Source organism: Aliirhizobium wenxiniae (assembly GCF_019511445.1).
In the GTDB taxonomy this organism is placed as follows: Bacteria; Pseudomonadota; Alphaproteobacteria; order Rhizobiales; family Rhizobiaceae; genus Neorhizobium; species Neorhizobium wenxiniae_A.
The window spans coordinates 1-226,148 of record NZ_JAEUAN010000003.1 but is presented as its reverse complement, the minus strand read 5'-3'; the positions used below and the strand labels follow the sequence as shown (position 1 = coordinate 226,148).

At 59.9% G+C, this 226,148-nt stretch carries 220 protein-coding genes, 3 tRNA genes, 1 rRNA gene and 2 pseudogenes (1 of these 226 running past the window's edge); 134 read left to right on the top strand and 92 right to left on the bottom strand.

The window, feature by feature from the left end:
• Together JNB91_RS05250 and JNB91_RS05245 are read left to right on the top strand one after the other, a co-directional pair.
• Positions 1-313: the 3' portion of an aldose epimerase family protein gene (locus tag JNB91_RS05250; RefSeq protein WP_220324468.1), read on the top strand. It extends 710 nt beyond the left edge of the window; only the last 313 of its 1,023 coding nucleotides appear in the window; its start codon lies beyond the left edge, outside the window; the stop codon is at positions 311-313.
• Positions 314-609: 296 nt separating this feature from the next.
• Complete coding sequence (locus JNB91_RS05245; RefSeq protein ID WP_220324467.1) at positions 610-2,298, top strand: flagellin N-terminal helical domain-containing protein; 1,689 nt, start codon at positions 610-612, stop codon at positions 2,296-2,298.
• 156 nt (positions 2,299-2,454) lie between these two features.
• Here JNB91_RS05245 and JNB91_RS05240 read toward each other — a convergent pair.
• Positions 2,455-2,529, bottom strand: a tRNA-Gly gene (locus JNB91_RS05240).
• A 255-nt stretch (positions 2,530-2,784) separates the two neighbouring features.
• Between JNB91_RS05240 and JNB91_RS05235 the strand changes: the two genes are divergently transcribed.
• The 4 genes from JNB91_RS05235 to JNB91_RS05220 all read left to right on the top strand — a co-directional run bounded on the left by JNB91_RS05235 (position 2,785) and on the right by JNB91_RS05220 (position 5,346).
• Positions 2,785-3,294: a prolyl-tRNA synthetase associated domain-containing protein gene (locus tag JNB91_RS05235; protein ID WP_220324466.1), complete on the top strand. Its 510-nt coding sequence runs from the start codon at positions 2,785-2,787 to the stop codon at positions 3,292-3,294.
• A 62-nt stretch (positions 3,295-3,356) separates the two neighbouring features.
• Complete coding sequence (gene trxA, locus JNB91_RS05230) at positions 3,357-4,361, top strand: thioredoxin (protein ID WP_220324465.1); 1,005 nt, start codon at positions 3,357-3,359, stop codon at positions 4,359-4,361.
• A gap of 107 nt (positions 4,362-4,468) precedes the next feature.
• Complete coding sequence (locus JNB91_RS05225) at positions 4,469-5,146, top strand: LON peptidase substrate-binding domain-containing protein (protein WP_220324464.1); 678 nt, start codon at positions 4,469-4,471, stop codon at positions 5,144-5,146.
• An 11-nt stretch (positions 5,147-5,157) separates the two neighbouring features.
• Positions 5,158-5,346: a Trm112 family protein gene (locus JNB91_RS05220; RefSeq protein WP_183995044.1), complete on the top strand. Its 189-nt coding sequence runs from the start codon at positions 5,158-5,160 to the stop codon at positions 5,344-5,346.
• Between the two features lie 130 nt (positions 5,347-5,476).
• Here JNB91_RS05220 and JNB91_RS05215 read toward each other — a convergent pair whose 3' ends face one another.
• Positions 5,477-6,691, bottom strand: a complete 1,215-nt coding sequence (locus JNB91_RS05215) for a ubiquinone biosynthesis hydroxylase (RefSeq protein ID WP_220324463.1) — start codon at positions 6,689-6,691, stop codon at positions 5,477-5,479.
• Between the two features lie 87 nt (positions 6,692-6,778).
• On the opposite strand from JNB91_RS05215, the gene tesB reads away from it, so the two are divergent.
• The 6 genes from tesB (at position 6,779) to JNB91_RS05185 (ending at position 14,171) form a co-directional block, all read left to right on the top strand.
• Complete coding sequence (tesB, locus tag JNB91_RS05210; RefSeq protein WP_220324462.1) at positions 6,779-7,657, top strand: acyl-CoA thioesterase II; 879 nt, start codon at positions 6,779-6,781, stop codon at positions 7,655-7,657.
• 207 nt (positions 7,658-7,864) lie between these two features.
• Entirely contained in the window at positions 7,865-8,215 is a 351-nt protein-coding gene (locus tag JNB91_RS05205) for a P-II family nitrogen regulator (RefSeq protein ID WP_180356110.1), read from the top strand.
• Positions 8,216-8,243: 28 nt separating this feature from the next.
• Positions 8,244-9,605 carry an ammonium transporter gene (locus JNB91_RS05200; protein ID WP_220324461.1) on the top strand — a complete coding sequence of 454 codons (1,362 nt, stop codon included), beginning with the start codon at positions 8,244-8,246 and terminating at the stop codon, positions 9,603-9,605.
• Positions 9,606-9,814: 209 nt separating this feature from the next.
• The gene (locus tag JNB91_RS05195; protein ID WP_220324460.1) at positions 9,815-12,511 is read left to right on the top strand and encodes an FtsK/SpoIIIE family DNA translocase; all 2,697 of its coding nucleotides are present in this window, start codon (positions 9,815-9,817) and stop codon (positions 12,509-12,511) included.
• 106 nt (positions 12,512-12,617) lie between these two features.
• Positions 12,618-13,265, top strand: coding sequence for an outer membrane lipoprotein carrier protein LolA (locus JNB91_RS05190; protein WP_220324459.1), 648 nt, complete (start codon positions 12,618-12,620; stop codon positions 13,263-13,265).
• 105 nt (positions 13,266-13,370) lie between these two features.
• Positions 13,371-14,171: an exodeoxyribonuclease III gene (locus JNB91_RS05185; RefSeq protein WP_220324458.1), complete on the top strand. Its 801-nt coding sequence runs from the start codon at positions 13,371-13,373 to the stop codon at positions 14,169-14,171.
• A gap of 236 nt (positions 14,172-14,407) precedes the next feature.
• On the opposite strand, the gene JNB91_RS05180 is transcribed toward JNB91_RS05185, so the two are convergent.
• Together JNB91_RS05180 and JNB91_RS05175 are read right to left on the bottom strand one after the other, a co-directional pair.
• Positions 14,408-14,863, bottom strand: coding sequence for a cyclic nucleotide-binding domain-containing protein (locus tag JNB91_RS05180; protein WP_220324457.1), 456 nt, complete (start codon positions 14,861-14,863; stop codon positions 14,408-14,410).
• Positions 14,864-15,544, bottom strand: coding sequence for a response regulator transcription factor (locus JNB91_RS05175; RefSeq protein WP_112453880.1), 681 nt, complete (start codon positions 15,542-15,544; stop codon positions 14,864-14,866).
• Between the two features lie 135 nt (positions 15,545-15,679).
• Here JNB91_RS05175 and JNB91_RS05170 point away from each other — a divergent pair, with 135 nt between their 5' ends.
• Positions 15,680-16,231, top strand: a complete 552-nt coding sequence (locus JNB91_RS05170; protein ID WP_220324587.1) for a L,D-transpeptidase family protein — start codon at positions 15,680-15,682, stop codon at positions 16,229-16,231.
• Positions 16,232-16,447: 216 nt separating this feature from the next.
• Here the strand turns inward: JNB91_RS05170 and leuC are convergent, their stop codons facing one another.
• Positions 16,448-17,857 carry a 3-isopropylmalate dehydratase large subunit gene (leuC, locus tag JNB91_RS05165; RefSeq protein WP_220324456.1) on the bottom strand — a complete coding sequence of 470 codons (1,410 nt, stop codon included), beginning with the start codon at positions 17,855-17,857 and terminating at the stop codon, positions 16,448-16,450.
• A gap of 349 nt (positions 17,858-18,206) precedes the next feature.
• Here leuC and JNB91_RS05160 point away from each other — a divergent pair, with 349 nt between their 5' ends.
• Positions 18,207-19,232: a sensor domain-containing diguanylate cyclase gene (locus JNB91_RS05160; RefSeq protein WP_220324455.1), complete on the top strand. Its 1,026-nt coding sequence runs from the start codon at positions 18,207-18,209 to the stop codon at positions 19,230-19,232.
• Positions 19,233-19,361: 129 nt separating this feature from the next.
• On the opposite strand, the gene rplS is transcribed toward JNB91_RS05160, so the two are convergent.
• Entirely contained in the window at positions 19,362-19,898 is a 537-nt protein-coding gene (rplS, locus tag JNB91_RS05155) for a 50S ribosomal protein L19 (RefSeq protein WP_220324454.1), read from the bottom strand.
• Between the two features lie 264 nt (positions 19,899-20,162).
• Between rplS and JNB91_RS05150 the strand changes: the two genes are divergently transcribed.
• The gene (locus JNB91_RS05150) at positions 20,163-20,912 is read left to right on the top strand and encodes a sulfite exporter TauE/SafE family protein (protein WP_220324453.1); all 750 of its coding nucleotides are present in this window, start codon (positions 20,163-20,165) and stop codon (positions 20,910-20,912) included.
• A gap of 9 nt (positions 20,913-20,921) precedes the next feature.
• On the opposite strand, the gene trmD is transcribed toward JNB91_RS05150, so the two are convergent.
• The 5 genes from trmD to ffh form a co-directional block, all read right to left on the bottom strand.
• Positions 20,922-21,602, bottom strand: a complete 681-nt coding sequence (gene trmD / locus JNB91_RS05145) for a tRNA (guanosine(37)-N1)-methyltransferase TrmD (protein WP_220324452.1) — start codon at positions 21,600-21,602, stop codon at positions 20,922-20,924.
• Entirely contained in the window at positions 21,599-22,210 is a 612-nt protein-coding gene (gene rimM / locus JNB91_RS05140; protein WP_220324451.1) for a ribosome maturation factor RimM, read from the bottom strand. Before rimM ends, trmD begins: the two co-directional genes overlap by 4 nt.
• Positions 22,211-22,337: 127 nt before the next feature.
• The gene (gene rpsP, locus JNB91_RS05135; RefSeq protein ID WP_220324450.1) at positions 22,338-22,697 is read right to left on the bottom strand and encodes a 30S ribosomal protein S16; all 360 of its coding nucleotides are present in this window, start codon (positions 22,695-22,697) and stop codon (positions 22,338-22,340) included.
• A gap of 81 nt (positions 22,698-22,778) precedes the next feature.
• Positions 22,779-23,096, bottom strand: coding sequence for a chorismate mutase (locus tag JNB91_RS05130; protein ID WP_220324449.1), 318 nt, complete (start codon positions 23,094-23,096; stop codon positions 22,779-22,781).
• Positions 23,097-23,108: 12 nt separating this feature from the next.
• A complete protein-coding gene (gene ffh / locus JNB91_RS05125; protein WP_220324448.1) occupies positions 23,109-24,680 on the bottom strand; it encodes a signal recognition particle protein in 1,572 nt (523 codons plus the stop codon).
• A 223-nt stretch (positions 24,681-24,903) separates the two neighbouring features.
• Between ffh and JNB91_RS05120 the strand changes: the two genes are divergently transcribed.
• From JNB91_RS05120 to JNB91_RS05110, 3 genes are all read left to right on the top strand, one after another.
• Positions 24,904-25,200 carry a hypothetical protein gene (locus JNB91_RS05120; RefSeq protein ID WP_220324447.1) on the top strand — a complete coding sequence of 99 codons (297 nt, stop codon included), beginning with the start codon at positions 24,904-24,906 and terminating at the stop codon, positions 25,198-25,200.
• Between the two features lie 62 nt (positions 25,201-25,262).
• Positions 25,263-26,348, top strand: a complete 1,086-nt coding sequence (locus JNB91_RS05115; RefSeq protein WP_220324446.1) for an MBL fold metallo-hydrolase — start codon at positions 25,263-25,265, stop codon at positions 26,346-26,348.
• Between the two features lie 55 nt (positions 26,349-26,403).
• Entirely contained in the window at positions 26,404-26,991 is a 588-nt protein-coding gene (locus JNB91_RS05110) for a biliverdin-producing heme oxygenase (protein WP_220324445.1), read from the top strand.
• 15 nt (positions 26,992-27,006) lie between these two features.
• Here JNB91_RS05110 and JNB91_RS05105 read toward each other — a convergent pair whose 3' ends face one another.
• Complete coding sequence (locus JNB91_RS05105; RefSeq protein ID WP_220324444.1) at positions 27,007-27,681, bottom strand: spermidine synthase; 675 nt, start codon at positions 27,679-27,681, stop codon at positions 27,007-27,009.
• A 160-nt stretch (positions 27,682-27,841) separates the two neighbouring features.
• On the opposite strand from JNB91_RS05105, the gene dapF reads away from it, so the two are divergent.
• The 6 genes from dapF (at position 27,842) to JNB91_RS05075 (ending at position 34,201) form a co-directional block, all read left to right on the top strand.
• Complete coding sequence (gene dapF, locus JNB91_RS05100) at positions 27,842-28,744, top strand: diaminopimelate epimerase (RefSeq protein ID WP_220324443.1); 903 nt, start codon at positions 27,842-27,844, stop codon at positions 28,742-28,744.
• On the top strand, positions 28,741-30,021 hold the full coding sequence (gene mtaB, locus JNB91_RS05095) for a tRNA (N(6)-L-threonylcarbamoyladenosine(37)-C(2))-methylthiotransferase MtaB (protein WP_220324442.1): 1,281 nt from the start codon (positions 28,741-28,743) through the stop codon (positions 30,019-30,021). The genes dapF and mtaB overlap by 4 nt, the downstream gene beginning before the upstream one ends.
• A 19-nt stretch (positions 30,022-30,040) precedes the next feature.
• On the top strand, positions 30,041-31,615 hold the full coding sequence (ftsY, locus tag JNB91_RS05090; RefSeq protein WP_220324441.1) for a signal recognition particle-docking protein FtsY: 1,575 nt from the start codon (positions 30,041-30,043) through the stop codon (positions 31,613-31,615).
• Positions 31,616-31,669: 54 nt separating this feature from the next.
• Positions 31,670-32,323, top strand: coding sequence for a septation protein A (locus tag JNB91_RS05085; RefSeq protein WP_220324440.1), 654 nt, complete (start codon positions 31,670-31,672; stop codon positions 32,321-32,323).
• 41 nt (positions 32,324-32,364) lie between these two features.
• The gene (locus JNB91_RS05080; RefSeq protein WP_262927992.1) at positions 32,365-32,907 is read left to right on the top strand and encodes a DUF2585 domain-containing protein; all 543 of its coding nucleotides are present in this window, start codon (positions 32,365-32,367) and stop codon (positions 32,905-32,907) included.
• A gap of 112 nt (positions 32,908-33,019) precedes the next feature.
• On the top strand, positions 33,020-34,201 hold the full coding sequence (locus JNB91_RS05075; RefSeq protein ID WP_220324439.1) for a GGDEF domain-containing protein: 1,182 nt from the start codon (positions 33,020-33,022) through the stop codon (positions 34,199-34,201).
• A 3-nt stretch (positions 34,202-34,204) separates the two neighbouring features.
• Here the strand turns inward: JNB91_RS05075 and JNB91_RS05070 are convergent, their stop codons facing one another.
• From JNB91_RS05070 to ccmA, 5 genes are all read right to left on the bottom strand, one after another.
• On the bottom strand, positions 34,205-34,816 hold the full coding sequence (locus JNB91_RS05070) for a DsbE family thiol:disulfide interchange protein (RefSeq protein WP_220324438.1): 612 nt from the start codon (positions 34,814-34,816) through the stop codon (positions 34,205-34,207).
• Positions 34,813-34,992: a heme exporter protein CcmD gene (ccmD, locus tag JNB91_RS05065; protein WP_220324437.1), complete on the bottom strand. Its 180-nt coding sequence runs from the start codon at positions 34,990-34,992 to the stop codon at positions 34,813-34,815. Before ccmD ends, JNB91_RS05070 begins: the two co-directional genes overlap by 4 nt.
• A gap of 1 nt (position 34,993) precedes the next feature.
• Positions 34,994-35,776, bottom strand: a complete 783-nt coding sequence (locus JNB91_RS05060; protein WP_220324436.1) for a heme ABC transporter permease — start codon at positions 35,774-35,776, stop codon at positions 34,994-34,996.
• Between the two features lie 43 nt (positions 35,777-35,819).
• Entirely contained in the window at positions 35,820-36,479 is a 660-nt protein-coding gene (gene ccmB, locus JNB91_RS05055) for a heme exporter protein CcmB (RefSeq protein WP_220324435.1), read from the bottom strand.
• A 262-nt stretch (positions 36,480-36,741) separates the two neighbouring features.
• Complete coding sequence (ccmA, locus tag JNB91_RS05050) at positions 36,742-37,383, bottom strand: heme ABC exporter ATP-binding protein CcmA (protein ID WP_220324585.1); 642 nt, start codon at positions 37,381-37,383, stop codon at positions 36,742-36,744.
• Between the two features lie 272 nt (positions 37,384-37,655).
• Between ccmA and acnA the strand changes: the two genes are divergently transcribed.
• The 4 genes from acnA (at position 37,656) to JNB91_RS05030 (ending at position 42,979) form a co-directional block, all read left to right on the top strand.
• Entirely contained in the window at positions 37,656-40,349 is a 2,694-nt protein-coding gene (gene acnA / locus JNB91_RS05045) for an aconitate hydratase AcnA (protein WP_220324434.1), read from the top strand.
• 194 nt (positions 40,350-40,543) lie between these two features.
• Positions 40,544-41,281, top strand: coding sequence for a TSUP family transporter (locus JNB91_RS05040; protein ID WP_220324433.1), 738 nt, complete (start codon positions 40,544-40,546; stop codon positions 41,279-41,281).
• Between the two features lie 186 nt (positions 41,282-41,467).
• Positions 41,468-42,217, top strand: coding sequence for a DUF1223 domain-containing protein (locus JNB91_RS05035; RefSeq protein ID WP_220324432.1), 750 nt, complete (start codon positions 41,468-41,470; stop codon positions 42,215-42,217).
• Positions 42,218-42,589: 372 nt separating this feature from the next.
• On the top strand, positions 42,590-42,979 hold the full coding sequence (locus tag JNB91_RS05030; RefSeq protein ID WP_220324431.1) for a DUF2794 domain-containing protein: 390 nt from the start codon (positions 42,590-42,592) through the stop codon (positions 42,977-42,979).
• A gap of 188 nt (positions 42,980-43,167) precedes the next feature.
• Here the strand turns inward: JNB91_RS05030 and JNB91_RS05025 are convergent, their stop codons facing one another.
• The 4 genes from JNB91_RS05025 to JNB91_RS05010 all read right to left on the bottom strand — a co-directional run bounded on the left by JNB91_RS05025 (position 43,168) and on the right by JNB91_RS05010 (position 48,079).
• The gene (locus JNB91_RS05025; protein ID WP_220324430.1) at positions 43,168-43,716 is read right to left on the bottom strand and encodes a GNAT family N-acetyltransferase; all 549 of its coding nucleotides are present in this window, start codon (positions 43,714-43,716) and stop codon (positions 43,168-43,170) included.
• A gap of 124 nt (positions 43,717-43,840) precedes the next feature.
• Positions 43,841-44,578 (bottom strand): Bax inhibitor-1/YccA family protein, encoded by a 738-nt coding sequence (locus tag JNB91_RS05020; RefSeq protein WP_220324429.1) that lies wholly within the window; start codon positions 44,576-44,578, stop codon positions 43,841-43,843.
• Positions 44,579-44,807: 229 nt separating this feature from the next.
• Positions 44,808-47,351, bottom strand: coding sequence for an ABC transporter permease (locus tag JNB91_RS05015; protein ID WP_220324428.1), 2,544 nt, complete (start codon positions 47,349-47,351; stop codon positions 44,808-44,810).
• Positions 47,348-48,079, bottom strand: a complete 732-nt coding sequence (locus tag JNB91_RS05010; RefSeq protein ID WP_430736242.1) for an ABC transporter ATP-binding protein — start codon at positions 48,077-48,079, stop codon at positions 47,348-47,350. Before JNB91_RS05010 ends, JNB91_RS05015 begins: the two co-directional genes overlap by 4 nt.
• A 55-nt stretch (positions 48,080-48,134) precedes the next feature.
• Here JNB91_RS05010 and JNB91_RS05005 point away from each other — a divergent pair, with 55 nt between their 5' ends.
• The 4 genes from JNB91_RS05005 (at position 48,135) to JNB91_RS04990 (ending at position 50,269) form a co-directional block, all read left to right on the top strand.
• Positions 48,135-48,785, top strand: coding sequence for an arylesterase (locus tag JNB91_RS05005; RefSeq protein WP_220324426.1), 651 nt, complete (start codon positions 48,135-48,137; stop codon positions 48,783-48,785).
• Between the two features lie 69 nt (positions 48,786-48,854).
• Positions 48,855-49,442, top strand: coding sequence for an RNA 2',3'-cyclic phosphodiesterase (thpR, locus tag JNB91_RS05000; protein ID WP_220324425.1), 588 nt, complete (start codon positions 48,855-48,857; stop codon positions 49,440-49,442).
• A gap of 31 nt (positions 49,443-49,473) precedes the next feature.
• Complete coding sequence (locus JNB91_RS04995) at positions 49,474-49,776, top strand: 4a-hydroxytetrahydrobiopterin dehydratase (protein WP_220324424.1); 303 nt, start codon at positions 49,474-49,476, stop codon at positions 49,774-49,776.
• Positions 49,777-49,840: 64 nt separating this feature from the next.
• Complete coding sequence (locus JNB91_RS04990; RefSeq protein ID WP_220324423.1) at positions 49,841-50,269, top strand: YkvA family protein; 429 nt, start codon at positions 49,841-49,843, stop codon at positions 50,267-50,269.
• Between the two features lie 7 nt (positions 50,270-50,276).
• Here JNB91_RS04990 and JNB91_RS04985 read toward each other — a convergent pair whose 3' ends face one another.
• Positions 50,277-50,837, bottom strand: a complete 561-nt coding sequence (locus tag JNB91_RS04985; protein ID WP_220324422.1) for a sigma-70 family RNA polymerase sigma factor — start codon at positions 50,835-50,837, stop codon at positions 50,277-50,279.
• Between the two features lie 253 nt (positions 50,838-51,090).
• Between JNB91_RS04985 and JNB91_RS04980 the strand changes: the two genes are divergently transcribed.
• Entirely contained in the window at positions 51,091-51,594 is a 504-nt protein-coding gene (locus tag JNB91_RS04980; RefSeq protein WP_220324421.1) for an invasion associated locus B family protein, read from the top strand.
• A gap of 216 nt (positions 51,595-51,810) precedes the next feature.
• Complete coding sequence (rlmN, locus tag JNB91_RS04975; RefSeq protein WP_220324420.1) at positions 51,811-53,055, top strand: dual-specificity RNA methyltransferase RlmN; 1,245 nt, start codon at positions 51,811-51,813, stop codon at positions 53,053-53,055.
• Positions 53,056-53,067: 12 nt separating this feature from the next.
• Here rlmN and JNB91_RS04970 read toward each other — a convergent pair whose 3' ends face one another.
• Both JNB91_RS04970 and JNB91_RS04965 read right to left on the bottom strand, forming a co-directional pair.
• Positions 53,068-54,930, bottom strand: coding sequence for an FUSC family protein (locus JNB91_RS04970; RefSeq protein ID WP_220324419.1), 1,863 nt, complete (start codon positions 54,928-54,930; stop codon positions 53,068-53,070).
• Positions 54,927-55,364, bottom strand: coding sequence for a MarR family winged helix-turn-helix transcriptional regulator (locus JNB91_RS04965; protein WP_346269270.1), 438 nt, complete (start codon positions 55,362-55,364; stop codon positions 54,927-54,929). Before JNB91_RS04965 ends, JNB91_RS04970 begins: the two co-directional genes overlap by 4 nt.
• Positions 55,365-55,583: 219 nt before the next feature.
• Here JNB91_RS04965 and JNB91_RS04960 point away from each other — a divergent pair, with 219 nt between their 5' ends.
• From JNB91_RS04960 to JNB91_RS04950, 3 genes are all read left to right on the top strand, one after another.
• Positions 55,584-56,537, top strand: a complete 954-nt coding sequence (locus JNB91_RS04960; RefSeq protein ID WP_220324417.1) for an ABC transporter substrate-binding protein — start codon at positions 55,584-55,586, stop codon at positions 56,535-56,537.
• Between the two features lie 99 nt (positions 56,538-56,636).
• Positions 56,637-57,518 carry an ABC transporter permease gene (locus JNB91_RS04955; protein ID WP_220324416.1) on the top strand — a complete coding sequence of 294 codons (882 nt, stop codon included), beginning with the start codon at positions 56,637-56,639 and terminating at the stop codon, positions 57,516-57,518.
• Positions 57,515-58,309 carry an ABC transporter ATP-binding protein gene (locus JNB91_RS04950; protein ID WP_220324415.1) on the top strand — a complete coding sequence of 265 codons (795 nt, stop codon included), beginning with the start codon at positions 57,515-57,517 and terminating at the stop codon, positions 58,307-58,309. Before JNB91_RS04955 ends, JNB91_RS04950 begins: the two co-directional genes overlap by 4 nt.
• A 122-nt stretch (positions 58,310-58,431) precedes the next feature.
• Here JNB91_RS04950 and JNB91_RS04945 read toward each other — a convergent pair whose 3' ends face one another.
• Together JNB91_RS04945 and JNB91_RS04940 are read right to left on the bottom strand one after the other, a co-directional pair.
• A complete protein-coding gene (locus JNB91_RS04945) occupies positions 58,432-59,073 on the bottom strand; it encodes a LysE family translocator (RefSeq protein ID WP_220324584.1) in 642 nt (213 codons plus the stop codon).
• 70 nt (positions 59,074-59,143) lie between these two features.
• On the bottom strand, positions 59,144-60,001 hold the full coding sequence (locus JNB91_RS04940; RefSeq protein WP_220324414.1) for an SDR family NAD(P)-dependent oxidoreductase: 858 nt from the start codon (positions 59,999-60,001) through the stop codon (positions 59,144-59,146).
• A 102-nt stretch (positions 60,002-60,103) separates the two neighbouring features.
• Here JNB91_RS04940 and JNB91_RS04935 point away from each other — a divergent pair, with 102 nt between their 5' ends.
• The 3 genes from JNB91_RS04935 to JNB91_RS04925 all read left to right on the top strand — a co-directional run bounded on the left by JNB91_RS04935 (position 60,104) and on the right by JNB91_RS04925 (position 61,977).
• Complete coding sequence (locus JNB91_RS04935) at positions 60,104-60,355, top strand: type II toxin-antitoxin system ParD family antitoxin (RefSeq protein WP_220324413.1); 252 nt, start codon at positions 60,104-60,106, stop codon at positions 60,353-60,355.
• Positions 60,352-60,642 carry a type II toxin-antitoxin system RelE/ParE family toxin gene (locus tag JNB91_RS04930; protein ID WP_220324412.1) on the top strand — a complete coding sequence of 97 codons (291 nt, stop codon included), beginning with the start codon at positions 60,352-60,354 and terminating at the stop codon, positions 60,640-60,642. Before JNB91_RS04935 ends, JNB91_RS04930 begins: the two co-directional genes overlap by 4 nt.
• A 111-nt stretch (positions 60,643-60,753) precedes the next feature.
• On the top strand, positions 60,754-61,977 hold the full coding sequence (locus JNB91_RS04925; RefSeq protein WP_220324411.1) for an argininosuccinate synthase: 1,224 nt from the start codon (positions 60,754-60,756) through the stop codon (positions 61,975-61,977).
• 53 nt (positions 61,978-62,030) lie between these two features.
• Here JNB91_RS04925 and JNB91_RS04920 read toward each other — a convergent pair whose 3' ends face one another.
• Positions 62,031-63,206 carry a multidrug effflux MFS transporter gene (locus tag JNB91_RS04920; RefSeq protein ID WP_220324583.1) on the bottom strand — a complete coding sequence of 392 codons (1,176 nt, stop codon included), beginning with the start codon at positions 63,204-63,206 and terminating at the stop codon, positions 62,031-62,033.
• Positions 63,207-63,228: 22 nt separating this feature from the next.
• On the bottom strand, positions 63,229-63,726 hold the full coding sequence (locus JNB91_RS04915) for a MarR family winged helix-turn-helix transcriptional regulator (protein WP_220324410.1): 498 nt from the start codon (positions 63,724-63,726) through the stop codon (positions 63,229-63,231).
• A gap of 158 nt (positions 63,727-63,884) precedes the next feature.
• On the opposite strand from JNB91_RS04915, the gene JNB91_RS04910 reads away from it, so the two are divergent.
• The 4 genes from JNB91_RS04910 to ppa all read left to right on the top strand — a co-directional run bounded on the left by JNB91_RS04910 (position 63,885) and on the right by ppa (position 69,338).
• The gene (locus JNB91_RS04910) at positions 63,885-65,972 is read left to right on the top strand and encodes a M3 family metallopeptidase (RefSeq protein ID WP_220324409.1); all 2,088 of its coding nucleotides are present in this window, start codon (positions 63,885-63,887) and stop codon (positions 65,970-65,972) included.
• Positions 65,973-66,133: 161 nt separating this feature from the next.
• Positions 66,134-67,957 carry a translational GTPase TypA gene (typA, locus tag JNB91_RS04905; RefSeq protein WP_220324408.1) on the top strand — a complete coding sequence of 608 codons (1,824 nt, stop codon included), beginning with the start codon at positions 66,134-66,136 and terminating at the stop codon, positions 67,955-67,957.
• Positions 67,958-68,158: 201 nt separating this feature from the next.
• Positions 68,159-68,668, top strand: coding sequence for a GNAT family N-acetyltransferase (locus JNB91_RS04900; RefSeq protein WP_220324407.1), 510 nt, complete (start codon positions 68,159-68,161; stop codon positions 68,666-68,668).
• 136 nt (positions 68,669-68,804) lie between these two features.
• The gene (gene ppa, locus JNB91_RS04895; RefSeq protein ID WP_220324406.1) at positions 68,805-69,338 is read left to right on the top strand and encodes an inorganic diphosphatase; all 534 of its coding nucleotides are present in this window, start codon (positions 68,805-68,807) and stop codon (positions 69,336-69,338) included.
• Positions 69,339-69,354: 16 nt separating this feature from the next.
• Here ppa and JNB91_RS04890 read toward each other — a convergent pair whose 3' ends face one another.
• Both JNB91_RS04890 and JNB91_RS04885 read right to left on the bottom strand, forming a co-directional pair.
• Positions 69,355-69,663: a DUF167 domain-containing protein gene (locus tag JNB91_RS04890; protein WP_220324405.1), complete on the bottom strand. Its 309-nt coding sequence runs from the start codon at positions 69,661-69,663 to the stop codon at positions 69,355-69,357.
• Positions 69,660-69,950 (bottom strand): YggT family protein, encoded by a 291-nt coding sequence (locus JNB91_RS04885; protein WP_220324404.1) that lies wholly within the window; start codon positions 69,948-69,950, stop codon positions 69,660-69,662. The genes JNB91_RS04890 and JNB91_RS04885 overlap by 4 nt, the downstream gene beginning before the upstream one ends.
• 190 nt (positions 69,951-70,140) lie before the next feature.
• Here JNB91_RS04885 and JNB91_RS04880 point away from each other — a divergent pair, with 190 nt between their 5' ends.
• Entirely contained in the window at positions 70,141-71,379 is a 1,239-nt protein-coding gene (locus JNB91_RS04880) for an MFS transporter (protein WP_220324403.1), read from the top strand.
• A gap of 30 nt (positions 71,380-71,409) precedes the next feature.
• Here the strand turns inward: JNB91_RS04880 and JNB91_RS04875 are convergent, their stop codons facing one another.
• From JNB91_RS04875 to hemC, 6 genes are all read right to left on the bottom strand, one after another.
• Complete coding sequence (locus JNB91_RS04875; RefSeq protein ID WP_220324402.1) at positions 71,410-72,192, bottom strand: glutamine amidotransferase; 783 nt, start codon at positions 72,190-72,192, stop codon at positions 71,410-71,412.
• A gap of 3 nt (positions 72,193-72,195) precedes the next feature.
• The gene (locus JNB91_RS04870) at positions 72,196-72,678 is read right to left on the bottom strand and encodes a tellurite resistance TerB family protein (protein ID WP_220324401.1); all 483 of its coding nucleotides are present in this window, start codon (positions 72,676-72,678) and stop codon (positions 72,196-72,198) included.
• Positions 72,679-72,701: 23 nt separating this feature from the next.
• Positions 72,702-74,321, bottom strand: coding sequence for a heme biosynthesis protein HemY (locus JNB91_RS04865; RefSeq protein WP_220324400.1), 1,620 nt, complete (start codon positions 74,319-74,321; stop codon positions 72,702-72,704).
• 14 nt (positions 74,322-74,335) lie between these two features.
• Positions 74,336-75,646, bottom strand: coding sequence for a mitofilin family membrane protein (locus JNB91_RS04860; RefSeq protein ID WP_220324399.1), 1,311 nt, complete (start codon positions 75,644-75,646; stop codon positions 74,336-74,338).
• A 91-nt stretch (positions 75,647-75,737) separates the two neighbouring features.
• Positions 75,738-76,448: a uroporphyrinogen-III synthase gene (locus JNB91_RS04855; RefSeq protein ID WP_220324398.1), complete on the bottom strand. Its 711-nt coding sequence runs from the start codon at positions 76,446-76,448 to the stop codon at positions 75,738-75,740.
• A gap of 3 nt (positions 76,449-76,451) precedes the next feature.
• On the bottom strand, positions 76,452-77,381 hold the full coding sequence (gene hemC / locus JNB91_RS04850; protein ID WP_220324397.1) for a hydroxymethylbilane synthase: 930 nt from the start codon (positions 77,379-77,381) through the stop codon (positions 76,452-76,454).
• A 70-nt stretch (positions 77,382-77,451) separates the two neighbouring features.
• Here hemC and tsaD point away from each other — a divergent pair, with 70 nt between their 5' ends.
• From tsaD to JNB91_RS04825, 5 genes are read left to right on the top strand one after another with little or no spacing between them, the layout of a single operon-like run.
• Positions 77,452-78,549, top strand: coding sequence for a tRNA (adenosine(37)-N6)-threonylcarbamoyltransferase complex transferase subunit TsaD (tsaD, locus tag JNB91_RS04845; protein WP_220324396.1), 1,098 nt, complete (start codon positions 77,452-77,454; stop codon positions 78,547-78,549).
• Positions 78,546-79,529: an NAD(P)H-dependent glycerol-3-phosphate dehydrogenase gene (locus JNB91_RS04840; protein WP_220324395.1), complete on the top strand. Its 984-nt coding sequence runs from the start codon at positions 78,546-78,548 to the stop codon at positions 79,527-79,529. The genes tsaD and JNB91_RS04840 overlap by 4 nt, the downstream gene beginning before the upstream one ends.
• A 26-nt stretch (positions 79,530-79,555) precedes the next feature.
• Positions 79,556-79,858 (top strand): YciI-like protein, encoded by a 303-nt coding sequence (locus tag JNB91_RS04835; protein WP_183828417.1) that lies wholly within the window; start codon positions 79,556-79,558, stop codon positions 79,856-79,858.
• An 8-nt stretch (positions 79,859-79,866) separates the two neighbouring features.
• A complete protein-coding gene (locus JNB91_RS04830; RefSeq protein ID WP_206828654.1) occupies positions 79,867-80,307 on the top strand; it encodes an EVE domain-containing protein in 441 nt (146 codons plus the stop codon).
• Positions 80,308-80,317: 10 nt separating this feature from the next.
• Positions 80,318-80,962, top strand: coding sequence for a class I SAM-dependent methyltransferase (locus JNB91_RS04825; protein ID WP_220324582.1), 645 nt, complete (start codon positions 80,318-80,320; stop codon positions 80,960-80,962).
• Positions 80,963-81,307: 345 nt separating this feature from the next.
• On the opposite strand, the gene JNB91_RS04820 is transcribed toward JNB91_RS04825, so the two are convergent.
• On the bottom strand, positions 81,308-81,790 hold the full coding sequence (locus JNB91_RS04820) for a hypothetical protein (RefSeq protein ID WP_220324394.1): 483 nt from the start codon (positions 81,788-81,790) through the stop codon (positions 81,308-81,310).
• 279 nt (positions 81,791-82,069) lie between these two features.
• Between JNB91_RS04820 and sdhC the strand changes: the two genes are divergently transcribed.
• The 15 genes from sdhC (at position 82,070) to JNB91_RS04745 (ending at position 98,437) form a co-directional block, all read left to right on the top strand.
• Entirely contained in the window at positions 82,070-82,459 is a 390-nt protein-coding gene (gene sdhC / locus JNB91_RS04815) for a succinate dehydrogenase, cytochrome b556 subunit (protein ID WP_220324393.1), read from the top strand.
• A 12-nt stretch (positions 82,460-82,471) separates the two neighbouring features.
• Positions 82,472-82,852, top strand: a complete 381-nt coding sequence (gene sdhD / locus JNB91_RS04810) for a succinate dehydrogenase, hydrophobic membrane anchor protein (protein WP_112509109.1) — start codon at positions 82,472-82,474, stop codon at positions 82,850-82,852.
• A gap of 6 nt (positions 82,853-82,858) precedes the next feature.
• Positions 82,859-84,718, top strand: a complete 1,860-nt coding sequence (gene sdhA / locus JNB91_RS04805; RefSeq protein WP_220324392.1) for a succinate dehydrogenase flavoprotein subunit — start codon at positions 82,859-82,861, stop codon at positions 84,716-84,718.
• An 18-nt stretch (positions 84,719-84,736) separates the two neighbouring features.
• Positions 84,737-85,516 carry a succinate dehydrogenase iron-sulfur subunit gene (locus JNB91_RS04800; protein ID WP_220324391.1) on the top strand — a complete coding sequence of 260 codons (780 nt, stop codon included), beginning with the start codon at positions 84,737-84,739 and terminating at the stop codon, positions 85,514-85,516.
• A gap of 212 nt (positions 85,517-85,728) precedes the next feature.
• Positions 85,729-86,256 carry a protease inhibitor Inh/omp19 family protein gene (locus JNB91_RS04795; RefSeq protein ID WP_220324390.1) on the top strand — a complete coding sequence of 176 codons (528 nt, stop codon included), beginning with the start codon at positions 85,729-85,731 and terminating at the stop codon, positions 86,254-86,256.
• A 20-nt stretch (positions 86,257-86,276) separates the two neighbouring features.
• Complete coding sequence (zapE, locus tag JNB91_RS04790) at positions 86,277-87,443, top strand: cell division protein ZapE (RefSeq protein ID WP_220324389.1); 1,167 nt, start codon at positions 86,277-86,279, stop codon at positions 87,441-87,443.
• A 174-nt stretch (positions 87,444-87,617) separates the two neighbouring features.
• Positions 87,618-88,580: a malate dehydrogenase gene (gene mdh, locus JNB91_RS04785; protein ID WP_220324388.1), complete on the top strand. Its 963-nt coding sequence runs from the start codon at positions 87,618-87,620 to the stop codon at positions 88,578-88,580.
• Between the two features lie 69 nt (positions 88,581-88,649).
• Positions 88,650-89,843: an ADP-forming succinate--CoA ligase subunit beta gene (gene sucC / locus JNB91_RS04780; RefSeq protein ID WP_220324387.1), complete on the top strand. Its 1,194-nt coding sequence runs from the start codon at positions 88,650-88,652 to the stop codon at positions 89,841-89,843.
• An 18-nt stretch (positions 89,844-89,861) separates the two neighbouring features.
• Positions 89,862-90,767: a succinate--CoA ligase subunit alpha gene (gene sucD / locus JNB91_RS04775; RefSeq protein ID WP_220324386.1), complete on the top strand. Its 906-nt coding sequence runs from the start codon at positions 89,862-89,864 to the stop codon at positions 90,765-90,767.
• A 205-nt stretch (positions 90,768-90,972) separates the two neighbouring features.
• Positions 90,973-93,972 carry a 2-oxoglutarate dehydrogenase E1 component gene (locus JNB91_RS04770; protein ID WP_220324385.1) on the top strand — a complete coding sequence of 1,000 codons (3,000 nt, stop codon included), beginning with the start codon at positions 90,973-90,975 and terminating at the stop codon, positions 93,970-93,972.
• Between the two features lie 62 nt (positions 93,973-94,034).
• Complete coding sequence (gene odhB, locus JNB91_RS04765; RefSeq protein WP_220324384.1) at positions 94,035-95,264, top strand: 2-oxoglutarate dehydrogenase complex dihydrolipoyllysine-residue succinyltransferase; 1,230 nt, start codon at positions 94,035-94,037, stop codon at positions 95,262-95,264.
• Between the two features lie 38 nt (positions 95,265-95,302).
• Positions 95,303-95,716 carry an MAPEG family protein gene (locus JNB91_RS04760; protein WP_220324383.1) on the top strand — a complete coding sequence of 138 codons (414 nt, stop codon included), beginning with the start codon at positions 95,303-95,305 and terminating at the stop codon, positions 95,714-95,716.
• Positions 95,717-95,728: 12 nt separating this feature from the next.
• Positions 95,729-96,370 carry a LysE family transporter gene (locus JNB91_RS04755; protein WP_220324382.1) on the top strand — a complete coding sequence of 214 codons (642 nt, stop codon included), beginning with the start codon at positions 95,729-95,731 and terminating at the stop codon, positions 96,368-96,370.
• A 62-nt stretch (positions 96,371-96,432) separates the two neighbouring features.
• Complete coding sequence (lpdA, locus tag JNB91_RS04750; protein ID WP_220324381.1) at positions 96,433-97,839, top strand: dihydrolipoyl dehydrogenase; 1,407 nt, start codon at positions 96,433-96,435, stop codon at positions 97,837-97,839.
• Positions 97,840-97,948: 109 nt separating this feature from the next.
• Positions 97,949-98,437 (top strand): cytochrome b, encoded by a 489-nt coding sequence (locus JNB91_RS04745; protein ID WP_220324380.1) that lies wholly within the window; start codon positions 97,949-97,951, stop codon positions 98,435-98,437.
• 133 nt (positions 98,438-98,570) lie between these two features.
• On the opposite strand, the gene JNB91_RS04740 is transcribed toward JNB91_RS04745, so the two are convergent.
• The 3 genes from JNB91_RS04740 to JNB91_RS04730 all read right to left on the bottom strand — a co-directional run bounded on the left by JNB91_RS04740 (position 98,571) and on the right by JNB91_RS04730 (position 102,775).
• Positions 98,571-100,568, bottom strand: coding sequence for a BCCT family transporter (locus tag JNB91_RS04740; RefSeq protein ID WP_223218059.1), 1,998 nt, complete (start codon positions 100,566-100,568; stop codon positions 98,571-98,573).
• 123 nt (positions 100,569-100,691) lie between these two features.
• A complete protein-coding gene (locus JNB91_RS04735) occupies positions 100,692-101,759 on the bottom strand; it encodes a TraB/GumN family protein (RefSeq protein WP_220324379.1) in 1,068 nt (355 codons plus the stop codon).
• Between the two features lie 80 nt (positions 101,760-101,839).
• Entirely contained in the window at positions 101,840-102,775 is a 936-nt protein-coding gene (locus tag JNB91_RS04730) for a tyrosine recombinase XerC (protein ID WP_220324378.1), read from the bottom strand.
• Between the two features lie 138 nt (positions 102,776-102,913).
• Here JNB91_RS04730 and JNB91_RS04725 point away from each other — a divergent pair, with 138 nt between their 5' ends.
• From JNB91_RS04725 to JNB91_RS04685, 9 genes are all read left to right on the top strand, one after another.
• Positions 102,914-103,843, top strand: coding sequence for a GNAT family N-acetyltransferase (locus JNB91_RS04725; protein ID WP_220324377.1), 930 nt, complete (start codon positions 102,914-102,916; stop codon positions 103,841-103,843).
• Between the two features lie 38 nt (positions 103,844-103,881).
• Complete coding sequence (locus JNB91_RS04720) at positions 103,882-105,024, top strand: AAA family ATPase (RefSeq protein ID WP_220324376.1); 1,143 nt, start codon at positions 103,882-103,884, stop codon at positions 105,022-105,024.
• A 49-nt stretch (positions 105,025-105,073) separates the two neighbouring features.
• On the top strand, positions 105,074-107,311 hold the full coding sequence (locus JNB91_RS04715; protein WP_220324375.1) for a primosomal protein N': 2,238 nt from the start codon (positions 105,074-105,076) through the stop codon (positions 107,309-107,311).
• Between the two features lie 121 nt (positions 107,312-107,432).
• Entirely contained in the window at positions 107,433-107,816 is a 384-nt protein-coding gene (locus JNB91_RS04710) for an AGROH133_08824 family phage infection protein (protein WP_220324374.1), read from the top strand.
• Positions 107,817-108,077: 261 nt separating this feature from the next.
• Complete coding sequence (locus JNB91_RS04705) at positions 108,078-108,644, top strand: F0F1 ATP synthase subunit delta (protein WP_220324373.1); 567 nt, start codon at positions 108,078-108,080, stop codon at positions 108,642-108,644.
• Complete coding sequence (atpA, locus tag JNB91_RS04700) at positions 108,644-110,173, top strand: F0F1 ATP synthase subunit alpha (RefSeq protein WP_220324372.1); 1,530 nt, start codon at positions 108,644-108,646, stop codon at positions 110,171-110,173. Before JNB91_RS04705 ends, atpA begins: the two co-directional genes overlap by 1 nt.
• Before the next feature lie 32 nt (positions 110,174-110,205).
• On the top strand, positions 110,206-111,087 hold the full coding sequence (locus tag JNB91_RS04695) for a F0F1 ATP synthase subunit gamma (RefSeq protein WP_220324371.1): 882 nt from the start codon (positions 110,206-110,208) through the stop codon (positions 111,085-111,087).
• 23 nt (positions 111,088-111,110) lie between these two features.
• Entirely contained in the window at positions 111,111-112,541 is a 1,431-nt protein-coding gene (gene atpD / locus JNB91_RS04690; protein WP_220324370.1) for a F0F1 ATP synthase subunit beta, read from the top strand.
• A gap of 114 nt (positions 112,542-112,655) precedes the next feature.
• A complete protein-coding gene (locus JNB91_RS04685) occupies positions 112,656-113,063 on the top strand; it encodes a F0F1 ATP synthase subunit epsilon (RefSeq protein WP_220324369.1) in 408 nt (135 codons plus the stop codon).
• A 143-nt stretch (positions 113,064-113,206) separates the two neighbouring features.
• On the opposite strand, the gene JNB91_RS04680 is transcribed toward JNB91_RS04685, so the two are convergent.
• The gene (locus JNB91_RS04680) at positions 113,207-114,103 is read right to left on the bottom strand and encodes a LysR substrate-binding domain-containing protein (protein WP_220324368.1); all 897 of its coding nucleotides are present in this window, start codon (positions 114,101-114,103) and stop codon (positions 113,207-113,209) included.
• Between the two features lie 82 nt (positions 114,104-114,185).
• Here JNB91_RS04680 and JNB91_RS04675 point away from each other — a divergent pair, with 82 nt between their 5' ends.
• The 8 genes from JNB91_RS04675 (at position 114,186) to JNB91_RS04640 (ending at position 123,219) form a co-directional block, all read left to right on the top strand.
• Positions 114,186-115,358 (top strand): iron-containing alcohol dehydrogenase, encoded by a 1,173-nt coding sequence (locus tag JNB91_RS04675; protein ID WP_223218058.1) that lies wholly within the window; start codon positions 114,186-114,188, stop codon positions 115,356-115,358.
• A 12-nt stretch (positions 115,359-115,370) separates the two neighbouring features.
• Entirely contained in the window at positions 115,371-116,870 is a 1,500-nt protein-coding gene (locus JNB91_RS04670; protein WP_220324367.1) for an aldehyde dehydrogenase, read from the top strand.
• Positions 116,871-117,120: 250 nt separating this feature from the next.
• Complete coding sequence (locus JNB91_RS04665; RefSeq protein ID WP_220324366.1) at positions 117,121-118,245, top strand: mandelate racemase/muconate lactonizing enzyme family protein; 1,125 nt, start codon at positions 117,121-117,123, stop codon at positions 118,243-118,245.
• Between the two features lie 61 nt (positions 118,246-118,306).
• Positions 118,307-119,239, top strand: a complete 933-nt coding sequence (locus JNB91_RS04660; protein WP_220324365.1) for an L-lactate dehydrogenase — start codon at positions 118,307-118,309, stop codon at positions 119,237-119,239.
• A 104-nt stretch (positions 119,240-119,343) separates the two neighbouring features.
• Positions 119,344-120,150: a phosphate/phosphite/phosphonate ABC transporter substrate-binding protein gene (locus JNB91_RS04655; protein ID WP_220324364.1), complete on the top strand. Its 807-nt coding sequence runs from the start codon at positions 119,344-119,346 to the stop codon at positions 120,148-120,150.
• Entirely contained in the window at positions 120,147-121,043 is an 897-nt protein-coding gene (locus JNB91_RS04650; RefSeq protein WP_220324363.1) for a LysR family transcriptional regulator, read from the top strand. Before JNB91_RS04655 ends, JNB91_RS04650 begins: the two co-directional genes overlap by 4 nt.
• 123 nt (positions 121,044-121,166) lie before the next feature.
• On the top strand, positions 121,167-121,994 hold the full coding sequence (gene fdhD / locus JNB91_RS04645; protein ID WP_223218057.1) for a formate dehydrogenase accessory sulfurtransferase FdhD: 828 nt from the start codon (positions 121,167-121,169) through the stop codon (positions 121,992-121,994).
• 175 nt (positions 121,995-122,169) lie between these two features.
• Positions 122,170-123,219, top strand: coding sequence for an aldo/keto reductase (locus JNB91_RS04640; RefSeq protein ID WP_220324361.1), 1,050 nt, complete (start codon positions 122,170-122,172; stop codon positions 123,217-123,219).
• Positions 123,220-123,261: 42 nt separating this feature from the next.
• On the opposite strand, the gene JNB91_RS04635 is transcribed toward JNB91_RS04640, so the two are convergent.
• The 5 genes and pseudogenes from JNB91_RS04635 to JNB91_RS04615 all read right to left on the bottom strand — a co-directional run bounded on the left by JNB91_RS04635 (position 123,262) and on the right by JNB91_RS04615 (position 132,801).
• Positions 123,262-125,025, bottom strand: coding sequence for a methyl-accepting chemotaxis protein (locus JNB91_RS04635; protein WP_220324360.1), 1,764 nt, complete (start codon positions 125,023-125,025; stop codon positions 123,262-123,264).
• 205 nt (positions 125,026-125,230) lie between these two features.
• Positions 125,231-125,710 (bottom strand): chemotaxis protein CheW, encoded by a 480-nt coding sequence (locus JNB91_RS04630; protein WP_220324359.1) that lies wholly within the window; start codon positions 125,708-125,710, stop codon positions 125,231-125,233.
• Between the two features lie 199 nt (positions 125,711-125,909).
• Positions 125,910-127,052 (bottom strand): annotated as a pseudogene (locus JNB91_RS31605) (translocation/assembly module TamB domain-containing protein); the annotation flags it as partial.
• Positions 127,053-130,424: 3,372 nt separating this feature from the next.
• A complete protein-coding gene (locus JNB91_RS04620; protein WP_220324357.1) occupies positions 130,425-132,350 on the bottom strand; it encodes an autotransporter assembly complex protein TamA in 1,926 nt (641 codons plus the stop codon).
• 187 nt (positions 132,351-132,537) lie between these two features.
• The gene (locus JNB91_RS04615) at positions 132,538-132,801 is read right to left on the bottom strand and encodes a glycine zipper domain-containing protein (RefSeq protein WP_220324356.1); all 264 of its coding nucleotides are present in this window, start codon (positions 132,799-132,801) and stop codon (positions 132,538-132,540) included.
• Between the two features lie 390 nt (positions 132,802-133,191).
• On the opposite strand from JNB91_RS04615, the gene hemA reads away from it, so the two are divergent.
• A complete protein-coding gene (gene hemA, locus JNB91_RS04610; protein ID WP_220324355.1) occupies positions 133,192-134,406 on the top strand; it encodes a 5-aminolevulinate synthase in 1,215 nt (404 codons plus the stop codon).
• Between the two features lie 204 nt (positions 134,407-134,610).
• Here the strand turns inward: hemA and dxr are convergent, their stop codons facing one another.
• Positions 134,611-135,798 (bottom strand): 1-deoxy-D-xylulose-5-phosphate reductoisomerase, encoded by a 1,188-nt coding sequence (gene dxr, locus JNB91_RS04605; RefSeq protein ID WP_220324354.1) that lies wholly within the window; start codon positions 135,796-135,798, stop codon positions 134,611-134,613.
• 127 nt (positions 135,799-135,925) lie between these two features.
• On the opposite strand from dxr, the gene JNB91_RS04600 reads away from it, so the two are divergent.
• From JNB91_RS04600 to JNB91_RS04590, 3 genes are all read left to right on the top strand, one after another.
• Complete coding sequence (locus JNB91_RS04600) at positions 135,926-137,155, top strand: FAD-dependent oxidoreductase (protein ID WP_220324353.1); 1,230 nt, start codon at positions 135,926-135,928, stop codon at positions 137,153-137,155.
• Positions 137,068-137,781, top strand: coding sequence for a DUF2937 family protein (locus JNB91_RS04595; protein ID WP_220324352.1), 714 nt, complete (start codon positions 137,068-137,070; stop codon positions 137,779-137,781). The genes JNB91_RS04600 and JNB91_RS04595 overlap by 88 nt, the downstream gene beginning before the upstream one ends.
• Before the next feature lie 129 nt (positions 137,782-137,910).
• On the top strand, positions 137,911-138,375 hold the full coding sequence (locus JNB91_RS04590) for a hypothetical protein (RefSeq protein ID WP_220324351.1): 465 nt from the start codon (positions 137,911-137,913) through the stop codon (positions 138,373-138,375).
• Here the strand turns inward: JNB91_RS04590 and JNB91_RS04585 are convergent.
• Positions 138,348-139,076 (bottom strand): response regulator, encoded by a 729-nt coding sequence (locus JNB91_RS04585; RefSeq protein WP_220324350.1) that lies wholly within the window; start codon positions 139,074-139,076, stop codon positions 138,348-138,350. The two genes, JNB91_RS04590 and JNB91_RS04585, sit on opposite strands and share 28 nt — an antisense overlap.
• A gap of 118 nt (positions 139,077-139,194) precedes the next feature.
• Between JNB91_RS04585 and JNB91_RS04580 the strand changes: the two genes are divergently transcribed.
• A complete protein-coding gene (locus JNB91_RS04580; protein WP_220324349.1) occupies positions 139,195-139,938 on the top strand; it encodes a helix-turn-helix domain-containing protein in 744 nt (247 codons plus the stop codon).
• Positions 139,939-140,058: 120 nt separating this feature from the next.
• On the top strand, positions 140,059-141,981 hold the full coding sequence (locus tag JNB91_RS04575; protein WP_220324348.1) for a hybrid sensor histidine kinase/response regulator: 1,923 nt from the start codon (positions 140,059-140,061) through the stop codon (positions 141,979-141,981).
• Between the two features lie 431 nt (positions 141,982-142,412).
• Here JNB91_RS04575 and JNB91_RS04570 read toward each other — a convergent pair.
• Together JNB91_RS04570 and JNB91_RS04565 are read right to left on the bottom strand one after the other, a co-directional pair.
• Positions 142,413-142,489 (bottom strand) — tRNA-Arg (locus JNB91_RS04570).
• A 55-nt stretch (positions 142,490-142,544) separates the two neighbouring features.
• Positions 142,545-143,720 carry a M20 aminoacylase family protein gene (locus tag JNB91_RS04565; RefSeq protein ID WP_220324347.1) on the bottom strand — a complete coding sequence of 392 codons (1,176 nt, stop codon included), beginning with the start codon at positions 143,718-143,720 and terminating at the stop codon, positions 142,545-142,547.
• A gap of 118 nt (positions 143,721-143,838) precedes the next feature.
• Between JNB91_RS04565 and JNB91_RS04560 the strand changes: the two genes are divergently transcribed.
• The gene (locus JNB91_RS04560; RefSeq protein ID WP_220324346.1) at positions 143,839-144,972 is read left to right on the top strand and encodes a D-alanyl-D-alanine carboxypeptidase family protein; all 1,134 of its coding nucleotides are present in this window, start codon (positions 143,839-143,841) and stop codon (positions 144,970-144,972) included.
• Positions 144,973-144,984: 12 nt separating this feature from the next.
• Positions 144,985-146,187, top strand: coding sequence for a CobW family GTP-binding protein (locus JNB91_RS04555; protein WP_220324345.1), 1,203 nt, complete (start codon positions 144,985-144,987; stop codon positions 146,185-146,187).
• Here JNB91_RS04555 and JNB91_RS04550 read toward each other — a convergent pair.
• The 5 genes from JNB91_RS04550 to JNB91_RS04530 form a co-directional block, all read right to left on the bottom strand.
• Entirely contained in the window at positions 146,177-146,425 is a 249-nt protein-coding gene (locus tag JNB91_RS04550; RefSeq protein WP_220324344.1) for a sulfurtransferase TusA family protein, read from the bottom strand. The genes JNB91_RS04555 and JNB91_RS04550 overlap by 11 nt on opposite strands.
• Positions 146,422-147,714, bottom strand: a complete 1,293-nt coding sequence (locus tag JNB91_RS04545) for a L,D-transpeptidase family protein (protein ID WP_220324579.1) — start codon at positions 147,712-147,714, stop codon at positions 146,422-146,424. Before JNB91_RS04545 ends, JNB91_RS04550 begins: the two co-directional genes overlap by 4 nt.
• Positions 147,715-147,889: 175 nt before the next feature.
• The gene (locus tag JNB91_RS04540; protein ID WP_220324343.1) at positions 147,890-148,843 is read right to left on the bottom strand and encodes an acetyl-CoA carboxylase carboxyltransferase subunit alpha; all 954 of its coding nucleotides are present in this window, start codon (positions 148,841-148,843) and stop codon (positions 147,890-147,892) included.
• A gap of 63 nt (positions 148,844-148,906) precedes the next feature.
• Positions 148,907-149,851, bottom strand: a complete 945-nt coding sequence (gene xerD, locus JNB91_RS04535) for a site-specific tyrosine recombinase XerD (RefSeq protein WP_220324342.1) — start codon at positions 149,849-149,851, stop codon at positions 148,907-148,909.
• Positions 149,852-149,865: 14 nt separating this feature from the next.
• Positions 149,866-150,021, bottom strand: coding sequence for a hypothetical protein (locus JNB91_RS04530; protein ID WP_183994895.1), 156 nt, complete (start codon positions 150,019-150,021; stop codon positions 149,866-149,868).
• Between the two features lie 146 nt (positions 150,022-150,167).
• On the opposite strand from JNB91_RS04530, the gene JNB91_RS04525 reads away from it, so the two are divergent.
• The 4 genes and pseudogenes from JNB91_RS04525 (at position 150,168) to JNB91_RS04510 (ending at position 154,077) form a co-directional block, all read left to right on the top strand.
• A complete protein-coding gene (locus JNB91_RS04525; protein ID WP_220324341.1) occupies positions 150,168-150,782 on the top strand; it encodes a shikimate kinase in 615 nt (204 codons plus the stop codon).
• Positions 150,779-151,909 carry a 3-dehydroquinate synthase gene (aroB, locus tag JNB91_RS04520; RefSeq protein ID WP_220324340.1) on the top strand — a complete coding sequence of 377 codons (1,131 nt, stop codon included), beginning with the start codon at positions 150,779-150,781 and terminating at the stop codon, positions 151,907-151,909. The genes JNB91_RS04525 and aroB overlap by 4 nt, the downstream gene beginning before the upstream one ends.
• A gap of 11 nt (positions 151,910-151,920) precedes the next feature.
• Positions 151,921-152,793 (top strand): annotated as a pseudogene (locus JNB91_RS04515) (CBS domain-containing protein); the annotation flags it as partial.
• 108 nt (positions 152,794-152,901) lie between these two features.
• On the top strand, positions 152,902-154,077 hold the full coding sequence (locus JNB91_RS04510) for a GGDEF domain-containing protein (protein ID WP_220324338.1): 1,176 nt from the start codon (positions 152,902-152,904) through the stop codon (positions 154,075-154,077).
• Positions 154,078-154,171: 94 nt separating this feature from the next.
• Here the strand turns inward: JNB91_RS04510 and JNB91_RS04505 are convergent, their stop codons facing one another.
• On the bottom strand, positions 154,172-154,453 hold the full coding sequence (locus tag JNB91_RS04505; protein ID WP_220324337.1) for a BolA family protein: 282 nt from the start codon (positions 154,451-154,453) through the stop codon (positions 154,172-154,174).
• Between the two features lie 105 nt (positions 154,454-154,558).
• On the opposite strand from JNB91_RS04505, the gene JNB91_RS04500 reads away from it, so the two are divergent.
• The 4 genes from JNB91_RS04500 to JNB91_RS04485 all read left to right on the top strand — a co-directional run bounded on the left by JNB91_RS04500 (position 154,559) and on the right by JNB91_RS04485 (position 159,165).
• The gene (locus JNB91_RS04500) at positions 154,559-155,191 is read left to right on the top strand and encodes a J domain-containing protein (protein ID WP_220324336.1); all 633 of its coding nucleotides are present in this window, start codon (positions 154,559-154,561) and stop codon (positions 155,189-155,191) included.
• Positions 155,192-155,252: 61 nt separating this feature from the next.
• Positions 155,253-156,245, top strand: coding sequence for a cobaltochelatase subunit CobS (cobS, locus tag JNB91_RS04495; protein WP_119943456.1), 993 nt, complete (start codon positions 155,253-155,255; stop codon positions 156,243-156,245).
• Positions 156,246-156,264: 19 nt separating this feature from the next.
• On the top strand, positions 156,265-158,172 hold the full coding sequence (gene cobT / locus JNB91_RS04490; protein WP_220324335.1) for a cobaltochelatase subunit CobT: 1,908 nt from the start codon (positions 156,265-156,267) through the stop codon (positions 158,170-158,172).
• 48 nt (positions 158,173-158,220) lie between these two features.
• Positions 158,221-159,165 carry an esterase-like activity of phytase family protein gene (locus JNB91_RS04485; RefSeq protein ID WP_220324578.1) on the top strand — a complete coding sequence of 315 codons (945 nt, stop codon included), beginning with the start codon at positions 158,221-158,223 and terminating at the stop codon, positions 159,163-159,165.
• A gap of 29 nt (positions 159,166-159,194) precedes the next feature.
• Here JNB91_RS04485 and JNB91_RS04480 read toward each other — a convergent pair whose 3' ends face one another.
• Entirely contained in the window at positions 159,195-159,836 is a 642-nt protein-coding gene (locus tag JNB91_RS04480) for a queuosine precursor transporter (protein ID WP_220324334.1), read from the bottom strand.
• 109 nt (positions 159,837-159,945) lie between these two features.
• Positions 159,946-160,236, bottom strand: a complete 291-nt coding sequence (gene rpmB, locus JNB91_RS04475; protein ID WP_148148213.1) for a 50S ribosomal protein L28 — start codon at positions 160,234-160,236, stop codon at positions 159,946-159,948.
• A 242-nt stretch (positions 160,237-160,478) separates the two neighbouring features.
• Between rpmB and JNB91_RS04470 the strand changes: the two genes are divergently transcribed.
• From JNB91_RS04470 to JNB91_RS31095, 3 genes are all read left to right on the top strand, one after another.
• Positions 160,479-161,249, top strand: coding sequence for a DUF3108 domain-containing protein (locus JNB91_RS04470; RefSeq protein ID WP_220324333.1), 771 nt, complete (start codon positions 160,479-160,481; stop codon positions 161,247-161,249).
• Positions 161,250-161,305: 56 nt separating this feature from the next.
• On the top strand, positions 161,306-162,190 hold the full coding sequence (yddG, locus tag JNB91_RS04465; RefSeq protein ID WP_220324332.1) for an aromatic amino acid exporter YddG: 885 nt from the start codon (positions 161,306-161,308) through the stop codon (positions 162,188-162,190).
• A gap of 305 nt (positions 162,191-162,495) precedes the next feature.
• Positions 162,496-162,621, top strand: a complete 126-nt coding sequence (locus tag JNB91_RS31095; protein WP_262927990.1) for a hypothetical protein — start codon at positions 162,496-162,498, stop codon at positions 162,619-162,621.
• Between the two features lie 8 nt (positions 162,622-162,629).
• Here the strand turns inward: JNB91_RS31095 and JNB91_RS04460 are convergent, their stop codons facing one another.
• Positions 162,630-163,067, bottom strand: coding sequence for a cupin domain-containing protein (locus JNB91_RS04460; protein ID WP_220324331.1), 438 nt, complete (start codon positions 163,065-163,067; stop codon positions 162,630-162,632).
• A gap of 4 nt (positions 163,068-163,071) precedes the next feature.
• Entirely contained in the window at positions 163,072-163,842 is a 771-nt protein-coding gene (gloB, locus tag JNB91_RS04455) for a hydroxyacylglutathione hydrolase (protein ID WP_220324577.1), read from the bottom strand.
• An 89-nt stretch (positions 163,843-163,931) separates the two neighbouring features.
• Between gloB and JNB91_RS04450 the strand changes: the two genes are divergently transcribed.
• The gene (locus JNB91_RS04450) at positions 163,932-164,681 is read left to right on the top strand and encodes a class I SAM-dependent methyltransferase (protein WP_220324330.1); all 750 of its coding nucleotides are present in this window, start codon (positions 163,932-163,934) and stop codon (positions 164,679-164,681) included.
• On the opposite strand, the gene JNB91_RS04445 is transcribed toward JNB91_RS04450, so the two are convergent.
• Positions 164,672-165,100, bottom strand: coding sequence for a YybH family protein (locus JNB91_RS04445; protein WP_220324329.1), 429 nt, complete (start codon positions 165,098-165,100; stop codon positions 164,672-164,674). The genes JNB91_RS04450 and JNB91_RS04445 overlap by 10 nt on opposite strands.
• 141 nt (positions 165,101-165,241) lie before the next feature.
• Here JNB91_RS04445 and hisC point away from each other — a divergent pair, with 141 nt between their 5' ends.
• Positions 165,242-166,348: a histidinol-phosphate transaminase gene (hisC, locus tag JNB91_RS04440; RefSeq protein WP_220324328.1), complete on the top strand. Its 1,107-nt coding sequence runs from the start codon at positions 165,242-165,244 to the stop codon at positions 166,346-166,348.
• On the top strand, positions 166,348-167,277 hold the full coding sequence (locus JNB91_RS04435; protein ID WP_223218054.1) for a prephenate/arogenate dehydrogenase family protein: 930 nt from the start codon (positions 166,348-166,350) through the stop codon (positions 167,275-167,277). Before hisC ends, JNB91_RS04435 begins: the two co-directional genes overlap by 1 nt.
• A 51-nt stretch (positions 167,278-167,328) precedes the next feature.
• Here the strand turns inward: JNB91_RS04435 and JNB91_RS04430 are convergent, their stop codons facing one another.
• A complete protein-coding gene (locus JNB91_RS04430; protein ID WP_220324326.1) occupies positions 167,329-168,333 on the bottom strand; it encodes a DUF2125 domain-containing protein in 1,005 nt (334 codons plus the stop codon).
• A 154-nt stretch (positions 168,334-168,487) separates the two neighbouring features.
• Between JNB91_RS04430 and JNB91_RS04425 the strand changes: the two genes are divergently transcribed.
• On the top strand, positions 168,488-169,027 hold the full coding sequence (locus JNB91_RS04425; protein ID WP_220324325.1) for a gamma-glutamylcyclotransferase: 540 nt from the start codon (positions 168,488-168,490) through the stop codon (positions 169,025-169,027).
• Here JNB91_RS04425 and JNB91_RS04420 read toward each other — a convergent pair.
• From JNB91_RS04420 to ftsE, 4 genes are all read right to left on the bottom strand, one after another.
• Positions 169,012-169,803 carry a lysophospholipid acyltransferase family protein gene (locus tag JNB91_RS04420; protein ID WP_220324324.1) on the bottom strand — a complete coding sequence of 264 codons (792 nt, stop codon included), beginning with the start codon at positions 169,801-169,803 and terminating at the stop codon, positions 169,012-169,014. The genes JNB91_RS04425 and JNB91_RS04420 overlap by 16 nt on opposite strands.
• Before the next feature lie 73 nt (positions 169,804-169,876).
• Positions 169,877-170,596: a YdcF family protein gene (locus JNB91_RS04415; RefSeq protein WP_220324323.1), complete on the bottom strand. Its 720-nt coding sequence runs from the start codon at positions 170,594-170,596 to the stop codon at positions 169,877-169,879.
• An 82-nt stretch (positions 170,597-170,678) separates the two neighbouring features.
• Positions 170,679-171,629, bottom strand: a complete 951-nt coding sequence (locus tag JNB91_RS04410; RefSeq protein WP_223218067.1) for a cell division protein FtsX — start codon at positions 171,627-171,629, stop codon at positions 170,679-170,681.
• Positions 171,630-171,714: 85 nt separating this feature from the next.
• Positions 171,715-172,374 (bottom strand): cell division ATP-binding protein FtsE, encoded by a 660-nt coding sequence (gene ftsE / locus JNB91_RS04405; protein WP_220324321.1) that lies wholly within the window; start codon positions 172,372-172,374, stop codon positions 171,715-171,717.
• 224 nt (positions 172,375-172,598) lie between these two features.
• Between ftsE and JNB91_RS04400 the strand changes: the two genes are divergently transcribed.
• The 3 genes from JNB91_RS04400 (at position 172,599) to JNB91_RS04390 (ending at position 174,415) form a co-directional block, all read left to right on the top strand.
• Positions 172,599-173,282: a hypothetical protein gene (locus JNB91_RS04400; RefSeq protein WP_220324320.1), complete on the top strand. Its 684-nt coding sequence runs from the start codon at positions 172,599-172,601 to the stop codon at positions 173,280-173,282.
• A gap of 62 nt (positions 173,283-173,344) precedes the next feature.
• Positions 173,345-173,887 (top strand): hypoxanthine phosphoribosyltransferase, encoded by a 543-nt coding sequence (gene hpt / locus JNB91_RS04395; RefSeq protein WP_112458546.1) that lies wholly within the window; start codon positions 173,345-173,347, stop codon positions 173,885-173,887.
• A 150-nt stretch (positions 173,888-174,037) separates the two neighbouring features.
• A complete protein-coding gene (locus JNB91_RS04390) occupies positions 174,038-174,415 on the top strand; it encodes a response regulator (RefSeq protein WP_220324319.1) in 378 nt (125 codons plus the stop codon).
• 208 nt (positions 174,416-174,623) lie between these two features.
• On the opposite strand, the gene JNB91_RS04385 is transcribed toward JNB91_RS04390, so the two are convergent.
• The 4 genes from JNB91_RS04385 to argH all read right to left on the bottom strand — a co-directional run bounded on the left by JNB91_RS04385 (position 174,624) and on the right by argH (position 180,479).
• Positions 174,624-177,368, bottom strand: a complete 2,745-nt coding sequence (locus tag JNB91_RS04385; RefSeq protein WP_220324318.1) for a TIGR02302 family protein — start codon at positions 177,366-177,368, stop codon at positions 174,624-174,626.
• Between the two features lie 145 nt (positions 177,369-177,513).
• Positions 177,514-178,782, bottom strand: coding sequence for a diaminopimelate decarboxylase (gene lysA / locus JNB91_RS04380; protein WP_220324317.1), 1,269 nt, complete (start codon positions 178,780-178,782; stop codon positions 177,514-177,516).
• Positions 178,783-178,797: 15 nt separating this feature from the next.
• Positions 178,798-178,995, bottom strand: a complete 198-nt coding sequence (gene lptM / locus JNB91_RS04375; RefSeq protein WP_220324316.1) for an LPS translocon maturation chaperone LptM — start codon at positions 178,993-178,995, stop codon at positions 178,798-178,800.
• Between the two features lie 83 nt (positions 178,996-179,078).
• Positions 179,079-180,479 (bottom strand): argininosuccinate lyase, encoded by a 1,401-nt coding sequence (gene argH, locus JNB91_RS04370; RefSeq protein WP_220324315.1) that lies wholly within the window; start codon positions 180,477-180,479, stop codon positions 179,079-179,081.
• A 26-nt stretch (positions 180,480-180,505) separates the two neighbouring features.
• Between argH and tlpA the strand changes: the two genes are divergently transcribed.
• The gene (gene tlpA / locus JNB91_RS04365; RefSeq protein ID WP_220324314.1) at positions 180,506-181,174 is read left to right on the top strand and encodes a thiol:disulfide interchange protein TlpA; all 669 of its coding nucleotides are present in this window, start codon (positions 180,506-180,508) and stop codon (positions 181,172-181,174) included.
• Positions 181,175-181,506: 332 nt separating this feature from the next.
• On the opposite strand, the gene JNB91_RS04360 is transcribed toward tlpA, so the two are convergent.
• From JNB91_RS04360 to JNB91_RS04330, 7 genes are all read right to left on the bottom strand, one after another.
• Complete coding sequence (locus JNB91_RS04360; protein WP_220324313.1) at positions 181,507-182,382, bottom strand: 3-hydroxybutyryl-CoA dehydrogenase; 876 nt, start codon at positions 182,380-182,382, stop codon at positions 181,507-181,509.
• 166 nt (positions 182,383-182,548) lie between these two features.
• Positions 182,549-183,478, bottom strand: a complete 930-nt coding sequence (locus JNB91_RS04355) for an electron transfer flavoprotein subunit alpha/FixB family protein (RefSeq protein WP_220324312.1) — start codon at positions 183,476-183,478, stop codon at positions 182,549-182,551.
• A gap of 22 nt (positions 183,479-183,500) precedes the next feature.
• The gene (locus tag JNB91_RS04350) at positions 183,501-184,247 is read right to left on the bottom strand and encodes an electron transfer flavoprotein subunit beta/FixA family protein (RefSeq protein WP_220324311.1); all 747 of its coding nucleotides are present in this window, start codon (positions 184,245-184,247) and stop codon (positions 183,501-183,503) included.
• A gap of 139 nt (positions 184,248-184,386) precedes the next feature.
• Positions 184,387-185,133, bottom strand: coding sequence for a rhomboid family intramembrane serine protease (locus JNB91_RS04345; RefSeq protein ID WP_220324310.1), 747 nt, complete (start codon positions 185,131-185,133; stop codon positions 184,387-184,389).
• 239 nt (positions 185,134-185,372) lie between these two features.
• On the bottom strand, positions 185,373-185,945 hold the full coding sequence (locus JNB91_RS04340; RefSeq protein ID WP_220324309.1) for a cob(I)yrinic acid a,c-diamide adenosyltransferase: 573 nt from the start codon (positions 185,943-185,945) through the stop codon (positions 185,373-185,375).
• Positions 185,946-185,957: 12 nt separating this feature from the next.
• Positions 185,958-186,161, bottom strand: a complete 204-nt coding sequence (locus JNB91_RS04335; protein WP_220324308.1) for a twin transmembrane helix small protein — start codon at positions 186,159-186,161, stop codon at positions 185,958-185,960.
• 20 nt (positions 186,162-186,181) lie between these two features.
• Positions 186,182-187,015, bottom strand: coding sequence for an SDR family oxidoreductase (locus tag JNB91_RS04330; protein WP_220324307.1), 834 nt, complete (start codon positions 187,013-187,015; stop codon positions 186,182-186,184).
• Between the two features lie 81 nt (positions 187,016-187,096).
• On the opposite strand from JNB91_RS04330, the gene JNB91_RS04325 reads away from it, so the two are divergent.
• Entirely contained in the window at positions 187,097-188,071 is a 975-nt protein-coding gene (locus JNB91_RS04325) for a YihY/virulence factor BrkB family protein (protein WP_223218053.1), read from the top strand.
• Here JNB91_RS04325 and gluQRS read toward each other — a convergent pair.
• Positions 188,000-188,881 carry a tRNA glutamyl-Q(34) synthetase GluQRS gene (gene gluQRS, locus JNB91_RS04320; RefSeq protein ID WP_220324305.1) on the bottom strand — a complete coding sequence of 294 codons (882 nt, stop codon included), beginning with the start codon at positions 188,879-188,881 and terminating at the stop codon, positions 188,000-188,002. The genes JNB91_RS04325 and gluQRS overlap by 72 nt on opposite strands.
• Positions 188,882-189,059: 178 nt before the next feature.
• Between gluQRS and JNB91_RS04315 the strand changes: the two genes are divergently transcribed.
• Positions 189,060-189,716 carry a DNA-3-methyladenine glycosylase family protein gene (locus JNB91_RS04315; protein ID WP_220324304.1) on the top strand — a complete coding sequence of 219 codons (657 nt, stop codon included), beginning with the start codon at positions 189,060-189,062 and terminating at the stop codon, positions 189,714-189,716.
• 99 nt (positions 189,717-189,815) lie between these two features.
• On the top strand, positions 189,816-190,373 hold the full coding sequence (locus JNB91_RS04310; RefSeq protein ID WP_220324303.1) for an HNH endonuclease: 558 nt from the start codon (positions 189,816-189,818) through the stop codon (positions 190,371-190,373).
• Positions 190,374-190,406: 33 nt separating this feature from the next.
• On the opposite strand, the gene JNB91_RS04305 is transcribed toward JNB91_RS04310, so the two are convergent.
• The 4 genes from JNB91_RS04305 to JNB91_RS04290 form a co-directional block, all read right to left on the bottom strand.
• Positions 190,407-190,922 (bottom strand): disulfide bond formation protein B, encoded by a 516-nt coding sequence (locus JNB91_RS04305; protein ID WP_220324302.1) that lies wholly within the window; start codon positions 190,920-190,922, stop codon positions 190,407-190,409.
• A gap of 349 nt (positions 190,923-191,271) precedes the next feature.
• Entirely contained in the window at positions 191,272-191,682 is a 411-nt protein-coding gene (locus JNB91_RS04300) for a hypothetical protein (RefSeq protein ID WP_220324301.1), read from the bottom strand.
• A gap of 69 nt (positions 191,683-191,751) precedes the next feature.
• Positions 191,752-192,033 (bottom strand): hypothetical protein, encoded by a 282-nt coding sequence (locus tag JNB91_RS04295; RefSeq protein ID WP_220324300.1) that lies wholly within the window; start codon positions 192,031-192,033, stop codon positions 191,752-191,754.
• 184 nt (positions 192,034-192,217) lie between these two features.
• A tRNA-Leu gene (locus tag JNB91_RS04290) sits at positions 192,218-192,302 on the bottom strand.
• A gap of 230 nt (positions 192,303-192,532) precedes the next feature.
• On the opposite strand from JNB91_RS04290, the gene JNB91_RS04285 reads away from it, so the two are divergent.
• Positions 192,533-193,318, top strand: coding sequence for a hypothetical protein (locus JNB91_RS04285; RefSeq protein WP_220324299.1), 786 nt, complete (start codon positions 192,533-192,535; stop codon positions 193,316-193,318).
• Positions 193,319-193,395: 77 nt separating this feature from the next.
• Here the strand turns inward: JNB91_RS04285 and JNB91_RS04280 are convergent, their stop codons facing one another.
• The 3 genes from JNB91_RS04280 to secA form a co-directional block, all read right to left on the bottom strand.
• Complete coding sequence (locus tag JNB91_RS04280; RefSeq protein WP_220324298.1) at positions 193,396-194,667, bottom strand: GNAT family N-acetyltransferase; 1,272 nt, start codon at positions 194,665-194,667, stop codon at positions 193,396-193,398.
• A 2-nt stretch (positions 194,668-194,669) separates the two neighbouring features.
• Complete coding sequence (locus tag JNB91_RS04275) at positions 194,670-196,094, bottom strand: lipopolysaccharide biosynthesis protein (protein WP_346269266.1); 1,425 nt, start codon at positions 196,092-196,094, stop codon at positions 194,670-194,672.
• A 153-nt stretch (positions 196,095-196,247) separates the two neighbouring features.
• Positions 196,248-198,959: a preprotein translocase subunit SecA gene (secA, locus tag JNB91_RS04270; protein ID WP_220324575.1), complete on the bottom strand. Its 2,712-nt coding sequence runs from the start codon at positions 198,957-198,959 to the stop codon at positions 196,248-196,250.
• A gap of 245 nt (positions 198,960-199,204) precedes the next feature.
• On the opposite strand from secA, the gene JNB91_RS04265 reads away from it, so the two are divergent.
• From JNB91_RS04265 to JNB91_RS04240, 6 genes are all read left to right on the top strand, one after another.
• Positions 199,205-200,101, top strand: coding sequence for a peptidylprolyl isomerase (locus JNB91_RS04265; protein WP_220324297.1), 897 nt, complete (start codon positions 199,205-199,207; stop codon positions 200,099-200,101).
• A gap of 267 nt (positions 200,102-200,368) precedes the next feature.
• A complete protein-coding gene (argJ, locus tag JNB91_RS04260) occupies positions 200,369-201,610 on the top strand; it encodes a bifunctional glutamate N-acetyltransferase/amino-acid acetyltransferase ArgJ (RefSeq protein WP_220324296.1) in 1,242 nt (413 codons plus the stop codon).
• 8 nt (positions 201,611-201,618) lie between these two features.
• A complete protein-coding gene (locus tag JNB91_RS04255) occupies positions 201,619-202,389 on the top strand; it encodes a GNAT family N-acetyltransferase (protein WP_220324295.1) in 771 nt (256 codons plus the stop codon).
• Positions 202,386-202,796, top strand: a complete 411-nt coding sequence (gene mutT / locus JNB91_RS04250; RefSeq protein WP_220324294.1) for an 8-oxo-dGTP diphosphatase MutT — start codon at positions 202,386-202,388, stop codon at positions 202,794-202,796. The genes JNB91_RS04255 and mutT overlap by 4 nt, the downstream gene beginning before the upstream one ends.
• Positions 202,797-202,899: 103 nt before the next feature.
• On the top strand, positions 202,900-203,220 hold the full coding sequence (locus tag JNB91_RS04245) for a hypothetical protein (protein ID WP_220324293.1): 321 nt from the start codon (positions 202,900-202,902) through the stop codon (positions 203,218-203,220).
• A complete protein-coding gene (locus JNB91_RS04240) occupies positions 203,210-203,452 on the top strand; it encodes a Flp family type IVb pilin (RefSeq protein ID WP_430736241.1) in 243 nt (80 codons plus the stop codon). The genes JNB91_RS04245 and JNB91_RS04240 overlap by 11 nt, the downstream gene beginning before the upstream one ends.
• Positions 203,453-203,503: 51 nt before the next feature.
• On the opposite strand, the gene JNB91_RS04235 is transcribed toward JNB91_RS04240, so the two are convergent.
• The gene (locus JNB91_RS04235) at positions 203,504-204,376 is read right to left on the bottom strand and encodes a methyltransferase domain-containing protein (protein ID WP_220324292.1); all 873 of its coding nucleotides are present in this window, start codon (positions 204,374-204,376) and stop codon (positions 203,504-203,506) included.
• Positions 204,377-204,432: 56 nt separating this feature from the next.
• On the opposite strand from JNB91_RS04235, the gene JNB91_RS04230 reads away from it, so the two are divergent.
• From JNB91_RS04230 to JNB91_RS04210, 5 genes are read left to right on the top strand one after another with little or no spacing between them, the layout of a single operon-like run.
• Positions 204,433-205,209 carry a ComF family protein gene (locus JNB91_RS04230; RefSeq protein ID WP_220324291.1) on the top strand — a complete coding sequence of 259 codons (777 nt, stop codon included), beginning with the start codon at positions 204,433-204,435 and terminating at the stop codon, positions 205,207-205,209.
• 48 nt (positions 205,210-205,257) lie between these two features.
• A complete protein-coding gene (gene grxC / locus JNB91_RS04225; RefSeq protein WP_220324290.1) occupies positions 205,258-205,512 on the top strand; it encodes a glutaredoxin 3 in 255 nt (84 codons plus the stop codon).
• Positions 205,513-205,527: 15 nt separating this feature from the next.
• Positions 205,528-206,394 (top strand): carbon-nitrogen hydrolase family protein, encoded by an 867-nt coding sequence (locus tag JNB91_RS04220; protein WP_220324289.1) that lies wholly within the window; start codon positions 205,528-205,530, stop codon positions 206,392-206,394.
• Positions 206,391-206,819 carry a DUF1178 family protein gene (locus JNB91_RS04215; RefSeq protein ID WP_220324288.1) on the top strand — a complete coding sequence of 143 codons (429 nt, stop codon included), beginning with the start codon at positions 206,391-206,393 and terminating at the stop codon, positions 206,817-206,819. The genes JNB91_RS04220 and JNB91_RS04215 overlap by 4 nt, the downstream gene beginning before the upstream one ends.
• 1 nt (position 206,820) lies before the next feature.
• The gene (locus JNB91_RS04210; protein ID WP_220324287.1) at positions 206,821-207,396 is read left to right on the top strand and encodes a DUF3291 domain-containing protein; all 576 of its coding nucleotides are present in this window, start codon (positions 206,821-206,823) and stop codon (positions 207,394-207,396) included.
• A gap of 24 nt (positions 207,397-207,420) precedes the next feature.
• On the opposite strand, the gene JNB91_RS04205 is transcribed toward JNB91_RS04210, so the two are convergent.
• The 3 genes from JNB91_RS04205 to ubiG are packed head-to-tail and all read right to left on the bottom strand — an operon-like array spanning position 207,421 to position 208,797.
• Positions 207,421-207,732, bottom strand: coding sequence for a type II toxin-antitoxin system RelE/ParE family toxin (locus JNB91_RS04205; protein ID WP_220324286.1), 312 nt, complete (start codon positions 207,730-207,732; stop codon positions 207,421-207,423).
• Positions 207,729-207,998: a ribbon-helix-helix domain-containing protein gene (locus JNB91_RS04200; protein WP_220324285.1), complete on the bottom strand. Its 270-nt coding sequence runs from the start codon at positions 207,996-207,998 to the stop codon at positions 207,729-207,731. The genes JNB91_RS04205 and JNB91_RS04200 overlap by 4 nt, the downstream gene beginning before the upstream one ends.
• Before the next feature lie 52 nt (positions 207,999-208,050).
• Positions 208,051-208,797 (bottom strand): bifunctional 2-polyprenyl-6-hydroxyphenol methylase/3-demethylubiquinol 3-O-methyltransferase UbiG, encoded by a 747-nt coding sequence (gene ubiG / locus JNB91_RS04195; protein ID WP_220324284.1) that lies wholly within the window; start codon positions 208,795-208,797, stop codon positions 208,051-208,053.
• Between the two features lie 1,069 nt (positions 208,798-209,866).
• On the opposite strand from ubiG, the gene JNB91_RS04190 reads away from it, so the two are divergent.
• From JNB91_RS04190 to JNB91_RS04155, 8 genes are all read left to right on the top strand, one after another.
• On the top strand, positions 209,867-210,742 hold the full coding sequence (locus tag JNB91_RS04190; RefSeq protein ID WP_430736240.1) for an SH3 domain-containing protein: 876 nt from the start codon (positions 209,867-209,869) through the stop codon (positions 210,740-210,742).
• A gap of 254 nt (positions 210,743-210,996) precedes the next feature.
• On the top strand, positions 210,997-212,274 hold the full coding sequence (locus JNB91_RS04185; protein ID WP_220324283.1) for an aspartate kinase: 1,278 nt from the start codon (positions 210,997-210,999) through the stop codon (positions 212,272-212,274).
• An 81-nt stretch (positions 212,275-212,355) separates the two neighbouring features.
• Positions 212,356-214,620 (top strand): phosphoenolpyruvate--protein phosphotransferase, encoded by a 2,265-nt coding sequence (ptsP, locus tag JNB91_RS04180; RefSeq protein WP_220324572.1) that lies wholly within the window; start codon positions 212,356-212,358, stop codon positions 214,618-214,620.
• Positions 214,621-214,761: 141 nt separating this feature from the next.
• Positions 214,762-215,844 (top strand): peptide chain release factor 1, encoded by a 1,083-nt coding sequence (prfA, locus tag JNB91_RS04175; protein WP_220324282.1) that lies wholly within the window; start codon positions 214,762-214,764, stop codon positions 215,842-215,844.
• A 19-nt stretch (positions 215,845-215,863) separates the two neighbouring features.
• Positions 215,864-216,733 (top strand): peptide chain release factor N(5)-glutamine methyltransferase, encoded by an 870-nt coding sequence (prmC, locus tag JNB91_RS04170; RefSeq protein ID WP_220324281.1) that lies wholly within the window; start codon positions 215,864-215,866, stop codon positions 216,731-216,733.
• A 292-nt stretch (positions 216,734-217,025) separates the two neighbouring features.
• Complete coding sequence (locus tag JNB91_RS04165) at positions 217,026-217,877, top strand: DUF4167 domain-containing protein (protein WP_220324280.1); 852 nt, start codon at positions 217,026-217,028, stop codon at positions 217,875-217,877.
• Between the two features lie 295 nt (positions 217,878-218,172).
• Positions 218,173-219,135 (top strand): class 1 fructose-bisphosphatase, encoded by a 963-nt coding sequence (locus JNB91_RS04160; RefSeq protein ID WP_220324279.1) that lies wholly within the window; start codon positions 218,173-218,175, stop codon positions 219,133-219,135.
• Positions 219,136-219,340: 205 nt separating this feature from the next.
• Positions 219,341-219,682 carry a hypothetical protein gene (locus JNB91_RS04155; protein WP_220324278.1) on the top strand — a complete coding sequence of 114 codons (342 nt, stop codon included), beginning with the start codon at positions 219,341-219,343 and terminating at the stop codon, positions 219,680-219,682.
• 109 nt (positions 219,683-219,791) lie between these two features.
• Here the strand turns inward: JNB91_RS04155 and JNB91_RS04150 are convergent, their stop codons facing one another.
• Positions 219,792-220,121, bottom strand: a complete 330-nt coding sequence (locus JNB91_RS04150) for a hypothetical protein (RefSeq protein ID WP_220324277.1) — start codon at positions 220,119-220,121, stop codon at positions 219,792-219,794.
• Between the two features lie 22 nt (positions 220,122-220,143).
• Positions 220,144-220,323: a hypothetical protein gene (locus tag JNB91_RS04145; RefSeq protein WP_220324276.1), complete on the bottom strand. Its 180-nt coding sequence runs from the start codon at positions 220,321-220,323 to the stop codon at positions 220,144-220,146.
• 400 nt (positions 220,324-220,723) lie between these two features.
• Here JNB91_RS04145 and clpB point away from each other — a divergent pair, with 400 nt between their 5' ends.
• Complete coding sequence (gene clpB, locus JNB91_RS04140) at positions 220,724-223,324, top strand: ATP-dependent chaperone ClpB (protein WP_220324275.1); 2,601 nt, start codon at positions 220,724-220,726, stop codon at positions 223,322-223,324.
• Positions 223,325-223,396: 72 nt separating this feature from the next.
• Here clpB and JNB91_RS04135 read toward each other — a convergent pair whose 3' ends face one another.
• Positions 223,397-225,337 (bottom strand): M23 family metallopeptidase, encoded by a 1,941-nt coding sequence (locus tag JNB91_RS04135; RefSeq protein ID WP_220324274.1) that lies wholly within the window; start codon positions 225,335-225,337, stop codon positions 223,397-223,399.
• A 747-nt stretch (positions 225,338-226,084) separates the two neighbouring features.
• Between JNB91_RS04135 and JNB91_RS04130 the strand changes: the two genes are divergently transcribed.
• Positions 226,085-226,148 (top strand): 16S ribosomal RNA (locus tag JNB91_RS04130); the annotation flags it as partial.

Genomic DNA, 226,148 nt, shown 5'->3' with positions numbered 1-226,148 from the left:
GCCGTTCGACCACAATTACTGCCTGTCGAACGAGCGTGTGGCCAAACGCTCCGTGGCGCTGGTGCGCAGCCTTTATTCGGGTGTCTCTATGGAGGTGAGGACGACGGAGCCGGGCGTGCAGTTTTACGCCGGCGTGATGGTCAATGTGCCGGTGCCGGGCTTCGATGGCCGCAAATACGGCAACTATGCCGGCCTATGCCTTGAAACGCAGGTCTGGCCGGATGCGGTCAACCACGCGGGTTTCCCGAATGCGGTTTTGCGCCCGGGCGAGGTGCTGCGCCAGGAAACGGATTACGTGTTTTCGAAGAGCTGAAAACCAAAACGACGCTGCCAGGTTCTGGTTTGTGCGAAGGTTAGCGCACCACTGAGCGATTACACGTCCGGAAAAGTCGGGCTCATCCAAGCGCGTGTTGCAGCTTTCGGTGGGAGAGGCTTCCGGGTGATCGGCATGCCGGCTTCACTGACGATACCACACAGATCGATTGCGAAATCCCAAGAACGGGTAAGATTTCGTTAACCATGATTTGTGTAGTTTCTAATTTACTGGGACGCATGACGTGTCGATCCTAAATCCTTCAATATTCATCATTTTTTGCTTGGGTCATTTAAATGACATCCATTTTGACGAATGCGTCTGCCTCTGCCGCAATAAGTGCCCTGCGCTCAATAAATGCGGGGCTGCAGAATGCCGAGGGACGGGTATCGTCCGGTCTCAGGGTGCAGGAAGCTTCTGATAACGTTGCTTATTGGTCGATTGCGACGACGATGCGTTCCGATAACAAGGCAATTTCGGCTGCCAGCGATGCGCTCGGCGTTGGCGCGGCAAAAGTCGACGTTGCTTATAACGGACTGGAATCGGTTATCGATGTACTCAGCGAAGCCAAGGCAAAGCTTGTTGGGGCGAAAGAGACCAGCATGGATTTGGACAAGATCCAGGGTGAGTTGAACGCTTTGAAGGACCATGCGTCGGGCATAGCTCGCAGTGCGAGTTTTAGCGGCACCAACTGGTTGAATACAGATATCGCCGACATGTATGACACCAGCCTTAGCAAAGCCTCGGTCGTATCGTCCTTCATCCGGGATGGTTCAGGCGGCGTGTCCGTCAATCAGACCGATGTCGACCTGTCAGGAATATCACTGATAAACAGTACAGGCGGCGGTATTCTGCAGAAGGACGACCGGGCGATTGGGGACATAGGAGGGTTGCGAAGCAATCCTCCGGATACGTACGCATTTTTCGGCCGGGATCGTTACGGTTTCACAGGGCCCGCATCGTTTTCCGCTTTCGACAAGGTTGAGTTCGACATAACCGTTGACGCGAGTGTCTATTCTGCCGGTCAAACCTACCATGTCGAGATCGATCAGGCATTGGTCAATCAAGTCACCGGGCGCAACGACGGTCTTGTTCCGAACCATGTGAGATGGAGCAATGTGCTCGCCTACGCGCTGTACCAAGCCGGCGTGCCGGCGACAAATGGATATGACGAGCCGGGCGGAGGTTCCGAGGGTTATGGTTTCATATCTCGCGAAACGACCGGTGAGCTGGGGTCAAGTGTTTCTATTGCTAACCTGACCTCCACCTTGACCGGTGGGAACGCCTTTGGGCTTGAGGCTGGTCCGACCGAAACCAACAATAATGAATATGCCTCCACGCAGATGATGTTCGGCAATTCGTTCAAGCTTCACCCGAGCGTGACGTTTTCTTTCGAGCTGTCCATTACCAACGATCCGGCTGAAAGTTTCACTGTTACTCGCGATGATGTGGATGCGGCTTTGGGAACGACCGACGGCGTCGTCGATTCTGCCGCAGATATGGCCGCCATCCTCAACAACAAATTGGCGGGCAAAGGGCTGATCATCTCCGATACGGGATATGGCGTGCGTATCGATATTGATCCCGCTGTTCACCCCGTACAGGGTTATCGCTCTACCTTCACGTTTTCGGGCGTGAGGGATAGCATCAGCAATCCGCCAATTTTTGATTTCAAGGACATTGATATTACCTCTTCGGCAATTTCTCTCGATGCCTATATCGACGGCGTCGAATACATGATCGGCGAGGCGATTTCAGGCGGCGCCTCGCTAGGTGCAGTACAACAGCGGATCGAAAAGCAGCTTCGCTTTTCCGCCAACATGAGTGATGCAATCGATTCTGGAATTGGACGGCTTGTGGATGCTGACATGGAAGAGGAATCATCCAGGTTTGCCGCTTTACAGACGCAGAGACTTCTCGCTGTTCAATCGCTTTCCATGGCGAATTCGGCGACGCAGGGAATTCTCAGCCTCTTTGAAAGCTGAAGATGATCTGCGCTTGTGTGTGTGGGCGCTTCGATGCGAGTGCGCGAAAATACTTCACCAAGGAGCAGCGAGACCGAAGCGTGATAACCGGAGGCCTACCTTCTATTCCCAAGAGAAGTCAGTGATAAACCGTACTTCTATATTCTTGGGAGGGACTGGAGCGGGCGAAGGGGTTCGAACCCTCGACCCCAACCTTGGCAAGGTTGTGCTCTACCACTGAGCTACACCCGCTCATCAATCCGTCGGTCCGTGTGGTAGTTCGGAGCCGTCTGGTCAGTGGCTCGTTGCCGCCGACGAGGCGCTATATGGCCCAGACGATTTTCAAATGCAACAGAGAAATGACGATCCGGGCAAAGATTTTTTCATTTTCTGCTAAAGCCCTTGTTTTGCAGGGCTTTTGGCTTTCGGTGAATATGTGGAGAATGGCTTGGAGGCGATCGGGCTTATCTCTATAGTTTGCATTTCCTGCCAAACCCGACCCCGGATGTGACCGAAAATATGCCGAAGACAGCCGCCGATCTGTTCGCTTTTCTCGATAGCCTCGATATTTCCCACACAACGAAAGAACACGAGCCGGTTTTCACCGTGGCTGAATCGCAGGACCTGCGAGATCAGATCCCCGGAGGGCATACGAAGAACCTGTTCGTGAAGGACAAGAAGGATCAGTATTTCGTCCTGACGGTCGAGGAGCATGCGGTGGTGGACCTGAAAACGGTTCACAAGGTGATCGGGGCGTCGAGCCGTGTCTCGTTCGGCCGACCGGAGATGATGCTCGAATATCTCGGCGTCGTGCCGGGTTCGGTGACGGTGTTCGGCGCGTTCTGCGATACGGACAGAAACGTCACTTTCGTGCTGGATGAAGACCTGATGAAGCATGAGATCATCAATGGTCATCCGCTTTCCAACGATGCGACGACATCGATTGGACGAAACGATCTTATCCGTTTTCTGGAGGCGACCGGTCACACGCCGCTTGTCTTGAAAGTGACGGACTGACATACGATGTTTCGGGCAGACAATTAAAAGGGTTCGCACCCTGATTTCCCGGGAGAACATCCATGAGCGGCAACGATAATCCCTACGCTGGATCTTACGGCGCCGGATCCTATGGCGGCGGATATGGCAGCCAGACGGCAAGCTTCGGTTCGCCTGCGGCAAGCCCTGAGGCGGCCGCTCCGGCGGCGGGTGGCTACGTGAGCGACACGACGACGGCCGGCTTTGCCAAGGATGTTCTGGACGAATCGCGCCGTCAGCCGGTTCTGGTCGATTTTTGGGCGCCCTGGTGCGGTCCGTGCAAGCAGCTGACCCCCGTGCTCGAGAAGGCCGTCAACGAGGCCCAGGGACGCGTCAGGCTGGTCAAGATGAATATCGACGACCATCCGTCGATCGCCGGCCAGCTCGGCATCCAGTCGATCCCTGCGGTCATCGCCTTCGTCGATGGTCGTCCGGTCGATGGTTTCATGGGGGCGGTGCCGGAAAGTCAGGTCAACCAGTTCATCGACAAGGTTGCAGGTCCGGCCGGTGCCGATCAGGCAGCCGAGATCGAGGCGATCCTCGGTGAAGCGGATGGCCTGCTTGCCGCGAGCGACATCGAGGGCGCGGCACAGCTCTACAGTGCCGTGCTGCAGGCCGATCCGGAAAATGCCAAGGCTGCCGCCGGCATGATGCAGTGCCTGATCGCCATGGGCGAAACCGAGCGTGTAGGCCAGATGCTGCAATCCCTGCCTGAAGAGATGGTGGCCGATCCGACCATCCAGGCTGTCTCCAAGAAGCTCGACCAGATCATCGAAGCACGCAAGCTGGGCGACCCGGTGGCGCTGACGCGCGAGCTGGAGGCCAATCCGGACGACCATGCGGCGCGGATGAAGCTTGCGAAAATCCTCAACGTTCAGGGCGAACGCGAACAGGCGGCTGATCATCTTCTGACGATCATGCGCAAGGACCGGACTTTTGACGATGATGGCGCACGCCGGGAACTTTTGCAGTTCTTCGAGGTTTGGGGTCCGAAGGATCCCGCGACGATTGCAGCCCGTCGCCGTCTTTCGTCCATCCTCTTTTCCTAAACAACACGTTATCCACTGCCGCCGGTCTTGCGATCGGCGGTTGGAGCCCCAGATATCCGGTTTAGAAAACCTGTGATCAGGAGCAATCTGCGGGAGGTGCCGAACCGATGCATGTGGGAAACGCACGGTACGTGAAACGTGAAGATCTGCCGGAAGTCATGCCGGTGTTTCCGCTGACGGGAGCACTGCTGCTGCCGGGCGGCCAGCTTCCGCTGAATATCTTCGAGCCGCGTTATCTTTCCATGTTCGATGCGGCGCTTGCCGGCGACCGGTTGATCGGTGTCGTGCAGCCGTCGCTCTTGGAGCCATCGGATGCGTCCGACCCGCTGCGACCGGCGCTTTCCTCCGTCGGATGCCTAGGACGGATCACCTCTTTCGCCGAGACCGGCGACGGGCGTTATATCCTTTCGCTCAGCGGTGTCTGCCGGTTCCGACTGCTGGACGAGGCGGACGATAGCCAGCCATACCGCATGTTCCGCTTCGCGCCCTTCATGAGCGATCTGTCGGAAGAGGATGACGAGGCTTCTGTCGACCGGCGCGAGCTGCTGCGGGTGTTCCGGGCCTATCTCGACGCCAACAAGCTGGAAGTGGATTGGGACAGTGTCGGGCGCGCAGGCAACCGAACTCTTGTCAATTCGCTATCGATGATGTCGCCTTTCGGCCCGGCGGAAAAGCAGGCGCTGCTTGAGGCGCCGGATTTGAAGACGCGGGCGGAAACGCTGATCGCGATCACGGAAATCCTGCTGGCAAGAGGGCTGGCGGATACCGATACGATTTTACAGTGAGGCCTTAAGTGGTGGACGAAAAGCTCAGCAATGTCGATCCGAAGCTGCTCGATCTGCTCGTGTGCCCGTTGACCAAGGGCACGCTTTCGCTGGATCGCGAGCGCAATGAGCTGATTTCGGAAGGCGCCCGTCTCGCCTATCCGATCCGTGACGGCATTCCGATCATGCTGGTGTCCGAAGCGCGGAAGATCGAGGACTGAGAAGGGTTGTTTTCGTCATGCTCGTCCTCGGGTTTAACCCGAGGATGTCCCCAGCATCTACGACGTTGCGATGGTTGCAACGTGGACAGATCCTCGGGACAAGCCCGAGGAATACGTTTAGGGCGGTGCTTCAGATCTGCTCGCCGGCCAGAAGCTTTGGATTTCCCTCTGCGCCTGTCCCAGCCGCTTGGGTGATGAAGAAATCCTTCAGCTTCGGCATGCGCTCGACAAGGCCGAGGCCGAAATCGCGGGCGATGCGGATCGGGGTGATGTCGTTGGAGAACAGCCGGTTGAGGACATCGGTCGTCACGCCCATGCGGAACGTGTCGAAACGGCGCCAGGACTGGTAGCGTTCCAGCACGTTGAGCGAGCCGATATCGAGGCCGAGCCGATCCGCCTCGACGATGGTTTCGGCAAGGGCTGCGACATCCTTGAAGCCGAGATTGAGGCCCTGGCCGGAGATCGGGTGAATGCCGTGTGCGGCGTCGCCGGCAAGTGCGAAACGCGGCGCGACGAAGGCGCGTGAAAGGGTGAGGCCGAGCGGAAAAGCCTTGCGGCCGCCGACCACGGTCAGTTCACCGAGCTTATGGCCGAAGCGGCGCTGCAGTTCATCTTCGAAAACGAGATCGTCGGAGGCGATCAGCCGGTCGGCGTCATCCGTCCGTTCCGTCCAGACCAGCGACGAGCGGTTGTTCGGCAGCGGAAGGATGGCGAAGGGGCCGGAGGGAAGGAAATGCTCTTCGGCGACGCCGTCATGCGGGCGTTCATGGGCAACGGTCGCGACAATGCCCGACTGGCCGTATTGCCAGTTGACGGTGCGGATGCCCGCCATGTCGCGCAGTTTCGAGCGCACGCCATCGCATGCGACGAGCAGTTTGGTCTCGATGGTGGAGCCGTCGGACAGGGTGACGGTCGTGCTGGTGCTCGTGGTCGTGAAGGCAGTGGCGGAAAGGCCGTGGCGGATGGCTATGCCGAGCCGCTCTGCTGCCCCCCTCAGTGCTCTCACCATTTCCACATTCGGCACCATATGGGCGAAGGGTTTGCCTTCCTCGATCTCGCCGTCAAAGGTGAGAAAGACCGGGCGAACGGGATCGGAGGTGCGGCTGTCGGTGACGATCATCCGGTTGATCGGCTGAGAGTGGACGAGGATCTCGTCCCAGACGCCAAGCACGTCGAGCATCTTGCTGGCGGCCGTGATGATCGCGGAGGCGCGCTCGTCCTTTTCCCATACATGCGCTGGGGCCGCTTCCACGACTTCGATGTTGAGGTGCGGCGCGGCCTGCTTGACGGCGACTGCCGCCGCAAGGCCCACATATCCCGCTCCGACCACCATCATGTCCAGCATCTCAAAGGCTCCCGTCAGTCTTGTGGTTGTTGATGAGGTGGATATAGATCATCCGATCGTCGCTTCCTATTGCCGGAGTTCGTAAAAATGCCAGGTTCGACCCTCAGCCCGATGGAACAGCTCATCAATATTCTCGATCTGGAGCAGCTTGAGCACAATCTCTATCGCGGAACGAGCCCTGATATCGGCTGGCAGCGGGTGTTCGGCGGGCAGGTGATCGCGCAGGCGCTGGTGGCGGCGCAAAGAACGGTCGACGCAGATCGTTTCATCCACTCACTGCATGCCTATTTCGTGCGTCCGGGCGACCCGAGCGTTCCGATCGTCTATCAGGTGGAGCGGATCCGCGATGGCGGAAGTTTTGCCACGCGCCAGGTGCAGGCTATCCAGCACGGACGGGCGATTTTCACCCTGTCTTCATCGTTCCAGCGTGACGAAGATGGCTATGATCATCAGATTGCCCTGCCGGACGTGCCGGCTCCAGAGGAATTGATGGACGAGGCCGAGTTCAAGCGACTGTTTTTGCCAAAGGCGCCAGAGGCTATTCGCCGGTATTGGGAGCGGCCGCGCCCGATCGAGCTGCGCCCGACCTCGATGAAGCACTACCTGACGACTGAAAAGCTGGAGCCCAGGCAGGATATCTGGGTTCGGACGGTGGGAGACGTGCCGGATGACCGCGGTGTTCAGGCTGCCATCCTTGCTTATCTCTCCGACATGACGCTGCTCGATGCCTCGCTTTATCCGCACGGCACGTCAGTGTTCGATCCCCGGCTTCAGGCGGCAAGCCTCGATCATGCCATGTGGTTTCATCGGCCTATCCGGTTCGATGATTGGTTGCTCTATAGCCAGGATAGTCCCAGCGCCTCTGGTGGTCGCGGCATGACGCGAGGCAGCCTCTACACCCGTTCAGGCCTGCTGGTCGCATCCGTTGCGCAGGAGGGATTGATTCGTAAAAAGGCAAATGAATAAATTTTGCGCAAAAATTGCCAAATGCACATAAAATGTGCGACATTGTGGCGCTCAATTGCCTTATTTCTCCAAGGCGATATTTAGGTTTATATTTTTCAAATACTTATCGCCAATTTCAAACTGGCACGCCCTTTGAATGTACTCGCCCAGTCGCAGGTCCAGATGCCCGTGATGAGGAGAGTCGGCCTTGGCCGAAATAAACAAAGGATGGGAAGCCAGATGAAAATCGTGATGGCCATTATCAAGCCGTTCAAGCTGGATGAGGTGCGCGAAGCACTCACGGCTGTCGGTATCCAGGGCCTGACCGTCACCGAGGTCAAGGGTTACGGACGTCAGAAGGGGCATACCGAAATCTATCGCGGCACCGAATATGCCGTCAGTTTTCTGCCGAAACTAAAGATCGAAATCGCCGTATCCGCCGATCTGGTGGAGAAGGCTATCGAGGCGATCGCCTCGTCCGCGAAGACCGGCCAGATCGGGGACGGCAAGATCTTCGTTTATTCGATCGAGCAGGCCGTGCGCATCCGTACCGGCGAAACCAACACCGAAGCGCTTTAAGCACGGCTTACAGGGGAGTTTTCAAACCATGCAATTGACCAAGATTTCCAACCTCGGACGCATGGGCGCAGCTGCTGCAGCCCTGTTTGCGCCGGTTGTTGCCTTCGCGCAGGAAGCTGCGGCACCCGCTGCCGAAGCTGCTGCCGCCGCTCCGGTTCCGGACAAGGCCGATACCGCCTTCATGTTCATCTGCACCCTTCTGGTGTTCTTCATGATCATGCCGGGCATTGCGCTGTTCTATGGTGGCCTCGTTCGCTCCAAGAACATGCTCTCCGTGCTGATGCAGTGCACCGTCGTCGGCTCCTCCGTCATGCTCGTCTGGGTCATTTACGGCTATTCCTTCGCCTTCGGCGGCAGCACGTCCCCGTATTGGGGCGGTACGGCCAAGATGTTCCTTTCCGGCGTTACGGTTGATACGACCGCCACGACCTTCACGGATGGCGTCGTCATTCCGGAATTCATCTTCATGCTGTTCCAGATGACTTTTGCGGCACTGACGCCGGTTCTGATCGTCGGCGCGTTCGCCGAACGCATCAAGTTCTCGGCTGCGGTGCTGTTCTGCCTGCTGTGGGTCACTTTCGTCTACTTCCCGATCGCCCACATGGTCTGGGATGCAAACGGCCTGATCTTCGGCTGGGGCGCGCTTGACTTCGCAGGCGGCACCGTCGTTCACATCAATGCCGGTCTTGCAGGTCTCATCGGTGCGATCATGGTCGGCAAGCGTACCGGCTTCGGCAAGGACATGATGGCTCCGCATTCGATGACGCTGACGCTCGTCGGTTCCGCCATGCTTTGGCTCGGCTGGTTCGGCTTCAATGCCGGTTCGAACCTCGAAGCTTCGGGCGGTGCGATGCTCGCAACCGTCAACACCTTCCTTGCAACCGCAGCAGCTGTCGTTTCCTGGTCGGTGGTCGAAACCTTCACCCGCGGCAAGGCTTCGCTGCTCGGTGCCGTTTCGGGCATGATCGCCGGTCTCGTCGCCATTACGCCTGCTGCCGGTATCGCCGGCCCGATGGGCGCGATCATCATGGGCCTGCTCGTTTCGCCGATCTGCTACTTCTTCGTCTCCGTCATCAAGAACAAGTTCGGTTATGACGACACGGCCGACGTGTTCGGCGTTCACGGTGCAGGCGGCCTCTTCGGCGCGCTCGCAACCGGTATCTTCGCCTCCTCGTCGCTCGGCGGCATCGGTTATGCCGAAGGCGTCACGATGGGTGGTCAGTTCATGACGCAGGTTTATGCCGTCGTCGTCACCATCCTGTGGTGCGGTATCGGCTCGATCATCCTCTACAAGGTTGTCGACCTGATCGTCGGCCTGCGTGTTCCGGTCGAAGCCGAACGCGAAGGTCTCGATCTCTCCGCACATGGCGAATCTGCCTATCACAGCTAAGGGGCGCGGCCGGTTTCAGCCGGCCTGATCCTTCGCCAAAATCAGATGGCTCGGCCTTGCGCCGGGCCATTTTCGTCTTTGGAAGCGGCCTGCGGATCATCTGGTTAAAGCTGCGTTAACCATCCTCGCGTTACCTTGTCATGGAATTGTGCGACGGCATTTGCCGGATTGCGCACCTTATTTCGTTTCACAGGCGGCGGGCAGACACGATGAGCAGAAGCAGTTCGGCGGCATTGGCAAACCGGTCAACCCGCTCGGTTCTCAGCTCTTTCGTGCTCCGGCAGACGCTCGCGCTGATCGGCTTCGGCATTTTCTTATGCCTGGCTCTGGCGGTTGCGGCACTTGCCACATGGAATGTCGCCGATCCGAGCTTCTCCTACGCCACCGATAATCCGCCGACCAATCTTCTCGGCTTCGGCGGGGCGGCCTTTGCCGACCTGATGATGCAGTTTCTCGGTCTTGCCGGCATCATCGCGCTTCTACCCGTGCTTTCCTTTGCTCTCGCGCTGATTTCCGGCCGTCGCTTCGATCGTATTCCGGCGCGGCTGGCTGCCTGGGGTGGCGGTACAATCCTCGCTTCCGCAATGCTCGGCTGTTTTCCCGCGCCGCAGACATGGCCGATCCCGAACGGTATCGGTGGCGTCATCGGCGACATGATCCTGCGCTTTCCCGCCTTGTTCGTCGGCGCTTATCCGACAGGCATGGTCGCCATGGTGCTGGGCTGTATCTTCACCATTCCCTGCATCTGGCTGATGTTGTTTGCCTCCGGTCTCGTCGGCGACCCGCTTGAGCTGGATGTGGAAGAGGAAGACGACGACAAGCCGGTCGCTGCCGTCGTCTCTCGCGCACGGCGCGATGAAGAAGACGAAGAGGAGGATGACGGCGGCTTCCTCGAACGCTTCCTGCCGCTCGGTCTTGCCGCGCATTACTGGTACATCACCCAGGCTCGCCTGCGCCGCATGGTGGGCATGAAGCCGCGCGCACGACAGACTTACGACCAGCCCTATGATTTCAACGAGGACGAATTCGGCAAGCTGAACGAGCCGGTCCGCGCAAAGGCTGCCGGTGGCGATACGCGCCGGATGGAGCCCTCTCTCGACGGTGCGGGTGAGCGCGTTGCCGGCAATCCGCGCCGGGTGGTTTCCGCTCCGCCGATCTATGGTCACGATCACGACGAAGACCCGCCGTTCGACATGGACGACATGCCGCGCCGACCGGCCGGTATTCTTGCCGACGACGATGATGATGACGATGCGCCGTTCGTGACTTCGCGTGCGCCGCAATCCGGTGGCCGTTCTGCGCGTGTTGCACCAGCCGCGGGCGCCCCGAAGCCGAGTGCCCGCGTGTCGCGCGAGGCCCAGGGTTCGTTTATCCGTCCAGACGGTTTCCAGCTTCCTTCGGTCCATCTGCTGACTGAGCCGAAGGCCGTCGCCCGCGATGCGTCGCTTTCGGCTGATGCGCTGGAACAGAATGCCCGCATGCTGGAAGGCGTGCTGGAAGATTTTGGCGTCAAGGGCGAGATCATTCATGTGCGCCCCGGTCCGGTCGTCACACTTTACGAACTGGAACCGGCGCCGGGCATCAAGTCGTCCCGCGTCATCGGCCTTGCCGACGATATTGCCCGCTCGATGAGCGCAATCGCGGCGCGTGTCGCCGTCGTACCCGGCCGCAATGCGATCGGTATCGAATTGCCGAACCGCACCCGCGAGATGGTCTATCTGCGCGAGATGATCGGTTCGAAGGATTTTGAAGGCAGCAAGGCGAAGCTTGCCATGGCGCTTGGCAAGACGATCGGCGGCGAGCCGGTTGTGGCCGACCTTGCCAAGATGCCCCACCTGCTTGTTGCCGGTACGACCGGTTCGGGCAAGTCGGTCGCCATCAATACGATGATCCTGTCGCTTCTCTATCGCTACACGCCGGAGAAGTGCCGCCTGATCATGATCGACCCGAAGATGCTCGAACTGTCCGTCTATGACGGTATTCCGCATCTGCTTTCTCCCGTCGTTACCGACCCGAAGAAGGCCGTCGTTGCGCTCAAGTGGACCGTCCGCGAGATGGAAGAGCGCTACAAGAAGATGTCGAAGATCGGCGTGCGCAATATCGACGGCTTCAATTCCCGCGTCGAACAGGCGAAGGACAAGGGTGAGATCCTGACCCGTACCGTGCAGACCGGCTTCGACCGCCAGACGGGCGAGGCGATGTACGAGACGGAAGAGTTCGATCTCGAGCCGATGCCTTATATCGTCGTCATCATCGACGAAATGGCCGATCTGATGATGGTGGCCGGCAAGGATATCGAAGGTGCGGTGCAGCGTCTGGCGCAGATGGCGCGTGCTGCCGGCATCCACGTCATCATGGCGACCCAGCGTCCGTCGGTCGACGTCATCACCGGTACGATCAAGGCGAACTTCCCGACGCGCATTTCCTTCCAGGTGACGTCGAAGATCGACAGCCGCACGATCCTGGGCGAACAGGGTGCCGAACAGCTGCTCGGTCAGGGCGACATGCTCTATATGGCGGGTGGCGGGCGCATTCAGCGTGTCCACGGGCCGTTCGTCTCGGATAACGAGGTCGAAGAGATCGTCGCCTACTTGAAAACGCAAGGGGCGCCCCAATATCTCGAAGCGATCACGGCTGACGATGAAGATGAAGACGGCGGTGGTAGCGGTCCGGCGGGCACGTCCAATCTGTCGGATTCGGACGATCCGTATGATCAGGCCGTCGCGGTCGTTCTGCGGGACGGAAAGGCTTCGACCTCCTACGTCCAGCGGCGTCTCGGCATCGGCTATAACCGCGCTGCCTCGCTGATAGAGCGGATGGAGAAGGAAGGGCTGATCGGACCGGCAAACCATGCCGGCAAGCGCGAGATTCTCGTGCCGACCGAGGCGGACATTATCGAGCGGTAGTCCGCCGGTAAGTCTTTCGTGATCACGCCGCTTGCGGGTTGCCAAGCCGCCCGCAAGTCATGATGACGCCGCGTTTACGGCCCAGTGCATTTGGATGGAGACCAGAATGACCAAAGAAAAAACAGCCCTTTCCATCCGGATCGACCGCCGACAATTTTCCGCAGGCCTTTTCGGCCTTGCCGCTTCAGCCGTGTTGCCGTCGATGGCGTCGGCGCAAGGAGCAGGCGGTGCGGCAGCCCAGAAGATCGCCGACCATTTTTCTTCGGTGAAGACGATGATGGGCGAATTCGTGCAGTTCGGCCCGCGCGGTGAACAGACCGGCGGCAAGTTTTATATCGAACGCCCCGGCAAGCTGCGTTTCAATTTCGAGGACCCGTCGCCGCTGCGCGTGATTTCCGACGGAAAGAATGTCGTCGTCGGCAATATCAAGCTGAAGACCTGGGACCTCTATCCCTTGTCCAAGACGCCGCTGACACTGCTTCTGGCAGACCGGATCGATCTTTCCAACGATGCCGTACGTGGTGTGAAAGAAGAAAGCGACCTGACGACGATCGTTCTCGGCAACAAGACCATCTTCGGCGATTCGACCATCACCATGATGTTCGACAGCAAAACCTATGACCTGCGTCAGTGGACGATCACCGACAACCAAGGCAAGGACACGTCGGTGATGATCTACAACGTCAAGACCGGCGTCGGTTTCGACGAGAAGGTGTTTGCCATCGACTATGCCGAAGTGCGCGGTCGCGGCTGAGATTTGCATCCTCGTACTGTCTGAAGGGCTGCGACATTCGCGGCCCTTTTTGCTTCTCATGGTCTCTAAAATCGCCTAGACCTCGACCGACAATCGAGGTTCTCCATGACATTCTCCCTGACCACCTGGAATATCAACTCGGTACGCCTGCGCATGCCGATCGTGCAGCAGTTCATCGTCCGTAACCAGCCGGACATTCTGTGCCTGCAGGAAATCAAGTGCCAGGAGCCGGAGTTTCCCTATCAGCCGCTGAAGGATCTCGGTTACGAGCATATCATCGTGCATGGCCAGAAGGGCTATCACGGCGTGGCCATCGCCTCGAAGATCCCGCTTGCCGAAGACCACCGGCAGAATTATTGCGGCATGGGTGATGCCCGGCATATCTCGGCGCTCTTCGAGCGCGGCTCGCGCCGCATCCGGCTGCATAATTTCTATGTCCCGGCGGGCGGTGACGAACCGAACCGGGAGATCAATCCAAAATTCGGTCACAAGCTTGATTTCGTCGAGGAGATGAAGGCGTTGAAGGCGGATATGCCCGGTGTCTCGTCGATCCTTGTCGGCGATCTCAACATCGCGCCGCTGGAGCACGACGTCTGGTCACACAAGCAGCTTTTGAAGATCGTCAGCCATACGCCGGTCGAGACCGACGGCATGAAAGAGGTGATCGCCAAGGGTGGCTGGCTGGACCTGATGCGCCAGTACACGCCGGAGCCGGAAAAGATCTACACGTGGTGGAGCTACCGCGCCAAGGATTGGGAGGCCGCCAACAAGGGCCGTCGCCTGGATCACGTCTGGTCGTCGCCGGAGCTTGGGCCGTTTCTCGACCGGATCGAGATATTGAAGGAAGCCCGTGGCTGGAACCAGCCGTCGGACCATGTGCCGGTGACGGCGGTGTTCAAGTTCTGAGGGGGGTAGGGAATACAGACCCCTCCCAACCGACCTGGCTCGAGCCACGGGTCTCTCCCCGTCCTTACGGACCCCCACAAGGGGGAGGGCTTAACTTGCGGCTCCCTCGGCATTCCTACATCGAGGCAGGGGGGCGCGGCAATTCTTCTCTCCCCTTGTGGGGGAGATGGCCGGCAGGCCAGAGGGGGACTTGAGCGAGGTGGGACGTTGGACGAGGCGCTGCCGCGTTCCAAAACCTACCGGAACCGGTGTTCCATCGCCGCAGCTGCCTTGGCCAGTCCGGCGATATTTTCGCGGATGCGAGCCTCGATCAATCGTCCGACCTGCGGGTATTCTTCCAGCAGGCGCTGAAAAAGCTGGCGGCTGATCTTCATCACTTCGGCATCGGATGCCGCAACGGCGGTGAATTTTCGCTCCACCATCGTGACCAGCGCGAGTTCGGACAGGAGCGTACCAGGCCCGACCGTCTTCTGATGGCGGATATCACCATAACGGTCGGCGGCGTAGAGGCCGATCTGGCCTCTTGCGACGATATAGGCTGCTTCGGCGGGAGAGCCCTCGCGAAAAAGTTCCTGCGTCTCGGCAAGCGCGCGGCGTTCTGCGCCGAAGGCGATCAGGCGCAGCTGATCGCCATCCAGTTCACGAAACAGCGGGACGCTGGAGAGCAGCCTGATATCGTCGTTCAGTGCCATTTACGGGACGATCTTGTAGCCACCATTCTCGGTAACGAGAATTTCGGCATTGGAGGGATCGCGCTCGATCTTCTGGCGAAGACGGTAGACATGGGTTTCAAGCGTGTGGGTGGTGACGCCGGAATTGTAGCCCCAGACCTCCTCCAGCAGAACATCGCGGGTGACGACCTTCTGGCCGGCGCGGTAAAGATAACGGATGATCGCCGCTTCCTTTTCCGTCAGGCGGATTTTTTTGCCGTCGTCGGTGGTAAGAAGCTTCTGGCTCGGCTTGAAGATATAGGGGCCGACGGTAAACGTCGCGTCCTCGCTCTGCTCGTACTGGCGCAGTTGGGCGCGGATACGGGCAAGCAGAACGGCGAAGCGGAACGGCTTGACGATATAATCGTTGGCGCCGGCTTCGAGGCCGAGGATCGTGTCGCTATCGGTGTCGTGGCCGGTCAGCATGATGATCGGCGCCTTGAAACCGTTCTTGCGCAGGAGCTTTACGGCTTCGCGGCCATCCATGTCGGGAAGACCGACATCCATGATCAGAAGGTCGACCTGCGCCGTCTTGGCCGTGTTCATGGCCTTGGTGGCATTCTCCTCCTGCAACAGCGAAAACTCGTCGTACAACGACAGTTGTTCGACCAGCGTCTCGCGCAGGTCATTGTCGTCGTCTACCAGGAGTATCGTTCTTGCCATACAGCTCTTGCCTTTCGTGTCGCCCGTTTTCGTCCGTGTTATCGGAATCTAAGCGTAAATAGGGCTCCTCGATGTAAAGCCCAAGATGCTATGATTTCAAACAAAATGATATTCAAAGCAAAACCTCGTGAGAAAATGCCGCTTTTCCGTGTGCAAAAGTCAAAAAAACAATCCGTTGTGACGGTGCGGACGGCGCCGCGAGACCGGAAACGGGCAATCGTGTCGTTCAAGGGAATCACTTTGCAGGCGGCAATCGGCCGTTCCGGGGTCTCGGCTTTCAAGCGGGAAGGGGACGGGGCGACGCCGATTGCGGCGATGAAACTCATCTCGGGCTTTACCCGCGGCGAACGGATCAGGCTGCCGCAGACGCCGCTTTCGATGCGGCGGATCGGTGCTGAGATGCTGTGGTGCGACGAGCCGAGGCATGCGGCGTATAACCGGCTGGTAAAATCGCCCTTCCGGCCAAGCCATGAAGAGATGATGCGCACGGACGGGCTTTACGATGTCTGCTTGGTGATGGACTGGAATATTTCGTCCCGCAAACGCTTTGGTGGTTCGGCGATATTTTTCCACCTGATCAAGCCGGGGTATCAGCCGACGGCCGGGTGCGTGGCGGTTCACCCGCGCGACATGAAACGGCTGTTGCCGCATCTGCGCAAGGGGACGGTGGTGAAGGTGGTGGGGTGACTGGGCTGTGGCCTATCCCCTCACCAACAAAATCTAAGACTTAGCCTTTGGCTAAGATCTTGATTTTGTAACCTCTCCCACAAGGGGAGAGGTAGACTCGCGGCTGGTGCGGCGCACTTATCTCTCCCCTCTGTGGGAGAGAAAGCGATTTCAACATCTTAGCTTCAGCTAAGTGTTAGAAATCGCAAGTGAGGGGATCCATCCCTGCCGCCCAAGTTACTTCCACTCACGAATATCGACGAAATGCCCTGCGACCGCCGCCGCCGCCGCCATTGCAGGCGAGACGAGGTGAGTGCGACCCTTGTAGCCCTGGCGACCTTCGAAGTTGCGGTTCGAGGTGGAGGCGCAGCGCTCGTAGGGGCTCAGGCGGTCGTCGTTCATGGCAAGGCACATGGAGCAGCCCGGTTCGCGCCACTCGAAGCCCGCATCCTTGAAGATCACGTCGAGGCCTTCGGCTTCGGCCATTTCCTTGACGATGCCGGAGCCTGGCACGATCATGGCAGAAACGGTTGACGCCACTTTCTTGCCTTCGACCACCTTTGCCGCGGCGCGCAGGTCTTCGATGCGGCCGTTGGTGCAGGAGCCGATGAAGACGCGATCGACGGTGATGTCCGTCATCTTCGTGCCCGGCTTCAGGCCCATGTAATCCAGCGCGCGCCATTTCGAGCTGCGCTTGTTCTCGTCCTGGATCTCGTCCGGGTTCGGCACGGTGCCTTCGATGGTCGTGACGTCTTCCGGCGAAGAGCCCCAGGTGACGATCGGCGGCAGGTTGGCGGCATCCAGCACGACGACCTTGTCGTAATGAGCGCCTTCTTCGGTATAGAGCGTCTTCCAGTAGTCGAGCGCCATATCCCAGGCCTTGCCCTTCGGCGCGCGCGGCTTGTCCTTGATGTATTCGAAGGTGGTCTCGTCCGGCGCGATCAGGCCGGCGCGAGCGCCGCCTTCGATCGTCATGTTGCAGACGGTCATGCGGCCTTCCATCGACAGCGAGCGGATCGCTTCGCCGGCAAATTCGATAACATGGCCGGTGCCGCCGGCGGTGCCGATCTCGCCGATGATGGCGAGGATGACATCCTTGGCGCCGACTCCTTCCGGCAGCTTGCCATCGACACGCACCAGCATGTTCTTGGCCTTTTTCTGCACCAGCGTCTGGGTGGCGAGAACGTGCTCGACCTCGGACGTGCCGATACCATGCGCCAATGCGCCGAACGCGCCATGGGTGGAGGTGTGGCTGTCGCCGCAGACGATGGTCATGCCCGGCAGGGTGAAGCCCTGTTCCGGGCCGACGATATGGACGATGCCCTGGCGGACGTCCTTTTCGGAATAATATTCGACGCCGAAATCATGGGCGTTCTGCGCGAGCGCCTCGACCTGAATGCGGCTTTCCTCGTTCTTGATGCCTTCGTGGCGATCGGCCGTGGTCGGAACGTTGTGGTCGACGACGGCGAGCGTCTTTTCAGGCGCGCGTACCTTGCGGCCGGCCATGCGCAGTCCTTCGAAAGCCTGCGGCGACGTCACCTCGTGAACCAGGTGACGGTCGATGTAGAGAAGACAGGTTCCGTTTTCGTCCTGAGAGACGACGTGGTCGTCCCAGATCTTGTCGTAGAGAGTACGAGGTGCGCTCATGGCTGCCATTCCGTTCGAGAACAGTTTTTGAAAAAGGGGAATTTTGGCGGCAAAAGCGTGTGCCGCAGCACGGGTCGCGTCTAAGCGACCGTCAGCTAAGTCGGCTGTTGAGAGCGCCGGATACGGATGCGAAGAAGCGTGCCGGCAGACGCTTGTGGTCCTGCAGCACGATAAATCTTTTCGCGAGGCATCCGAATTTCGATCCCATGGCCGGTCTATTACCAGTTTTTTAGCGGCACGGCAATTGCCTCTGCTGGGTGCTCATGCGAGAAGCGAAATATTGAGAACGCTCTATTTTTGCGTCGTAATTTCCTGTGGCGGGGGCTTGCGGCGCGACGAGGAGGTACACATGGCTTTCGCGGTCCAGCTTCCGCATAACGAAGCTGAACGATTGCTTTCCGTCCGGTCGCTGATCGCTCCCGGCGGCTTTTCCACACCCGAACTGACGTCGCTGGTGCAACTGGCCAAGGATGTTTTCGACAGCCCGGTCGCTGCGGCCAACATTGTCGATGAAGACTGGCAGCGCGTCGCCTGCCAGGTCGGCAGTATCGAGATTTCCGCCTGCTCGCGCGAGGTGTCGATCTGCTCGCGCGTCGTCTTCGCCAACGAGGTCGTCCTCATTCCGGATATGGCGCGTCATCCCGAGTTGCGTGACATGCCCTACGTGACCGGCGAGCCGCATTTCCGCAGTTATGCCGGAGCGCCGATCTCGATCGATCCCGACATGCCTGTCGGCGCATTCTGCCTCATCGACACGAAACCTCGCGATTTCAGCGATGCCGAGATCCGCAATCTGCGCCAGTTTGCCGATGTCGCCAGCGGCCTCCTGCGGCTGCAGAAGGCGAAGTTCCTGATGGAATTTGCCGAGCAGAAGCTGAAGCTCGCGGCAATGACCGATCCGCTTACGGGGTTCTATAACAGGTCGGCACTTGTTTCGCTGATCGACGTGATGCTTGCCAATGCGCTTTCCTCGCAGCAGGGGTTTGGCGTGCTCTATCTCGACATGGACGGTTTCAAGCAGATCAACGACAAGCTCGGCCATCATGCCGGCGATCAGGTGTTGACCCATGCGGCCAAGCGGATCAGCGAATGCGTGCGGGCGCAGGATGTGGTGGTGCGCATGGGCGGCGACGAGTTCGCGATCTTCGTACCCGATCCACCAGATGTCGCAGCCCTTTCCGAGCTTTCCGAATGCCTGCTGAAAGAGTTTCGCCGGCCTTTCGTTGTCGACGACAAGATCGTCAGCGCGCGCCTCAGCATCGGTGCGGCGCTTGCGCCGGATGCCGGTTCGGAGCGGCTGGGTCTGTTGAAGGCGGTCGATGAAGCGCTCTACCAGGCCAAGGAAGCAGGCCGCGACCGGTTCGTGCTGCGGTAGCTTTGAGACGATTGAGCGGCGTTAAGAGCGCCTTTCTGCCCTGCCTGCGCGTCATTCATTATCTGCCAATATGGAAACAAAAAAGGCGACCCGAAGGTCGCCTTTTTCGCATGCCGTGATCGGCAAATCTTATTCTGCAGATGCTTCGGCAGCCTTTGCTGCTTCTGCTGCTGCCTTTGCTTCAGCGGCTTCCTGTGCTGCCTTTTCGGCGGCCAGAGCCTGTGCTGCAGCAACCTTTTCAGCTTCGATGCGTGCCTTTTCCTCGGCAACAGCAGCGCGCTCGGCGTCGTTCAGCTTGCGGGCGCGGGTGCCGGTGTTCTCGACGATACGAGCCGACTTGCCGCGACGATCGCGCAGGTAGTAGAGCTTGGCGCGACGGACCTTACCGCGGCGAACGATTTCGACGCCTTCGACGAGCGGCGAATAAACCGGGAATACGCGCTCGACGCCTTCGCCGTAGGAGATCTTGCGAACGGTGAAGCTCTCGTTGATGCCGCCGCCCGAACGAGCAATGCAGACGCCTTCGTAAGCCTGTACGCGGGTACGGGAACCTTCCGTGACGCGTACGTTGACGCGGACGGTGTCGCCCGGGGAGAATTCAGGAAGCTTGCGCTTTTCTTCGATCTTGGCTGCCTGTTCGGCTTCCAGCTGCTGGATGATGTTCATCGGTCAAACCTTTTCAGTTCTTCTGAAACAGCCAGAGCGCTTCCCGTCCTTGGTCACCTCATCCGAGGGCCTTGCGACGTGCCTTGTGGGCTAGCGAATTCGCCATTCTTTGTTGCTGGTCGACGGGAGTTTTCCCATTTCCGGGGCGGCAAATACACCAATACGGAGCGTTTGTCATCCCGCAGTCGCAATTTTTGTCGTGTGCATCGTTGATGCCTTGCCCGGAACGGGATATCCGGAATTCCGGGAAGAGGAAATTGCCAAATGACAATAATGATGGTTCTGCTGCTTGCTGCGGCGGGGTTCCTGTCGGGTGCCGTCAACGCGATTGCGGGAGGGGGCACGTTTCTCACCTTCGGGGTGATGACGCTTGCTGGCATTCCGCCGATTTCGGCCAATGCCACGTCCTCAATCGTGCAGTTTCCGGGCTATGTCACGTCAACGATCGCCTATCGGGCGGAGATCATGCATCGCTGGCGCAGTATCGCGGTGCTCGGCGTCGTATCGCTCGTGGGTGGGCTTGTCGGCGCACTGATCCTGCTGTCTCTCGACAATCCGTCCTTCCGGGCACTGGTGCCATGGCTGCTTGCTGCGGCGACTGCCATCTTCGCGGCGGGGCCGCTGCTCAAGCCAAGAGTCTCTTCCGAGGAGCATAGTGCCAGCAGCATCTCCAGCATCGCCGGGCAGTTTTTCAATTCCATCTATGGCGGGTTCTTCGGTGCGGGAATGGGGATCATGATGCTGGCGGTTCTGGGACTGACGACCGGCGGCACCTATCATCACCTCAATGCGATGAAGAACCTGTTTGCCATGCTGATTGCCGGCGTGGCGATCGTTGTCTTCATCAGCGGTGATGTTGTGGCATGGCCGGAGGCGCTGGTGATGATCCCGGCGGGTGCGCTCGGCGGTTATTCCGGCGTCTGGCTGGCACGGCGCGTGCCGCAGGCAGTGCTGCGCTGGTGCGTGGTGGCGGTGGGCTCGGCGCTGACGGTCTATTATTTTGTTACCGCCTGACGTGAGCCGTCAGTCGTCGGCCAGCAGGTCCGGCCGGCGTTGCTGCGTCAGTTTCAGCGCCTGTTCCAGCCGCCACTTTTCAATCGCCGCATGATTGCCGGAGGTGAGGACGGCCGGGATCTCCTGGCCTTCGAAAATCTGCGGGCGGGTGTAGTGCGGGTGTTCCAGCAGGCCGTGCTCGAAGCTTTCGTTGGTTCCAGAATGGGCGTTGCCCATGACACCCGGCAGGAGGCGGATGATACTGTCGAGTACAGTCAGTGCCGCCGGTTCGCCGCCGGACAGGATATAGTCGCCGATCGACACTTCCTCGAGATGGCGCCCGTCGATGACCCGCTGGTCGACGCCTTCGAAGCGGCCGCAGACGATGACGACGCCTTCGCCATCAGCAAGTTCGCGCACCCGGCTCTGGCTGAGCGGCTTGCCGCGCGGGCTCATCAGCAGGCGAGGGCGGGTGTCGGTTGCGACGGAGTCGATCGCTTTCGCAAGGATGTCGGGTTTCAGCACCATGCCGGCGCCGCCACCGGCAGGGGTGTCGTCTACCGTGCGATGCTTATCCTCGGCGAAATCGCGGATCTGTACCGTGTCGAGCGCCCAGTCGCCGCGTTCCATCGCCTTGCCGGAGAGCGAGAAGCCGAGATGGCCGGGAAACATTTCCGGATAAAGCGTCAGAATGGTGGCGCGGAATGTCATTCTTCGTCCTTGCCGGGAGCCTTTTTTGTCGGTCCCTGGCGGGGTTTGGGCTGGCGTTTGCCGACGGCGGTCGGATCGCGGTCATTCGGATCCTCGATCAGGCCGGCTGCCTGCGGGTCGATCAGGATCTTTCCGGCCTCGAGGTCAATTTCCAGAACGGCTGTCTCTGAAAAGGGAATGAGCGCCGGGCGGCGGCCGGGGCCTTTCAGTTCAAGCAGGTCGCCCGCACCGAAATCGAAGACGGCGCTGACCTTGCCGTAGCTCTTGCCTTCGGCATCGACGGCTTCGAGGCCCTCGAGGTCGGCATAAAAGAACTCGTCCTCATCAAGCTCTTCGTCGGGCAGATTGTCCCGTTCGACGAAGAGTTCGAGGCCGTTCAGGGCTTCTGCCGCATTGCGGTCGTTGATGCCGCGGAAACGGACGACGACGACATTCTTGGCCTCGCGGATTTCGAGGATTTCGAAAACGCGGCCATCATCGGCGTAAAGATGGCCGTAATCGCCAAGGGCTGCCGGATCGTCAGTGAAGGATTTGACCCGCACCTCGCCCCGAAGGCCTTGGGCGGCGCCGATCGTCGCCATCAGGATTGGGTTTTCGAGCTTCTTCATGCCGGGTGTTCCGATTGGTCTGTGCTCATTTAGCCGCGAACGGTCTGTTGCGCAACGCGGGGTGATCTAAACAGCAAAACGGGCAGTGCGTTGCCGCACCGCCCGTCGAATGCATGCGTTGCAGAAATTATTCTGCAGCGGCAGCTGCGTCGGCAGCCTTCTGAGCCTTTTCAGCAGCGCGTTCTACGGCGCGCTTGCCCGGCTTTGCCTTTTCCGGGTTGTTCTTGGCTTCGCGGGTTGCGATGCCGGCTTCAGCGAGGAAGCGCAGAACGCGGTCGGTCGGCTGTGCGCCGTTGGCGATCCAGTGCTTGATGCGCTCTTCGTTCAGTTCAACGCGCTTTGCGTTGTCCTTGGCGAGCATCGGGTTCCAGGAACCGAGCTTTTCGAGGAAACGGCCGTCACGCGGCGAACGGGCGTCGGCGACGACAACGGTGTAGTGCGGGCGCTTCTTGGAACCACCGCGGGCGAGACGAATCTTCAGGGACATTGTTTAAACTCCTTAGTTTTCTTTTGGGCCACCGTCCGGTGGTCCGGTTCTTTTCAAGGCCGCCGTCAGGCGGGCTTAAGGTTAGGCAGTCTCTTTCGCACCGCCGTGTTCGGCGGCGATTGCTTCATGATGCCGGATCACTTCCTTGATGACGAAGTTTAAAAACTTCTCGGCGAAATCCGGATCCAGATTGGCTTCCTTGGCCAGGTGGCGAAGGCGTTCGATCTGGTATTCCTCGCGCGCCGGGTCTGCCGGCGGCAATTCGTATTTGGCTTTGAGGACGCCAACTTCCTTGGTGCAGCGAAAGCGCTCGGCGAGCATATGCACCAGCGCTGCATCGATATTGTCGATCGACTGGCGGTAGCTCGAAAGCCGTGCCTTCACTTCAGGATCAACCATTCGCGTCCTCCCTTATTTCTTCTTGCCGGGCAGGCCGGGGAAACCACCGAGGCCCGGGAGCTTTGCCCCACCGAGACCCGGAAGGCCACCCATTCCGCCGGGCAGACCGCCGCCGGGAAGACCCGGCATGCCGCCCGGCTTCAGGCCGGCTGCTTCCGCCTGTTTCTGCAGGGCTTCGAGCTGCTTCGGGTCCATCTTCGACAGATCCGGCATGCCCATGCCGCCACCAAGACCCATCTTGGAGGCGAGGCCGCCCATCATCTGCTTCATCATGCCGCCCTTGCCCTTGCCGCCCATCATTTTCATCATGTCGGCCATCTGGCGGTGCATTTTCAGAAGCTTGTTGATTTCCGCCGCATCCGTGCCGGAGCCGGCGGCGATACGCTTCTTGCGGGAATGTTTCAGCATGTCCGGGTTGGCGCGCTCTGCCTTGGTCATCGAGGAGATGATGGCGAGCTGGCGGTCAAACACTTTGTCGTTCATGCCGGAGGCGGCGAGCTTGTCCTTCATGCCGGCCATGCCCGGCATCATGCCCATGATGCCGCCCATGCCGCCGAGCGATTTCATTTGGCGCAGCTGCTCGGACAGGTCGTTCAGGTCAAACTTGCCCGACTGCATCTTCTTGGCCATCGCTGCGGCTTTTTCCGCGTCGATGTTTTCGGCAGCCTTTTCGACCAGCGAAACAATGTCGCCCATGCCGAGAATACGGTCAGCGATACGGCGGGGATGGAATTCTTCCATCTCCGTCATCTTTTCGCCGACACCGATCAGCTTGATCGGCTTGCCGGTGACGGCGCGCATCGAGAGCGCTGCACCGCCGCGGCCATCGCCGTCCATGCGGGTCAGGACGAGGCCGGTAATGCCGACGCGCTCATCGAAGTTGCGGGCCAGATTGACGGCGTCCTGACCGGTCAGAGAGTCGGCGACGAGCAGGATTTCATGCGGATTGGACTTCCGCTTGATCTCCGCCATTTCCTGCATCAGCGGTTCGTCGATATGGGTACGGCCGGCGGTGTCGAGGATGACGACATCATGGCCGCCGAGCTTTGCTGCCTGCACGGCACGCGCGGCGATATCGGTCGGCGACTGGCCGGCGATCACCGGCAGCGTGTCGACGCCGGTCTGGACGCCCAACTGGCGCAATTGTTCCTGGGCTGCAGGGCGGCGCGTATCGAGCGACGCCATCAGCACCTTTTTCTTGTCGCGGTCGGTCAGCCGCTTGGCGATCTTGCCGGTCGTGGTCGTCTTACCCGAACCCTGCAGACCGACCATCATGATGACGACGGGAGCTGCGGCCTGAAGGCTGATACTGACGCCTTCCGAACCGAGCATCTCGACCAGTTCGTCATGGACGATCTTGACGACCATCTGGCCGGGCTTGATGGATTTCAGGACTTCCGCGCCAACGGCCTTTTCACGGACCTTGTCGGTGAAGGCGCGCACGACTTCGAGCGCCACGTCGGCTTCCAGAAGCGCACGGCGAACCTCGCGCAGGGCTGCGGAAACATCCGCCTCGCTCAACGCGCCACGGCCGGTCAGTCCATTCAGAATGGAGCCAAGACGGTCCTGCAGGTTCTCAAACATCGCCACTTCCTTCTTCGTTTCCAGATCGTGCCCGGAAACGTCGGGTCTTTTGCCGGCAAAAACAAGACGTCAGAAACGCGCAAAGCCAAAAAGCACCCGAGGGCGCAACGCGCTGTCGGATGTTGACCTCCGGGCTCAGTATGTCGGCCCCGGTCGGCGGCTCCAAGTCGTGACTTGTCAGCAGATTGCCGGGCTTAAACAGGAAATGAGGCGGAGAGTCAAGGTGCAGGGCCGCGCGAGGCCATTTGCAGCGCCCCGAATGAAGGTTATCGTATCAACAAATGCAATCTTTTCAAATTGGAGATCGAGCATGCCGTTTTGCATCCGCGATAAAGAAGTGATTGCAATGGCAAACGAGGCGAAACGCCGGTTCGGCGCCAAAACAGAGGAGGAGGCAATCGGGATCGCGCTTAAAAAGTTCCTCGAGCAAATCGAGGATGGTGCATTCCCCGCAGAGCATATCGTGCAGCGCGGAGACGAGATAATTCCTTCCAATCCGAAATCGACCGACGCCGAATAATATTAGGCAATCGGTGCTTCACAAATATTGAGGAGCCGAAAACGGGACTTACATAGGTTGACATGAACCGACGCACATTCTTCAGATGGACCGGCCTTGCAGCCATAGCGGCGCTTGCCGGCGGGGTGACTGCAAGGAGCGCCATGGCTGGCAACAAGTATTATTCCGGCCCCGTTTCCGACCATTTCGATGGCAAGACATTCTTTAATCCGGGCGGCGAGGAGCCGCGCGGCGGGCTGGATCTCCTGCGCTGGAAGTTCGGTAACGGCAATATTCCCTGGCCGGAAACATTCGTCAGCCCGTTCCCGCAGGCGGTGCCGGAGACGCGTGTCAATGGCGACCGGGTCGTGGTGACGATGATCGGTCATGCCTCGATGCTGATCCAGGTCGCCGGGCTGAATATCCTCACCGATCCGGTCTGGTCGGAAAGGACCAGCCCCTTCAGCTTCGCCGGCCCGAAGCGGGTCAATCCGCCGGGCGTCCGTATCGGTGATCTGCCGCCGATCGATATCGTGCTGGTTACGCACAATCACTACGACCATCTGGATCTCGAGACGCTCTGGGTTCTTCAAAGCCGTGATAAGCCGCATTTCATTACACCGCTCGGCAATGATGCGATCATCCGTTCGCGCGTGCCGGATGCGAAGATCACCGTAATGGACTGGGGCGGGAGCGAGGTGGTCGGTCCCGACGTGGTTTTCCATTGCGAGCCATGCCACCATTGGTCGGCGCGGGGATTGGGCGATCGTCGCGAGGCGCTCTGGGCCGCGTTCGTGTTCGAGACGCCGGCCGGAAAGATCTATCATATCGGCGATACCGGGTTTCATGAGGGGCGCAACTATCGGGCCGTCGGCGAAAAGCACGGGCCGTTCCGGCTCGCCAACTTGCCTTTCGGCGCTTATGAGCCGCGCTGGTTCATGAAATCCCAGCACCAGAACCCGGAAGAGGCGGTCGAAGGCATGCAGCTTTGCGGTGCTTCCTTTGTTGCCGGGCATCACTGGGGCACGGTGAAGCTCACCGACGAAGGTATCGAGCAGCCGGTCGAGGCGCTGCATTCGGCGCTTGATGCGCGGAAGATCGATCGCGAGCGTTTTCGGCCGATGCGGCCGGGCGAAGTTTTCGAGGTCCCGGCTTCACGTCCTGCTTGACTTGTTGCACCTTGATTTGCTTGATGCGAAAAAACATGAGTGCATGGGGAAAGTAATGCAGATCGAGTTAGAGCGTCCGACCGAGTCCACCCGCATCCAGCGCCTAAAGGCGCTGACGACCGGGACCCATGACACGCTGGACAAGCGCATCATGCGCGCCGAGCCGTTCGCCAGCCGCGAGCGTTACACGCTGTTCCTCGAGGTGCAGCATCATTTCCATGCCGATGTCGCGCCGCTTTTTGCCGACGAGGATCTCAATCGTCGCTTGCCTGGCCTGGCTGAGCGCAATCGTTACGATGCCCTGCGTCAGGATATCGTCGATCTCGGTGGCGTTCCGGAAGAACTCGGCGCAACGACCGGTCCGCTGACGCCGGCTCAGGCGCTCGGCTGGATCTATGTCGCCGAAGGTTCCAATCTGGGGGCTGCCTTCCTGCGCAAGGAAGCGGCAAAGATCGGTCTGTCCGACGATTTTGGCGCACGGCACCTGGCAGGCCATCCCAATGGTCGTGGTCTGCATTGGCGCAATTTCGTTGCCGCCTATAACGATCTGCCGCTCTCCGAAGCGGAAGAGCTGGAAGCTGCCGAAGGTGCCAAGGCTGCCTTCCGTCGCGTGCATGCGCTGGTTGACGAAATTTTCGGATAATCGATTACTTCGCTACTATCCGCGTCGCGTCGCCACCCAGATGACATGCTTGGCGCCGCGCTTGCCGTTGGCGCGCGTATTGACGACCTCAGTGTCGTAGCCGCTATCCTTCAGGCGTTTGGTAAAACCGTAATCCGGGCCGGATGACCAGACGGAGAGTACGCCGCCGGGGCGCAAGGCTTCGCGGGCGGCACGCAGGCCGCGGCCATTATAAAGTGCGTCGTTACTGTCGCGTGTCAGGCCGTCCGGACCGTTGTCGACATCGAGCAGGATGGCGTCGAACCTGTTCTTGGATTCGCGGATCAGCTCGCCGACATCGCCCTGATGGATTTTCGTGCGCGGGTCGTCGAGGCAGCCCTTGAAGACCTCGGCCATCGGCCCGCGTGCCCATTTCACCACTGCCGGCACCAGTTCGGCAACGGTGACTGCGGCATCCGGCGGAAAGATCGCCAGTGCTGCGCGGAGCGTGAAACCCATGCCGAGGCCGCCGATCAGGATGGACGGCTTCGATCGGTCCTTGATCTTCTCCCAGGAAAGCGTGGCAAGCGCCTCTTCTGAACCGCTCAATCGGCTGTTCATCAACTCGTTCGAACCGAGCATGATGGAGAATTCCTGGCCGCGCTGCTTCAGGCGCAGTTCGCCACCATCGTCCGGTATCTTTGCGCTGTCCAGTTGAACCCAGGGTAACATCGTGAGGCCTCTTTTTTGCGGCTCCCCTAACACGCGTTGCGGCTTTGCGCCAATCCTTAGGCATGTGCACCGCCACTGGTAATTTGCGGCACTTTCGGCCATATACGCCGTAAAGAGTGGGCCATTGACGGTTTGGCGGCCCGAAGAGTGGAATATCATCATGGCAGGACAGGTCGAATTCGCGCGAATGAACGGGCTTGGCAACAAGATCCTGGTCGTCGACATGCGTGGTCGCACCGACAAGGTGACACCTGAGGCTGCAATCGCGCTCGCGGCCGATCCGGCCACTGAGTTCGACCAGATCATGGCGATCCACGATCCAAAGGCTCAGGGCACCGATGCCTGGATCGATATTTTGAACTGCGATGGGACCAAGGCGCAGGCCTGCGGCAACGGCACGCGCTGCGTCGTACAGGCGCTTGCCGCCGAGACCGGCCGCAAGACTTTTACCTTCCAGACGGTTGCCGGCATTTTGAATGCTGAGGAGCATGAGGACGGCACGATTTCCGTCGACATGGGCAAGCCGGTCTTCCAGTGGGACAGGATCCCACTTTCGGAAGAGTTCTTCGACACGAGCCGGATCGAGCTGCAGATCGGCCCGATCGATGCGCCGATCCTGCATTCGCCATCTGCGATGTCGATGGGCAATCCGCATGCGATTTTCTGGGTCGACGATGATCCGATGACCTTCGATCTGGAGCGTTTCGGGCCGATGCTGGAAAATCACCCGATGTTTCCGGAAAAGGCCAATATCACGCTGGCACAGGTCACGTCCGAAAGTAGCCTGCGCACCCGCACCTGGGAGCGCGGCGCGGGCCTGACGCTTGCCTGCGGCTCGGCGGCCTGCGCTGCCGGTGTTTCTGCCGCGCGCACCGGTCGCACCGGTCGGAAGGTGACGATCGATGTTGCCTCCGCACCCAGCCGTCAGCCGCTCGTCATCGAGTGGAAGGATAACGACCATGTGGTGATGACCGGTCCTGCCGAATGGGAATGGTCGGGCAAGGTCGATCCGGAAACCGGCGCGTTTTCGCGTGATGCAGAGCCGGAGGCTCAGGCAAATTGAGCGGCGTCGAGGTCATAACCTTCGGCTGTCGGCTCAACACCTATGAATCGGAAGTGATGCGGGCCGAGGCCGAAAAGGCCGGCTTGAACAATGCCGTGCTGGTCAATACCTGCGCCGTCACCGGCGAGGCGGTGCGGCAGGCGCGGCAGGCGATCCGCCGGGCGCGACGGGAAAACCCGCATGCGCGCATCATCGTCACCGGATGTGCGGCGCAGACCGAAAAGCAGGTGTTTGCCGACATGCCGGAAGTCGATGCCGTTTTGGGCAACGAGGAGAAGCTGAAAAGCACATCCTATCGCGGCCTGCCGGATTTCGGCGTTTCGGCGGAAGAAAAACTGCGCGTCAACGATATCATGAGCGTCAAGGCCACCGCGCCGCAGATGGTCAAGCATATCGACGGGCATGTGCGCGCCTTCATCCAGGTGCAGAATGGCTGCGACCACCGCTGTACCTTCTGCATCATCCCCTATGGCCGTGGTAATTCCCGCTCCGTGCCGATGGGCGCTGTGGTGGAGCAGGCGCGAAAGCTCGTGGACGGCGGCTATCGCGAGATCGTGCTGACCGGCGTCGATGCGACGAGCTATGGTGCGGATCTTCCCGGCAATCCGACGCTTGGTTCTCTCGCCAAGACGCTATTAAAGCAGGTCCCGGAAATCCTGCGGCTGCGGCTGTCTTCGATCGACAGTATCGAGGCCGACAATCATCTTTGGGACCTGATCGCGGAAGAACCGCGTTTCATGCCGCATCTGCATCTGTCGCTGCAGCATGGTGACGACATGATCCTGAAACGGATGAAGCGCCGTCATTCCCGCGCCGAGGCGCTGGCGTTCGTGGAGCAGGCGCGGCGCTTGCGGCCGGCGATTGCCTTCGGTGCGGATATGATCGCCGGTTTCCCGACCGAGACGGAAGAGATGTTCGAAGGCGCTGCGACCCTTGCCGAAGAGGCCGGTATCTCCTTCCTGCATGTGTTTCCCTACAGCCCACGCCCCGGCACGCCCGCCGCACGCATGCCGCAGGTCGATCGGGCGCTGGTGAAGGACCGCGCCGCGAGGCTTCGCGCTCGTGGCGAGGCGCTGCATAATGCGCATCTCGACCGCATGGTCGGAACCGAGCAGACCGTCATCGTCGAAATGAACGGCATGGCGCATACGGAAAACTTTTCGCTGGTTGCAGCGCCGGGGCTTATTCCCCGTGACATTCAGCGCGTTATGATTACTGGACATAACGGTAAACATCTCGACATGCGGGTTCTGGCTGCCCATGAGCAGGCGGCCTGAGCGAAACGGATTGTAAGTAATGGCAAGTTTCCTAAAACGCGTCTTCACCTTCGGCGACAAACCGGTTGAAAAGCCTGTCGAGAAGCCCGTCGAAGACCATTCGCCCGCAGCGGGCACCGTTGCCGTCGAAGAGTTGCCGGTCACGCCGGTCGATCCGGTTGCGCCGACCGAGGTCGAGACTGCCGGTGGTCCTTCGAGCGATGTCGCGAAGGATGATGATGCGGTTGCAGTTCTTGCCGGGCCTGAGGAGACATCGGATCTCGGTGTCGTGCCTTTGTCGCTGTTGGAAGCCGAGGCTGCGGCGGAGACCGGTAGTGACGTTTCCGCGAAAACACCCCCCTCTGCCCTGCCGGGCATCTCTCCTACAGGGGGGGAGATTACGGATGCGCCGTTGCCGGATGCATCTGGTGACAGTGCTGAAGGTGAGGACATTCCGGTCACGGGCGTCGAGCTTTCCGAAAATGAAGTGGTTTCTGAAAGCTCGACGGTAGATATGGAGCAGGCGGTAAGCCCCCAGCCGATCTCCCCCCCTGTGGGAGAGATGTCCGGCAGGACAGAGGGGGGCGATGCCACCGAAGCGACGGAAGCCGCACCGCATGTCCTCCCCAAGGGCTTCTCCACCTCCAAGGCCGAGCCCGAAGTGGTCGCCGTCGTGCCGCCGCTCAAGCTCACATGGTTCCAGCGCCTGCGTGCCGGGCTTGCCCGCACATCGTCGCAGCTGACCGGCCAGATCGCTGCTCTCTTTACCAAGCGCAAGCTGGATGACGAGACGCTGGAAGACCTTGAAGACCTGTTGATCCAGGCCGATCTCGGTGTCGAGACGGCGATGCGGATCACCGGCACTTTGTCGTCAGAGCGTTACGGTAAGGATGTGACCGGCGAGGATGTGTCGCGCATCATGTCGGCTGAAATCACCAAGGTTCTGGCGCCGGTGGCAAAACCGCTGCAGCTCGATCTCAATCACAAGCCGCATGTCATTCTCGTGGTTGGCGTCAACGGCACCGGCAAGACGACGACGATCGGCAAGCTGGCGGCAAAACTCTCGGGCTCGGGCCTGAAGGTGATGCTCGCAGCCGGCGATACGTTCCGTGCCGCGGCGATCGAGCAGCTGAAGATCTGGGCCGATCGCACCAATTCGGAATTTATCGGCACCAAGCTCGGCGCCGATGCGGCGGGTCTTGCCTATGACGCCTATGTGCAGGCGAAGGAAAAGAAGTCCGACGTCTTGATCATCGACACCGCCGGCCGGTTGCAGAACAAGGCCGAGCTGATGGCGGAGCTGGAAAAGATCGTCCGTGTCCTCAACAAGCTCGATCCGGATGCACCGCATACCGTGTTGCAGACGCTCGATGCGACGACCGGGCAGAATGCGATGAACCAGGTCGAGATTTTCCGCAATGTCGCCGGCGTCAGCGGTCTGATCATGACCAAGCTCGACGGCACCGCACGGGGCGGCATTCTCGTCGCGATCGCTGCCAAGCACAGGCTGCCGGTTTATTTCATCGGCGTCGGTGAGGGTGTCGACGATCTCGAACCGTTCGAGGCGAAGGATTTTGCCGAAGCGATTGCGGGGCTTACGCCTGCGCCGCATTGATGACACAGAAAAGCTATTTGGCTCCGCACAACCATAGAATCTAAGTTGGGTCCCATGCAGACGATCGAAAGCGATATTGAGCCGACCAAGGAAGAGAAGCAGAAGCCGGGTCTGAAAATGGCGCTGGAACTGGGGCCCTTGCTGGTCTTCTTCTTCGGTAACCTGCGCGGCGAATGGCTGGTCGGCAAGTTTCCAGCCTTGTCCGCCATCGGCGGGCCGCTGTTGATCGCGACCGCGCTGTTCATGGTCGCGACCGTGATCTCGCTTGTCATCTCCAAGATCGTCTTCAAGCATCTGCCTGTCATGCCCTTCGTTTCGGGCGTGGTCGTCATGGTGTTTGGCGGGTTGTCGATCTGGTTGCAGGATGAGACCTTCATCAAGATGAAGCCGACGATCGTCAACACGCTGTTCGGCGTGGTGCTGCTCGGCGGCCTCTTCTTCGGCAAATCGTTGCTCGGCTATGTCTTCAACGCCGCTTTCAATCTGGATGCGGAAGGCTGGCGGAAGCTGACGCTGCGCTGGGGCATATTCTTCCTGTTCCTCGCGTTGCTCAACGAATTCGTCTGGCGCAATTTCTCGGACGAAGCCTGGGTTAATTTCAAGGTTTGGGGCACGATGCCGATCACCATCCTGTTCACGCTCGCGCAGATGCCGCTGATCATGCGCCATACCGTGCAGGACGCCGTTGCCGCGGAAGGTGAGAAGTGACGACACTTTCGCCCGAAACCGGCGATTTCTCCCGCCGCTGGCTGATGGCGGCACTCGTCCTGTTTCTGCTGCAGATCACCATTCTCTATTTCATGGGCCGCGTGCCGATCTGCGAATGCGGTTATGTGAAACTGTTCGAGCCGGGCGTGAACTCGCCGGGCAACTCGCAGCATCTGGCGGACTGGTACACGCCGTCGCATATCATTCACGGCTTTCTGTTTTATGCGTTCGGCTGGTTGCTCCTGCGCCGCCGGTCGATGTCCGAACGCTTGACGTTTGCGGTTTTCATCGAAGCGGCATGGGAGATCGCGGAAAATTCGCCGCTCATCATCGATCGTTATCGCAATGCGACGATGGCGCTCGGTTATTCGGGTGACAGTATTCTGAATTCGGCGATGGACACGGTGTTCATGACGCTCGGTTTTTTGTTCGCGTCCCGCATGCCTGTCTGGTTGACCGTCACGGTCGCAATCGTCTTCGAGCTTTTCACCGGCTGGCTGATCCGCGACAATCTCACACTCAACGTCATCATGCTCATCTGGCCCATCGATGCGATCAGGGCATGGCAGGGCGCCATCGGTTGAACCTGTGCAGAGGTGGCTTTTGGCGACTGTCTATCGTTGAAATGTTAACGTTCTGGGCCTAGGGCTTGTTCATTACCGACAGGATGCATGAAGGCTTTCTGCACAGGGTCAAATGGAACAGACCGATAATTTCGCCTATCTCCTACCTTTTATTTTTCTGGTTTTCGGCAGTATTTTCCTGATCGCCGACCGATGGTCCGACGGCTCGGCGCGGTACTGGGGGCTGGGTTATATCTCGGCGGCGCTCGGCTTTGCTTTTCCGATCCTTGCCTATGCTCTGCCTTTGCCTGCGCAGGCCGTTCTTTCGAACGTGTTTTTCTACGCCGCCTTTTTTCTTTATGGCCACGCCATGCTTGTCAGGTTCCGGCGCCCGACATTGCTGCTGCCACGGCTGCTTTTCACCCTGGCAGCCTTCGCGGTCGTCTGCTGGTTTATTCTTGTACAAGAGGATCTGAGATCGCAGCTCGCAATCGGCGATTCATCGCTGGCAGTGCTGCTTGGCATCGCAATCGCTTCCGTGTGGCGATTTGCAAAGTCGGCGATCGACCGAATGCTCGTGATCATCGCGTCAATGGTGGTTCTGGAGACCGCCATTCGAGTGACCGCCCTCCTGCTTTCCACGTCTGCGGGCAGCTTTGAAGAGCTCGACCAGTTCCTGTCGTCCGAATATGCCTTCCTGATGCAGATGGCTGCTAGCATTGTCGGCTTTATCATGGCGCTGACGGTGCTTGGTTCTGTCGTTTCAGATGTCATCACGGGCCATCGTGATGCAGCGGAACGCGATCCGCTTACCGGGCTGCTCAACCGACGCGGTTTCGAGCAGGCGCTTCCGACAGCAAAAAGCGGCGATTTTCCCGCCGGTGCCGTGATCATCGGAGATATCGACCATTTCAAGCAGGTCAACGACCGCTTTGGCCATGCCGCAGGCGATCACGTCATTATCGGCTTTGCGCAGATATTGAGGGCGAACCTCAAAAGCGTTGCCATTGCGCGCTTCGGCGGCGAGGAATTTGTCGCATTCCTGCCGGGAGCAAGCCTTGCCGAGGCCGTGCAGAGGGCGGAGCAGGCGCGGCTTGGCTTCGAGGCCATGAGCTGGCATGCGCATGGGGTTGATGGGTTGATCACCGCAAGTTTTGGCGTTTCCATGACCGCACCCGGCGATCACTTCGTGCGTGATGCAATCGTTCGTGCAGATGCCTGCCTCTACAGCGCCAAGAATTCCGGCCGAAACAGGGTGGTTTCCGAGGGGCAACGGCCAACGGAAGGGCCGCCGCCGCTCAGGATCGTATCGTAAGTCTCAGCTCTTAGCGGCCGCCGATGCTTTTTCGATGGCGGGCAGAAGATCCTGCGTCAGGCTGCGCTCATCGAACGGGCCGACCTTCTTGTAAAGGATCGTGCCGTCCGGGCCGACCAGATAGCTTTCCGGAATTCCATAGACGCCCCAGTCGATCGCCGCCTTGCCATTCGGATCTACGCCGATCGCGTTGAAAGGATTGCCGAGTTCGCCGAGGAAACGCAGCGCGTTGTCGTTGCGGTCCTTGTAGTTGATGCCGACGATGTTGAGCCGGTTGTCCTTGGCGAGTTCCGAAAGGATCGGATGTTCCTGCCGGCAGGGTACGCACCATGAGGCGAAGACGTTGACCAGCGTCAGCTTTCCCTTGAGAGCCTCGTCCGTCAGTGCTGCGGTATTGGAGCCTTCCAATGGGGGCAGGTTGAGCGAGGGAGCCTTTTTGCCGATCAGTGCCGAGGGGATAGCGGAAACGTCCAGCCCGTTGACGTCCTGGTCGTAGAGCATCTTGCCGGCGACAGCGGCAAAACCTGCGAAAACCATGAGCGGGATCAGCGCCAGCGCATAACGGGCGCGGTTTCGCTGTGGCTTGAGACCAGTCTCTTCCGTGTCCAATGTCATGACGCGGCTCCGTCCGTCGGGGCCGGTCGGGCGGAGCGGCGACGGATGCCGGAGGCTTCGAGTTCTGCGAGTTCCTTTTGGCGGGCGCGGCCATCGAGCCAGACCCAGAAGATCAGACAGAGCGTGACAAGGGCGGCGACGGCATAGGATGCGGAGATGTAGAATGTGTGGCTCATTTTACGCCTCCTTTGCCGATGTCTTCACGGGCGCATGGCCGGCCATGCGGGCGGCCATGCGACGCTGAGCGGAGACACGGCGACGCCAGATTTCGTTGCGCATTGCCGCGATATGCAGCGTGAAGAACAGCAGCGTGAAGGCGACGGCCATGATCAAAAGCGGCCAGAGGAATTCCTTGTCGATGGTCGGGCCATCCAAGCGGATGACGCTGGCCGGCTGGTGCAGCGTGTTCCACCAGTCGACGGAAAACTTGATGATCGGGATGTTGACGAAACCGACGAGGATCAGCACGGCGGAAACGCGAGCGGCCTTGCCCGGATCATCCATCGCACGGTTGAGTGCGATGAGGCCGAGATACATGAGGAACAGGACGAAGACGGAGGTGAGGCGGGCATCCCAGACCCACCATGTGCCCCACATCGGCTTGCCCCAGAGCGAGCCGGTGGCGAGCGCGATCAGGGTGAAAGCGGCTCCGAGCGGGGCTGCGGTCTTGTGCGAAACATCCGCCAGCGGATGGCGCCAGACCAGCGTGCCGATCGCCGACATGGCCATGACCGAATAGCACATCATCGACAGCCAGGCGGCCGGCACATGCACATACATGATACGCACCGTCATGCCCTGCTGGTAATCGCCTTCGCTGGAAAAGGTCAGATAAAGGCCGATCGCGAAGAGGATCGCGGTGATGCCCGCCATCCATGGCAGGATGCGCGCCGCCAGGCCCAGAAACCGCGTCGGGTTGGCCAGATCGGAGATTTTCGTGATGGCGAGGCTTTCAGGCATGGGACTTTCTAACCGGATAGTGCGGGATCAAGAATGATTCTAATCAATCAGCCGTGTTTCGCAAAGCAAGTGCGGCACCGATAGGACCGATCACTGCAAAAAACATCGTGATGGCCACCAATATCAGAAAAGGCGGCATGAAGGGGGCGGGATCTTCAACGGCGGCATAGGATGCGCTGACCCCGAAGATCAGGACTGGGATCGCCAGCGGCAGAACGAGGATCGAAACCAGCAGGCCGCCGCGGGGAAGGGCGACGGCAACGGCCGCACCCACTGCGCCGATAAAGGTGAGCGCCGGAGTGCCGACCAGAAGGGTCAGCATGGTCGCGCCGATCGCAACTTCGCTCATGTTCATGAACAGGCCGAGTAGCGGCGAGGCGATGACCAGCGGCAGGCCGTTGCCGAGCCAGTGGGCGAGGCATTTGATGAGCACGGTCAGCGCCAGCGGGTGTTCCTGCATCAGGATCAGATCGAGCGAGCCATCCTCGCGATCGGTCTGGAACATGCGGTCGAGGCCGAGGAGCGCGGAAAGAAGTGCGCCGATCCAGACGATTGCGGGGCCGATGCGGGAGAGGAGATTGAGATCGGGGCCAACGCCGAAGGGGATGACGGCGACGACTGTCATGAAGAAGAGGACGCCGATCAACGCGCCACCGCCGGCGCGGACCGAGAGTTTCAGGTCGCGGAGGAGGAGGGCGGTCATTGGGTGGACTTTCGAATGTGGCTGCCTGCGATGGGTGCCGGGCTGCTGCCCTGGTGCGCTGAGTTACCCCCCTCTGTCCTGCCGGACATCTCCCCCACAGGGGAGGAGATCACAAGAGGCCTGACCTTCGATCCTCCAAAAAGGATGTGCTTTGTGGGGCGGCGAATGTGGTCTGAGGAGCGTGCGCCCAGCTGATCTCCCCCCTTGTGGGGGAGATGCCCGGCAGGGCAGAGGGGGGCTGACTGGGCGAGACGATAATGGGTCACCACATCTCCTCCATCACCCCGGCAAACCCCGTCATCCGCAATTCCTGTGCATTCTCCAGTGCCAATGGCTGATGAGTGGCGGTAATGACGATACCGCCCATAACGAGATGCCGGTTCATCAACTGTATAAGGACCTCTTCCGCGCCGGTGTCGAGCGCTACCGTCGGCTCATCCAGAATCCAAATTCGGCGATCGGCAACCAGGAGTTTGGCGAAGGCGATACGACGTTGCTGTCCGGCCGACAGATATCCGAAAGGCAAATGCAGAAGATCCGGCAAGCCGACCTCCCAGGCAGCTTCGGCAACCGCCGCTATGCCTGGTTCGTCATTGCCGCAGAAAACCTTCCAGAAATTGAGGTTCTCTTGCACCGTCAAATCGGGTTTCATCGCATTGCGATGGCCGAGATAGTGGCAGGCTTCGGCAGCGCGCATACCTGCTTCGGAGCCTTCCTGCTCCCAGATCACCCGACCGCTTTCGGGGCGCAGCAGACCTGCCACGGTGCGCAGCAGCGTCGATTTTCCAGAGCCGTTTTTCCCCGTCAGGACAAGACTTTGGCCGCCTTCGAGAGAGAAGGAAATGTCCTTGAAAATCAGGTCTTCGCCGCGTCTGGCGCTCAAATTTTCGGCCGTCAGCCGCATCCCGGAAACCTTGTTTAAGTTCTCAGTCATCTAGCGCTAAAAAAATCTTTCGCACGCTGCGACAAAGTGTCTGGAAGGTTCTTAGAAACTATCTATATACATAGCAACCACGCCAGCGGTCGGCGTGAGTTCCATCTGTCGCCGGACCTGAAGACCATAAATCTTCTCGTGCGGACAGCGGAAATGGCCGCACCCGCATCCTATAGTGCATTTCTTATGCATAGGCGTCCGCACGCGCGTGTTGGCTCTTGATATCAGCGGGGTTATTTTCCGTGACCAAATCTATCGATAGCTTCCAATGTCGCTCCGTCCTTACCGTAGGCGGTAAGGACTACGTGTATTACAGCCTGCCCAAGGCCGAAGCGAACGGCCTGACAGGTGTTTCCAAACTGCCCTTCTCGATGAAGGTGCTGCTCGAAAACCTGCTGCGCTTCGAGGACGGCCAGTCCGTTACCAAGGAGCAAATCCTTTCCGTTGCCGAATGGCTGAACAACAAGGGCCTGACCGAGGCGGAGATCGCCTATCGCCCGGCGCGCGTTCTGATGCAGGACTTTACCGGCGTTCCGGCGGTGGTCGACCTTGCCGCCATGCGTGACGGTATCAAATCGCTCGGCGGCGATCCGGAAAAGATCAATCCGCTGGTTCCCGTCGATCTCGTCATCGACCACTCGGTGATCGTCGACGAGTTCGGTACGCCGACTGCCTTTGCCCGCAATGTGGAGCTGGAATACCAGCGCAACGGCGAGCGTTACCGCTTCCTCAAATGGGGACAGCAGGCATTCAAGAACTTTCGCGTGGTCCCGCCCGGTACGGGCATCTGCCACCAGGTGAATTTCGAATATCTCGGCCAGACCGTCTGGACCAACGAGGAAGACGGTGAAGTTACCGCCTATCCGGACACCTGCGTCGGTACCGACAGTCATACGACGATGATCAACGGTCTCGGCGTTCTCGGCTGGGGCGTGGGCGGTATCGAAGCGGAAGCCTCGATGCTCGGCCAGCCGGTCTCGATGCTTCTGCCGGAAGTGATCGGCTTCAAGCTGACCGGAAAGCTGAAAGAGGGCGTCACCGCGACCGACCTGGTGCTGACCGTCGTTCAGATGCTGCGCAAAAAGGGCGTGGTGTCGAAATTCGTCGAGTTCTTCGGCCCGGGCATGGACAATATGCCGGTCGCTGACCGCGCTACGATCGGCAATATGGGCCCGGAATACGGTGCGACCTGCGGCTTCTTCCCGGTCGATTCCGAAACCGTCAACTACCTCAACATGTCCGGGCGCACCAAGGAGCGTATCGCGCTTGTCGAAGCCTATTCGAAGGCTCAAGGGATGTGGCGCGACACCGATGGTTCCGAGCTTGTCTTTACCGATACGCTGGAACTCGATCTCGGTGACGTGGTGCCGTCGATGGCCGGCCCGAAGCGTCCGGAAGGCCGCATTCCGCTGGAAAACATCGCCTCCGGTTTCGCCGGCTCGATGGACACCGACTACAAGAAGCCGGGCCAGCTTGAAAACCGTTATGCGGTCGAAGGCACGGACTTCGATCTCGGCCATGGCGATGTGGCGATTGCGGCGATCACGTCCTGCACCAACACGTCGAACCCGTCCGTTCTGATCGCTGCCGGTCTTCTGGCTCGCAATGCCGTCGCCAAGGGTCTGAAGACTGCGCCTTGGGTGAAGACCTCGCTTGCACCGGGATCTCAGGTGGTCGGCGAATATCTCGCCAAGTCCGGCCTGCAGACGGATCTCGATGCACTCGGCTTCAACCTTGTCGGTTTCGGCTGCACCACCTGCATCGGCAATTCCGGCCCGTTGCCGCCGCCGATCTCCAAGACGATCAACGACAAGGGATTGATCGTTTCGGGTGTGCTTTCGGGCAACCGCAATTTCGAGGGCCGTATCTCGCCGGATGTGCAGGCCAATTATCTGGCGTCTCCGCCGCTGGTCGTGGCTTATGCGCTGGCCGGCACGGTGCAGAAGGACCTGACGACCGAACCGCTCGGCATCGGCAGCGATGGCCAGCCGGTTTTCCTCAAGGATGTCTGGCCGACTTCTTCGGAAGTGCAGGAATTCATCGCCAAATACGTCACCCGCGAACTGTTCGAGAGCAAATATGCGGACGTGTTCAAGGGCGATGAAAACTGGCAGGCGGTGCAGATCCCGGATGGCGAGACCTATGCCTGGGACGACAAATCGACCTATGTGCAGAACCCGCCCTATTTCGTCGGCATGGGCAAAAAGGGCTCGGGCCTGAAGGATATCAAGGGCGCTCGCGTGCTTGGTCTCTTCGGCGACAAGATCACAACCGACCACATTTCCCCGGCCGGTTCGATCAAGGCGTCCTCGCCGGCCGGTGCCTATCTCACCGAAAACGGCGTGGCGGTTGCCGACTTCAACCAGTACGGCACGCGTCGCGGCAATCACGAAGTGATGATGCGCGGCACGTTTGCCAATATCCGCATCCGCAACCACATGCTCGGCCCGAACGGCAAGGAAGGTGGCTACACCATCCACTATCCGTCGAAGGAGGAGATGTCGATCTATGACGCTGCGATGAAATACAAGGAAGAGGGCGTTCCGCTCGTCATCTTCGCCGGCGTCGAATATGGCAACGGTTCATCGCGCGACTGGGCTGCCAAGGGCACCAACCTGCTCGGCGTCAAGGCCGTCATCGCGCAGTCCTTCGAGCGTATCCATCGCTCGAACCTGGTCGGCATGGGCGTCGTTCCCTTCGTCTTCGAAGAGGGCACGACCTGGGCTTCGCTCAACCTCAAGGGCGACGAAACCGTCACCATCGAAGGGCTGGAAGGCGATATCAAGCCGCGTGAATGGAAGGTCGCAAAGATTACCTATGGCGACGGCACGGTGAAGGAGATCAACATCCTCTGCCGCATCGATACGCTCGATGAGGTCATCTACATGAACAATGGCGGCATCCTGCAGACGGTTCTGCGGGATCTAGCTGCCTGACAATCGTGGTCCCGGGCTCGCTTCGGCTGGTCCGGGACTGTCCCCTCACTTTCTCTCCCACAAGGGGAGAGATTACAAAATCAAGATCTTAGCCTAAGGCTAAGTCTTAGATTTTGTTGATGAGGGGAACCTGCATATTCTCGACCCGGCCACCTCTTTCTAGGGGTGGCCTCATATCTCAAGGTTCCCACCGCGTGTCTCTCATCATCTTCATCGGAATGGCCGTTACCGTCTTTCTGACGTCACTGCTTTCCGGCATTTTCGGCATGGCCGGCGGGTTGATCCTGCTTTGGGTTCTGCTCTTCCTCTATCCCGTCGGCACCGCGATCGCGATCCAGGGTGTCATCCAGATGGTCTCGAACGGGTCGCGTGCCTGGTTTTCGCGCGCCTATATCGACTGGAGAATCCTGTCGATCCTGTGCTCGGGTGTTGCCGTTTCCGCGCTCATCCTGTTCATCACCAGCTACACTCCAAGCCTGATCGTGGTTCTGATCGGCGTCGGGTTGATGCCTATCCTCGTCTGGCTGCCGGTGAACAAGCTGCAGCTCGATGCGTCGCGTCCCTCGCATGCGTTTCTCGCCGGCCTGTTATCCGGCGGCATGACGATCAGCGTCGGGGTCGCCGGGCCGACGGTCGATATCTTCTTCATCCGCACCCAGATGGACCGGCGCAAGGTGATCGCCACCAAGGCATCGATCCAGACGCTGTCGCATCTGGCCAAGATCGCCTTCTACTGGGATGCGGCCTCGCAATTGCCGACGGTGGATGCGATCGCGGTGTTGATCGCAGCACCGATTGCGATTCTCGGAGCACGGGCTGGAAACAGTATCCTGCAGAAGATGACGGATGCGAATTTCCGTGCCTGGACCCGCTGGGTCGTGACCGGCGTCGGGGCTGTCTATCTGGCTCAAGGCATATTGAAGCTCATATAACGCAGAGGCCGTGAGTGAGCCGGATATATCGCCGAAAGGCGATCACGGGTCACATTCTCTATCCTCACCCCATCGTGACTTTCTCTTGAAAATGTGGATGGTTACTTTCCGCCAGCCCAGAGATTTGCTCTTCCCTGCCAATGGCAACCAACTCGTGTGTTTGCCCCGTCAAAAGGTTCGTCATCCATGCCGTTTGCCTTGCGTGCCGTTATCGTCCTTGCGAGCCTGCTCGTCGGCAGTGTCGCATCGGCCGGAGAGGCGCGGTCGCCAAAGGGCGTCGTCGAACTTTTCACCTCGCAGGGCTGCGCTTCATGTCCGCCGGCTGACAACACGCTGCCGCAACTGATCGCGCAGGGCGATCTCGTGGTGCTTTCCTATCACGTCGATTACTGGAACTATCTGGGCTGGACCGACACGCTGTCTTCCAAGGAAAATACCGAGCGGCAATATGGTTATGCCAAGACGATGGGCCGCAGCGGGGTTTATACGCCGCAGGCGATCATCAATGGTCGAGATCATGTGAAGGGCACCGATCAGACGATCATCAACGGCAAGGTCGATAGCCTGCAGAAAGCCGGACAGGGGCTGACGGTTCCCGTCGCTGCCACCATGCATGGCGATGAAATCGAGATCGAGCTCGGCGAGGGCCAGGGGCAAGCGGATGTCGTGGTCGCCTATTTCACCAAGCATCAGCAGGTCGATGTGACCAAGGGTGAAAACAGCGGCAAGAACATGGACTATTGGCACGCCGTTTACGACGTGCAGACGGTCGGCATGTGGAACGGGCAGAAGATGACGCTGAAATTGCCCGGCAAGGCGATGGGCAAGACCAAGAAGGACGGGTGCGCCATCCTTCTTCAGACCTCCGGATCCGGTGGTGAACCTGCCTCTATCATCGGCGCCACGGTTCTGATGGCTGGCCGTAAAAAAGACTGATCGGATTTTTGCCCGGCCAGTCTGCCTTAATTCGCATGACGAATCACACCGTGTCCTCGGCTTGCGAGCTGAGGCGGCCAAAATTCTCGTCATGATTTGGAATATTTGTTGGATGGCCCGGCCCGGAAACATTGGGGGGCTGGGGGTAAGGGTCAATGCACCTGACCGGGCCAATGGCGCTAAACGCGCCAACCAACAGCCGCAACATGGATGCGGATTTTGGCGCTGTTTTGTCCGAATTTAGGCAGATGAAAAAATCTGTTCCGACACGGTACGCCCGGGGGACGCTCGCTGCGGCATTCGCCATGGCTTGCATTTTCGTGCATGTCGGGCACACTGTCATACCAAAGACATGTAACGTTTGGAGCTTTGATGGCCGATCAGTCTGATTTGCCAGCGGGCGCAAGGCCTAAAGAAACGGCCGTTGTCGTCAGTCTCAGCGAATACAAGCAGAGCCTTGACCCTGTTCCGGTGACATTTCACCGGCGCGAACTGGATGCCATCCTCTGGATTTACGGCCGCATGGTCGGTGAAGGGGAATGGAAGGACTATGCGATCGATCACCTAAAGGATCGTGCCGTCTTTTCGATCTTCAAACGATCCGGCGAAATGCCGCTCTTCCGTATCGAGAAAAACCCGAAGCTTGCCGGCAAGCAGGGAGCCTATTCGGTGATCAACACCAATGGCATGATTTTAAAGCGCGGCCATGAGTTGCAGCAGGTGCTGAAGGTTTTCGACAAGGCTTTGAAGCTGATCGATTGAGGGGCGCTGATGTAAAGCGAAAGGCCTCGCCAACCGCCCTCATTCCTGTGCTTGTCACAGGAATCCAGCGGCCTCGCGTCTGCGACGCAAAAGAGTCTTTTCAGCCCAAAGACTTGGGCTGACTGGATCCCTGTGACAAGCACAGGGATGAGGGAGGGCATACGGCAGGCCTTGCCGCTCAGTTGCGCTCACAATGTTCCGGGATAGGCCGAAAGATCCGGATCGGTCTCCTTGCCTTCGCCGAGCGCTATCTGCATCAGCACCGTATCCAGCCATTTTCCGTGTTTGAAGCCGGTGCCCTTCAGCGTTCCGGTCATCTCGAAGCCGAGGCTTTTGTGGACGGCGATTGAGGCAGGGCTGGCGCCGCCGATAACGGCGACCATCTGGCGGAATCCGAGCGTCTCGCAGCGGGTCAGTAATTCTTTCAGCAGGGCCTTTCCAACGCCTCTGCCGCGGGCTTCAGGGGCTAAGTAGATCGAATCCTCCACCAGCCAGCGATAGGCCGGGCGGGTGCGGAATGCCGAGGCATAGGCATAACCGAGAAGGCTGCCGTCGTCCGCTTCCGCGACGATATAGGGGTATCCCTTTTCCAGGATGCCGGCCTGACGGCTGGTCATCTCGGGCAGATCGGGCGGCGCAATTTCGTAACTTGCGGTGCCGTTCAACACGCTGTCACGATAGATCTCGGTGATTGCCGCAAGGTCGGCGGTCGTGGCGTCGCGAATGGAAAATGTCATGGCAGGAGCGAATGGGGCTTTGCTTTGGGGCTGGGGATCTAAGCGAGCCTAGAGCCGACCCGAAAATCAGGCAACAAAAAAGGCGGCTTGAAAGCCGCCTTCTTCGTAACGATCACTCTTCCGCTTATTCGTCGCGGTTGCCCATGAACTGCAGCAGGAAGGTGAAGAGGTTGATGAAGTCGAGGTACAGGGTCAGTGCGCCCATGATGGCCATGCGGCCGGTCGTGACGGAGTCGTGACCATCCCAGTACATTTCCTTGATCTTCTGCGTATCGTAGGCGGTGAGACCAGCGAAAATCAGCACGCCGATGGCGGAGATCGCGAAGCCCATTGCAGACGACTGCAGGAAGATGTTGACGATCGACGCAATGATCAGGCCGAACAGACCCATGATCAGGAACGAGCCGAGGCCGGACAGGTCCTTCTTCGTCGTGTATCCGTAGAGCGACAGGGCGCCGAACGAAGCGGCGGTGACGAAGAATGTCTGAACGATGCTTTCATTCGTGAAGACGAAGAAGATTGCAGAGAGAGACAAGCCCATAAGAGCTGCGTAGACCCAGAAGGTCATCTGCGCTGCGGATACGCTCATCGACTGGATGCGAAAGCTCAGGAAGAACACAAGTCCGATCGGAGCCAACATGATGACCCAACGGAGGGGAGATGTGTAGAGAAGTGCCTGAAACGCGGGGTTGGACGCGGCAAATGCATAAGTGCCGTATGCAGCAACACCGGTGATCGCAAGTCCGAGTGCCATCAGGTTATAGACCCGAAGCATGTAGGCGCGAAGGCCCTCGTCGATCATCTCACCGGACTGCGCACGGGACTGCGCCATTCGGTTCTGGTAGTTGTTGAAGTCAGCCATTGTTTCCTCTTTAAGCTCCGGAATTACTACGGTGTCGGGCCCCCTAATATCAGACCCAGGCGCCGCTGCGGAGCTCCAGCAAGCCTGACGTAGAATATGATGCCAGATCGCTTTGCATACAAGGGGTGCTTTCCGGGAAAAGACCAATAGAGGGCGTAATTTAGCAACCTGTGGGGTGTTCTGACGCGAAATTGATGAAATTAATGCCATATTTGCACTCTATGGTTGATTAAAGCTCGCGCAGGACTGGCGCGGCCTTCTGGCCGAGAATGCGCCAGGTGCCCAAAAGCCCGATGCCAACCGTCAGAACCAGTGAAATCAAGAGGGTAAGGGCTGCGACGTCGGGCAGGAAGGACGAGGGCATGCGCATGATGCGGGCAACCACGAACCAGGCGGATAGTCCACCGGCCAGAAGTGCGAAGATCGCGGTGGCCGCACCGAGGATCAGGTATTCGTAACCAAAGGCGCGCATCAGCATGCTACGGGTGCCGCCAAGTGTTTTCAGCACGACAGCATCATGGGTTCGCGCGCGGTTTCCGGCGGCAAGCGCACCGGCCAGAACCAGAATCGAGGCGATGAGCGCGACTGCTGCCGCAGCACGGATGGCGGTTGCGAGTTGGCCGACCAATTGATCGACGAGATCGATCGCATCCTTGACCCGAACGCTGGTGATCGTCGGGTAGGTGTTGGTTACGGTGCGCAGAATTTCGGCTTCCTTCGCTGCCGATGCCGACGGGTCCGTCAGGGTTGCCAGCCAGGCATGGGGTGCGCCACGGAAGGTGTTGGGCGAGAAGACCATGACGAAGTTGATCGACAGCGATTCCCACTCGACATTGCGGAAGCTGGCGATTTTCGCCGTGATGTTGCGGCCGAGAACATTGACGGTGACGGTATCGCCCAGCTTCAGGCCCAGTTCGCCGGCTTCTTCCGCGGAAAAGGAGACGAGCGGTTCGCCGTCATAATTTTCCGGCCACCATTCGCCGGCAGTGAGTGTCGAGCTTTCCGGCTTGTTTTTCGCATAGGTGATGCCACGGTCGCCGCGCAGAACCCATCGACCTTCCGGCGGTACGTTCATCTGGCTGACGTCCTGGCCATTGAACGCGAGAATGCGGCCGCGCAGCATAGGAACCTCGAAGATCTTGCCTTCCGGAGCCTGCTCTTTCAGCAATTGCCGGAAGCCGTCGACCTCAGCGCTCTGGACATCGACGAAGAAGAAATTCGGCGCGCGTTCGGTGATGCTGCCGGTCAGCTGATTGCGCATGTTGCCGTCGATCAGCGCCAGCGTCACCAGCAGTGCGAGGCCGAGGCCAAGCGAGAGTACGACGGATGGCGTCAGCGCGCCTGGGCGGTGGATGTTGCCGATCGCCAGGCGCAGGGCCGGCGAATTGACCCGTGGGCTTTTTCGGGCAAGTGCGGCAATGCCGGCCGCCACGACCCGCAGAAGCAGAAACGCGCCCGCAACGGCAATAAGGAAGACGGAGGCGATACGGCGGTCGTCGGCCCAGAAGATGGCGAGTGCCGCAAGGGCTGCGAGAGCCGCACCGGCTGCCAGAAGATAAGGCCATGACGGCAGGCGTCTTGCCTCGAAACCCTGTTCACGGAACAGCGCCGTTGCCGGCACTTCCCGCGCATGGCCGAGCGGCAGGATGGTGAAGGCGAAGGTGACGAGAAGGCCGAAGGCTGCGGCAATCGCAAGTGCGCTGCCATAGATGGTCGCCTGTTCGGGAACAGGCAGAACGCCTTCGAGATAACGGAAGGCGATAAAGGGCGAGATCGCGCCGATCACCAGGCCGATGACAATCCCGATAGCTGCCAGAAGCATGATCTGGAACAGATAGATCATCGTCACCACCGAGGCTGGAGCGCCAAGGCATTTGAACGTGGCGATCGTGGTGCGCTTCGCATCGAGAAAGGCGCGCACGGCATTGGCGATGCCGACACCGCCGACGATCAAAGCGGTCAGGCCGACCAGCGTGAGGAACTGCGAGAACCGGTCGATGTTTTCGGCAAGCGAGGGGGCGGCCCGGTCGCTGGTGCGCACCGACCAGCCGGCATCGGGGAAATCACGGTTTGCGCGGGTGACGATCGCTGCCCGCGTCAAAGGATTTTCGAGGCGGATTTTGTAGGAATGCTCGACAAGGCTGCCGATGGTGATCAGGCCGGATGCGGAAAGCGCATCTCGGCTTATCATCAGCCGCGGCGCAAATCCGAAGCCGTCGGAGAGAGCGTCCGGCTCGTCGGTGATCGTGCCTTTTATGACAATGCGGGTATTGCCGAGGAGAAGCTCATCGCCGACGGAAAGGCCCATGCGGTCCAAAAGTAAGGGTGCGGCGACGGCACCGAAGGCCGTGCCATCCTGTGCCAGAAGCTGATCGATCGGCCGCTGCGGTTCGGTCTGCATCTGGCCATAGAGCGGATAGGCGCCATCGACGCCCTTGACCTCGACCAGCGCCTGAGCGGAGCCGTCCTGTTTGCGCGCCATCGAGCGAAGGCCCGTCGAGACACTGACTTCGCCAAGGCCGTCGAGGAATGTCCGTTCCTTTTCGCTCGCCTCGCGATTGTTGAGCTCGAAGCGGATGTCGCCGGCAAGCAAGTCTTGTCCCTGATTGGCAATTGCGCCGGTAATCGCCGTCGAGACGGAATTGACGGTCGCGATTGCACCGGTGCCGAGCGCAATGCAGGCGAGGAAAATGTAAAAACCACCGAGGCCGCCACGCATTTCGCGCAGCGCCAGACGGAAGGCGATGGAGATGCGGGCCGCCGCCGCGCTCATGCAGGCACCGCCTGACCGACGGTGCGGGCGGCGCTATCCTCGACAATTTCGCCGGATCGGACGCGTATCTGGCGCGAGCAACGGGCGGCAAGGCTGTTGTCGTGGGTGACGAGAAGCAGCGTCATGCCGCGCTCGGCCTGTTTTGCGAACAACAGGTCGGCGATCTGTTTGCCGGTTTCAGTGTCGAGATTACCGGTCGGCTCGTCGGCAATCAGAAGCGCCGGCGAGGGGGCGAGGGCACGGGCTATCGCCACGCGCTGCTGTTCGCCACCGGAAAGCTGGCCCGGATAATGGCTGAGCCTTTCGCCCAACCCGACTGCCGTCAGTTCGCGCTTGGCGATGGCGAATGCGTCGGAAGCACCCGCCAGTTCCAGCGGTACGGCGACGTTTTCCAGTGCTGTCATGTTGGCGATCAGGTGGAAGGACTGGAAGACGATGCCGATATTGCGGCCGCGGAATTCGGCCAGAACATCTTCCGAAAAACTGTGCAGGGGCTGGCCCTTGATGAAGATCTCGCCGCTGTCGAGCCGCTCCAGACCGGCCAGAACCATCAGCAGGGTCGACTTGCCGGAACCGGAGGGGCCGATGATGCCGACCGCCTCGCCCGCATCGATCGTCAGGTCGATGCCTTTCAGCACATGGACGGAGGCTGCGGCGCTTCCAAGGGTCAGGTCGGCATTTTTGAGATCGATAACGGTTTCAGTCAAAGCGAATAACCCTATATCCATGGTGCGCCGGGCGTTTGTTGCAGCGCGGTCGTCGTGGAAATCTAGGAGACGTGAGTTGAGTTTTAAAGCAAGCCTTCTTCACTTCATCGTCATGGTTGCTCTGTTTGCCGGCTCAAGCTCGGCAAAAGCGCAGGAGAAGGCGATCAATCTGGTCGGCTTCGGCGACAGCCTGATGGCCGGATACCAGCTTGCGCCGTCGGAATCCTACACCGCCCAGCTGGAAACGGCCCTGAAGGCCAAGGGACATAACGTTGTCATCACCAATGCCGGGGTCTCGGGCGATACGACGTCTGCCGGACTTTCGCGCATCGACTGGTCGGTGCCGGACGGAACCGACGGCGTCATTCTCGAACTCGGCGCCAATGACGCGCTGCGCGGCATTGCGCCGGAACAGTCCGAAAAGAACCTAGACGCCATGCTGGCGCGGCTGAAGGAGCGCGGCATTCCGGTTCTGCTTGCCGGCATTCTCGCGCCGCCGAACATGGGCGGCGACTATGCTGAAAAGTTCAACCCGATCTACAAGCGGCTTGCCGAGAAATATGCGGTGCCGCTCTATCCGTTCTTCCTCGACGGGGTGACGACGGTGCCGGGAATGCAGCTCGAAGACGGCATGCATCCCAATGCGAAGGGCGTGGCAGTGATGGCGGAGCGTACTCTTCCTATGGTGGAAGCATTTCTAGGGGAGATCGCTTCAGACATAAAATAACAACTTGCACGGAACGAGATTGCGTGTTCCGCTGTTGATATCTGCTAGAGATTCGAGGAGGTTCTGCGTATGCCGAGACTTTTCACCGCCCTCGAAGTGCCGCGCAATGTTGCCTTAAGTCTGTCCCTTCTTCGGGGCGGAATACCTGGCGCGCGATGGATCGACGTCGAGAATTACCATATCACCCTGCGCTTCATCGGCGATGTCGATAACCGGACAGCTGACGAAATCGTCGACCGGTTGGACCGGATCGACCGCCCGGAATTCCAGGCGCAACTGACGGGTATCGGTTCCTTCGGATCTAAGAAGCCGCATTCGATCTGGGCCGGCGTTTCCGTTTCTCCGGACATGCTGGCTTTGCAGGCCGAGATCGAGCGGATCTGCCAGCGGATCGCTTTGCCGCCGGACCCGCGCAAGTTCATGCCGCATGTGACGCTTGCCAGATTGAAGCACTGCCGTCTCGACGATGTGGTGCATTATCTTTCGGGTCGGGGCAATTTTCAGACCGTTCCGTTCAAGGTCTCGCGCTTCGTGCTTCTGTCATCGAAGGAATCCGTCGGTGGTGGGCCTTATGTGACGGAAGAGATATTTTCCTTGAGGGATGACAGTTTCGCCTACGAATATGGTGACGTGGAAACCGCCAAGAGCTATTTCTGACGGGCACTGTTTTTCGAGGGGCGACATGCCCATGGGCTATGAACTGTTGGAACAGGATGAGGTCGGACGTGAGTTGGCCAGGCTTGAGGGCTGGGAGCTTTCAGCGGATGGCCTTGCGATCCGCAAGTCCTTCAAATTCCGATCCTTCGTCGAAGCATTTGGCTTCATGACCGAATGCGCGCTGGCCGCTGAAAAACTCGATCATCACCCGGACTGGAGCAACAGCTATTCCCGTGTCGATGTCAAGCTCACCACGCATGTGAAGAAACAGCTGACGGACCGGGACTTCCGACTTGCGGCCTTGATGGACGAAGCTTGGTCGCGCCGCCTTTGAAAGACCATTGTCGATCCCCATATGAACTTCCGTGAAATCGATGAAGGTCTCCAACGGAGCGCTCATGGACGACGTAAAGATCGGTGAAATTCTTCTGCCCGGCGACGAAGACACGCAGGATCGCCGCGAAAAACAGGTGCGTGCGAAATTCTGGCCGACGCTGAAGCGGGCGGTAAAATTCGTGCCGTTCAGCCGCGATCTGGTCGCTGCCTATTATTGTGCGGTCGATCCGAAGACCCCGACCAGAGTGCGCGGCGTGCTTCTGGCCGCACTCGCCTATTTCGTCCTGCCGATCGATCTGGTGCCGGACATGTTCGTCATGGTCGGCTTTACCGATGATGTTGCGGTGCTGGCGGCGGCTTTAAGGATGATCCAGGGCCATATTGCCGATCGACATTACGATGCGGCGGATCAGACGCTGGCCGACAATCCTGATATGGGGCCTGACATGGGCCCTGACATCGGCCCCGATATGGGAAAAGCCCGGGCATAAGTGTGTGTCACGCGGCTGGCGGATCTTCCAGTGCGCGGCGCAGGTGCTGGAAGGCGAGCCGGATACGGGATTTCACCGTGCCTAGGGGAAGGCCGGTTGCTTGGGCAATTTCCGTGTGCGTCTGGCCCTGGAAAAAGGCGGCTTTCACCAATTCCATCTGTTCGCCGGGAATGCGGCTCAGCGCCTCGCGCACCCTTGCATCCCGTTCCTCGCCTTCGACAAGCGCATCGGTCGCCTGCATATCCATCATCTGCCATTGCGCATCGCCAAGCGCATCCTTGCCCTTGGCGCGACGCTGGGCATCAAGGCGCCGGTTGCGCGCGATGCGAAACAACCATGTCGAAAGGGATGATTTCTGCGGATCGTAAAGCGAGGCCCGATGCCAGAGGACCGTCATGACTTCCTGGACGAGTTCTTCCGCTTCATCGACGGGAATTCTCTGGCTCGTCAGCCAAGTTTTCAACCGGGGCGCAAAATGATCGAAGAGCACGCCAAAGGCCGCCTGATCACGCTCCACGGCAACCGCCATGGTCAAGCGCGCAAAGTAGTCCCGGTCGTTACCCTGCATCCAAACTACGCAATTCTTTCAACGCTCAGATTCGCATCTATACGACCATACTAATGTCATTGCGGGAGTTTGGAAGAGGACAAACTGTTGCCCTATTCCTTGTGTCATTGGCTTCATATTGCAGCGAGCGCGCAACCAATCCCGATGTTGACGGATTGGTAACCAGAATTAAGTCAAAATGAACCAGATCATGGCCCGCTTCACCCACCCTCACTGTTGAAGCGTCACGTATAACAAAACCCGGCAGGAAACCATGTCCGCACGCACAGTCGCACTCGCCCTTGCTCTTACCTTCGTAAGCGCAGGCATCGCCTCGGCTCAGACGCCGACCCGCATCCAGCAGTTCAAGGCATGGGGTGCCTATTCCTACAAGTCCGGCAACAGCACGGTCTGCTACGTCCTTTCGGTTCCCACGGCAAAGGAACCCGCAACCGTCGATCACGGCGATATTTTCTTCATCGTTTCCCAGCGTCCCGGCCAGAGCGTTTCCTATGAACCGCAGGCAATGGTCGGTTATCCGCTTCAGGCCAATTCTAAGGTGACGGTCACCATCGATGGCAAAGCCTTTACCATGTTCACCAAGGAAAAGGCTGCCTGGGTGGAAAACGCTGCCGAAGAACCTGCTCTCGTAGCCGCGATGAAAAGCGGGAGCTCGATGAGCGTCAGCGCCGTTTCCGGCCGCGGCACGAAGACTTCCTACACGTACCAGCTTGCCGGCATTTCGGCGGCGCTGAAGCAGATCGAAACCTGCAAGTAAGCCAACCCTTTTGGTTTAAACGGAGGCCGGTCCTTGGATCGGCCTTTCGTGTTTCTTGAAGACAGCGTGACTTGGCCCCATTTTGATGCTACAGGCCCGCTCAACATGGTCGGGCCGAATGTTGCCGCGGCCGAAACAGGTTTCACGCACAGACATGCCCAAGCCCTTCCGCCAACAAAGCGGTGGCGATGGTCATGTGCTCGAACGGGATAAAAAATGTCAGTCACAGAGGCCTTTGCCCCCGGCGCCATCGCCAAGAAGCCGCTGGTCGCCAATCCGGATCTTTTCACCTCCAAGCCGTCGCTGATCGGCCTGACGCGGCCGCAGATGGCGAAAGCCCTGCATGAAAAGGGCGTGCCGGAAAAGCAGTTGCGCATGCGCGTCAACCAGCTGTGGCACTGGCTCTATATCCGCGGCGTTTCCGATTTCGATGCGATGACCAATGTCGCCAAGGACATGCGCGAGATGCTCAAGGAGCATTTCACCATCGCCCGCCCGGAAATCGTCGAGGAGCAGATCTCCAATGACGGTACGCGCAAGTGGCTTTTGCGTTTCCCGTCACGCGGCGCCGGTCGCCCGGTCGAGATCGAGACCGTCTATATTCCGGAAGAAGGTCGCGGTACGCTGTGCATTTCCAGCCAGGTCGGCTGCACGCTCACCTGTTCCTTCTGTCACACCGGCACGCAGAAGCTGGTGCGCAACCTGACGGCGGAAGAAATCCTGTCGCAGCTTCTTTTGGCGCGTGACCGTCTGGGCGATTTTCCAGGTGCCGATACGCCGCCCGGCGCTTTCGTTCCGACCGGCGACCGCAAGGTCACCAATATCGTCATGATGGGCATGGGCGAGCCGCTCTACAATTTCGACAGCGTCAAGACCGCGCTTCTGATCGCCACCGATGGTGACGGCCTGTCGCTTTCCAAGCGCCGCGTGACGCTGTCCACGTCTGGTGTCGTGCCGGAAATCTACCGGACCGGCGAAGAAATCGGCGTGATGCTGGCGATTTCGCTGCATGCGGTGCGCGACGAGTTGCGCGACATGCTGGTGCCGATCAACAAGAAATATCCGCTGAAGGAGTTGCTCGACGCCTGCCGCGCCTATCCGAGCCTGTCGAATGCCCGCCGCATCACATTCGAATATGTGATGCTGAAGGATGTGAACGACAGCCTGGAAGACGCCAAGCTGATGGTTCAGCTGTTGAAGGGCATTCCGGCGAAGATCAACCTCATTCCATTCAACCCGTGGCCGGGCACGAACTACCAGTGCTCAGACTGGGCGACGATCGAGAAGTTCGCGGATTTCATCAATGCGGCAGGCTATGCTTCCCCGATCCGTACGCCGCGCGGCCGCGATATCCTTGCTGCTTGCGGCCAGCTGAAGTCGGAATCGGAGCGTATGCGCAAGACCGAGCGCTTGGCCTTCGAGGCGATGATGATCGCTGGTCACGGCGAAGACGACGACTGAGCCTTCTTGAGGTCAGCCGGCTCGCTTGAAGAAATCCTGATTGGCCGCGATCAAAGCGGCCGTCTCATTCAGCCGGTCGGCGTTCTCAGGATACGCCGTCTGCAGTTTCCGGGCTGCATTGCTGAACGCATGCACGACCCGTTCGGGTTTGCGGGATAGATGAGCAATGCTCAATAACGTCGCGCGCAGCGCCCGTTTTGACCGTACGTCGATCATGCCTTCGGTCATCATGCTGCGGATCGCATAAAGGCTGTTTCCGAGCTGCAATGCGCCCATGCCGCCGCTGACGGCAAAACTTCCCCCGCTGCCGCTCCGTTCGCTCCAGCGAACCAGCATAACGAGGCGATGATAGACGCGCATGCGCCAATGCAGATGACGATCGGGTCTGTCGAACGCGCCCTTCGCCATTGCGGCCAGCTCATGCACCATCAGCCTTATGACGAAATCCAGCCGCTTAGCAGTGTTCATGGGCAAGGCGACAAAAGCGAGATAGGCCGTGACCGGGCCGATAAATACGCCGAAGGCTTGCAGAAGCACATGCCCGAGCTCAGGGTTCGCCGGCACGTTGGGGTTCATCATCAGGAGGTAGATGAGATTGTAATCCATGCCCGCCAGCCCCACGCGCCGATGCGCCATCGGCAGCATGCCGATAAGCGTGAAGGGCATGATGAGCAGGGCCGCTACGATCACGCTACCGGCCATCGGCATGATGAAGAGATGCGCAAGAACCGCCGCGCAGACGCCGCCTGCCGCGCCGGCTACCACCCAGCGCATCTGAAGTTCGGGATTCGGGAATGTCGAAAAGACCGAGGTCATGATGGCGGCACCCATGACCATGTACGGGCCGAGCTGCCAACCGGTCGCTATCCACACAATTCCGGTCGCTGCGACGGCGCTCATCGATCTCAGGGCCGCATAACGTGCACCTATCCAGTCTCGATGCTGGGGCACGGGCCGTTCCGATGTCGGGCCGATCGCGGCTGCCGTCCTGTTTGCTCGCTGCCACAGCGGGACGATTGCCCTCAGGAGAGCGGCGCGATGCGGAAAATCGGTTTCAAGCTTTTCGGCCATTTCGTGCAGGCGTGCGGAGAGGTCATCCTGGCTGCCGCCGGTCACGAGCGGTTCGCCTGCATCCGCCTCGCGCGGTGAACGGGTGTCGAGCAACAATTCGGTCAGTGCAGAAAGCAGGCTGCGGATATCACGGGCCTTCCGGCGGATATTGAGTGAGCCGGCCGAGGCGATGTCGAGGCTTTCGTCCAGCGCGGCGATCTCGAGGATCAGCCGCGAGCGTTCTTTTCCATCGGGTCCACCCGCCGCCATATGGTCGAGGCAGGCCTGCATGATGTTTTTCACGCGCCTGGAAAGATCGGTGGGCTGTGGTTTGGGAGAAAAGACCAGGGCGACGATCGTGCCGACTGCGGCGCCAAGGCAAGCCGTTGCCATGCGATCGATCGCCAGCGGCCAGATGGACGTGTCATGGCCGTAACCGAGAAGGGCAACCATCGCCGCGGAATATCCAGCCAGAAGGCTGGTATAGGAGGCCGGGCCAGTGAGCAGATTTCCGGTGCCGGCGCAGAGGCTGAGCCAAAGCATCATGCCGATGATGATGCCAAGCGGGTCGTTGCCTGTGAGAACCATGAGGCCCACACCGACCAATGCGCCGACGATCGTGCCGGTGACGCGCGAAAGGCTTCGCTCAAGCCGCTGGCCGCGTGTCGGAAGGGCGGTGATCCAGACGGTCATCGCTGCCCATTGCGGGTGGTCAAGCCCGATCAGGGTGCCGATGGCAAGCGCCAGGCAGGCTGCGATCGCAGTGCGCGCGGTGAAGCGCAACCGGTTCGGGTCGATATCGAAGATGGCGGAAAGCGCTTTCATGATTGAGACTTCATTCCGGCCTTGGCCTTCTCCATTTTTTCCTCGACGCGTTCGCAGATGCGCAGCATGGCCGCGATGTCCTCGTCGCTGAAGTCGTCGAGCAGGTCTTTCTCCAGCGCCACGAGTTGCGCGCGGATGGCGGCGGCGGTTTTTCTGCCTTCTTCGGTGAGATGGAGCCTGCGGGCGCGGCGATCGTCCAGATCGATCCGGCGTTCGAGCAGGCCGCGTTTTGACAGGATATCGATCAGCCGCACGAGGCTCGATTCATCGAGGCCGGACGCCGCGGCGAGTTCCTTCTGCAACAGGCCATCACCCAGCCGATGCAGATAGATCAGCGGTGTCCAACTGGCGTCGGTCAGGCCGCTTTCCGCCAGCTTCTCATCGACGAACATGCGCCACCTTCTGGCGAAGACGACGACAGCGCCGCCGAACACGGCTTTTGGATCATTCGAATTTCTGTGCATTCAAATTATTTGGATCAAAAGTATTTTCTAGGCAAGCGGATTTGCGAACTGGGTGTGATGCAATTGTTGCATGGCTGCCAAAAAGCTGTCCCGGTGTCGCGGATCGGCTGTTGCGGACAGGTGTTGGTTGATTTCGGATGTCCGGCTGCCTAAGAAGCCAAAAAGCCAAGAACCGCCCGGAGGAAACCTATGCGCGCTTTCATTCTCGCCCTTGCGGCAGCCACCGCTCTCGCCATGCCTGCAAAGGCTGCCGACGTCACCGTTGCCGTGACGGCCATCGTTGAACATCCTGCCCTCGATGCCGTCCGTGATGGCGTGAAGGAAGCACTGGTCGAAGCCGGTTACAAGGACGGCGAGAACCTGAAGTTCATGTATGAGTCCGCGCAGGGCAATCCCGGCACGGCCGCGCAGATCGCTCGCCAGTTCGTCGGCGAAGAACCGAGCGTGATCGTGCCGATCTCGACGCCTTCTGCCCAGGCCGTGGTTTCCGCCACCCGCGATATCCCGGTCGTTTTCACTGCCGTTTCCGATCCGGTCGGCGCCCAGCTGGTCAAGGACATGGCGAAGCCCGGCCGTAACGTGACCGGCCTTTCGGACATGTCGCCGGTTGCAGAGCATGTCAAGCTGATCCAGGAAATCTCGCCGAATGCGAAGTCGATCGGTTTCCTTTACAACACGGCTGAAACCAACTCGGTTTCGATCCTCGCCGCGCTGAAGGAAGAAGCCGCCAAGACCGGCATGACGGTAATCGAGTCGGTTGCGACCAAGTCGGCCGAAGTGCAGGGCGCTGCCCGTGGTCTCGTCGGCCGTGCCGACGTCTTCTACATTCCGACCGACAACACGATCGTTTCGGCCTTCGAGGCTGCTGTCGGTGTTGCCGAAGAAGCCAAAATCCCGCTTTACGCTGCCGATACCGGTTCGGTTGATCGCGGTGCCGTTGCCGCCCTCGGCTTCAACTATTTCGACGTCGGCAAGCAGACTGGTGCTATTGTTGCCCGTATCCTCAAGGGCGAGGCTCCCGGCGATATTCCGGTCACCGTTGCTGCCGGTACCGATCTCGTCATCAACAAGGGTGCGGCCACCCGCATGGGTGTGACGCTGCCCGAGGCCATCGTTTCGCGCGCCACGCGCACGGTCGAATAAGCCGGATTTTACCAACGCACCGGGTGACGGGATGTCATCCGGTGTGATCGACGACCAACCGGCGCAGCAAGTGCTGGGTAATGAGGGGAGCACGCAAAGGTGCTTAGTCAGATTGCCTTCTGGGGCGCAGTGGAACTCGGGCTGGTTTTCGCCTTTGTCGCCATCGGTGTATTTCTCGCCTTCAGGGTGCTCGATTTTCCCGATCTCACGGTAGACGGGTCGTTTCCGCTCGGGGCCGCGGTTGCGGCCGTGCTGATCACAATCGGCATCAATCCGTGGCTTGCGGCCGTTGTCGCCATGCTGGCCGGTGCCGCCGCCGGCACGGTGACGGCGTTTCTCAATGTCCGCTTCCGCATCCTCAACCTGCTTGCCTCGATCCTGACCATGATCGCGCTCTTTTCCGTCAACCTGCGGGTTATGGGAAAGCCGAATGTGGCGCTGATCAATGCCGACACGATGCTGAGCCCGTTCTTCGGCCTGGGCTTACGTGAAGTTTATGTGCGCCCGCTGTTCGTCGGTGTGCTGGTGGTCATCGCAGTGATCGCCGTCTGGCGCTTTCTCGAAAGCGATGCCGGTCTTGCGATGCGCGCGACCGGCGCCAACCCGCGCATGTCGCGGGCACAAGGGATCGACACGAGCTGGCAGGTCTATCTCGGGCTTGCGCTTTCCAACGCGCTTGTGGCGCTCGGCGGCGCGCTGTTTGCACAGACCAACGGTTTTGCCGATGTCACCTCCGGTGTCGGCACGATCGTCGTCGGTCTTGCTGCCGTCATCATCGGCGAGACGCTGTTTGGTGCACGCGGTATTCTTCTGGCGCTGATAGGCTGCGTCGTCGGCTCGATCCTTTATCGCATCGCCATCCAGCTGGCGCTTTCGACGGATGCGCTCGGCCTGAAAGCCTCCGACCTCAATCTCGTTACCGCCGTTCTGGTGGCCGTGGCGCTCGTTCTGCCGCGTCTGCGCCGGGGAGCTTCGTCATGATCGATCTCAAGGATATCCGTGTCACCTTCGGCAAGGGCACGCCGCTGCAGAAAGAGGCGCTGAAGGGCGTCAACCTGACGATCGAGGAAGGTTCCTTCGTCACCGTCATCGGTTCCAACGGTGCGGGGAAATCGACCCTGCTCGGCGTGCTGGCCGGCGACGTTCTGGCGAATGAAGGCAAGGTTACGATCGGCAATACGGATGTGACGCGCAAGTCGACATCCGCCCGTGCCGGTCTCGTCGCCCGCGTATTCCAGGATCCGCTGGCGGGCAGCTGCGGGTCTCTGTCGATCGAGGAGAATCTGGCACTTGCAGCGCGCCGGGGCGAGACACGCGGCCTGCGCTCGGCGCTTGGACCGCGCCGCCGCGAGCTGTTTCGCGAGCGGATCGCCGAACTCAATCTCGGGCTGGAAAACCGGATGAAGGACCGCATGGACCTGTTGTCCGGCGGTCAGCGGCAGGCGGTGTCGCTGGTCATGGCGACGATGGCGGGTTCGGATGTGCTTCTGCTCGACGAGCATACGGCGGCACTTGATCCGGGCATGGCGGAATTCATCATGAAACTCACCCAGCGGGTTGTCTCGGAGCGCAAGCTGACGACGTTGATGGTGACACATTCGATGCGCCAGGCGCTGGACTTCGGCCACCGCACGATCATGCTGCATGGCGGCGAGATCATTCTCGATGTCAGCGGCGATAGCCGCAAGGACCTGCAGGTCGAAGACCTGATCGCTATGTTCCGCAAGATGCGTGGCGAGACGCTGGACGACGATGCGTTGCTGATCGGCTAGAGCATTTCCGCCTTTCTTCGAAACGCGAAAACGCTCTATCTCTTTGTTTTACGCAATTCCGGACGCAAAACTGGTTCCCACTTTTGCTGGAATTGCTCTAAGGCCGGTCAGCGCTTCATCTGTCAGCGTGCCTGAGTGAAGAAGATCTTTGCCGCGAAGATCGAGAAGACGCCGGCAAAGGTATAGTCGATGCCGCGCAGGATTTTTGGATTGGCTTGCAGCCACGTGGAAAGCCTGTCTGCCGCAAGCACGACGATCAGGTTTACAGGCATGCCGATAATGATGAAGTAGATCCCCAAGAAGATCAGCTTTCCCGTCACATGCGGGTCGCTTGCCGAGACGAATTGCGGCAGGAAGGTCATGAAGAAAATCACGACCTTGGGGTTGAGGATGTTCACCCAGAAACCAACCGAGATGTTGGCCAAGGCGCTGCTTTCCGCACGTTCAATCTTCTCGATCGAGAGTTTGGAGCCGAAGCGGATCGCCTGAATGGCGAGCCACAGCAGATAGGCTGCTCCTCCGGTTTTCAGAATGAAGAAAGCGGTCGGCGAGGCGGTGATCAGTGCAGAGATGCCGAAGGCGACAAGGAGCGTGTGACAGACGACGCCGAGACTGGTTCCAAGCACGGTATAGAGGGCCGGTCTACGGCCCTCGCCGAGCGCACGGCTGACCGAAAGCGTCATGTCCGGGCCGGGCGTGATCGCAAGGAGAAGTCCCGCCGCAGTGAAGGCGAGAAGTGCGGGAAGGCTTGGCAGGAATTCCATGGCGACACTCGTCAACTGGATGATCGATGGCATCGTTATCCAGCTGCCGAGCTTCTGCCAAATGAATATATTAGTTGCCGTTTATGAATTTCCTTGATGCATCGGCAAAATCCGGATGCCAGCGCGAAAGTGGCGGACGGTTTTCGATAATGTCGCCGATTGCCCAGGCCATGCGGCGCTCGTCAGTCGCCCGATCGACATCGTTGTCGGGGCAGAGAATGTAGAAATCGCCGCGACCGAGGCTTTCGACCATGAAGTCTACCGTCTGTTCCGATGTCCATGCGCCTTCCGGCTTTTCCGTCCGGCCACCCGCGGCAAGTGGGGTGAAGACGAAGCCGGGGATCAGGAGATGCGCCGAGACCTGACAGCCCTCGGTGTTGCGCAACTCGTGCTGCAGCGCTTCGGTGAAGGTTTTTACGCCGGATTTGGAGACGTTGTAGGCGGGATCGCCGGGTGGGGTGGTAATGCCCTGTTTGGAACCGGTATTGATGATAAGCGCCGGTTCGCCATGGGCGATCATCGCGGGGCCGAAGATGCGGCTGCCGTTTACGACGCCCATCAGGTTGACGGCGAGCACGTTTTCCCAATTCGCCTGCGGGCCGAAAATGCTGCTGCCGGGCTGGATGCCGGCATTGTTCATCAGCACATGGACACGACCGAAACGCTGGATGACGGCCCGTTCGAGCGCTGCGATCTCGTCCGGCTTCGACACATCGGTGCCGATCGCCGCGACATCGTGTTCGCCGCCTTCCGCCAGTGCGGTGACTTCGCGGGTCGCCTCGACGAGCTTTTCTCCCTCCAGGTCGACAAGCACGACGGAAAGGCCCTGCCGAGCAAATTCCTTCGCCGCAGCAAGCCCGATGCCGGAAGCGGCTCCGGTGATGACGGCGACATTGTCCCTTTTCAGAGCGGGATGAGTAACGGTCATGGGTCGGTCTCCTCTATGACGCTGCTGTTCAAAGGTCCGGCGGGATATGGTACATCCTGGTATTCCGTCAACATGACGGGATATTGAAGCGGAGCCAAGCCGATGGGCGAGATCATATCGATCAGGGTGGATGAAGAAACGGCCGCCTATGTCAAAAAGCAGGTGGATGACGGGCGCTATGCTTCCGAAAGCGAAGTGATCGAAGAAGCGCTAAGGCTTCTAAAGGAAAGCGAAGAGGACGAGATCGAGGCGTTGCGCGCTGCGATCGACGAGGGAGAAGCTTCGGGCGAGCCGCAGCCGTTCGATTTCGACGCTTTCATCGAGCGAAAAAGGGTGCAGCGCGCGCAACGATGAAGGCTCTTGTCTTCTCGCCAAAGGCCAAAGCCGATATCGACGAAATCTACGACTACACGGAAGAGCATTGGGGCTTCGAGAAAGCCGAGGCCTACACTTTCGAACTCCGGGATGTCTGCCGAATGCTTGTGGAAGGACTTCGATCCGGCCGCATGATGCGAAATCTGAAACGAAACTATCTCGCGCTGTCCTTCAGGTCTCACGTCGTTATCTATCGTCAGACAGATACTCATCTCACAATCATCCGCATCCTTCACCAGCGGATGAACGTGCGGCGTCATCTCTGACGTTGTTTCTCCGGGTTTTCCTTGCACGGCCCCAGAAACTCGCTAAAAAGTTCGGCGATCCAATTTCGGCGGAATTTTCTCCGCCGCCACCCGCAGACGGACAAAATTATCATGGCACTCCCGAAAGACGTAAAGAAGGTCGTTCTCGCCTATTCCGGCGGTCTCGATACCTCGATCATCCTGAAATGGCTGCAGACCGAACTCAACGCTGAGGTCGTCACCTTCACGGCCGATCTCGGCCAGGGCGAAGAGCTCGAGCCGGCACGCAAGAAGGCCGAGATGCTGGGCATCAAGGAAATCTTCATCGAGGACGTCCGCGAAGAATTCGTCCGCGACTTCGTCTTCCCGATGTTCCGCGCCAATGCCGTTTATGAAGGCGTCTATCTGCTCGGCACGTCGATCGCCCGTCCGTTGATCTCCAAGCACCTGATCGAGATCGCCAAGAAGACCGGCGCCGATGCGATCGCCCATGGCGCGACCGGCAAGGGCAACGACCAGGTTCGTTTCGAAATGTCGGCCTATGCGCTGAACCCGGATATCAAGATCATCGCTCCGTGGCGCGACTGGTCGTTCAAGAGCCGTACGGATCTTTTGAACTTTGCCGAACAGCACCAGATCCCGGTCGCCAAGGACAAGAAGGGCGAAGCGCCGTTCTCCGTCGACGCCAACCTCTTGCACTCGTCTTCCGAAGGCAAGGTTCTGGAAGATCCGGCCGTCGAGGCGCCGGAATATGTGCATATGCGCACGATCTCGCCGGAAGCCGCTCCCGACCAGGCAACGACGATCAAGATCGGTTTCCGCAAGGGTGACGCCGTCTCGATCAACGGTGTCGAGATGTCGCCGGCAACCCTGCTTGCGCAGCTCAACAACTATGGCCGCGACAATGGCATCGGCCGTCTCGATCTCGTCGAGAACCGTTTTGTCGGCATGAAGTCGCGCGGCGTCTACGAGACCCCCGGCGGCACGATCCTGCTTTCGGCTCACCGCGCAATCGAATCGATCACGCTCGACCGCGGCGCTGCTCACCTGAAAGATGAGCTGATGCCGAAATATGCCGAGCTGATCTATTACGGTTTCTGGTTCTCGCCGGAGCGCGAAATGCTGCAGGCTCTGATCGACAAGAGCCAGGAGCATGTCGAAGGCGAAGTGACGCTGAAGCTCTACAAGGGCAATGTCATGGTCATCGGCCGCGAAAGCGACAAGTCGCTCTATTCGGATGCGCTCGTCACCTTCGAGGACGATCACGGCGCCTACGACCAGAAGGATGCAGCCGGCTTCATCAAGCTGAACTCGCTGCGCCTGCGCACGCTCGCCAAGCGCAACCAGCTGAAATAATCGGGCTTACCGATTTTCCAATCAGGCCCCGCTGTTACCGCAGCGGGGCTTTTTTATTGCCGGCGGCTGATGAAGCGGTGAGCGAGATAGGCCGCGACCGCGGTGAATTCCATGATGGGGATGATCGTGCCGAAGGAAGTCAGCGGGTTTGCGAAGGTGGCAGCGACCAGCCCGCCGAGAAAGCCGCCGCCCATCTGGATGAAACCCATCAGCGCGGAGGCGGAGCCTGCGACTTTCGGAAATGCGGCAAGGCCGGAGGTGACGACATGCGGCGTCAGGAAGGCGATACCGAAGGTGCAGATGCCGACCGGGACCATGATCGACAGGAATGTCGGATCGAGCAGGTGCACGGACAACAGCATCAGGAAGCCGCCCGTGCCGCAGAAGGCGATGCCGATCGCAACCGCGGCAGGACCGGATATGCGGCCGGAGATCATCCGTAGAGTGATCGAACCCGCCAGATAGGAACCCGTTTGTGCCAGCATGCCGAGGCCGAACTGGGTCGGGCTGAGGCCGACGACATCGATCAGGACAAAGGGCAACATGGTGCCCTGGGCATAAAGCGCGCCGATCGAGCCGCCGAGAATGAGCGAGGGGAAGAGAAAGCGCAGGTCGATGATCAGGCCGGCATAAGTCTTCACCAGCGTGACGGGCTGCAGGCGCGAGCGATCCGGAATGGCCGTTTCCTTGAGCGCGAAAATGCAGGTCAGCAATGCGATGGCGCCGAAGGCGATCAGCAGCAGAAAGATAGACTGCCAGCCGAAGGCGGACAAGGCCAATCCGCCGATCGTGGGGCCGAGCGCCGGGCCGATTGCCAGGATGATGCCGATCATGTTCATGATCCGCGCGGCCTGCCCTCCGACAAACTGGTCGCGAACGGCGGCGCGGGCCACGGTGACGCCGACCGACGCGCCGATCCCCTGGATCAGCCGTCCCGCCAGGATCCAGTTGACATCGATCGCCATGGCGCAGATCAGTGAGCCGAGGACATAGATCGTCAGGAAGGCAATCGAGGCTTTCTTCCGGCCAAAGGCATCCGACACCGGGCCGGCGAGCAGCTGGGCCAAGGCAAAACCACCGAAATAAAGCGAAAGCGACAGCTTGATGGCCGATTCCGTCGTGCCGAAAGCGCGAACCAGTTCCGGCATGGCGGGCGTATAAACCGCCATCGATACGGGGCCGATTGCAGTCAGAAGCGCGCCGATCACGGTCGTGCGCCGCTCTGTCATGATTGTCGGGCGGGCGGCGGTATCAGCGTCGCTCATCGGCACCTGTTGCAGCGGGAGGAGAAGTCTCCTGGAGGTTCCGGTTCACCACGGTAAGCGACGCTTTCAACTGGCTTCGGGCTTCCAGCGACAGGCCTGAAGTCGCGTGGTCTAGAATGACGTGGAGTTCCGCGCGGATTTTTCGGATCATCTCATCCGACGTCTTCGTCAGGGCAATCCGCTTGGCGCGCCGGTCGGCTGCGCATTTGTGGCGCTCGATCAGGCCAAGCGTCTGCAACTTATCGAGATAGGTGCAGAGCGTCATCGGCTCGACGCTCATCTGCGAGGCAATGTCGAGTTGCCTGCTGCCTTCATGATCGGCGATATGGATCAGCGCCCTTGCCTCGCCGGGGGTGAGGCCCAACCCCGCAGCATTGATGCGATTTTCAAATGCCGTTCGCAATGCGCGCGCGGTATCGACGATCAACAGGCCCAGGAGATCGCCTTGCGGCGGGTCATGGGGGATTTTGACTGGAAGGCTCATAAGGCTGGCTTACTATCTTTCCGCGTGGCCGCAAACGGAAAAGCTTGATGCAGCGTGGAACGAGTGCGTGAAGCATCGCTTTGTCGTACTTGATCCAGACACTCAACAACCTATCCTGTAGCCCAGAAACAAATCAGAATCGCAGAAGGATTTCCCTTATGGCCAACGCTTCCGTCAACCGTGCCCTTGTAGAGTGGAGCGGGCATGAAGGCCTGCCGCGGTTCGATCTCGTCAATGACGAGGATTTCGCCCCCGCTTTCGAAGTGGCTCTGGCAAGCCATGAGGCCGAAATCGACGCGATAGCCAATAATCAGGAAGCGCCGAGCTTCGAAAATACCGTCGTGGCGCTGGAAATTGCTGGTGACGAGCTTTCCCGCGTCTCCTCCTTGTTCTGGGGCAAGGCCGGTGCGCATACGAACGAGACGATCCAGGCGCTGGAGCGCGAGATCGCGCCAAAAATGTCGCGGCATTACTCGAGGATCGGCACCAACGCAGCGCTTTTCGCCCGCATCGATGCGCTGTGGGACAAGCGGGCGGAGCTTGGCCTGACGCTCGAGCAGGAACGGGTGCTGGAGCGTCACTGGAAGGGTTTCGTCAAATCGGGCGCCAAGCTCGAAAAGCCGGAACAGGATCGGCTTTCTTCGATCGGCGAAAAGCTTGCCGGTCTTGGCGCGCAGTTCGGCCAGAACGTTCTCGGGGATGAAAAGGAATGGTCGCTTAAGCTGACCGAGGAAGCCGAGCTTGAAGGCCTGCCGGATTTTCTGCGCGATGCGATGGCCGCTGCCGCCAAGGATCGCGGAGAGGCGGATGGCTATATGGTGACGCTGTCGCGCTCGATCATCGAGCCGTTCCTGACGTTTTCGGCGCGGCGCGAACTGCGCGAACAGGCGTTCAAGGCCTGGGTGGCGCGCGGCGAGAACGGCGGTGCGCGCGACAATATCGCGATCGTTCGCGAGACGCTGGCGCTGCGTGCGGAAAAGGCCAAGCTTCTCGGATATGAAAACTTCGCGGCGCTGAAGCTCGACAACACGATGGCGAAGACCGCCGAGAACGTGAACGGGCTGCTGCACAAGGTCTGGGACAAGGCGCGCTCCAAGGCGCTTGAAGAAGAGGCAAGCCTCGGCAAGCTGGTGGCCGAAGAGGGCAAGAACCATCCGGTCATGCCGTGGGACTGGCGCTATTACGCCGAAAAGCTGCGAGAGCGGACCTTCTCCTTCTCGGAATCAGAACTGAAACCCTATCTGCAGCTGGAAAAGGTCATCGAGGCCTGCTTCGATGTCGCCGAGCGGCTGTTCGGCGTCACGCTGACCGAGCTTAAAGGTGTTGCGGCCTACCATCCGGATGTGCGGGTTTTCGAACTGCGTGACGAAAGCGGTGCGCTCAAGGCGCTTTTCCTCGGCGATTATTTTGCCCGGTCTTCGAAGCGTTCCGGCGCATGGATGAGTTCATTCCAGTCGCAGCACAAGCTGAAACTGAAAAGTGGTGCCGAAGGCGAGTTGCCGATCATCTACAATGTCTGCAATTTCGCCAAGCCGGCGGAAGGCAAGCCGGCGCTGCTTTCGCTCGATGATGCGCGTACGCTCTTCCACGAATTCGGCCACGCGCTGCACGGCATGCTGTCGGATGTGACCTATCCATCCGTCTCCGGCACGGGCGTGTCGCGCGATTTCGTTGAACTGCCGTCGCAGCTTTACGAACACTGGCTGACGGTGCCGGAAATCCTCGAAAAATACGCCGTCCATTACGAGACCGGCAAGCCGATGCCGAAGGAGCTGCTCGACAAGGTTCTGGCCGCGCGCACCTTCAACGCGGGTTTCGCGACGGTCGAGTTCACCGCGTCGGCTCTGGTCGACATGGCCTTCCATACGCGGCCTCCGTCGGATGATCCGATGGCGGTGCAGGCGCAGGTTCTGTCGGAGCTGAAGATGCCGGCGTCGCTCGTCATGCGCCATGCAACGCCGCACTTCCAGCACGTGTTTTCCGGTGAAGGATATGCTGCCGGATATTATTCCTACATGTGGTCGGAAGTGCTGGATGCGGATGCATTCTCGGCCTTCGAAGAGGTCGGCAATGCCTTCGATCCGGTCATGGCGCGCAAGCTCAAGAACAATATCTATTCGGTCGGCGGCTCGATTGATCCGGAAGTCACCTACACGGCTTTCCGGGGTAAGCTGCCCGATCCCACTGCCATGTTGAAGAAAAAAGGTTTGGCCATGGTGGCCGAGCTTTCAGGCAGCGACGCCTGATTTTTCACGCCTGAATTGTCATCTTCTGTTCGCAAGGAATGGCTAGGGAGGGAGCGAAACTCTTCGCCCCCTTTCATAAACGGGAAAAACAGGGTAAGAGCGCGCCAACGAAATTGGCGCCTTCTCCCGATAATCGCGCCCCAGCCCCAGAGAAACTCGATATGGCACTTCGCAACATCGCGATCATCGCGCACGTTGACCATGGCAAAACGACGCTCGTTGACGAGCTCCTGAAACAGTCCGGCTCGTTCCGCGAGAACCAGCGCGTTGCAGAACGCGTCATGGATTCGAACGACCTTGAAAAGGAACGCGGCATCACCATTCTCGCGAAGGCGACTTCGGTTGAGTGGAAGGGCGTTCGCGTCAACATCGTCGACACCCCCGGCCACGCCGACTTCGGCGGCGAAGTCGAGCGCATTCTCTCGATGGTGGACGGCGCGATCGTTCTGGTCGACTCGTCGGAAGGCCCGATGCCGCAGACGAAGTTCGTTGTCGGCAAGGCGCTGAAGGTTGGTCTTCGCCCGATCGTCGCGATCAACAAGATCGACCGTCCGGACGGCCGCCACGAAGAAGTCATCAACGAAGTTTTCGACCTGTTCGCAAACCTCGACGCCACCGACGAGCAGCTCGACTTCCCGATCCTTTACGGTTCCGGTCGTGACGGTTGGATGAACTTCAACCCGGAAGGCCCGAAGGACGAAGGTCTGGCGCCGCTGCTCGACCTCGTGCTGAAGCACGTTCCGGAGCCGAAGGTCGAAGAAGGCCCGTTCCGCATGATCGGCACGCTTCTCGAAGCCAACCCGTTCCTCGGCCGCATCATCACCGGTCGCGTTGCCTCCGGTTCGATCAAGCCGAACCAGGCCGTCAAGGTTCTGTCCCAGGACGGCAAGACGGTTGAAACCGGCCGTATCTCCAAGATCCTTGCATTCCGCGGTATCGAGCGTCAGCCGATCGAAGAAGCCGTTGCCGGTGACATCGTCGCCATCGCCGGTCTCTCCAAGGGCACCGTCGCCGACACGTTCTGCGATCCTTCGGTTACCGAAGCCATGCAGGCACAGCCGATCGACCCGCCGACCGTTACGATGTCCTTTATCGTCAACGATTCGCCGCTTGCCGGCACCGAAGGCGACAAGGTTACTTCGCGCGTCATCCGCGACCGTCTGTTCAAGGAAGCCGAAGGCAACGTCGCGCTGAAGATCGAAGAAGCCGAAGGCAAGGATTCGTTCTACGTATCGGGCCGCGGCGAACTTCAGCTCGCCGTTCTGATCGAAACCATGCGCCGTGAAGGCTTTGAGCTTGCCGTTTCGCGTCCGCGCGTTGTCATGCACAAGGATGAGGCGACCGGCCAGACCATGGAGCCGATCGAAGAAGTCGTCATCGACGTCGATGAAGAGCATTCCGGTGTCGTCGTTCAGAAGATGTCCGAGCGCAAGGCCGAGATGACCGAACTGCGTCCTTCGGGCGGCAGCCGCGTTCGCCTCAAGTTCCTGGCTCCGACCCGCGGCCTGATCGGCTACCAGTCGGAACTTCTGACCGATACGCGCGGCACGGCGATCATGAACCGCCTGTTCCACGACTACCAGCCTTACAAGGGCGAGATCTCCGGCCGTACCAACGGCGTTCTCCTGTCCAACCAGGCTGGTGAGGCTGTTGCTTACGCCATGTTCAACCTCGAAGACCGCGGCCCGATGATCATCGAGCCGGGCGACAAGGTTTACATGGGCATGATCATCGGTATCCACACCCGTGACAACGACCTCGAAGTCAACGTTCTGAAGGGCAAGCAGCTGACGAACATCCGTTCGGCCGGCAAGGACGAAGCCGTTCGCCTGACCCCGCCGATCCGCATGACGCTCGACCGCGCGCTCTCCTGGATCCAGGACGACGAGCTGATGGAAGTCACGCCGAAGTCGATCCGTCTTCGCAAGATCTATCTCGACGCCAACGACCGCAAGCGCTTCGACAAGTCGAAGGCAGCTCTCTAAGCTTCGAGACAATCCTGATCTGAAAAGCCCGGCCCGCCAGCCGGGCTTTTTTCTGTGCTGTTGCAAATCACACGGCTTGTGGCTGCGGTTAAAAAAGCGTTAACTCGGGCGGTATTGTCCCCATCAGAACTCTGTGGGCAATCCGCCTGGTTAATGATTGACCGATGGCGGATCCCGCATAGCAGGACCTAAAGTCGCGTTATGAAGACGTTGTCGATCGATGTTCGGCGGGCCGACCCGCAGGATGCCCGAGCCATCTCGGATGTACACCGGCAGAGCTGGGTGCAGGCCTATGCGGGTCTCATCCCGCACAAGCCGCTGATCCAGATGCTGGAGCGTCGCGGCGAGAAATGGTGGCGCAAGGCAACCGACGGGCCGGCAACGCTTCTGGTTATCGATGTGGCCGGCCAGATTGCCGGTTATGCGACGGTCGGTCTCAACCGTGCCCGCGCACTGCCCTATGACGGCGAAATCTACGAGATCTATCTGCGGCCGGAATTCCAGGGCATCGGGCTCGGACGGCGCCTGTTCGGCGAAAGCCGCAAGCTTTTGACCTCGCTCGGCTGCCGCGGCCTGGTCGTCTGGTGCCTTGAAGACAGCGAACATGCGATCCGCTTTTTCCGCCGTCACGGTGGCAATGATGCCGTCGAGGGCATGGAGGATTTCGGTGGTTCGCAGCTGAAGAAAGTCGGCTTCGTCTGGCAGAATTGATGCGACTTAAGAGCGTTGCAGGGAATAAGTTTCCTCTCCTCGCGTGACCGGCCCCCGTCAATTCAATGGCTTATTGCCTTCAAGCCGGATTCCCGCTATCGACGCTTCAGTGAATTGAACCTAATTGAGGATCACGATGCGTATCGATGCAATTTCCATCGGCAAGAACCCGCCTGAAGACGTCAACGTCATCGTCGAGGTGCCGGTTGGCGGTCAGCCGATCAAGTACGAGATGGACAAGGAAGCCGGTGCACTGATCGTCGACCGCTTTCTCTACACCCCGATGACCTATCCGGGTAACTACGGCTTCATCCCGCACACGCTTTCCGAAGACGGCGACCCGTGCGACGTTTTGATCTGCAACACCCGTCCGCTGGTTCCGGGCTGCGTCATCAATGTTCGTCCGATCGGCGTGATGATCATGGAAGACGATGGTGGCAAGGACGAGAAGATTCTCGCCGTTCCGGTTCCGAAGCTGACCCAGCGTTACGACAAGATCAAGAACTACACGGATCTGCCGGAAATCACGCTGAAGCAGATCGAGCACTTCTTCGAGCACTACAAGGATCTGGAGCCCGGCAAGTGGGTCAAGATCGGCGGCTGGCAGGATGTCGATACCGCCAAGCGCCTGATCGTCGAAGCGATCGACCGCTACAAGGCCCAGAAGTAATCGGGCCCAGAAGTAATCAGGTCATCAGACCTTCGAGCTTCGCTTTCAAATCCTCCGGGTCGCCATCGATCCGGAGGATTTTTTTACGCGCCGTTTCGCCGGAGACGAAAGATACGGAGCTTTTTGGCACCCGCAGTTTCTTGGACAGAAGCGCGATCAGCGCCTTGTTGGCCTTGCCGTCTTCCGGCACGGCGGAGACACGCGCTTTCAGGAACGCGTCTCCCTCCGCATCCGTCTCCATACCGTCGATCGCGTCGCGGCCGCCATTCGGGGTGAGCTTGATGCTCAGCCTTATGTGGTCTGCGTGAAGGCTTGCCGCGCTCACACGAAGAGCGGGAACAGCGAGTTCCACATGAAGGAGCGCAGGAAGAAGATCAGCAGCAGGACAATGATCGGGGAGATGTCGATGCCGCCGAGGTTCGGCATGATGCGGCGGATCGGTCGCAGCACCGGTTCGGTGACGTTATAGAGGAAACGGCCGATGGCATCGACGAACTGGTTGCTCGAATTGATGACGTTGAAGGCGAAGAGCCAGGAGAAGATGGCGCTGGCAATCAAGATCCAGGTGTAAAGGTTCAAGGCCAGGTCAATGGTCTGAAACAGGGCGAGCATTCAGGTCTCCAATCGTGTTGCCAAGCCCCATCCTTTAAGGATCGCGGCGGTCGGCCTACAAATTCCAAGTTGACAGACATGTAGACATTGGCGAACTAACGGGCAAGTGTTGCACCCGCCGCAGTTTCAGCATGTTTAACGGTGGCACTCCAGCAATTCATCCTGACGGTCCCACCGAAAGTCTTTTGCGATGTCCATTCCCGCCTCCGGCGACCGTTTTGCAGCCTTTCGCCATTCGTCCTACACAAAGTTTTTCCTGTCGCGGTTCTTCGCCGCCTTTGCCATCCAGATCATCAGCGTTTCGGTTGGCTGGCAGATGTATGACGAGACCCGCAACCCGCTCTATCTCGGCCTGATCGGGCTGTTCCAGTTCCTGCCGTCGCTGCTCCTGATCCTCGTCACCGGCACTGTGGCCGATCGGTATAATCGCCGGATGATCATGGCGATCTGCATGGTCGTCGGTGCGGCCTGCGCGGCGTCGCTTCTGGGGCTGACGGTTGCCGGCGCATTCACGCCCTGGCTTGTGTTCGCTATTCTCGTCGTGTTCGGTATCGAGCGCGCCTTCATGGGGCCGGCGGTCCAGTCGCTCGGGCCGAACCTCGTGCCGGAGAAGGATCTTGCCAATGCGATCGCCTGGAATTCGTCTTCTTGGCAGACCGCGTCCATTCTAGGCCCGGTTTTCGGCGGCCTGCTTTACGGGCTGAACGCGACGGCGGCCTATATCGTGGCGTTCGTCCTGCTGACGCTTGCGGCGCTGCTCGTCTTCATGATCCCGAAACCGGCGCAGCGGACCTCGGCTTCCAAGGTCGATGTCGCCCATCTTCTTGCCGGCTTCCGCTTCATCTTCAGCGAAAAAGTGGTTCTCGGCGCGATCTCCCTCGATCTTTTCGCCGTCCTTCTCGGCGGCGCGGTGGCGCTCATGCCGATCTTTGCCCGCGACGTGCTGGAACTTGGCCCCTGGGGTCTTGGCCTTTTGCGCGCCGCACCCGGCATCGGGGCCATTGCCGTTGCCGTCTGGCTTGCCTTCCACCCGATCCGCCATCATGCCGGGACGGCGATGTTCGTCGGCGTCGGCTTTTTCGGTCTCGGTACGCTGATCTTCGGCCTTTCGGCCACGCCCTGGCTGTCGATCGTTGCGTTGATGATCATGGGCGCTGCCGACATGATTTCCGTCTATGTCCGCGAAACGCTGATCGCGCTCTGGACGCCGGATGAGGTGCGCGGTCGGGTCAATGCCGTCAACATGGTGTTTGTCGGGGCTTCCAACGAGCTCGGCGAATTCCGTGCCGGAACGATGGCGCATTTCATAGGCGCCGTGCCGGCCGTCGTCATCGGCGGCGTCGGCACGCTGGCCGTCACTGTCATCTGGGCGCTCGGCTTCTCGAAACTCAGGAAGATCGACACGCTGGAAGCGCCGGAACGCAATTAGTGCGAGGTCGCGGCGGATACCCGCTGCGGCTCAGCTTTGCGCCACTTCGGTTTCCGGCATGGATGCGCCGTATCGGGGTGAAGCTGCCGTGCCTGCCTTTTTGTTCAGGAATACCAGATCGAGAAACTCCGACAGCCAGGCCTTGAGCGGTGCGTCGAACATCATGCGGCCTTCGAGATGCTCGCTTCCCTGCTGCGCATTCGGCATGGTGAAGCGCTCGGCGCCGTGGACGACCCAGCGCTGCATCATGGCGCGGGTCAGTTCCGCGTGGAACTGCACGCCCCAGGCACTGTCGCCATAACGGATCGCCTGGTTGGGATAGGCGTCGCCTTCCGCCAGAAGTTTTACACCGCGCGGAAGGTCAAAGCCTTCGCGGTGAAAATGATAGACCATTTTCGGCCATTGCATCAGCAGGCGACCATGCTCGGTGGGGCGCAGGGGATACCAGCCGATCTCGGTGATCTCACCTTCCTTGGCCTTCACCTTGCCGCCCAGATGACGAACCATCATCTGGGCGCCGAGGCAGATGCCGAGATAGGGCTTGTTCTCTTTCAGGGGCACGCCGATCCAGTCGATCTCCTGTTTGACGAAGGGATCGGGATCGTTGGCGCTCATCGGGCCGCCGAAGATGACGGCGCCGGAATGGTCGGTCAGCGTCTGCGGCAATGCTTCGCCGAGAACCGGCCGGCGGATATCGAGCGGAAAGCCCTTTTCAAGCAGCATCTGGCCGACGCGGCCGGACGACGAGCGTTCCTGATGGAGGACGACGAGAACGGGAAGGAGATCTGTCTTTCGCGGTGGCATTACGAGCATCAGTTAGTCCTTGCTCTCCTCCGTGTTTTGTTCGGCTAGGCGCGCGGCGGCCTGTTGGCGCTGCAGCACGCGATCCCGCGACGAAACACCGAGAAGATCCGCGATCCTCCAAATCACGTGATCCTCGATCTCGCTTCTCTGGCCATCGGCATAAACGATGTCCCAGAGAATGCCGAGAAGTTCGACACGGTCGTCTTCATTGACGAGATGACGTCTTAGATCGGAAGTGAAACGGTAATAGTCAACCGCTTCGTGGCCGGCCTCGTGGCCAGCCTCGATCAGCGCCTTCAACCGGTCTTCACTCAGATCGTAGCGCTGGCGGATCAGTTCACGGAATTTCTGCTGCTCTTTTTTCGAGACAGCGCCATCGGCCTCCATGACCTGAAAACAGAGCGCAACGAAGGCGACCCTCGGGTCGTCCGGTGCGAATTCCTTGTCGTCATGGGAGGTTAGCGTGTGGAGGAAGGCCTGTATGCGGTCCAACATCGATAGGCCTTCTCCATCTTTCCTTAAAACAGCCGCAACCTCGTCTTTGTCGGCTCGGCGTTCTGATCTTTCACACCCGGATCATCTGGTGGACGTCCGAAAAATGGAACCGGTTCGGCTTCACTTTCTTGCGTTTTGGCAGATTCAGGCGTGGTTTTCTCCGGTGCTGTTGTCTTTGCTGCAACAGCAGGTTCGGGTGTCGGCTTTGCCGGCTGCTTTTCGATAACGATTGTCGGCTCGGCGGGTTCGGTGTGTCTTGTCGGTTCCGCTGGTGCCTTGTCGTTCACGATGACAGGCGGAAGAGCGGCAATCGCTTCGTCTGCGGCAATCCTGCCTTCGACGACCGGGCCTTCCAGCTGGCTGAACGGCACTTTCCATTCGAAGGCATCGAGCTTGCCTGTGACAGGCGAAACGGCAAGCCAGTTTTCCGAGACGAAACCGTCGGCCACCCAGGCCGCATTGCGGGGGGCGCGAAGGGCCTGCTGCATCCAGTGGCGGATGCGGCCCTGATCGCCGGTTTCGGCCTCCTCGATATCGGCCAGCAGCAGATAGACGCGCTCGCTCGGCTCCACCCGGGCTGCGGCTTCGGCTCTTGAACGTGCCTTGGCAAAATCCTGCGCATCGAGCGCTGCCTGGGAAACGGCGAGGAGCGACTCGATATTGTTCGGACGCATGGCCTCCAGCTTCTCGGCGCGTTTCAACCGGTCGAGCGTGCTGTCGCCGCTGCGGGCGCGGATATAGGTGCGGGCGATATCCGGATGCGGCGAAAGCTTCCACACGCCTTCCAGCACCGACGCGGCCTTCTTGACATTTTCCTGCCGCAGCAAGGCCTTGGCACAGATGATGCCGGCAGGCACCAGATCCTTGGCCAGTTTCAGCGCATCGGTGGAATCTTCGCGGGCACCGCTCGGGTCGCTTTCTAGCCGTTCACCGGCGCGAGCGGTCAGGAGAACGGCTCTCAGGCGTTCGGCTTCCGACTTGCTGATGATGTTGGCAGCGCGCTGTTGCGCCAGCGTTTCCAAAGCCTCGTCCCAGCGCGCCGACTTGCTCTGGGATTCCAGCGTTGCTTGCGATGCCCAGGGGAGATAAGGCGCGTGCTCCACCGCCTTTTCGGCATATTGGCGGGCTGCCTCGTTGGCGCCTAGCCGACGTGCTTCCATGTAAAGGCCACGCAGGCCAAGTTCCCGCGTTTCGGGATCGTTCGACATGCTTTCGAATTTTGCCCGGGCATCGTCATATTTGCCCTCGATCAGGGCTGCCTGCGCATCGAGGAGATGGATTAGCGGTTCCTGGTCGGCACTGAGCAGGCTGCGGCTGCGGATGCTCATCTTGCGGGCAAGAAGCGCATTGCCGGCTCCGGCAGCGATCAGGCCGGTCGACAGCGCCTGATAACCGCGATCACGCTTGCGGGCGCGAAAATACCGGCGGACCGAATAGGGCGAGGTCCAGATGATGCCGATCACCCACCACAGAAGCATGACGGCACCGATCAGCGCCACGACCAGCGTGGCGGCAACCATCAGGCTGGTTTCGATCAGGTGGTCCTGCCAGGTAATGGACAAGAGGCCGGGCCGATCGGCGAGCCATGCAAAGCTCCAGCCGAGACCGAGGACGACGAGAAGGAAAATGAAAAGTCTGACCATTCCGTTTTTCGTCCTCAGCCTTGAGTGCCGGTAATCGCGCGGGTCAACGCGCCGCCAACGAGGTTTTCAACCTCGATACGCGCGTCGAGTTCCTGCTTGAACGACTGGGATGCCGTCTTGGCGGCGTCGGGAAGAGTCTCCCATTCGCGGGCGGCGGCAGCAAAATCGCCGGAGCGAAGCCGGTCCTCGAAACGGGCGACGATATCCTCGGGCGTGTTGCCGGTGACATCGCCGACCTTGCGGACTTTTACGACCGACAGGGCAGACGAATAGAGCCGCGAGGCCAGGCCCTGATCGGGATCAGGCTGGACGACCGCCTCGACCATGCTGTCCGCCACGCCGGAGACCTGGCGCTGAAGCTCGATGCGCGACAGGACGCCCTTGGCGGCAAACGGCTGGAGGTTTGCTATTGCCGGATCGTCGCCGGCGATGGTCTTGTAGGTCTGCAATTCGGCCTCGAACGAGCCGCCGCGATCGACCGCGCTCTTCAGGGCTGCGGCAGCCACGGCGCGCGCTGCCTGCTGTTCGGGACCCTTGTCGGCGATCTGGGCTTCCGCCTGCTGCAGCCGGCCGGCCAGTTGTGTCGAGGTTGCGGCAGCCGCTGCATTCGCCGATTTCAGGCTTGCAAGTTCGGCTTCGAGGGCGGCCAGTTTCTGATCCGTTTCGGCCGATCCGCCGGTGCCTGTCGAGGCACTGCTTTCGAGTGCTGCCAGACGGCTTGTGATATCGGCGGATGGTTCGACCGGTCGGCTGGCGAGGGATGCTATTTCCTGGCGAAGCGAGGCGATCTCGGCGGAAACGTCACTGTCGCCTGATGACGACGAGGATGCACCACCGGGCAGGAGACCGGCATATTGCATGCTGCCGGCCAGAAGCAGAGCGACGATGCCGCCGAAAATGCCGGATGCGACCAGCGTCGAGGTGGCGGGTTTGGATTGTACCGGGCCCGAGGATTGGGCCGAATAGTCTTCGGTTTTCGCCGTCGACTGGAAGGAGGCCGGATCTTCCTTGATCTCCTCCTTTGCAGGTTCCGCAGAAGCCGCTATCGGTTCGGGTTCAGGCTCATCGAAACGTGGCGTTTCGGGCGTAGCGGTTTCGGCTTCTGCCTTGGTCTCGGTCGATAAAGCCTCCGGCGCATCAGCCTTTTCCGAGATATCGGTCGCTACCGGCGTATCAGTCGGATCGTTCTCGCGGGCGTCAATCACATCGTCGCTGTCATTGGCGCGAACGGGCTCGGCCACTGCGGCGGTTTCCTCCGCCGTCAGGTCGATCGTGACCGGTTCCTTTTTCGGGTTGGACCGGCGCGGTGGTTTTTCGGATACCATCTCGACCTCTTTTCTGCATGCGTTCATTAAAACCTAGTCGGTGGCCCCGGTTAAGGAAAGGGGCGCAGCCGGAATTTGGATCAGGCGCAGGTTAAAGAAGCGCGAACAGCGCATTTTCGTCCGGGCTTTCGGCGATCCTGACATGCGGGCGAAACGCCGCGGGCACGGCTTCGGCGGTGCGGGCGCTGATGCAGAGGAAGGCGGTTTCGGAAAAAGAGGCTGCATATTGCTCGAAAATTTCGAAAAACCGGAATGCGTTCTCGCGCGAGTAGAGTAACGCCGCCTGAGGCGAGCGGGTACGCACTAATTCGTCGATTTCCGCCAGTCGATACTCGATCGGGATCATCTCGTAAATTTCCGCGACGCGGACAGGCAGGCCCAGTTCTTCGAGACGGTTCTCGAGCGATCCGGCGCGTGGTTTGCCAGCGAGATAGAGGAGCGGATGGTCCGGGTTTTCGAGTTTCGCGGCGATCAGGTCAGCCAGTCCTTCGCCATCGCCGGAGCCGGTGTGGATGTTGCTGAAACCTGTCGACCTTGCTGCTGCGGCCGTTTTTTCTCCGACTGCGAAGAGTTTTATATCCCCGTCAATCTTCAAGCCGGAGCCTATCGCTTCAAGTGCCCGCAATGCTTCGGCGCTGGTGACGATCAGCGCCGAGTGCGGCAGGGCCAGAGCGTTTGCCGCGGCCTGCGGGTGGTGCATTGCCCTGCTGAGCGGCAGAAGCACGGGGTCATGCCCCAAAAGCCTTAGCCGCTCGGCCGTTTTTTTGGCCGAAATTTCAGGTCGGGTGACGACGACCCGCAAGGGTCAGCTCCAGCTGTCGAAGAAGCCGGGGCCGGCTGCGGCACGCACGGCTTCGCCGGCGCGCAGGCCGAGCGCCTCGGCGTCCGCTCGCTTGCCCTCGACTTCGATCGCATGTTCGCGCCGACCGTCCGGTGTCAGGATCAGGCCGGAGAATTTGAGGTGATCTCCGTTACAGATCGCATAACCGCCGATCGGGGTGCGACAGGAACCATCGAGCGCTGCCAGGAAGGCGCGTTCGCAGCTTACGGCGTCAAAGGTCGGGTGGTCGTTGATCGGGGCGATGAGGGCATCCGTGCGCGGATCCTTGACGCGGCTTTCGACGCAGATCGCGCCTTGCGCGGGAGCAGGCGGGAAATCGACGGGATCGAGAAGTTCGGTCACGACCTCTTCCATGGAAAGTCGCTTCAGGCCGGCATAGGCGAGGAGCGTCGCATCGACCTGGCCTTCGTCCAGCTTGCGCAGGCGCGTGCCGACCGAGCCGCGGAAGATCGTGACTTGGATATCTGGGCGCAGACGGCGGATAAGCGCCTGGCGGCGCAGCGAGGCAGTGCCGACCGTCGCGCCATTCGGCAGGGCCTTCAGTGTCTGCGAGGTGCGGCCGATGAAGGCATCGCGAAAATCCTCGCGCGGCAGGTAGGCGGCTATATGCAGGCCTTCCGGCAGTTTCGTCGGCATGTCCTTCGACGAATGCACGGCGATATCCAGCTCGCCGGAGGACAGCTGTTCCTCGAGTTCCTGGGTGAACAGGCCCTTGCCGCCGATCTCCGAGAGAGACCGATCGGTGATGCGGTCGCCGGTGGTCGACAGCACGACGATTTCGAACATCTCTTCCGGCAGACCATGGGCCGCCATCAGCCGCGAGCGCGTTTCATGGGCCTGCGCCAGCGCCAGCGGGCTGCCACGCGTGCCGATCCGGAAAGGTTTTGTTTGCATCCGTCTCATTCCGTTGTTACCGGAAGCTCTCGTAAACCGGATCATCCGGCATCGCAATGAACAAGGGCCAATGACCTCATATCTGCGCATTCTCGGCATTGAAACAAGCTGCGACGAGACCGCCGCTGCGGTTGTCGCACGCCACGAGGACGGGCGCGGCGAGATTTTGTCCGATGTGGTCCTGTCGCAGCTCGACGAACACTCGGCCTATGGCGGCGTCGTGCCGGAAATTGCGGCGCGTGCGCATGTCGAAGCGCTGGACGAACTGGTCGAAGAAGCTTTGCGCCGGGCCAACGTGACGCTCGATGATGTCGACGCGATTGCCGCGACTTCCGGTCCCGGCCTGATCGGCGGGCTGCTTGTCGGCTTGATGACGGCCAAGGCGATCGCCCGCGTCTCGGGAAAACCGCTTCTCGCCATCAACCATCTCGAAGGCCATGCGCTGACGGCGCGGATGACGGACGGGCTTTCCTTCCCCTATCTGATGCTCCTCGTCTCGGGTGGGCATACGCAGCTCATCCTGATCCGCGGTGTCGGCCAGTATGAGCGCTGGGGCACGACGATCGATGATGCTCTGGGCGAGGCTTTCGACAAGACGGCGAAATTGCTCGGCCTGCCTTATCCGGGCGGCCCGGCGGTCGAGAAGGCTGCTCTTTCCGGCAATCCGGATCGGTTTTCGCTGCCGCGTCCGCTGGTGGGCGAAGCGCGTCTCGATTTTTCCTTTTCCGGCCTGAAGACCGCCGTGCGGCAGGCCGCGACCGAGATCGCGCCGCTGACCGAGCAGGATGTCGCCGATATCTGCGCCTCTTTCCAGAAGGCGGTGTCGCGCACGCTTCGCGACCGGATCGGTCGTGGACTGCTTCGGTTCCGCGAGGAGTTTGCCGGTCTCGATACCGAGCCGGCGCTGGTGGTTGCCGGAGGCGTTGCCGCCAATCAGGAAATCCGGCGCACGCTGCAGGCACTCTGCCTCGAACACGGGTTCCGCTTCATCGCGCCGCCTTTGCGGCTCTGCACCGACAATGCCGCGATGATCGCATGGGCGGGCCTGGAGCGGATGGCGGAAGAGTTGCCAGCCGACGATCTCAATGTGGCGCCGCGTTCGCGCTGGCCGCTGGATAGCCAAGCGAAGACCTTGCTCGGATCCGGCAAACGAGGGGCGAAGGCATGAGCAACGAGCGGATCGCCGTCATTGGCGCAGGTGCATTCGGAACCGCACTTGCGACAGTTTTTGCGCTGGAGGGCCGTCACCCGGTGACGCTTGTCGGGCGCCAGCCGAACCTGATGGCCGATCTGCGCGACGACCGCATGCATGATGCGGCGCTGCCGGGCGTGCCCTTGCCGGATGCGCTGCAATTTTCCGCCGAGCCGGATGCGGTGGCGGAAGCCAATGTCGTTCTCTTCGCCATGCCGTCGCGGGCGCAGCTCGATGCGGCGCGTCATTATGGGCCTTATCTGTCGAAGGATGCTGCCGTCGTCATCTGCGCCAAGGGGCTCGATCGGGCCGAGCGGCTGCTGACCGATGTCATATCGGCGGAGTTGCCTAAGACGCCTTTGGCGGTGCTTTCAGGGCCGGGTTTTGCCGCCGATATCGCGCGCGGCCTGCCGACGGCGATGTCTCTCAGTGCGCAGGATGCGGTGCTGGCGGAACGGCTTGCGCAGGTTCTCTCCGGCCGCAGCTTTCGGCTTTACGCTTCATCGGATGTGATCGGCGTGCAGCTCGGCGGGGCGCTCAAGAACGTGCTGGCGATTGCCTGCGGTATCGTCGAGGGCGCGGGGCTTGGAGAATCTGCGCGTGCGGCGCTGATTTCCCGGGGCTTGGCTGAAATGTCGCGGCTGGTCGAGGCGATGGGTGGCAATGCCGATACGGTGCGGGGCCTGTCCGGCCTCGGCGATCTCGTGCTGACCGGCACCAGCCATCAGTCACGCAACCTGAGCTTCGGCATTTCGATCGGGAAGGGTGAGCCGGTGCAGACCACCGGCGGTCCGCTGGTCGAAGGTGCGTTTGCTGCCTCGGTCGCGGCCCGGCTCGGACGAAAATTCTCGGTCGACCTGCCGATTACCGATGCGGTTGCAGCCATTATCGACGGACGTCTCGATGTGATGACCGCGATGGAACAGCTCATGACCCGGCCAATCAAGGCCGAGTAATCCACTTAAAAACCCAGGAGACCCCAATGCTGTTTGCCTTTCTCTGCACCGACAAGCCCGGCCACCTGCAGGTTCGCATGGACACCCGTCCGGCGCATGTGGAGCATCTCAACAAACTCAATGCCGAAGGCACGCTGAAATTTGCCGGCCCGTTCCTTGATGACGACAGCAAGCCGAATGGCAGCCTTGTCGTGGTAGAGGCCGCCGATATCGCGGCCGCCCGGACGATTGCAGAGGCCGATCCCTATTACCTTGCAGGCCTGTTCGAGAAAGTCGACGTGAAGCCTTGGAACTGGGTGTTCAACAATCCGGCCAACGAGCAGAAGTGAGGCGATAGATGGCCTATTGGCTTTACAAGTCCGAACCGAATGTCTGGTCCTGGGAACAGCAGAAAGCCAAGGGCGAGGTCGGCGAGGAATGGACCGGCGTGCGCAACTATCTGGCGCGCAACAACATGCGGGCGATGAAGATCGGCGACAAGGGCTTCTTCTACCATTCGAACGAAGGGCTGGAGATCGTCGGCATCGTCGAGGTCTGCGCGCTGTCGCATCCGGATAGTTCGGCCAAGGGCGATCCCAAATGGGATTGCGTCGATATCCGCGCGGTTGCCGACATGCCGAAGCCGGTTACGCTGAAGGACGTCAAGGCCAATCCGAAATTCGAGAAGATGGCGCTCGTCACCTCGATGCGGCTTTCGGTGCAGCCGGTAACGGACGAGGAGTATTTCGAAATCTGCCGTCTTGGCGGTCTCGACAATCCGCCGAAATCGCCGGCCTGAGTTTGCACGCTTGAAGACCGAGCCGAAGGCCTTCATCCTCGACAATACCGATCTCATGCGGCCGCCGCATGTGCCGGAGATCCAGCTTCATCTGGCAACGGAGGCGCATGACCTCTGGCTGAAGACGGAGGAGGATCTGGAGGCGATCGGCCTTCCGCCGCCGTTCTGGGCTTTTGCCTGGGCCGGTGGGCAGGGGCTTGCGCGGTATATTCTCGATAATCCCGAAATAGTCGCCGGCAAACGGGTTCTGGATTTCGCCAGCGGTTCCGGGCTGGTGGCGATTGCAGCGAAGCTTGCCGGGGCGGCGGATGTGCTGGCGGCGGATATCGATCCGTGGACGCAGACGGCGGTGATGCTGAACGCAGCCGAGAACGGGGTCGAGATTGGCTTCACCGGTGAGAACCAGATCGGTCTCGATATCGATGCGGATGTCGTGCTGGCCGGGGATGTCTTTTACGACCGCGATTTTGCCGCGGCGCTGGTGCCTTGGTTTACGCGGCTGGCGGATGAGGGCAGGGTGGTTCTGGTCGGCGATCCGGGGCGGAGCTATCTGCCGAAGGAGCGGCTGGAAAGGCTCGCGGTTTACGAGGTGCCGGTGACGCGCGCGCTGGAGGATAGTGAGGTCAAGAAGACGACGGTTTGGCGGTTCGGGTGAGGCGGTGGCAAACTCGATCCCCTCACTTGCGATTTCTAACACTTAGCTAAAGCTAAGATGTTGAAATCGCTTTCTCTCCCACAAGGGGAGAGATACCGGGAGGCACCCTCGGCGCTCTACCTCTCCCCCTGTGGGAGAGGTTACAAAATCAAGATCTTAGCCAAAGGCTAAGTCTTAGATTTTGTTGGTGAGAGGATCTTTTACTGAACACACCAACCCCATCCCGCCGTGGTTTTCAAAGATCATTCCGGATAAGCGCACGCATATGCGTGGCCCTCGGCGCTTCTCGGGACTTCCAGCCCCTACGGGTGATTTCCCATCACCCGTCAGCGCCGTGCGAGACCGCTATCTTTCCCCGCGGATGACGCAGACGCCCATCTCGTAACTGCAGCCGTTGACCGGCTGGAAGTTGCCGTTGGCGAGTTCTTGCGTGACGGTGATGATCTTTGCCTTGGGCGCGGGGTAGGAAAGGCCGGAGCGTGGCGGTTCGGATGCATACTGACCGACATATATTTCCCGATGGCCGTCGGCGTAGATGATCGACGAACCCGAGACGGTGGCAAAAGAGCCGAGCGTCTGAATGGAGCCGCTGTCGGGGCTTACATTTCGTGTCGATGATACGACCCGGCTGGCGCCGCCGAGACGCTGGTCGGAAAACAGTTTCAGCTGGCCCCGTCGGCCATGATGTCCGTGGCCGTAATGATGCCCTCGATAGCCTTTGTCGCCGCTGTTGAAATCCGGCGAAGGATCACGCGCGAGGGCTGTGGATGCGCAGGCGCTGACAAGCGCAAGTGCAAAAAGGACAGGTTTCATGCGATTCGCGATCATGGCGAACTCCGGGATCATGGTTAACCAAACGTTAACATGATCTTCGCGTCAGCGCACGTGTCGCCGCCAAATCTTTGGAATTGATGGTTAATGTGCCGCGGCGATATGTCCGATGCTTGCCCCCTTGCAATTCACAATCGATTAAATTCACGCGACGTCGGAATTGATCTTGTCGTCTTGGAATTCGAAGATTAAACCACGCCGATGATGCAATGCACATTTTCTCGGCATGGTGCATTGCCGGGCGCCCGCCCGCTGAGACGACGCCGCGAGGTAATGATGGCGAATATAACGAATAATCGGCCTCTGTCGCCGCATCTGCAAATCTACAAGCCAATCCCCACAATGGTTATGTCGATCGTCCACCGTATTACCGGTGGCGCTCTGGCTGCGGGCACGATCCTGCTGGCCTGGTGGTTGATCGCTGCCGCTTCCGGCAAGCCCTATTTCGACTGGGTGAGCTGGCTGTTCGGCACCTGGATCGGTCTGCTGGTCCTGTTCGGCTATACTTGGGCCCTGATCCATCACATGCTCGGCGGTCTTCGCCATTTCGTGTGGGACATGGGACATGGTTTTGAAAAGCATTTCGCGACCAAGGTCGCACTGATCATGCCAATCGTTTCGATCTGTCTGACCGTGCTGGTCTGGATCATCGGCCTGGCCATCTGAGGAGGAAACATCATGGATATGCGTACTCCCCTCGGCAAGGTTCGTGGTCTCGGATCGGCAAAGGACGGCACCGAACATTTCTGGATGCAGCGGATGTCTGCCGTGGCGCTGGTGCCGCTCGCCATCTTCTTCATCATCTTCCTGATCCGCTATGCAGGCGCTCCTTACGAGGAAGTCGTCGGCGCGCTGTCGAACCCGCTGATTGCCGTGCTGTTCGGCCTGATGATCGTGGCCGGTCTCGTGCACATGCGCATCGGCGTTCAGGAAATCATCGTCGACTACGTGCATCACGAAGGCTTCAAGTTCCTGGCCGTGATGCTCAATACATTTTTTGCAATGCTGATCGGTGGCCTCTGTCTCTTCGCCGTTCTGAAAATTGCGTTCGTAGGATAATCCATCATGGCATCCGTCACTCCGATTTCCCCGAATGGGGGCGCCCAGAACGGCAAAGCGTATAATTATGTCGACCATTCCTATGACGTGATCGTCGTCGGTGCCGGTGGCGCCGGTCTTCGCGCCACGCTCGGCATGGCCGAACAGGGGTTCAAGACCGCCTGCATCACCAAGGTTTTCCCGACGCGTTCGCATACCGTCGCGGCGCAGGGCGGCATTGCCGCCTCGCTGCAGAACATGACGCCGGACAGCTGGCAGTGGCACCTTTATGACACCGTCAAGGGTTCCGACTGGCTCGGCGATGTCGACGCCATGCAGTATATGGTCATGGAAGCGCCGAAGGCCGTTTACGAGCTCGAACACTACGGCGTGCCGTTCTCGCGTAACGAGGAAGGCAAGATCTACCAGCGTCCGTTCGGCGGCCACATGCAGAATTTCGGCGCAGGCCCGCCGGTACAGCGCACCTGTGCTGCGGCAGACCGTACCGGTCACGCCATCCTGCACACGCTTTACGGCCAGTCGCTGCGTAACAATGCGGAATTCTTCATCGAGTACTTTGCGCTCGACCTGATCATGTCGGATGACGGCAGCCGCTGCGAAGGCGTGGTTGCCTGGAACCTCGATGACGGCACGATCCATCGCTTTGCCGCCAAGATGGTGGTTCTGGCGACCGGCGGTTACGGCCGCGCCTATTTCTCGGCAACCTCTGCCCATACCTGCACCGGCGATGGTGGCGGTATGGTGGCGCGTGCCGGCCTGCCGCTGCAGGATATGGAATTCGTCCAGTTCCACCCGACCGGCATTTACGGCTCCGGCTGTCTGATCACCGAGGGTGCGCGTGGTGAAGGCGGTTATCTGGTCAATTCCGAGGGTGAGCGCTTCATGGAGCGTTACGCGCCTTCGGCCAAGGACCTTGCCTCGCGTGACGTCGTTTCGCGCTGCATGACGATGGAAATCCGTGAAGGCCGCGGCGTCGGCAAGAACAAGGACCACATCTTCCTGCATCTCGACCACCTCGATCCGGCCGTTCTGCATGAGCGCCTGCCGGGCATTTCGGAATCGGCAAAGATCTTTGCCGGCGTCGACGTGACCCGCGAGCCGATCCCGGTTCTGCCGACGGTTCACTACAATATGGGCGGCATTCCGACCAACTATTGGGGCGAAGTGCTGAACGCCGACAGCAATAATCCGGAAAGGATCATTCCGGGCCTGATGGCTGTGGGTGAAGCGGGCTGCGCTTCGGTTCACGGGGCGAACCGTCTCGGCTCCAACTCGCTGATCGACCTCGTGGTCTTCGGCCGCGCCGCTGCAATCCGCGCCGGCCAGGTTATCGACCGCGAAAGCGCTATTCCCGCGCTCAATGTTGCTGCCTGCGACAAGATCATGGACCGTTTCGACGGCCTGCGTCATGCAAATGGTGCAACGCCGACCGCGGTTCTGCGTGACAAGATGCAGCGCACGATGCAGGACGATGCCGCCGTGTTCCGTACGCAGGAATCGCTGGAATCCGGCTGCCGCCGCATGGATCAGATCTGGAGCGAGCTGCCGGACGTCAAGGTTACCGACCGTTCGATGATCTGGAACTCGGATCTCGTCGAGACGCTGGAACTGCATAACCTGATGGCGAATGCGATCACCACCGTCTATGGCGCCGAGGCCCGCAAGGAAAGCCGTGGTTCCCACGCTCGCGAGGACTTCACGGAAGGTGCATTTGCCGGCCGCGACGACGTCAACTGGCGCAAGCACACGCTTGCCTGGGTGGGCGAGAAGGGCGACGTCAAGCTCGATTACCGTCCGGTCCATACGGACCTGATCGCCGAAGGCATCGATCCCTACAAGATCGAGCCCAAGGCTCGCGTGTATTGATCCGGAGGGAACAGGACCATGGTTGAACTCGCTCTCCCCAAAAACTCGCAGATGTCCGAAGGCAAGGTATGGCCGAAGCCGGAAGGCGCCACGAACGTTCGCGAATACCGCATCTATCGCTGGAGCCCGGATGACGGCAAGAACCCGAGCATCGACACGTTCTATGTCGATCTCGACGATTGCGGCCCGATGGTGCTCGACGGTCTGCTCTACATCAAGAACAAGATCGACCCGACGCTGACGCTACGCCGTTCCTGTCGCGAAGGCATTTGCGGTTCCTGCGCGATGAATATCGACGGCACGAACACGCTGGCCTGCACCAAGGGCATGGAAGAGATCAACGGCACGGTTAAAGTCTATCCGCTGCCGCATATGCCGGTGGTGAAGGATCTCGTTCCCGACCTCAACAACTTCTACGCCCAGCATCGCTCGATCGAGCCCTGGCTGAAGACGGTGTCTCCGACGCCGGCGAAGGAGTGGAAGCAGAGCCATGAGGATCGTCTCAAGCTCGACGGTCTCTACGAGTGCATTCTGTGCGCCTGCTGCTCGACCTCCTGTCCGAGCTACTGGTGGAACGGCGACCGTTACCTCGGTCCTGCAGTTCTCTTGCAGGCCTATCGCTGGCTGATCGATAGCCGCGATGAAGCCAAGGGTGAGCGCCTCGACAATCTCGAGGATCCCTTCCGCCTTTATCGCTGCCATACGATCATGAACTGCGCCCAGGCCTGCCCGAAGGGGCTCAACCCGGCCAAGGCGATTGCCGAAATCAAGAAGATGATGGTCGAGCGCCGCGTCTAGTCTTTGAAAATACCAGGGCCGCAGCGTTTTCGTTGCGGCCTTGTTGTTTGTCTCGCTGCCCGCCGCGCACATCTATTTGAACGCGCAGATGGTCGCGATTGTGGCGGATTGGCCGGATACCCTTGATTAACCAAGGGCGTTTACGATATTCCCGGCAAATCTGTCGTGCCCGGTTGTGGTGCAGTGTGAAATAATCCGGACAGGAGTTTTTGATGCAGTTCAAATATGTGGCAACGGGTCTCGTGCTGACCTTGGCTCTGGCTGGATGTCAGCGGACTTCCTACAGCCCGTATAGTGACCTGCCTTCGCAGCCTGCTCCGCTTCAGGCCCAGCCGGTTCAGGGCGTGCAGGGTGGCCAGCTTCCGCCTCCGGGTGGCGCTTCGCAATATCCATCTGCACCGCAGGGTGGCCAGAACATGGCTTCGCTCGATCCGAATGCAGCGGCTCCTGCTACTGCGCTCGACGTGACCAAGGAGCAGATGGTCGGTAACTGGCGCGTTTCCAATGGCGGCGCATCCTGCGACATGTTCCTGACACTGACCAACCTCGGCAGCGGTTCGCGCGGCGGTACCCGCGGCTGCGCCGGTGAGTTGACGACCATGGGATCCTGGGAAGTCTCCGGCAAGATGGTTCAGTTCAAGAACCGTGCAGGCGACGTGATCGGCCGCGTTTACAAGAGCGCCGACAACCGTTTCGACGGCACGACGAATTCGGGCCAGCAGGTCAGCCTCAGCCGTTAATAATATAAGGGGCGTCCCTCGTGGAACCCATTCCGGAATATACGTCGAGCGTCTGCGAGGAGCTCAAGGCGCTGGCGGCGTCCGGCGTTCTGACGCCCGACAAGGCGCAGATGGAGGTCGCTGCCAGGCTTGACCGCGTGCTCGTTGCATTGCGCGAGGCAAAGCCTGCGAAAAAGTCGAGCGCGCTCGGCTGGCTGTTTGCCCGTCGCGGCAACGGCCATGCGGAAAAGGTGCGTGGACTTTATGTCTATGGCAGTGTCGGCCGCGGCAAGACCATGATCATGGACATGTTCTTCAAGAAGGCGCCCACGCAGAAAAAGCGTCGGGCGCATTTTCATGAGTTCATGGCCGATGTGCATAACCGCATCCACGAACAGCGGCAGAAGCTGAAACGGGGCGAAACGAAGCAGGCCGATCCGGTGCCGCCGGTTGCTGCGGCGCTTTATGCGGAAGCAGAGCTTCTGTGTTTCGATGAGTTCTCCGTCACCGACATTACCGATGCGATGATCCTGGCGCGGCTTTTTACCGAGTTGTTCGATCTCGGTTGCGTTCTGGTGGCGACATCCAACGTTGCGCCGGAAAATCTCTACAAGGATGGACTCAATCGCGGCCTGTTCCTGCCGTTTATCAGCCTTCTCGGCAATCATGTCGACGTTGTCACGCTCGATAGTCCAACCGATTACCGGATGCAGAAGAACGCCAATCTGCCGGTCTATCTGACGCCGCTCGATGGCCGTACGGATGCGGCGATGGAGGCGGCCTGGCATCAGGTTACCGATGGCGACAAGGTCGGGTCGATCGAGCTGCCGATGAAGGGGCGCAGTATTCATGTGCCCTCGGCGGTCGGGCGAGCTGCACGTTTCTCCTTCTCCGATCTCTGTGAAAAGCCGCTGGGGGCGTCTGATTATCTGGCGATCGCTGCCCGGTTCGATGTCGTCTTCGTCGATCACGTGCCGCAGCTCGGAGCGGAAAAGCGCAATGAAGTGAAGCGCTTCATCAATCTCGTCGATGCGCTCTACGATCAGTCCGTGCGGCTATTCATTTCGGCTGCGGCTGCGCCCGACGCGCTTCTGACGGAGCGCAGGGGGACGGAAGGTTTCGAGTTCGACCGCACGGTTTCGCGACTTTTCGAGATGCGCAGTGCTGAATACTTGGTGCTCCATAATGAGAAGCGGCAGCAAGTCTGACATATTTATGGCATAAATTCTTACGTTTACGTAACTCAAATCATATCTAACCGATTGAAAAATATAGTCTCAAAATAATCGTTTGCCATTTTTTGCAGATGAGGCTATCCGTGCTGCCGCAAGATGAGCCTGCGCTAACTTGCCGCAGGTCAGGATTTGAGAGGAAGCATTTCCATGTCGCGTAAGAAGATTGCACTTATTGGTTCTGGCATGATCGGTGGCACGCTGGCGCATCTGGCCAGCCTGAAGGAGCTGGGCGACGTCGTCCTCTTCGATATCGCCGACGGCATTCCGCAGGGCAAAGGTCTTGACATCGCGCAGTCCGGTCCCGTTGAAGGCTTCAATGCGAAGCTTGCCGGCGCCAGCGACTATGCTGCGATCGAAGGCGCAGACGTCTGCATCGTCACCGCAGGTGTTGCCCGCAAGCCGGGCATGAGCCGCGATGACCTGATCGGCATCAACCTCAAGGTCATGGAACAGGTCGGCGCCGGCATCAAGAAGTATGCCCCGAATGCTTTCGTCATCTGCATCACCAACCCGCTCGACGCGATGGTCTGGGCACTGCAGAAGTTCTCCGGCCTGCCGAAGAACAAGGTCGTCGGCATGGCCGGCGTGCTTGACTCGGCACGTTTCCGCCTCTTCCTCGCCGAAGAATTCAACGTTTCGGTCCAGGACGTCACCGCATTCGTTCTCGGCGGCCATGGCGACACGATGGTGCCGCTTGCTCGCTACTCGACGGTTGCCGGCGTTCCCCTCACCGACCTCGTCAAGATGGGCTGGACCACGCAGGAGAAGCTCGACCAGATCATTCAGCGCACCCGTGACGGCGGCGCAGAGATCGTTGGTCTCCTGAAGACCGGTTCGGCCTATTACGCTCCGGCCGCCTCGGCGATCGAGATGGCTGAATCCTACCTCAAGGACAAGAAGCGCGTCCTTCCGGTCGCCGCTCACCTGTCCGGCCAGTACGGCGTCAAGGACATGTATGTCGGCGTTCCGGTCGTTCTCGGTGCCGGCGGTGTCGAACGCATCGTCGAAGTCGAATTCAACAAGGACGAAGAAGCAGCCTTCCAGAAGTCGGTCGGCGCTGTTGCTGGTCTCTGCGAAGCCTGCATCGCTCTCGTTCCTTCGCTGAAATAATTCGGTTCTCGAAAAGTTCGGCGCTGGCTTTTGCCAGCGCTCACATCATTCAAATAGGGATCAAGCCCCATGAATATCCATGAATATCAGGCCAAAGCTCTTCTGAAGGGCTATGGTGCGCCCGTCGCCCAGGGCGTCGCCATCCTCAAGGTGGAAGAAGCCGAAGCTGCCGCAAAGCAGCTCCCGGGCCCGCTCTACGTGGTCAAGAGCCAGATCCATGCTGGCGGTCGCGGCAAGGGCAAGTTCAAGGAACTCGGCCCGGATGCCAAGGGCGGCGTTCGTCTGGCGAAGTCGATCGAGGAAGTCGTGGCGCACGCCAAGGACATGCTCGGTAACACGCTGGTTACCGCCCAGACCGGCGATGCCGGCAAGCAGGTAAACCGCCTCTATATCGAAGACGGTGCAGACATCGAGCGCGAACTCTACTGCTCGCTGCTGGTCGACCGCTCTGTCGGTCGCGTTGCCTTCGTCGTTTCGACCGAAGGCGGCATGGACATCGAAGCCGTTGCCCATGACACCCCTGAGAAGATCCACACGATCGCCATCGACCCGGAAACCGGTGTGACGGCTGACGACGTTGCCAAGATCTCCAAGGCTCTGGAACTGTCGGGCGCTGCCGCAGAAGATGCCAAGGGTCTCTTCCCGGCGCTCTACAAGGCGTTCGGCGAAAAGGACATGGCGCTCCTCGAAGTCAATCCGCTGATCGTCATGAAGGACGGCCATCTGCGCGTTCTCGACGCCAAGATGTCCTTCGACGGCAACGCGCTGTTCCGCCACGACGACGTCAAGGCGCTGCGCGACGAGACCGAAGAAGATTCTAAGGAAATCGAAGCCTCCAAGTGGGACCTCGCCTATGTTGCCCTCGACGGCAATATCGGCTGCATGGTCAATGGTGCCGGTCTCGCCATGGCGACGATGGACATCATCAAGCTTTACGGCAAGGAGCCGGCAAACTTCTGCGACGTCGGCGGTGGCGCCGGCAAGGAGAAGGTCGCGGCTGCCTTCAAGATCATCACCGCTGACCCGAAGGTCGAGGGCATCCTCGTCAACATCTTCGGCGGCATCATGCGTTGTGACGTCATCGCCGAAGGCGTTGTCGCAGCCGTTCAGGAAGTCGGCCTGAAGGTTCCGCTCGTCGTCCGCCTCGAAGGCACCAATGTCGAGCTTGGCAAGAAGATCCTCAACGAGTCCGGTCTGGCAATCACCGCCGCCGACGATCTCGATGACGCGGCGAAGAAGATCGTCGCGGCGATCAAAGCCTAATCTGGAAGGATCGAAAGAATGTCCATTCTCGTCAACAAAGACACGAAGGTCCTCGTTCAGGGCCTGACCGGCAAGACCGGTACCTTCCACACCGAACAGGCGCTGGCTTATTACGGCACCAAGATGGTCGGTGGCATTCACCCGAAGAAGGGTGGCGAAGCCTGGTCGTCGGGCGTCGACGGCACCTCGCTGCCGATCTTCGCTTCGGTTGCCGAAGGCAAGGAAAAGACCGGCGCAGACGCGACCGTGATCTACGTTCCGCCGGCAGGTGCCGCCGATGCGATCATCGAGGCGATCGAAGCCGAAATCCCGCTCATCACCTGCATCACCGAGGGTATCCCGGTCATGGACATGGTGCGCGTCAAGGCCAAGCTCGACAAGTCGAAGTCGCGCCTGCTCGGCCCGAACTGCCCGGGCGTTCTGACGCCGGAAGAATGCAAGATCGGCATCATGCCGGGCTCGATCTTCCGCAAGGGTTCGGTCGGTATCGTTTCGCGCTCCGGCACGCTGACCTATGAGGCCGTGTTCCAGACGTCGAACGAAGGCCTCGGCCAGACGACCGCTGTCGGCATCGGCGGCGACCCGGTCAAGGGCACCGAATTCATCGACATGCTGGAAATGTTCCTCGCGGACGAAGCCACCCAGTCGATCATCATGATCGGCGAAATCGGCGGTTCGGCTGAAGAAGAAGCAGCCCAGTTCCTGATCGACGAAGCCAAGAAGGGCCGCAAGAAACCGATGGCAGGCTTCATCGCCGGCCGTACGGCTCCGAAGGGCCGCACCATGGGCCACGCCGGCGCTGTCGTTTCCGGCGGCAAGGGCGATGCGGAATCCAAGATCGCAGCCATGGAAGCCGCAGGCATCAAGGTGTCTCCTTCCCCGGCACGCCTCGGCAAGACGCTGGTTGAAGTCCTCAAGGGCTGACGCCACATAACGGTCACTCGCCGCCGATAGACAGGTGGCGATGGACCTCAAGGTTTGGAACCCGCAGGCAGAGGCTTTTGCCTGCGGGTCAACCGTCACAAGACGGGCCGCTGCGGCGGCAAAACAGACACCAGGAGAATGCGGAACCGTCGAGGTCTTCGGTTCCGACCACGTGAGGAGGCGGGCGCGGCGCCCGCGATAGGCCATGTCCCGGCAAGAAGCCAACGAGCAGTTTCTGATCACTTCGTTCCTCGACGGCGCGAACGCCGTCTATATCGAACAACTTTATGCCAATTACGAAGCCGATCCGAATTCGGTTTCTGAAGAGTGGCAGGCCTTCTTCAAGGCCCTGGCCGACAGCCCCGAAGACGTGAAGAAGGCAGCGCAGGGCGCTTCCTGGAAGCGTTCGAACTGGCCGATCGCAGCCGGTGGCGATCTCGTTTCCGCTCTCGACGGCAACTGGCCGGTGGTGGAAAAAGCAATTGAGACCAAGGTCAAGGCGAAGGCTGAAGCCGCTGCCGCCGCCAAGGGCGCCCCCGTCAACGAAGCCGACGTTCATCAGGCGAGCCGCGACAGCGTGCGCGCCATCATGATGATCCGCGCCTACCGCATGCGCGGCCATCTGCATGCCAAGCTCGATCCACTCGGCATCGCAAGTCCGGTCGAGGATTATAACGAGCTGTCGCCGAAGTCCTACGGCTTCGAAGAGGCCGACTACGACCGCAAGATCTTCATCGACAACGTTCTGGGCATGGAATACGCGACCGTTCGCGAGATGATCGCGATCCTGGAGCGCACCTATTGCTCGACGATCGGCGTCGAGTTCATGCATATGTCGAGCCCGGAAGAAAAGGCCTGGATCCAGGAACGGATCGAAGGTCCGGACAAGGGCGTCGCCTTCACCCCGGAAGGCAAGAAGGCGATCCTTTCCAAGCTGATCGAAGGCGAAGGCTACGAGCAGTTCCTCGACGTCAAGTTCAAGGGCACCAAGCGTTTCGGCCTCGATGGCGGCGAAGCGCTGATCCCGGCGCTCGAACAGATCATCAAGCGCGGCGGCCAGCTGGGTCTTGAAGAAGTCATCGTCGGCATGGCCCACCGCGGCCGTCTGAACGTGCTGACCAACGTCATGGGCAAGCCGCACCGCGCCGTGTTCCACGAGTTCAAGGGCGGTTCGTTCAAGCCTGACGAAGTCGAAGGTTCGGGCGACGTGAAGTACCATCTCGGTGCCTCTTCCGACCGCGAATTCGACGGCAACAAAGTTCACCTGTCGCTGACCGCAAACCCTTCCCACCTCGAGATCGTCAACCCGGTCGTCATGGGTAAGGCCCGCGCCAAGCAGGACATGCTGGCCAAGGTCTGGGAAAAGGACAACATCATCCCACTTTCAGAGCGCTCCAAGGTCCTGCCGCTGCTCCTGCACGGCGATGCGGCCTTTGCGGGCCAGGGCGTGGTTGCCGAAATCCTCGGCCTGTCGGGTCTTCGCGGTCACCGCGTTGCCGGCACGATGCACGTCATCATCAACAACCAGATCGGCTTCACCACCAATCCTGGTTTTTCGCGCTCGTCTCCATACCCGTCCGACGTAGCAAAAATGATCGAAGCACCGATCTTCCACGTCAACGGTGACGATCCGGAAGCGGTTACCTATGCCGCCAAGGTTGCGACCGAATACCGGATGAAGTTCCACAAGCCGGTCGTACTCGACATGTTCTGCTACCGTCGCTTCGGCCATAACGAAGGCGACGAGCCGGCGTTCACCCAGCCGAAGATGTACAAGGTCATCCGCGCCCACAAGGCCGTGGCCGAGATCTATGCCGAACGTCTGGTTGGCGAAGGCGTGTTGACGGATGCCGAATTCGACAAGATGAAGGCCGACTGGCGTGCGCATCTGGACGCCGAGTTCGAAGCCGGCCAGGCCTACAAGCCGAACAAGGCCGACTGGCTGGACGGCCAGTGGTCGGGTCTGCGTTCCGCCGACGATGCCGACGAACAGCGTCGCGGCAAGACCTCGATGCCGATGAAGAGCCTCAAGGAAATCGGCCGCAAGCTGTCGACCATTCCGGAAGGTTTCAACGCGCACCGCACGATCAAGCGCTTCATGGAAAACCGTGCGCAGATGGTCGAGACCGGCGAAGGCCTCGACTGGGCGATGGCGGAAGCCTTTGCTTTCGGTTCGCTCTGCGTCGAAGGCACGAAGATTCGTCTCTCCGGTCAGGATTGCGAACGCGGCACCTTCTCGCAGCGCCACTCGGTTCTTTACGATCAGGACACGGAAGAGCGCTACATCCCGCTTGCCAACCTGCAGCCGGGCCAGGGCAAGTATGAAGTCATCAACTCCATGCTGTCTGAAGAAGCCGTTCTCGGCTTCGAATACGGTTACTCGCTGGCCCGCCCGAATGCGCTGACGCTCTGGGAAGCCCAGTTCGGCGACTTCGCCAACGGTGCGCAGGTCGTGTTCGACCAGTTCATCTCGTCTGGCGAACGCAAGTGGCTGCGCATGTCCGGTCTCGTCTGCCTCCTGCCGCATGGCTATGAAGGTCAGGGTCCGGAACATTCGTCGGCACGCCTGGAACGCTTCCTGCAGCTCTGCGCGGAAGACAATATGCAGGTCGCCAACGTTACGACGCCGGCCAACTACTTCCACATCCTGCGCCGCCAGGTGAAGCGCGACTTCCGCAAGCCGCTGATCCTGATGACGCCGAAGTCCTTGCTGCGCCACAAGCGTGCGACCTCTTCGCTGGCGGAACTGGCGGGCGAAAGCTCGTTCCACCGCCTGCTGTGGGACGATGCGGAAGTGATCAAGGACGGCCCGATCAAGCTGCAGAAGGACGCCAAGATCCGTCGCGTCGTGATGTGCACCGGTAAGGTCTATTACGACCTTCTGGAAGAGCGCGAAAAGCGCGGCATCGACGATGTCTATCTGCTGCGTATCGAACAGCTCTACCCGTTCCCGGCCAAGGCTCTGATCAACGAGCTGTCGCGCTTCAAGAACGCGGAAATGGTCTGGTGCCAGGAAGAGCCGAAGAACATGGGTGCATGGGCGTTCATCGACCCGTACCTGGAATGGGTTCTGGCGCATATTGATGCCAAGTATCAGCGCGTCCGCTACACGGGCCGCCCGGCTGCAGCTTCGCCTGCGACCGGCCTGATGTCGAAGCATCTGGCACAGCTCGAAGCCTTCCTCGAAGACGCATTGGGCGGCTGACTTTTCAGCCGTCTCCCCTCACTTGTTCGAAACGAAATCCTTAAGAAAAACGGAAACAGATCATGGCCACCGAAATCCGCGTCCCAACCCTCGGCGAGTCCGTCAGCGAGGCGACCGTCGGCACCTGGTTCAAGAAGGTCGGCGATACCGTCAAGGCTGACGAGCCTCTGGTCGAACTGGAAACCGACAAGGTTACCGTCGAAGTTCCGGCCCCGGCTTCCGGCGTCCTGACCGAAATCGTTGCTCAGAACGGCGAGACCGTCGGTCTCGACGCGCTGCTCGGCCAGATCGCAGAAGGTGCTGCCGGTGCTGCCACCGCCGCTCCGGCTGCAAAGCCTGCCGAAGCTGCTCCTGCTGCCGCACCGGCGCCTGCCGCCGCTGCGCCGGCTGGTGGTTCTTCGATGCCGGCTGCTCCGGCTGCTGCCAAGGTTGCCGCCGACAACAACATTTCGACCGCCGACATCGACGGTTCGGGCAAGCGCGGCCAGGTTCTGAAGGGCGACGTTCTCGCCGCCATCGCCAAGGGTCCGTCGGCTTCGGCCCCGGCTGCCGCTCCGGCCGCACCGCGTCCGGTTTCGTCGGCTGAGGACGCACCGCGCGAAGAGCGCGTAAAGATGACCCGTCTGCGCCAGACGATCGCCAAGCGCCTCAAGGATGCACAGAACACTGCCGCCATGCTGACCACCTATAACGAGGTGGACATGTCGGCTGTGATGGACCTGCGCAACCGCTACAAGGACGTGTTCGAGAAGAAGCACGGCGTAAAGCTGGGCTTCATGGGCTTCTTCACCAAGGCCGTGACCCACGCGCTGAAGGAACTGCCGGCCGTCAACGCCGAGATCGACGGCACCGACATCATCTACAAGAACTACTGCCATGTCGGCATGGCTGTCGGCACCGACAAGGGCCTCGTCGTCCCGGTCATCCGTGACGCCGACCAGCGTTCGATCGCCGGTGTCGAAAAGGAACTCGGTCGTCTTGCCAAGGCTGCCCGTGACGGCTCGCTCGGCATGGCCGACATGCAGGGCGGCACCTTCACCATCACCAATGGCGGCGTCTACGGTTCGCTGATGTCCTCGCCGATCCTGAATGCGCCGCAGTCGGGTATTCTCGGCATGCACAAGATCCAGGAGCGCCCGGTCGTCGTCGGCGGCCAGATCGTCATTCGTCCGATGATGTATCTCGCGCTCTCCTACGATCACCGCATCGTCGACGGCAAGGAAGCGGTCACCTTCCTCGTTCGCGTCAAGGAAAGCCTGGAAGATCCGGAACGTCTGGTTCTCGATCTCTAAGACTTCAAGCCTAACATCCTGAATTAAGGGAGAGCAGCATGGAACCCGCTTCGGCAAATGCGACCCATCTCGTGGTGGTACTTTGCTTAAGCGTGGTCCTGCTGCTCTTTCATATTCTGCTGCAAGGTTTTCTTGCGACGCGTGAACTGGGTTCCAAATGGAATGCAGGGCCGCGCGACGGAGATCTGACGCCGAAGAATGCGGCGGCGGGGCGTGCTGCGCGTGCCTCGAAGAACTATCAGGAAACCTATCCAGCCTTTATCGGCCTGCTTCTCGGTCTCGCCTTCATCGGTGACCCGACCGGGCTCGGCATCGGTGGCGCCTGGGTGTGGCTGATTGCGCGGATTGCCTATGTTCCGCTTTATCTGGCGGGCATTCCCTATGTCCGCTCGATGGTATGGCTCTTGAGCCTTGCCGGACTGCTGATCATGATGGCCGCTCTGCTGCTCTAGAGGTTATTCAACATGCATGCCTATATGATCGAACTGATCTCGCTGATGGCGATCTTCTCCTTTGCGATCATCTCGCCGGGGGCGGATCTTGCGATGGTGATGCGTCAGGCGCTGGTGCATGGCCGTCGGCAGGCGATCATCACCAGCTTCGGCATCGGCGCGGCGCTTATGTTCCATGTCAGCTACACGATCCTCGGGCTCGGGCTGATCATCTCGCAGTCGGTCTATCTCTTCAACATCGTCAAATGGCTGGGCGTCGCTTATCTCGTCTATATCGGCATCAAGGCCTTGAGGGCCGGCCGGACGGAGATCACGGTTTCGCCTGAGGCGCAGGGTGAGGCTGCCAAGGCTCAATCGGCTTTGAAGGCATTCACGCTCGGATTTGCCGCCAATGCGCTCAATCCGAAGGCGGTGTTCTTCTTCCTGTCGATCTTCTCCACCATCGTCCACGCGCATACGCCGATGGCGATCAAGTTCGGCTATGGGACCGTGATGGCAAGCTGCCTGATCCTGTGGTTCGTCGGCGTCAGCACATTCATGACGACGCCGCGCATGCGGGCGGCGTTTTCACGTGCCAGCAAGTGGATCGACCGGACCAGCGGCGTGGTGTTCATCGCGCTCGGAATTAAACTCGCAACTGAAAAAGCGGCCTGAGGGCCATTCTCGAAACGCTGGCGGGAATGAGCCTGCCAAAACCAGAAATCAGGAATTAAAACATGGCTTATGATGTCGTCGTTATCGGAAGCGGTCCGGGTGGTTATGTCTGCGCAATCAAGGCAGCGCAGCTCGGCCTGAAGGTCGCGGTCGTCGAAAAGCGCGCCACCTATGGCGGCACTTGCCTCAACGTTGGCTGCATTCCGTCCAAGGCCCTGTTGCACGCGTCGGAAATGTTCCATCAGGTTGCCCATGGCGTCGACACGCTGGGCGTCGAGGTTGCAGCACCGACGCTGAACCTGACCAAGATGATGGCGCACAAGGATGCGACCATCAAGTCGAACACCGACGGCGTCGCCTTCCTGTTCAAGAAGAACAAGATCGACGGCTTTATCGGCACCGGCAAGATCGTTGCGGCCGGCAAGGTTTCCGTCACGGGTGAAGACGGCAAGGTTCAGGAACTCGAGACGAAGAATATTGTCATCGCCACTGGTTCCGACGTCGCCGGCATTCCGGGCGTCAATGTCGAGATCGACGAGAAGGTCATCGTGTCCTCGACCGGTGCGATTTCGCTCGACAAGGTTCCGCAGACCATGATCGTCGTCGGCGGCGGCGTTATCGGTCTGGAACTCGGCTCGGTCTGGATGCGTCTCGGCGCCAAGGTCACCGTCATCGAATATCTCGACAAGCTGCTCGGCGCGATGGATGCCGACGTGTCGAAGCAGTTCCAGCGGATGATTGCTAAGCAGGGCATGGATATCCGCACCGAAGCCAAGGTGACGGCCGTCGAAAAGACCGCCACCGGCGCAAAGGTCACCTATGAGCCGGTCAAGGGCGGCGATGCCGTGACCGTCGAAGCCGACGTGGTTCTGATCTCCACCGGCCGTAAGCCTTACACCGAAGGTCTCGGGCTGGAAGCTGCAGGCGTTGCACTCGACAACCGTGGCCGCGTCGAGATCGACCACGGCTTCAAGACCAATGTTGCCGGCATCTACGCGATCGGCGACGTGGTGAAGGGCCCGATGCTGGCGCACAAGGCGGAAGACGAGGGTGTTGCTCTCGCCGAAATCCTGTCCGGCCAGCATGGTCACGTGAACTATGATGTCATTCCGGGCGTCGTCTACACCCAGCCGGAAGTCGCTTCTGTCGGCAAGACGGAAGAGGAGCTGAAGGCTGCAGGCATTGCCTACAAGGTCGGCAAGTTCCCGTTCACTGCCAACGGCCGCGCCCGCGCCATGTTGGCGACCGACGGTTTCGTCAAGATCCTCGCGGACAAGGAAACCGACCGGGTTCTCGGCGGTCACATCGTCGGCTTCGGCGCCGGCGAGATGATCCACGAGATCACCGTTCTGATGGAATTCTCCGGCTCGTCGGAAGATCTCGGCCGCACCTGCCATGCGCACCCGACCATGTCGGAAGCGGTCAAGGAGGCAGCCCTTTCGACCTTCGCCAAGCCGATCCATATGTAATCGGTCCGAAAGATCACACATGCGAAAGGCGGGATTTCGGTCCCGCCTTTTTCTTTTCCGCATCTGTCCTAAACTTCATGTCCTTGGCCCATTTCAAGAGGTGACGGACATGAAGACCGCATTCTCTCTGTCGCAGCGCATCCTGCACTGGCTGATGGCCGTGCTGATCCTGTTCAATCTCGTGTTTTCCGATGCGATGACGGTCTTCGGGGAACTCTATTTCGGCGACAAACCGATCCCGCCCGACATCATGACATCCGCCAATATCCATGCCTATGTAGGAATTGCGATCCTGGCGCTGGCCCTGACCCGGCTCTGTCTTCGCATCGCGCTCGGTGCGCCGCCGCATCCCGAAGTGGAGCCTGCCTTTTCGCGAATCGTCGCAACAATTGTGCATTGGTCGCTCTACGCAATGTTCATCATCATGCCGCTTGCCGGGATCGGGGCCTTCTATTTCAAGAACAGCATGGCGGCATTCGCTCATATCGGCTGGATGAAGACGGTCCTGTGGGTGCTGATCTGTCTGCACATTCTCGGTGTGCTGGTGCATCAGTTCTATTGGAAGACTAACATCTTGCGCCGGATGACGAGCGGGTGAGTGCGATTTTGTATTGTTTTGTCGTCATCCTCGGGCCTGTCCCGAGCATCTGCTAGGCCTGATTTCTGGCACCGTGGTCGATCCTCGGGACAAGCCCGAGGATGACGAAATATCAGGACGTTACGTTCCGCCTTCACGCCCTGACGGCGTGAAGATACTGGAAGTGGCGGTCGTATTGGGCGAGCACGTCCTGAATCAGTTCCTCGCGGGTGAGGCCCATGACGTCGTAATCCTGACCGCCGTCTGAGAGGAAAACCTCGGCGCGGTAATATTTGTCGGCGCGCTGGCGATTACTCTGGCTTTCGATGAAGCTGTAGCTCGGCATGTCGTAAGGGCGGACGCGGATTCCGTAGGAGAATTCCTCCTCGCCGCCCGGTGCGACGATCATCTTCAGGCGATTGTCGTCGTGATGAATTTCCGCTTCGAGCGAGCGTTTGCGCAACTCTTCTGCGACGTCCTCCAAGGCGGGCGCGGCAACTTCAGCCAGGAATTTTGCCACTTCCGACTTGCGCGGATAGCTGATGATGCCGTGCAATTGCCTTTGCCAGCTGACGGATTTTCGGGGCCGCAGGCTCTGGACCAGAGCATTCTGACGAACTCCCTCGCGCCGCAGACCCTGGAACAGGCCCCAGCACATCAGGAGCATGACGAAGGTGAAGGGTAGGGCGCCGGCGATCGAGGCCGTCTGCAGGGCATCGAGCCCGCCTGCCGCAAGCAGGACTGCGCCGATGACGCCGCCGGTGATGGCCCAGAAAACACGACGAGCGACCGGACCGTCCTCACGACCACCCGATGTCAGCGTGTCGATGACAAGGGCGGAGGAATCCGCGCCGGTGACGAAGAAGAAGACGATCAGCGCCATGGCGAACCATGAGACATAGACGCCTGCCGGGAACTGTTCGAGGAAAACGAAGAGCGCCAGCGTCACATCCTTGGCAACCGCATCGGATACGGCCGTCGTCTGGCCGGTCAGGTGCATGGCAAGAGCGGTATCTCCGAAAACGGTCATCCAGGCGAAGCTGAAGCCGGCGGGTACGAGCAGGACGCCGAAGATGAACTGACGGATGGTGCGGCCGCGCGAGATCCGGGCGATGAACATGCCGACAAACGGCGACCAGGCGATCCACCAGCCCCAATAAAAGAGCGTCCAGTCGCCCAGCCATTCGCCCGGCTGCTCGTTCGGGGCGTAGGCGTACATGTAGAAAGTGCGCAGCACGAACTGGTCGAGATAGGCGCCGAAATTCTGCACGAAAGCTCGCAGAAGGAAGGTCGTCGGCCCCATGATGAAGACGAAGGCCATCAGGGCGATCGCCATGATCATGTTGAGGTTGGAGAGGAACTTGATGCCCTTGTCGAGACCGGTGGCAACCGAGATGGTGGCCATGCCGGTGATGACGATGATGAGCGGCAACTGCACCCAGAAATCCATCGGCCAGCCCAGCACGTGGGCAAAGCCGGCATTGACCTGCAGCACGCCAAGGCCGAGCGAGGTAGCGACCCCAAACAGGGTGCCGATAACGGCGAAGGTGTCGACTGCGTTGCCTATCGGACCGTAGATGCGCTCGCCGACGATCGGGTAGAGCGCGGAACGCATGGTGAGGGGCAGGCCGTGGCGATAGGAAAAATAGGCAAGCGACAGGCCGATGACTGCATAGACCGCCCAGGCATGCAGGCCCCAGTGGAAATAACTGATTTCCATCGCCGTTCGCGCCGCGGCAATCGTTGCCGGATCGCCGGTCGGCGGCTTGGTGAAATGATTGACGGGTTCCGCCACGCCGAAGAAGACGAGGCCGATGCCCATGCCGGCGGCAAACAGCATGGAGAACCATGCGGGGTAGCTGAAATCAGGTTCCGAATGGTTCGGCCCGAGCTTGATATTGCCGTAGCTCGAAACGCCGAGATAGAGCATCAGCATCAGGAAAATGGCCACCGCGAGGAGGTAGATCCAGCCGAGTTCGGTAACGATCCAGCTCTGCACAGCGGCAAAAGCGGCGGCGGATGCCTCAGGCGCGAGCACGCCCGACAGGACGAACAGAATGGTGATGCCGACGGACCAGAAAAATACGGGCCGGTTGACGCCCTCCATCAAACCCACTTTGCGGGAGGGTGGTGTTTCGCTCGCGTCTGCCATGGATGCCCCTTGCGCTTACCCGTTAAATCACGGTGGCGACCCATGTTTTAGCCTCGCCACATAAGCGGGATATGGAGCTATTGGTCTGTCCGCCAAGTGGTCGGGAACATAACCGAGAAGTCGTCAGATTGCGGGCGTGAGGGTGAAACCCTGTTTGCGCAGCAGTTCCACCAGGCCGTCTTCGCCGGGCAGGTGGAGAGCGCCGACAGCCATGAAGACGTTGCCTTCGCTGAGGATTGGTGCTGCGCGTTCTGCCATGAGGTGGTTGCGCTTCGTCACGATCAGTTCCTCGAACTCGGCATAACCGGCATTGTCACTGCCGTCTGGCGCTACCTGCTTGAGGAAAGGCATGGTGAAGCCGATCTCGCCGGTGAGGTAGAGCTGCGTCATCGTCTCGAAAACGTCATTCATTTTCGGGCCGAGCTTGATCGTTTCAACCAGCGACTTCAGGTGCATCTCGGTCGGGATAGACGCCATGGCGGTGAGCTGTTCGGCGAGCGTTTCCAGGCCCTTTACCGGTTTTCCCTCGGCTGCGGCATCAAGCGCGATGCGCTTGTCGAGGAAGGCGGTGTTTCCCTTGCGGGCGAGTTCGCAGGCCGGCAGCGACACGAGTGACATCAGCATCCAGGGCTGCATGCGCGAAACGGTCGCCAGCGGAATGCCACGCTTCTTCAGGCCTTCGTCGAGGACGGTAAGATCCTCAGGGTTCATCAGCTTTTCGATGGTCTTTCCATCGGGGAGCATGGTCAGTTCCGGTTTCGCGAGAAGGCCGGCCATTGCCCTCTTGTCGTCGAGGATCTCGTTGGATTCGATGACGATCGTCTCGGCGTCAGTGAGCGCCTTGTCGGCACCGGGCGGCATCTTGAGGACGCGCGGATCGGTGACGTGCATTGTGCCGAGCAGATATGAGGTCGCAACACCCGGCTTTTCTATTTTCCAGAAAATGCCCTTGGCGTTCGGGATCTTTTCGGCTTCCGCAAGCGCCTTGGCATAAGCATCCGGATTTTCTGATTTCATCTCATCGACGAGGTTAACCCCGTGGCAGGCAGCTTCCTGTGCATCGGCGGATGACAGCATGCCGAGCACCAGGATCAGCGAGGCGAGGGCCGCGACATGCAGCAATGCGAGCAGCCAGAGGGCAAAGCCCTGCAGGCGTTCGAAAAGGGGGCTGTCGAGGAATGAAGAATTCATGTCACGGATCCGGATTAATCGACCCAAAACGTATCACTGCCGCTTCGACAGGTGCTTAACGCAAGTGGTTAACAGTTAGTTCACGCGCGTGGATGGGCGCGGTCATAGACTTCCAGCAGGCGCGAGGTATCGACGCCGGTATAGACCTGGGTGGTCGACAGGCTGGTATGGCCGAGCAGTTCCTGAATGGTCCGCAAATCGCCGCCGCCGGCTAGCAGATGGGTAGCGAAAGAGTGGCGCAGCGCATGGGGCGTGGCGGTATCCGGCAGGCCGAAGGCGCTTCTCAATTTCTGCATCTGACGCTGGATGATCGCCGGCTGCAGCGGGCCGCCGCGTGCGCCGCGGAAAAGCGGCTTCTCATCGGTCAGGTGGTAGGGGCAGATATCGCGGTAACGGGTGACGGTTTCGGCGACGACCGGCAGAAGCGGCACGATGCGGGTCTTGCCGCCTTTGCCCTTGATGCGCAGCGTTGTCGTGCCCGGCTCGATCTCACCGGGAAGAAGCCCAAGCGCTTCGGAAATACGCAGGCCGCAGCCATAGAGAAGTGCGAGAACCGCGGCATCGCGTGCGGCGATCCAGGGCTCGTCCTGAAGCTGGGTTTCTGTCGCGGTCAGGCTGGTCGCCTGCCGGTCGCTCAGCGGCTTGGGAAGCGATTTAGGCTGTTTTGGCGCGCGCACGGCGCCGGCTGCTGCAGCATTTACCAGTCCCTGGCGTTCCATGTAGCTGAGGAAAGATCGGAGGCCTGCAAGGTGGCGGCCGAGCGAGCGGGAACCGGAACCGTCGCGGCGGCGGGCGGCGAGAAAGGAGCGCAGGTCTGCCGGGCGAAGCGTGTGGATGTCAGCGATCTTCGGCGGGCCGGCGAGATGACCGGTCAGGAAGGTGAGGAATTGCCGTGTGTCGCGCTCATAGGCATCGAGCGTATTGGGCGACAACCGGCGCTCGTCCTTCAGGCTTTCCAGCCATTCGTGGCGCTTGGCGGCAAGATCGGGCGCGGCAATGATCAGCAGTTCGTTCAAACGTCTCGACCGTTGATTTTGGTGGAAAGGAGCACCAGATTGCTACCGACAGCGTTACGGAAATACTAAGCCTTTCGCCGTCCGCCAAAGTTTTATCATACAGGGCTGCCACAAGGTTGCCCTGCGCAAGGAGTTTGTATGGCCCGCCGTGACAATTCGACGACCTTCAGTCAATTCGCGGAGACCATCACACTCAATTCCCGCGGCCGGCCGGGGCATATCGTCGATACGCTGATCGGTGAGCGCGGCCAGCGGATTGTCGGCAGCCCGTTCTGGCCGGTGATGCGACCGTTTCTCTACACGCTGCTGCGATATGGGAAAGCCATCGAATTTGCCGACGACGTCGCGCCGAAAAGCGGCTTCCAGTGCTTCGAATATATGAGCGATCTCTTGAAATTGCAGATCGCAGCCAAGCATGCCGAGCGGATCCCGGAAAAGGGCGGCTTCATTCTGGTCAGCAACCACCCGACCGGCATTGCCGATGGAGTGGCGGTCTTCGACCTGTTGAAGGCGAAGCGGCCGGACCTGATGGTGTTTGCCAATCGCGATGCAGTGCGCGTCAATCCACGCTTTGCCGAGATGATCATCCCGGTCGAATGGCGCGAAGAATATAAGAGCAAGCTGAAGACCCGCGAGACGCTGGTTCTGACCAACAAGGCGGTCGAGGACGGCAAGGTGATGGTGCTGTTTCCGTCCGGCCGCATCGCCTATTGGGAAGGCGGCAAGCTCAACGAACGGCCGTGGAAGACGTCGGCTGTCAGCCTCGCACGCAAATACAATCTGCCGATCCTGCCGATCCATATCACGGCTCGTAATTCCGGCCTGTTCTACTGGTTCGCCAAGTGGTCGACCGAGTTGCGCGACATGACGGTGTTCTACGAACTTCTGAACAAGAAGGGCAATAGGTTCGATTTCACTGTCGGCCACTTGATCCAGCCGGAGGAACTTGAAGGCGATCCGGCGGATGTGACCAAGGCGTTGGAGAACCATACGGTTTTTGATCTGGCGAAGGATGGTGATGCGCGGTTTGCCGGTCTCGGTGAGCCGGACGTGGTCTCCGCCGCTTAAGCCGATTACCGGTCACCGGCACCAAATGGAGGTCGAGCGTGCTTCTCCGATCCATGTCCGCACAGAACTATCGCTCGCTGCGATCGATCGGCATGGATCTGGCGGGTATAAATGTTTTCATTGGTGAAAACGGTGTTGGAAAATCCAATCTCTATCGGGCGCTGCAACTGATTCAGGCGGCGGTGCGTGGAACGTTGGCGGCCGAGATTGCGGCAGAGGGCGGCATGGCGTCGGTGCTCTGGTCGGGCCATCGACGCAACGAGAAGAATTTTCGCATAAAGCTCAATGTCGAGGTGCTGGACGAGGAACGCGCCATCACTTTCAGATATCGGGTCGAAGCCGGCTTGAGGCCGCCGAAAGCTGCGGCGGGTTTCGCCTTCGAACCGCAGATCAAGGAAGAGGAGCTTTCGATCGAGACCGGCCGCCGGCCGGTGACGATGATGAAGCGGGCAGGCCCGGGTATCATGGTGCGTGGCCCGGAAGGGCGGATGCTGGAATATCCTGAAAAAGCCATGACATCGGAGACGGCAATCGCGCTTCTGGGCGATGCCGGGCATTACCCGGAAATCGGCGCTTTCCGGAGGATGGTTGAAAGCTGGCGCTTTTTCCATGGTTTTCGCACCGATCGGCAGTCGCCGATGCGCCAGCCATGCCTGGCTGTGACCTCGCCATTGCTCGACGAGGATGGAGCCAATATTGCCGCCGTGTTTGCGACCCTCGCACATATTCGCGGAGATGTGATCGAGCTTAACCGAGCGATTGCGGCAGCGTTTGATGGCGCGAAGCTTCAAATACCGGAACCCGGTGAATATGCCGAATTCGGACTCGTTTTCCCGCATCTGCCGCTGCGTGTCTTCACCCCGCGGGAATTGTCGGATGGCCAGATCCGTTTCCTCGGGTTGGCGGCAGCGCTGATGTCCTATCGCCAGCCGCCGTTGATTGCGCTCAACGAACCGGAGGCAAGCCTGCACCCGGATATGCTCGAACCGCTGGCCGACATGGTTGCCGAGGCGGCGAAATCGAGCCAGATCTGGATCGTGACGCATTCCGAACAGCTTGCTGCCGCCATCACCGAGCGTTGCGGCGTGCGGGCCAAGCGGGTGATCCGCAAGGATGGCGCGACCTGGCTGGAAGGCATGCGTGCGACCGGACTGATGGAAGACGACGAGGATGACGAGTGATCTATAAAAAGGTTCACTTTTGTTCCGTCTTTCGTCATGGTCGCGCCGCATGGCCAAGGATTCTGCTGACATGATGGATTCGCTGTTCGGCGACGCGCTTGCGCCGTCGCGAGCACCCGTGCGCGTCGTGCCGGTTCTGGTGCCGTTGCCGGTGCCGGGGGCCTATAGTTATGCGGTGCCGGACGGCGTGCATGTCGAGCCGGGGTCGGTCGTACAGGTGCCGGTGGGGCCGCGACAGGTTATCGGTGTCGTCTGGGACGGGGAGAATGACGAGCGGCTCGATCCGAAAAAGCTCCGGCCGATCACGCTGGTGTTCGATTGCCCACCTCTGTCGAAGGACATGCGCGATTTCGTCGACTGGGTGTCTGCCTATACATTGTCTCCGCCCGGGCTTGTTGCCCGCATGGCGATCCGGGCACCGGCGGCGCTCGATCCGGAGCCTATGGTGGAGGGCTTGCGCTATCTCGGCGGCGAGCCGGACCGGCTGACGCCGGCCAGAACCCGCGTGCTCGATCTGGCGAAGGAGCAAGACGTGCCGTGGACGCGTAGCGGCATGGCGCATGCCGCCGGCGTGTCGCTCAGTGTCATCGACGGGCTGATCAAGCAGGGGATGTTCGACACGATTTTTCTGCCCCCGCCGCCTGTCGTTGCGCGGCCGGAGCCGGATTTCATCGCGCCACGCATCGAGGGACCGCAAAAATATGCGGCCGAAGAGATCGTCGGCTCGATCCGGCAGGGCGGATTTGCCGCCTCGCTGATTGACGGGGTTACCGGCTCTGGCAAGACGGAGGTCTATTTCGAGGCCGTGGCCGAGACTTTGCGGCGCGGCAAGCAGGTGATGATCCTTCTGCCGGAAATCGCGCTGACGCCTGCTTTCCTGGAGCGTTTCGAGCAGCGTTTCGGAGCCAAGCCTGCCGAATGGCATTCGGATCTTTCCCCGCGCATGCGCGAAAAGGTCTGGCGCGGGGTGGTGACTGGTGAGGTGCGAGTGGTCGCAGGCGCACGGTCTGCGCTGTTCCTGCCCTTCGAAGAGCTTGGCTTGATCATCGTCGATGAAGAGCACGACCCTGCCTACAAGCAGGAGGACCGCGTCTTTTACAATGCTCGCGACATGGCGGTGGTGCGGGCGCGGATCGGCGATTTCCCGGTCGTGCTGGTGTCGGCCACGCCTTCGGTGGAAAGCCAGGTCAACGGTCTGTCCGGGCGTTACAATCTCGTGCAGTTGCCGACGCGCTTCGGCGATGCGGCACTGCCTGACCTGCTCCTGATCGATATGCGTCGGCATCCGCCCGAACGGGGCGGGTTCCTGTCGCCGCTGCTCCTGAGGGCGATGGGGCGGACGCTGGAGAAGAAGGAGCAGTCGCTGCTGTTCCTCAATCGTCGCGGTTATGCGCCGCTGACGCTTTGCCGGGTCTGCGGCCACCGGTTCCAGTGCCCGCAATGTTCCAGCTGGCTGGTCGAGCACCGGTTCAGAAACCAGATCCAGTGCCATCAATGCGGCTATCACCAGCCGACGCCGGAAGCCTGCCCGGAATGCGGCACGTTCGATCATCTCGTTGCCTGTGGGCCGGGTGTCGAGCGTATCGCCGAAGAGGTCGAGAGGCATTTTCCCGATGCCCGCACGATCGTCATGTCGTCCGACATCCTCGGCGGGGTGAAGCGCATGCGGCTGGAGCTGGAAGCGATCGCCAAGGGGGATGTCGATATCGTCATCGGCACCCAGCTCGTCGCCAAGGGGCATAACTTTCCGCTGATGACGCTGGTCGGCATCGTCGATGCGGATCTCGGCCTGTCGAATGGTGATCCGCGGGCGGCCGAGCGGACTTTTCAGCTGCTCAGCCAGGTGACGGGACGTGCGGGGCGAACCGGCCTGAAGAGCCATGGCTTGATCCAGACTTTTCAGCCTATGCATCCGGTGATGCAGGCAATCGTCTCTGGTGATTCCACGGCGTTCTACGAACGGGAGATCAACGAGCGCGAAAAGGCGCTGTTGCCGCCGTTCGGGCGGCTGGCGTCGCTGATCGTCTCTGCGGATACGAGGGCGGACGCGGAAAACCATGCGCGTGGGCTGCGCGCGGCGGCTCCGCATGTTTCCGGCATTGCGGTGCTTGGGCCTGCGGAAGCACCGATTGCACTGGTGCGCGGTCGTTATCGCTTCCGTCTGCTCGTTCATGGACGGCGCAATTCCGATATGCAGGCATTTTTGAAATCGATGCTCGGCAATGGCCCCAAGGCTCGCGGAACGGTTCAGGTTCAGCTCGACGTCGATCCGCAGAGTTTCCTTTAGCCTCCCGCACGAACATCTCGTCCGTCTTCACGCGCCGGGATGTTTCTTGATGTGCAGCTAATCTTTGCGACTTGTTTACCCTGTTGGCTAGAATCAGTTCGATTCGAAAGGGTGCGACGGCATGGAATTCTACTTCCCGACTGAACTGAACGAACAGGTTGCTTTTGTAGGCTGTGCCGTAACGGCGCTGCTTGGCTTGCTGATCTTCCTGCTTCCAGGCACCTGCCTGAGACTTTCCGCCTTTCAGGTCGGAGAGGTAAGGCCAGAGGGCTACGGCTCGGTCAGGGCCGCAGGCGCGCGCTATATGGCACTTGGCTTGTTGCCGATTCTGTTGGCGCAAAATTGGTTTTACATGGCGACCGGCGTGGTGCTTGCGCTCGGTGCAGTTGGCAGGTTGGTGTCAATCTTCGCCGATCGCGGCGTAACGCCGCAGAATATTGCGTTTTTTCTACTTGAGGGTGTATTGTCGGCTGCGCCGCTCGCCTATGCGTTCGGCTACATCTAATGTCGCATATCGCCGCGCTGCGATGCCTATCGCCCGGAATTGCGGGTGAAAGCTGCGAATAAAGTCTGGATGCCTTTGACAGGTGGGCTTTTTCGGCGCTCAGCCGTGTTGCGAGTCCCTACATCCTATGCTAGACGAACCGCGAACGTTGGAAACAGCAAGCGGAGGCTCTGCGGGTTCCGATGGAAATTCAATAAATTTCAAGGTCTTGCCTGATCGTCATTTTCGGGCTTGGTACTTGGGGTGTAATTCAGGGAAACTATGCCTGTGGCCGAGACATCCCCGCTTATTTCCGGTGTCGCCGAGCGCTATGCTCTGTCGCTCTTCGAGCTTGCGTCGGAAGCTGGTTCTATCGATGCAGTCGGTGCCGATCTTGATCGGTTCCAGTCGATGATGGACGAAAGCGAAGACCTGCGGCGCCTGGTGGCGAGCCCGGTCTTTTCCGCCGAAGAACAGCAGAAGGCGGTTAGCGCCGTTGCCGAAAAGGCAGGTTTTTCCGTCACCGTCCTGAACTTCCTGAAAGTTGTGGCCGGCAATCGCCGCCTGTTCGCCTTGCCGGGCATGATCCGCTCCTATCGCGAGATCGCCGCTGCGCATCGCGGTGAAATTTCCGCCGAAGTCACTTCGGCCCATGCGTTGACTGCAACGCAGGAAAAAGAACTCAAGTCGGCGCTGAAGGGCGTAACCGGCAAGGACGTAACCATCGCCGTTACGATCGATCCGTCGATCCTCGGCGGCCTGATCGTCAAGGTCGGTTCGCGTCAAATCGATACGTCCCTTCGCACCAAACTTTCCACCCTTAAGCTTGCATTGAAAGAGGTCGGCTGATGGATATCCGTGCAGCGGAAATTTCCGCAATTCTCAAGGACCAGATCAAGAATTTCGGCCAGGATGCCGAAGTTTCGGAAGTCGGCCAGGTTCTTTCCGTTGGTGACGGCATTGCCCGCGTCTACGGTCTCGACAACGTGCAGGCTGGTGAAATGGTCGAGTTTCCGGGCGGCGTCCGGGGCATGGCTCTGAACCTCGAATCCGACAATGTCGGCGTGGTTATCTTCGGTTCCGACCGTTCGATCAAGGAAGGCGACACCGTCAAGCGGACCGGCGCCATCGTTGACGTTCCGGTTGGTCCGGAACTGCTCGGCCGCGTCGTCGATGCGCTCGGCAACCCGATCGACGGCAAGGGTCCGATCAACGCGACCCGCCGTTCGCGCGTCGACGTCAAGGCTCCCGGCATCATTCCGCGCAAGTCGGTTCATGAGCCGATGTCGACCGGCCTCAAGGCCATCGACGCTCTGATCCCGGTTGGCCGCGGCCAGCGCGAGCTCGTCATCGGCGACCGCCAGACCGGCAAGACCGCCATCATTCTCGACGCCTTCCTGAACCAGAAGCCGATTCACGACAACGGCCCGGAAAACGACAAGCTGTTCTGCGTGTACGTTGCTATCGGCCAGAAGCGTTCGACCGTTGCCCAGTTCGTCAAGGTTCTCGAAGAGCGCGGCGCACTGCAGTATTCGATCGTTATCGCTGCTACCGCTTCGGACCCGGCTCCGATGCAGTATCTCGCACCGTTCGCCGGTGCCGCCATGGGCGAATACTTCCGCGACAACAGCCAGCATGCGCTGATCGCTTATGACGACCTTTCCAAGCAGGCCGTCGCCTACCGCCAGATGTCCCTGCTTCTGCGTCGTCCTCCGGGCCGCGAAGCTTATCCGGGCGACGTCTTCTATCTGCACTCGCGTCTTCTCGAGCGCGCTGCCAAGCTCTCCGACGAGCGCGGCGCCGGTTCGCTGACGGCTCTGCCGGTCATCGAAACCCAGGGTAACGACGTTTCGGCCTTCATTCCGACCAACGTGATCTCGATCACCGACGGCCAGATCTTCCTCGAAACCGACCTGTTCTATCAGGGCATCCGTCCGGCCGTTAACGTCGGTCTGTCGGTTTCCCGCGTTGGCTCGGCCGCTCAGGTCAAGGCGATGAAACAGGTTGCCGGTTCGATCAAGGGCGAGCTTGCCCAGTATCGCGAAATGGCGGCATTCGCGCAGTTCGGTTCCGACCTCGACGCCTCGACGCAGCGCCTGCTGAACCGCGGTGCCCGTCTGACGGAACTCCTGAAGCAGCCGCAGTTCTCTCCGCTCAAGACGGAAGAACAGGTTGCCGTGATCTTCGCAGGCGTCAACGGCTACCTCGACAAGATCGCGGTTTCCGATGTCGGCAAGTTCGAACAGGGTCTGCTCTCTTACCTCCGTTCGGAAGGCAAGGACGTTCTCGACACGATCCGCACCGAGAAGCAGATCTCGGACGACACGAAGGCGAAGCTCAAGTCGGCGCTCGACGCCTATTCGAAGTCTTTCGCCTAAAAGTACGGATCTAGCTTAAGGACCGATAACGGATGCCTTCACTTAAGGATCTGAAAAACCGGATCGCCTCCGTCAAGGCGACGCAGAAGATCACCAAGGCGATGAAAATGGTCGCCGCGGCGAAGCTGCGTCGTGCGCAGGAAGCGGCCGAAGCCGCTCGTCCTTACGCAGAGCGGATGAACAAGGTACTGGCGAGCCTTTCGGCCGCCAATGCCGGCAATGCGGGTGCACCGCTTCTGCTTTCCGGCACCGGCAAGGACCAGGTTCATCTCCTGGTCGTTGCCACCGGCGAGCGTGGCCTTGCCGGCGGCTTCAACTCCTCGATCATTCGTCTGGCGCGCGAGCATGCCCTGAAGCTCATCGCTGAAGGCAAGACGGTCAAGATCCTGACGGTCGGCCGCAAGGGCAATGACGTTCTGCGTCGTTCGTTCAAGGACAACATCGTCCATTACATCACCTTCCGCGAAGTGCGGCAGCTGGGCTTCGTCCAGGCCGACGAAGTGGCGGGCAAGGTGCTGGACATGTTCAATGCCGGCGAGTTCGACGTTGCAACGCTGTTCTTCGCCCGCTTCCAGTCGGTGATCGCGCAGGTCGCAACCGCGCAGCAGCTCATTCCGGCACGGTTCGAAACTGTAGAGCAGCCTGCTGAAGGTTCTTCGGTTCATTACGAATACGAGCCGAGCGAAGAGGAAATCCTCGAAGACCTGCTGCCGAAGAATATCGCTGTGCAGATCTTCAAGGCTCTGCTGGAAAACAACGCTTCCTTCTACGGTGCGCAGATGTCCGCTATGGACAACGCAACGCGCAACGCTGGTGACATGATCAATAAGCTGACGCTTTCCTACAACCGCAAGCGTCAGGCGCAGATCACCACGGAACTGATTGAAATTATTGCAGGCGCGGAAGCGCTCTGACCGAAAAGAAGAGGGTAAGAATCATGGCTACCGCAACGGGCTCGTCCCTCGGCAAAGTGACTCAGGTTATCGGCGCTGTCGTAGACGTCGCGTTCGACGGCGAACTGCCGGCGATCCTCAATGCACTCGAGACCGAAAACAACGGCAACCGTCTTGTGCTGGAAGTCGCGCAGCACCTTGGTGAAAACCAGGTCCGCACGATCGCCATGGACTCGACCGAAGGTCTCGTCCGCGGCCAGAAGGTCACCGACACCGGTGCTCCGATCTCGGTTCCGGTCGGTGAACACACGCTCGGCCGTATCATGAACGTCATCGGCGAGCCGGTCGACGAAGCCGGTCCGCTGGACCGCACGCATCTGCGTGCCATCCACCAGGACGCTCCGGCCTATGTCGAGCAGTCCACGGAAGGCCAGATTCTGGTCACCGGCATCAAGGTCGTCGACCTTCTCGCTCCTTACGCAAAGGGCGGCAAGATCGGCCTGTTCGGCGGCGCCGGCGTCGGCAAGACCGTTCTGATCATGGAACTGATCAACAACGTTGCAAAGGCGCACGGCGGTTACTCCGTATTCGCCGGCGTTGGTGAGCGTACCCGTGAAGGTAACGACCTTTACCACGAAATGATCGAATCGGGCGTCAACAAGCACGGCGGTGGCGAAGGCTCCAAGGCTGCTCTCGTTTACGGTCAGATGAACGAACCGCCGGGCGCACGTGCTCGCGTTGCTCTCACCGGTCTGACGATCGCTGAAGACTTCCGCGACAAGGGCCAGGACGTTCTGTTCTTCGTCGACAACATCTTCCGCTTCACCCAGGCTGGTTCGGAAGTATCGGCTCTGCTCGGCCGTATTCCCTCGGCCGTTGGTTATCAGCCGACGCTCGCAACCGACATGGGCTCGATGCAGGAACGCATCACCACCACGACCAAGGGCTCGATCACCTCGGTTCAGGCCATCTACGTTCCCGCCGACGACTTGACCGACCCGGCACCGGCAACCTCGTTCGCGCACTTGGACGCAACGACGGTTCTGTCGCGTTCGATCGCTGAAAAGGGTATCTACCCGGCCGTTGACCCGCTGGACTCCACTTCGCGCATGCTCGACCCGATGGTTGTCGGTGAAGAGCATTACGAAGTTGCCCGTAAGGTTCAGACGACGCTTCAGCGCTACAAGTCGCTGCAGGATATCATCGCCATCCTCGGCATGGACGAACTGTCCGAAGAGGACAAGATGACCGTTGCCCGCGCCCGCAAGATCGAGCGCTTCCTGTCGCAGCCGTTCTTCGTTGCCGAAGTCTTCACCGGTTCGCCGGGCAAGCTGGTTGCTCTGGAAGACACGATCAAGGGCTTCAAGGGCTTGGTCAACGGCGAATACGACCACCTGCCGGAAGCAGCCTTCTACATGGTCGGCTCCATCGAAGAAGCGATGGAAAAGGCCAAGAAGCTGGCAGCCGCCGCTTAAAAATCAAGATGGAAGGGCGCGCCGGATAGCTGGCGCGTCATTCTTCCTGCATAAGACACGCGATTTTGTGCAGGACATGCCAATTGCCTGCGAATTAAGGGGAAGTGGACCTTCATGGCCGACGCTTTCATTTTTGAACTGGTTTCGCCCGAGCGCCTCTACGTTTCGGAAAAGGTCTCCGAAGTCGTTATCCCGGCCATGCTTGGTGAAATGACGGTCCTTGCCGAACACGCACCGACGATGACGACGATCAAGCCGGGTGTTGTCACGGTGAAGCTCGCTTCCGGACAGGTGAACAAATACGTGGTGTTCGGTGGTTTCGCCGATATCCTGCCGGACAGCTGCACGCTGCTGGCGGATGCCGCCATCCCGGCCAACGAGTTGACCCCAGACACGCTGCAGCGTCGCATCGAAACCACCCAGGCCGAACTCGGCAAGGCGACCGGTGACGAGCACAAGACCCGTCTCGAACAGTTCCTGACGGACCTGACGCAGTTGAACGGTATCGTTGTCGCCGCCTGATCCTCATCAGTGCGCTACAATCCTTGAAGGCGGTCCATCGGGCCGCCTTTTGCGTTTGAAGGTCTCTCGCCGTCATCCTCGGGACAAGCCCGAGGATGACGACGGAGAACGGAAGTCGCGCGGTTAGCTGGGTCCGATATCCCTTAAATCCCCGACAACAGATGTTGGTGCAACCGTATCGCTCCCGGTGTCAGCGAGCGATAACGCGGAGTGCCGAGGTGGTAGCCGTAACCCGTCTCCAGCCGTTGCGGCCCGAGCTCGACAAGCGCACCTGAAGCCAGTTCATCGGCGATTAGGCCTGTGCTGCCGAGCGTAACGCCTTCGCCGCGCAGAGCGGCATCGATCGCCAGTGAATAGGTGGAGAAGGAGAGGCGGGGCACGATGCGCGCCTTTGGCGGATCAGGCAGTCGCGCGAACCATTGACGGAAAGAGATCCAGTGGGCGTTGAAGCGCTCGTAATCAATGAGGTCGAGACGGGTGATCTCGTCAGGCCGGACCGTTGTGGGGTCGAGGCCGTTTCTTTCGATGAATTCCGGCGAGGCGACTGGCACCAGCATTTCCTTCATCAGCGGCGTCAGGTTCCAGCGCGGATGTTCGCCGGTCGAATAGAGAATGACCAGATCGTTGGCTTCCGATGCCAGTTCGGAAGGGGCATCGGTCGTCAGCAACCTGACCGAGACTGATGGGTTGCCGTTGTCGAAATCCTTGAGGCGCTTGGCGAGCCAGAGATGCGAGACCGAGCCGCTGGCGGCAATCGATATCGTCTCGAGGCCACCGCCGCGAAAAGGCTCGAGGCTTTCTTCCAGATATTCGAGCGTGGCGCGAACCCGTTGGGCCAGCCGCTCGCCTTCCGGCGTCAGGGCAAGGTTACGGCCGCGGCGGGTGAAGAGTTTTGCCCCGAGCTGTTCTTCAAGGCCCTGGATACGGCGGCTGACCGCGGCCTGGGTGATATGTAACTCGCGCCCGGCGCGGGAAAAATTCATGAAGCGGCAGGCGGCATCGTAAACCCGGAAAGCCTCCAGCGGTATGCGGTCGAGCATGCCTCTCTCCATGACTTGAGATCATCAATTAAGCCGATAATTCGATGGATTTGAAGAGCTGAGATTGTGATGCAGAGTGTGCATGTTCGTTTCACAGTCGCGGGCCGCCATGCAGTTTTCCACCTCCTTCATTCCCGATATCCGCTTCGGCCCGGGCTTTCTCGACGGCCTGCCGGATGTGGTCAAAGACTTCCGGGGTATACGTGCTGTCCTCATCGTCATGGACAGCTTTCTCGCTGCGAGAGGTCTGGCCAAAGGTCTCGCGGAAGATCTGGCCAAGGCGGGGATAGAACCGTGGCTTTATTCCGATTTTTCGGGCGAGCCAAAACTTCAGCATCTGCGGGCCGCCAGCGAGATGGCGCAGAGCATGGATATGGTGATTGGTATCGGCGGCGGTTCGGCACTCGATATCACCAAGGTCGCGGCCTGCTGTGCCGCATCGGGCGAGGATCCGATGTTTTATGCGCTGGCCGCCAATCCCCTGCCGAAGAAGCCGCTGAAAAAGATCATGGTGCCGACCACGGCCGGGACTGGCTCGGAGACATCCGCCACCAATATCTTTACCGGGCCGGAGGGGAGAAAACTCTGGATCTGGGGGCCGGAAACCAAGGCGGATCTGGTGCTGCTCGATCCGGAGCTTACGATATCGCTACCGCCGAACCTGACTGCATGGTGCGGCATGGACGCCTTCATTCACGCCTTCGAGGCCGCGACTAACCGTAATACTCACACCGGAGCAAAGCTCTACGCGCATGAAGCCATGCGGCTGGTCGCAGGCTCGCTGGAAGTGGCGTTCAAGATGCCTGGCAATCTTGAGGCGCGCGGCAAGGTGCTGCTCGGATCCTGTTATGCCGGGATTGCCATCGACAATTGCGGCACTGCTATCGCTCACAACATCAGCCATGCGCTGGCTGGGCTTGGCCCCCTGCATCACGGGCTGGCGACGGCGCTTGGTTTCGAGGCGACGCTTCCGTGGCTGGTAGAAAGCGACACGCCTGACCTCAATGAGGCAGCGAGGGCCATCGGACTATCTGGCGCCGCCCAACTGCCAGCCTTCGTCTCGGGGCTGATGGACCGCTGTGGCGTCGTGCGGGCCTTGCCGAAGGCATTCGACGGGTTCTCTGCACAACATCTGGCCGCGGAAATGCGGGCGGCCGAGAACCAGCCCATGCGGCGCTCGACCATTCGTGAGGTGACGGATGCGGATATCGATGCCTTCGCCGCGGCGATGATGGCGCTGCCGAAGACGCTTTGAAGAGGTGCTGCGATGACCAAGACCTACAGCCGTGACTATTGGGAAGAAGCTCTCTCCGGTCTGAAGCTTGAAGGCCGGCATTTTATCAGCGGTGAGTATCGCGATGCGCTGTCCGGCGAGACATTCATCCGTACGCGGCCGATGGACGGCAAGCCGGGTGCGGTTCTGGCACGCGGTGGAGCAGCCGATATCGATCTTGCGGTCACTTCCGCACGCGCTGCTTTCGAGAACGGTATCTGGCGCAGGAAGGAACCGCTCGAGAAGAAGAAAATCATGCTGAAATGGGCCGACCTGATCCGCGCCCATGGCGAAGAACTGGCGATGCTGGAAACGCTGGATGTCGGCAAGCCGGTGCTGGCGTCGCTGAATGTCGACGTCCGGCTCTGCGCCGACGGTATCCAGTTCTATGCGGAGATGATCGACAAGCTTTATGACGAGATTGCGCCGACGGGGCCGAATGCACGGGCTTTGGTGCGCAAGGTGCCGCTCGGGGTGATCGGGGCGATCACGCCTTGGAACTATCCGATGATCATCGATGCGTGGAAGCTCGGGCCGGCGATTGCGGCGGGTAATTCCGTTGTGCTGAAGCCGGCTGAACAATCGTCGCTTTCGGCGATCCGGCTGGCGTCACTGGCGATTGAAGCAGGGCTTCCGGCAGGTGTCTTCAATGTCGTTACCGGCTATGGCGAGGAGGCAGGAAAGCCGCTGGCGCTGCATATGGATGTCGACATGATTGCCTTTACCGGCTCGACGGAGGTCGGCAAGCTGATCATGGGCTATGCCGCCCAATCCAACGTCAAGCGCGTGGCGTTGGAGCTCGGTGGCAAGTCGCCGCTCGTCGTGTTTGAAGATGCCGATCTCGACGCGGCGGCCTCGGCCGTAGCCTGGGGCTGTTTCTACAATTCCGGCGAGACATGCCATGCCTCGACGCGGCTTCTCGTCCAGCGCTCTGTGCAGGAGAGATTGATCGAGAAGATCGAGGCGGTGACGAAGAGCGATATTGCGCTGGCACATCCGTTCGAGCCGTCGGCGCAGATCGGTGCGTTGATCGAGGAAGCCCATATGCGGAAAGTGCTGGGCATGATCTCAGCCGGAGAGAAGGAGGGCGCGCGGCGTGCCTTCGGGGCCGAGCAGGTGATGTCGGAAACCGGCGGATATTACATCTCGCCCGGCGTGTTTATCGACATGACCAACGAAATGAGCCTTGCGCGGCAGGAGATTTTTGGGCCGGTTCTGGCGGCAATTCCTTTCGATACGGAGGAGGAGGCGCTTCGGCTTGCAAATGATACGATCTACGGGTTGGCCGGTGCGGTGTTCACCAAGGACATGGATCGGGCGCATCGGTTTTCCGAAGCGCTGCATGCCGGCACGGTGTGGATCAATACCTATGACATGTCGAACTTTTCGACGCCGTTCGGTGGCTTCAAGCAGTCGGGATTTGGGCGGGATCGTTCGGTGCATGCGATAGACAAGTATTGTGATTACAAGACGATATGGCAGCAGTTCGGGTGAGGTTTTCTCGATTACCTTTGGGGACATGCTGATGGTGAAGGGCGACCGGCTTGTGTCTGGATCCTCGGGTCAAGCCCGAGGATGACGAATCTGTGGTTGGCGGAAAATCTCAAACGCTACCACTGCGGTTTGTGGAGCGCTTGCTTTGGTGACCTATGGCACTCACCTTCTGCCGTCATCCTCGAGCTTGACCCGAGGATCCACGCACAAACATCCGAGAGACGCCAAGCCTGAGGTGGGAGAGGACCACATGACCCGCATCGCATCCATCGAGATCACCCATCACCGCCTGCCTCTCGATCCGCCATTCAAGGCGAGCTGGGACGGGCGGGCGCGGCTGAATTTCGATGCAACGATCGTCCGGGTGAGGGATGACGAAGGCCGAGAGGGGATCGGATCGGGGGACCTGATGAAAGGGTTCGAGGGCCATGAGGATCTGTTCATCGGGCAAGACCCGCGGCATCTGGAGCGGCATTACGAGGTGCTTTCGCATATCAACTTTCATTATGGCCGCTGCTGGCCGATGGATCTGGCGCTATGGGATCTCTCAGGCAAGATTACCGGCGAGCCTGTCTGGCGGATGCTCGGCGGCCGGTCGGACAGAGTGAGGCTCTATGCCTCTTCCGGCGTGCTGCGGGAGCCTTCGGCGATGGCCGATCAGGCGGAGCGCTATATCGGCGAGGGTTTTCCGGCGATGAAAGTGCGGTTCTCGTCCTCGGCAGGCGGGCGGACCACTTGGCATGATGATGTGAAGGCGCTGGAGGTGATCAGGGCTCGGGTCGGCGACCGGATGGAGCTGATGGTCGACTGTAACCAAGGCTGGCGGATGCCCTGGGACACGACACTGCCCTGGACCTTCAAGGACGCGCTTGCCGTGGCAAACGAGCTGGAGAAGCTCGGGATCTACTGGATGGAGGAGCCGCTGTTTCGTTCCGATCGCAAAGGCATGAAAGCCTTGAAAGAGGCGACGCCGGTGAGGATCGCCGGTGGCGAGATGACGCGTGAGCTCTACGAGTTCCGCGATATCATCGAGGAGCGCGCCTTCGACGTGATCCAGCCGGATGTGGCGCTGGTGGGCGGCATTACCGGTTGCCGTCGGCTTGTCTATCAGGCGCGGGAGGCGGGGGTGATGTTCACGCCGCATAGCTGGACGAACGGGATCGGGGTTCTCGCCAATGCGCATCTGACGGCCGGAGCGGGGGACGCGCCTTTCCTCGAATATCCTTACGACAATCCCGAATGGAGCGAGGCAAGGCGGGATTATCCGATGGTCTCACCGCTCAGACATCGCGACGGCTGGCTGGAGCTTGGCGATGCGCCGGGGCTTGGCGTGGTGCTGGACGAGGAGCGTCTTTGCGCCACACGGATCGGCTGATTTCGCCGTGGCGCCGTGATGCCGAACTGCTATGGTTGTCGTATTTCATGGAGTGATTGCGATGAAGATTGGCATTGTCGGTGCAGGCATGGTGGGCAGTTCGGCGGGCTTTGCGCTGGCGATCGCCGGTTATGCCAACGAGATCGTTTTCGTGGACAAGAACGAGGCCCTGGCGGTGGCGCAGGCCGAGGATATCTCGCACGCCGTGCCGTTCATGTCGGCCACGCGGGTGCGGGCCGGGGGGTATGCGGACCTGGCAGGCGCCGGGATCGTGGTGCTTTCGGCCGGGGTCGGGCAGCGTCCGGGCGAGGGGCGGCTTGAGCTTCTGGAGCGGAACGCTGCCGTCATTCGCAGCATCGTCAGCGAAATCCTTGCTGTCGTGCCTGATCCGATCCTGCTCGTTGCGGCCAATCCGGTCGATATCATCACCCATATCGCCGCGAAGATTTCCGGCCTGCCGCGTAACCGGGTGATCGGGTCTGGCACGATCCTCGATACGGCGCGGTTCCGCAGCCTGCTTGCCCGTCATATCGAGATCTCGCCGCAGTCGATTCCGGCTTTCGTCATCGGTGAGCATGGGGATAGCGAGGTTCTGGCATGGTCGGGCGCGGTTGCCGGTTCGGCCGATCTCATCTCGTTTGCTGCGCAGCTAGGCCGGCCGATCACCGAAGACGTCCGCAAGGCGATCGATCACGACGTGCGCAATGCCGCATACAAGATTATCGAGGGCAAGGGGGCGACCTATTACGGCATCGGCGCAGGCATCGCCCGGATCGTGCGAGCAATCACGCGGGATGAGGGTTCGGTGCTTTCCGTCTCGATCCATACGGATCATGTCGCTGGCGTCGATAATGTGACCTTGTCCTTGCCGCGTGTCGTCGGCGCACGCGGCGTCACGGCCGATCTTCTGCCAGATCTCGAACAGTCTGAGCAGCAGGCGCTGACACGTAGCGCGCAGATGCTCAAGGAGCTTTCCGACTCTCTCAGGATCTAAGCCATAAGCCTGGATGGATGTAGCTTGCAGGGGCCTGCCGATTTGCCTGTTGGCAGGGTCGAGCAGGAAGGGATAGAACTTGTCCTGACAATGTCGAGGACGAGATGCTCGCAGGCCTACCCATGTATGACTGGCCGGAAATTTCCACGGCCATGGATGAGTTCTGGACCTTGCTCAGGGGCTGCCTGTTGCGTCGGGGCATCGATGCGCCAGAAACCCTGACGCGGCAGGATGATCTGGTGGCGATGTGGCATTCTCCCGATCTCGTATTCGGGCAGACATGCGCTCTACCCTTTGCCATGGATTTTAACCGTCATGTCCGGCTGATCGGGTCTCCCGCTTATGATATAGGCTGTGCGCCCGGCTTTTATTACAGCCTGCTGATTGTGCCGAAGGGGTGCTCCACGAGGCTTGAGAGGTTTCGTGGGTCTGTCGTGATCAACGAATTCAGCTCCCAGTCCGGCTTTGCGACGCTGATGCTGTCGCTCGTGGCTGCCGGTGCGCAGATGGAGGATGTGGATATTCGTGCATCCGGCGGGCATCGTGCCTCGATAAGGGCGGTTGCAAATGGCGAAGCGGAGCTTGCGGCGATCGATGTCGTCTCCTTCACGCTGGCGCAGCGCTATATGCCGGAGGCCGATGCGGTCGAGGTGATCGGCTGCACGCGACCGACGCCGGGGATGGCGTTGATCAGCGCGCTTCCGGATGCGGCGACCGATGGTCTTGCCGGCGCGTTCGAAGAAGCCGTCGTGCAGCTTTCTCCTTCGCTTCGTCGCGAACTTCTGCTGACCGGGTTTTTACGGCGAAGGGCAGAGGATTATGCCGGCGTTGCACGCGACTGGCGGTCCATCGAGGCGCGACTGCCAACCAGGGTCGGCTATTCTCTCAAATCCTTTGCGGTGCCGCGATGATCGACAAGCTGGAATTCTTCATCGTTCTGGCGCGGGAAGGTCATTTCGGACGCGCTGCCGAGGAATGCGGCATCGCCCAGCCTTCGCTTTCTGCCGCCATCCGGCACCTGGAGGAACAGCTTGGTGTTCAGCTCGTGGTGCGCGGATCGCGTTATCAGGGGCTGACGCCGGAAGGGCAGCGAGTGCTGGAATGGGCAAAACGCATCGTCGGCGATGCCCGCACGATGCGCGAAGAGATGCGGGCGGCACGCAAGGGGTTGGCAGGGCATATCCGGCTTGCCGTCATTCCGACCGCGCTTGCCATGGTGCCGCGGCTGACGGAGCCGTTTCAGGAAAAACATCCGAACGTGACCTTCTCGATCGTCTCGCGCAATTCGCTGCAGGTGCTGTCACAGCTCGACGATTTCGAGATCGATGCAGGGATCACCTATCTGGACAACGAGCCGCTTGGGCGCGTGACCAGCGTTCCGCTCTATTCGGAAAATTATACGCTGGTAACGGCCGAGGGCACGCCTCATGCCGATCGTGAGAGCGTCAACTGGGCCGATATGGCGGATATGCGCTTGTGCCTGCTGACACCGGACATGCAGAACCGCAGGATCATCAATCAGCATCTGACCAATGCGGGCGTTTCAATCACGCCGATGCTGGAATCGAATTCTATGGTTGTGCTCTTGTCGCATGTTGCGACCGGTCGCTGGGCCAGCATCATGCCGCGCAATGTGGCGAAATCTTTCGGCTTTACCCAGAGCCTGCGCATGATCCCGATCGTGGCGCCGGAGGCGAAACACATGGTGGGGCTTGTGGCTCCCTATCGCGAGCCATTTACGCCGCTGGTTTCCGCCCTGCTGCATGAGGCGCGCGGGCTTGCGCTGGATGCTTCGGAGGCATAGTTTTTCGGCTCCAGGGTCGACGCGCATGAACTGGCGACTTAAGCCCGAAGCATTCCATAATATCGATGCCTCTCAGAGGCGGCGCGGATAAGCGCATCGATGATAGAACATCAAGGAGAGCCGATGGCCGGCTTCAGGACAACCACTGTCGCGCAGGAAATCATTCGCCGCAATGGCGTTGTTCGCGCCGGCTCGCGCGCAGTGCCCGAGGAGGTGCCGATCGCGTTTTCCTATGGTGGTTCCACCCATGCGGTGATGATGGGGACGCCGGCGGATCTCGAAGATTTCGCTGTCGGCTTCAGCCTGACGGAGGGCATCATTACCTCCATGGCCGAGATCGAGGACGTCACGGTTCTGGACGAAGGCCAAGGCCTCGACGTGCAGGTTCGGCTGGCGGAAGACAAGGAGGATGCGCTCCGCGTCCGGAGGCGGCATATGGCCGGCCCAGTGGGCTGTGGGCTTTGCGGCATCGAATCGATCGAGCAGGCCATGCGTGTCGTGCCGGATGTAGTCACTGTCAGGATGGAGTTGACGCCGAAGGATATTACCGGCGCCATGACGGCGCTGAACGGGGCGCAGCCGCTGCATGCCGAAACGCGGGCCGTGCACGGTGCAGGCTTCTTCATTCCCGGCGAAGGGTTGATCGCTGTTCGCGAGGATGTCGGCCGGCATAACGCGCTCGACAAACTTGCCGGAGCGGTGTTCCGTGCCGGGCGAAAGGGTGCTGAGGGTATCGTCGTCGTCACCAGCCGCATTTCGGTGGAGATGGTGCAGAAGACGGCAATCCTCGGAAGCTCGACGCTGATTGCAATTTCGGCGCCGACAGCGCTTGCCATTCGCACCGCAGAGGAAGCCGGCATGACGCTCGTGGCGCTGACGCGTGGCGAGGATTTCGAGATATTTGCCGGGGCGGAACGTATCGAGACGGGCTCTGTCGCCGACGTTGCGTGATACCTTTGACCTGACAGTCGCGTCAGGCAGATTTTTATAAACGGAGCCTCCTCCGTTTATCTTGCAAAACCGACGAAGGTCGGTTATTGATGATCCGTGCCTTTCGCGGATTGCGCAGTCCTGCGGCAGGGGCATCTTCTCATTTCATATACATATCTCCCAAATGGAGCCGTTCATGCGATACAATCAATTGGGCAATACAGGGCTGTTCGTATCCGAGCTGTGCCTTGGTACGATGACCTTCGGTGAGGCCGACAATGCGGCGCTGTGGGGCAAAATCGCTGGCGTCGATCAGGACGCGGCGGACCGCATCCTCGATCGCTCGATCAAGGCCGGGGTCAATTTCGTCGATACGGCCGATGTCTATTCCTTCGGGACTTCGGAGCGGATGCTTGGTCAGGCCATCCGCAATATCGGTGTTGCCCGCAAGGACATCGTGATTGCCACCAAGTTTCTTGGACAGATGGGCGACAAGCCGAATGACCGGGGTGCGTCGCGCGGGCATATCATGGATTCGGTGGAGCAGAGCCTAGAGCGGCTGCAGGTGGATCATATCGATCTTTACCAGATCCACGGCACGGATACGGTGACACCGATCGACGAGACATTGAGGGCGCTTGACGATCTCGTCTCGCGCGGGCTGGTTCGCTATATCGGGCTTTCCAACTGGGCGGCATGGCGGATTGCCAAGGCGCTCGGCATTTCGGAACGGCGCGGTTTTGCCCGGTTCGAAACGGTGCAGGCCTATTATTCGATTGCCGGCCGTGATCTGGAGCGCGAGATCGTACCGATGATGCAGGAGGAAAAGCTTGGCCTGATGGTTTGGTCGCCGCTGGCCGGCGGCCTGCTTTCCGGCAAATACGGTCCCGGTGCCCCGGGCAATGGCGAGGGACGACGGCAGGAATTCGATTTTCCGCCGGTGGATAATTACCGCGCCTGGGCCTGCGTTGCCGCGATGCGGGAGATTGCGGCCAAGCACGACACGAGCGTGGCGGCCGTGGCACTCGCCTATATCCTCGCCAAACCGTTCGTTACCAGTGTCATCATCGGCGCAAAGCGGATCGAGCAGCTGGATGAAAACCTGAAGGCGGTTTCGGTGAAGCTCGATGCGGGAGATCTGAAGACGCTCGATGAAGTCAGTGCGCTGATGCCGGAATATCCGGGCTGGATGCTGGAACGACAGGGGGCGGGTCGCCGTCCCGCTCCGTTCGAGGCGAAGGACTGAAATTGGGGCAGGCCTGATTGGCCTCCCCCTTTCCGTTTCTGCTCAGAAATCTTCCCAGCCGGCTGCCTTCTTGAGATTGGCATGCGCCATTCTCAACGGGGCCGTGCCGACGTGGGTTGCTTGAGGAGCGCCATGGGCGGCCGGTCGGGATGCGAGCCGCGTGCCTTCTCCGATATCGAACTGCATCAGCAGGTCGCGCAGGCTTTGTGCCTCGCTTGCCAGCGAATGGCTTGCGGCCGTCGTCTCTTCCACCATGGCCGCGTTCTGCTGCGTCGCCTGATCCATATGGTTCACCGCCTGGCTGATCTCGCGCAGGCTCGATGCCTGTTCGCGGGAAGCCTCTACGATGGCGGAGACGTTGTCGTGAATGCTGGCGACCTGATCGAGGATATCCCGCAAGGAGCCTCCTGTTCGACCGACGAGTTCGACGCCGCCCGAGACCTGATGGCTGGAGGTGTTGATCAGCGTCTTGATCTCCTTCGCAGCCTTGGCGGATCGTTGCGCCAGTTCACGGACCTCCTGGGCTACGACCGCAAATCCCTTGCCTGCCTCGCCTGCGCGGGCCGCCTCGACGCCGGCATTCAGCGCCAGCAGGTTGGTCTGGAAGGCGATGTCGTCGATGACGCCGATAATGTTGGTGATTTCATTCGACGATTTGGCGATCTCGTCCATGGCCGAGATCGCCTGCTGGACGACAAGGCCGGACTGTTCGGCATTCTGGCGGGTGTTGGTGACAAGCCGCCCGGCTTCTTCAGCGCGATGGCTGGAATCGCCGACCGTGCGGGTGATTTCTTCCAGCGCCGCTGCTGCCTCTTCCAGCGATGCGGCCTGCTGTTCGGTGCGTTTAGCCAGTTCCTGAGATGCGTCGCGGATTTCTGTCGATGCCGAGGCGATGCCGGAAGCATTCTGCGAGACGACTTTCATGGCGTCGCGCAGCTTGGCGGCCACCGAGTTGAAGTCCTGGCGGGTCGATTCCATGCTGGGTACGAAGCGGGTGTCGATCGACTGATCGAGCTTGCCGTCGGCCAGATCGCGAAGACCGGTGCCGAGCAGGCCGATGGCGCTCATGCGTGGGGTCACGTCCGTGGCGAATTTTACCACCTTGCAGACTTTGCCGTTAAGATCGGTGATCGGGTTATAGGCTGCCTGGATCCAGATCTCCTTGCCGCCCTTGCCGTAACGGACGAATTCGTCTGCGATGAATTCCCCATTGGCGAGGCGCGGCCAGAATTCCGCGTAGTCCTGCGAGGCTGCATAACCGGGTTCGCAGAACATCCGGTGATGTTTGCCCTTGATCTCCGAGAGGTCGTAACCCAGGCCCGCGCAGAAGTTTTCATTCGCCTCGAGAATGGTGCCGTCGGGCAGAAATTCGATGACGGCTTGCGAACGGCTGATGGCGGAAAGCTTTGCGGCGTCTTCTGTCGCCTTGATCTTTGCTGCGGTTATGTCGGTGGCGAGCTTGATGACTTTGTAGGGTTTGCCGCCGCGCGAGACAGGGTTGTAGGAGGCCTGTATCCAGATCTCGCGTCCTGACTTGGTGATCCGCTTGTATTCCCTGGCGTCGAAATTGCCGGCAGCAAGATTGGCCCAGAAGGCCTTGTATTCGGCCGATGCGGCGTATTCCGGCTCGCAGAAGATGCGGTGATGCTTGCCCTTGATTTCGGCAAGCGAATACCCCAGCGCTTCGCAGAAATTGGGATTGGCGTTCAGGATGTTTCCACTAACGTCGAATTCGATGACTGCTTGCGATCGCGATATCGCGGCGAGTGCATCCAGTGCTCCCGCTGCCTTGCCCAGTCCCAGCATTTTCTTGTCCCTCTGACGTAACCTTGTGGCGGTTACTGCCATCTGCAATGGAGGTCGCTCTGTCTTTCAAAGCGCTGATCTTCCATTTATATTAGGACATCAAAAAATTAATGCGACCTTTATTAAAACTACAATTATTAGCCCGGAAACAATAAGAGCCGCGTGTTCGCGGCTCCTTGACTTGGTTCTGCTTTAAAAGACTGCCTCAGGCAGCGATATCTTCGAGTTCAGTGCCCTTGAACATCTTGGAGAGGTTCAGGAAGCAGATCATGCCGATCTCATTGGCGATGATGCCCTCGGAGAAAGACTTGTCGAAGGAAGCGGAAACTTCGGGAACCGGCTGAACCTGGCTCGACGGAATGGTCAGGATATCGGAGACCCGGTCGACCAGCATGCCGATGACCATGTTGTGGACTTCTGCAACGACGATGGCGCTGCGCTCATTGGCAACAGTGCTCTTCATGCCCAGCTTGTAGGCCAGGTCGATGATCGGGATAACCGATCCGCGCAGGTTCATGACGCCGATGACGTCTTTCGGGGCGTGCGGGAGAGGCGTGGAAGGCGCCCAGCCACGGATTTCGCGTATCGACGTCGTCTTGACGCAGAACTCCTGATCGTGAAGACGGAAGGCGATGATCTCTAGCACTTCGCCGTTATACATGGTGGAATTGATCGTGGTCGCCATCAGAAATACCCCAGCTGTCCGTTACCTGCGCGACGATCACCGTGCCTGACGAAATTCAGGCGCAAATCCTCATCACGTCGCGGTCCGGCACCGAAGCACGGCGAATCTCAGATCGCGCGATGCCGAATCTAGCCGACGATTATTGCTCAAACATAAATCATAGACCGCAAAAGCGCAGTCTATTCATCGTCCGAGCGCCTCAATATTCCTTTTCGTAGAAGATACCGGCCTTGCCGCCTTCAGTACCGGCTCCGGCCTTGAGCTTCACGCCGCGGCCAACATCGAGGTTGATGGTTGCCTGTGCACCGCCTTCGCCGCCCTGCTCAACCTGAAGATAGGTGCGGTTGTTGATGTAACGGCCAACGGAAACCGTCGTCTGGCCAGCCGCATCCGTGTTGACGTCCAGATCGTCGACGCCAAGATTGCTGCGCAGCGTCTGCAGAAGCGAGGTCGAGCCACCACCGGCCAACTGGCTGACGGCATCGGCCAACTGTGCGATCTGCAGCGGCGAGAGACGCGACATCGACTGGCCGAAGATCAGCTGGGCCATAACCTCATCCTGCGGCAAGCTCGGAGAGGATGTGAAGGCGATCGTCGGATCGTCGGCCATTCCCGTGACGCCGACGGTGATCGTGGTCGAGCCTGATGTCGTATCCGCCGACATGTTGAGGACAGGGATCAGGCCGCCGCCGAAGGTGATGTCGCCCTCGGTGAAATCGAGGCGTTTCGTCAGAATGATGATGCGGCCACGGCGCATTTCGAAGCCGCCCGACACCTGCGGCTCGATCGCGGTGCCGGCAACGGTCAGTTCACCGCCGAGTTCCGCATCGATGCCGCGGCCACGGACGAAGATGCCGTTCGGGGCGCGCACCTTCAATTCGAGCTTGATCGGGTTGGAGCTGCCGGAGGCCTGCTTCGGCCGTATCTCTTCCATCTGTCGCAGAACCGCAGCCGGCGCGTTGCGATGGCGGATGTCGACGGAGCGCAGCGAGGTCGGCAGCTTGGCGGGTACCGTGATAGAAGCCTTGGTCAGGGCGATATCGCCGCCGAGCGTGGGGCCGGACATGACCGGGCCCTTGAAGGTGAGGGTGCCATCGGCTGTGACGGCGAACAGGGTGCCATCCGCATAGCTCGCCTGTGCCAGCCTGATCGTCAGGTCCGCAGGGAAGCCGGATGCCGGTTCGATGCCGACCGTGCCATCAACCGTGACAGTGCCGCCACCGGAGAGAGAGCCAGAGACGCCGGAAAGACGCGCTGTCTTGCCATCGAGCGCGATATTGGCGGTGAGCGCATTGATGGCGAGGTTGCGGCGGACATCGATAAAGCGAGATCCGGATGTCGCAAGCGTACCGGTGATCGCCGGCGATGCGGCGTTACCGCGGACAGCGATATCGATATTGCCGGTGCCTTCCAGGACGAAGCCCTGCGCTGCAAGCTGACCGGCAAGAATCGAAAAAGGAACGCTGCCGGAAAATTTGAGATCGAGCGGCCTGTCGCCGGTTATCACGGCTGACCCGCCGCCTGAAAGCGCGATGCCGCCTCCGCCGGAAAGGCGGGTGTCGACGGTAACGCGCCCATCCTGGAATGTGCCTGCGGCAGTGATGTCGACTGCGGCCACACCTGCGCCGGTCGTCTGGCTGACGGCAGCGTTGTCCCAGCGCAGATCATAACGGACGGCGGGTGCCTGCGGCGTGCCGGTGGCCGTTACCGTGCCGGAGATCATGCCCTGAGCTCCGAGGTTCGGGATGAAGGCGTTGGCGAGGTTTGCAGGAATGGCCTTGGCGCGGGCGTTGACGTTCAGCGCCGGGCCGCCGTTTTCGTTGAGAAGCACCTTGCCATCTGCGGTGATTTCCATGCCGCCGCTGCCGGAAACGCGCGTCTGTTCTAGTGTGACTGCGCCATTTGCGAAGGTGCCTGCTGCAGAGATGCGAAACGGACTGATGTCAGCATCGCGCATCTGGCGAAGCTGGGCATCACTCCATTCTAAATCATACCGTATGGCGGGAGCAGAGCTTGTACCCGTTGCATTGATCGTGCCCGAAATGTTTCCCGCTGCATGGATGGTCGGCAGGAAGGTGTTGAGCAGGCTTGCCGGCAGCGCGTTTATCTTTGCCGCGATATCGAGCGTGGAGCCGGCAGTGCCGCTTACAGCGACGCTTCCGGTGCCGGTCGCGAGCGTGAAGTCGGAGAGGCGAGCGCCACCGTTTTCGATGAGGATCCGTGTCGGTCCGGCGAGCCGGACGGGGATCTTGCGCGGGGTTGCCTCGAAACTCTGGATGCCGATGGCAAGGCCGCCGGCGGTTTCGATTGAGGCTGCGGTCGTCAGCGGAGCGCCATCGTAATTGGCGGAAAGATCGATCGAGGTCGTCGTGCCTGAATGATTAAGCCCGACATTCAGACCTTCAAGGAATATGGCGTCGGTTCCCAGGCGCGCTGCACGGATGGAGCCCTGCGCGGCGATCGTCTTGATGTCGGGGATGGTCAGGTCGATGGCAGGCTGCAACAGGCCGGCATTTCCACGCCGAAGCGCCGAGCCATTCGCCTTGATGACTGCGCCGGTGGTCTGGCCTTCGCGGTTGAAGGTGACCGAGCCTTTCAGATCGCCCTGGGCCTGCTGGGCGGCAAGGGCTGCGAGCAGGGAGACATCCGGGAAATCGAACTGCAGCTGACCCGACGGCATGAATTCCGGCGAGAAGGTCAAGGCTCCCGTCAGCTTGTTGGGGCCGATCTCGGCATTGATCGCCGGCGCCTGGGTTTCGCCATTGGCGGATGCGAGGTCGCTGCTGATGCGGATCGGTTTGCTGTCGATCGCGCCATTGACCGTCAGGCGGCCCTGCGGGGCGTCGGGATTTGCCGTGCCTTCAAGCACGAGGCTCAGGTCTTCGAGCTTTCGGCCGGCAAGGCGGGCTTCGGCGGAATTGATGACGGCTCTGACATTCGCTCCGGTCAGCGGACCTTTGGCGGAGATGTCGAAGCCGGCTGCACCTTCGGCGTCACCCAGCCAGCGCTTGATGTCCGGCAGGCGGCCGGCAAGGCGACCGGAGACATTGCCCTTTTCCATGACCACGTTGCCATGGGCTTCCAGCGCGTTCGATTTGACGACGAGGTTTTCGAGGCTCATCCGTCCGCCCTGGACGAAATCGACATAACCTTCGGTGGCAATCGTTCCTTCGAAGCGCGGAGCCAGAGAGGGAGGCAGGATGCTTGGATTGGCCGACATGCGGAAGTTGCCGGTCACCGCCTGTTTCGACGTATCGTAAGCGCCGCTGACGGTGCCGTTGAAGCCGGCACTTTCGAAAGTCGCGGCATCGAGGCCGATTGCCGGAGGTGCAAGGCGCAACGGAGCATCGAGCGTCACCGGCCCGCGGACCACACGACCGATTTCGGCATTGGCGAATTTCAGGTCGGCTACCGTGACGCGGCTGCGGATGCTTCCGGCCCTTTCGACGAGATCGAGATCTTCGCTTTCAGCCTGGAACCTGATCTGGCGGAACGTGCCTTGCGGCAGTTCGGCATAGGGCAGGGAAGCGGTGGCATTGAAGCGGGCGGCCGTGGCTGCCCCGGTCAGAGTGAAGTTCAGCGTTTCAAGCGAGAAATTGCTGGGTTGTCCATTGATCGGCCAGGTGACATCGACCGGTCCGTTGGTTCCGGCAAGGCTTGCCGTCAGGCTGTTGTCGCCTTTCGGATCCCAGGCGCCCTTGGCGGAAATGCGCACCGCGCCGGAGGTCAGCTGGCCGCGCTGGAAATCGACGCGTCCGGATTTCGAATAGGTTGCGGCGATATCGATATCGGTCGTGCCGTCAAAAAGCTCGCGCAGAGCGGGCGGCATCAGGGTTGCGAGCTGGCCGCCGCCCTTGATTTCGACACGGTGGCCGCCGTTGTCGACGAGGAGATGGCGTCCATCGACCGCAATGACCGGCTGGCCATCCACCTGTCCGCTGAGCCTGCCTGCCCAGTTGGACAGGGGGCCTTCGCCGTCGAGGCCCAATTGTACGGCCGGAGCGCCCGGCAGGCGCAGCAGGCGAGCGAGAAGCCCGCCCTGCGGTTCGGACACGGACGCCTTCAGCGTCAGGCGGTTTTCGGACGGAGCATAGACGATATCTGCCAGCGCCTTTGCATCCGGCTCATCCTTGCGGGTTGCCTGAAGATCAAGCGAAATGTTCGGGCCTGTCGCATCGATCGACCCTTTCAGGGAAAGGGCGAAGTCACGGCCGGATAGTCCTTGCGCGAGGTTGATATCCGGCAGGTCGAGCTGCGCCACGCGGATGCCAACGGGCAGGGTGGTGCCGCCGGATGATGTGGTGGTCGTTGCAGGCTTTGCCGCTGTCGGTTCCGGCGGGCGGTATATGTCGATTGCGCCCGCGGTAATGCGGTCGGCACGGAATTCACCGGTGATCAGCGCTGTCGGCGACCAGTCGATTTCGATACCGTTGATCTGGGCGTAAGGTCCCTTGCTGTCGGAGAGCGTCAGGGCACCGACGCGCAGGTCACCGGTCAGCAGGCCTTCGGGCCGTGAGAATGTGATCGAGCGATCCGGCGTAGAGACGAGGGATGATATGCGGCTGGCAGCGATATCGCCGCCGACGGGCGTGAAGGCGACGAAGAGAACAACGCCGAGCGCCATGACGAAAAGGACGCCGACAGCCGCGATTGCGGCTCTCAAAGTCCATTTCAGAAGGCGGACGATGAATGTCATGGTTGTGTTGCTGCCTCTTTAGAAAGCCTGGCCGATGCCAGCATAGATACCGAACGAATTTCCACCGTCATAGCGCTTGAGCGGAACTGCGAAATCCAGGCGAATTGGACCGAAGGGTGTCGCATAACGCAATCCCAGTCCGGCACCCGCACGAATATCAGAGAAATCAGGCACGATTTCGGTTGCCACCGTTCCGACGTCTACAAACGGAACAATGCCGATCTTCTCTGACACTTTTACGCGCGTTTCGAAAGACGCCAATATATAAGAACGGCCACCTAAAGCATCGCCGTCGCTATTATAGGGCGATATCTCGCGGTAGCTGTAACCACGGACGGAGCCGCCACCGCCCTGATAGAACCGGCGCGTGACCGGAATGTCCTGCAGGTCACCGGTTCCAACCAGCGTGCCTGCGCCCAACCGGGCTGCGAGAACCACCTTGTCTTCGGCTCCAAGCCCATAATAACCGGCAATCGAGCCTTCGAATGACGAAAAGACATTGCCCTTCAGCGCCTCATAACTCGGTTTGGCGGAGACCGTTCCGTAATAACCTTCGGTCGGGTCAAGCTTGTTGTTGCGCGTGTCTCGTTCGAATGAAACCGGCAGGCTGAAAGTCAGGTAATCATTGCGGTCAAAGGCGTCGTCGGCGCGGATATAGGAGATCTCGCCACCCGCGGTGACCTTGTCGGTGGTGTTGAGTTCGTAAGCGATACCGGCGGAATAGGTAATCGACTGGGCTTCGTAGATATCGTCCGGATTTTCACTCTTGGCTTCGAGCTTGGAGATGAAGGTTGCTTCCGGAACATAGAAGCCAGGCTTGGTGAAGGTAATTCCGGCGGTATAATCAAATGTCGTCACGTCGGTAGCGCCGATGCCGGACACGGCGCCTTCGAGCCGCAGCGATTCGGCCTGGCCGAACAGGTTGCGATGGCCCCAATAGCCCTGAACCCCTGCGCCATCCGTCGACGCATATTCCAGGCCGAAACCGAAATAGCGGAACTTGCCCTCGGAGACCTCAATCGCCAGCGGCAGGGAGCCGTCGGGCGCAAGGCTGTCAGCTTCGTGAATGCTGATGCTCGAGAATACTCCGAGCTGGCGCAGGCGCTCGGAGGCTTTTTTCAGCTGTTCTGGCGAATAACGCTCGCGCCGGTCGAGGCGGGAGTAACGCTGGATGAAATCCGGGTTCACGGCGCGCGCGCCCTTGACTGTCACTGTGCCGAAGGATGCAACAGGCCCACCGACCGCGCCCAGCACGACATCGACCGTGTTCTTGGCGTGATCCGCAGTAATTTGCCGCTGGAGAGGGTGTGCCAGCGGACGCCCTTCTTCCTTCAGGTCGAGGACAATTTTCTCGCCTGCCTTCAGGATGACCAGCGATCCGGCCGGACCGCCCGGTTCCAGATCGTAATCTGCGGGATTTCTGCTGGCCGCATCGCCCTCGAAGCGCACCGAGCCGAGCTTGAATACAGGGCCGGGCTTTACATTCACCGTGACGGGCACGGGCTTGGAATGGTCGAAGGTCGGATTTGGTGGGAGCTGGTCGATATCCGTTCCGGCGATCGATATGTTGACGATGCCGCCGTATCGGGCTTCCTCATAGAGGACAGCAACCAGACGATCACGATCCTCGCGTGCCTTGACTATAATGCCAAGATCGCCGGAAACCGGCTTTTCGTCGTCATTCACCAGCGCGGTTGCCGATTGCAGCCGGTCGGCCAGGTCGCCATCCGCATCGCCCGTTTCTATAGTGGCCTCGTAACGAACCGGGTCGATGACCTCGACCGTTTCCTCGTCGCTGCCGAACAGGGTGATGCCGAAAATCTTGAATGCTTGGGCTTCAGAGGCAAAGGCGGGCGACAGTGCAATGCTACCAGCCAGCAAGCATGCGAGGCTTCGCCTCCGGCTGCTCCAGTCGCTTGTCTTCCCAGCTTTTCTCTTTTCCATACGCAGACTTAAGTATCAGAGCTTTAGGTGAAGACCCTCATGGTCGCTTGAAACCTCTCTACCCGCAAAATCCCTTAAGGGGTACCCTAGATCTCTGCTGCATGATGATTTCATGAAATAAAAGGCCCCGAAGCTGGCTTCGGGGCCACATATTTGAAATATATGACTTTGTGTCAGTCTTCGCCAATCAGTAACGGCGCGGGCAATCGTCCACGTAACGGCGACCGTAGCGGTCACGATAGTAGCACTGGCCCGGCTGCTCGGAGACATTGCCGATAAGAGCGCCGGCTACGCCGCCGATAGCGCCGCCGACTGCTGCGCCGCGGACATTGCCGGTTGCGACGCCGCCGATGATCGCGCCGGATGCCGCGCCAATACCTGCACCTCGTTCCGTGGGTGTGCAGCTTGCGAGCGAAGCACCCGCCATCAACATAATCAGAGCCTTCTTCATGGCTTTCTCCAGTTCGGTTTCGTCACGTCCATCTTCCGATGAAGTGGCGCTTCAGTTGGAACAATAGGTCTCGCTTGTAAAGAGTCCATATGAGCATCGTGTTTTATTACATGCATTGCTGATATTACTGCAGAATTGTCGCCTCACGGGTGCGTTTTGCGTGTGGCTCAGTTGGAAGGCCGGGTTAGGTCTCGATGCAAATCGGGCAGGATTTTTTCAATCTGCGCTTGATGTGGGTCAATCTTCACATTTCGACTACCGCTAAGATTTGGATTGGAATAAATCTAAAATGGGCCTATTGCCGCAGGCATGCGTTATCAGCCTCTTCCGGGTTGACGCGGAAGCTGGCAAAAATCAAAAAAAGCCTGACGCAGATTTTGGAGCGTAAGCATGGATTTCGAGGCATATTTCAAAAGCGAACTGGACGGGCTGCATCAGGAAGGCCGTTACCGCGTATTCGCCGATCTCGAACGACAGCGCGGCAGCTTTCCGCGCGCGACGCACCACACGCCTGAGGGCACGAAGGATGTGACCGTCTGGTGTTCCAACGACTATCTGGGCATGGGCCAGCATCCCGCGGTGATTGCCGCCATGCACGAGGCCATAGATCACTGTGGCGCGGGTGCGGGAGGCACCCGGAATATTTCTGGCACCACCCACTACCACGTTCTGCTCGAGCGCGAACTCGCAGACCTGCACGGCAAGGAAGCCGGCCTGATCTTCAATTCCGGCTATATGTCGAACTGGGCGACGCTCGGTGTACTCGGCCAGAAAATTCCCGGCCTGATCATCTTCTCGGACACGTTGAACCATGCTTCGATGATCGAGGGCATTCGCCACGGCAAGTGCGAGCGGGTGATCTGGAAGCATAACGACCTCGTCGATCTGGAAGCCAAGCTTGCGGCAGCCGATCCGAAGGCGCCGAAGATGATCGCGTTCGAAAGCGTCTATTCGATGGACGGTGATATCGCGCCGATCAAGGAGATCTGTGATCTCGCCGACAAATATGGCGCGATGACCTATCTCGATGAAGTTCATGCGGTCGGCATGTACGGCCCGCGCGGCGGCGGCATTGCCGAGCGCGAAGGCCTGATGGACCGCGTGACGATCATCGAAGGCACGCTTGCCAAGGCGTTTGGCGTGATGGGCGGTTATATCACCGCGTCTGCAGCGCTTTGCGATTTCGTCCGTTCGTTTGCCTCGGGCTTCATCTTCACGACGTCGCTGCCGCCGGCGCTTGCCGCCGGTGCGATCGCCTCGATCAGGCATCTGAAGGTCAGCCAGATGGAGCGAGCGCGCCATCAGGAGCGTGTGCGCAAGCTGCGCGGCATGCTGGATGCGCAGGGTATTCCGCATATGCCGAACCCGAGCCATATCGTTCCGGTCATGGTCGGCGATGCGGCCAAGTGCAAGTGGATCTCGGATCTTCTGATGGACAACTGCAATATCTATGTGCAGCCGATCAACTATCCGACCGTGCCGCGCAAGACCGAGCGCCTGCGCATCACGCCGACGCCGCTGCATTCCGATGCGGATCTCGAACATCTGGTCGGTTCGCTGCATCAGCTGTGGTCGCGCTGCGCGCTGGCCCGGCATGTGGCTTGATTGGCGGGTGAGGCCCTATCCCCTCACCAACAAAATCTAAGACTTAGCTTCGCTAAGATCTTGATTTTGTAACCTCTCCCACAAGGGGAGAGGTAAAGCCTCGAGATCGCGGCCCCGGTATCTCTCCCCTTGTGGGAGAGAGCGATTTCAACATCTTAGCTTCAGCTAAGTGTTAGAAATCGCAAGTGAGGGGATTTTGCCGCCTCAAGCCGCCATTTCCACCCTTGTGATCACTTCACCTGCCCGACGTCGTGCTTCAGCATCGGCGGCAAACACATCGTCCATGGTGATGGCCGAGCCGTAGCCGACCATTTCTTCCATAACCTCTTCAGCGATGTCGGCCATCTGCAGAAAACCGATCCGCTTCTCGACAAAGGCATTGAAGGCCGTTTCTTCGGCCGCATTCATCACCGCGCCCTGCACGCCGCCGCGATCCATGGCGGTACGGGCAAGCCTTAGTGCCGGAAACCGCACTTCGTCCGGTGCTTCAAAATCCAGCCGTGCCAGTTTGGCAAAATCCAGCCGCTCGACATCGAGTTTCGGGCGGTCCGGATAGGTGAGCGCATAGCCGATGGCGGTGCGCATGTCGGGGCAGCCGAGCTGGGCGAGAACCGAGCCATCGGTGTAGCCCACCATGGAATGAATGATGGACTGCGGGTGGACGATCACCTCGATCTGGTCCGGCCTGACACCGAAGAGATGTTTCGCCTCGATCATCTCCAGGGCCTTGTTGAACATTGAGGCGCTGCCGATCGAGATCTTCAGGCCCATCGACCAGTTCGGATGAGCGCGGGCGATATCGGCGGTGACATTTGCCATCTGCTCGCGGCTCCAGGTGCGGAAGGGGCCGCCGGATGCCGTCAATACGATACGCTCGACGGCATGGCGCTGGTCTTCTTCCAGCGACTGGAAGATGGCGCTGTGCTCGCTGTCGACGGGAATGAGCTTGCCGCCACCGTTCGTCACGGCCTTGACGAAGAGTTCGCCGGCCGAAACCAGGCATTCCTTGTTGGCAAGCGCGATATCGGCGCCGCGCTCTGCGGCCGCAAGTGTCGGTGCAAGACCGGCAGTGCCGACGATCGCGGCCATGACCCAGTCGGATGGGCGTTGACCTGCTTCCACCAGTGCCGCTCGGCCCGCTGCAACCTCGATGCCGGTTCCGGCGAGCGCATCCTTCAGCGTGGCGTATTGCTTGTCGTCTGCCGTGACGGCGAGGCGTGCGCCAAAAGCCTTGGCCTGTTCGGCAAGCAGGGCAACATTGCTGTTGCCGGTAATCGCGACAATGTCGAACGCATCGCGCCCGCCCAGCTGGGCGACCACGTCGAGCGTATTGACACCGATCGAGCCGGTCGACCCGAGAATGCTGATGCGGCGTCTATCCATATCTGCCATGCCGTTTCCATATTCACAGTTGCGGTTGGTCTACAAGCGAACGATGGTTGCCACAAGAGCGCTCACGGCGCGGCAGATGTGATCGGATATGGCTTGATCCGGCGGCTGATGGGAGCCAAATGGAGCGATGAGCGAAATCGTGACGATCAAGACGACGTGTGTCATTGCCGGTGCCGGTCCTGCCGGACTGATGCTCGGCTTCCTTCTCGCGCGGGCAGGCGTGGATGTTACCGTTATCGAAAAACATGCGGATTTCCTGCGGGATTTTCGCGGCGATACCATTCATCCCTCGACGCTTGAGGTCATCGGCCAGCTTGGTCTGATAGACGCGTTTCTCGCGCTCCCTCACACGCGGGCGGAAAAGCTCTCGGCCGAAATGGGCGGACGGACGATCACGATCGCGGATTTTTCCCGCCTGCCGGTGAAGAACCGCTTCATCGCCTTCATGCCGCAATGGGATTTCCTGAATTTTCTCGCTGAATCCGCGCAGAAATTTCCCAACTTCCGGCTCATCATGAAGGGGGAGGTTGTCCGCCTCCTCGAAATCTCCGGCAAGGTTTCAGGCCTCGTCGCCCGCACGCCTGACGGGGAGGTGCAGATCGAGAGTGATCTCGTCGTCGGTGCGGATGGGCGCAATTCCATCATTCGAGCCAAGGCCGGACTGCGTGTCGAAAGTTTTGGTGCGCCCAGTGAAGTCGTCTGGATGAAGCTCTCGAAAAGGCCGGGCGATCCCAATGAGGTGATGGGGCATGCCGGTCCGAGACAGGGCCTCGTCCTGATCGATCGCGGTGACTACTGGCAATGCGGCTATGTCATCCGTCGCACGACATTTGCCGAAATCTGCGACCAGGGTATCGAGGCGTTCCGAAAGATGGTGGCTGACGTGTCGCCACTGCCTGCATCGCGGATGGATGAAATCCGTTCCTTCAATGATACGAGCCTTCTGACCGTGCGAATCGATCGCCTCAGGCAATGGTGGCGATCGGGATTGATCTGCATCGGGGACGCTGCGCACGCCATGTCGCCGATTGGCGGCGTGGGGGTAAACCTTGCCATTCAGGATGCCGTTGCGGCCGCGAACATTCTCGCGGAGCCACTTCGCGAAGGCAGGCTTTCCGATGCGGATCTTGCGGCGGTGGAGAAGCGCCGCCTTTTCCCGACACGCGCAACCCAGAAGCTGCAGTTGATGATGCGAAGCAGCCGACGCGCGGATCAGGCGGATGATGCCAAGCGCAAAGGTCCGCCCGGTTTCATTCGCGGGATCGCGCGATGGCCGATATTGGCGCATCTTTCCGGCCGGTTGATCGGGCTCGGCTTCAGAATGGAACGGATCAGGGAGCCCGGACCGAAGGCGTAACGCGTCTGTCGCCAAACTCTGTTGCAACCTTTGCGATCCGGATTCGTTTATCGGTACAACGAAGCCGAGGGTTGGCCGTGTTTCTTGTTCGCCGGGTGCTGGTAATTCTTATTATTGCGTCTTGCGGCGTGCTGTTTTCGCAGGCGCCGGAATTTGCGCAGCAATATCGGCAGCGTCTTGCCGGTGCCATCGATGAGCTGACAACAACCATCCAGGTTTTCGACGAGCAGGCCAATCACGCAGGCCTTGATCGACAGGCTGCACTGAACGTCTACGCCATGTCTCAAGAGAATTTTCTCCGGCAACAGGGCGATGCGATGCGGAGAAGCTTTGCTCGCTATCAGTCCCTCTCTGACCAGCTCGAAGATCTGTCTGCCGCTTCACCGATATTGAGACCTCTGGTGATCGTCCGGAATGCGGATCAAAGGATCGTCACCAATGTCTGGCAGGATTTCGTACCGGCTCTGCCCGTTAGCGTTGCGGGTGTCGTGTGGGCCGGGAGTGGCATGCTGATCGGCACTGTCATTGCGGCGCTTCTCGGCGCTCTTGCCGGTATGGCTGCTAGATTCAATCGCGGTTCCAGGGCAAGGGTTTCGTCTCGCCTTCGCGGCAGGGCGCTGCAATAGGCTGCGCCCTATTGTCACAGCATTCCCGCCTGCGGTTGATCAGCATCAAGGCGACATCCTTGGGGTGCGTCAAAATGGCTCGATGATCATGGATCAATAATCAATGTGCAGACTGTGCGGGCGGAGCGAATGGGCTACAGGATCGGCACACTTAATGCCCGAGACGTGTTGCGTGCATATGCGTTGATAGAGCGGGCTATGCCGGGGGTGGATCTGGAACAATGGATCGCTCTCACCGCCACGGCGTTGCTGTGTCGCTGCTGGTTCGTCGTCAAGGATAGTGAAGGCTATATCCGTGGCATAGCCCATGTCGCCATCAGCGGAGCGGGAGACCGGCAGCGTCAGGCTGAAGTTCCACTCTTCATCTCCGTCAGCCTTGTCGATAACCGGGAGGTCCTGTCGCTGCTTTTTTCCGAGGTGCGACGTTTTGCGATCGCGGAAAATTGCCGAACTATCCACCTATGGACGGCTATGCCGCCGGATTGGTCGGTGATGACAAATTTCCTGGAGCATGGACCGTGGGACCACGGACTGATTTGCAGCGTCGACGGCGCTGTTCTGCCCGATTACCCGATCTTGCCGGTAAAAATGTAGCCGACGCCGCGGATCGCCTTGATGAACTGAGGATGTTTGACATCCGCTTCGATCTTGCGTCGAAGCCTGACGATCTGTGCGTCGATCGTGCGATCGAATGCTTCAAGGTGTCGGCCACGCGTTAGATCCATAAGGAAATCGCGGGTCAGCACGCGTCCGGCGTGGTTGAGGAAGGCAGCCAGCATATCGAATTCGCCGGTCGTGAGTTCCACTTCGGCTCCTGCCGGATCTATGAGCTGGCGTCGCGATACGTTCAGGGTCCAGCCTTCGAAGCGGATGATCTGGTCTTCTTCCTGTACAGCTTTCGGGGCTGCCGGTTGGCGCCGCCTTAATATGGACTTGAGACGCGCATGGACTTCCCGCAGGTGGAAGGGTTTGGCGATGTAATCGTCGGCACCGATTTCTATACCGATGATGCGATCGACGACATCGTCGCGGCCGGTCAACATCATGATCGGAACGTCCGAAGTCGCGCGGATATCACGCGCAAGATCAAGCCCGTCGCGCCCGCCTGGAAGCGAAAGGTCGAGCAACACAGCATCGACACTGTTTTGACGCATCGCAACGTCCATCTCGACGCCATCGGCTACAGTGGTCACACGATAGCCCTCGCCCTCGAAATAGCGGGCAAGCATCTGGCGGATACGGGGATCGTCATCGACGACAAGGATGTGTGCCGCGTGGGCCGGGTCAATAGACATTAAAAACTAGCCAGGCTGTTACAAACTGTTACCAATTCGAACCGTCTTTTACCGCGGTAGCATTCGCGTGTTACCGCCGACAGGTCAACTACCCCCATCAAACGACGGGGTTAATACCATGTTTCTCACCAGCTACAATCGCGAACGCACAGCAGCAACTCTTCTTCATGAAGCGGAGCCGGAAACGCTCAATGGTCTGTTCTCGCGCCAGCCGGTCGAGTTCATCCAGCCCGGCCAGTCGATCTTCTTCGAGGGCGACGAAGCAAAACACGTCTTCGAGGTCGTTGAAGGTGCTCTGCGTATCTTCAGAATTATTTCGGACGGCCGCCGGGTTATTACCGGTTTCGTTTTCGATGGCGATCTGCTCGGCGTATCGCTGAAGAGCAATTATCTCTACAGCGCCGAAGCGATTGTTGGCACGAAGGTTCGTCGCCTGACCAGAAAGAGCTTCGAGGCTGCCGTACTGGACTCGGAAGAACTTCGCCCGCAAGTATTTGCGCGGGTTTGTGACGAGATGGCCGCTGCCCAGGACCAGATGGTGCTGCTGTCGTGCAAGAGCGCCGAGGAACGCCTCTGCACATTCCTGCTGAAGCACCTGCGCAGGGCGGCGGCCAAGAGCGAAGTGCAGTCGATGGTGCAGCTGCCGATGACGCGCCAGGACATGGCGGACTATCTTGGCCTGACCATTGAGACCGTGTCGCGCACGATCACCAAACTGAGCACCAAGGGCGTTCTCGGCTGCGTCGGACGGCACTCGGTGAAGATCATCAAGCCGATGATGCTTGCACAATTGGCCGGGGACGAAGATGAATACGGCTGGGGAGATACGATGGGATCGGCCGACGATCGTCGTCGCCACTAGCGCTTCGACCCAAAACCGGAATAGGTCATTCGGAATGTATGATGCGCCAGTTCCAAAGTTCTACAGCGTCCCTTGTGTGCCATGTATGGTCCAGGTCTGTAGTCGCAGCCAGGATTTTTGATGCCACATAAAATAAGAAACACTCTCACCACCCAGGCCGAGCTGGATGCGGTTCTTCATCTTCTGGACGATGCCAATGTCATCGTCCACGGGAATGATGGCATTATTACCCGGTGGAGTTCCGGCTGTGAGGCACTTTATGGCTGGCCGCGTGAGGAGGCGGTCGGCCAATCCGTTCATCAGTTGCTGCAAACGCGGTTTCCCAAACCGCTTGACGACATTCGCCAGCAACTGGCCTTAGAACATTCCTGGCAAGGAGAGCTGGAGCATCGCACCCGCGATGGCCGTCCGGTTTTCGTTGCAACACGTTGGGTCTCTGTTTCCCTTTCGGTGGATGGCGCGCCCATCATCATCCAGACCAACAACGACGTGACCGCGATGAAGCGGGTCCAGAACGACCTGGCGGAAAGAGAAGCGCATCTGCGCTCCATCCTCGATACTGTGCCGGAATCGACGATCGTCATCAACGATGCCGGGATCATCACCTCATTCAGCGCCGCCGCGGAGCGGCTGTTCGGTTACAGCGCTTCCGAAGTCTGCGGCGAAAATGTCAGGATGCTGATGCCCAATCCTGACCGTGATGCCCATGACGGTTACATTTCCAACTATATGGAGACCGGAGAACGGCGGATCATCGGTTACGGCCGCGTGGTAACGGGGCTTCGCAAGGATGGCACGACTTTCCCGATGGAGCTTGCCGTGGGTGAGGCGAGAACCGGTGGCAAGCGCATCTTTACCGGCTTCGTCCGCGACCTCACGAGCCGCCAGAAGATCGAAGAAGAGCTTCGCCAGTCGCAGAAGATGGAGGCGATCGGTCAGCTGACAGGCGGACTGGCGCATGATTTCAACAATCTGTTGACGGTCATAAGCGGCAATCTCGAAATGCTGGAATACCAGCTTGAAGACCCCAATCTGCGGGTGCTCATGCAGGAGGCCCAGTCGGCCGCGGAAGACGGCGCAAAATTGACCGGCCAGTTGCTGGCTTTCGGCCGGCGGCAGCCGCTCAACAACAAGCTTGTGGATGTCGGGCAACTCGTATCGAGTTTTTCCCATCTCATGCGGCGTACGCTTGGCGAAGCGGTCGAATTCAGGACGGTCATCGCAGGTGCGCCGAACGAAGCTCTCGTCGATGCCTCGCAGCTGCAGAACGCTATCCTCAATCTCGTCATCAATGCGCGGGATGCGATGCCGCGCGGCGGCAAGCTGACGGTCGAAATTTCCCGCGTCAAACTGGATGTCGACTACGCGCAGATGTATTCGAACATGCGGACCGGCGAGTTCATCCTGGTTGCGGTGACCGATACCGGGACAGGCATGACGGCGGAGGTCAAGGAGAAGGCTTTTGAACCGTTCTTCACCACCAAGGGCGTGAGTGCCGGCACGGGTCTCGGCCTCAGCATGGTCTATGGTTTCGTCAAACAGTCGGGCGGCAATATCCAGCTTTACAGCGAACCGGGACAGGGCACGTCGGTGCGGATGTTCCTGCCCGCCGCAAAGCGGAAGGTCGAACAGGGCAACCAGCAGGTCTCGTCACATCATCCTCAAAGTCCGCTGCCCGGCGGACCGGAAAAAATCCTGGTCGTCGAGGATGACCCGCGTGTACGCCGCGTAACCGTGTCCCGGTTGACGAGCTTCGGTTACCAAGTGATCGAGGCGGAAAACGGTGCTCAGGCGCTATCGCAACTCGAGCGCCACACCGATATCGCCCTGCTGTTTACCGATGTGGTGATGCCGGGCGGCATGACAGGCGATGAGCTGGCCAACCGCGTTCGTGCTGAAAAGCCACATATCCCGGTCCTGTTCACCTCGGGTTACGCCGAACCGGCAATCGCCGGGCGGGAGCTTGCGCTTTCAGGTAGCTGGCTGAAGAAGCCGTATACCGCGCGGGAACTCGCCGTGCGCATCCGCGAATTGCTGGACTGACGACCCGGCCACTTTTGGGCTCGGCGCTTCTGTGCCGAGCCATCCTGGACCCGTGGGGAATACCCCACGCTTACCGCGGAGATTGAGGCCATTTTCCGGCCATTTTGTGCCTCTCTGCCTTTGTTTCCAAAGACGGCACGGATAGGCTTCGCTTCTGTGCAAAACTGGCACAAATTAACGAACCATTAAGCTGCTGCGCACAAGGTCGCGCCCATGACTATGTAGTTTTGGAGTTGGTCATGCGCATCAGTGGCGGCGTTGTGCTTCTTGTCATACCCATTATCGCGATACTGCTTTTCGGAGTCTCAGTTTCCTGGACACGTCTTCAGTCTGTCGACCGTACGTTTACGAGTTCGATTGCTCCGCACGCAGACATGCCGCAGCCAGCAAGGCCTTGATGTCGATATTCTCGATGAGCTTTGGTGGGGAAGTGGTGATCCCAGATGGATTCGAACCATCGGCCTCAGGATTAGGAATCCTGCGCTCTATCCTACTGAGCTATGGGACCACTTGCGCCCATCCATACAAAAGCCGTTCCAATTAGCCAAGCGTTTTTCCGGCTGTCATTCAGACAGCCGGTTTTCGGCGAGTTTCACCCAGTAGGAGATGCCGTAGGCGATCGCCTCGTCGTCGAAATCGTATTTCGGGTTGTGAAGCGGGGCGGTATTGCCGTTGCCGATGAAGATGAAGGCGCCGGGGCGGCTCTTCAGCATGAAGGCGAAATCCTCGCCCGCCATGGTCGGCTCGACATTGGCATCGACATTTGCAGAACCAACGACATCGGTCGCAACGCGGATCGCATGGTCCGTTTCGTGGTCATGATTGAAGGTAACCGGGCACTGGCGGTAATAATCGATCGTCGATTCCGCGCCATGGGCGGCAACCAGTCCGTCGACGATCTGGCGGATGCGGTTTTCGGCAAGGTCGCGGGTTTCCTCGCTCAGCGTGCGCACCGTGCCCATGATCATTGCCGTATCCGGGATGATGTTGTGGCTGGTACCGGCGTCGAAACGGGTGACCGAAATCACCACCGACTGGACAGGATCGGCATTGCGCGCGGCAATCGCCTGCAGGCTGCCGACGAGCTGCGAGCCGATGAAGATCGGGTCGATGGTCTTGTGCGGCTGGGCGGCATGGCCACCGCGGCCCTTGATGGTGATGGTGAAGCGATCGGGGGCCGCCATGATGCCGCCCTTGCGGATGGCGAACTGGCCGAGCGGAATGCCCGGCATGTTGTGCATGCCATAGACTTCCTCGATACCGAAACGCTCCATCAGGCCGTCCTCGACCATGGCAAGCGCGCCGGCACCACCTTCTTCGGCCGGCTGGAAGATCAGCGCCACGCTGCCATCGAAATTGCGCGTCTCGGCCAGATATTTTGCGGCGCCGAGAAGCATGGACGTATGCCCGTCATGGCCGCAGGCATGCATGGCGCCCGGTCTCAGAGAGGTGTAATCCTTGCCGGTCAGTTCCGTCAGGGGAAGCGCATCCATATCGGCGCGCAGGCCGATCGTGCGGGTGCCTGATCCTGCCGTGGCTCCCTTGCCGCGGATGATGCCGACCACGCCGGTGCGGCCGATGCCGGTGACGATCTCATCGACGCCGAATTCGCGCAGCTTGTCCGCGACGAAGGCTGCGGTGTCATGAACTTCATAGAGGATTTCGGGATTTTGATGCAGAAATCGTCGCCAGCCGGTTACTTCGCCCTGAAGTTCGGCTGCGCGGTTCAATATGGGCATAATCTTTCCTATCGTTCCAACTTCACGCCGTTATGACTCCTCTCCTTTAAGGGATAGTGCCTGCGACGATTGACGTAATCAATCTTCTTTGCCATTGCTTCGACATATAGGCCATCTAATGGCCCCACTCGTTAACATCCGGACGAGGACCATCTTGCTGCACTCAACACTTAGCCATCGCGCCGCCCGCCGGCTTCTCTGCCTCGTGACGGCGGTGGGACTTGTCAGCTCCGCCACCGCGGTATCCGCCAATCCCAAGATGATCATCGATGCCAATACCGGCCGCGTGATCGCGCATCAGGATGCGTTCCTGAAATGGTATCCGGCCTCGCTGACCAAGCTGATGACCGCCTATGTGACGTTCAGGGCGTTGAAGTCCGGCCGGCTTTCGCTCGACAGCAAGGTGGTGATGAGCAAATTCGCCACCGACCAGCCGGCCAGCAAGATGTATTTCCGTCCCGGCTCGCAGCTGACGATGGATGATGCGCTGAAGATCATGCTGGTGAAATCGGCCAACGACATGGCGGTCGCCGTGGCGGAAACGGTCGGCGGAACCAACGACCAGTTCGTGGCGATGATGAATGCCGAGGCGCAGCGGCTTGGCATGACGTCCTCGCATTTCATCAATCCGCACGGATTGCCGGGCAAGGGCCAGTATACGACGGCCCGCGACCTCGCGATCCTCGCCATGCAGATCAAGCGCGAATTCCCGCAATATAGCGGCTATTTCACCATCGAAGGCATCGATACGGGCAAGAAGAAATACCCGAACTTCAACACGCTGATCGGCCGTTTCGACGGTGCCGACGGGATGAAGACGGGCTTCATCTGCGCTGCCGGTTTCAACCAGGTGTCTTCCGCCACCCGCAATGGCCGGACGGTGGTTTCGGTCGTGCTCGGCTCCGACAGCCTTGCAGGGCGCGCCGACGATTCGGCCAATCTCCTGCAGCAGGGCCTGACGTCTTCGGGCAATCAGGGCACGCCGCTTGGCTCGCTCGCGCCTTATGGCGACACAGGCGTCGTCAACGATGTCAGCCAGGAAATCTGCAATCCGAAGGCCGCCAAGGTGCGCAGCGAAAACCGCGACGATGCCGGCCGCACGGTCATGCACTCGCCCTATATCCACGAAATGACGCGGCCGCCTGTCTATACGTTTGCGGGCCTTATCCCGGGAACCGAACCGGTGGAAACGAAGATCGGCGAGCGGACCTACGCCAATATTCCGATCCCGGTACCGCGCCCGACATTCTGATTGGAATAGACCATGGCCCATGGGCAGGACCGGATCCCGGTCTCCATCATCACCGGTTTCCTCGGTGCCGGAAAATCGACGCTGCTCAATCGGATGCTGCGTGACCCCGGCGCAAAGGATATCGCCGTCATCATCAACGAGTTCGGTGAGGTCGGCATCGACAACCTGCTGGTCGAATCCTCCGGGGATTCGCTGGTGGAACTGTCGAACGGCTGCCTCTGCTGCACCGTGCGCGGCGAACTGGTCGATACGCTGGCCACGATGATGGATGCGATCCAGACGGGCCGCGCCAAGCCGATCACCCGCGTTGTCATCGAAACGACCGGCCTTGCCGATCCGGCGCCGGTGATGCAGTCGGTGATGGGCAATCCGGTCATCGCGCAGAATTTCGAGCTTGAAGGTGTCGTCACCGTGGTGGACGCGGTGAACGGGCTTGCCACGCTTGATGCGCATCCGGAAGCGGTCAAGCAGGTGGCGGTTGCCGACCGGCTGATCCTCTCGAAACAGACACTGGCGGATGCCGGGCAACTCTCAGCCCTGCGCGCACGGCTTGCCGCGCTCAATCCGCGTGCGCCGCTTGTCGATGGCGACGACATCTCGGTCAGCAGCCTGTCTATGCTTGCAAACGGGCTTTATGATCCGTCGACGAAGATCGCCGATGTCGACCGCTGGCTGCGTGACGAAATTGCCGCGGATGATCACGATCATCACCATCATGGCCACGATCACGGGCATGATGGTGAATGTGACTGCGGACATGATCACAACGCGCATGATCACCACGGGCATGACCATCATCATGGTCATCATCACCACCATCACGATCTCAATCGTCACGGCGATGACATCCGCTCCTTCTCGATCGTGCATGAACGGCCGATCGATCCGATGGCGATCGACATGTTCATCGATCTCCTGCGCTCGGCGCATGGTGAGAAGCTTCTGCGGATGAAGGCGGTGGTCAGGCTGTCGGACAATCCCGAGCGGCCACTGGTTCTGCACGGGGTGCAGACAATCTTTCATCCGCCGCAGCGGCTGGCCCAATGGCCGGAAGGATCAGACCGGAAAACGCGCATGGTGCTGATCACCAAGGGCCTTTCCGAGGAATTCGTCGCAGACCTGTTTTCGGCCTTTACCGGCGAGCCTCGCCTCGACCGTCCCGACCGTGCGGCGCTCGAAGACAATCCGCTCGCCGTGCCCGGCTTCAGGCTGTAATTCTCGCGCCCTTGCGAATGCGGAAACGGTGGCCATCCGCCGTCTTCTCGCTTTCGACCAGTTCGTGGCCTTCCTGATTGCAGAAATGCGGGATGTCTATTCCGGCCAGGGGATCGTTTGTCGCGATCGCGAGACAGTCACCGGCCTTGAGGCCAGCCAGCCGCTTGCGGGTCTTCAACACCGGCAGGGGGCATTTCAGTCCCCTGAGGTCGTAGAGCGCGTCGGACGACGTGGTCACTGCTTGTCCCAGAACTTCCAGAACGGCTTCTTGGCTTCGCTGACCGGTGCTGCCGGAGCGGTGTAGGCGAGCGGGTTCTGTTCGGGAACCGGCACGGCCGTCGTGCGGCCCTCGGCGGTCTGGATCGTCGCTGCAGGAGCATTGCTCGTTGCTGCGATCGATCCGGTTGCGGCCGGCAGGCGGTCCTGCTTCATCCGTTCTGCAACCGTTGCCGGCTGCGGGGCAGCGGAAAGGGAGGCGACCTGGGTCGAGGCGGGCTTCGGCTGGCCGGTGCGCTTTTCCATCATCGCCTGGAATTCCGACTGGCTCATCAGCTTGCCGGCGGCAAGCGAGGTTCCGGTCGGTGCGTAGGCGAGATCGCGACCCTTGCGCTTTTCGGCGACGACCGCCTTGCGCTCGGCTTCGCTCGGCTCGTACCAGACCTTGTTGCCCAGCTTGTCGACGGCCTTTTCGAAGGCGACGTCATAGGCCTTGTTATGGGTGGAGAGAGCGGCGACCAGAGCCGGCGGTGTGGACATGTCCGGGCAGGCGCCGGCCGCGCTGAGCGGGCCCTTGGCTTCCTGGTTGAAGACATATTTCTTGCCGCAGACGGCGACTTCCGGCGGGCGCTTGGTGACTTCGAAATTGTCGTAGCCGACCTTGATCATCTTCCAGAAGTCGTTGTGTTCGCTGTCGCGGTGGCGCGCCATGTTCTCGGCCGTCATGCGGAACGGGAAGGCCTGCAGCTGCACGGCCGTCTGGCCGCCGCGGAAGGCGTCGCGCGCAAAGGCGTAGATTTCGAGGATCTGTTCGTCGGTCATCGAGTAACAGCCCGACGAGGAACAGGCGCCATGGATCATCAGGTTCGTGCCGTTGCGCCCGTTGGCGGCGTCGTAACGGTTGGGGAAGCCGGTGTTGATGGCGAGGTAATATTTCGAATTCGGGTTCAGGTGCGCCGGGGTCAGGTTGTAGAAACCTTCCGGTGCCTGGCGGTCGCCTTCCTTCACCTTGGGGCCGAGCTTGCCCGACCAGGCGCAGATGTCATAACTGCGGATCATGTCGAAGCGGTTGTCCGCCTTCGCCTTCCAGATCTCGAGCTTGCCTTCTTCCTTGTAGATGCGGATCATGATCGGCGAATTGCGCGGCATGTTCTTTGCCTGCATATCCGCGACGACCTTGGCCGAAAGCGGCTGCTCGACCTTGTTCTTGACCTTGGAAATATCGACGCCGGTGGCTGAGTCCAGCGTATCGTTGCAGCCTGTGAGGGCTGTTGCAACCAGAAGAGCGAGGGCGATGTGCTTCAGACGCATCGTAACGGACCACATATCTAGTTCGGCATCAAACCGGGGCAGAGGGTGCAATAATAATACGGTAAGCTTTACATTTTCTTAACCGCTCAAAATCGCCTGTCCAGCAAAACCCTCGTCGCCCACTGTTATGATCAATGTGGCCGAAATTGGCAACCTTCCATCACGAAGGCGGCAATCAGAGGTTCCGGCCGATTTCCAGGAATTTCTGGCGACGTGCGTTGCGGACTTCCTCGCCCGAAAGCTTGGAAAGATCCTTGAGAGCCGAGGTGATCACCTTGCCGGCAGCATCCATCACCGTCTTCGGCTCGCGATGCGCGCCGCCATTCGGTTCAGGAATGATGTCGTCGATAATGCCGAGGCCCTTCAGGTCCTGCGCCGTGATCTTCATGTTGGTCGCCGCTTCGCGGGCGCGGGTCGAATCGCGCCACAGGATGGAGGCTGCACCTTCCGGCGAGATGACCGAATAGATCGCATGTTCGAGCATGTAGACGCGGTTACCGGTGGCGATCGCGATTGCGCCGCCCGAACCGCCTTCGCCGATGACGATCGAGATCATCGGAACTTTCAGGCCAAGGCACATTTCCGTCGAGCGGGCGATGGCTTCCGCCTGGCCGCGCTCTTCGGCGCCGACACCCGGATAGGCACCGGCCGTATCGACAAGGCTGATGACGGGCAGGCCGAAGCGGTCTGCCATTTCCATGATGCGGATCGCCTTGCGGTATCCTTCAGGACGCGGACTGCCGAAATTGTGCTTTAGGCGGGTCTTGGTGTCGCTACCCTTTTCCTGGCCAATCAGGGCGACAGGAATGCCGTTGAAGCGGGCGAGGCCGGCCTGAATGGCAGCGTCTTCGCCAAAATTGCGGTCACCGGCGAGCGGCGTGAACTCGGTGAAGAGATGGGCTGCGTAATCGACGAAATGCGGACGCTGCGGATGGCGCGCGACCTGCGTCTTTTCCCAGGCACCAAGCTTGGAATAGATCTCGCGGGTGGCTTCCTTGACGCGCGCTTCAAGCCGAGTGATCTCGTCCGACGTGTCGATGCTCTCGTCTTCGGTCGCGAGCTTCTTCAGCTCGTGAATCTTGCCCTCGAGGTCCGAGATAGGCTTTTCGAAATCGAGATAAGTCTGCATCAGATCCGGTTTCCCGTTGTTTTCCCATGGGAACGTAGAGCTCCCATTTTTCATTTGGGGCTTCTAATCCCGGTTTTTGGCTTCTTTTGCAAGGGGGTGATGTGTTTCCACCAGTTGACGAAGCCTTTCTTCCAGCACGTGCGTATATATTTGAGTGGTCGAAATGTCTGAATGTCCAAGCAGTTCCTGTACCACGCGCAGGTCTGCGCCATGCGCTAAAAGATGGCTGGCAAAGGCGTGGCGCATGACATGCGGCGATATGGATGCGGCCTTTATGCCGGCTCTCGCCGCCAGTCCCTTAAGGTCGCGGGCAAATACCTGGCGTGGCAGATACCCGGCGCTGCCATAAGAGGGAAACAGCCAGGAACTTGGCTCCTCATCGGATTCCTTGGCCTTCTTCGCTTCGCCATAGGCCTTCAGGGCGGAAATCGAAGACCGCGACAGGGGAACCAGCCGTTCCTTGTTGCCCTTGCCGCGGATCATCAGAAAACGCCCGTCCTGTTCGAGCACCTTTAGCGGCAGGGAGACGAGTTCGCTGACGCGCATGCCAGTGGCGTAAAGCAGTTCCAGCAGCGCCAGCATGCGCAGGCGGTTGAGGCGATCCTTTCCCGGCTCAGCCGCTTCCAATGCTGCCCGTTCGAGAAGCCGACTGACATCCGCTTCGCTCATATTCTTCGGCAGGGCGCGCTGCTTCTTCGGTGCGTCGAGTACTGCGGTTGGGTCGTCACCGCGCAGCCCTTCCGCATAAAGAAACTTGTAGAACTGGCGCATGGCGGAAAGCCGCCGGGCCTGGGAGGAGGGCGCGAAGGCGCGTTTGCCGAGATCGGCAAGATAGGCGGAAAGGTTTTTGCTTTCGGCCAGAAGCGGGGTGGTCTTCTTGGAAATCAGGAAATCGTAAAGATCGTCCAGGTCGCGCCGGTAGCTTTGAAGCGTGTTTTCGGCAGCACCTCGTTCGGCGCTCAGCATTTCCAGAAACGCTTCTATATGGGCGGCGGACAGATCTCGCATGAGAATGGCCTCGCCTATTGCTGAGCCGGCGGGTTGAGCCGTTCGGAGGGGACCCTGACGGTGATTTCGCGGTCTTTCGGTTCGACGAGCACCACGAGCGCGACCATGCTGCCATAGATCACGCCGGCAATGGCAGCCAGGATGAACAGGAAGCGGAAGAGAGTGGGCATGAAAAGGCTCCGTATCGTTACGGCGCACTATAGCCTTAATGGTTTACAGATCGACAAGATGTGCATCTTCCGCGTGATGATGCCGCGTGCGTGGCTTGACGCTGAATGAACATTTGTTGATACCGTTTTGGCGAACGGACGGCATCATGAGTGAAGAAATAACAGTCGAGCGACAGACATTACGGGACCAGGCTCGCGAAGCGCTCGGCGACCGCAACCTGATTTTTGTCGGCCTGATGGGGGCGGGCAAGTCGGTTATCGGCCGGCTCGTTGCCCAGACGCTAGGCATCCCCTTTGTCGATACGGACGCCGAAATCGAAACCGTATCCAGAATGACGATCGCGGAACTGTTTTCACAATATGGTGAGACGGAGTTCCGGGCGCTGGAAACGCGGGTGGTCGAACGATTGCTGAAGCAGGGGCCGCGGGTCGTGTCCACCGGCGGCGGCGCCTTCATCAATGAAGCGACGCGCGCCCAGATCAAGCAGGGTGGTTTGTCGATCTGGCTGAATGCCGATCTCGATACATTGTGGGACCGGGTCAGCCGGCGCGACCACCGTCCGCTGCTGAAGACGGAAAATCCAAGACAGACGTTGGAGAACTTGATGATCCAGCGTTACCCGATTTATGCCGAGGCGGATCTGACGGTGATGTCGGTGAATATCCGCAAGGATCTGATGGCCAACGCGGTTCTTGAGGCAATTTTGGGTCAGGCCGGTGTGGCCCAAGCCGATCCGGCCCAACAAGGTGATACAGAATGACAGTGCAGTCCCGATCCCCCGAACGTCTTGTGCATGTGCCGCTCGGAGACCGGGCCTACGATATCCTCATCGGCCCCGGCCTGTTGGCCCGCGCCGGCGGCGAGATCACCTCGCGGCTCAAGGGGCGCAAGGCTGCGATCATCACCGACGAACATGTTGCCCCGCTTTATCTCGAAGCCCTGATGGATGCGCTGCAGACCGACGGTATCGAAGCGGTGTCGCTGACGCTGCCGGCCGGCGAGAAGACCAAGAGCTTCGATCATCTGGCAACCGTCTGCGACATGGTGGTTGCGGCCCGTATCGAGCGTAATGACGCGGTTATCGCGCTGGGCGGCGGCGTGATCGGTGATCTGGCAGGCTTTGCCGCCGGTATCGTGCGCCGCGGCGTGCGTTTTGTTCAGATCCCGACTTCGCTGCTTTCTCAGGTCGACAGTTCCGTCGGCGGCAAGACCGGCGTCAACTCGCGCCATGGCAAGAACCTGCTCGGCGTGTTCCACCAGCCCGACCTGGTGCTGGCCGACACATCCATTCTCGATACGCTTTCGCCGCGCGAATTCCGTGCCGGTTATGCGGAAGTGGCGAAATACGGGCTGATCGACAACCCGGCCTTTTTCGAATGGCTGGAGAAGAACTGGAAACAAGTTTTCGAGGGCGGCCCGGAGCGGATCGAGGCGATCGCCGTCAGCTGCCAGTCCAAGGCGGATGTCGTCGTCGAGGACGAACGCGAGATGGGGCGCCGTGCGCTGCTCAATCTCGGCCACACGTTCGGACATGCGCTCGAAGCTGCCACGCAGTATGACAGCGCAAGGCTGGTGCATGGAGAAGGTGTGGCGATCGGCATGGTTCTGGCGCATGAATTCTCTGCCCGCCTCAATCTCGCAAGCCCGGATGACGCCAAGCGTGTCGAGGCGCATCTGAAGGCGGTCGGTCTTCCGACACGGATGAGTGAAATTCCGGGCGAACTGCCGGGCGCCGAGGTGCTTCTCGATGCGATCATGCAGGACAAGAAGGTCAAGGGCGGCAAGCTGACTTTCATTCTCACCCGCGGCATCGGCCAGTCGTTTGTCGCCGACGATGTTCCCTCTTCGGAAGTCTTGAGCTTCCTGAAAGAAAAGCTCGCAAAATGACAGCGTCAGGCGGCCTCCTTTCGCGCAGCATCAACGCGGTCATCCGCGGGCTGATGCGCGCGACCGGGACGTCGCTCAACGGCCGAACACTGACACTGTGCGGCCATGATGAGTTGCATGCCGCACTTGATGCCATGCACCGCGAGGGCAATTTCGGCGCCGAGGATCGTGACCGGCTGAGTGAGCTGTTCGATCTCACCGAGCTGGAAGTCTCCGACGTGATGCGCCACCGCATGGCCATGGTCGCTGTCAATGCCGATGACCCGGCGGATGTGATCGTGCGCACGGTGCTCGAAAGCCCCTATACGCGCATGCCGGTGTGGCGCAATTCGACGGAAAACATCATCGGCGTGGTGCATGCCAAGGACCTGCTGCGCGCGCTCTTGGAGCCGGATACGACGCCTGCCGATGTCGATATCCTGAAAATCATGCAAAAACCGTGGTTCGTACCCGACAGTACGAGCCTCAAGGACCAGCTTGCAGCCTTCCTGAAGCGAAAAGTGCATTTTGCCGTCGTCGTCGACGAATATGGCGAAGTGCAGGGCATCGTCACGCTGGAAGACATCATGGAAGAGATTGTCGGCGACATTGCCGATGAACACGATGTCGAGATCCAGGGTGTGCGCAAGGAAGCCAATGGCTCGATCGTGGTCGATGGCTCGGTGCCGATCCGCGACCTCAACCGCGCGCTCGGATGGGACCTGCCGGATGGCGATGCAACGACGATTGCCGGCCTCGTCATCAATTCCTCCATGCTCATTCCCGAAGAGCGGCAGGCATTTACCTTCTACGGCAAGCGCTTCATCGTGATGAAGCGGGAGAAGAACCGGATCACCCGGCTGAGGATCAGGCCGGCGGAAGATACGGCGCCAGGTGCGGAGTGATTCCGGTTGGAACCTTTTCCGTAATTCTGAGAAATGATCACAAAAGCTTAGTTCAATCTTCAGTTTTGTAACCTAACGCCGGCACTACCGTATGTTTAAGGTATTGCCATGAGTATCGTGACATTGGAGCAGGTCGAGGCCCAGATAGCGCAGCGTTTCGCGCTTCTGCGTTTCAAGCCGGAAATCGAATTGCTGTTCAGGCAGGATTATGTCGCGGAGCGCAATCGTCTTATCGGCATCTGGGCCGTGATCGGTCTTCTGATCTACGATTTGGTCTATTTCGGCGACCGGGCGATGATCCCCGATGTCCTGGCCGAAGTGACGGTCCTCAGACTTCTCGTGTTTACGCCTGCCGTCATCGCATGCGCTTTCGCGGTGCGTCGCTGGCCGAGTTCACGTCTTTATGATGCGTTGAGCGTGTTGGTCGCCGTGCTGGGCGTCAGCCTGCCTATGGCGGCGGCCGTCGGCAGCCAGAGTTCGTATCTTCTGATCTACCAAAACTACAATTCCGCCGCATTCCTGTTTTTCGTCATCGCTCTCCGACCCCTGTTTCCTGCAATGCTGGGCGGATTAGCGCTGATGTGCCTCTCGCATCTTTCGGCGGCATATCTCACAGGCGCGTTCGACGACATTACCTTTGGCGGCATCGTCACGTTTTACCTGATGCTGTCGATATTCCTTGCGGCTTCCGCCTATTTCCTTGAGCGCACCGACCGGCGAAATTTTCTCAACCAACTACGCGCCAGCCTTCTTTATCGGCGGCTGGAGGTCAATGCGGAACGGGATGAGCTGACCGGGCTTCTGAACCGCCGCTCGCTGGCGCGTATCGGGCGCGAAATCTGGAATGTGGAGCTGGAGCCGCCGGTCGTTTCCGCCATCCTGCTCGATATCGATCATTTCAAGCGCTTCAACGATCTCTACGGGCACATCGATGGAGATGCCTGTATCCGCACGGTTTCGCAGCATATCTGTGCGACAGTGAGCAAGGCGAATTCCGTCTTCCGCTTCGGCGGAGAAGAGATGCTGGTCCTGCTGCCCGGACAGTCCTCCCCGCAGGCTTTGGCAATGGCTGAAAAGATCCGTCGGGCGGTGGAGGAACTGGCCATACCGCACGGCAAGTCGGATCATGGTGTCGTGACCGCAAGTCTCGGGGTCGCTTCGGCCGCGCCTGCGCAGGTGACGATCGAAAAGCTTCTTCAGCGGGCCGATGAAGCGCTTTACGAGGCCAAGCATCGGGGGCGCAACACGGTCGTTATCGCCGAAGAGCCGCAGATTGCGGCTTAAGTCAGGTATGGCGATTTCTTTAAGAGGCATTTGGTGGGGCTGATCGCGATCAGGGCTCTTGGCCACCGGCCCGCCAATCCCTATCTAAACCCCATCACCAGCGTGTCGGTTCTCCCGGTGCTGCGGCTTCCACCGCGAGCGCGTGAAGACCGGCGTCCAGTTCAGGTTTCAAAAGAGCGTTTACCGTCCGGTGCCGGTCGATCCGGCTCATGCCCGAAAAGGCGGCTGCGACGATACGCACCCGCATATGGCTCTCACCATCTCCTGTCATGCCCGGCTGGTGGCCGGCATGCTGATGGCTTTCGTTGATCACATCGAGCCTTTCGGGCGAAAGATTTTCGCGGAGCGTGGCTTCGATACGGGATTTTACGGACATGTTTGGGCTCCGGTGGTCGGCGCAAGAGGGTGATCCAGAAACCAGTAACAAACCGCTTTGTCAATTCTTGTTCGGCTTTGCCGCCAAGCCCATAATGAGTGCCTCATGAAGCTCGACTCCAAATATTTCGACCGTATCCGGACGCGCCGGAAAAGGCAGCAAGATGCCCCGCCGCAGGCCCCGACCTGCCAGTGGGACGGCTGTGACAAGCCGGGCGTGCACAAGGCGCCGGTCGGTCGTAATGCCGAAAACCAGTTCTTCATCTTCTGCTTCGAGCATGTGAAGGAATACAACAAGGGCTACAATTATTTCTCCGGCCTGTCGGATGGCGAGATCGCGCGCTACCAGAAGGAAGCGATTACCGGCCACCGCCCGACATGGAAGGTCGGCGTCAATAAGGACGCCAAGGACGGGCCGATCCATTCCTCGTCACGTTCCGGTTCCGCCTATACGCAGCAGCGTTTCAAGGATCCGTTCGGCTTCGTTGCGCAGGCGCGCACCGGAGGGGGTGGCGGGCGATACGAAACGCAGGGGCGCAAGCTGAAGACATTGGAAGCTAAGGCTTTCAATACGATGGAACTTGGCGCGAACGCTACCTCGACCGAGATCAGGACCCGCTACAAGGAATTGGTGAAAAAGCACCATCCTGATGCCAATGGTGGTGATCGCGGGTCGGAGGAACGTTTTCGTGCCGTGGTGCAAGCATATCAGTTGTTGAAGCAGGCGGGTTTCTGCTAAGCCTCAAAAATCAAGGCAGCGTGATTGATGGCCGGGCGGTCGCCCGTGCCCTGGAGTTATGATGAGCAAGATTGACCTGGATATTACCAACCTCCCCGACACGACGGTTTCGGTTCGGGAAGTTTTCGGCATCGATACCGATCTGATGGTGCCCGCCTACAGCAATGGCGACCCCTATGTGCCGGACCTCGACCCGGACTACCTCTTCGATCGCGATACGACGCTCGCCATTCTTGCAGGCTTTGCCCATAACCGACGCGTGATGGTCTCCGGCTTTCACGGCACCGGTAAATCCACCCATATCGAGCAGGTCGCCGCCCGCCTCAACTGGCCCTGCGTGCGCGTCAACCTCGACAGCCATGTCAGCCGTATCGATCTCGTCGGCAAGGACGCGATCGTCCTCAAAGACGGCAAGCAGATCACCGAATTCAAGGACGGTATTCTGCCTTGGGCCTACCAGCACAATGTCGCGCTTGTCTTCGACGAATATGATGCCGGTCGTCCGGACGTTATGTTCGTCATCCAGCGCGTGCTGGAATCGTCGGGTCGCCTGACCCTGCTCGACCAGAGCCGCGTCATCCGTCCTCACCCCGCTTTCCGTATTTTTGCGACGGCCAACACCGTGGGCTTGGGTGATACGACCGGCCTTTATCACGGCACGCAGCAGATCAACCAGGCGCAGATGGACCGCTGGTCTATCGTGACGACGTTGAACTATCTGCCGCACGAAAAGGAAGTCGATATCGTTGCCGCCAAGGTAAAGTCGTTCGGCGCTACCAAGGAAGGCCGCGAGACGGTTTCCAAGATGGTTCGCGTTGCCGATCTTACCCGTTCGGCCTTCATCAACGGCGACCTGTCGACCGTGATGAGCCCGCGTACCGTCATTACCTGGGCTGAAAACGCCGAAATCTTCGGTGACGTGGCCTTCGCCTTCCGCATTACCTTCCTCAACAAGTGCGATGAACTGGAGCGGACCCTCGTGGCCGAACAGTACCAGCGCGCCTTCGGCGTCGAGCTGAAGGAAAGCGCCGCCAACATCGTTCTGGGAGCATAAGGCAGAGGAAGCGAAGCCTATGGCAGGTCGCGGAGACAATTCCAAAGGCAAGCCCGCCGGTCCGGTCGATACCGAACCGATGCGGCGGGCGATAACCGGCTGCGTGCGGTCGATCGCCGGCAATCACGAGGTGGAGGTTTCCTTCGCCAATGAGCGTCCGGGACTGGCCGGCGAGCGCATTCGTTTGCCGGAAATTTCCAAACGACCGACAGCGCATGAGCTTGCGGTGACGCGCGGCCTTGGCGATTCCATGGCCCTGCGCATCGCCTGCCATGACACAAACGTCCACGCGACGCTTTCGCCGCAAGGATCGGATGCACGTGCGATTTTCGATGCCGTCGAGCAGGCGCGCGTCGAATCGATTGGCGCGTTGCGCATGGCGGGTGTCGCCGCCAACCTCAATTCGATGCAGGAAGAGAAATACGCCAAGGCGAATTTCTCCGGCATCGAGCGTCAGGAAGAAGCGCCGATCGGCGAGGCGGTCGCCATGCTGGTGCGCGAAAAGCTGACCGGCCAGAAGCCGCCGGAAAGCGCTGGCAAGGTGCTCGATCTCTGGCGCCCGTTCATCGAGCAGAATGCTTCTGCCGATCTCGATAACTTGAAAAACGTGATCGAGGACCAGCAGGCTTTTGCCAAGCTCGTCCGCCACATGCTTTCGTCCATGCAGATGGCCGAGGATCTCGACGGCGACGAAAACGAGCCGGAAGAGATCGAGAACCAGTCGGAAGAGGATCAGCCGAGCAGCGGCGAGACCGAAAACGAAGAGGTTGAGGAAGAAGCTGGATCCGATGCAGCGCCCGCCGAGCAGAGCGAAGCGGCTGACGAGGAGATGGACGAAGGCGAGATGGACGGCGCGGAAATGTCGGACGACGAAATGTCCGACGAGGCCGACGACCATTCCGAGACGCCCGGCGAAACCCGCCGTCCCAACAGCCCGTTCGACGATTTCAACGAGAAGGTGGATTACCACATCTTCACGCAGGAATTCGACGAGGAGATTACGGCGGAAGAGCTTTGCGACGAGGCTGAGCTTGATCGCCTGCGCGCTTTCCTCGACAAGCAGCTTGCTCACCTGCAGGGTGCCGTCGGCCGGTTGGCGAACCGCCTGCAGCGCCGCCTGATGGCGCAGCAGAACCGTTCCTGGGATTTCGACCTGGAAGAGGGTTATCTCGATCCGGCCCGTCTGGTGCGTCTGATCATCGACCCGATGCAGCCGCTTTCTTTCAAGAAGGAGCGCGACACGCAGTTCCGCGATACGGTTGTCACTCTTGTGATCGACAATTCCGGTTCGATGCGTGGCCGTCCGATCACGGTTGCGGCGTCCTGCGCCGACATTCTGGCGCGTACGCTGGAGCGCTGCGGCGTCAAGGTCGAGATTCTCGGCTTCACCACCAAGGCGTGGAAGGGCGGCCAGAGCCGTGAGAACTGGCTTGCCAGCGGCAAGCCGGCATCACCCGGCCGTCTCAACGACCTGCGCCACATCATCTACAAGTCGGCCGATGCGCCGTGGCGTCGTTCGCGCCGCAATCTCGGCCTGATGATGCGCGAAGGCCTGCTGAAGGAAAACATCGACGGCGAAGCGCTAATGTGGGCGCATAACCGGCTGATCAACCGGCCGGAACAGCGCAAGATCCTGATGATGATCTCCGACGGTGCGCCGGTCGATGATTCCACGTTGTCGGTCAATCCGGGCAATTATCTGGAGCGGCACCTGCGCGCCGTTATCGAGCAGGTCGAGACCAAGTCGCCGGTGGAACTGCTGGCAATCGGTATCGGCCATGACGTGACGCGCTACTACCGTAATGCCGTGACGATCGTCGATGCCGATGAGCTTGCCGGTGCGATGACCGAGCAGCTTGCCGAACTGTTTGCCGACAAGGCGGCGGGTGGTGCCGCGCGCGGCGGCCGCATGCGCCGGGCCGGCTGACCTTTGTCGAAGCTCTCACAGTTTCTTCTGGCCGGTGTCGTCCTTGCGATGATGCCGGCCATATCATTTGCGCAGGATGCTGCGCGGGTGACGGCCAAGCCGATCTCGCAATTCAAGCCGAACTCCAATCAGACGACGTTCGGACCGCTGGAGTTTCTTGGCGGTATCGAGTTCAGCTCCGATGATGGCCGCTTCCAGTCGCTTTCCAGCATTCGTTTTCGGCCGGACGGCAGGCGTTTCATTTCCGTTCTCGATACGGGCGAATGGCTGACCGGGCAGATAATGCGGGACGCGTCGGGAAGGCTCGCCGGGCTTTCCGAAGTCGCTGTGAGCCCCATCCTGATGCGCAACGGGCAAGCAGGTTCCAAATCCGCCTCGGATGCTGAAGGGCTTGCACTGCGGGATGGCGAGGCATTCGTCAGCTTCGAACAGCAGCATCGGGTTGATGCCTATCCCGATCCCGGTTTCGAAACCTCGAAGCCTTCGCGCAGTGTCGATTTCCTCATTCCGCGGCACGAGCTTCGGCGCAATGCCGGGATCGAAACGCTGGTTGCGTCTCCGGCCTCCAGCCCGCTTGCCGGCGGGCTTGTGGCTATTGCTGAGAGCAGCCGGGATACGGCGGGCAATCTGCTTGCGGCGATCATCGACGGGCCGCTGAAGGGGCAGTTCACTGTCGTGCGCCACGACCCCTATGATGCGACCGACGGTGCCTTCCTGCCAAACGGCGATCTTCTGCTTCTGGAGCGCCGCTTCAGCTTCATTGGCGGGATGGGCATGAAGATAAGGCGGATCAAGGGCGCGGATATCCGCCCGGGTGCGGTGGTCGATGGCGAAGTGCTGATCGATGTCGGGGCGGATCATGCGATCGACAATATGGAAGGCATCGATGTGGTGGCGGGGCCGGATGGCAGCACGCATCTCGTCATCGTCTCGGATGACAACGGACTTTTTCTCCAGCGCAACCTGATGCTGGAATTCAGGCTCAATCAATAAAAAAGGGAGCAGAGGCTCCCTTTGATGTTTCAGGCCGTCTTCGCCGCCGCTGGCGGCATCGGCTTCAGCACATTCATCAGTGCGCCATAGGGCAGGAGCAGGACGACGCCGACCACGACCTTTACCACGAGGTCACCGAGCGCCCAGGAGATCCAGCGCGGAGCTTCCGTGGACATGACGCCGAGGATCGGGGCGGATGCCGTGGCGAAGTCGAAGTTCGGGCCAAGGAAGCCGAAGACGGGTGCGAAGGCCAGCGAGAAGAACAGAACCGTGTCGATCACAGTGCCGATCATCGATGCGGCAAGCGGAGCCTTCCACCATGCCTTGCGGCGCAGTTCGTTGAAGACCGAGATATCGAGAAGCTGGCCGATCAGGAAGGCGGTGCCGGAGGCGATCGCAATGCGCGGTTCCGACAGCCAGAAGGACAGCGCCACGCCGACGACAAAGCCGACGAAGACGATGCGACGGGCAATGGCCGGGCCGAACTGGCGGTTTGCAAGGTCGGTCACGAGGAAGGCGACCGGATAGGTGAATGCGCCCCAGGTGAGGATATCGCCGAGAGCGATGCCCCACAAAGTTCCGGTCAGGTGGAACTGGACGAGGATGTTGGAGGCGACGACGATGGCTGCCATCGCCAGCGAATAGATAAGGGTATAGCGTGCTACTTGCATTTTTTTATCCTGGGGTATGCCACCAGTTGCGGATAGGCCAAGAGAAAAGGCTTGCCCGGTATTATCCGGTCAAGCCTTCTCCAAAGCCGGTGAAGTGTTGAAGGCGCTATTAAGCGGCTTCTGCAGTCTTCTTGGCGATCTGGCGACGCAGCAGACGAGCGCGCATCGACAGTTCAGTCTCGTCGGACTTCAAGAGGAAGGCATCGAGGCCGCCGCGGTGTTCAACCGAACGCAGAGCGTGCGCGGAAACGCGCAGGCGGAAGCGCTGGCCGAGAGCGTCAGAGATCAGAGTGACCTGGCACAGGTTCGGCAGGAACCGACGACGGGTCTTGTTGTTGGCATGGCTGACGTTGTTGCCGGTCATTACGCCCTTGCCGGTCAGTTCGCATACACGAGACATGGCATTCACCTTTGTTTTCTTCTGCAATCGGAGGCTCATCCGGACAATGTCCGGCACGCCGATCCAACTGGTCCTGATTGGAAAGTTGCGGTTCTATAGTCAGTGAGGCTCGGCGCGTCAAGCCAAAACCTCGGCTTTCATACGTCTTTGCACCGCGACTAACTGCAGCCATGGCTATTTTCTTGCCATGATGCGCCTCTTATATCGGATTCCTGGAATTCTCAAACGGTCGCAGGCAAACCATGTTTTCATTCATCCGCCCGCTTGCGGGAGCCGCTTTCCTCCTTGCCGCAGGCACCTCGCCGGTGTGGTCTGCCGATAAACATGTCACCGATTACGATATCACTCTTGGCATCCTGCCGATCGGTACGGCGAGCTTTTCAAGCGAGTTCGACGGGAACGGCTACAAGATCAACGGCATCTTCAAGTCAGGCGGTATCGTCAACGTGATCAAGAAAGTGTCGGCCGAGACGAACGTAGCGGGACGCATCGAGGGCGATCGCCTGCAGGCCGACCGTTACAATCTGGTCTACAAGCTCGGCAAGCGGACACGGATCTATGATGTCGTCTATACCAACGGCAATGTGACGGACACGACGATTACGCCGCCACCGCGCCGCAAGGCGGAAAACTGGGTTCCGGTCACGCCGCAGGATCTGCGCTCGGTGCTGGATCCCTTGAGCGGGCTGATCTTCCCGGAGGGTGCGACTGTCTGCCCGAGCCGGGTTCCGGTCTATGACGGGGAATCGCGGATGGACCTTTTGCTCAAGCGCGAAGGGACCAAGCCCTACGAGACGAAGGGCTTCAAGGGAGAGGTTATCGTCTGTACCGTTCGTTACGAGCCGAAATCCGGTTATCGCAAGGGGCGCGATGATATCGAATATCTGAAGAAGACGCCGATGGAAGTTTGGTTTGCCAAGGCCGACGGTTCCAGTGTCTATGCCCCGATTTATGCGCGTATCCCGACGAGAATGGGTCCGCTCTATATTACGGCTGCCCGATACGGCGGTTGACGCGCGAGGTTCTGCGCGGGAAGAGTAGGCCCAAAAATACATAAGAGGGGTCTCTCTTGAAAATCAAAGGTACTTTGATCGGCTTTACGGCGATCCTGATGTGGTCGCTGCTGGCGTTGATGACGGCCGCTTCCGGAAGCGTGCCGCCATTCCAGATGAATGCGATGACATTCGCGATCGGCAGCCTGCCGGGGCTGGCGCTTCTCGCCATCAAGCCGGAGCGTATCAAGCTGCTCAGGCAGCCGGCCAAGGTATGGATCATCGGCATTGCCGGCCTGTTCGGCTATCATTTCCTGTATTTCACAGCGCTGCGTAACGCACCGGCCGTCGAGGCCGGACTGATCGCCTATCTCTGGCCGTTGCTGATTGTTGTCGGTTCGGCGCTTTTGCCGGGCGAGAGGTTGCGCTGGTATCATGTCGTGGGTGCCTTGGCGGGCCTCTGCGGCACGGTGGCGATCGTTTCGCGCAATGGCGTGTCCTTCGATCAGTCCTATCTGCTGGGATATGGCGCGGCCCTGCTCTGCGCCTTTACATGGTCCGGATATTCGCTTTTGATGCGCAGTTTCGACCGGGTCTCGACCGACGTGGTGACCGGCTTCTGCCTCGCGACCTCGCTTCTTTCGCTCGTCTGCCATCTGGCGCTTGAGACGACGGTCTGGCCGGCAAGCGGTGGTGAATGGGCTGCCGTCATAGGCCTCGGCCTTCTGCCGGTGGGAGCTGCCTTCTACGCCTGGGATTACGGCGTCAAGAACGGCGATATCCAGGTGATCGGTGCTGCAAGCTATGCGGCGCCGCTTTTGTCGACGCTTATCTTGCTTTTCAGCGGCTTTGCCGAACCGAGCTGGCGGATCCTGATCGCCTGTGTGCTGATCACCGGTGGAGCGGTGCTGGCAGCGAAGGAGATGATCGGGCGGAAATCGAAAGTGGTTGCTGCGGAATGACAATTTCAATGTAATCTATGGTTGTATTTTAGGGTGTCGAATTGCTAGTCTCGAACATGTTTTCCCGCGGGCTTTTCAATCATGTCGATTGTTCACAACGAGCGTGCAAAATATATCGCCAACGCATTTGACCGGGCATCGACATCCTGTCTGACGGTCGGCGTTTTCGCGCCGATCGCGGCAGCGCTTTACACATCAGCTGCGACCCGAGTGAAAGTGTTACCTTTCATGATCGCCGTTATCTGTTGGCTTTTCGCGGCAGGGATATTACATTTGTTGGGAAGACGCACTCTCAGGAGGCTACAATGAACGACCTGCAGATATTTGCATTCGTCATACTGCCTTTATCGATCGCTGCAGGCGGTTGCCTATATTACTATCTCGCAGTTCGCGAACTCGATCGCGAAAAAGGCAAGCCGCCGCGCGACTAATTTCGCGATCAGCCCGGCTCCCAGCCGGGCTCTGCCATTTCAAAACTGGAAAACTCGAAGCCCGGTGCGACGGTGCAGCCTACCAGGGTGAAAGCGCCCAGCGGTTCGGCTGATTGCCAGGCATTTGCCGGCACCACGCCTTGCGGGCGCTCACCTGCGGCAAGGTTTGTGCCCAAGCGGATGTCCTCGACAGTCATCCCGTCCGAAATCTTCAGCAGCAGCGGATCGCCGGCATAGAAGTGCCAGACCTCGGCTGCGTCGCGGACGCGGTGCCAGTGGGAGCGCTCGCCCGCCTGTAGCAGGTAATAGATCGCCGTCGAGGCACCTCGGTTGGTGCCGTCGCCGTCGCGAAAGGTCTCGGCATACCATCCGCCTTCCGGGTGGCGCTGCATACCGAGTACCGCGATGATTTCTTCCGCGGTCTGTTCTGAGGTGCTGGACGTCATCGCTTTAAAAATTGTCCTTGCGCTTGCGGATCTCGGCAAAGACTTCCTCATTCGTCTTGCCTTCCATCAGCAGGTTGCGGCGGATCTTCGGGTCCTTGGCGCGCAGGAAGGGATTGGTCTCCTTTTCCAGCCCCATCATCGTCGGGATTGTGAATTTTCCCTCGGCGCGGAGTTGCTCGATCTGGGCCACGCGGCGCTGAAGTGCCTCATTGTCGGGGTCGATCGTCAACGCGAACTTAGCGTTGGAGAGCGTATATTCGTGGCCAAAATATATGGCGGTTTCATCCGGAAGAACCGCGAGCTTTTGCAATGAATGCCACATGTCGGCGGCCGGCCGTTCGAACAAGCGTCCGCAACCGAGCGCAAAAAGCGTATCGGCGGCAAACAGGATCTTATCGTCGGGAAAATGGAAACAGATGTGGCCCGCTGTGTGGCCGGGTGTTTCGATCACGCGGACCAGATGTTCGCCGAACTGGAATTCGTCTTCATCGATTACGCCCTTGTCGAGACCGGGAATTGCGACAGCTTCATTTGCAGGTCCGATGATCTGCAGGCCGTAACGTTCCTTCAGCGCAAGATTGGCTTCCACATGGTCGGTGTGATGGTGGGTGGTGAAGATATGGGTGAGTTTCCAGCCGCGCCGGGTGGCTGCCTCGACAATGGGCTTCTCTTCCGGCGCATCGATCGAAACCGTTAATCCGCTTTCCGGCTCATGTACCAGAACGCCATAATTATCGCTTCTGCAGGAAAAAACTTCGATTTCCAAAGGCTTCATCGGGATAGACCTATTGCTCAATGCTTCTTCCGCCACAATGTAGAGAGAGGCACGCTTTAGTCCAACCACTGAACACGAGCATTTGCGTTTTGTCCGTCGATATTGTTGACCTTCGTGAGTTCTATCATTCCGCACTCGGCCGTCTGGCGGAGCAGTCGATTGCAATGGCGCTATCCTCGCTCTGGGCGCGGCTGCCGGAGGAGCGGTTGGTCGGGCTCGGATATGCAGTGCCTTATCTCGACCGGTTCCGCGCCGATACGGAGCGTACCTTCGCCTTCATGCCGGCGGGGCAGGGGGCGGTAAACTGGCCTGTTGGCGAAAACTCCTCCACTGCGCTTGTCTTCGATGAGGAACTGCCGCTGCCCGATAGTTCCGTCGATCGCGTGTTGATGGTTCATTCGCTGGAATTTACCGAAAACCCACGCGAAAGCCTGAAGGAGATCTGGCGTGTGCTCGCCCCTGGAGGACGGCTGGTCATCGTCGTTCCCAACCGGCGCGGCGTCTGGGCGCGCATGGAGCATACGCCTTTTGGATCAGGCCGTCCCTATTCGCGCAGCCAGCTTACGACGCTGTTGCGGGAGGCGAATTTTACGCCGGGTGCCGCGGCTGAAGCATTGTTCTTTCCGCCATCGAAGGTGCGTGCGGTTTTGAAAGCCAGACATATCTTCGAGCGGCTGGGCCGGCGGTTCTGGCCGGTCTTTTCCGGCGTCATCGTCATCGAGGCGCAGAAGCGGCTCTACCAGGGTTTGCCGGTTGCCGCCCGGGCGTCACGCCGCGTCTTCGTTCCGGTGTTGGCGCCGCAGGGCGTTCGCACCACACGCGAAAACAATCAGGGCTGAAGGTCGAAGATCGCCAGAGGTTGGCCTTCCATCGCGAAGGGCACGGATTCATGGGTGTGGACGATCAGCCAGCGCCCATCCTCACGGGCAAAGGCGATGGTCAGGCGAAACCAGAAACCGAGTTTCTGTCCGCCTTTCTTGATGCCGCCTAGCCATGCAAATGCGGAACACCAGGCGATATCGCCTCCAAGCCTCAGATCCGTGTCGCGGATATCGAATTCAAGCGGCCCATCCCAGGTATCCAGCCAGGCTTGTAGCGCTGCCTTGTTGTTGCCTGTCTCCTGCAGCGGAGGGGCCAATGAAAATTGCCGGATCGTTGTTGACTGACAGCGGATAATTTCGCTGGCATCCTTTGTCCGCAAAGCCGCCATCCAGTCCCGCAGCAGGACCTTGATGTCATCATGGTCTCCGGTGCTCATGATTGCCTCCATAAGATGTTGGTCACCTGAAAGACGGTTTGGGGCCGATCGTTCCGACAGTTCTACTCGACAAGCATCGTTTTCGGCTTTAATCCCTCTCACATCCCTGCCAGAGCAGGCATTTCCAAGAAGGTTGATCCGATGAGCATCGTTGTGAGTGAGCCCGTTCCGCGTCCAGGTATTCTGGATATCGCCGCCTATGTGCCCGGCAAGGAACATGCTCCCGGCGTTGCGCGCGTGTTCAAGCTTTCCTCCAACGAAACGCCGCTCGGTGCCAGCCCCAAGGCGCTTGAGGCATTCCGCCAGTCTGCCGGTCATCTGGAGCTTTATCCGGACGGTCAGGCACTGGCGTTGCGCGAAGCGATCGCCTCCGTGCACGGGCTGAACGTAGCCAACATCATGTGCGGCAACGGTTCGGACGAGCTTCTCGGCCTTCTCTGCCACGTCTATCTCGGTGCCGGTGACGAGGCGATTATCACCCAGCACGGTTTCCTCGTCTACAAGATCCAGATCATGGGTGCGGGTGCTGCGGCGATCGAAGTGCCGGAGAAGGAATACACGGTCGATGTCGACGCGATCCTTGCGGCCGTCACCGAAAAAACCAAGCTCGTCTTCATCGCCAATCCGGGCAATCCGACAGGCACCTATGTTCCTGTCGCCGATATCCGCCGTCTGCATGCCGGCCTGCCGAAGAATGTCATTCTCGTTCTCGATGCGGCCTATGCGGAATATGTGCGCAAGAACGACTACGAAGCGGGCGTCGAACTGGTTTCGCAGAACAAGAACGTCGTCATGTGCCGCACCTTCTCCAAGGCCTACGGCCTTGCCGCGTTGCGTGTCGGCTGGATGTATGGCCCGACCGGCATTCTCGATGCGCTGAACCGCGTGCGCGGTCCGTTCAACATGAATGCGCCGGCAATCGCTGCCGGTGCCGCCGCCATGCGCGACCAGGATTTCATCGTCCAGGCTGTCGAGCACAATCTGCTCTGGAAGGACAAGCTGACCCATGCCTTCGAGACGATCGGCCTGACGGTCACGCCTTCGGTGACGAATTTCGTGCTGATCCATTTCCCTGACGTCGATGGCAAGCGTGCGCCGGATGCCGACGAATTCCTCACCAGCCGCGGTTACATCCTGCGCATGGTGAAGGGTTACGGCCTGCCGAATGCGCTGCGCATGACGGTCGGCTCGGAAGAAGCAAATCGCGGCGTCATCGAGGCGCTCGGCGAGTTTATGGGACGCAAATGATGAGTGACGTGCATTTCGAGCGGATCGCGCTGATCGGTATCGGCCTGATCGGCTCGTCAATCGCCCGCGACGTCAAGCAGCTCGGGCTAGCCAAACATGTGGTCGTTTCGACGCGCAGCGAGGAAACGCTGAAGCGCGCCGAAGAACTGGAACTCGGTACGGAATATACGGTCTCGGCCGCCGATGCGGTAGAGGATGCGGATCTCGTTATCGTCTCCGTGCCGGTCGGTGCTTCGGAAGCGGTTGCACAGCAGATTGCCGGCTCGCTGAAGCCGGGTGCGATCGTCACCGATGTCGGCTCGACCAAGGCCTCCGTCATCGCGCAGATGGCGCCGCATATGCCGGACAACGTGCATTTCATTCCGGGCCATCCGCTGGCGGGCACGGAAAAGTCTGGCCCGGATGCCGGTTTCGCCGGTCTGTTCCGCGATCGCTGGTGCATCTTCACGCCGCTGCCGGATACCGATGCTGACGCACTGGACAGGCTGAAAGCCTTCTGGATGGCGCTCGGTTCGCGGGTGGACGACATGGATCCGCAGCACCACGACAAGGTGCTGGCGATCGTTTCGCATCTGCCGCATATCATCGCTTACAATATCGTCGGCACGGCTGACGATCTGGAGACGGTGACGGAATCGGAAGTGATCAAATATTCCGCTTCCGGTTTCCGCGATTTTACCCGTCTGGCGGCATCCGATCCGACCATGTGGCGCGACATCTGCCTGCACAACAAGGATGCGATCCTCGAAATGCTGGCGCGGTTTTCCGAAGACCTCGCCTATCTGCAGCGGGCGATCCGCTGGGGCGAGGGCGACAAGCTGTTCGAACTCTTCACCCGCACGCGTGCCGTCCGTCGCTCGATTATCCAGGCCGGCCAGGACGTGGATGCGCCGGACTTCGGCCGTCACGCGCTGGATGCCAAGAAGTAGATCCTCGTCATGAGACTATCCGAGACCGGTCGCGGCTTCGGGTGATGCTGGTCAGATCGGCGGGATTTCGCCGATCGGGATCAGCCCGCCGGCAAACACCTTGCCGCGGCGGATGGTGATATCGAGAGAAGCCTTCTCTCCGCCGCCGAGTGCCTGCAGCATGTTCGCCGCAGTGCCGATCGTCGACTCCAAACCCGGAAATGCGCGGCTGAGGCTATCCTGCCAGGCCGGGATATCCTCAATCCTCAGCTTCAGCTGGCCGGACATGCGGCCCCTGTCATCGAAAGAGAACGGGCCGGCCAGCGTCAGAACCTGACCTTGCCCGAGATCGGCCTTGAATTCACGCAGCTCGCCTTCCGAACCGTGAAGCGCAAGCCCGTTCATGTCGCTCCCGTCCAGAACGCCGGCGCGATCCTTCAGCGTCACGTCGATGCTGGTGTTGGTGGCGGGAAGAAGTTGTGGCAGGCCTTTGGCGGTTGTCGTGGCGTTTTGTAGTTCAATTGCGGCGTCGAGATCCGCACCGTTCTGTCGCAGATGGATTTCCGACTGGTCTGCCGCGACATCGAAAGCCTGCCCGTTAGCCGACGACATGATGGTTGTCTTCGGCTTTTCGATGACCATGGAGGCGCGTTCGACGCCCTTCAGCTTGGTGACGAGGCTGGATTGCAGGCTTTCCCAGGTGCTTGCAACGGAAAGGCCATGGCCGGTGCGCACTTCAGACGGCGCATCGAGCTCCCAGACGATATGGCCCGGATTATAGACCTGAGCCGCCGAACGCAGCGAGCCGAAGCTTGCGGATATGCCGTTGACGGTGTCGTCGACATCGACCTTCGAGCAGAACAGGCCGATGCGGAAAGGATAACCACGATATTCGGCATTTTCGCAGGTCGCAGTAATGCCGGCATCCGACTGACTGCCGAGCAGAAGCAGCGTCTTTTCACGCAGAGCCGAAGCGGCATAGAACCAGCCCGCGGTATAGAGTGCGATGACGAGCACGACGGCACTGGCAAGAAACCATAGTTTTTTGGCTGTGCCGGATCGGCTTGACGCTGCCATGTTGTTCTCCCAATGGTGCGACGCAACGAAAGCAATTCCAGCAAAAGTGGGAACCGGTTTTGCGTCCGGAATTGCGCTGAAACAAATTAAAGAGAGCGATTGCGCGTTTTGACGAAAAACGGAAACGCTCTCAAACAACGACATGGCGTGCGATATGGACGAATTTTGGGTCTTTGGCTACGGATCACTGATGTGGAATCCGGGATTTCCCTATGTGGAACGGCATGTTGCCCGCGTTCACGGGTTTCGCCGGTCGCTTTGCATCCGGTCCACGGCCCATCGCGGCACCGTTGATCAGCCGGGTCTCGTGATGGGGCTTGATCGTGGTGGTTCCTGCCGTGGCATGGCGTTCCGGGTTGATGACAAGGAGCGGGATGATGCTCTCGACTACCTGCGTAAACGCGAACTCATCACCAATGTCTATCTGGAGCGGATTGTGCCCATCGCCCTGCCGGACGGGCGGCGGATGCGGGCGGTCACCTATGTGGTCGATCGCCGGCACCCGCAATATGCCGGCAGCCTTAGCGTGGAAGAGGCGGCAAGCGTGGTGCTTCGTTCACATGGCCAGTCGGGACCGAACGATGCCTATGTGCTCAATACGGTGGCGCAGCTGAAGCAGATGGGGATTCGCGATCTGTGGCTGGAGGCGGTCGGCGCGGCCGTCAGCCCGAAAGCGGCTCAGGCCGCCGATTGACCCCGCAGCTCCGCCAGGCGCTTGGCTGCAGTCGGCGGTAGTGGCAGGTGCGGGTTGGCCTCGACAGTTTCGATCAGCAGTTCGTCGCTCGCCTTTTCCAGCGTCTCGATCAGATGTGCATAAAAGGCATCCGGGTCCATGCCGGGCTGGATCGGCGGCAGGATGCGTACCTTGAAGCGGCCGGGATATTTCACCAGCTTGCGGCGGCCCCAGAACAGGCCCCAATGGGCAACGATCGGTACGACCGGCACCTGGACGTCACGATAGATGCGGGCAATGCCATAGCGGTATTCCGGCGGCGCTCCCGGCGGTTTGCGGGTGCCTTCCGGATAGATGATCAGCTGGCGGCCATTGTCCATTTCCTCTTTCGTCCGCTTCATCACCTCGACCATGACCTTGCCGCGGGCGCCGCGATTGACGGGGATCATCTTCTGCTTGGCGACATACCAGCCGAAGAGCGGGATCCACATCAGTTCGCGTTTCAGGATATAGACCGGGTCGCGCTGGTAGGGCAGTAGAGCGAAGGTATCCCAGGCAGACTGATGTTTCGGCGCGAAGATGCAGCCACCCTCGGGGATGTTTTCCATGCCCTCGATCTCGAACGTCGCACCGACGATCTTTTCCATCAGCCAGTTGTTGGATGCCGCCCAGGCTTTCGGAACGCGAAAGGCAGCCTTGCGCGGGGCAAGGAAATAATACGGCGACATCAGGATCATGCGCAGGATGGTGTTTGTATAGAACGCGGTATTGAACAGGATCGAGCGCAGCAACAGCATGAGTGGTTCCTTTGAGGATTGCGCGTTGCCTACACGAGATCGGCTGAGGAAAAAAGAGTTCTCGGCGAGGAGATCAAGGGGAAGGGACCTTGGTCGGGGCAGTATCTTCTTCCGTTCGAAGCCCGGTCCAGCGGGCCATGCCAAGCCAGTCCCGAAGCGAGGCGAGCACGACCTTGCCGTATTCCGACAACATGGTGCGCAGCGTGTCGGGTTCGGTGAACCAGGCGCGGCGGGCAAGGTCGGCATTGACGACCGGGTAGGGGATGAATTCGGTTGCGGGATCGGCGCGGCGCAGCTCGTGAAGGCTGCGCAGCATGTGATAGTTGTTGGTCACGACCAGCACGGACTTGTAGCCGTGGTCATGGATCCAGCGGGTGATCTCGTTGGCATTGCCGATCGTGTCGATCGCGTCATAGCCTATATCGACACAGCATTTGAACAGATCGGCAGATGCCTGGGTCGCCTTGCGGATCTGGGTCGGCGTGGTGGAGGGATGAGCGCCGGAAATCAGCAGCCTTTTGCCCGCGCCGTCGCGCAAAAGGCCCACGGCCTGCTCGATGCGAAGGTAGCCGCCGGTGAGCACGACGATCGCATCCGCCTTCACGCCATCGGGCGCGCGCAGCGACGTCACCGAATCAGCGAACCATAAAAAACCGCCGCCGAGGATGGCTATTCCGATAAAGGCCAGCATGATGAGCCGCCTTGCGAACCGCCGCAAGGCGCTATGGCGCGACAATAGCCCGATATCGTGCCGGCCCGGAGGTCGGCTTTCGGGTTTCCAGCGATTGCTCATGCCGAATTTCATGACCCGTCATTAGTCGCAGATTGAGGCGGTGAATAGCCCTCGAAACGTTACCAAATAATATGATTGAATGTCACGAAGGCGGTAGTCCATCGGATCGGGATGGATCGGAACGCACGAGGTCGATCTCGTCGATTGTCCGCATCACGGTGAAACGCGCTGTCAGCGTGGTCAGCAGGGCAATAATCAGCATGGTTGCCAAAATCCCGAGATAACCGCTCCACCCGATCGTGAACGATCCAAAAAGCGCCATGGCCTGCTCACTTTCGGGTGTAGCACGCGAACTTGATTGCCACAGACTGGCTGTTGCGAAAAGCAGCGCCGCCAGAACGCTGCCGACTGCGGAACCCTTGAGGCTGATCTTGAGAAAGTGTTTCTGGAATTCCTGCGCCACGAAAGTGCGCTCGGCCCCGACGAAATGCAGAACCTCGACGATATGGCGGTTGCCCGAAAGCGCACCGCGTGTGGCGAAGATTACGGTCAGGATCATTGCGGTAAAGACGAGGATCAGCACGCCCGTACCGATCCACACGGTGGTGCGCGCCATGGAGACCAGCCGATCGACCCAGGTGCGGTGGTCGTCCAGAAACGCCTGCGGCAATTCCGTTTTCAAGAGCGCGCGCATGCCTTCGAAGTCCGGCGGATTGCTTTCGTCAATGGTAACGATGACGAGGCGTGGAACGGGCAGTTCGTCCAGTTGCAGATCGGCGCCAAGCCAGGGTTCTAGAAGCCTTGCGGTCGCGGCATCATCCATGATCGTGCCCGACTTGGTGCCGACGAAGGTCAGAGCCAGATCTCGAGCCTTCTTCAAGGCGGCGTCCATGTCCAGGCCATCGGCAGGCTTGATCTGAATGGTGATCTCGCGCGAAATCTGGCTCTGCCAGCCGGCGGCAGTGGCGCGCACCATGCTGACCGCGCCGAGCGTGAGACAGGCGAGAAATGCCATGATGGCGATCACGACCATCAGGGCGTTGCCCTGGATATTGGCGGGCGGCAGGATAGCGCCTGTCGGGCGCACGCGCATCTCCGCGCGTCGCCGCGAGGCGTTCTGGTGTCCGGTGCTCGTGGTTTCCTCTTCGGGAAGATCGGTCCTTCCCATCCGGCCTGCCTCATTCATAGATGTCGAGCCGTCCTTCGGTCAGGATCATGCGCCGCGCATCGACCTGATCCATCAATGCCAGATCATGCGTGGCGATAACGACGGCGGTGCCCAACCGGTTCAATTCCATAAACAGGCTCAGCAGGCGACGGGCCATGGGCGGATCGACATTGCCCGTGGGTTCATCTGCCAGCAATATTTCCGGGCGGTCCATCAGGGCGCGGGCAATCGCGGCGCGCTGCTTTTCCCCACCCGACAGGATTGCCGGCAGCACGTTGATTCGCTCGCCGAGACCAACCCATTTCAGAAGGTCGATCACGTCGTTGCGATAAGATACCTCATCCTTGCCCCTGACCCGCAAGGGCAGGGCGACATTCTCGTATGTTGTCAGATGATCGAGAAGACGAAAATCCTGAAAGACGATGCCGACGCGGCGACGCAGCATCGGAAACTCGTCACGCGGGATCTGCGACAGGTCGCGCCCGAACATGCGGATGATGCCGCGGGTCGGATTGAGCGACATGAACAACAGCCGAAGCAGCGTCGTCTTGCCGGCGCCCGAGGGGCCGGTCAGGAACTGGAAGGATCGTTTGGGAATGTCGAACGTCATGTCCCGGAGGATTTCCGGACCCATGCCATAACGCAGACCGACATTTTCGAAATGGATCACCGGAGACCTTGCATTGGCTGTATGAAGCTTTGAACGGCTATCTCTTAACGCCGCGGGTAAACGAAGGGTAAATCAGGCAGTCAAAAGGGCGATTTTCAGGCCAAATTTGGAAAGCGTTAACCATATCAGTTTACGACCGGGGAGAGTTTGTTTCAATGCCCCACCTCCGATGCCCGATCGAGACCGATCCGGGCAATCTTGACGAGGCGGGCGGAGAGGGCCCCATGAGCACCTTCCAGGACCGCCGCAAAGCCCACGCCGAGATGCCGATCGATATTCTTCCGCCTGAAGGCGATGAGAAAGGCAGCAAGGGAAAGGTCATCCGTTTTCCCAAGGCTTTCGTGAAATCGTCTGAGGTCGAGGATGCGCATTTCGTGCCGGTCAGGGATCGAACACGTCGGCGTGAGGCCGCCAATGCTTCTCCCCATGATCGGCGCCCCGGAAGGGCCGAGCCCGCTTCTGCCATTACCGCTTCTGGCGGCATAATCGGCGCGATCGAACGAAAACTCCTGCGTCTGTCTCCCGATGCTTTCGTGGCCGTGGTCGCAAGTGTCGTCGTGACCGTGTTCACGCTGTTCGGCGGTTTTTCGCTGCTCTCGGGCAACGCATCGGTTGATCCGGGGCCGGCGCTCGATATCACGCATGTGACGATGACCCCGCAGGATGCCAATGGCATGCGGGTGCTTCTCATCAACGGGATCGTCGAGAACCGCACGGAGGGCCGCCTTGCCATGCCGTCGATACGCGCCGATCTTCTGTCGGGCGAGACCGTGGTTGCCAGCACCTTGATCTCGACCTCTGCTTCGCAGATTGGTGGTCGCGAAAGCTACGGCTTTTCCGTTCGTGTGCCCCATCCCGGTGGAAAACTACCCGATCTGAGGCTGTCATTGGCCGAGCGCGGAGCCTGAAGCTTTCTTTAGCGGTGCCGATTGTGCTATCGCGGCTGCTTTAGAAACTGCAGGAGAGCCTCATGCCAGTCGTGCGCGGCAAGCAGATCGAACCGCTATTTACCGCCGAGCAGATTGCCGAGCGCAATCATGCCATCGCTGCCGAGATCGCCTCCGGTCCGACCAAGGACCTGCTGGTCATCGCCATCCTCAAGGGATCGTTCATTTTCGCAGCCGATCTTCTACGCTCATTGCATGAGACCGGCCTTGCTCCGGAAGTCGAGTTCATCACCCTGTCGAGCTATGGCACGGGCACGGTGTCGCAGGGCGTTCGCATCGTGAAAGATATCGACAGCGACGTGCATGGCCGCGACGTGCTTCTGATCGACGACATTCTGGAATCCGGCCGCACGCTGAAATTCGCCAAGGAACTGCTCTATGAGCGTGGCGCGCGCAACGTGACGATCGCCGTGCTTCTGGACAAGAGCGTCAAGCGCAAGGAAGAGCTGGAAGCCGATTATGTCGGTTTCGAATGCCCCGACTATTTCGTCGTCGGTTACGGCATGGATGCAGCCTATGCCTTCCGCGAACTGCCTTTCGTCGGCGTCGTCACCGGCGACGCGTGATGCGAAACGAGCGTCGGGAGATAAGAAATCGCATCCCGGCGGTGGCAAGGCGTTAACCATCCGGAGCCGCTACGGGGGCTCCGTTTACTCCTCGAAAAGGAAAGTCTGGTCATTTGCTCCCGAATTGAAACACAGGGAGCGATGATCGCTATGGCCAGAATCCTTATTACCGAAGACGAGGAATCTCTCCGTCGCTTTGTCGCGCGCGCACTGCGCCTTGACGGCCACGAGACCTTTGAAGCCGGTGATGGGGCCGAAGGGCTAGAGAAGCTCGACGAAGGCTCCTACGATCTGCTCCTCTCCGATATCCGCATGCCGGTGATGGACGGGATCGAACTCGCTCACCAGGCTTCCGTCCGCTTCCCCGATATGAAGATCCTGCTGATGACCGGTTATGCCGAGCAACGGGAACGCGCCGATGATCTGGCCTCAAAGATCGTCGATGTCGTGCCGAAGCCGTTCGCGCTGCCGGATATCCGCAAGGCTGTGGCAAGAGCGCTGGCTGGTGTGGCGTCGCAGGCTGCCTAAACGGAGAAAAATCCCCTCACTTGCAATTTCTGAAACTTAGCTGCGCTAAGATTTCGAAATTGCTTTCTCTCTCACAAGGGGAGAGATACCGGTGCCGCGATCTCGAGGCCTTACCTCTCCCCTTGTGGGAGAGGATACAAAATCTAAGACTTAGCCGAAGGCTAAGTCTTAGATTTTGTTGGTGAGGGGATCGATCCCTCAATAGACCTCACCTGATCTCCAGCAACCGCTCCAGGTACTGCCGCTCGGCATCACCCGAAAGCGCACCACCAAGTTTCTCACGGATCGCATCGAGAATTTCTCGCGCCCGCTGGACGTCGATCTCGTCCGGGACCTTTACCTGATCGCCGAAATCCGGGCCTGACGTGGCGCGCGGGCGGCCCAGCGGGTCGCGGCCGTTCTGGCCGCCCTGGTTGGCCATGCCTTCGCCCTCGCCATTCTGTTGGCCCTCTTGTCCCTGACCTTGGCCCTGCATGGCCTGCATCATCTGCTGCATCATGTTCTGGGCACCCTGGCGCAGGGCGTTTAGTGCATTGCCCTGTCCCTGCACGGCCTGTTCGCCTTGTCCCTGGCCGAGCGCCTGACCGGCATTGCCCATCTCGCGCTCTGCCTGGCCGAACCCTTCGCCGGGCTGCATGCCGAGATCCTTCAGGCCCTGCTGCAGCTCGCCGAGCTTCTTGCCGAGGCCTTCCTGCTGGGCGCGCAGGTTCTTCAGCGCCTCGCGCAGCTGTTCGGCCGTCATCTGGTCGGTGTTCTGCTGCCCTTGCTGGCCCTGACCCTGCTGGCCTTGTTGACCCTGCTGGCCCTCTTGCTGCTGGCCCTGCTGACCTTGTTGTGACTGTTGCTGCTCACCTTCACCCTGCTGCTCCGGGTCGCCGCGCTGCATGCGGTCGCGAAGTGCCTGATCCAGTTTGAAGGTCTGGTCCATCAGTCGCTGCTGTTCCTGCATGATCTCGCCGAGCTTATCGATCTGCTGGCGCATCTGGCTGTTCTGCTGCTGCTGGCCCTGCTGGCCGCGCTGTGGGCGTCCGGCCTGCAGGTTGTTCATCATCCGCTGCAATTCGTTCAGCATCTGCTGGGCGGCATCGCGATTGCCGGAACGGGCCAGGTTTTCGATCTGGTCCATCATGTTCTGCAGATCGCGCTGGCGGATGACATTCTGCGCCTGCATGTTCTGCTGCGCCCGAGGGGCGTTCTGCATCCGCTGCGCCAATTCATTCATATATTGCTGCATCGCCTCGCGCATTTCCTGCATCAGGCGGGCGATCTCCTGATCGTTTGCGCCATTCTGCAGGGCTTCGGAGAGATTGCGCTGGGCATCGCGCAGGCGACGTTCGGCCAGCGACAGGTCGCCATCCTCGATGCCGAGGGCGATCTCCCAGAGATAGTCTGCGGTTTCCTTCAACTGTTCCTCGCCGCGGGCGAGCTTCATGCGGCCGCGGGCGGATTCGATCAGCAGGAAGTGGCCGAGGTTGGGAATGGTTTCGTCAGGACGAATTGTCAGCGCCTCGTTGAGTTCGATCGCCTTCGGCATCTGGCGCGTGTCTAGTGCAAAGACCTGCCGCTGTTCGGCAACGGCTGCGGCCAGAGGCTCGGAGAAGCCACGACCGGGAAGGATCATTTCATGGACCGGGCTGCGTCCCGTCTGGCCGGCGCCATCGGTTGCGACCAGCGTCACGCGAACGCGCTTGCCGGCAAGCGGATGCTCGATCAGACTGCGGCTGGTCAGGCCCTTGATCTCCTGGCCTCTGGTCTGGCGCGGCAGGTCGAGCCGGTATTCGGGCAGCGGGTAAAGCGGTGTTGCTGCCGGGTCCTGTGGGCCGGCAGGCTCGATCAGCGCATGGGCTTCCCGGATGCCGTAATCGTCCTTGGTCTTGAAGCCGATTTCCAATGCGCCATTTACCGATCGCTTCGGCTGGCCCTCGAAGGCGATTTCCGGCGGACGGTCGGGAATGACGTTGAATGTCCAGCTCTGTCCGTTGACGGTCAGATTGCCGCTTTCGTTGACCGCCATTGCATAGGTGCGCGGCGCGAGCGGCTGGTTGCCATTTGCCGGTGCTGTTGGTGGCTGAGGTGTCGGGGCCTGGGCGGCGGGAGCATCAGCGCCATTCTGGGCCTGCTCAGCAGCCTTTTTCGCGCCAGCTTTCGCCTCTTCGGTCTGGAGCGTCACATCCTGCTTGTTGGCGGTCGTGGTGAAGACCACCGCCTCTTCGCCCTCGCCGCCGGTGACGCGGACCGTCAGGGCGGAGTTCTGTGGAATGGACACGGTGCCGTTATTGTTCTGCGCTTGCTGGCCGGTCAGAAACACGGGCGCGCGCCCGGTATAGGAGGGCGGGGTCAGCCATGCGTCGATGCGCAGATCGGGGTTGATGCTCGGTGCCAGCGGTGCGGGAACGAAGGCATCGCCTACGCTGCCGCCGCGGTTGGAATAGGAAAAGGCGAGCGCCACGGTAAAGACCAGCGCCGGAATGGCGCGCAGGCCGAAGCGGTCATGCTTGGCGATATCCGGCTGCGGCAGGCCCGCATCGAGCGCTGCGATGCGCTTCGCCATGCGGATCTGGTGTTCCTTCCACAGGGCGCGGGAGAGGGGGGTCTCGAAGGCTGGTTCGTCTTCCTGTACGCCGACCGGCTGGTGCGGAAGATTGTTGCGATCCTCCAGCAGGCGGTCGGCTTCATTGGCGCTCGGCCAGCGAATCCGCGCCAAAGGCAAAAGGGTAGCAAGAAGCGCGACAAGGAAGCCCGTGAGCAGGATCCAGCGCAACCAATCCGGTGACAGGCGGAATATGCCGAACCAGGATGCGGAGAAAAACAGGGCAACGATGCCGACCGGCGCAAGCGCCTTCGGCAAAAGACGCTCGAAAAACAGCACGATACGCGCGAAGGAACGCTTCAGGGCCACCCTGCGGGCAAGCGCGGGATGGGTCTCGAAAGCACCTTTGCGGGTAAAGCTCATGCGGTCCGTCTCCGATCGTGGCGGCGCAAACAAGCCTCTAAGATAACAGTCTTTGTGGCGAAGACGAGGGCAGGCGTGGGCCGGCCCCCATATTTTAGGCAGTTTCCCGCAATTGTGAATGTCGCGTCAAGTGCGCATCCGGCTCTCAGTTGAGCCAGGCGGGAACGGAATCGAGGCCGATAAGCTCGTCATAGGTGCTGCGTGGGCGGATGACGTGGAACTCCGAGCCCTTGACCAGAACTTCCGGCACGAGAAGGCGGGAATTGTAGGTTCCGGCCTGCACGGCGCCATAGGCTCCGGCCGATGCGACGGCGATCAGGTCGCCCGGCTTCGGTTCCGCCATCTCGCGATCGAGTGCCAGATAGTCGCCGGTCTCGCAGACCGGGCCGACGATATCGCCACGGATGCGCGGTGCGTCAGTGGCCGGTACGACGACCGGGCGGATCATGTGATAGGCTTCGTAAAGCGTCGGGCGGATCAGGTCGTTCATCGCACCGTCGACGATGACGAAGGTCTTTTCGCCGCCGTCCTTCACGTAGATGACCTCGGTCACCAGAATGCCGGCATTGCCGACGATCAGGCGGCCCGGTTCGGTGACGATCTTGCAATTGAGCGAGCGCAGCTGGCGCTTCACCGTATCTGCATAGGCATCCGGCAGCGGAGGAGGCGTGTTGTCATCCTTGTAAGGAATGCCGAGACCGCCGCCGATATCGACATGATCGATCCGGTGGCCATCGCCGCGCAGCGTGTCGACCAGTTCGCGCAACAGGCGGAAAGCGTGCTCGAAGGGCTCCAGTTCGGTGATCTGGCTGCCGATATGCATGTCGATGCCGGTCACCTCGATGCCGGCAAGTGTTGCCGCATGGGCATAGACCGCGCGGGCACGATCATAGGCGATGCCGAACTTGTTTTCCTTCTTGCCGGTCGAGATCTTGGCATGCGTTCCTGCATCCACATCCGGATTGATGCGGAAGGAGACATGCGCCTTTTTCCCGGCCTTGATGGCGCGCAGGTTGAGAACTTCCAGTTCCGGTTCGGATTCGACGTTGAAGCAGTAGATGCCGGCTTCGAGCGCCAGATCCAGCTCCGCGACCGTCTTGCCGACGCCGGAGAACATGATACGGCTGGCCGGAATGCCTGCGGCCAGCGCACGGCGCAGTTCACCGCCGGAAACCACATCGACGCCTGCGCCAAGCCGACCAAGTGTCTTCAGCACGGCCTGGTTGGAATTCGCCTTCATGGCGTAACAGACCATGGTGTCGACATCGGAAAACGCTGCGGCGAAAACCTTGTAATGGCGCTCGAGCGTTGCTGTCGAATAGACGTAGAACGGCGTTCCGACAGCCTTGGCAATGTCGCGAATGTCGACGTTTTCGGCGTGCAGCACGCCGTCGATATACTGAAAATGGTTCACGTCAGGTCTCGGAAATTACAGAAGCTTGTCGAGGATGAAGGGACGCTCGGCTACCGGGTCTTTTTTCTGCTCGTTGCTCTTGCGGACGTTCTGCTGCTCGACCGGCGTGCTCGGGCGGTCGAGGTCACCCTTGCGGCCGCAGCCAACAACAACAATGCCGGCAAGGCCGAGCACCAGGGCGACGCGGGCGGTATTCATCAGCGACTTCGACATCTAATTCTTTCTCCGGCACGTTTGAGGAACTTCATAGCGAAGTTCCTCCCGCTTGTGCAGATCATTGCAGCATCAATTACAGATCAGTTACGCGAACGCCAGTAGGCGATCTGCTTCCTGACTTCGGACGGCGCGGTGCCGCCAAAGCTCTGGCGGCTGGCAACCGAGGCATCTACGGTCAGGACGTCGAAGACCTTTTGGGTGATCGCCGGGTTGATCGCTTGCAGCTCTTCCAGCGAAAGCTCGGAAAGGTCACAGCCTTTCTTTTCCGCCAGCGCTACGGCATGGCCGGTGGCGTGGTGGGCGTCACGGAAGGGCAGGCCCGCCTCGCGCACCAGCCAGTCGGCGAGATCGGTGGCGGTCGAGTAACCCGAGCCTGCGGCGGCGCGCATGCGGTCGGCGCGGATGGTCATGTCGCGCATCATGCCGGTCATGGCGGCAATCGCCAGTTCCAGGTTTTCGGCAGCGTCGAAGACCTGTTCCTTGTCTTCCTGCATGTCCTTGGAATAGGCGAGCGGCAGGCCCTTCATGATGGTGAGCAGCGCCACCAGCGATCCATTGATGCGGCCGGTCTTGGCGCGCACCAGTTCGGCGGCATCCGGGTTCTTCTTCTGCGGCATGATCGACGAACCGGTCGAAAACGCATCCGACAGGCGCACGAAGCCGAATTGCGGCGTCGACCAGATGACGATCTCTTCGGCAAGGCGCGAGAGATGCACGGCGCAGATCGAGGCGACCGAGAGGAATTCCAGCGCGAAGTCGCGGTCGGAAACGGTGTCGATCGAGTTGCGTGTCGGCTCGCGGAAACCGAGCGCCTTCGCTGTCATGTGGCGGTCGATCGGGAAGCCGGTGCCGGCAAGGGCTGCTGCGCCGATCGGGCTTTCATCCAGGTGGTCAATCGCGTGGCGCACACGGGCGCGGTCACGGCCGAACATTTCGACATAGGCCATGCAGTGATGGCCGAAGGTGACCGGCTGGGCGGTCTGCAGATGGGTGAAGCCGGGCATGACCGTATCGGCATGTTCTTCGGCGCGATCGAGGAATGCTGCAATGAGATCGGTCAGCATCTTCTCGGTTTTGCTGAGCTCTTCCTTCACCCAGAGGCGGAAATCGAGCGCCACCTGGTCGTTGCGCGAACGGGCAGTGTGCAGGCGGCCGGCAGCGGGGCCGATCAGCGTTGCCAGCCGTGCCTCGATATTCATGTGAATGTCTTCGAGCTTGCGCGAAAACTCGAACTTTCCGCTCTCGATCTCTGACAGGATCGTGTTCAGACCTTCGACGATCTTGTCTTTATCTTCGCGCGAAATAATGCCTTTTTCGGCCAGCATGGTTGCATGGGCGATCGAGCCGCGGATGTCCTGGGCGTAGAGCTTCTTGTCGAAACCGATCGAGGCATTTATTTCCTCCATGATCGCGTCCGGCCCGGAAGCGAAGCGTCCGCCCCACATCTGATTGGAAGAGGTCGCGTCCTTCGTATCGGCCATGATGCTTTGTGTCCTGGAGTTAAGTAATGGCATCCAAAAGACCGCTTGGTCTCCCATCCGCCCGATTGATCATGATTGCCGCCGTCGCGGGGATTACCGCCGGCGCCGTGGCGGTATACGTGAGGAGCATGGGGTCTGGCAATGGCATGGACGGCCTGACGACGGCGTCTTCCGGGCAATGTGAGGGGGCTGCCGAGCTGGCGAAGTCGGTTTCCGCTTTCTCCAAGGGTGAGGTGGCTGCGATGGCTGCCGCCCAACCGCCGCGTCCACTGCAACTTGCGTTCAAGGGGCCGGAAGGCAAGGACATGACGGTGACCGATCTTGCCGGCAAGACGGTACTGCTCAACCTCTGGGCCACATGGTGCGTGCCCTGCCGGGAGGAAATGCCGGCGTTGAATGCATTGCAATCTTCAATGGGCGGCAATGATTTCGAGGTGGTGGCCGTTAATATCGATACCGGCAGCGACCAGAAACCGAAGAATTTCTATCAGGACTACAAGATCGACAAGCTCGCCTTCTACAGCGACAGCTCGATGGGCGTGTTCAACGCGGTGAAAAAGGAAGGCCTCGCCTTCGGCCTCCCGGCAACCCTTATCCTCGATAAAAAAGGTTGCCTGATCGGTGCGATGAACGGCCCTGCTGCATGGGACAGCGAGGATGCGAAAGCGTTGATTGGGGCGGCGAAGGGAAGCTAGCCGTACGGCATTATTGCTGATGGACGGCAACAGGCTTTTCGATATTCTCTCGAAAGTTGTGATGATGAAAGCAGACGCGCGCTGCCAGGCGTATCGAAGGGATAGGCCACTTCGACCCGGCGAAGGCCTCGTCATCCAACCGGAGAGTGAACTATGTGGCCAATGCCATTTAGCATCACATTTATCTTACGGAAAACCCGCACGAGCTGGCAGGCAAGCGTGCGGGTCACATTCCGATAAATAAACCAGAGAGGCGGGCGGACAGCTCGCCTCTCACTCCGTAATATAGTCCGTCGCGTAATTTCTTACAAGCACGACCTCCGGTAGCCATCTTACCGCGTCGGAACCGGAACCTCGCCACGGTAATCATAGAACCCGCGGCCGGATTTGCGGCCGAGCCAGCCGGCTTCGACATATTTCACCAGAAGCGGGCAGGGGCGGTATTTCGAATCCGCCAGACCATCGTAAAGAACCTGCATGATCGACAGGCAGGTGTCGAGGCCAATGAAATCGGCAAGCTGAAGCGGACCCATCGGGTGGTTGGCGCCGAGTTTCATGGCGGTGTCGATCGCGTCCACCGTGCCGACGCCTTCATAGAGCGTGTAGATCGCTTCGTTGATCATCGGCAGCAGGATGCGGTTGACGATGAAGGCCGGGAAATCCTCGGAGACGGTGACGGTCTTGTCCAGCGATGCGACATATTCCTTGGCGGCCCTGAAGGTCGGCTCGTCGGTAGCGATGCCGCGCACCAGTTCGACCAGCTTCATCACCGGCACCGGGTTCATGAAGTGGATGCCCATGAACCGTTCCGGGCGGTCGGTCGCCGATGCAAGCCGGGTGATGGAGAGCGACGAGGTGTTGGTGGCGAGCAGTGCCTCGGGTTTCAGGACCGGGCAGACATGTGTGTAAATCTTGCGCTTGACGCTTTCGTCTTCGGTCGCGGCCTCGATGACGATGTCCATCGGCGCCAGATCATTCACGTCCGCAGAGCCGGAGATTTTGGAGAGAGCCGCGTTGCGCTCCTCGTCGGTGATCTTCTCGTTTGCCACGAGGCGAGCGAGCGTGCCGTTGATCGTTGCAAGGGCGGCCTGGATGCGGTCCGGGTCCAGATCGTAGATCTGCACCTTGTAGCCTGCGAGGGAGGAAACATGCGCGATGCCGCAGCCCATCTGACCTGCGCCGATGATGCCGATATTCTGGAAGGCCATAACGCTTACTCCATCCCTTGGGCTTGAGCGCACTTGTGGTGCGCGCTTTTTATTTGAAAATGCTTATTTAAAAAATGCCGGGCCACATGCAGCGGTCCGGCATTTTTCTATTCGCCTGGCCATCATTTTGCCAGCTTTTTTCGCAGCCGCGAAGGCGGCGCTCTTGTCAGAGCGCCTTTTCGAGCTTTGGCAGGATGTCGAAGAGATCGCCGACGAGGCCGTAGTCTGCGACCTGGAAGATCGGTGCTTCCTCGTCCTTGTTGATGGCGACGATGACCTTCGAATCCTTCATGCCGGCAAGGTGCTGGATGGCACCGGAAATGCCGACCGCGATATAGAGGTCGGGGGCGACGACCTTGCCGGTCTGGCCGACCTGCCAGTCGTTCGGGGCATAGCCTGCATCGACCGCTGCGCGCGATGCGCCGACGGCAGCACCGAGCTTGTCGGCGACGGGCAGAATGACCTCCTGGAACTTTTCCGAAGAGCCGAGTGCACGACCACCCGAGATGATCACCTTGGCGGAGGTCAGTTCAGGGCGTTCGGACGAGGCGAGCGCATCCGAGACGAAGGACGAGACGCCGGGATTGCCTGCAGCCGAAACGGCTTCGACCGAGGCCGAACCGCCTTCACCGGCAGCGGCAAAGGATGCCGTGCGCACCGTGATTACCTTCTTGGCATCGCTCGACTGAACGGTCTGGATGGCATTGCCGGCATAGATCGGGCGCTTGAACGTGTCGGCCGAAACCACTTCGACTATTTCCGAGATCTGCATCACGTCGAGCAGGGCTGCAACGCGCGGCAGGACGTTCTTGGCAGACGTGGTAGCCGGTCCGACGATCACGTCATAAGCGGGTGCCAGCGAGACGATCAGGTCGGCCAGTGGTTCGGCGAGATTATTGGTAAGGCTCGCATCGTCGGCCACGAGAACCTTGGAGACGCCTGAAAGCTTGGCGGCGGCATCGGCCGCAGCCTTTGCACCTGCGCCGGCGACCAGAACATGCACATCGCCGCCGATTTTCGAGGCTGCGGTGAGAGCCTTGGCGGTCTGGTCGGACAGGCCGGAGGCGTCGTTTTCTGCCAGAAGAAGAATGGTCATGATTGTTGTCTCCTGTCTTCCGTTAGATCACGCCGGCGGTCTTGAGGCTGGAGACCAGCTCTTCAACCGACCCGACCTTGACGCCAGCCTTGCGGCCGCCCGGCTCCTCGGTCTTCAGCACCTTCAGGCGCGGCGCGGTATCGACGCCGAAATCGGCAGGGGTCTTCTTGTCGAGCGGCTTCTTCTTCGCCTTCATGATGTTGGGCAGCGAAGCGTAACGGGGTTCGTTCAAGCGCAGGTCGGTGGTGACGACGGCCGGGAGCCTGACTTCGATCGTCTGCGAGCCGCCATCGACTTCGCGGGTCACGGTTGCCTTGTCGCCGGAAACATCGATCTTGGAGGCAAACGTTGCCTGTGCGGAGCCGAGAAGCGCTGCCAGCATCTGGCCAGTCTGGTTCGAATCGTCATCGATCGCCTGCTTGCCGACGATGATCAGGCCGGGCTGTTCCGCCTCAACGACGCCCTTCAGAAGCTTGGCGACGGCGAGCGGTTCGACGGCTTCGTCGGTCTCGATGAGGATGCCACGGTCGGCGCCCATGGCGAGTGCGGTGCGGATGGTTTCTTCCGCCTTGGCCGGGCCGATCGACACGACCACCACTTCTTCCGCCTTGCCTGCTTCCTTCAGCCGCAGAGCCTCTTCGACGGAGATTTCGTCGAACGGGTTCATCGACATCTTCACATTGGCGAGTTCAACGCCCGTGCCATCCGGTTTGACGCGGATTTTCACGTTGTAATCGACAACTCGCTTTACAGGCACCAGGATCTTCATGGGGTCCTTCCTTGACTATCTCCGACGGCAAAATGCGACATTTGCCATCTCCTCATGTGTCAGTGGGCGACATGGATACGCATTTTTCACCCGAATACAACGCCGTTTCCATGCCGACACTTGCGCATTTCTCATATCGCTATTCGACGCGTGCCGGTACCTGCGGAACGCTGGTTTTATGATGCACTGCGCGCGGGGTGACGATCTGCCGGTCGAACAGCGGAACGCCTGGACGCCGCATGACGAGTACGAGAAGAGCGCCGGCGATGATGCCACCCACATGGGCGCCCCAAGACACGGCGTCATCCATATTCAGCGCCAGCATGACGAATTGCTGGGCGATCCAGAGCGCCAGCGGAATGAAGGCGGGAAGTGGGAGCGGGATACGAAAGAGGACCAGTACCCATACGCGTACCCGCGGATGCAGCAGAAAATAGGCGGCGACCACCCCGGAAATTGCGCCCGATGCACCGATCAGCGGGCCCTCCGATTGCGGCGCGATGAAAGCGTGGAATGCTGCACCGGCTGCGGCGCAGAGGAGGTAGAAGATCAGGAAGCGGAAGTGGCCAAGCGCATCTTCGACATTATCGCCAAAAACCCAGAGGAAGAGCATGTTGGGGGCCAGATGCCAGAAATCGATATGCAGGAAGGCATAGGTGAGGAAGGTCATGTCTTCCGGCACCAGAACCAGTGACGGGTCGAGTACCGCGTGATCGAAGATCAGCGCCGGGATGAAACCGAGGCTCAGCGAGGCGCGCTCGGCCTGTTCCACGCTCGCGAATGTGGTGAACAGCCAGGCCAGAATGTTGAGCACTATCAAGCTGATCGTGACCCACTGGACGCGGATATATTTCAGTTCGTTCGTGTCATGCAGCGGGACGAACATGTGACGGTCTCCAAAATTACGGACCTCATTATTTGCCCGTGACATCCGGCAATAAAGCCCCCTCCCAATCCTCCCCACAAGGGGGAGGGCTTAATCCAGCCTCACCCAAAAGGCTCAATCGAAGCAGGTGCTCGCCGCTTGTCTTCTCCCCCCCCCTTGTGGGGGAGATGGCCGGCAGGTCAGAGGGGGCCTTTTTCGTATGAGTAGATTTCGAAACGGCTGCGCCCAGTCATCTCACCTTACCGATGCTTCCCCGGCACCCAAAGAATATCGGCCTGTCCGCGGTCATTTGCAAAACGGGCGGCGACGAAGAGGAAATCGGAGAGGCGGTTGATGTATTTCAGTGCCGCCGGACCGATCTGTTCCTGCCGCGACAGTTCCACCATCAGCCGCTCGGCGCGCCTGGCGATAGTGCGCGCCATGTGCAGATGTGCGGCCGCCGCCGTGCCGCCGGGAAGGACGAAGGATTTTAAGGGATCGAGTTCGCCATTCAGGCTGTCGATCTCCCGCTCCAGCCGTTCCGCCTGCGCCTCGATGATGCGCAGTGGCTCGTAGCTCAATTCTTCGCCGGTATCCGGCGTGGCAAGGTCCGAGCCGAGATCGAAGAGATCGTTCTGGATGCGGACAAGCATGACGTCGAGTTCATCGAGGCCTATCGTGTGAAGCCGGGCCATGCCCACCGCCGAATTGGTCTCGTCCACCGTGCCATAGGCTTCTACCCTGAGGTCGAATTTTTCGCGGCGCGGGCCGGAGACGAGGCCGGTCGTACCGTTGTCGCCGGTGCGGGTGTAGATTTTATTCAGCTTGACCATGTTTCCTTTTCCTTAACTCGGCCTTCCCCCACCGGTAATCCACAGCGTGAGCATGATCAGCGCGATCGCTACCGCCTGCAGGATGACACGCAGCTGCATCAGCTTGTTGGAGCGGTTGGCGTCCGTGCCTTTCAGCATGTTGAAAAGGCCGCGGATCAGCACGAGCACGACGAGGCCCATCACGATCAGGGTGAGAAAGGTGGTGAAACTCGACATGTCCTGCCTCCCGTCAGTTGTCAGTCGATACGGCGCATCAGCGCGTAGAAGAGCTGTGCCGGGAGCAGTCTCTTCAACAACGCACCCTGCTTTGCCGGTCTGGTTACCAGATAATGCGGCTTTGGACGAGGCGCGTTCAGGGCATGATCGAGCACCTTGTATACGGCTTCGGGGCCGAGCTTGTGTTTGTTGACAGGCCCACTGCCATCCAGGCGTTGCAGCTGCCGCGCATAATCGGCGGCGTGTACGGAGCCGGTCAGATCGATATTCTCGCTGATCTTGGCGAGTGCATTGGCGGTGAAGCGGGTAGCGATCGGGCCAGGTTCGATCAGGCTCACCTCGATGCCGCTGCCGGCAAGCTCCATGCGCAGGGTCAGCGTCAGGCCTTCGAGCGCGTATTTCGAAGCGGTGTAAGCGCCGCGATAGCGATAGGGCAGGAGGCCGAGGATCGACGAGCAGTTGACGATGCGGCCTTGCCCTTGCGCCCGCATGACGGGAATGACCTGGCGGGTCAGTTCATGCCAGCCGAAAAGATTGGTCTCGAACTGGACGCGAAGCACATCCGTCGCCAAATCCTCCACCGCTCCCGGCTGGCCATAGGCGCCGTTGTTGAACAGTGCGTCGATCCTTCCGCCGGTGCGTTCGATCACGGTTTTTACAAGCTGATCAATCGTCTCCTGCTTCGTATAGTCGAGGATAAGCGCCTCGATGCCATCGGCCTCGAGCGCGGCCAGATCCTCCGTCTTTCGCACCGTGGCGAAGACACGCCAGCCGTCCGCCTTCAATGCCCTTGCCGTATGAGCGCCGATGCCGGAGGAACAGCCGGTGACGATGATCGTTCTTCCTGCATTCATTTGGGGCTGTTCCTCAATGCTCACCTGTACAAGTGGGGGTGTTCCTCCCATATTTCGCCTGAAGTCACAACGGAGCAGACCTTGCAGGAAGAAATACGCCGGCCGCGATGGCACCGATTGGCCTTCAAGGTTTTATGGGATGCCTATTGGCATTTCACCGAGGATGACGGCTGGGCCATGGCAAGCCATGTGGCGCTTTCGGGCCTGCTTGCGCTTTTTCCCTTTCTGATATTTGGAACGGCTCTCGCCGGCTTTCTCGGTGCGGGCGGATTTTCCGAAACCGCCATCCACCTGATGTTCGACGCATGGCCTGCCGATATCGCCAATCCGATCGCGTCTGAAATCCAGCGGGTGATCGACATGCCGCGCGGCGGGCTTCTGACGGTCTCGGTACTGGCAGCCGCCTACTTCGCCTCCAACGGCGTCGAGGCTCTGCGCATTTCGCTCAACCGCGCCTATCGGGTCACCGAAACCCGCGCCTGGTATGTGACGCGCCTCGCAAGCCTCGGTTACGTCATCGTCGCGGTGGTCATCTTTGCGGTGATCAGCATCGTGCTTCTGGCGGTGCCGGTGGCGCAGCGGTTTGCCGAGACGAAATTTCCCTGGCTGATGAGCGATCTCAACGCGCTCGCCAATTGGGGCCTCGTCGGCACCGGCCTGCTTCTGATGCTCGGCCTGCTTTTCTCGCACAAATGGTTGCCGGCAGGCGATCGGCGGATCATCGATGTGCTTCCGGGCGTGGTGCTGACCATCGTCATCTGGACGATTTTTGGCTTCGGTTTCGCCTATTATCTGTCGAGCTTCGCCAACTACGCCGCCACCTATGCGGGGCTGGCGTCTATCATGATCGTGCTGGTCTTCCTCTACATGGTCGGCGTGATCTTCATGCTCGGGGCCGAACTCAACGCGGCGATCCTGAAATACAAGGTCTATTCGGTGGTCAACCAGGTGAACAAGAAGCGCAAGGCAAAGCGCATCAGCCGTTCAGAGCCCGACCAAGCGGCGAATGTCGGCGGGCAGCAGCCCGTCCTCCCGAAGAGCCGCAATTCCGGTTGATCCCTCGCTTTTTGACAGCTTTCGGCCGTCGCTGCCGATAATCAGCCGATGGTGATGATAGACCGGTTCGGGCAGGCCGAGCAGTTCCTGCAGCAACCGGTGGATGGCGGTAGCGGCATAGAGGTCCTTGCCCCGCACCACATGGGTAATTCCCTGCAGCGCATCGTCGATCACGACCGAGAGGTGATAGCTCGACGGGGCGTCGGAGCGCGACAGCACGACATCGCCCCAGATCGCCGGATCGGCCGCAATCGTTTCAGTGTTGCCGCTGCCGGTTTCCCGCCAGGTCAGCGGCTTGCCGACCCGTGCCATTGCCTTCATCACATCCAGTCGCCACGCGTGCTTGACGCCCCTGGCGATAAGCTCCGCGCGTTCCGCTTCGTCGCGCAGCTTGTCGTCATCCGGATAAAGCGGCGAGCCATCGGGGTCACGGGGCCAGTTTTCTTCACCGGCCTCATAGGCCGTAACGCGCGCCTTTACCTCGCCGCGGGTAAGAAAGGCGGGATAGACAAGTCCCATATCCCGCAACCTGTCGAGTGCGTCGCGATAGGCATCGAAATGCTCCGATTGGCGCCGCACCGGTGTTTCCCAGTCAAGGCCGAGCCAGACGAGATCGCGATAGATCATCTCCTCGAATTCGGGCGTACAGCGCGTCAGGTCGATGTCTTCGATACGCAGCAGAAACCGTCCGCCACTCGCCTTCGCCATGTCGTGGTTGAGGAATGCCGAAAGGGCGTGGCCGAGATGGAGAGAACCATTCGGGCTGGGGGCGAAACGGTAGACGGGAGGGGTGGACTGGGAGGCTGGCATCGTTTGCTTGTGTCTGGATCCTCGGGTCAAGCCCGAGGATGACGAGCCTGTGGAGACGTTTTACCACATAGCACCCTGAGAGCTTGCTGAAAGGTGTCTGCTGGCACCTATCATGCAAACCTTTCCTTCGTCATCCTCGGGCTTGACCCGAGGATCCAAACCCAAGCATGAAAACCCCATGCGCGAAAACCAGACCAGCATCATTCGCAACGACGCCGATATCGAAACCGGGCTCAGCCACCTTCTGCAACTCGATCCCCGCCTCGGCCCGATTGCCGAAATCGCCGGGCCGCTGCCGCTCAGGCTTGCCACGCCCGGCTTTGCCGGTCTCGCCTCGATCGTCGTGTCGCAAATGGTGTCGCGGGCAAGTGCGGATGCGATCTGGCGGCGGATCGAGGCGGTGGGGCCGGTGACGGCGCAGGCCTATGCCGCTCTCGATCCCGAAATCATCGCCACATTCGGCCTCTCGCGCGCAAAGGCCTCTACCTTGCAAAAGCTTTCCGAAGCGGTGCTCACCGGTGCGATCGATCTGGACGGGATCTGCTCCATCGATGGTGAGGCCGCGCTTAGACAGCTTGTTCTCCTCCCCGGCATCGGTCCGTGGACTGCCGAAGTCTATCTGATGTTCTGCGCCGGCCATGCCGATATCTTTCCGGGCGGTGATGTGGCGTTGCAGGCCTCCGTCGGACGAGCCTTCAGAGTGGAGCCACGGCCGGGCGCGAAGCAACTTGCAGAAATAGCCCGCTCATGGGCGCCTTATCGGTCAATCGCGGCCCGGCTGTTCTGGGCCTATTACGCTGCGACCATGCGCCGCGAGGCTTTGCCCATCGTATAAATGCGGGGAAGCATGCCGTTGCATTTATAGGGCTTCACAATCCTGTAACAACGGACCTAATATAGAGGAGATAGATGCCGAATCGGGTAGGAGCGTCACTTGACGATTGCAGTCTCCCCGCAGGCCTTGCCGGCGCTCGTCTTGAACGCTGACTACCGGCCGCTGAGTTACTATCCCTTGTCGTTGTGGTCCTGGCAGGACGCGATCAAGGCGGTCTTCCTTGACCGTGTGAATATCATTGCCGAATACGACCATTCGGTCTGCTCGCCGAGCTTCACCATGAGGGTGCCGAGCGTCGTCAGCCTCAAGACCTATGTGCAACCGACCCGAAATCCGGCCTTTACCCGGTTCAACGTCTTCCTGCGCGACAAATTCGAATGCCAGTATTGCGGCGCGCATGATGAGCTGACCTTCGACCATGTCATTCCGCGCGCCCATGGCGGCGAAACAACGTGGGAAAATGTCGTGGCGGCCTGTTCGCCGTGCAATCTGCGGAAAGGCAGCAAGCTGCCGAAACAGGCCGGGATGATCCCGCACCAGAGGCCCTATGCGCCGAGCGTACAGGACCTGCACAACAATGGCCGGCTGTTCCCGCCGAACTATCTGCACGAAAGCTGGATGGACTATCTCTATTGGGATACCGAGCTGCAGCCCTGATCGGGCCACGCCATCTGGTTTACAAAAGGCCGCTCAAGCGGCCTTTTTCGCACCGATGAAGGCGACGGCTGCGAGGAAGACGCTGGCAACGACGTTCCAGCCGGCAAACGAGAGGCCGAGCACGCGCAGAGCCGCTTCGGCGCAGGACGGACCGTGGATGGTGTTCAGGTCGTTCAGCAGGTTGCCGGCATCGGTGGTGATCGCCGTACTGCCGCCGCAGGCCGAAGGGCCGGGCCAGAAACCCCATTCGACACCCGAATGGTACGCGCCTATGCCCGCGCCGACCAGCATCATGACACCGATGACGACCAGCAGGGACCGATTGATCCAGGAGGGAAGGCCGAAGGCGGCTGCGCCGACCGCAAGAATGCCGATCGGGACGCCATAATAATAGGGATCACGCTCCAGCAGGCACAGCGCACAGGGAATGTAGCCGCCAATATGCTCGAAACCGAGCGCGGTAACGACCGTTGCCGCCATGGCAAATGTCAGGAAGCCGGCGTAAACAACACCCGTGTTGAACCTCGTGGTGGAACCTGCCAGCGCCATGCGCTTCTCCTTCATAGTCGCGATCGAACGGCGTCGTTCGATAATGTGCCGATGGGGCCAAATTGCGCCGAAGCTGTAGAGCACAATCCGCCGATCTGTAAACTGGCAGATCGGCCGGCACATGCTCCTGTCTCCGGCAAATTCTCGTGATCGGCTTGCTCGTGTCCCACAATGCTAGCGAGAAGAGATCGTGTCGCAAAGCCACGCTTAAGCCGCGCGTCATCTTGTCAGTCGCACACCGCATGTCTCTCGAAAGTGGTCACCGGTTTCGGGATGAAGACATGCGCAAAAACAGGGAGCTGAAGCACGGCAAGAAAACCTTATAGATCGTGATGTGCTTCAGCGGCAGTCATGCTCCAATCTTCACCACTTCGTCGCGCCAGAAGACGATCACATATCCCCCTCTTGGCGCAGCATTCGCGGCCCAGTCTTCGAGTTGAGACATGTAGGGTTCCTGGCGCCAGAGATCGGGGCGGTCGGGATCGGCGAGAACGGTGGTCTGCTGCCCCTGGCCGTAGACCATCATATGGGAGGTCAAAGGATCCCACTCATCACCCAATCCGTCGTCGGTCATCCAGCGGCAGAGGAAATCACGACAGAGTTTCGGGCGTTCCGCATAAATGGAGCAGCCCTCTCCGGCAGTACAATACCTGCACCATTCGTCTGCCGGCTTGTCCAGATCATCGATATCGGGCAGCCGGCAACAGAGCGTGCAGGCCTTGCAGGAGCGGCTCTCGATGGGTGACAAGGCGGAGCTCATGCGATGTCAAAATGCCCGATATCGTTCAGCGGAAGTGGCCAAAAGGTGGTCGAGATCATTCGCAGAGGTTCACAGTCGATGGATACGCTCGTTGAGAGCTGAAGCCAGAGCCTCGAGGAATTGCTTACGTCGAGCATCGGAAGCCTTTTCCGCTCCCAGTTCCACCGGATCACGGATCTTTTCCATGAAGCCCAGATGGTCAAACGTGTCGGCGGCTACGTTCACTTCGACCTCATCCATGAAATGTTTCAGGAAAGGCGCCAGAGCAAGGTTGGTGTCCTTCTGGTACTGGACAGCCATCTGCTGTGCAAGTGTGCACATCTGGACGTAGGGGCCGTATTCGGCACTCATGCAATTCTTCTCCGCGTTTCATCAGTGTTCAGTCATTTAGGAAAAATAACGGACGTCGCAACGGCTGATTTGCGATGGTTTGTGAATATAGCGGCAAGACCGGCACTTATAACGGAAACGTTAGACCCCGGAGCCAACAGGCCATTGGGGAGACGTCGAGATCTTTTCTGTTTTCCGGAAAATATGGTGCCCCGTGCCGGAATCGAACCAGCACTCCTCTCGGAACCTGATTTTGAGTCAGGCGCGTCTACCAATTCCGCCAACGGGGCACGGTAGATTTGCAACGCGCTTACCATGCGCAGCCACGAAGATGCAAGGCGCAACTTCTTCAAATGTGATCCGCAACGATCCGTATCCGGGTGGCGTTCGTCGTGCGCGGTGCGGCCATCATAAATCGTTAATATTCGCGCGCATCATATTAGTAATTGCTGAAACTAATTGACATGGCCAGCATTCGAATCCGTGGGTCTGCAGGCAGGCCCTCAAGGAGGAGAATGTCATGAAAAAACTGTTTGTTTCGGCGTTGATGTCGACATGCATCGCCACGTCAGGGCTGACGCCGGTCTATGCGCAAGGCTTATCCATCGGAGGTGATCGCGGCGTCAGCGCCAGTGTCGGCAGAAGCCGCGATGGTGGTCTCGGTATCGGCGCGTCCGTGGGAGGGCGAAATGGGGTAAATGCCGGCGTGGGTGTCGGTGGCCGTTCCGGTGGCGCCGGGGTCAGTGCATCTGTCGGCGGTCGCAATGGCGCGAATGCCGGTGTCGGCGTCGGGCGTAATTCGAGCGTCGCCAGCGCCAACGCTTCGGTCGGAGGGAGGAACGGCGTCAATGCCGGTGCCAATGTCAACGGCTCGCGCGGGCTCAATGCCGGGGTTGCTGCCTCTGTCGGCGGAAGCAATGGGGTCAATGCACGGGTCGGCGCCAGCACATCGAACGGCATCAACGCCAGAACGACTGCGTCGGTTGGCGGCACGGGAGGTCTCGGAGCAACGGTCGGGCTCGGTATCGGGGGCACGTCCGGCATCGGTGTGGATGTCGGCGTCGGTGTCGGCACTCCGGGAACCGGACCGGGCACAGGTCCAGGGACTGGACCCGGTACCGGGCCGGGAACAGGTGGCGGCGGCACCGGCGGCGGATTGACCGGGCCTCAGCGAGCCGCCTTCAATGCCATGTCTCCCAGCGAGCGGCAGAAGCTTTTGAAGCGCTGTGTGGATATCTCTGCCGGCAGCTACGATGCGGCGCTCGTCCAGCTCTGCCGGATGCTGCGGATGACTGCATCGCGCTGATCGGAAGGCTCTCAGATCACCGCACCGGGCCTGCGCGAATGCAGGCCCTCAATGTTCCTGATCGAGGGCTGCATTGATCAGGTGTCGCGACCCGCCAGATGCATGATCTTTTCCCGCAGGATACGGGCTATGTTGCGGGTGTTGCGATAGAGGTGAAGCTGGGCTGCGACCTGGCGAACGTCACGGTCGCTGTTGCGCGTCAAGCCGATGACGAGACTTCCCATTTCCTCACGCTCTTCCCAGAACCGGCTCATGATCGGGTGATCGGGCACGGCGCAGCTGTCGGTCCGCAGGATGTTGGCGTCGTCCAGATGCCAGTCGGTCAGTTTCATGATCAGAAGCTTGCCGGGCGAATAGTCGCCGAAACCTTCATCATAGGCGGTCTTCCACGTATAGGCCTCACCGGCCATCAGGAAAACGACGAGCGAGGCGATGGCGCGGCCGTCGAGATCGATCGTGTGAATACGCACCGCGTCGATTTCGGCCAGATTGGTGATCGCCTCACGGGCGAAGGCGGCGCGATAACGGTCGTTTATCAGCGCGGAACGTTTCCTGCCCTTCCAGCCCTTGGCCTCGAGCGCAAGGAATTCCTCCATCCGAAGCCGAACCTCTTCAGGCTGACGGGCGACATTGTAGGTCAGCGTTCCGAGCTTTTCGAGCTTGCGCCACTGGCGGCGCATCTCGCGGACATGATGGGCGGAGACGGCCTGTTTCAGGTAAGCGTCGCCATCGAGATAGCTTTCCAGCATCGGGCGGCGGAACGTGTCGGTCGTGGCGACGGAAAGATCGCGGGCAATGGCGACGGCCTTGGCGAGCTGAGCAAAGCGGCCGTTCAGGCGAACGTCCGGCAGAACCAGCACGGATGGCAGCTTGGTTTCCGGCCGCGCCAGAACTTCGAACAGATTGTCGATCGTCTCTGCCGCGTCCTCGGCATCGGCGAGCGGCGTTCCAAGCGGGCCGAACGGATTGGCCCAGGTGCGGATGATCGATGCGCCGACCGAGAAGCCCGGCCGTTCGACCGTAAACGGCATCAGCAGCCGCAGGCGCGAGCGCATGCCGTTGTCGTCACGGATGAGGGCGAAGCGCACCTGCTTGTCTTCCACGCGCGGCATGGCCGGGGCAAGCAAGCGGGCCGAAAAGAAGATGTTCGGCTCCATCGCCCGGTGCGACAGGAATTCAAGCTCCTCCTGCAGATCATAGCCGAGGGTTGCCGGATAAAGCGAAAACTCGCGTCCGGCCCGGCCGATCGGCAGGTTGAGATCCGCTTCCGGCAATGAACGCTTGTCATGCCCTTGCGGAAGAATTTCCTTTGCATCCTCGAAACCGCTGCCGGATGGGGGGATCTGCATGGTCAATTCGCTCCCGTTCCGGCCTGGGGTCTGCGTGCGAAGGCAAACAGCGTGATGCCGAGGGTGCGGCGGACTGTCAGATGAAGCAGCAGGGATTCGATCATGATGGCAGTAGCAGCCGCAACCGCCGCCCCAGTCAAGCCGAATAGCGGTATCATCACAGAATACAGTATCACCGCGGCGATCAGGGTTGCGGCGTAAACGCCGACGCAGAGTTTCTGATGTCCCGCCATGCTCAAAAGGATCTCTGCGGGGCCGACCGAGGCTTTGGTCAGAATACCGACAAACAGGATCGCCATCAGCGGGTATCCATCGGTGAAGTTGGGACCGAACAGAGACAGGAGAAGCTCGCCGGCCGCCAGCGCGCAGAGGCCGATCACCAGCGACGGCCAGAACGTCCAGCGCGTCGTCTGGGACGCGAAGCTTGCCAGCGCATTGTGGTCATTGGCGGCGATGATGGCCGAGAAGCGCGGTGCCGCCGCTGCCTTGACCGAGAAATAGACGAATTGCACGAGCACGATGGTTTTTGCCGCGGCGAAATAGATGCCGACCTGATCAGGCGGCAAAAACAGACCGACCACGACCACATCGGCATTGGTCAGCAGGAAGCTGATGCCATCAACGAGGAAGAGCGGTAGGGAATATCGCATCCAGCCGCCGAGCTGGTAGCGGCGCGCGCTTGCCCCTACCCTTGGCTCGCGACGGATCAGGACGGTCAGTTGAGCCAGGTGAGCAAGCGTCGTGACGTAGGTTGCTGCCAGTGCAGCACCCATAGCCGTCGTCGCGTCATGCTGCGCGTCAATCAATTCTGCGCCTGCCATGAAGACGAGGATCAGGATCGGTCGCAGGATGAATGTCGGAGCGAGTGCCGAGACGGTCCAGCCGCGCGCCCTCGCCATGCCGTCGAGAATGTCGCCGAGCGCGATCATCGGGATGATGAACAGCGCGATGCCGACCGGCACGAGATAATAGGAGGCGATGCTGTCGCCGAACAGAAACAGGAAGGCGAAGCCCAGCGCGGCGACCAGTGTCGCCGTCAGACATGCGATCAGGCATGAGGCGACATTCAGCCCACGCAGCAGGGCCGTTTCGCCGGCTGCGACATGCTGGTGATAAAAGCGGATGATCGAGGTATGGAAACCGAGGCAGGAGAGGTTGCCGGTCAGGATGACGATCACCCAGACGAAAGCGTAGATGCCATATTCGAACTCGCCCATCAGGCGGGCAAGAATGATCTGGGAAATGAAGGCGATCGCTGCTGAGGAGATGCGGATTGCGAAAGCCATCAGGGCCTGGCGCTGTGCCCGGCCGGTTTCGCTGCGATCGTTTACAATGGTGCCGGCTTTTGCGATCAGCGGTACGATCCGGGCGCGCAGGCCCGGCGGAAGCAATTTTTCCGCTGTTTCGATAACCGCAATCAAGGGCACGCGATACTCGTTACGCCTGACAAATACTGGTGAAAAGAATGGCAGGTCACGGTTAAGAAACGGTTGGCGGTGCCGGTAGGCTTGTGGCTACGGCCGCTCTGAAAAGCAGAACGCCGCCCGTTGGGCGGCGTTTATATCACTGTTGTTTAAGCCTCAGGCCTGTTCGAAGGCGCCGTGGCAATGCTTGTATTTCTTGCCGGAACCGCAGGGGCAGGCCTCGTTGCGGCCGATCTTGCCCCAGGTGGACTGATCTTCCGGACGGCGGTCTTCGGGAGCGGCGATGAAGTTTTCGTCGTCGCGGCCGGTAACCTGGTTTTCGCCGGTCATCGGATCGAGGTGATGCTCTTCATAGGTCTGCGGCGGAACCGGCGGCTCCGGGGTCTGCATCAGCTCGACACGCATCATCTGGGCGGTGACGGCTTCGCGCAGGTTGGCCAGCAGCGCCTGGAAGAGTTCGAAGGCTTCGGCCTTGTATTCCTGCAGCGGATCGCGCTGGGCGTAACCGCGGAAACCGATGACCGAGCGCAGATGGTCGAGATTGACGATATGCTCGCGCCACAGGTGATCGAGAGTCTGCAGCACGATCGAGCGCTCGACATAGTTCATCACCTCGTTGCCGAAGCGTTCGCGGCGATCCTTGACGGCTGCTTCCGCAGCCTCGGTGATGCGCTCGCGGATGTCGTCCTCGCCGATGCCTTCTTCCTTGACCCAGTCCTCGACCGGAAGATCGAGATTGAGCAGGCGCTGGACATCCTGGTGCAGGCCGGGCGCATCCCACTGTTCGGCATAGGCGCGCTCGGGGATGTGCTTGGCGACCATGACCTCGATGACTTCGTTGCGCATGTCCTCGATGGTTTCGGACACGTCTTCGGCGTCCATCATCTCGATGCGCTGCTCGAAGATCACCTTGCGCTGGTCGTTGGTGACGTCGTCATATTTCAGGAGGTTCTTGCGGATGTCGAAGTTACGGGCTTCGACCTTCTTCTGGGCGCGTTCGACCGCCTTGTTGATCCACGGATGGACGATCGCCTCGCCTTCCTTCAGGCCCAGCTTCTGCAGCATGCCGTCCATGCGGTCGGAGCCGAAGATGCGCATCAGGTCGTCCTGCAGCGACAGGAAGAATTTCGAACGGCCGGGGTCACCCTGACGGCCGGAACGGCCGCGCAGCTGGTTGTCGATACGGCGGCTTTCGTGGCGCTCGGTGGCGATGACGTAGAGACCGCCGGCTTCCAGAGCCTTGACCTTGAGTTCCTTGATCTCGGCGCGGATGGCCGCTTCCTTGGCATTGCGCTCGGCTTCGTCCTCGATACCTTCGAGTTCGCGCTCAAGACGCATGTCGACATTGCCGCCGAGCTGGATGTCGGTACCGCGGCCGGCCATGTTGGTGGCGATCGTCACGGCGCCCGGAACACCTGCCTGGGAAACGATATAGGCTTCCTGCTCGTGGTAACGGGCGTTCAGAACGTTGAACTTTTCGAAGCCGGACTGGCGCAGCATGGTGGCCAGAAGTTCGGATTTTTCGATCGAGGTGGTGCCGACGAGAACCGGCTGGTTGCGATCGTGGGCGGCCTTGATCTCGACGATGATCGCCTTGAACTTTTCCTCGAACGTCCGGTAGACCTCGTCGTCCTCGTCGATACGGGCGATCGGCAGGTTGGTCGGGACTTCGATGACTTCGAGCTTGTAGATGTTGCCGAATTCTTCAGCTTCCGTCTGCGCCGTACCGGTCATGCCGGCAAGCTTGGAATACATGCGGAAATAGTTCTGGAAGGTGATCGAGGAGAGTGTCTGGTTCTCCGGCTGGATCGTCACCTTTTCCTTGGCTTCCAGCGCCTGGTGCTGGCCTTCCGAGAAGCGGCGGCCCGGCATCATGCGACCGGTGAATTCGTCGATGATGACGATTTCGTCGTTGCGGACGATATAGTCCTTGTCGCGGGTGAAGAGCTTGTGGGCCTTCAGCGCGTTGTTGATGTGGTGGACGATCGCGACATTCTCGACGTCGTAGAGCGATTCGCCCTTCAGGAGACCGGCCTGACGCAGCAGGTTTTCGAGCTTTTCGGTGCCGACTTCGGAGAAGTTGGCCGACCGCTGCTTCTCGTCGATCTCGTAATCTTCTTCGGAGAGAAGCGGGATATAGGTATCGATCGTCGTGTAGAGGTCAGAACGGTCGTCCAGCGGGCCGGAGATGATCAGCGGCGTGCGCGCTTCGTCGACAAGGATCGAGTCCACTTCGTCGACGATCGCGTAGTTGTGGCCGCGCTGAACCATCTGGCCGCGCTCGTATTTCATGTTGTCGCGCAGATAATCGAAGCCGAGTTCGTTATTCGTCGCGTAGGTGATGTCGCAGGCATAGGCCGCACGGCGCTGCTCGTCGTCGAGACCGTGGACGATGACGCCGGTCGACAGGCCGAGGAAGCTGTAAAGACGGCTCATGATGCCGGCGTCGCGCTGGGCGAGGTAGTCGTTGACGGTAACGACATGCACGCCCTTGCCCGAAAGGGCGTTGAGGTAGACCGGCAGGGTGCCGACCAGCGTCTTGCCTTCACCTGTCTTCATTTCGGCGATCGCGCCGTCATGCAGGATCATGCCGCCGGTGAGCTGCACGTCGAAGGGGCGCATGCCGAGCACGCGGCGGGACGCTTCCCGCGCCACGGCAAAGGCCGGGATCATGATGTCATCAAGCGTCTTGCCATCCGCCAGCATCTGACGGAACTCGACCGTCTTATGGGCGAGTTGCTCATCGGTCAGTGCCTTGGTCGCTTCCTCGATGGCATTGATCTTGGCGAGGGTCGGCTTGTAGCCGCGTACACGGCGGTCGTTAGCCGAACCGAACAGTTTGCGGGCGATGCCGCCGAAGCTGACCATGCGAATGGTCCTTTCTGATCTCAGTGCCATGGGATTGCAGGTCGGAAAAAGGTTGCTTCCAATGCCGGCAAATTGTCCCGCAACGCCCGGAAACTCTTCTGGACGCCAAGTTGCGTGACAGATAAGAGGGGGTCCGAATTATGTCAACGGTTGCGGCCGATACACTATGGCCACATTCCGGTGTTTGTGAAGGATTCAGGCCGGATCCAAACCCTTGAGACCGGCATCCATGCGAAAGGTAACTTATGTTGCGCCACAAACTTCTCGTAACCGCGGCAATCGCTGCTGCGATTTCGTTCCAGGCTCCTGCATTCGCGCAGGAAGACAAGGTCGTCGCCAAGGTCGGCACGCTCGAAATCACTCAGTCGGAACTTGATCTTGCGGTCCAGAACCTCGACCCGCAGCTGGCCCAGTTGCCGGACGAGCAGAAGAAGGTCGCGGCCCTTTCGGGTGCGATCGACGTAAAGCTGCTCGCCAGCGGCGCACTTGCCGAAGGCGTCGACAAGACCGACGACTTCAAGAAGCGCATGGCCTATATCGGCGATCGCGAATTGCACAACGCCTTTTTCCGCAAGCACGTCGTCGAAGCGACGACCGATGAAGAGGTCAAGGCTCGCTACGACAAGGAAATTGCTGCCCTTCCGAAGCAGGAAGAAGTCAAGGCCGCCCATATCCTGGTGAAGACCGAGGATGAAGCCAAGGCGATCATCGCACAGCTCGACAAGGGCGAAGATTTTGCTGCGATCGCCAAGGAAAAGAGCCAGGACAGCAACAAGGATGACGGTGGCGATCTCGGCTGGTTCGGTCCGGGTCGCATGGTGCCGGAATTCGAAGAAGCCGCTTTCGGTCTCGAAAAGGGTGCTTATACCAAGACCCCGGTGAAGACCCAGTTCGGTTTCCACGTCATCAAGGTCGAAGACAAGCGCGACGCACCGCCGCCGGCTCTGGAACAGGTTCAGGATCAGGTGAAGCAGCTCGTCATGCGCGACAAGTATGTCGCCATCCTTCAGAAGGCCAAGGATGAGCAGAAGGTCGAGATCACCGACGAAGCCCTGAAGAAGGGTTATGAGGAAGTCGGCAAGATGCAGGACGGCGCTGGCGATGCTGCCGCCCCGGTCGAAGCGCCGGCCGCAAAGCCCTGATAGTGAACTGAAGGAGGGGGCATCGGCCCCCTCACTTGCAATTTCAGAAACTTAGCTGCGGCTCAAGATTTCGAAATTGCTTTCTCTCCCACAAGGGGAGAGATACCGATGCCGCGAGCTCGGCGCCCTACCTCTCCCCTTGTGGGAGAGGTTACAAAATCAAGATCTTGGCCATAGGCTAAGTCTTAGAGTTTGTTGGTGAGGGGATCGCGTCATCACACGCCGCCAACGATTGCCCGACCACACTTATCAGCCAGGTCCCGTCACATGTCCGCTTCCATCTCCCCGCTCGCACCGAAATCCTATCCTGAAATGCCTGAAGTCCGCGGTGTGCGGATGGCGACGGCTGCTGCCGGCATCAAGTACAAGGGCCGCACCGATGTGCTGCTGATGGTTTTCGACAAGCCTGCGGCGGTTGCCGGCGTGTTCACCAAGTCCAAGTGCCCTTCCGCTCCGGTCGATTTCTGCCGCTCGAACCTTTCGCATGGCGTTGCCCGTGCAGTGGTGGTCAATTCGGGCAATGCGAACGCTTTCACCGGCATCAAGGGCAAGGCTGCGACGGCGCTGACGGCGAAGTCCGCATCCGAGGCTGTCGGCTGCGGCGAGAACGAGATTTATCTCGCCTCCACCGGCGTCATCGGTGAGCCGCTCGACGCCACCAAGTTTGCCGGCGTTCTGGGCGACATGAACAAGACCGCGACCGGCGATTTCTGGCAGGAAGCCGCCAAGGCGATCATGACGACGGATACCTATCCCAAGGTTGCGACCCGCACCGCCGAGATCGGCGACGTGACGGTGACGATCAACGGGATCGCCAAGGGCGCCGGCATGATCGCGCCCGACATGGCGACGATGCTCTCCTTCGTCGTTACCGACGCTGATATTTCGTCCGCGGCACTCCAATCGATGCTGTCGGCCGGTGTCGAGCCGAGCTTCAATTCGATGACGGTCGATAGCGACACATCGACTTCCGACACGCTTATGCTGTTTGCCACGGGCGCTGCCGCTGCTGACGGCCAGAAGACGATTGCCGATGCCAATGACCCGGCGCTCGCCTCCTTCCGTGAGGCGCTCAACGCGCTCCTGAAGGACCTGGCGATCCAGGTCGCCCGCGATGGCGAGGGCGCCACCAAGATGCTTGAAATCACCGTCACCGGTGCGGAAAGCGATGCCGCTGCCAAGACGATTGCGCTGTCGATCGCCAATTCGCCGCTGGTCAAGACTGCGGCTGCTGGCGAAGACGCCAATTGGGGCCGTATCGTCATGGCTGTCGGCAAGGCCGGCGAAGCTGCCGATCGCGACAAGCTGGCGATCTGGTTCGGCGATGTCCGCGTTGCCGTCAATGGCGAGCGCGATCCCTCCTATTCGGAAGACGCTGCATCTGCCGTGATGAAGAAACAGGACATTCCGGTGAAGGTCGAACTCGGTCTCGGATCGGGCAAGGCGACGGTCTGGACCTGCGACCTGACCAAGGAATATGTCGCCATCAACGGCGATTACCGGAGCTGATGCGGGTAATGGCAGCATCTTCCGCTACCCCCGATCTGCCGTTGGTCCGAAGGCTCGAAGCCGTTGGTTTTCGCGCTTGGCCTGCCGCTTCTGTCGTCTATGACGGAAGCTGGCAAGTGCGGCTGACCGGCGGGCATCCGTCCAAGCGGGTCAATTGTGTCGTGCCGCTCGACCCGTCCGATCATCGGGATCTCGATCTGAGGCTGACCAAGGCTGCCAAGCGTTTTGCGGATTATGGCAGGACGCTTGTTCTGCGGGAAACGCCGCTCGCACCGCCTGTGATGATCGAGCATCTGGAACGTGCCGGCTGGGAGATCTTCGAGACGGCGGATGTCATGACGGTGGACCTTTCCCGGCTGGAATTGTCCGATACGCTCGATTATCTGCCGAGCCATGATATCGGGCGTTTTGCCGACGCCTGTCTTTCCGTTGCAGGCGACGATCCGGCGTTGAAGCCGGCGCTTGCGGAAATCCTCAGCGCCATCAAGCCGACATCCGGTTTCTTCATGAAGCAGGACCCAGGTAATGGTGCGGTTGCGACCGTGCTTTGTGTCCAGGATAACGATCTCGCGGGCATCCTGTCGCTTGCCGTTGCACCTTCCCATCGCCGCGAGCGGGTCGGGACCGATATGCTGTCCTCGGCACTGCGTTGGGCCCGGATCAGCGGTGCGAGAACCGCCTGGCTGCAGGTCGAAGCGACCAATGAGGCCGCGATCGCGCTCTATCACCGGTTCGGCTTCACCAAAGCCTATTCCTATCGTTACTGGCGGAAATCATGAGCGAACAGAGAAAACTGCTTCTCGTTTCGGCCTGCGCGCTGATCGATGCCGATGGCCGGATCCTGTTGGCGCAACGGCCGGAGGGGAAGTCGCTTGCGGGGCTGTGGGAATTTCCGGGCGGCAAGGTTGAGCCCGGGGAAACGCCGGAAGAGACGCTGGTGCGGGAGCTTCACGAGGAACTGGGGATCACCACGAAAGTGGCCTGCCTAGCGCCGCTCACCTTTGCCAGCCATACCTACGAGACGTTTCATCTGCTGATGCCGCTCTATGTCTGTCGCCGGTTCGAAGGCGTTCCGACTGGGCGCGAAGGGCAGCAGATCAAATGGGTGAGGCCTAATGCGCTGCGCGATTATCCCATGCCGCCGGCCGATGAGCCGCTGATACCGATCCTGCAAGACCTTCTTTAGGTAAAATTAGAGCCGTCGGATTTATCTCGCGTTAACAGTTCGTTCAACGGATTCTGGCATCTTTGTGGCCAGGCACGTAATGATCTGACGAGGCTTCGGGACAATGGACGACGAGTTCTGGAAAACTGTGCGCAATCGCCAGCGGGCGACGTACAGGTCCGGCAAGACCGGAGCGCTGAATATTGCGCTGCTTTTCGGGACCGCCGCGATTGCCCTGTCGCTGATCGTGACGCCGATGCTGGCGGAGCGGTCGGACCAGAAGCGCCTTGCGCATGTGCAGGAAGACTTCGACATGCTGACGACGGGTTCCATCAAGCCCGCAGAAAGCGGCTCGAAGCACTACACGATACGCAGGAGCGTTCTACAAGAGACGCCCGGTTCGGTTTGCATCGTTCAGGGTTACGGAGCCGACGGTGATTGCTGAACAGCTCCGGCGCATGATCGAACGGACTTTTTCACCGGTTAAATTCCAAGGACGACCGATGCGCCTCTTCCGCAGTTTTCTCAAGGATATGAGTGGCGCGACGGCCGTCGAATATGGCTTGATTATCGCCCTTATCGGTGTGACGTTCGCGACCGGACTTGGCACCTATTATGGCGCGATGAACAACATGTTCGGCTACCTCACCAACACTTACGCCAACGCGGCCAGATAAGACGGTTTCGAGTGGCTGCAACGCGGTTCGGGCGCCAGGCCGGCTTCTGCGTTAATCCTCCAGATTTTTCAGGGCGTCGGCGAGGCGGACCTTGGCAGAGCCGGGTTTCAGCGGCTGCTGCTGGCTTTCGTGAGGCGCCCAGCCCGAGACGTAGATGATCGAGAAGGTCGCCCTGATGCGGCCATCGGGATCCGAATAACGCTCGGCATAGATTTCCGCGGCTCTCAGGAAAAATGATCGACCCAACGGCTTGCGGCTGCGGCCCTTCAAGGGGTTGGCCATGCCCATGGCGCGCAGGTCGCGCATCAGCGGGAACAGGCTGTCATAACGCACCGTATAGGTCTCGGCATCCACGACCGGCAGGGCGAAACCCGCCCGCTGGAGCAGTCCGCCGATATCACGCACATCGGCAAACGGAATGACGCGGGGGCTTGCGCCGCCTGTCAATTCGGCTTCGGCTGCAAGCAGGACGTCGCGCAGTTCGGCAAGTGTTCCGGCACCCGGAATGGCTGCGAGGAAGAGGCCGTCAGGTTTGAGTGCGCGGCGGATGCGCACCAGCGTGCCCGGCAGGTCGTTGACCACATGCAGCGCCATCGGGGAAAGCACGAGATTGACCGATACCGGCTCGACCGGCACGTCATCGAGGGCCGCCGACAGAAATTGTTCTCCGGCATTGGCGAAGCGCTCGCTGGTTTCGGCGCGCTGGATGGTCTCGATCTTGCCGGTTGCCATCGCCTTTTGGGCGGCGATACCGGTTCCGCCATGCAGTTCGACGGCGAGCGGGAACTGCCGCTCCACGACCGCGAGCCTCTCGGCCATTTCGCCTGCGGCAAGGTTGAGCAGGAAATCTGCTTTGTCGATGCGATTTGCCATGGCTCGTTCACGGCGGCTCGCCAGCAGTTCTTCGTCGAAGATAAATTCCATCACCACCACTCGATTATGCTTCGCTAAGGCTCGTTCTATCGCTTATTGTCAAGTCCATGCCCGAGCATTTGGCCCACAGCCTTGCGAAAACCTTTGCCCGATCCGCTTCGGTCTGTCTGAGGCGGATCGTCGATATCGTCTACCCACCGGTATGCCTCGGATGCGGCGCGCTTACGGGGCGGCATGGGGCAGTATGCGCCTCCTGCTGGCGCGAGATCCGGTTTATCGAGCGGCCCTATTGCGAGGTGCTCGGCCTGCCTTTCTCCTATGATGCGGGGCCGGGCATGCTTTGCGCCCAGGCCATCGCGCATCCTCCTGCATTCGACCGGTTGCGTGCTGCCACCATTTTCGACGGGGCTGCACGCAACATGGTTCACGGGCTCAAATATAGGGACCGGGGCGACCTTGCGCCAATCATGGCGGGATGGATGGAGCGGGCAGGGCGTGACTGCCTCGATCGCTGCGATGCGATCCTGCCGGTGCCGCTGCACAGGACGCGCTTTGTCCTGCGCAAATTCAACCAATCCGCAGAGCTTGCCCGGCATCTGGCGAAGAGAACGGGAAAGCCTTATCTGCCGGCAACTCTCGTCAGGACCAAGAGAACGAAGCGGCAGGTGGGGCTGACGGCACGCGCTCGAGAGGACAATGTCCGGGCGGCCTTTGCCGTTGCCGCGGGGCATGAAGCCGATGTGTTGGGCAAGCGCATCGTTCTCATTGATGATGTCTATACGACAGGGGCGACCGTTTCGGCTGCCACGCGGGCCTTGAAGAAGGCGGGTGCGGCCGAGGTCAGTGTTTTGACCTTTGCAATGGCACTGGCCGAAACTATATGAGAGACAACAGTCGGCGCGTCTTCTCCCATCCGCGCCCCGGAGACTATCATGACAGATGTAACCATCTATACCCGCGAATATTGCGGTTATTGCTCGCGTGCCAAAGCATTGCTTCAATCCAAGGGTGTCGATTTCGTCGAGCACGATGCGACCTATAGCCAGGAACTTCGCGCCGAGATGATCGCCAAGGCCAATGGCGGTTCGACCTTTCCGCAGATCTTCATCAATGGCGAACATGTTGGCGGCTGCGACGATCTTCATGCGCTTGATCGTGAAGGCAAGCTGGACGCGATGCTGGCGTAAAAGGCGGATCCAAAGATGATCAAGGTTGCTGCAGTCCAGATGCGGTCCGGTGTCGATCCGGCAAAAAATGCCGACGACATGGCCCGGCTGGTCCGGGATGCGGCGGCGCGCGGCGCGATCTATGTCCAGACGCCGGAGATGACCGGCATGCTGCAGCGGGATCGCAAGGCCGCTCGCGAGGTTCTGCGCGGCGAGGCGAATGATCTCATCGTGGAAACGGCGCGCGGGCTTGCCGCCGAACTCGGCATCTTCCTGCATATCGGTTCGACTGCGATTGCCCGCGACGACGGCAAGATCGCCAACCGCAGCTTTCTCTTTTCGCCGCAAGGCCATCTGATCTCGACCTATGACAAGATCCACATGTTCGATGTCGATCTCGACAATGGCGAGAGCTGGCGGGAAAGCTCTGCCTACGAGCCGGGCACGGTCTCCAAAGTGGTGGATTTGCCGTTCGCAAAACTCGGCATGTCGATCTGTTACGACCTGCGGTTCCCGCAACTGTTTCGCGCGCAGGCAGTGGCCGGGGCGAAAATCCTGACGGTGCCCGCTTCTTTCACCCGTCAGACCGGCGAGGCGCATTGGGAAATCCTGCTTCGGGCGCGGGCGATCGAGAACGGGGCCTTCCTGATCGCGGCGGCGCAGGCCGGCGTGCATGAGGATGGCCGGGAGACCTATGGCAATTCGCTGATCATCGACCCCTGGGGCCGCATCCTTGCGTGGGGTGGCGACGCCGGTGAAGAGGTTCTGGTCGCGGAGCTCGATCTTGACAGCGTCGAGAGCACTCGCAAAAAGGTGCCTAACTTAAAGAATGCACGCGCGTTCGTGCTCGAAGAGGTTGCCGGCCCGGATGCTGATCGGGGTGCCGGCGGAGTGGCAGTGTGATCAAATATTCCCTGTGCTGCGATAACGCACACACATTCGAAGGCTGGTTTTCCGAAAGCGCCGATTTTGATCGGCAGGTGAAGAACGGCTTTCTGACCTGTCCCGTCTGCAATTCAGGCTCGATTTCCAAGTCGCTGATGGCGCCTTCCGTTTCCACTGCGCGCAAGCAGGAAGCCAAGAAGCAGATGGCGATGGATCTTGCCCGGCAGGAGGCGATGGTAAAGCTGCGGGAAGCCGTCGCCAATATCCGCGCCAATTCCGAGGACGTCGGTGAAAAGTTTCCCGAAGAGGCGCGCAAGATCCATTATGGCGAGGCGGATGCCCGCGGGATCGTTGGCCAGGCAAGTGCCGACGAGGTTCGCGACCTGATCGACGAGGGGATCGAGGTGGCGCCGCTGCCGGATTTCACGGACGATACGAACTGAGATGACAAAAGCGACGAAACTGGCGATCTATAATTTCGGCCTTTTCGTTGCGTCTTACGACAGTCCCGAAGTCGAGGGTTTTCGGTTGCGGGAGCCGGTGAACTTTCTTGCGGCTGAAACTGCGCAAGGGTTTATCGGACGGTCCGGGTATGACGGCGATCCGGGACCGGAAAGCTGGGGACGGCAAGTCTTTCCACGCTTCATCGAGGGCAGTGGCTTCGAGACGGCACCGTCATCGCTGTCATTGTGGGCCGATCTGGAATCGCTGATGGCGTTTTCCTATTCCGGCGTGCATGCCGATGCGCTGAAGCATGCCAAGAACTGGCAGGTTGAGAAGCAATGGCCTTCTCTGGTCCTGTGGTGGACCGAGGGGCGTCCCGATTGGGCCGAGGCCGTGAGGCGTTTCGAGCATCTGCATGACTATGGGGCGGGGCCTGCGGCTTTCAATTTCAAAAATCCCTACGGGCCAGACGGCGGGCGAATATCCATCGACCGTGCCCGAGTGCGCGAACTGGCCGCGCTCAACGGTGAAAGCCATGGTGATTTGTTCGACCAAGTGCTTTCGATGAAAGTGTAGCATGAGGGTCGAGGGTGGGGATGGTCAGTTGTCCGGTTTCTGCTGCCGCTCAAGGATCTGCAGATAGTCTTTGGCACCATGAATGATGCGGACGACATTGATGCCGGCTTTTTCGACTCGATAGAAGATGGCGTAGGGCGCAAATATCCGCCGACGAATTTCGGAAATGTCGGAACCGTCCATACATTCGAACGCATTCGGCATCGCTCCGATTTCGAGGCAGGCTGTGCGCAGTTCCTCGACATAGGATCGCGCACGAACTGGATTATGGACCGAAATATAGCGCGCGATATCCGCAAGGTCCTGGCGAGCCTCCCGGGTAAAGATCACCTTCATCGGGTGTGGTGTTTCCAGCCGAGTTCTTCATAGACGCTGTCAAAGGCCTCATCGATCGACATCACGCGTCCAGCTTCTATGTCGTCGATACCCTTCTGCAATTCGGCGTCGAGCTTTCGTCTGGCGAGCGCGCGCTCGCGGCGTTCGCGGATCAGATCCTCGACGTAGTCACTTGCGGAGTTGAACGGTCCGCGCTCGACCTCGGCGCGGACGAAATCCTCGACCTCGGGTTCGAGGGTGACGGTGATTTTCAGGCCTTCCGACATGGATCACTCCTGCTGTTGACGAAACTTTATCACAGCCGGGGCCGAGGTGAAATCAGCCCTCGCGCCTGGCGAGCAGCATGTAATTGACGTCCATATCGGGCGAGAGGTTCCAGCGATCCTGAAGCGGATTGAAGAAGACGCCGGTGCGGTGGATGATGGAGAGACCGCTGGATGCAAGCGGGCGTTCGATCTCTTCCGGGCGGACCAGTTTTTCGTATTGATGGGTGCCGCGAGGCAGCCAGCGCAGGATTTCTTCGGCGGCAAAGATGGCGAGCGCGCGGGCTTTCAGGGTGCGGTTGATGGTGGCCATGAACATCAGGCCGCCGGGGCGAACCATGGAGGCGCAGGTGGTGAGGAACAGGTTCACGTCGGCGACATGTTCGACGACTTCCATGTTGAGGATGACGTCGAAGGTTTCTCCTGCCTGCGCGAGGTCCTCGGCAGTGACGGCGCGATAGTCGATCTGCGTGCCGGTTTCCTTCGCGTGGGTCGAGGCGATGCCGATGTTCTTTTCCGACGGATCGGCGCCGATGACGGTTGCGCCCATGCGGGCAACCGGTTCCGACAGCAGGCCGCCGCCACAGCCGATGTCGAGAATACGAAGGCCTTCAAGCGGGCGATGAGCCTTCGGATCACGGCCGAAATTCTGGCAGACGCGCTCCCGGATATAGGCGAGGCGGACGGGATTGAACTTGTGCAGCGGGCGGAATTTGCCGGTCGGGCTCCACCATTCGGCAGCCATTTTCGAGAACATCTCGACCTGATCCTTGTCGACCGTGGTTCTGGCTGCTTCCGTCATTTTCGAGATCCTTCGTGTTTGAAAGCTGAAGTCGGCTGTCGGGCGAGAGAAGTCAAGTCTGCAGTGCGTCCCTGTGCCGAGAGCGCATATGTATCTGCATGAGGAGCAGGACTTCCCAGGCCGATTTGTGTTTCATTTCGTCCTCGCGCAGCTTTTTCAATTGATCCAGTATGCTGCGGACATGGGCGTAACGATCTGCCGTGGCGTTGGCCATGCACATCGGAAGAGAGGCGCAAGCCGTAGCCGCTCAGCCCGATCTCCTGGTGCGCGCGGATCACGCCGTTCTGATGGCTGGATGGCAGCATGGGGCCATAGCAGAGCTGATGGCGGCGACACATCCTGTAACGGCAATAACGGCTGCGTATGTTGGCGAAGGTTGCCGCAAGGCGCCAGGCATCCTCATGGGCTTGGGCGCGTCGCTTTTCGTATTCGGAATAATCTGGGGCTTTCATGCGGTATCTTCCACTCCTCGGATTCGTGAGGAGGGCAGAGTCCTTCCTTGTTGCGATTGGCTTTCTTGTTTCGGCCGGGACACGTCGGGTGCCTCGAATTGATTCTTTATAAATGACACACGGCGTGTCCCGTTCGGTGTGTTTTTCCGCGCAACTCCGGTCCGTCTGCGGCAGCCGGGCTTATGTTCTTGCGAACAGCCAGCCGGTATGTGTGCGACACACGCACGTCCCCTGCGATCAGGAGAGGCAGACCATTTTCTGCGCGGCCCCGGATTTTCCGCCTGCATAAGGGCGGCGCATCCGGTCACCGGTCCCGCCTCGCCGGTTATGCGGACCGGTGTAGCCGAAGCGGGACGGCATGATTGTAGGCACGGGCCGAGATGGCGGGGACGAAATGCAGCTTATTTTTCGATAAGCCGTTGATTTTAACTGAGCGAAGACGATTTGGCTTCCCACATTTATGGGACGTCCATGACGCTGAACGAATGCCCAATAATTCATTCATGACCTATTCAGCCGCGTACTGGAACAATCGGGTTCAATCGACATTTTATGGCGATAAAAGATCGATACGGAAACAATACCCGTTTCGATAATTTCCTCAGGAGGAAACCCGCGTGAAAAAGTTCTTGATGAGTGCTGCGGCCTTCTGCACGCTCCTGGTGGCGCCAGCGATCGCCGAGGCGGCGGTTCGTGGTTATGCCACCGCCAATGTCAACATGCGGTCCGGTCCCAGCACAGGCTACCCCGCCGTCACCGTCATTCCCTACGGTGCGCCGGTGACGATCAACGGCTGCATGAGTTCGGTCAATTGGTGCGATGTGTCGTTTGCCGGTGGGCGTGGCTGGGTGTCGGGCAATTACGTGCAGGCGTCCTATCGTTCCAATCGGGTCTATGTTGCGCCGGACTATTACGGTGGTCTCGGCATTCCGCTGGTGACCTTCGACGTGGACAACTACTGGGGTACATATTACCGCGACCGCAATTTCTATCGTGAGCGTGATCGCTGGCGTGATTACAACTGGCGTGCGCAGCGGCCATTGCCGCCTCCGCCGCGCTGGGATGATGGACGCCGCCCGCCACCACCCGGCTGGGACCGCGACCGTGACCGTGACCGCTGGGATCAGGGCCGTGATCGCGACCGCGACAGGGATCGCTGGGAGCGGGAGAGGCAACGGGATCGCGAACAGGCCCGTGACAGGGACCGTGATCGGCCGCGCTTCGACGATAACGATCGTCGCCCGCCTCCCGGCTGGGATCGCGAACGCGACAGAGATCGTGAGCGTGATCGGGACAGGGCCCGTGAACGTGAAAGAGAGCGGGAGCAGGCTCGGGATCGCGACCGAAACGATGACCGGCGTCCGCCACGGGTGGAAGAACGCCGAGACCGGGAGCGCGCGCGGGACGACGGCGATCGCCGTAATCCATCGGCACGCGAAAATGAAGACCGCGAGAAGATCCTCAAGCTTCTGAACCGAGAGGGCAGAGAGTGAGGTTTTGAACCTGAGTGTTCTATTAACCCGCGTTTACGATGAAATCCGGGGAGCCAGCTTCGCGCTGGCTCTTTTTGATTGAGCCGAGGGCAGTTGGTGCAAAGCGTACCGTTTGTGGCCGATCCGGCCATTGCGTGCATTCGCCCTTTTCGCTAAGAGACCCCAACTCGATATCCGGGCGGCTTGCCGGGATGTCAGGCGGTAGCAAATAGGCGCCCCGGTGTGGCCGAGGGCGAGTTGGTGGTTTTCGTCGTATGGCTCGCATCGTCATGAAGTTCGGCGGCACGTCCGTCGCCAATCTCGAACGTATTCACAATGTCGCACGCCATGTGAAACGTGAAGTCGATGCGGGGCACGAAGTGGCCGTCGTCGTTTCCGCCATGTCCGGCAAGACCAATGAACTGGTCGGCTGGGTGCAGGATATGCCGAAAGTGGCGGGCGCGAATTCGCCGTTTTACGATGCGCGCGAATATGACGCCGTCGTCGCATCCGGCGAACAGGTGACGTCCGGTATTCTGGCGATCGCGCTGCAGTCGATGGGCGTCAATGCCCGTTCCTGGCAGGGTTGGCAGATCCCGATCCGCACCGACAATGCGCATGGCGCGGCACGTATTCTCGAAATCGATGGTTCCGACATCATCAAGCGGATGGGCGAGGGGCAGGTGGCTGTCGTCGCCGGTTTCCAGGGCATCGGACCGGACAACCGGATCGCGACGCTCGGCCGTGGCGGTTCCGATACGTCTGCCGTGGCGATTGCCGCAGCCGTTAAAGCTGACCGTTGCGATATCTATACCGACGTCGATGGCGTTTACACGACCGACCCGCGCATCGTGCCGAAGGCACGCCGGATGAAGAAGGTGTCGTTCGAGGAAATGCTCGAAATGGCCTCTCTCGGCTCCAAGGTGCTGCAGGTGCGCTCCGTCGAGCTTGCCATGGTCCACAAGGTCCGCACCTTCGTGCGCTCCTCATTTGAAGATCCCGATGCGCCGGGCATGGGAGACTTCTTGAACCCGCCCGGTACTTTGATTTGCGACGAGGAAGAGATCGTGGAACAGGAAGTCGTCACCGGCATCGCTTATGCCAAGGATGAAGCGCAGATTTCGCTGCGTCGTCTGTCTGACCGTCCGGGCGTATCGGCTGCGATCTTCGGGCCGCTCGCCGAAGCCCATATCAATGTCGACATGATCGTCCAGAATATTTCCGAGGACGGTTCCAAGACCGACATGACCTTCACCGTGCCTTCGGGCGACGTGCAGAAGGCGATGAGCGTTCTGGAAGCCAACAAGGACAAGATCGGTTTCGACGTCGTGCAGACCGAATCAGGTCTCGCCAAGGTGTCGGTCATCGGCATCGGCATGCGCAGCCATGCCGGCGTTGCGGCGCAGGCTTTCCGGGCACTTGCCGAAAAATCGATCAACATCAAGGCGATCACCACCTCGGAAATCAAGATTTCGATTCTTATCGACGGTGCATATTCGGAACTTGCAGTTCGGACTTTGCATTCCTCCTACGGTCTCGATAAAAGCGAATAATGTCTAATCCGGCATGATGCTCCGTTCGGTGCGTCCTCGCCGGGTCGGCGATGGTTGGGCTGTAAGGGGAGCATTATGCCGATGAGAGACCTGTCGGCAGGTCCGCGCGTGCTGTTGAAGCGTCTACGCGAACTGATGGCCGAACCGCTGGATCCGCAGGATCGCCTGGACCGGATCGTTACCCAGATCGCCAGCAACATGGTGGCCGAGGTGTGCTCGGCCTATGTGTTGCGCTCCGACGGCGTGCTGGAACTCTACGCGACGGAAGGCCTCAACAAGGAGGCGGTTCACCTTTCGCAGTTGCAGATGGGGCAGGGCCTCGTCGGCACGATCGCGGCCTCCGCGCAGCCGCTAAACCTTTCCGATGCGCAGGCGCATCCCGCTTTCCGCTACCTGCCGGAGACTGGCGAAGAGATCTATCATTCCTTCCTTGGTGTGCCGATCCTGAGGGCTGGGCGGACGCTCGGCGTTCTGGTTGTGCAGAACAAGGCGAGCCGGAATTATCGCGAGGACGAGGTCGAGGCGCTCGAAACCACGGCGATGGTGATCGCCGAAATGATCGCCACCGGCGATCTCAAGAAGATCACGGCACCTGGGCTGGAGCTTGATCTTACCCGCGCGGTGACCATTCAGGGCAACGGTTATAACGAGGGTATCGGGCTTGGGCATGTGGTGCTGCATGAGCACCGCATCGTCGTCACCAATCTGCTCAACGAGGATAGCGACAAGGAAATCATCCGGCTGGCGGAAGCGCTCGGTTCGTTGCGGATCTCGATCGACGACATGCTGTCGCGCCGCGACGTGGCGCAGGAAGGTGAGCATCGCGAGGTGCTCGAGACCTACCGGATGTTCGCCCATGACCAGGGCTGGGTTCGCCGCATGGAAGAGGCGATCCATAACGGTCTGACGGCGGAAGCGGCTGTCGAGAAGGTGCAGAGCGATACCAAGGCGCGGATGATGCGCATGACGGATTCGTATCTGCGCGAGCGGATGCATGATTTCGATGACCTGGCCAACCGGCTGTTGCGCCAGCTGACCGGATATTCCGGGCGCAGCATGGACGAGTTGCCGTCCGATTCCATCGTGCTTGCGCGCGCCATGGGTGCCGCCGAGCTTTTGGATTATCCGCGCGCCAATCTGCGTGGCCTCGTGCTGGAAGACGGTGCGGTGACGAGCCATGTGGTGATCGTTGCGCGCGCCATGGGTATTCCGGTCGTCGGTCAGGCGACGGGCCTCGTGGCGCTGGCCGAAAACGGCGATGCGATCATCATCGATGGCGACGACGGGCAGGTGCATGTGCGGCCGATGCCGGACCTGCAGAATGCCTATGAGGAAAAGGTTCGCCTTCGCGCCAAGCGGCAGGAGCAGTTCCGGGCGTTGAGATCCGTCGAGCCGCTGACGCGGGACGGCCGGCATATCAGCCTCAACATGAATGCGGGCCTGCTGGTGGATCTGCCGCAGCTTTCCGAATCCGGCGCGCAGGGGATCGGGCTGTTCCGCACCGAGCTGCAGTTCATGATCGCCTCGACCATGCCGAAGCTGGAAGAGCAGGAAGCCTTTTATCGCGGCGTGATCAAGCAGGCTGCAGGGCGGCCGGTGACGTTCCGCACGCTCGATATCGGCGGCGACAAGGTCGTCTCCTATTTTCGCGCGCAGGAAGAAGAGAATCCTGCCCTCGGGTGGCGGGCTATCCGGCTTGCGCTCGACCGGCCGGGTCTGTTGCGCACCCAGCTGCGGGCGCTGCTCAAGGCGGCTGCCGGCGCGGAATTGCGCATGATGATCCCGATGGTGACCGAGGTTTCGGAAATCCGGGCGGTGCGCGATTTGTTGCAGAAGGAAGTGCAGTATCTCTCCAAGTTTGGCCATGCACTGCCGCGCAAGCTGCAGTTCGGGGCGATGCTGGAAGTGCCGGCGCTGATGTGGCAGCTCGACGAACTGATGGCGGAGGTGGATTTCGTTTCCGTCGGGTCCAACGATCTCTTCCAGTTCTCGATGGCGGCAGACCGCGGCAATGCACGGGTTTCCGAGCGTTTCGACAATCTCGGCAAGCCGTTTCTGCGGATGCTGCGCGATATCGCGCGGGCCGGCGAGCGCAACCGGACACTGGTGACGCTTTGTGGCGAAATGGCCGGCAAGCCGCTCCCCGCCATGGCGCTGATCGGCGTCGGTTTCCGCTCGGTCTCAATGGCGGCGACCTCGATCGGACCGGTCAAGGCAATGCTGCTCAGCCTCGACGCGGGGCAGCTGGAGGCGGAAATGAATGCGGCGCTTGACGACATTCGTTCGCAGGAGCCGATCCGGGACTTGCTGCTCAGGTTTGCGGAAGCGAATAACATTCCGCTGTAGGCCTTGAATGGGGGGCACTGGTCGAGCTATGTGCTCACCGTCATCCTCGGGCTTGTCCCGAGGATCTGCTGGACCTCTCGACGTGGATAGATCCTCGGGACAAGCCCGAGGATGACGAGAGGCATATCTGGAGTTCTTTAATTGGCTAAGCTTCCTGTCGAAAAGATGCGCGAGCTGGAACGCCGTTTTGGCGAGATCGAGGCGCGTATGTCGGAAGGTCCGGCTGCCGATGTTTATGTGAAGCTGGCTTCGGAATATTCCGAACTGCAGCCGGTCGTCGCAAAAATCCGCGAATATGAGAAGACCATCGCGGAGATCACGGATCTCAGGGCGATGCTCAACGACAAGGGTACGGACCGCGAGATGCGGGAACTGGCCGAGATTGAGCTTCCCGAAGCGGAAGAGCGGATTGAGGCGCTGGAAAAGGACATGCAGATCCTGCTCCTGCCCAAGGACGCGGCCGACGAGAAGAGCGCGATCCTGGAAATCCGTGCAGGTACCGGTGGCAACGAGGCCGCACTTTTCGCCGGCGATCTGTTCCGTATGTACGAGCGTTATGCCAGCGCGCATGGCTGGAAGGTGGAAGTGCTTTCGGCCAGCGAAGGCGAGGCGGGCGGTTACCGCGAAATCATCGCGACGGTGACCGGGCGCGGCGTGTTTTCAAAGTTGAAATTCGAAAGCGGCGTGCATCGGGTACAGCGCGTGCCGGATACCGAAACTCAGGGGCGTATTCATACGTCGGCGGCGACGGTTGCAGTTCTTCCCGAGGCGGAAGAAATCGACGTCGAGATTCGTGCCGAAGATATCCGTATCGACACGATGCGCGCATCGGGGGCCGGCGGCCAGCACGTCAACACGACTGACTCGGCGGTGCGTATCACCCATTTGCCGACCGGCATCATCGTGGTCAGCGCGGAGAAATCGCAGCACCAGAACCGCGCCAAGGCGATGCAGGTCCTGCGCTCGCGTCTTTATGACATGGAGCGGCAGAAGGCCGACAGCGAGCGCTCTGCCGACCGCAAGAGCCAGGTCGGTTCCGGCGACCGTTCGGAGCGTATCCGCACCTATAACTTTCCGCAGGGGCGCGTCACCGACCACCGCATCAACCTGACGCTCTACAAGCTCGACCGGATGATGATGGGTGAAATCGACGAGGTGGTCGATGCGCTGATCGCCGATTATCAGGCGGGGCAGCTGGCGTCGCTTGGCGAGCAGCAAGGGTGACCAAAGGGATCATGGGCCGATGACCACACTGGGCGAAGCCGTCGCCGATGCGAGAGCCCGGTTTTCCGCGGCTGGTTTTGCCGATGCGGCGATCGAGGCGCGCATCCTGATCGGCGGATTGCTGGAGCTTTCCTCGACGGAAGTGTTTGTCGGCGGCGACCGCGAAATCGATGCCGCCTCTGTTGCGAAAATAGAAGATGCCGTTGTCCGCCGCTTGAAACGGGAGCCGGTGCACCGCATATTAGGTAAACGAGAATTTCATGGCCTGGATTTCCTGATTTCGAAGGAAACACTGGAACCAAGGCCGGATACGGAAGTTCTGGTGGATAGCGTTCTCGATGAGGCCCGGCAGTTTGCGGGCGACAGAGACCTCCGCATTCTCGATATCGGAACAGGCACGGGCGCGATCATTCTGGCTTTGCTGGATAGTCTGCCATCAGCCACCGGGATCGGAAGCGACATTTCCGTCGATGCGTTGAACACGGCTTCGGAAAATGCACGGCTACTGGGTCTCGATCAGCGGTTCCGGGCAGTGGAAAGCCACTGGTTTGACAAGATTGACGGGTGTTTCGACATAATCGTGTCAAATCCGCCCTATATACGGAGTGATGTCATTCCCGACCTGGATCCTGAAGTCCGCGACTTCGATCCCATGGCAGCATTGGACGGCGGGGCTGACGGACTAATCGCATATCGCGAGATCGCAAGCCGGGCCGACGAGTTTCTCGCGGCTGATGGTCTTGTGGCTTTGGAGATCGGTTTCGATCAGAAACATGCGGTAACGGAGCTATTCGAAGCAGAGGGTTTCAAGCTGCTACTGGCACGGCAAGACTATGGTGAGAATGATCGCGTATTGATATTTGCCAAGTCTGTGGTTGATGTTGCGTAGCAAAAGAAAAAGCTTGGAATCCCAAAGGAAGCGGGATAGTTTGCACTCACGCATCGGGGCAGCTGGGAATGAACAGCGATTCGTTCGGGTTACGGGTCAATCCTTAATTGTGTTCTTTTCGAAGAGCCGACGAGGTTGAACACTCCTGATGCGTGAATCAGGTAATTTGACTTTGAAAGCGGCAGGCCGCGTTGGTCGACCTGTGCGTAACACGCGAAGTCTTGTACCGGCTTTGGACCGGCGAGCCGCGTGGCCCCTTATCAGCGAAGACAAGAGAGTTGGTGAACGATAAATGAGGCCAGGACAGCAGAACAAGCGTGGTCGAGGGCGTGGTAGTAACAATAACGGCGGCGGTGGTGGTAATAACAATTTCCAGCGCAAGGGCGGTAACCCTCTCAGCCGGTCTTACGACAGTTCCGGGCCGGATATAAAAATCCGCGGTACTGCCCAGCATATTGCAGAAAAATATGCGGCTCTTGCCCGCGATGCCCAGAGTTCGGGCGACCGCGTGATGGCGGAGAACTATCTGCAGCACGCAGAACATTACAATCGCATCATCGCAGCGGCGCAGGCACAGATGCAGGATCGCTTCCAGCATCAGGAGCGCGGCGAATTCCAGGATCGTGACGGCAATTCGATCGATCAGGATGATATGGACGGTGGCGACGGCGACGATCTCGGCTACGCTCCGCAGCCGACGATCGAGGAACAGCAGCCGCAGCAGCGCCGCGAGCAAACCGCCCAGCAGGGCAATGGTGGCCAGGATCAGCAGCCGCGCGAAAACCGCCGCGACCGCAACGAGCGTCGTGAACGCCGCCAGGATCGCCCGGAACGTGGCGAGCGCGCAGAGCGTGGCGAACGTTCCGCCGAGCCGAAGGCTGCCGAAACCAAGGCTGCAGTTGCACCGCAGGTAGCGGAAGCCGCCGAGATTTCGGCACCGATCGTCGAAGACGGTTCGGGTCCGCAGCCGGTGATCGAAGGCACGCCGGCCGAGGTCGCCGTCGAGGAAGAAGCTCAGGCCGAGGCGGCTCCGCGTCGCCGCCGTGCCGCAAGCACGCGTCCCCGCCGCCAGCCGCGCAAGAGCGCAGACGCTGCCGAAGGTGACGATGCAGCTCCCGAAATGGCGGATGTTGCCGGCGAATAAGCCGCGAAGCCGCGAATGAAATGAAAAATCCGGCCCGATGGCCGGATTTTTTTGTTTGAGGTGAAGAGCGGATCTTTTTTGGCGAAGCCACTCATCGAAACGATTGAATGGCAGATTTTAGCCAGATATGGCGGGTCGGACCCAAAACCTTCCGTCCATCTCCAATTTTTCAAACGATTAGAATGCCTTACCGCATTGCGGAAATTCATTGCGTTGTTGCAAAATTCCGCTCTAGATAGATTTTTAGGCGGCAGAAGGCCGCGATTTTCTCGGTTATTGCCCAGGGAGCGATTTCATGACGACATTCGAAACCTACCTTGAAACCCGCAACGGCACGGTGCTGGACGACGAGCTCGTCATCGTTCTGCGCAATATCGCCGAGGCTACACGGCAGATTTCGGATAAGCTCAGAACATCGTCGCTCGATGGCCTCACCGGCGCAACCGAGATTACCAATGTGCAGGGCGAGGCGCAGAAGCCGCTCGATATCCTGTCCAACGAAATCATGCTGGAAGCCTGCCGCGAGTCTCCTTCCGTATCCTTTGCCGTCTCGGAGGAACTAGACACCGAGGTTGCGATACATGCAGACGGCAAATATGCGGTGATCTTCGATCCGCTCGACGGTTCTTCCAATCTCGATGTGAATGTCACGGTCGGGACGATCTTTTCGGTGATCAAGGCGTCTACTTCCGGTGATATCCTGAAGAACGGCCGCGGCCAGCTGATTGCCGGTTACGCCGCCTATGGACCACAGACGACGCTGGTGCTGACGATCGGCAAGGGCGTGCAGATCTTCACGCTGAATGCTGATGGCGTCTATCTGATGACCAGCGCCGATGCGAAGATCGTGCCGGAAGCCAAGGAATTCGCCATCAACGCGGCGCGCCGGGCTTCCTGGGACGATGCCGTCGCCTCCTATATCGAAGAGGCGATCGATACCGGTCACAACATGCGTTGGGTCGGTTCGATGGTTGCCGACACGCACCGCATCTTCAACCGCGGCGGCGTGTTCCTTTATCCGGCCGATCGCAACAAGCCGGCCTCGGGCGGTCGTCTGCGCCTGCTTTACGAAGCCAACCCGATCGGTCTTCTGGTCGAAGCTGCCGGCGGCGCGGCGATTATCGGCAACTCCGCAATCCTGGATATCGAGCCGACTTCGCTGCATCAGCGCGTGCCGGTGATTTTTGGCTCCAAGGCGGAAGTGGACAAGATCTCCGCTGCCTATAGCGCGCGGATACTCGAGGCTGCTGCCGAATAACCGCGCAATTTTACAGCTTGAACCTGACCAGGCCGGAGCGTCGATGATGCTTCGGCCTTTACGTTTTGAGCATTCGCGCCGCTTTGCCGTGCGTATGGAGAAAAATCGGCAGGCGCGTTACGCACTGATAATTATAGGTACTGATTAGTACTTAAAATTAACAAATGGCGGGGATAGTCGCTTCGGTTCAAACCGGAGAATTCTCATGATCAGTTCACTATCCAGTTCGACGAGCACAGCGATCCTGTCTTCGTCCTCTACCTCCAGCAGCGCCGCCAGCATCGAGCAGCAGATCACGGCCAAGGAAGCGGAACTCGAAGCGGCAAAAACAGAAGAGGAAAAAGCCGAAATCCAGACCGAGATCGATGCTTTGGAACAGAAGCTGCAGGCCGCGCAGCAGTCCGGCAGTTCATCGGAGGCAGCGTCGGGCGGAAACAGCCGGGCTGTCAGCAGTGCATCCGAAAAATTCTCTGGCGAGAGCAGCCGTATCGGTACCGGGAATTTCGATGAGACAACGGAGTTCGGAGAACGCGTCCTCTATATCTGACGCCTTGCTTTATGCCGGCTGGTATCAGGAAACCCGCCTTTGCCGCGATCGGCGTCCGTTACTGCATAATGTTCGGCGATGACATCTATTCGAATCGAAGTTTTGATGTTTATCTCTCAAAAATACATTTGAGATCGAATAGATGTTTCCTGCGATAAAGTATTTTCTGGTCTGGCCTGTCTCGATAACCAGCAAAACGACGGATTGGGAGCCTGCGGTCTTCTTTCGCAAGCGGCGGCTGATCACCGGTGACTATGCCGCTGGATGCCTGATGATGCGTTTTATAGATGGCAAGCCGATATACCGGGCCATGAGTGCCGAAGAAGAACAGGATTTCAGGGAAGAGACGTCCATCTGATTTTTGGGGCAGATGGGTTTCGGGCGTGTTGCCGAATTTGTCCGCGGTTGCCGCCCCAAACGGAAGGCCCAGGCCGGACATCGGTGCCGGCCCGGGTTAAGGATCAGAACAGCGTGCTGGCGCTTTCGCATTCGTCGCGTGCTTCGTCGAACTCATCGACATGGGCCGCGGCGAGCGCCTGGAAATCGGGATCGGTAATGTCCGCGATTGCCTGCGGCATGCCGTGATCCATGATCAGGGTCTTGAATATTCCGATAAGCTGGGAGTTCTTGTCTTCTGACATGGGATTTACTCGATCTTTTCGTCTTACAGAATGCCGACCGCAAGCAGGTTGCTGTTTGTCGGAATTGCCGTGGTTTACAAAATGAAGCCCGGCCCCAACGGGCTCCAGCTCTCCAGATAGGGAGTAATGTGGTGCGACAAAATGGCACTCACGCTTTTCTGATCATGTGCTCACGTTTCGCTGATCGGAGGGCGAACCGGGTGATGAGCCGATCTGTTTCGACAAGCGCTAAAAGCTTCAACATGCTCCTTTAAAACCGGAAAAAAGGCTCCCATATCTTGGCTGACGCCGGAGGATGCGAGACAGCATCGGGCCGGCAGGGCTTGCCTCTATGAGGGAGCTCAATCTCAACATTCGGCCTGTGCCTTTTGAAGGGCAGGGCGATTTCTGGAGGTATCAGATGAATATCGAGAAATATTCCGAGCGGGTGCGCGGCTTTCTGCAGTCGGCCCAGACGCAGGCTCTCTCTGCCGGGCATCAGCAATTTGCCCCCGAGCATCTGTTGAAAGTGCTGCTCGATGACGACCAGGGCATGGCTTCGTCGTTGATCGAACGCGCCGGCGGCAATGCCAAGGAGGCGCGGATTGCCAATGATGCGGCGCTGGCCAAGCTGCCGAAAGTTTCCGGCGGCAATGGCGAGATCTATCTTTCCCAGCCGCTTGCCCGCGTGTTTTCTACCGCTGAAGACGCTGCCAAGAAGGCCGGCGACAGTTTTGTCACGGTCGAGCGGCTGCTGCTTGCGCTTTTGATCGAAAGCTCGGCATCCACCTCGGCCAGCCTGAAGAAGGCGGGACTGACGGCTCAAGCGCTCAATCAGGTGATCAACGACCTGCGCAAGGGCCGCACGGCCGACAGCGCCAACGCCGAACAGGGTTTCGACGCGCTGAAGAAGTATGCGCGGGACCTGACCGCCGATGCGCGTGATGGCAAGCTCGACCCGGTGATCGGCCGCGACGATGAAATCCGTCGCACGATCCAGGTGCTTTCGCGCCGGACGAAGAACAATCCGGTGCTGATCGGTGAACCCGGCGTCGGCAAGACGGCGATCGCCGAAGGTCTGGCGCTGCGTATCGTCAATGGCGATGTGCCGGAAAGCCTGAAGGACAAGCAGTTGATGGCGCTCGATATGGGCGCGTTGATTGCCGGTGCGAAATATCGCGGCGAGTTCGAAGAGCGGCTGAAGAGCGTGCTCAATGAAGTGCAGGCCGAAAACGGCAATATCATCCTGTTCATCGACGAGATGCACACGCTGGTCGGTGCCGGCAAGTCGGATGGCGCGATGGATGCATCGAACCTGTTGAAGCCGGCGCTTGCGCGCGGCGAGCTGCATTGCGTCGGTGCGACCACGCTCGATGAATATCGCAAGCATGTGGAAAAGGATCCTGCCCTTGCCCGTCGTTTCCAGCCGGTGATGGTGGATGAGCCGACGGTCGAGGACACGATCTCGATCCTGCGCGGCTTGAAGGAAAAGTACGAGCAGCATCACAAAGTGCGGATCTCGGACTCGGCGCTGGTCGCGGCTGCCACCCTGTCGAACCGCTACATTACCGACCGGTTTTTGCCGGACAAGGCAATCGATCTGATGGACGAGGCCGCATCGCGTCTTCGCATGCAGGTGGATTCGAAGCCCGAAGAACTGGACGAACTCGATCGCCGCATCATGCAGCTGAAGATCGAGCGCGAAGCGTTGAAGAAGGAAACCGACACGGCGTCCGCCGACCGGTTGCAGCGTCTGGAAACCGAAGTCACGTCGCTGGAAGAAGAGGCGGATGCGCTGACGGCGCGCTGGCAGGCGGAAAAGCAGAAGCTCGGCCTTGCCGCCGACCTGAAGCGGCAGCTCGACGAGGCCCGCAACGAGTTGGCGATCGCCCAGCGCAAGGGTGAATTCCAGCGCGCCGGCGAGCTGACCTATGGCGTGATCCCGGATCTGGAGAAGCGGCTGGTCGAGGCCGAAGCCCAGGATACGACCACCAATGCGATGGTGCAGGAAGTGGTCAATCCGGACGCGATCGCGCATGTGGTTTCCCGCTGGACCGGTATTCCGGTCGACAAGATGCTGGAAGGCGAGCGCGACAAGCTGCTTCGGATGGAAGACGAGTTGGCGAAGTCGGTTGTCGGTCAGGGCGACGCGGTTCAGGCCGTCTCGCGCGCCGTTCGCCGGTCGCGTGCCGGCCTGCAGGATCCGAACCGGCCGATCGGCTCGTTCATTTTCCTCGGTCCCACCGGCGTCGGCAAGACGGAGCTGACCAAGTCGCTGGCGCGCTTCCTGTTCGACGACGAGACCGCGATGGTGCGCCTCGACATGTCGGAATACATGGAGAAGCATTCGGTCGCCCGGCTGATCGGTGCACCTCCGGGGTATGTCGGCTACGAGGAAGGCGGCGCGCTGACCGAGGCGGTTCGGCGCAAGCCCTACCAGATCGTGCTGTTCGACGAGATCGAGAAGGCGCATCCGGATGTGTTCAACGTTCTTCTTCAGGTGCTCGATGACGGGCGGTTGACGGACGGGCAGGGGCGCACGGTCGACTTCAAGAACACGATGATCATCATGACCTCGAACCTCGGGGCCGAATATCTGACCGCGCTGCGGGAGGACGAGGATTCGGAAAACGTGCGCGAGCAGGTGATGAGCGTCGTGCGTGCCTCGTTCCGGCCGGAATTCCTGAACCGCGTCGACGAGATCATCCTCTTCCACCGCCTGAAGCGGAACGAAATGGGGGCGATCGTCGACATCCAGCTGCAGCGTCTGTTGAAGCTGCTGGCCGATCGCAAGATCGAACTGGAACTGGACGGCGATGCCCGCGAATGGCTGGCCGACAAGGGGTATGATCCGGTCTATGGTGCACGTCCGTTGAAGCGGGTGATCCAGAAGTTCGTGCAGGATCCGCTGGCGGAAGACATTCTCGGCGGCAAGGTTCCGGACGGCTCGACCGTCAAGGTGACTTCGGGTTCAGACCGGCTGCTGTTCCGGATCAAGGGCAGCATGAGCGAAGCGGCTTAAAGCCGGCTCGACGTGGAAAAAGAAATGGCGGCCTTGAGCCGCCATTTTTCGTATCCGCAGATCGAATGCCGGCTACTTGCTTGCCACTTCGGCGGTCGTCTGCGTGTTGAGCAAGGTGTCGATGCGTTTGCGCTCGTCCTCGAAACGGGCGAGGGCCTTGCCCTCCAGCGATTTTCCGCCGGGCAGGCGCACCTTCATCGCATCGACCTTGGTGCCGTTGACGATCAGTTCGTAATGGAGATGCGCGCCGGTCGACTGGCCGGTCGAGCCGACATAGCCGATCACCTGGCCCTGGGTCACCTTTGCACCGGGGACAACGCCCTTGGCGATAGCGCTCTGGTGGTTATAGGAGGAGACATAACCGTTGGCATGGCGGATCAGCGTCTGGTTACCGTAACCGCCACTATCCCAGCCCGCCTTTTCGACAGTGCCATTGCCGGTTGCAATGATCGGAGTGCCGCGTGGGGCGGCCCAGTCGGTGCCGGTATGCATCAGCGCCCGCCCGAGGATCGGGTGGCTGCGCATGCCGAAGCCGGAGGTCAGGCGTGCGTTCGGAACGGGGCTTCTCAGCAGGAACTGCCTGATGCTGCGGCCATCCTGATCGAAATAATCGACCGAATTGTCCTCGTCGGCGTTCTGGAACCGGTAGAAGCGGGTGTCCGTATCGCCGAAATGGGCGTTGACATAAAGAAGTTCTGAATCCTTGGCCGCCTTGCCCTTGCTGTCGGCAACCGAGAAGAAGGCCTCGATCTTGTCGGTCGAGCGCAACTGCGCCTGCAGATCGACATTGCTGGCGAGCAGCTTTACGAGGAGCGCGGTCATATCGGCGCTCATGCCATAGGACAGGGCCGCACGATAAATACCGTCATAGGCGCGCGGCAGATCGCGGCCGGTCATGATCTGGGGAGGCTGGTCACTGAATGCCGAGGCAACGGCGTCGAGCATGGCCGGTTCGTCGGCATCGACAAAGCGGCTATGGTCATCCAGCCCAACCGTGGCGCGATGCTGGCCGCGCTGATAGAGGCTGGCCCTGACCACCATGACCATCTGGCCTTCCTGGATCACGCCGATGCGGATAACATCGCCGGGCGCGACCTTGTCATCTCCCAGTCGGGCCTTCAGATAGCCGGACATCTCCTTGGCCTTGGGTTCCGGATAACCGACCTCGGTCATGGCTTCCGCAATCGACATGGCGCGGCGCACGGGAATGATGTCGTCGGCATATTCGCGGGTATGCGGTGTGATCGGCTCGGGTGCCGCGACCGACATGTTCTCCTCGACGACACGGGCAGTGAGGCCGGATGTCAGGTCTATATCGTCGGGTGTCGAGAAACGCTGCGGGTCGACATAATAGAGCGCCGAAAGCTGGGCATCGCCGGATGTCAGGACCGAGCCGTTCGAACGGACATTTTCCTCGACTTCCTCGAGCGTCATCGGCGCCGCATAGGCATAGGTCGATCCCTTGGTGGGGAAGGCCAGAGTTTGCAGGCTGACTTCGGATTCAACGTTCGACCCATAGATCAGGCCGGTGCGGTTGCCCGGCTGGGACGGAGCTTCGGCGGAAGCGAAGATCGCGAGAGGGTCGAATTTCGGATAGGATTCCGGTGCGACGTGATCGGCTGCAAGGTTCATCTTCACATGAGCGAAGGGACGCCGGCGCACGAGTTCGCGATTGCCCTCATGGACTACCGTCGAGACTTCCATGATCTTGCGATCCGTCGGCATGGCGACGATCTTGCCGCCAAGCAGGCGCTTGCCGCGCTGAACCGTATCATCGTCATCGTGGTCGGAGGGGACTGAAGCTGAGGCCTCGGCCGGGATCGCCAGCTGCTGGCGGCCGTCGAGCGCTGCAAACAGCGCCACGCCCATAAGAACGGAAGAGGTAATGCCGGTCAGGAAAGTGCCGGAGAGCCAGCGGACCGAGATCTCCCGCTTGTCCGGCGCCCGACGGCCATCGGCCAGGATGGGCGGTTCGTTGCCAAGCGATCGGATCGTGTTGCGGGCCGTGTTCATGCCGACTTAGCCAGTCCCTATATACTCGTTATTGCCGCAGGCAGTTCATGCTGACGTCAGGACCTTGGGCAGGACCTTGGGCCAAACATGTGCCCTTTTCCTAGAAATGAGTCAAATCAGCGGGTGGCCAGCCGGCTTTAGCTAGAGGTTAGCTGATGCCGAACCGGTCTGCCGATTTGCTCCATTCCATGGGATTGTGAATTTGTCAGGGCGGTTTTGCGGCAACGGACGACTATCCCGCCAATTCCATCTCTATGAAGGTGAGGTTTGGAGCGTAAGACGGCATAAATTCATCAAAAACTCGAATAACCTAATAAAATCAATTACCTGTCATTTTCTTGAAGTTTTTGCGACTTGGGGAGTTGACGTTTTCGGGGGTGTGGATTTATAACCCGCTCACTGACGAGGGCGGCGGCGCTGCTAGCGACGATGTCCTTCGTTCTGAAGAAAACCACACTAGATTGGCGGATGCTGATTGGGACCGGGCTCCGGTTAGGTCTCTTGGTTTTGTGACGTTTTCGGGCTTTAGGGCTTGGGGGCGTCGGTTCTTTGACAATTGAATATGAGAAGAAAGAGAAACGTGGTCGGCGGGTTTTCGCGGATCGAGCTTCGGTTTGATCTGTTTAGAAGACAAATGACGGTCACGTTTTGAATGAGAACGATGGAAACGGCGCAGAGATGCGCTGGTGTACATATAAAAATGTTCTCGTCGATTCAGAACATAGTGATTAGTCATGATTGAATTCTCAACTTGAGAGTTTGATCCTGGCTCAGAACGAACGCTGGCGGCAGGCTTAACACATGCAAGTCG

Bases quoted from the DNA above. Each gene is read 5' to 3' on its own strand.
- JNB91_RS05130 (WP_220324449.1), bottom strand. From the start codon at position 23,096: ATGGTTGATCCTGAAGTGAAGGCACGGCTTTCGAGCTACCGCCAGTCG.
- ccmB (WP_220324435.1), bottom strand. From the start codon at position 36,479: ATGACCGCCCTCCTCCTCCGCGACCTGAAACTCTCGGTCCGCGCCGGC.
- JNB91_RS04485 (WP_220324578.1), top strand. From the start codon at position 158,221: ATGATGCCGGCCATATCATTTGCGCAGGATGCTGCGCGGGTGACGGCC.
- rplS (WP_220324454.1), bottom strand. From the start codon at position 19,898: ATGAACATCATCCAGCAGCTGGAAGCCGAACAGGCAGCCAAGATCGAA.
- atpA (WP_220324372.1), top strand. From the start codon at position 108,644: ATGGATATCCGTGCAGCGGAAATTTCCGCAATTCTCAAGGACCAGATC.
- JNB91_RS04510 (WP_220324338.1), top strand. From the start codon at position 152,902: ATGAGTATCGTGACATTGGAGCAGGTCGAGGCCCAGATAGCGCAGCGT.
- JNB91_RS04755 (WP_220324382.1), top strand. From the start codon at position 95,729: ATGCATGCCTATATGATCGAACTGATCTCGCTGATGGCGATCTTCTCC.
- sucD (WP_220324386.1), top strand. From the start codon at position 89,862: ATGTCCATTCTCGTCAACAAAGACACGAAGGTCCTCGTTCAGGGCCTG.
- lptM (WP_220324316.1), bottom strand. From the start codon at position 178,995: ATGTCGAAGTCGCTGATGAATACCGCCCGCGTCGCCCTGGTGCTCGGC.
- JNB91_RS04835 (WP_183828417.1), top strand. From the start codon at position 79,556: ATGCTGTTTGCCTTTCTCTGCACCGACAAGCCCGGCCACCTGCAGGTT.
- JNB91_RS04200 (WP_220324285.1), bottom strand. From the start codon at position 207,998: ATGTCGGAAGGCCTGAAAATCACCGTCACCCTCGAACCCGAGGTCGAG.
- JNB91_RS04280 (WP_220324298.1), bottom strand. From the start codon at position 194,667: ATGCAGATCCCCCCATCCGGCAGCGGTTTCGAGGATGCAAAGGAAATT.
- JNB91_RS05185 (WP_220324458.1), top strand. From the start codon at position 13,371: ATGACATTCTCCCTGACCACCTGGAATATCAACTCGGTACGCCTGCGC.
- JNB91_RS05010 (WP_430736242.1), bottom strand. From the start codon at position 48,079: ATGGATATAGGGTTATTCGCTTTGACTGAAACCGTTATCGATCTCAAA.
- JNB91_RS04560 (WP_220324346.1), top strand. From the start codon at position 143,839: ATGGCCCCACTCGTTAACATCCGGACGAGGACCATCTTGCTGCACTCA.
- rlmN (WP_220324420.1), top strand. From the start codon at position 51,811: ATGTCAGTCACAGAGGCCTTTGCCCCCGGCGCCATCGCCAAGAAGCCG.
- JNB91_RS04860 (WP_220324399.1), bottom strand. From the start codon at position 75,646: ATGGTATCCGAAAAACCACCGCGCCGGTCCAACCCGAAAAAGGAACCG.
- JNB91_RS05175 (WP_112453880.1), bottom strand. From the start codon at position 15,544: ATGGCAAGAACGATACTCCTGGTAGACGACGACAATGACCTGCGCGAG.
- JNB91_RS04300 (WP_220324301.1), bottom strand. From the start codon at position 191,682: ATGAGCTCCGCCTTGTCACCCATCGAGAGCCGCTCCTGCAAGGCCTGC.
- JNB91_RS04425 (WP_220324325.1), top strand. From the start codon at position 168,488: ATGGACGAATTTTGGGTCTTTGGCTACGGATCACTGATGTGGAATCCG.
- ptsP (WP_220324572.1), top strand. From the start codon at position 212,356: ATGAGAGACCTGTCGGCAGGTCCGCGCGTGCTGTTGAAGCGTCTACGC.
- JNB91_RS04165 (WP_220324280.1), top strand. From the start codon at position 217,026: ATGAGGCCAGGACAGCAGAACAAGCGTGGTCGAGGGCGTGGTAGTAAC.
- JNB91_RS04795 (WP_220324390.1), top strand. From the start codon at position 85,729: ATGCAGTTCAAATATGTGGCAACGGGTCTCGTGCTGACCTTGGCTCTG.
- JNB91_RS05060 (WP_220324436.1), bottom strand. From the start codon at position 35,776: ATGCCTGAAAGCCTCGCCATCACGAAAATCTCCGATCTGGCCAACCCG.
- JNB91_RS04500 (WP_220324336.1), top strand. From the start codon at position 154,559: ATGAAGCTCGACTCCAAATATTTCGACCGTATCCGGACGCGCCGGAAA.
- JNB91_RS04565 (WP_220324347.1), bottom strand. From the start codon at position 143,720: ATGCCCATATTGAACCGCGCAGCCGAACTTCAGGGCGAAGTAACCGGC.
- JNB91_RS04330 (WP_220324307.1), bottom strand. From the start codon at position 187,015: ATGAATGCAGGAAGAACGATCATCGTCACCGGCTGTTCCTCCGGCATC.
- JNB91_RS04990 (WP_220324423.1), top strand. From the start codon at position 49,841: ATGGACGACGTAAAGATCGGTGAAATTCTTCTGCCCGGCGACGAAGAC.
- JNB91_RS04305 (WP_220324302.1), bottom strand. From the start codon at position 190,922: ATGGCGCTGGCAGGTTCCACCACGAGGTTCAACACGGGTGTTGTTTAC.
- ubiG (WP_220324284.1), bottom strand. From the start codon at position 208,797: ATGACGGAAGCAGCCAGAACCACGGTCGACAAGGATCAGGTCGAGATG.
- JNB91_RS04865 (WP_220324400.1), bottom strand. From the start codon at position 74,321: ATGGTCAGACTTTTCATTTTCCTTCTCGTCGTCCTCGGTCTCGGCTGG.
- hisC (WP_220324328.1), top strand. From the start codon at position 165,242: ATGAGCATCGTTGTGAGTGAGCCCGTTCCGCGTCCAGGTATTCTGGAT.
- JNB91_RS04355 (WP_220324312.1), bottom strand. From the start codon at position 183,478: ATGACCATTCTTCTTCTGGCAGAAAACGACGCCTCCGGCCTGTCCGAC.
- gloB (WP_220324577.1), bottom strand. From the start codon at position 163,842: ATGAAGCCTTTGGAAATCGAAGTTTTTTCCTGCAGAAGCGATAATTAT.
- JNB91_RS04185 (WP_220324283.1), top strand. From the start codon at position 210,997: ATGGCTCGCATCGTCATGAAGTTCGGCGGCACGTCCGTCGCCAATCTC.
- mutT (WP_220324294.1), top strand. From the start codon at position 202,386: ATGAGCGAACAGAGAAAACTGCTTCTCGTTTCGGCCTGCGCGCTGATC.
- cobS (WP_119943456.1), top strand. From the start codon at position 155,253: ATGAGCAAGATTGACCTGGATATTACCAACCTCCCCGACACGACGGTT.
- JNB91_RS04210 (WP_220324287.1), top strand. From the start codon at position 206,821: ATGACAAAAGCGACGAAACTGGCGATCTATAATTTCGGCCTTTTCGTT.
- JNB91_RS04155 (WP_220324278.1), top strand. From the start codon at position 219,341: ATGATCAGTTCACTATCCAGTTCGACGAGCACAGCGATCCTGTCTTCG.
- JNB91_RS04680 (WP_220324368.1), bottom strand. From the start codon at position 114,103: ATGCTCGACCGCATACCGCTGGAGGCTTTCCGGGTTTACGATGCCGCC.
- JNB91_RS05190 (WP_220324459.1), top strand. From the start codon at position 12,618: ATGACCAAAGAAAAAACAGCCCTTTCCATCCGGATCGACCGCCGACAA.
- JNB91_RS04585 (WP_220324350.1), bottom strand. From the start codon at position 139,076: ATGTCTATTGACCCGGCCCACGCGGCACACATCCTTGTCGTCGATGAC.
- JNB91_RS04710 (WP_220324374.1), top strand. From the start codon at position 107,433: ATGGAATTCTACTTCCCGACTGAACTGAACGAACAGGTTGCTTTTGTA.
- JNB91_RS04265 (WP_220324297.1), top strand. From the start codon at position 199,205: ATGTTGCGCCACAAACTTCTCGTAACCGCGGCAATCGCTGCTGCGATT.
- JNB91_RS04675 (WP_223218058.1), top strand. From the start codon at position 114,186: ATGTTCGTTTCACAGTCGCGGGCCGCCATGCAGTTTTCCACCTCCTTC.
- JNB91_RS05200 (WP_220324461.1), top strand. From the start codon at position 8,244: ATGCAATTGACCAAGATTTCCAACCTCGGACGCATGGGCGCAGCTGCT.
- JNB91_RS04600 (WP_220324353.1), top strand. From the start codon at position 135,926: ATGAGCGAAATCGTGACGATCAAGACGACGTGTGTCATTGCCGGTGCC.
- rpmB (WP_148148213.1), bottom strand. From the start codon at position 160,236: ATGTCTCGTGTATGCGAACTGACCGGCAAGGGCGTAATGACCGGCAAC.
- JNB91_RS04980 (WP_220324421.1), top strand. From the start codon at position 51,091: ATGTCCGCACGCACAGTCGCACTCGCCCTTGCTCTTACCTTCGTAAGC.
- JNB91_RS05035 (WP_220324432.1), top strand. From the start codon at position 41,468: ATGCCGTTTGCCTTGCGTGCCGTTATCGTCCTTGCGAGCCTGCTCGTC.
- JNB91_RS04580 (WP_220324349.1), top strand. From the start codon at position 139,195: ATGTTTCTCACCAGCTACAATCGCGAACGCACAGCAGCAACTCTTCTT.
- JNB91_RS04220 (WP_220324289.1), top strand. From the start codon at position 205,528: ATGATCAAGGTTGCTGCAGTCCAGATGCGGTCCGGTGTCGATCCGGCA.
- JNB91_RS04145 (WP_220324276.1), bottom strand. From the start codon at position 220,323: ATGTCAGAAGACAAGAACTCCCAGCTTATCGGAATATTCAAGACCCTG.
- JNB91_RS04470 (WP_220324333.1), top strand. From the start codon at position 160,479: ATGTTTTCATTCATCCGCCCGCTTGCGGGAGCCGCTTTCCTCCTTGCC.
- JNB91_RS04430 (WP_220324326.1), bottom strand. From the start codon at position 168,333: ATGGCAGCGTCAAGCCGATCCGGCACAGCCAAAAAACTATGGTTTCTT.
- JNB91_RS31095 (WP_262927990.1), top strand. From the start codon at position 162,496: ATGAACGACCTGCAGATATTTGCATTCGTCATACTGCCTTTATCGATC.
- JNB91_RS04135 (WP_220324274.1), bottom strand. From the start codon at position 225,337: ATGAACACGGCCCGCAACACGATCCGATCGCTTGGCAACGAACCGCCC.
- JNB91_RS04715 (WP_220324375.1), top strand. From the start codon at position 105,074: ATGGCCAAGGATTCTGCTGACATGATGGATTCGCTGTTCGGCGACGCG.
- JNB91_RS04945 (WP_220324584.1), bottom strand. From the start codon at position 59,073: ATGGAATTCCTGCCAAGCCTTCCCGCACTTCTCGCCTTCACTGCGGCG.
- leuC (WP_220324456.1), bottom strand. From the start codon at position 17,857: ATGAGCGCACCTCGTACTCTCTACGACAAGATCTGGGACGACCACGTC.
- JNB91_RS04595 (WP_220324352.1), top strand. From the start codon at position 137,068: ATGGCCGATATTGGCGCATCTTTCCGGCCGGTTGATCGGGCTCGGCTT.
- tesB (WP_220324462.1), top strand. From the start codon at position 6,779: ATGCCAGGTTCGACCCTCAGCCCGATGGAACAGCTCATCAATATTCTC.
- JNB91_RS04620 (WP_220324357.1), bottom strand. From the start codon at position 132,350: ATGGAAAAGAGAAAAGCTGGGAAGACAAGCGACTGGAGCAGCCGGAGG.
- JNB91_RS04525 (WP_220324341.1), top strand. From the start codon at position 150,168: ATGAGTGAAGAAATAACAGTCGAGCGACAGACATTACGGGACCAGGCT.
- JNB91_RS04245 (WP_220324293.1), top strand. From the start codon at position 202,900: ATGGACGACGAGTTCTGGAAAACTGTGCGCAATCGCCAGCGGGCGACG.
- rimM (WP_220324451.1), bottom strand. From the start codon at position 22,210: ATGAAGAAGCTCGAAAACCCAATCCTGATGGCGACGATCGGCGCCGCC.
- JNB91_RS04960 (WP_220324417.1), top strand. From the start codon at position 55,584: ATGCGCGCTTTCATTCTCGCCCTTGCGGCAGCCACCGCTCTCGCCATG.
- trmD (WP_220324452.1), bottom strand. From the start codon at position 21,602: ATGACATTCCGCGCCACCATTCTGACGCTTTATCCGGAAATGTTTCCC.
- JNB91_RS04630 (WP_220324359.1), bottom strand. From the start codon at position 125,710: ATGGCGACCACGATCAATTCCACCATGTATAACGGCGAAGTGCTAGAG.
- JNB91_RS05150 (WP_220324453.1), top strand. From the start codon at position 20,163: ATGACAATAATGATGGTTCTGCTGCTTGCTGCGGCGGGGTTCCTGTCG.
- dapF (WP_220324443.1), top strand. From the start codon at position 27,842: ATGGCAGGACAGGTCGAATTCGCGCGAATGAACGGGCTTGGCAACAAG.
- JNB91_RS04345 (WP_220324310.1), bottom strand. From the start codon at position 185,133: ATGTTCGTCCCGCTGCATGACACGAACGAACTGAAATATATCCGCGTC.
- JNB91_RS04740 (WP_223218059.1), bottom strand. From the start codon at position 100,568: ATGGCAGACGCGAGCGAAACACCACCCTCCCGCAAAGTGGGTTTGATG.
- JNB91_RS04420 (WP_220324324.1), bottom strand. From the start codon at position 169,803: ATGCTGTTGCTGCGCTCGATCCTGTTCAATACCGCGTTCTATACAAAC.
- JNB91_RS04985 (WP_220324422.1), bottom strand. From the start codon at position 50,837: ATGCAGGGTAACGACCGGGACTACTTTGCGCGCTTGACCATGGCGGTT.
- JNB91_RS04760 (WP_220324383.1), top strand. From the start codon at position 95,303: ATGGAACCCGCTTCGGCAAATGCGACCCATCTCGTGGTGGTACTTTGC.
- JNB91_RS05245 (WP_220324467.1), top strand. From the start codon at position 610: ATGACATCCATTTTGACGAATGCGTCTGCCTCTGCCGCAATAAGTGCC.
- JNB91_RS04745 (WP_220324380.1), top strand. From the start codon at position 97,949: ATGAAGACCGCATTCTCTCTGTCGCAGCGCATCCTGCACTGGCTGATG.
- JNB91_RS04575 (WP_220324348.1), top strand. From the start codon at position 140,059: ATGCCACATAAAATAAGAAACACTCTCACCACCCAGGCCGAGCTGGAT.
- JNB91_RS05085 (WP_220324440.1), top strand. From the start codon at position 31,670: ATGCAGACGATCGAAAGCGATATTGAGCCGACCAAGGAAGAGAAGCAG.
- rpsP (WP_220324450.1), bottom strand. From the start codon at position 22,697: ATGTCCCTGAAGATTCGTCTCGCCCGCGGTGGTTCCAAGAAGCGCCCG.
- JNB91_RS04505 (WP_220324337.1), bottom strand. From the start codon at position 154,453: ATGTCCGTAAAATCCCGTATCGAAGCCACGCTCCGCGAAAATCTTTCG.
- JNB91_RS04670 (WP_220324367.1), top strand. From the start codon at position 115,371: ATGACCAAGACCTACAGCCGTGACTATTGGGAAGAAGCTCTCTCCGGT.
- JNB91_RS04995 (WP_220324424.1), top strand. From the start codon at position 49,474: ATGGGCTATGAACTGTTGGAACAGGATGAGGTCGGACGTGAGTTGGCC.
- JNB91_RS05030 (WP_220324431.1), top strand. From the start codon at position 42,590: ATGGCCGATCAGTCTGATTTGCCAGCGGGCGCAAGGCCTAAAGAAACG.
- JNB91_RS04735 (WP_220324379.1), bottom strand. From the start codon at position 101,759: ATGAATTCTTCATTCCTCGACAGCCCCCTTTTCGAACGCCTGCAGGGC.
- tsaD (WP_220324396.1), top strand. From the start codon at position 77,452: ATGACCTCATATCTGCGCATTCTCGGCATTGAAACAAGCTGCGACGAG.
- JNB91_RS04840 (WP_220324395.1), top strand. From the start codon at position 78,546: ATGAGCAACGAGCGGATCGCCGTCATTGGCGCAGGTGCATTCGGAACC.
- JNB91_RS04530 (WP_183994895.1), bottom strand. From the start codon at position 150,021: ATGCCCACTCTCTTCCGCTTCCTGTTCATCCTGGCTGCCATTGCCGGC.
- JNB91_RS04695 (WP_220324371.1), top strand. From the start codon at position 110,206: ATGCCTTCACTTAAGGATCTGAAAAACCGGATCGCCTCCGTCAAGGCG.
- JNB91_RS04870 (WP_220324401.1), bottom strand. From the start codon at position 72,678: ATGTTGGACCGCATACAGGCCTTCCTCCACACGCTAACCTCCCATGAC.
- odhB (WP_220324384.1), top strand. From the start codon at position 94,035: ATGGCCACCGAAATCCGCGTCCCAACCCTCGGCGAGTCCGTCAGCGAG.
- JNB91_RS05015 (WP_220324428.1), bottom strand. From the start codon at position 47,351: ATGAGCGCGGCGGCGGCCCGCATCTCCATCGCCTTCCGTCTGGCGCTG.
- JNB91_RS04555 (WP_220324345.1), top strand. From the start codon at position 144,985: ATGGCCCATGGGCAGGACCGGATCCCGGTCTCCATCATCACCGGTTTC.
- JNB91_RS04205 (WP_220324286.1), bottom strand. From the start codon at position 207,732: ATGAAGGTGATCTTTACCCGGGAGGCTCGCCAGGACCTTGCGGATATC.
- mdh (WP_220324388.1), top strand. From the start codon at position 87,618: ATGTCGCGTAAGAAGATTGCACTTATTGGTTCTGGCATGATCGGTGGC.
- JNB91_RS04800 (WP_220324391.1), top strand. From the start codon at position 84,737: ATGGTTGAACTCGCTCTCCCCAAAAACTCGCAGATGTCCGAAGGCAAG.
- JNB91_RS04385 (WP_220324318.1), bottom strand. From the start codon at position 177,368: ATGAGCTTTACCCGCAAAGGTGCTTTCGAGACCCATCCCGCGCTTGCC.
- JNB91_RS04725 (WP_220324377.1), top strand. From the start codon at position 102,914: ATGGCCCGCCGTGACAATTCGACGACCTTCAGTCAATTCGCGGAGACC.
- JNB91_RS04340 (WP_220324309.1), bottom strand. From the start codon at position 185,945: ATGGTCAAGCTGAATAAAATCTACACCCGCACCGGCGACAACGGTACG.
- JNB91_RS05225 (WP_220324464.1), top strand. From the start codon at position 4,469: ATGCATGTGGGAAACGCACGGTACGTGAAACGTGAAGATCTGCCGGAA.
- JNB91_RS04400 (WP_220324320.1), top strand. From the start codon at position 172,599: ATGAGCACCTTCCAGGACCGCCGCAAAGCCCACGCCGAGATGCCGATC.
- aroB (WP_220324340.1), top strand. From the start codon at position 150,779: ATGACAGTGCAGTCCCGATCCCCCGAACGTCTTGTGCATGTGCCGCTC.
- grxC (WP_220324290.1), top strand. From the start codon at position 205,258: ATGACAGATGTAACCATCTATACCCGCGAATATTGCGGTTATTGCTCG.
- JNB91_RS04545 (WP_220324579.1), bottom strand. From the start codon at position 147,714: ATGCGTCTGAAGCACATCGCCCTCGCTCTTCTGGTTGCAACAGCCCTC.
- sdhD (WP_112509109.1), top strand. From the start codon at position 82,472: ATGGATATGCGTACTCCCCTCGGCAAGGTTCGTGGTCTCGGATCGGCA.
- JNB91_RS04540 (WP_220324343.1), bottom strand. From the start codon at position 148,843: ATGCAGACTTATCTCGATTTCGAAAAGCCTATCTCGGACCTCGAGGGC.
- JNB91_RS04950 (WP_220324415.1), top strand. From the start codon at position 57,515: ATGATCGATCTCAAGGATATCCGTGTCACCTTCGGCAAGGGCACGCCG.
- JNB91_RS04615 (WP_220324356.1), bottom strand. From the start codon at position 132,801: ATGAAGAAGGCTCTGATTATGTTGATGGCGGGTGCTTCGCTCGCAAGC.
- JNB91_RS05105 (WP_220324444.1), bottom strand. From the start codon at position 27,681: ATGTTACCCTGGGTTCAACTGGACAGCGCAAAGATACCGGACGATGGT.
- JNB91_RS04970 (WP_220324419.1), bottom strand. From the start codon at position 54,930: ATGAAAGCGCTTTCCGCCATCTTCGATATCGACCCGAACCGGTTGCGC.
- JNB91_RS04920 (WP_220324583.1), bottom strand. From the start codon at position 63,206: ATGACAGAGCGGCGCACGACCGTGATCGGCGCGCTTCTGACTGCAATC.
- ppa (WP_220324406.1), top strand. From the start codon at position 68,805: ATGCGTATCGATGCAATTTCCATCGGCAAGAACCCGCCTGAAGACGTC.
- JNB91_RS05195 (WP_220324460.1), top strand. From the start codon at position 9,815: ATGAGCAGAAGCAGTTCGGCGGCATTGGCAAACCGGTCAACCCGCTCG.
- JNB91_RS05020 (WP_220324429.1), bottom strand. From the start codon at position 44,578: ATGGCTGACTTCAACAACTACCAGAACCGAATGGCGCAGTCCCGTGCG.
- JNB91_RS04705 (WP_220324373.1), top strand. From the start codon at position 108,078: ATGCCTGTGGCCGAGACATCCCCGCTTATTTCCGGTGTCGCCGAGCGC.
- JNB91_RS04925 (WP_220324411.1), top strand. From the start codon at position 60,754: ATGGCACTCCCGAAAGACGTAAAGAAGGTCGTTCTCGCCTATTCCGGC.
- JNB91_RS04635 (WP_220324360.1), bottom strand. From the start codon at position 125,025: ATGCTGGGACTGGGCAAGGCAGCGGGAGCACTGGATGCACTCGCCGCG.
- JNB91_RS05075 (WP_220324439.1), top strand. From the start codon at position 33,020: ATGGAACAGACCGATAATTTCGCCTATCTCCTACCTTTTATTTTTCTG.
- cobT (WP_220324335.1), top strand. From the start codon at position 156,265: ATGGCAGGTCGCGGAGACAATTCCAAAGGCAAGCCCGCCGGTCCGGTC.
- JNB91_RS04150 (WP_220324277.1), bottom strand. From the start codon at position 220,121: ATGTCCGGCCTGGGCCTTCCGTTTGGGGCGGCAACCGCGGACAAATTC.
- atpD (WP_220324370.1), top strand. From the start codon at position 111,111: ATGGCTACCGCAACGGGCTCGTCCCTCGGCAAAGTGACTCAGGTTATC.
- sdhA (WP_220324392.1), top strand. From the start codon at position 82,859: ATGGCATCCGTCACTCCGATTTCCCCGAATGGGGGCGCCCAGAACGGC.
- JNB91_RS04875 (WP_220324402.1), bottom strand. From the start codon at position 72,192: ATGCTCGTAATGCCACCGCGAAAGACAGATCTCCTTCCCGTTCTCGTC.
- JNB91_RS04235 (WP_220324292.1), bottom strand. From the start codon at position 204,376: ATGGAATTTATCTTCGACGAAGAACTGCTGGCGAGCCGCCGTGAACGA.
- ccmD (WP_220324437.1), bottom strand. From the start codon at position 34,992: ATGAGCCACACATTCTACATCTCCGCATCCTATGCCGTCGCCGCCCTT.
- tlpA (WP_220324314.1), top strand. From the start codon at position 180,506: ATGGCATCCAAAAGACCGCTTGGTCTCCCATCCGCCCGATTGATCATG.
- JNB91_RS04900 (WP_220324407.1), top strand. From the start codon at position 68,159: ATGAAGACGTTGTCGATCGATGTTCGGCGGGCCGACCCGCAGGATGCC.
- JNB91_RS04650 (WP_220324363.1), top strand. From the start codon at position 120,147: ATGATCGACAAGCTGGAATTCTTCATCGTTCTGGCGCGGGAAGGTCAT.
- JNB91_RS04360 (WP_220324313.1), bottom strand. From the start codon at position 182,382: ATGGCCTTCCAGAATATCGGCATCATCGGCGCAGGTCAGATGGGCTGC.
- sdhC (WP_220324393.1), top strand. From the start codon at position 82,070: ATGGCGAATATAACGAATAATCGGCCTCTGTCGCCGCATCTGCAAATC.
- JNB91_RS05160 (WP_220324455.1), top strand. From the start codon at position 18,207: ATGGCTTTCGCGGTCCAGCTTCCGCATAACGAAGCTGAACGATTGCTT.
- JNB91_RS04285 (WP_220324299.1), top strand. From the start codon at position 192,533: ATGAAAAAACTGTTTGTTTCGGCGTTGATGTCGACATGCATCGCCACG.
- JNB91_RS04335 (WP_220324308.1), bottom strand. From the start codon at position 186,161: ATGTCGAGTTTCACCACCTTTCTCACCCTGATCGTGATGGGCCTCGTC.
- JNB91_RS04910 (WP_220324409.1), top strand. From the start codon at position 63,885: ATGGCCAACGCTTCCGTCAACCGTGCCCTTGTAGAGTGGAGCGGGCAT.
- JNB91_RS04410 (WP_223218067.1), bottom strand. From the start codon at position 171,629: ATGCGCGTGCGCCCGACAGGCGCTATCCTGCCGCCCGCCAATATCCAG.
- JNB91_RS05205 (WP_180356110.1), top strand. From the start codon at position 7,865: ATGGGAAGCCAGATGAAAATCGTGATGGCCATTATCAAGCCGTTCAAG.
- JNB91_RS04915 (WP_220324410.1), bottom strand. From the start codon at position 63,726: ATGAGCCTTCCAGTCAAAATCCCCCATGACCCGCCGCAAGGCGATCTC.
- ffh (WP_220324448.1), bottom strand. From the start codon at position 24,680: ATGTTTGAGAACCTGCAGGACCGTCTTGGCTCCATTCTGAATGGACTG.
- typA (WP_220324408.1), top strand. From the start codon at position 66,134: ATGGCACTTCGCAACATCGCGATCATCGCGCACGTTGACCATGGCAAA.
- JNB91_RS04820 (WP_220324394.1), bottom strand. From the start codon at position 81,790: ATGATCGCGAATCGCATGAAACCTGTCCTTTTTGCACTTGCGCTTGTC.
- xerD (WP_220324342.1), bottom strand. From the start codon at position 149,851: ATGCGAGATCTGTCCGCCGCCCATATAGAAGCGTTTCTGGAAATGCTG.
- JNB91_RS04830 (WP_206828654.1), top strand. From the start codon at position 79,867: ATGGCCTATTGGCTTTACAAGTCCGAACCGAATGTCTGGTCCTGGGAA.
- hpt (WP_112458546.1), top strand. From the start codon at position 173,345: ATGCCAGTCGTGCGCGGCAAGCAGATCGAACCGCTATTTACCGCCGAG.
- JNB91_RS04160 (WP_220324279.1), top strand. From the start codon at position 218,173: ATGACGACATTCGAAACCTACCTTGAAACCCGCAACGGCACGGTGCTG.
- JNB91_RS04940 (WP_220324414.1), bottom strand. From the start codon at position 60,001: ATGACCGTTACTCATCCCGCTCTGAAAAGGGACAATGTCGCCGTCATC.
- JNB91_RS04655 (WP_220324364.1), top strand. From the start codon at position 119,344: ATGCTCGCAGGCCTACCCATGTATGACTGGCCGGAAATTTCCACGGCC.
- sucC (WP_220324387.1), top strand. From the start codon at position 88,650: ATGAATATCCATGAATATCAGGCCAAAGCTCTTCTGAAGGGCTATGGT.
- JNB91_RS05180 (WP_220324457.1), bottom strand. From the start codon at position 14,863: ATGGCACTGAACGACGATATCAGGCTGCTCTCCAGCGTCCCGCTGTTT.
- JNB91_RS04435 (WP_223218054.1), top strand. From the start codon at position 166,348: ATGAGTGACGTGCATTTCGAGCGGATCGCGCTGATCGGTATCGGCCTG.
- clpB (WP_220324275.1), top strand. From the start codon at position 220,724: ATGAATATCGAGAAATATTCCGAGCGGGTGCGCGGCTTTCTGCAGTCG.
- JNB91_RS04390 (WP_220324319.1), top strand. From the start codon at position 174,038: ATGGCCAGAATCCTTATTACCGAAGACGAGGAATCTCTCCGTCGCTTT.
- secA (WP_220324575.1), bottom strand. From the start codon at position 198,959: ATGGTCAGCTTCGGCGGCATCGCCCGCAAACTGTTCGGTTCGGCTAAC.
- dxr (WP_220324354.1), bottom strand. From the start codon at position 135,798: ATGGCAGATATGGATAGACGCCGCATCAGCATTCTCGGGTCGACCGGC.
- ftsY (WP_220324441.1), top strand. From the start codon at position 30,041: ATGGCAAGTTTCCTAAAACGCGTCTTCACCTTCGGCGACAAACCGGTT.
- hemC (WP_220324397.1), bottom strand. From the start codon at position 77,381: ATGCAAACAAAACCTTTCCGGATCGGCACGCGTGGCAGCCCGCTGGCG.
- ccmA (WP_220324585.1), bottom strand. From the start codon at position 37,383: ATGCGGCTGACGGCCGAAAATTTGAGCGCCAGACGCGGCGAAGACCTG.
- JNB91_RS04315 (WP_220324304.1), top strand. From the start codon at position 189,060: ATGCGCGAAAACCAGACCAGCATCATTCGCAACGACGCCGATATCGAA.
- JNB91_RS04640 (WP_220324361.1), top strand. From the start codon at position 122,170: ATGCGATACAATCAATTGGGCAATACAGGGCTGTTCGTATCCGAGCTG.
- argH (WP_220324315.1), bottom strand. From the start codon at position 180,479: ATGGCCGATACGAAGGACGCGACCTCTTCCAATCAGATGTGGGGCGGA.
- JNB91_RS04880 (WP_220324403.1), top strand. From the start codon at position 70,141: ATGTCCATTCCCGCCTCCGGCGACCGTTTTGCAGCCTTTCGCCATTCG.
- JNB91_RS05115 (WP_220324446.1), top strand. From the start codon at position 25,263: ATGAACCGACGCACATTCTTCAGATGGACCGGCCTTGCAGCCATAGCG.
- JNB91_RS05215 (WP_220324463.1), bottom strand. From the start codon at position 6,691: ATGCTGGACATGATGGTGGTCGGAGCGGGATATGTGGGCCTTGCGGCG.
- JNB91_RS04935 (WP_220324413.1), top strand. From the start codon at position 60,104: ATGGGCGAGATCATATCGATCAGGGTGGATGAAGAAACGGCCGCCTAT.
- JNB91_RS04885 (WP_220324404.1), bottom strand. From the start codon at position 69,950: ATGCTCGCCCTGTTTCAGACCATTGACCTGGCCTTGAACCTTTACACC.
- JNB91_RS05110 (WP_220324445.1), top strand. From the start codon at position 26,404: ATGCAGATCGAGTTAGAGCGTCCGACCGAGTCCACCCGCATCCAGCGC.
- JNB91_RS04930 (WP_220324412.1), top strand. From the start codon at position 60,352: ATGAAGGCTCTTGTCTTCTCGCCAAAGGCCAAAGCCGATATCGACGAA.
- JNB91_RS04660 (WP_220324365.1), top strand. From the start codon at position 118,307: ATGAAGATTGGCATTGTCGGTGCAGGCATGGTGGGCAGTTCGGCGGGC.
- argJ (WP_220324296.1), top strand. From the start codon at position 200,369: ATGTCCGCTTCCATCTCCCCGCTCGCACCGAAATCCTATCCTGAAATG.
- hemA (WP_220324355.1), top strand. From the start codon at position 133,192: ATGGATTTCGAGGCATATTTCAAAAGCGAACTGGACGGGCTGCATCAG.
- JNB91_RS05170 (WP_220324587.1), top strand. From the start codon at position 15,680: ATGCCGCTTTTCCGTGTGCAAAAGTCAAAAAAACAATCCGTTGTGACG.
- trxA (WP_220324465.1), top strand. From the start codon at position 3,357: ATGAGCGGCAACGATAATCCCTACGCTGGATCTTACGGCGCCGGATCC.
- JNB91_RS04415 (WP_220324323.1), bottom strand. From the start codon at position 170,596: ATGAGCAATCGCTGGAAACCCGAAAGCCGACCTCCGGGCCGGCACGAT.
- JNB91_RS04230 (WP_220324291.1), top strand. From the start codon at position 204,433: ATGCCCGAGCATTTGGCCCACAGCCTTGCGAAAACCTTTGCCCGATCC.
- thpR (WP_220324425.1), top strand. From the start codon at position 48,855: ATGCCGAGACTTTTCACCGCCCTCGAAGTGCCGCGCAATGTTGCCTTA.
- JNB91_RS04460 (WP_220324331.1), bottom strand. From the start codon at position 163,067: ATGACGTCCAGCACCTCAGAACAGACCGCGGAAGAAATCATCGCGGTA.
- JNB91_RS04295 (WP_220324300.1), bottom strand. From the start codon at position 192,033: ATGAGTGCCGAATACGGCCCCTACGTCCAGATGTGCACACTTGCACAG.
- prmC (WP_220324281.1), top strand. From the start codon at position 215,864: ATGACCACACTGGGCGAAGCCGTCGCCGATGCGAGAGCCCGGTTTTCC.
- JNB91_RS04255 (WP_220324295.1), top strand. From the start codon at position 201,619: ATGGCAGCATCTTCCGCTACCCCCGATCTGCCGTTGGTCCGAAGGCTC.
- lpdA (WP_220324381.1), top strand. From the start codon at position 96,433: ATGGCTTATGATGTCGTCGTTATCGGAAGCGGTCCGGGTGGTTATGTC.
- fdhD (WP_223218057.1), top strand. From the start codon at position 121,167: ATGGCCGGCTTCAGGACAACCACTGTCGCGCAGGAAATCATTCGCCGC.
- JNB91_RS04350 (WP_220324311.1), bottom strand. From the start codon at position 184,247: ATGAAGATCCTGGTGCCTGTAAAGCGAGTTGTCGATTACAACGTGAAA.
- gluQRS (WP_220324305.1), bottom strand. From the start codon at position 188,881: ATGCCAGCCTCCCAGTCCACCCCTCCCGTCTACCGTTTCGCCCCCAGC.
- JNB91_RS04590 (WP_220324351.1), top strand. From the start codon at position 137,911: ATGGGCTACAGGATCGGCACACTTAATGCCCGAGACGTGTTGCGTGCA.
- JNB91_RS05070 (WP_220324438.1), bottom strand. From the start codon at position 34,816: ATGACATTGGACACGGAAGAGACTGGTCTCAAGCCACAGCGAAACCGC.
- JNB91_RS04665 (WP_220324366.1), top strand. From the start codon at position 117,121: ATGACCCGCATCGCATCCATCGAGATCACCCATCACCGCCTGCCTCTC.
- JNB91_RS04685 (WP_220324369.1), top strand. From the start codon at position 112,656: ATGGCCGACGCTTTCATTTTTGAACTGGTTTCGCCCGAGCGCCTCTAC.
- JNB91_RS04770 (WP_220324385.1), top strand. From the start codon at position 90,973: ATGTCCCGGCAAGAAGCCAACGAGCAGTTTCTGATCACTTCGTTCCTC.
- JNB91_RS04445 (WP_220324329.1), bottom strand. From the start codon at position 165,100: ATGAGCACCGGAGACCATGATGACATCAAGGTCCTGCTGCGGGACTGG.
- JNB91_RS05025 (WP_220324430.1), bottom strand. From the start codon at position 43,716: ATGACATTTTCCATTCGCGACGCCACGACCGCCGACCTTGCGGCAATC.
- JNB91_RS04480 (WP_220324334.1), bottom strand. From the start codon at position 159,836: ATGCAAGTAGCACGCTATACCCTTATCTATTCGCTGGCGATGGCAGCC.